Origin of the sequence: Streptomyces zaomyceticus, assembly GCF_014656215.1 — a bacterium.
Taxonomy (GTDB): Bacteria; Actinomycetota; Actinomycetes; order Streptomycetales; family Streptomycetaceae; genus Streptomyces; species Streptomyces zaomyceticus.
The window spans coordinates 285,468-462,778 of sequence record NZ_BNBZ01000003.1 but is presented as its reverse complement, the minus strand read 5'-3'; the positions used below and the strand labels follow the sequence as shown (position 1 = coordinate 462,778).

Sequence of the window (177,311 nt, the reverse complement as noted above, 5' to 3'; positions counted from 1 at the left end):
CGGGGGCCGGAGCCGGAGCGGCCGGGGCGGCCGGAGCCGGAGCCGGAGCCGGAGCCGGAGCGGCGGCGGGGGCCGGAGCGGCCGGAGCCGGGGCGGCCGCCGGAGCGGCACCCGCGGCACCGATGACGGCGAGCTTGGCGCCGACCTCGGCGGTCTCGTCCTCGGCGACGACGATCTCCAGGAGAACGCCGGAGGCCGGGGCGGGGATCTCGGTGTCGACCTTGTCCGTGGAGACCTCGAGCAGCGGCTCGTCGGCCTCGACGGTCTCGCCGACCGACTTCAGCCAGCGGGTGACGGTGCCCTCGGTGACGGACTCGCCCAGCGCGGGCAGCACGACGTCGGTGCCGGTGGCACCGCCCGCCGGGGCGGCGGCGGGAGCCTCGGCCGCGGGGGCCGGAGCGGCCGGGGCCTCGGCGACCGGAGCCGTGGCGGCGGGGGCCGCGGCGGCCTGGGCGACCGGAGCCGGAGCGGCGGCCGGGGCGGCCGAGCCGTCGTCGATGATGGCCAGCTCGGCGCCGACCTCGACCGTCTCGTCCTCGGCGACCTTGATGGAGGCCAGGATGCCCGAGGCGGGGGCGGGGATCTCGGTGTCGACCTTGTCGGTCGAGACCTCGAGCAGCGGCTCGTCGGCCTCGACACGCTCACCCTCGGCCTTGAGCCAGCGGGTGACGGTGCCCTCGGTGACGCTCTCGCCGAGCGCCGGCAGGGTTACGGAAACCGACATGGTTTCAGTTGCTCCTAACGAATTGCGGGAAGTGGTCGTCGCGCCCTGTGATGACGTCAGCGTCAGTCGTGGGAGTGCAGAGGCTTGCCGGCCAGGGCCAGGTGGGCCTCGCCGAGCGCCTCGTTCTGCGTCGGGTGGGCGTGGATGAGCTGCGCGACCTCGGCCGGCAGCGCCTCCCAGTTGTAGATCAGCTGCGCTTCGCCGACCTGCTCGCCCATGCGGTCACCGACCATGTGGACGCCGACCACGGCACCGTCCTTGACCTGGACGAGCTTGATCTCGCCCGCGGTCTTGAGGATCTTGCTCTTGCCGTTGCCCGCGAGGTTGTACTTCAGGGCGACGACCTTGTCCGCGCCGTAGATCTCCTTGGCCTTGGCCTCGGTGATGCCGACGGAGGCGACCTCGGGGTGGCAGTACGTCACCCGGGGCACGCCGTCGTAGTCGATCGGGACGGCCTTCAGGCCGGCCAGCCGCTCCGCGACGAGGATGCCCTCGGCGAAGCCGACGTGCGCGAGCTGGAGCGTCGGGACGAGGTCGCCCACGGCCGAGATCGTCGGCACGTTGGTACGCATGTACTCGTCGACCAGGACGTAGCCGCGGTCCATCGCGACGCCCTGCTCCTCGTAACCGAGACCGGCGGAGACCGGGCCGCGGCCGATGGCGACCAGCAGCACCTCGGCCTCGAAGGTCTTGCCGTCGGCCAGGGTCACCTTGACGCCGTTGTCGGTGTACTCGGCGGACTGGAAGAAGGTGCCGAGGTTGAACTTGATGCCGCGCTTGCGGAACGCGCGCTCAAGAAGCTTCGAGCTGTTCTCGTCCTCGACGGGGACGAGGTGCTTCAGGCCCTCGATCACCGTGACGTCGGTGCCGAAGGACTTCCATGCCGAGGCGAACTCGACGCCGATGACGCCGCCGCCCAGGATGATCGCGGACTCCGGGACCCGGTCCAGGGTCAGCGCGTGGTCCGAGGAGATGATCCGGTTGCCGTCGATCTCCAGGCCGGGGAGGGACTTCGGCACGGAACCGGTGGCCAGGAGGATGTGACGGCCCTCGACACGACGACCGTCGACGTCGACGGAGGTCGGGGAGGACAGGTGGCCGGTGCCCTCGATGTAGGTCACCTTGCGGGAGGCGACGAGACCCTGCAGACCCTTGTACAGGCCCGAGATCACGTCGTCCTTGTACTTGTGCACGGCCTTGATGTCGATGCCCTCGAAAGAGGCCTTGACACCGAACTGCTCCGCCTCGCGGGTCTGGTCGGCGACCTCACCGGCGTGGAGCAGGGCCTTCGTCGGGATGCAGCCGTTGTGCAGGCAGGTGCCGCCGAGCTTGTTCTTCTCGATCAGTGCGACGTCCAGGCCCAGCTGCGCTCCGCGCAGCGCCGCGGCGTAACCGCCGCTACCGCCGCCGAGGATCACTAGGTCGAAAACGGTGCTGGCGTCGTTCGCCACGTCACGTCCTCCATGCATGTGCGCTCGTCGCCGGTCCTCGATGACCGGGCGGCGGCTGGTGTTCGGCCGCTTATTTTCGGCCCTGTGGTGGGGGCCCTGTCCTGCCGAGAACCCATCTTCGCACTTGTTGACGGATGGCGGGACGCGGGGCCGGTGTGTGAGATCGGCGGATCGTCCGTACGCGGGAGTAATCGGCGCGTGCGAACGTACGGATTTCGTCGTGGGTGACGGCGTGCGAACGGTACGGCCCCGGGGACCGGAGTCCTCGGGGCCGTACCGTCACACCACTGCTCAGAGCTCGCCGGCCGCCGTGCGCTCCGCCAGCTTCACCAGGGTGCGGACCGAGGAGCCGGTGCCGCCCTTGGGCGTGTAGCCGTACGGGGCGCCCTCGTGGAAGGCCGGGCCCGCGATGTCCAGGTGGGCCCAGGTGATGCCCTCGCCCACGAACTCCTGGAGGAAGAGACCGGCGACCAGGCCGCCGCCCATCCGCTCGCCCATGTTGGCGATGTCGGCGGTGGGGGAGTCCATGCCCTTGCGCAGATCCGAGGGGAGCGGCATCGGCCAGGACTGCTCGCCGACCTCGTCGGCGATCTCGTGGATAGCCGAGCGGTAGTCGTCGTCGTTGGCCATGATGCCGAAGGTGCGGTTGCCGAGCGCCAGGACCATGGCGCCGGTCAGGGTCGCCACGTCGACGATCGCGTCCGGGTGCTCCTCGGAGGCCCTGGTCAGCGCGTCGGCCAGGACGAGACGGCCCTCGGCGTCGGTGTTCAGGACCTCGACGGTCTTGCCGCTGTACATGCGCAGGACGTCACCCGGGCGGGTGGCGGAGCCGGACGGCATGTTCTCCGCGAGGGCGAGCCAGCCCGTGACGTTGACCTCGAGGCCGAGGCGGGCCGCGGCGACGACGGTGGAGAACACGGCGGCGGCGCCGCTCATGTCGCACTTCATCGTCTCGTTGTGGCCGGCCGGCTTCAGGGAGATGCCGCCGGAGTCGTAGGTGATGCCCTTGCCGACCAGGGCGAGGGTCTTCTCCGCCTTCGAGTGGGTGTAGGCGATCCGGACCAGCCGCGGCGGGTTGTCCGAGCCGACGCCGACGCCGAGGATGCCGCCGTAGCCGCCCTTGGCGAGCGCCTTCTCGTCGAGGACCTGGACCTTGAGGCCGTGCTCCTTGCCGGCGGCCTGGGCGGCGGCGGCGAAGGCGGCCGGCGTCAGGTCGTTCGGCGGCATGTTGATCAGGTCGCGGGCGCGGTTGATCTCCTCGGCCACGGCCAGGGCGCGCTCGGCGGCGGCCTTGTGGGCCTTGTCGCGCGGCTTGGCGCCGAGCAGGGCGACCTCGCCCAGCGGCTTCTTCGCGTCCTTGCCGGCCTCCTGGTACACGGTGTACGCGTACGCGCCGAGCAGGGCGCCCTCCGCGATCGCGGAGATGTCCTCGGGGTCGGCGACCGGCAGCGCGAACGCGGCCTTCTTCGCACCGGTCAGGGTGCGGGCGGCGGTACCGGCGGCGCGCCGCAGGGTCTCCGCGGCGTAGGACTCGCCGTCCTCGGGGGCGGAGCCCAGGCCGACGGCGAGGACGACGGGAGCCTTGAGGCCGGCGGGGGCGGGCAGCTTGGTCGCCTCACCCTCGGCGCCCGAGGCGCCCAGCGTCTCCAGGACGGCGGCGAGCCGGCCGTCGAAGGCCTTGTCGACGGCCTCGGCGCCCGGGGCGACGACCAGCGTCTTCCCGGACTTCGCGACGCCGACGACGAGGGCGTCGGCGCGCAGCGTCGCCGCGCCGGCAGTGCTGAGAGTGAGAGCAGTCACGGTGGTGAAATCTCGCTTCCATTGAGTTCTGTGGCGGTCGAGGGATGGGCCGACCGTGCCCGCCGCATCGTATTTCGGCCCGGAGAGCGCCGAGAACGAGCCTACGCTCGCTCACCCGGTTCGCTCACGGCGGCGGTGATTCACTCATCCGTGGTGTCTCTTTCATGTTTACCGTTCAGGCTCGGAACCCTCCTTCACACTCGCCTCAGCCACGCAAGGACGACGCTCTCGTCTTCGCATCATCTGCAACATCTCCACAGGTCCCCCGCTCCGGTCCCCGGTGCGCGGCGGCCTGCCGAGGGGGGACACCACCTGATGGACTCCGGCCGAATCCGTACGCCCAGAATCGCGCCCCGCACCGACCGAGGCGCCCGCACGGCAACCCGCACCGCCCGGGTCGCGGCCCTCGCCGCCGCCGCGCTGCTCGCCACCGTCGTCCCGTCCGCACAGGCGCTCGCGGCCCCCGTGCCCCGGGTCGACCTCACCGTCCTCGTCGTCGACGACGGCGGCAGCGCGGTCGGGGCGATCACCGCCGAGCTGAAGGGCTCCGGCGTCCCGTACCGCAGGATCGACCTCAACGACCCGAACCGGCCGGTCGTCGACACGGCCTTCCTCAGCGACACCCTCGACGGGCGCCCCCGGGCCAAGTACCAGGGCGTCGTCCTGCCCCACGAGAGCGCCTTCGGCCCCGACTCCGCCGAGCACACCGCCCTCCAGACGTACGAGCGGACCTTCGGGATCCCGCAGGTGGACGCCTACACCTGGTCGCACCCCGGCGTCGGCCTCGACTACACCAACGAGGGCGGCTGGTCCGGTGTCCTCGACGGCGTCACGGCCGGCGTCACCGCGGCCGGGAAGACCGGCCCCTTCCAGTACCTGGCCGGGTCGCTCACCTTCGAGGACAACGACCCCGCGATCGCCGAGAGCTACGGCTACGCGGGCCGCCCCCGCGCCGGCTACACCAGCTACGTCGACGTGCCCGTCGACGGAGCGGCCGGTGGCGGCCGCGCCAGCCTTGTCGGCGAGTACACCGCCGACGGGCGCCGCGAACTGGTCGTCACCTTCGCCTACAACCAGCACCAGCGACAGTTCCGGGCCCTCGCGCGCGGCATCGTCGAATGGCTCACCCAGGGCGTCCACCTCGGCCAGAGCCGCAACTACCTCTCCGTCCACGTCGACGACGTCTTCGCCCCCGACGCCCGCTGGGACACCGCGCTCAACTGCACCCCCGGCGACTTCGACTGCGTCGGCGACGACGGCGAGGGCGTCAACCCGATCCGTATGACGGTCGCCGACGCCCAGTACGCCGCCGCCTGGCAGAAGTCCGCCGGCTTCACCCTCGACATGGTCTACAACGGCGGCCAGGGCGAGCAGTGGAAGACCGAGCACGCCGGCGCCGACCCGCTCACCGACCGGCTCGTCGCGGACCGCGCCCAGTACCGGTGGATCAACCACACCTACACCCACCCCTTCCTCGGCTGCGTCCAGGACAACTCCGTCGTCCCCTGGCAGTGCGCCAAGGACGCCACGGGCAAGACCCTCTGGGTCAGCCGCGCCGAGCTCACCGCCCAGATCCGCGACAACCACAACTGGGCCGTCCGCAAGGGCATCTCCGTCGACCGCTCCGAGCTCGTCACCGGCGAGCACTCCGGCCTGAGGACCCTGCCGCAGCAGCCCGTCGACAACCCGAACCTGGTCGGCGCCCTCGCCGACAACGGCGTCAAGTGGGCCGGCAGCGACAACTCCCGCGAGCCGCAGCAGCGTTCGATCGGCACCGCCTCCGGCGCCGCGAAGACCGTGCCCCGCCACCCGATGAACGTGTACTACAACGTGGGCACCGCCGCCGAGATGGCCGACGAGTACAACTGGGTCTACACCTCCCGCGCCGACGGCGGCAGCGGCATCTGCGAGTCCAACCCGGCCTCCACCTGCCTGCCCGCCCCGCTCCCCACCACCACCGGCTACGCCGACCACATCGTCCCGCAGGAAGCCCGCATCGCCCTCTCCCACGTGCTGGGCAACGACCCGCGGCCGCACTACGTGCACCAGTCCAACCTCGCCGAGGAGCGCCTCCTCTACCCCGTCCTCGACCGGATCCTCGCCGACTACCGGGGCATGTTCGCGCCGAGCGCCCCCCTGGTGAACCCGGCCCAGCGCGACGTCGGCACCGAGCTGACCCGCCGCGCCGCCTGGGACCAGGCCGTCGCCGCCGGAAAGGTCACCGCCTACCGCATCGGCACCGCGGTCACCGTCAAGGCCCCCGCCGGCCTCGTCGCGCCGATCACTGCCCCCGAGGGCACCCGCAAGCGCCTCCTCCTCGGCACCACCGCCTTCGGCACGGCCTACGCCGGGACCCGCTCCGCCTGGACCGCGCCCGAACTGCTCCAGACCAGCGTCACGCTCACGCTCCCGACCGCCTGACCAGCACGTTCTGGGGGGAAACGCACATGCCGAGCAGTGGCCGTCACGTCACCATGCTCACCGAAGGCACCTACCCGCATGTCCACGGCGGCGTCAGCACCTGGTGCGACCAGCTCGTCCGCGGCATGCCCGAGGTCGACTTCGAGATCCTCGCCCTCACGGGCAGCGGCCGTGAACCCGTCACCTGGGAGCTGCCGGCCAACGTCACCCGGCACACCGCGTACCCCCTCTGGGGACTCCCGCAGGGACCGGCCGCGCCCGTTCGCGCGCGCCGGCCCCTGCGGGGGCGCACGCGCCGCCGCTTCCTCGACACCTACGAGCGTCTGCTGCTCGCCCTCCTCGACCCCGGGGCGGGCTGCGACTTCGGCACCGGCCTGTACGAGCTGGCCGAACTCGCCCGGCAGGGACGGCTCACCGCCGCCCTGCGCTCCGAGGCCGCCCTGCGCTCCCTGATGTGGATCTGGACCATGCCGCATCTGCCGACGCTCGCGGCCCGGCCCACCGTCCACGACGCGCTCACCGCCACCGACCTGCTGGAACACGCCCTGCGGCCGCTGGCCGCCCGGATAGCCGACGGCGGCGTCGCGCACGCCGTCTCCAGCGGCCTCGCCACCCTTCCGGCGCTCGCCGCACAGCACTTCGAAGGGGTGCCCTTCCTGCTCACCGAACACGGCATCTACCTCCGCGAGCGGTATCTCGGCTACCGCACCGAGGCCCAGCGCTGGCCCGTGAAGGCCCTCATGCTCGGCTTCTACCGCGAGCTCAACACCCTGGGCTACCTCAAGGCCGACCTCATCACCCCCTGCAATCAGTACAACCGGCGCTGGGAGGAGCGCGGCGGCGCCCCCGCCGACCGCATCCGCACCGTCTACAACGGCGTCGACCCGGCCCTCTTCCCCGAAGCCGGCCCCGAGCCCGAGACGCCCACCCTCAGCTGGTGCGGCCGCGTCGACCCCATCAAGGACCTCGAAACCCTGATCCGGGCGTACGCCATCTGCCGCGCCGAACTCCCCTCGCTGCGACTCCGGTTGTTCGGCCCGGTCCCCGCCGGGAACGAGGACTACGCCACCCGGCTGGAGAAGCTCGCCGCCGAACTCGGCGTCGCCGACGGGATCAGCTTCGAGGGCCGGGTCTCGGAGGTGCCCCGCGCCTACGCGGCGGGCAGCGTGGTGATGCTCTCCTCCATCAGCGAGGGCTTCCCCTTCTCCCTCATCGAGGCCATGTCCTGCGGCCGCGCCACCGTCTCCACGGACGTGGGCGGGGTGCGGGAGGCCGTCGGCGACGCCGGGATCGTCGTCCCGCCCCGCGAACCGGCCGTCATGGCCGCTGCCGTCACCGAGCTCCTCCGTGACGGGGCCCGGCGCGCCGAACTCGGCCGGCTGGCCCGGCAGCGGGTCGTCGACCGGTTCACCCTGCACCGCTCGGTGGACGGGTTCCGGCAGATCTACCGCGAGCTGGCGGGCGACCGCGTCGGGCCCGCGCGGCCCGTGGCACAGCCGAAGCCCTGGCCGGTCCGCCTCCCGGCCCCGCGCCGCATCACCCCGACCCTGGTGGCGGGGGGAACGCCGGTATGAGCGGCTCCCTCTGGCTGAAGCGGCCGACCACGGACACCCCGCTGCCGGCGATCCCGAGGCCGAGGCGGGAGACGGCCCCGGGTGCCACGGGACCCGAGGCCTCCGCCCCGGCCGCCCCGACCGCCCCGGCCGGGGCGGGAGTGCCGGGAGCACCGGATGCACCCGCGGCCACCGCCCCGGGCGGCCCGGCCCAGGAACTCGCCGCCGATCCGCTCGACGAACTCGCCGCCCGGATCGGGGCGTTCGCCGCCGTCGCCGTGCACCCCGACGAGATCGCCGCCCTCCTGGAGTCCGACGGCATGACCGACGACCACATCCGGCTCACCTACGGCCGCGCCGACTCCTTCGAACTCGCCGAGGACCTCTACGCGCGCGTGGAACGGAATCACCCCGCCCCCGAGGCGCCGACCGGCGACGCCTGGCACACCGGGCTCGCGGGCTGTCTCCTGCGCGGGCTCGTCTTCGCGCTGCCCGGTCTCGCGTACGTCCTCGCCGCGCCCCTGCTCGCGGGGGAGCAGGGCAGGTTCGGGCTGCCCGGCGGAACGGTTCCGCTGCTCGCGGGCGCCGTCACCGGCTGGGTGTGGAACCAGGCCCTGTCCCATCGCGCCTACACCTGGCTCGGTCTGGGCGACCGGCCCGCCGCCGCCCGGGCCCTGCTCGTCGGCGCCCCGCTGGGGGCCCTCGTCGGCACGGCCGTCGCCCTCGCGACGGCTGCCCCCGGCGAGACCCCGGCCGCCCTGTTCGCCGCCGGACAGGCGGTGTACCTCGCCGCCGCGACCGTGCTCCTGGTCCTCGGCAGGGAACGGGCCCTGCTCTGCGCCCTGGTGCCGCTCGCCGGAGCCGTCCCCGCCTTCCGCTGGGACCTGCCGGACGCGCTGCGCGCCGGTCTCCTCCTCGCGGCGCTCACCGCGAGCGTCGTCCTCGCCGGACTCGTCCTCCGGCCGGGCGCCCGGCGCGGCGCGGCCGGACGTGCCGGACCGCCGCGCGCCGCCTCCCTCGCGTACGGCCTGTTCGGCCTCGGCAGCGGACTGCTGGTGCTCCACGCGGGTGTCGGCGACACCCCGGTGAGCGGAGCGGGGGCCGTCATAGCGCTCACCCTCTCCATGGGGCCCGCCGAATGGCTGCTGCACCGCTTCCGGGGTGAGAGCCTGACCCGGCTGCGGACCCTCGCCACCGCCCGTGAGTTCCGCCGCGCGGTCACCGGCACCCTGGTGCTCTGCCTCGGCGGCTACCTCACGGTCCTCGTCGCCCTCACCCTCGCCGTCACCCTGGCCTGGCCGGGCGCACCCTGGCCGACGCTCCCGCGGCTCGTCACCCTGCTGCTGATCGGGACGGTGCTCTGGCTGGGGCTGCTGCTCCAGGCCTTCGGCGCGGTGCTCAGCGCGGCCGCCGTCTGTCTGGTCGCGGCGGCGGCGGAGGTCCTGGCACCCCCGGCCGGTCCGGTGGCGGCCGGGGCAGCCGCCGCCGTGCTCGCCGTCCTCGCCTGTGTTCTGCTGGTACGGCCGACCGCCCACCGTGCCTAGAGGACAGGTCCCGTGAATCGTTTCCTCCTGGTGCCGTTCTACGAGCACCCGGCCGAGCGGGCCGAGGCCTGGTCGGCCCTCGTCGACGCGGCGCCGTCCCTGTACGGGGTCGTCGTCAACCCGGCGAGCGGCGCGGGCGAGGCCCCCGACCCGGCGTTCGCCGAGGCGGCCGGACGACTGCGGCAGGCCGGTGTACGGCTCCTCGGTTACGCGGACACCGCCTACGGGCGCCGCCCGCAGGCCGAGGTCGTCACCGACCTGCTCCGGCACCGCGACTGGTACGGCACCGACGGCGCCTTCCTCGACCAGGTCCCGACCGCGCCGGAGGCCCTGGCCCACTACCGCCGGATCGCGGTCGCGGCCCGGTCCGCCGGCGCGGCGACCCTGGTGTTCAACCACGGCGCCCACCCGGACCCTGGCTACGAGGAGTTCGCCGACCTCCTCGTCACCTTCGAGGGCCCCTGGGACCTCTACAGGACGCTCGACCTGCCGGTCGCCGACCACTACTGCCACCTCGTCTACGCCGCCCCGTCCGGGGTCCGCCCCGCCACCCCGGTGCACTGCGCCGTCCCGGGCGCCGGCGCGCACCCCTGGGGGACCCTTCCGCACCTTCTGGAGCCCGCCCGATGAGACGACTGCTGCCCCTGCTCGCGGGCCTGCTCCTCCTCGCCACCGCCTGTACGACGGCACCCGCCCCGGACCCCAAGGCGGCGGAGGAGCGGTGGCGGCCGAAGCCGGGCCTCGCCTGGCAGTGGCAGCTCAGCGGCCGGCTCGACCCGACGGTCGACGTCCCCGTGTACGACATCGACGGCTTCGACCATCCGGCGTCGGCGGTCGAGGACCTCCACCGCCGGGGCCGCAAGGTCATCTGCTATCTCTCCACCGGCGCCTGGGAGGACTTCCGCCCGGACGCGGCCGCGTTCCCGAAGTCCGTACTCGGCAAGGGCAACGGCTGGAAGGGCGAACGCTGGCTCGACATCCGCCGCGTCGACGTCCTCACCCCCCTCATGACCAAGCGCCTCGACATGTGCCGTGAGAAGGGCTTCGACGCGGTCGAGCCCGACAACATGGACGGCTACCGCAACAGCACCGGCTTCCCCCTGACCGCCGCCGACCAGCTGCGCTACAACCGCCTGATCGCCCGCCTCGCCCATGAACGGGGCCTCTCGGTGGGCCTCAAGAACGACCTGGACCAGATTCCGCAGCTGCTCGCGGACTTCGACTTCGCGGTCAACGAGCAGTGCGCGCAGTACGACGAGTGCGGCCGGCTCGTCCCGTTCGTGACGGCGGGCAAGGCGGTCTTCCACGTCGAGTACGAGCTGGAGGCCCGGGAGTTCTGCCCGCAGGCCAGGGAACTCGGGCTCAGCTCGATGCAGAAGCGGTACGAACTGGGGGTGTGGCGCCGGGCCTGCTAGCCCCTGTCGTCGGCCCTGTCGTCGGCCCTGTCGTCGGCCGGGTCAGCCCAGGGCCAGCGCCACGAGGGCCGTCGTCGCCGCCGTCTCCTCCACCGCCCCGAAGACGTCCCCCGTCACCCCGCCGAACCGCCGCACGCACCGCCGGAGCAGTGCCGCCGCCGCGCCGAGGGCCGCGCCCGCCGCCAGCACGTTGTGGACGGCGTCGTACGGGGAGAACAGCAGGCCCGTCGCGGCGAGGAGGACCAGGACCGCCGCCGTCGTGAAGGTCGCCGAGCGGACCGGGACGGTCGCGGCGACGATCGCCCCGAGGCCCTCGGGGCGGGCCGCGGGGACCCCGTGGCGGGAGGCGTGGGTGAGGGCGAGTCGGGCGACGGTCGCCGCGAGGGCGGCGCCGGCCGCGCCGTGCGCCCAGCTCTCCCCGTACAGCTCGTAGAGCGCGGCGACCTGGGCGAGCAGGACGAGGAGCAGCACGATCACGCCGAACGGGCCGACGTCCGACTGCTTCATGATGCGCAGCGCGTCCTCGGCGGGCTTGGCGCTGCCGAGGCCGTCGGCGGTGTCCGCGAGGCCGTCGAGATGGAGGCCGCGGGTGAGGGCGGCGGGGACGGCCGCGGTGACGACGGCGGCGAGCAGCGGGCCCGAGTCGAGCGCCAGGAACGCGCTGCCGAGTCCGGCGGCGCAGACGCCGACGACCAGGCCTGCCAGCGGGGCGCAGAGCATGCCGGCGCGCGCCGCGTCCCGGTCCCAGCGGGTGATGCGGGCGGGGAACACGGTGAGGGTGCCGAAGGCGAAACGCAGGCCGTCCATCCGGGCAGGGTAATCGGCGCTTCCGGACGGTAGATTGCGCATACCGCGCAAATCGGAACGGGGTGGCATGGGTCACTGGTTCTCCCGCAACATCGTCGAGCCGGGCAAGCTCCCGATGCTCCTCGCGCTGACCTCTTTCATCCTGACATTCCTGGTCACCCGCACCATCGTCCGCCTCATCCGGGCGGGGAAGGGGCCGTTCCGGAACGTCTCCTCCGGCGGGCTCCACATCCATCACGTCGTCCCGGGCGTCGTCCTCACCGTCATCGGCGGTTTCGGCGCGGTGGGCAGCGACCGGCACGGTTTCGGCGCCGCCCTCTTCGCCGTGGTGTTCGGGATCGGCGCGGGCCTCGTCCTGGACGAGTTCGCGCTGATCCTCCATCTCGACGACGTGTACTGGACCGACGAGGGCCGCAAGAGCGTCGAGGTGGTCGTCCTCACCGTCGCCCTCGTGGGGCTCACCCTGAGCGGCTTCTCACCGCTCGGCGTCGACGACATGACCACCGACGAACGCCAGGACCGGGCCACCTTCATCCTGACCCTGATCGTCAACTTCCTCTTCATCCTGATCACCCTGGTGAAGGGGAAGTTCCGGATGGCCGTGATCGGGACCCTGGTGCCGTTCGTGGCGATCGTCGGCGCCGTACGGCTCGCCCGCCCCGGCTCCTGGTGGTCCCGCCGGTTCTACCCGCGCCGCCACCGGGCGCGGGCCCGTTCCCGTATCCGCACGTACCGCCACGACAAGCGCTGGACCAAGGTCCGGCGCCGGACTCAGGACTTGATCGGCGGCTTCCAGGAGCGGGTGCCCGGGCGGGGCTCCACACCCTCCTGACGGCGCTCGCGCCAGGCCTGAATTCCCATCAGGACGAGGACGCCGGCGATGGCCGCCAGATGCTCCTTCCCCGCCAGGTTCGGCTTGACGATCACCTCGACGACCATCGCCACGACCACGAGCGCGCCCGTCCACCGGGCCCCGTACCGCCAGCAGACGTAGACGGCGAGGCCGACCACGGCCGCGGAGGGCCCGGTGTCGTGAACCTGCGCGTCGGTGGCGGGCAGCCCGAGCGGGTTGTCCGGGCCGAGGGCGATGCCCACCCGTGCGTACAGCGTCCCGCAGAGGGTCGCCAGATAGGCGACGGCGAGGGTGCGCCACGGGCCCAGGCAGATCTCGGCGATCCCGAAGACCAGCAGGACCTGCGCCAGGGCGCCCCACACGGGCAGGTCGAGCGCCGGCACGAACAGCGAGAACGGGGTCCGCAGCAGCGCCAGCCAGAACGGGTCCTCGGCCCGCACGGAGCCGATGTTCTGGACCGGCTGATAGCCCCAGTCCTGGTTCTGCACCAGCTGGAAGAGAGCCGTGAGACACACGGCGGCGAGCGTCATCGGGGCCGCTCGCCACTTCTTGGTGAGGAGCGCCGTCCGTACGGTGAAGAACAGCGGGCCCCACTCGCGGCGGGCGAACTCCCGGAGCGCGCGGCTCAACGGCCGCTCTCCAGGTGTCTGCGATGCATCCACCGGGGCAGCCCCGGGGCCTCCAGGAACCCTTCGGCGCGACCGGCGGCGAGGCCGATGCGCAACAGGTCCGCACTCTTCTCGAAGAGCATGAATCGGGGCTCCCAGATCGGTCGGTACTTGGCGTTGGCGCGGTACAGCGACTCGATCTGCCACCAGCGGGAGAAGAAACTGAGCAGTGAACGCCACATGCGCAGCACGGGTCCCGCCCCGAGCTTCGAGCCACGTTCGAAGACGGAGCGGAACATCGCGAAGTTGAGTGAGACCTGAGTGATCCCGATCTCCTCGGCGCGCTGCAGGAGTTCGATGACCATGAACTCCATCAGGCCGTTCTCGGAATCCCGGTCGCGCCGCATCAGGTCGAGGGACAGCCCCTTCGGACCCCAGGGCACGAAGGACAGCACGGCCCGCAGCTCTCCCGCGCCCTCCCCGTCGCCGCCGTCCCTGCACTCCAGCATCACGCAGCGCCCGTCCTCCGGGTCGCCGAGCCGGCCCAGCGCCATCGAGAAGCCGCGCTCGGTGGCCCCGTCCCGCCAGTCGTCGGCCTTGCGCAGCAGCTCGGCCATCTCCCCGGCCGGAATGTCCTCGTGGCGCCGGATGCGAACCTCGTACCCGGCCCGCTTGACCCGGTTGTAGGCCTGCCGGACCGTTCGCATGGCCCGGCCGTCCAGGGTGAACTCGTCGGTCTCCACGATCGCCTCGTCGCCCAGCTCCAGGGCGTCCAGACCGTGCCGGGCGTAGATGACGCCCGCTTCCTCGCTCGCGCCCATCACGGCCGGGATCCAGCCGTGTTCGCGGGCCTCGGCCAGCCAGGGTTCGATGGCGCCCGGCCAGGCCTCGGGGTCGCCGATCGGGTCGCCGGAGGCGAGCGAGACCCCGCCGACCACCCGGTAGGTGACGGCGGCCTTCTCGCTCGGCGACCACACGACGCTCTTCTCGCGCCGCAGTGCGAAGTAGCCGAGCGAGTCGCGGTCGCCCTGCTTGTCGAGCAGGGCCCGCAGCCGCTCCTCGTCCTCCTCGGTCAGCGGGTCGGTGGCCCGGCGGGAGCGGAAGGCGGCGAAGAGCACCGCGAAGAGCAGCAGCGTGGACAGCACGTTGATGGTGACGTCGACCCAGCCCGGGGTGGTGATGCCGGCGAACCGCGAGTCGTCGGAGGCCAGGGTGATCAGCCGCATCACGCCGTACCGCCAGCGCTCCAGGAAGGTGGAGTGGGCGGTGGAGGTGTTGGTGACGGTGACCAGCACGGCCGCGAGCAGCGAGGTGACGAGCAGCCCGCCGACCGCCACGATCGCGGCGAGCCACGGGTTGGAGCGGTCCCCCTTCGCGTAGAACTCCTTGCGGCCGAGCAGCAGTGCCAGCACGAAGGCGGCCGTCAGGATCAGCGAGATCCAGTTCTGGGCGTGCTGCCGGATCTCCGGGAAGAACATGACCAGGGCGAAGAGCAGCAGGAACAGGCCGCCGAGCACCAGGTTGAGGATCCACGCGGCCCGTTTGCGGCGCCGCATGGTGATCGCCAGGAAGAGGGTGAAGACCCCTGAGGCGAAGCCCGCCGTGAGCATGTACGGGGTGAAGTAGTTGTCCTCGTTGTGGCGGCGCAGGTCCTGCCCGAAGGAGACCCAGACGGCACTCAGGAAATTGATGAACGTGACGACGCGCAGGTACCAGACGGCGAACGCGGCGCTGCGCCGTGAACGGGCGGTCGTGCCCCGGGGTGCGGCTTCGGCAGGCAAGCGGACTTCTCCCATGAAAAGCGATCATATGGGGCACCGCTTGCCGTACGGAGACGCCGGAGACGGCCACGCGCGCGTCGCGCGTGACCGTCTCGGAGTCGATCGTTCCCGTCCCCCGCTCTCAGGCCTCCGCAGCGCCCTCGTCGTCCGGAGTGGTCGGATCCGGACGCTCGGGAAGCTCCGCGGCGAAGGCCGCCGCGGCCCTGACGAGGGGAAGTGCGAGCAATGCCCCGGTTCCCTCACCCACATGGACGCCGTGGTCGAGCAGAGGGTTGAGCGCCATCCGGTCCCATGCCTTCGCCTGCGCCGGCTCCCCGCTCGTCTGACCCGCGAGCCACCAGTCCGGCGCCCGGAACGCCGCCCGCTGCGCCACCAGCGCACAGGCCGCGCCCACCACACCGTCCAGGATCACCGGCATCCGCCGCACCGAGGACTGCAGCAGGAAACCGGTCATCGCCGCCAGGTCCGCCCCGCCGACCGCGGCGAGCAGCTCCAGCTGATCACCCAGCACCGGACGGGCCCGGCGCAGCGCGTCACGGATCGCCGCACACTTGCGCATCCACGCCAGGTCGTCGATCCCGGCGCCGCCCCGGCCCGTCACCACCGACGCGTCCGTCCCGCACAGGGCCGCGATCAGCGTGGCCGCCGGAGTCGTCCCGCCGACGCTCAGATCCCCGAGCACCACCAGATCGGTGCCCGAATCCGCCTCCTCGTCGGCGATCGCGATGCCCAGCAGGACCGCCGCCTCGGTCTCCTCGACCGTCAGCGCGTTCTCCACGTCGATCCGGCCGGAGCCGCGCCGCACCCGACGGCGTACCACCTCGGCGGGCAGCAACTCCGGGTCGCAGTCCAGACCGGCGTCCACGACCCGCACCGGCACACCCGTCGACCGCGCGAGCACGGCGACCGGACTCACCCCGTCCAGGACCGCGCGCACCAGCTCGTGCGCGGTGCCCGCCCGACGGCCCGACACATCGAGCGAGGCCACCCCGTGGTCGCCCGCGAAGAGCACCACCTTCGGCTGCTCGATCGCCCGCACCTCGACCGACGCCTGCGCGGCCGACAGCCACTCGCCGAGCTCGTCGAGCCGACCGAGCGCCCCCGGCGGCACGGCCAGCCGCTCACGGCGCTCCTCGGCGTCACGCCGGATCCCCCCGTCGGGGCGCTCGATCAGATCGGAGAAGTCGTCCAGGTTCACGGTTCCGCCTTGTGACAAATCAGCGAGGGCCATCGGTGCTCGCACCCTACCCGCGCACCACGAGGGCCTGACCGGCGACCACGAGGAGGACCTGCTCGCACTCGTCGGCGAAGGAGGCGTTCAACCGGCCCAACTCGTCACGGAACCGGCGCCCCGCCGCCGTCGCCGGCACCACCCCCGAGCCGACCTCGTTCGTCACCGCCACGACCGTGCGACGGGTCGCCCGGACCGCCGCCACCAGCTCGGCGGTCCGCTCGCGCAGCGCGCTCTGCCCGCCGGCGGCCCACTGCCCGTCGTCCCAGGCACCCACCCGGTCCATGGCATCGGTCAGCCACAACGACAGACAGTCGACGAGGAGCGCGGGGCCCTCCCCTTCGAGCAGCGGTACGAGGTCACAGGTCTCGGAGGTACGCCAGGACGCCGGCCGCCGCTCCCGGTGCAGGCCCACCCGCTCCGCCCACTCCGGGTCGCCCTCCCGGCTCCCGCCCGTGGCCACGTACAGCACCTCGGGGAAGCTCTCGAGCCGCCGCTCCGCCTCCACCGACTTCCCCGACCGGGCACCGCCCGTCACCAGCGTCCGCCGCGGCACGTCCGGCACCTCGTGGTACTCGCCCACGTACAGCGTCGTCCCGTCCGGCACCGCCCGCGCCCCCGCCGCCGCCAGCCGCCGGTCCAGCTCCGCCCCGGTCGGCATGTCGTGGTCCAGGTGGACGGCCACGACATCGGTCGCGGGCCCGACGGCCCCGGTCGCGCGCAGCCTGGCCAGCCCGTCCGGCCGGCCCGTCACATCGGCGACCACCATGTCGTACGGCACCCGGTGGTCCTCCGGAAGCCCGGCCGGGGCCCCGCCGGGCGGCAGGTAGAGCAGCGTCTCACCGTCCGCCGACGTCACCTCGTACCCCGTGCCGGGGGAGTCCATCGGCACCGCCCGCACCCGGTGCCCGGAGATCAGCGTCAACTCCCGTCCGTCCGGCACCCGCCCGGCGGTGGGCAGTCCCGCGGGCACTTCCACGGCCGGCCCGTCGTGGGGATGCGTCAGCAGCACCTGCCGCACGGCGACCAGCGAATGCCCCGACCGGGCGGCCGCCAGCGCGGCCCCCGGGGTCAGATCGAGCAGCAGGGCCCCGTCCACGAGCAGCGCCGTCGCGGCGCGGACCCGTGGCCCACGGGAGAGCGCGCACACCGCGCAGGGGCAGTCGGGGCGGGGGAGTCCGAGCGGGGCGCCGGTGCCGAGCAGAGTCAGTTCCACCCTCAGATCCTCCCGCGCCACCGCGAGCCGTGCGCGCCCGGCTACTCTGCGGGCAGGAAACGGATCATCCGTTGAGCGCCAGGAGGCGGACATGGCATGGACGTGGCGGTTCGAGAAGTCCGACGGCACCGAGGTCGAGCCGGTGGTGACTCCGGAGGAGTTCACCACCCAGGGCGACGCGGAGAGCTGGATCGGCGAACACTGGCGTGACCTCCTGGGCGGCGGCGCGGACCAGGTGACGCTCTCGGAGGACGGGGCGAAGATCTACGGCCCGATGCCCCTGAACGCGGAGGGCTAGAGCACCCGGCGGCCGGGACGGCCCGGGCCCGACGCCCGCGTCCCGGCCTCCGACCCGAGGCCCGCGTCCCGGCCTCCGACCCGAGGTCCGAGGTCCGGGTCCCGGCTTCCGGCCCGAGGTCCGGGTCCCGGGTCCCGGCCCGAGGTCCGAGGCCCGGGTCCCGGCTTCCGGTCCGAGGCCCGGCTTCCGGCTTCCGGTCCGAGGCCCGGCTCCCGGTCTCCGGTCCGAGGCCCGGCTCCCGGTCTCCGGCCCGAGGCCCGCGTCCCTGTCTCCGGCCCGACGCCCACGTCCCGGCTTCCGGCCCGACGCCCGCGTCCCGGCTTCCGGCCCGAGGCCCTCGTTCCGGCTTCCGGCCCGACGCCCGCGTTCCGGCCTCCGGCCCGGCTTCTCCGACCGGGCTGTTCGGCCCGGTCCGGCGCCCTGAACCCGGCCCCCGGTCCGGCGCGCGGCCAGCCGTTACAGCTCGCCCAGGGTGACCTCCGCCTTCTCCGTGGTCGTCCCCCGGACGTACGTCACCGTCACCTTGTCGCCCGGCCGGTGCGAGGCCAGCGCCTCCGACAGGGACGTGATCGTCGTGATGTCCGTGTCGTCGAGCCGCGTGATGATGTCGCCCGGCTTCAGGCCCGCCCTGCCCGCCGCCCCGTCCGCCGGCGCGTCGACGACGGCCACGCCCGCCGGCTCGGACGCGTCGTCCAGCACCGTACGGCCGGTGATGTCGAGGGCCGCCCGCCCGGAGTCCGTCACCTTGCCGTCCTTCACGATCTGGTCGGCGATCGTCCGCACCATCGACGCGGGGATCGCGAATCCGATGCCGGGCGCCGAGCTGCCGCCCATGCCGGGGTCGGAGGCGGCGAGCGTCGGGATGCCGATGACCTCGCTGTCGAGGTTGACCAGCGCGCCCCCGCTGTTGCCGGGGTTGATCGCGGCCGATGTCTGGACCATGTCCGCGATCGTCGCGCCCGTGCCGCCGCCGGTCGTTCCTTCGCTGACCATGCGGCCGGTCGCGGAGACGATGCCCTGGGTCACGCTGCCGGAGAGGCCGAGCGGGGAGCCCATCGCGAGCACGATCTGTCCCATGTCGACGGTCGCCGAATCACCGAACTTCGCGGGCTTGAGGCCCTGCGGCAGCGAGTCCAGCTTGATCACCGCGAGGTCCTGCTCGGGGTACGAGGAGACGAGCCGGGCGGTGACGGGCTGCCCGCCCGTGGCGGCGGTGACCGTGAAGGACGTCTCCCGGCCGACCACGTGCGCGTTGGTGACGATGTGGCCCTTGCTGTCGTAGATGACGCCGGAGCCGAGGCTTTCGGTCGCGTCGATCTGGACGACCGACGGCAGGACGTTCTTGATGACGGCCCGGTAGTCGTCCTGCAGCTCGTTGGCCGAGAGCGGCGCCGCCGCCTGGGTGGAGCTCTCGCGGGCGGGCGGGTCCTCGCCGGGGGAGGAGCAGCCGGCGAGGGCGACGGCGCAGACCGTGGCGGTCAGGGGGAGCAGCAGGCGCGGGGCGGGAGTGCGGAGGGTGGAGGCATGGGCACGGGAGACGTCCATGTCCGGAGTATCCGTTTCATCCCCTGCCGGGGGCCCGGTGAGCGCACCCGATCAGGGGCGCCCGCCCGTCGACCGCCCCGGCCGGGTCCGACACCCGGCGCCCCCGTCAGCCCCGTACCCCGCAGAGATGCAGCAGCGCCGCCACGCGCCGGTACGGTTCCGTCCGGCCCGCCCGGTCCTCGGCGGCGAGCAGCCGGTCCAGTTCCTCCGCGGCCGGCAGGCCCGCCTCGGCGGGGACGCCGTCGGTGAAGACGCGGACCCCGTACCAGGCGTGCAGCGGCGCCGCGATCCCGGCGAGTGTCGAGGTGAGCGCGTCGAGGCGGTCGGCCCGTACCTTCACGCCGTGGTCGTCGGTGCAGACGTCCGAGTCGAAGCCTGCGAGCGCACCGGTCCAGTCCCCGGCGAGCCCCGGCCGCATGGCGAGAGCGTCCGCGTTCCGCACGACCAGGGAGAGGAGGCCGCCGGGGGCGAGCATCCGGGCCAGGCCGGCGAGCAGCGCGTCGGGCTCGTCGGCGTACATGAGCACGCCGTGGCAGAGGACCACGTCGAAGCTGCCGGGGAGGAAGTGCACCCCGGTCTCGCGGCCGTCGCCCTCGATGAGCCGGACCCGCTCACGGATTCCGGCGGGCTCGGTCGCCAGCGACTCGCGGGCCGCCTTGAGGAGGTCGGGATCGGCTTCGAGGCCGGTCACCGTGTGCCCGGCGCGGGCGAGCCGCAGCGCCTGCGTGCCCTGGCCCATGCCGGCGTCGAGAATCCTGAGCCGCTGCCCCACGGGGTAGCGGCCGGATATCTGCTCGTCGAGCTGACGGGCGACGATCTCCTGCCGGATGGTGTCGCGCAGCCCGCCGGAACCGGCGGGCCAGTGCGCGACGGCGGGCAGCACGGGGCCGCCCGACTCCGACGTCGCCGCGCCGAAAGCGCGATCGACAGACTCCGAGCTGTCGGCGCTCAGGGCCGCTCTCCGCGCTTGACCTGCGGCTTCGGCAGTCGCAGTCGGCGCATCTGGAGCGTACGCATCAGGCCGTAGGCCACGGCTCCCCGCCTCGGCTCGTTCGGGAAGCGCTTGGCCAGCTGCTTCCGCAGCCGGATCCAGATACCGATCGAGTCGATGACGATCAGGATGATCACACCGAGCCAGAGCAGCAGGGAGATGTTCTGCAGCGACCGGTTGGCGTTGCCGAACAGCGACAGCACGAGGATCACCACGGCCATCGGCAGGAAGAACTCGGCGATCGCGAATCGCGAGTCGACGAAGTCGCGCACGAAGCGGCGGACCGGACCCTTGTCGCGGGCGGGCAGGTAACGCTCGTCACCGCTGGCCAGCGCTTCGCGCTGACGGGCCAGGTCCGAGCGGCGTGCCTCGCGCTGGCGCTTGGCGGCCTCCTTGCGGTCGGTCGGCACCGTCGCGGCGCGACGGCGCTGGGTCTGCGCCTCACTCCGCTTCGGGGTCGGGCGGCCCTTGGGGGCCTCGGGGTCGCGGGGCTGCTTGGTGGAGAGGTCCGCCGTCACCTTGTCGGTGGGGGCCTTCTCGTCCTTCGAACGGCTACGGAACACAAAACCCAAGGGTACGGGGTGGTGGGCATGAACCCCATGCCGGGCGGGAACGATCCGCTAACGGAGTGCGTCTACGGCGGTACGTGCGGAGGACAGCCGCGGTTCCCCCTAGATCCATCTACTCCCTGCGCGGGAGGGAAGTGGGGGCGCAGTCGTCCTTGGGGAGGAGCGCATCGCGCTCCGAACAGTGCGGTAATGGAGACAGGGCCCGTACTGTGGATCCTGTCGAAGAGCTGGAGCCGAAGTCCGTCAGAAGGGGGCGCGCGAAGCCCATGAGCGGTGTCATGAAGCGTATGGGGATGATCTTCCGCGCGAAGGCGAACAAGGCCCTTGACCGGGCCGAGGATCCGCGCGAGACGCTCGACTACTCGTACCAGAAGCAACTGGAGCTGCTGCAGAAGGTGCGGCGGGGCGTCGCCGACGTCGCCACCTCGCGCAAGCGGCTCGAACTGCAGCTGAACCAGCTGCAGGGTCAGTCCGCCAAGCTGGAGGACCAGGGCCGCAAGGCGCTGGCGCTCGGCCGCGAGGACCTGGCGCGCGAGGCGCTGTCCCGGCGTGCCGCGCTCCAGCAGCAGGTCAGCGACCTGGAGGTGCAGCACCAGACGCTGCAGGGCGAGGAGGAGAAGCTCACCCTCGCCGCCCAGCGTCTCCAGGCCAAGGTGGACGCCTTCCGCACCAAGAAGGAGACCATCAAGGCGACCTACACGGCCGCCCAGGCGCAGACGCGGATCGCCGAGTCCTTCTCCGGCATCTCGGAGGAGATGAGCGACGTCGGCCTCGCGATCCAGCGTGCCGAGGACAAGACCGCCCAGCTCCAGGCGCGCGCCGGCGCGATCGACGAGCTGCTCGCCTCGGGCGCCCTGGACGACCAGTCCGGGCTCGCGAAGGACGACATCCAGGCCGAGCTGGACCGTCTCTCCGGCGGCACGGACGTCGAGCTGGAGCTCCAGCGGATGAAGGCGGAGCTGGCCGGTGGCCCTTCGGCGCAGCAGCAGGCGCTCGAGGGCGGCGGCGCGGCCGCGCCGCAGGACACCAACCCGCAGCAGCAGTCCCACCCGCGGTTCGAGAAGTAGCCCGCTTCGGTTTCGGGCCGTGCTCGCGGACGGAGCCGCGCTCGTGAACAGACAGGACGCGTCATGATCGTACGGATCATGGGGGAGGGCCAGTGGAAGCTGGCCGACAGCCACTTCGTGGAGCTGAACAAGCTCGACGACGAGCTGCTCGCAGAGATGGAGTCGGGGGACGAGGGAGGCTTTCGGCGCACGCTGAACGCTCTCCTGGACGCGGTCCGGCGGCTCGGTGCGCCGCTGCCGGACGAAGCGCTCGAACCCTCGGAGCTGATCCTCCCGGCCCCGGAAGCGAGCCTGGACGAGGTCAGGGAGATGCTCTCCGACGAGGGCCTCATCCCGGGCTGAGGACGCCGTACGACAGGTCCCGCCACCCCGAGGGTGGCGGGACCTCGCGCGTTCCCCGCCCGACGGCCGCCCGGGCCCCGGGGCAGGCCCGGGCGTGGGCACGGGGCACGGGGCGGCCCGGCCCGGGCGCCACGTGGGACACGAGGGGCCGACGTACGAGCGGGTCCGCCCCAGTGGCACGAGGGGCAGACCTGCGTACCGGTCCGGACCCGTACCGTTGTCCTCCGTGACTTCCACCGGCCCCTCCACCGGCACCCTCTTCGCCCGTCTCCGCGACCGGTTCCGCGCGCACCCGCTCGCCTTCGACGCGACGCTCGCGTTCGGCGCGCTCGTCTGCATGATCGCCGGGTCCTTCACCGACCCGCACGGCAGCGGCACCGGGCCGAGCTTCGGCGACCAGGTGCCCGACGTGACCAGCGTGCTGATCATGGTGGCCGGGGCCTCCGCCCTGGTGCTGCGCCGGCGCTACCCCTTCCGCGTCCTCTGCTTCACGGGGACGATGAGCCTCTTCGAGCTGGTCGGCGACACCCGGCCCGCCACCATCGCCATGAGCGCCGTCGTCGCGCTCTACACCGTGGCCTCCCGCACCGACCGGCCCACCACCTGGCGGGTCGGCCTGGCCACCATGGCGGCGCTGACCGCCGCGGCCATGGCCTTCGGCCCGACGCCCTGGTACGCGCAGGAGAACCTCGGCATCATCGCCTGGACCGGTATGGCGGCCGCCGCCGGCGACGCCGTCCGCAGCCGCCGGGCCTTCGTCGACGCCATCAGGGAGCGCGCCGAACGCGCCGAACGCACCCGCGAGGAGGAGGCCGGCCGCCGGGTCGCCGAGGAGAGGCTCCGGATCGCCCGCGACCTGCACGACGTCGTCGCCCACCACATCGCCCTGGTGAACGTGCAGGCCGGAGTCGCGGCGCACGTCATGGACAAGCGCCCCGACCAGGCCAAGGAGGCCCTCGCGCACGTACGGGAGGCCAGCCGCTCCGCGCTCGACGAGCTGCGCGCCACCGTCGGCCTGCTGCGCCAGTCCGGAGACCCGGAGGCCCCCACCGAACCGGCCCCCGGCCTCGCCGTCCTCGACGGCCTGCTGGACACCTTCCGCAAGGCCGGACTGCCGGTCGCCCTCGCCCGCGCCGACGGGGACAAGCCGCTGCCCGCGACCGTCGACCTGGCCGCGTACCGGATCGTGCAGGAGGCCCTGACCAATGTGCGCAAGCACGCGGGACCGGACGCGAAGGCCGAGGTGAGCGTCGTCCGGGTGGGCCGTACGGTCGAGATCACCGTCCTCGACAACGGCACCCCCCGTGCCGCCTCGGACCCCGCCCCCACCGGCGGCCACGGACTGCTGGGCATGCGCGAACGGGTCGGCGCCTTCGGCGGCACCCTGACCGCCGCCCCCCGGTACGGCGGCGGCTTCCGGGTGCAGGCGATACTGCCCGTGACGTCCCGTACGGGGGAGGACACATGACGATCCGCGTAGTGCTCGCCGACGACCAGGCCCTGCTGCGCAGCGCCTTCAAGGTCCTGGTGAACTCCGAACCGGACATGGAGGTCGTCGGCGAGGCCGCGGACGGCGCCCAGGCCGTGGCCCTCGCCCGCTCGGAGCGGGCCGACGTCGTCCTGATGGACATCCGGATGCCGGGCACGGACGGCCTCGCCGCCACCCGGATGATCACCGCCGACCCGGAGCTCTCCGACGTACGGATCGTCATGCTGACCACCTTCGAGGTCGACGAGTACGTCGTGCAGTCGCTGCGCGCCGGCGCCTCCGGCTTCCTCGGCAAGGGCGCCGAGCCCGAGGAACTCCTCGGCGCGATCCGGATCGCCCACGCGGGAGAGGCACTGCTCTCCCCGGCGGCCACCAAGGGGCTGATCGCCACCTTCCTCGCGCAGGGCCCCGGCGCGGAGGCCGTCGGAGAAGGTGGCCGGGGCCGCACCGAACGGCTCGCCGCGCTCACCGCCCGGGAGCGCGAGGTCCTCGTCCTCGTCGCCGGCGGTCTCTCCAACGACGAGATCGCCGAGCGGCTCGACGTGAGCCCGCTCACGGTGAAGACCCATGTCAACCGGGCCATGGCCAAGCTCGGTGCCCGCGACCGGGCCCAGCTGGTGGTCACGGCCTACGAATCGGGACTGGTACGTCCAAGGGTGGAGTGACCGGGGGACTCGGCGTACTCCAGACGCGGTATGCGCGGGATAAGGATGTGGACCCGGGGGCCGAGGACTTCCGGCCCGCGATGGCAGATCGTATGGACGGGGGCATCTCCGGCGGATCCAGCGGATCCGGGCCGTGATCCTGGCTGCTCCCGCCTGCCGACGAGTACGCCACAGAAGAGAGACCCCATGTCCTGGCTGTCCAGATTCAGCCTCGCGCAACGGGCCCTGATCGGGCTGATGTCCATCGTCGCGATCGTCTTCGGGGCGATCGCGATACCGCAGCTGAAGCAGCAGTTGTTCCCCTCGATCGAGCTGCCCATGGTCTCGGTCCTCGCCCCGTACCAGGGCGCCTCTCCCGATGTGGTCGAGAAGCAGGTCGTCGAGCCCCTGGAGAGCAACCTGAAGGCCGTCGACGGCCTGAAGTCGGTCACCTCCACCGCCTCCGAGGGCATGGCCGTCATCATGGCCTCCTTCGACTACGGCGACGAATCGACCAAGCAGCTCGTCGCCGACGTCCAGCAGGCCGTCAACCGCGCCCGCGCCCAGCTGCCCGACACGGTCGACCCGCAGGTCGTGGCCGGCTCGACGGACGACATTCCGACCGTCGTCCTTGCCGCCGCCTCCGACAAGGACCCGCAGGCCCTCGCCGACCAGCTGGAGCGGACCGTCGTCCCCGCCCTGGAGGACATCGAGGGCGTCGGCCAGGTCTCCGTCACCGGCGTCCAGGACCTTCAGGTCTCCGTCACCCCGGACGAGCGGAAGCTCGCCGCGGCCGGACTCAGCTCGATGAAGCTCGCCGAGGCGCTCCGCTCCGGCGGCGGCACGATCCCGGCCGGCTCCTTCTCCGAGGACGGCAAGAACCGCACGATCCGGGTCGGCGGCGGGTACACCTCGCTGCGGCAGATCGAGGACCTGCGCATCCCGGCGGCCACTCCCGGCAAGGGCAAGGCGGTCCGCCTCGGTGACGTGGCCACCGTCCGCCAGGAGGAGGCGCCGCGCGTCTCCCTCACCCGGACCAACGGCAAGCCCAGCCTCGCCGTCATGGCCACCATGTACAAGGACGGCAGCGCCGTCGCGATCTCCGACGCCGTCAAGGAGAAGCTGCCCGAGCTCCGCGGCGACCTCGGTGCGGGCGCCGAGCTGACCGTGGTCTCCGACCAGGGCCCGGCCGTCGCCAAGGCCGTCTCCGGACTGACCACCGAGGGCGCGCTCGGCCTCGTCATGGCCGTCCTGGTGATCCTCGTCTTCCTCGCGTCGATCCGCTCGACGCTGGTCACCGCGGTCTCCATCCCGCTCTCGGTCGTCCTCGCGCTCATCGTGCTGTGGACCCGTGACCTCTCGCTCAACATGCTGACGCTCGGCGCGCTCACCATCGCCATCGGCCGAGTCGTCGACGACTCGATCGTGGTCCTGGAGAACATCAAGCGTCACCTCGGCTACGGCGAGGAGCGCGAGGCCGCGATCCTCACGGCGGTCCGCGAGGTGGCGGGCGCCGTGACGTCCTCCACTCTCACCACCGTCGCCGTCTTCCTGCCGATCGGTCTGACCGGCGGCATGATCGGCGAGCTGTTCGGCTCGTTCTCGCTGACGATCACGGCGGCCCTGCTCGCCTCGCTGCTCGTCTCCCTGACCGTGGTCCCGGTCCTCTCGTACTGGTTCCTGCGCGCCCCCAAGGGCACCTCGGAGGACCTGGCGGAGGCCCGCAGGCTGGCCGAGGAGAAGGAGGAGAAGAGCCGTCTCCAGCGCCTCTACGTGCCCGTCCTGAGGTTCGCCACCCGGCGTCGCTTCATGAGCCTGGCCATCGCGCTCGTCGTCCTGGTCGTCACCTTCGGCATGGCCCCGCTCCTGAAGACGAACTTCTTCGACCAGGGCGAGCAGGAGGTCCTGAGCATCCAGCAGGAGCTGGCGCCCGGCACCGGCCTCGACGCCTCCGACGCGGCCGCGAAGAAGATCGAGAAGCTCCTCGCGGACACCGAGGGCGTCAAGGACTACCAGGTCAACGTCGGTTCCTCCGGCTTCATGGCGGCCTTCGGCGGCGGCACCGGCACCAACCAGGCCTCGTACCAGATCAGCCTGGAGGAGTCCGCCTCCTACGAGAAGACCCGTGACGCCATCGAGAAGGGCCTCGCCGCCCTCGACGGGATCGGCGACACCACCATCGCGGCCGGCGACGGCTTCGGCAGCCAGGACCTGAGCGTGGTCGTCAAGGCCGGTGACCCGGAGGTCCTCCGGAAGGCCTCCGAGCAGGTCAGGGCCGCGATCGCCGGGCTCAAGGACGTCACCGACGTGCAGAGCGACCTCTCGCAGTCGATCCCGCGGATCTCCGTCACGGCGAACGACCGGGCGGCCGACGCGGGCTTCGACTCCACCTCTCTCGGCATGATCGTCGCGCAGGCCGTCCGGGGCACCCCGACCGCCAAGGCGATCCTTAACGACAGCGAGCGGGACGTCCTCATCACCTCGGCGAAGCCGGTCACCACCCTGGCCGGGCTCAAGGCCCTGCCGCTCGGGCCGGTCAGGCTGGGCGACATCGCCACCGTCGAGCTCGTCCCCGGCCCGGTGTCCATGACGCGGATCGACGGCGCCCGCGCCGCGACGATCACCGCCAAGCCGGTCGGCGACAACACCGGCGCGGTGAGCGCCACCCTCCAGTCGAAGATCGGCGCGCTCGACCTGCCCGAGGGCGCCACCGCCACCATCGGCGGTGTCTCCGAGGACCAGAACGAGGCCTTCCTCAACCTGTTCCTGGCGATGCTCGCGGCCGTCGCGATCGTCTTCATGCTGCTGGTGGCCACCTTCAGGTCGCTGATCCAGCCGCTGATCCTGCTGGTCTCGATCCCGTTCGCGGCGACCGGCGCGATCGGCCTCCTGGTGATCACCGACACCGCGATGGGCGTCCCGGCGATGATCGGCATGCTGATGCTGATCGGCATCGTCGTCACCAACGCGATCGTCCTGATCGACCTGATCAACCAGTACCGGGCGCAGGGGCTCGGTGTCGTCGAAGCGGTGATCGAGGGCGGCCGGCACCGGCTCCGCCCGATCCTGATGACCGCCCTGGCGACGATCTTCGCCCTGCTGCCGATGGCGCTCGGCATCACCGGCGAGGGCGGCTTCATCGCCCAGCCGCTGGCCGTGGTGGTGATCGGCGGTCTGATCACCTCGACGCTGCTGACCCTCCTCCTCGTCCCGACGCTCTACGCGATGGTGGAGCTCCGCAAGGACCGCCGGGCGAAGAAGAAGGCGGCGAAGAAGAACGGGGCGGAGGTCCCGGAGCAGCCCACCGAGGCGAACACGGACACGTCCCTGCTGGACGCGCTGGACGTCTAGGAAGCGCGCATACGCCGAAGGGCGCCCCGCACACCGCGGGGCGCCCTTCGGGCGTATCGGGGGAGAACCGCTACGGCAGAGCGAGCATCCGCTCCAGGGCGAGCTTCGCGAAGCTCTCCGTCTCCTTGTCGACCTGGATCTGGTTGACGAGGTTGCCCTCGGCCAGGGACTCCAGGGTCCACACCAGGTGCGGCAGGTCGATGCGGTTCATGGTCGAGCAGAAGCAGACCGTCTTGTCGAGGAAGACGATCTCCTTGTCCTGGTCGGCGAATCGGTTCGCCAGCCGCCGGACCAGGTTCAGCTCCGTGCCGATCGCCCACTTGGAACCGGCCGGGGCCGCCTCCAGGGTGTTGATGATGTACTCGGTCGAGCCCACGTAGTCCGCGGCGGCGACGACCTCGTGCCGGCACTCGGGGTGGACGAGCACGTTGACCCCGGGGATGCGCGCGCGGACGTCCTCGACCGACTCCAGCGAGAAGCGGCCGTGCACGGAGCAGTGACCCCGCCACAGGATCATCTTGGCGTCGCGCAGCTGCTCGACGGTCAGGCCGCCGTTCGGCTTGTGCGGGTTGTACAGAACGCAGTCGTCGAGGGACATGCCCATGTCGCGTACGGCGGTGTTGCGGCCCAGGTGCTGGTCCGGCAGGAACAGCACCTTCTCCCCCTGCTCGAAGGCCCAGTTCAGGGCCCGCTCGGCGTTGGACGAGGTGCAGATCGTGCCCCCGTGCTTACCGGTGAAGGCCTTGATGTCGGCCGAGGAGTTCATGTACGAGACGGGCACGACCTGATCGGCGACGCCGGCCTCGGTCAACACGTCCCAGCACTCGGCGACCTGCTCGGCGGTGGCCATGTCGGCCATCGAACAGCCGGCCGCGAGGTCGGGCAGGACGACCTTCTGCTCGTCGCCGGTCAGGATGTCGGCCGACTCCGCCATGAAGTGCACGCCGCAGAAGACGATGTACTCGGCCGAGGGCTTGGCCGCCGCGTCGCGCGCGAGCTTGAAGGAGTCGCCGGTGACGTCGGCGAACTGGATGACCTCGTCGCGCTGGTAGTGGTGGCCGAGCACGAAGACCTTGTCCCCGAGCTTCTCCTTGGCCGCGCGGGCGCGCTCCACGAGGTCGGGGTCGGAGGGCGAGGGCAGATCGCCGGGGCACTCCACGCCGCGCTCGCTCTTCGGGTCGGCCTCCCGGCCGAGCAGGAGCAGGGCGAGCGGCGACGGCTGGACGTCGAGTTCATGACGGGCTTGGGCCGTGGTCACGTCACGCACCCTTTCTTCGAGGAGCTTTTCGTCTAAATGACGCTATCTATCATAACCGCTTCACGTCACGTTGACGATGTCCATAGTGTCGATGTGACGAATTCGCCGTCGCCGTCGCGAGACTTCACCGTCCCCGCTCGGGGACAGGGTGTGCGAGCATGAAGGAGGAAGACCCACACTCGGCCCGGAATGAATCCGGGGCACCGTCGGTTGCAACCGTCGGCAAGCAGTCTCCGTACACACCGGGAGAGAAGCAGATGTCCGTATCGGACGAGAAGACCACTGTCAGCGACGGCATCCTCCTGTCCGACGCCGCCGCGGCCAAGGTCAAGGCCCTCCTCGACCAGGAAGGCCGCGAGGACCTGGCCCTGCGCGTCGCCGTTCAGCCCGGCGGCTGCTCCGGCCTGCGTTACCAGCTGTTCTTCGACGAGCGTTCGCTCGACGGCGATGTCGTGAAGGACTTCGACGGCGTCAAGGTCGTCACCGACCGCATGAGCGCCCCGTACCTGGGCGGCGCCTCGATCGACTTCGTCGACACCATCGAGAAGCAGGGCTTCACCATCGACAACCCGAACGCCACGGGTTCCTGCGCCTGCGGTGACTCGTTCAGCTAAGCCGCACACGTCGTACGCCCGAGGGGCGGTGGACCGGAATGTTCCGGTCCACCGCCCCTCGGGCGTTCCTCCCGCCGTGCGTACGCGCCACCGGGCTCAGCGGCGCGGCACCGCCTCCCCGCTCGCCCCGTCGACCACCGGGCGGTCGCCCAGCGGCTTCTCCAGCGTGACGGTCTTCGTGAAGTCCTTGGCGATCATGATGCACACCCGCTCGGGGTCGGACTTCTCGACGATCCGCACCGTCACCCGGTCCGGCTGCTCCTCGGCCTTCACCGTGTACGTGCTGCACACCCCGCCCCAGAACGTGACGGCCAGCTGCCGGCCGTCCCCCTCGACCCGGACGGACTCGACCACCCGCGCCGCCGTACCGTCCGGCTGCGCAGGCGTGGGCGTGGGCGCCGGTGAGGGCTTCTCCGGCGGCTTCAGGTACTCAGGGGCCACCGCGGCCTGCGCCACCGTGTACGGCGCGCCGTCCTTCGGGTCCGCCGTGAACAGCCACGACGGTACGAGCAGCCGTTCGCCGTCCACGTCACGCGCGGCCAGACCGAACACCGCCGCCGTCACCGGCACCTGGTCGGGCGCGGCCCGGTCCACGATCGTCTCGCAGGGCGGGGGCGGCGACACCGGCTTCCCGTGGGCGGGCTCCCGCCCGGCCCCCGTGTCCGGCCGGCCCGAGCCGTCCACCCCGGCGGCCGGCGGGTCGGTGGCGCAGCCCCCGATTCCGATCGGACCGGTGCCCTTCGAGTCCTCGTTCAGCCGGGCGAGCGCCTTCGCCGCCTGCACCACCGGGTACGAGGCCTTCTCGGCCGGCTCCTTGAGCATCCCGCTGCCGGCGACCGTCCGGCCGTCCCGCGCGATGTGCAGCCCCGTCGACCAGCCGTAGGTCGGCAGCCCGCCCACCACCGGATCGGCGTTGACCACGCGCACCGAACCGTTCATCACCTGGGTCGCGGTGACCTTCGCGTCGTCCTGGCCGAGCGCCTTCAGCACGGGCGCGGCCGCGGCCTTCGCCGCCGCCTCGCTCAGCGGCGTACCGCCCGGCGAGGGCTTCGACTCTCCCGGCGGCGGACACGCCTTGCCCTTGAGGCAGCTGTCGCCCGCCGGGCCGCCGTCGTACCAGGAGTACGTCCAGTTCCCCGGCGCCTTCCGGGACACGTCGAGGCGGGGCCCCGAACCGTCCTTCTCGGGCCTGATCGTCCAGACCTCACCCACGAGGGAGGGGCTCCCGGAGATGCCCAGCGCTTCGGCCAGCCTGGTCACCTCCGCCGAGGTGACCAGGCCCTCGGGCCGGTGGACCGCGGCCGAGGAGGGCCCCTGGGGGAGTGGGCCCTTGGCTGTGTAGACGGTCCCGTTCGGGCCGCCTCCGGGGTCCGGCTCGCCGGGCGCGATCCCGGGGCCGCCCCGTGAGTCGCCGCCGGCGTCCGTACCGCCGCTGCCGCCCTCCAGCCTCAGGGGCGGGGGCGGCCCGGCCGCGTCGGCGGCCTTGGCCGCCGCGCCGCTGCCGTCACCGGACGCCGTGGTGGCGAGATAGACGCCACCGCCTCCGGCGAGGAGCACACCCGCCGCCACCGAGGCGGCCAGGACGTTCCGTCGCCTCCGTACGTTCTCCGTACCGCTCACCGCACAGCTCCCTCGTCTCGACCGGACGACGATGGGACGGAGCGGGCGGGCGGACGGTTCCGTCCGTCAGTCCCCGTACTCGGCGGTGTCGTCGATCAGCCGCGCCGAGGCCGCCGGTACGACGACCCCGTGGATCAGCGCGGGGGAGACCGGAGCGGGTGCGGGGGAGACCGGGGTCACCCAGTGCGGAGCCATCCGCGCGCCGTCGCCCCGCAGGTCGGCGAGGCTCAACTCGGACTCGTGTCGCTCACGTGAAGCGGGGTAGATGGTCATGGGCGCACCGTATGCACCACACGCCCCTGGGGAAAAGACCTACTCTGGGGTAGTTTCCACTGGTCGGCAGGGCGCCCCCCACCCGGTAGCGTGAACTGTCATTACCGCCTTCCCGCAGGAGCACCCGCCGTGCGTATCGCAGTCACCGGCTCCATCGCCACCGACCACCTCATGACCTTCCCCGGAAGGTTCGCCGACCAGCTCGTGGCCGACCAGCTCCACACGGTGTCCCTCTCCTTCCTCGTCGACAACCTCGACGTCCGCCGCGGCGGCGTCGGACCCAACATCTGTTTCGGCATGGGACAGCTCGGCGGCAGCCCGATCCTCGTGGGCGCGGCCGGCTACGACTTCGACGAGTACCGCGGCTGGCTCGACCGCCACGGCGTCGACACCGGCTCGGTGCGCATCTCCGAGGTGCTGCACACCGCCCGCTTCGTCTGCACCACGGACAAGGACCACAACCAGATCGGCTCCTTCTACACGGGCGCGATGAGCGAGGCCCGGCTGATCGAGCTCAAGACCGTCGCCGACCGGGTGGGCGGGCTCGACCTGGTCCTCATCGGCGCCGACGACCCCGAGGCGATGCTCCGCCACACGGAGGAGTGCAAGACGCGGGAGATCCCCTTCGCCGCCGACTTCTCCCAGCAGATCGCGCGCATGGACGGCCAGGAGATCCGCACCCTCCTGGAGGGCGCCACCTACCTCTTCTCCAACGAGTACGAGAAGGGCCTCATCGAGTCCAAGACGGGCTGGACGGACGCCGAGATCCTCTCCCGTGTCGGCCACCGGGTCACCACGCTCGGCTCGCGCGGTGTCCGCATCGAGCGCGTCGGCGAGGACCCGATCGAGGTCGGCTGCCCCGAGGAGACCGCGAAGGTCGACCCGACCGGCGTCGGTGACGCGTTCCGCGCCGGCTTCCTCACCGGCCTGTCCTGGGGCGTCGGCCTGGAGCGCGCGGCGCAGGTCGGCTGCATGCTGGCCACGCTGGTCATCGAGACGCTGGGCACGCAGGAGTACACGCTGCGGCGGGCCAACTTCATGGAGCGCTTCACGAAGGCGTACGGCGAGGACGCGGCCACCGAGGTCCAGTCCCACCTCGCCTGACACCCCCGACCCCCGGCCCACCCGCCGGGGGCCGTTGGTTTCACCGTCGGGGCGCGACGGCCGCCGCCCACCGCGTTGTGGGCGGAACGGGTGCGGCACGACGGCCTCCGCCCACCCCCGTTGTGGGCATTCGTTCCTCCCCCAGACTCCGTCCGGGGGGACCCCCAGGGCGGAACGTCCGGTCGCAACGGCCTGCGCCCACCCCCGTTGTGGGCATTCGTTCCGCTGGGGCGGAACGGGTGGGCACAACGGACGTCGCCCCTGCCGGGCGCTCAGGCTTCCGAGCCTGGACCCGCACCCGTTGTGCGCCGAACCATGGGTGCGGGCCCAGGCCCAGGGGGCGGACGCGCCACCCAAGGGCGCCGCGCTGTGGGTGCGGGTCCAGGCGCAGGGGGCGGACGCGCCGCCAAGGGCGCCGTCCCGTGTGCCCACCCGTCCCGCCCCAGCGGGACGAATGCCCACACGGGGGTGAGGAGCAGCGCCCGGCGAAGGCCCGCGGCCCGCAACCGGCCCGCCGCCCGCGCGGCTCGTGGCCCCGCACGGAGCCCCGGCCCATCAGGGGCCCGGCCCGGAAGGCCCCTGCCCCTCAGGCCCCTGCCCGCCAGGGCCCGGCTCGGGAGGGCCCGGCTCGGGAGGGGGCCCGCTGACCAGGCCCCGGCCCACCAGCCCCCGGCCCGCCGGCCCCCGGCCCCGCCCCGCCAGGGGCCCCCTTCAGGTCAGGCGGCGGACCACGTACGCGACGCCGCCCCGTTCCGACGGTGACTCGCCCATGTACTCCTGTCCCCGCATCTCGCACCACGCCGGGATGTCGAGCCGCGCCGCCGCGTCGTCCGCGAGGACGGTCACCGTGCCCCCCACCGGAACGTCTCCGATGACCTTCGCCAGCTCGATCACCGGGATCGGGCAGCGCCGGCCGAGGGCGTCCACGACGAGAGAGGCGGAGTCCGCCGCCCCGGTGGCCGGGGCCGAGGCCGGGGCGCCGAGCCGTTCCCGTACCCCCGCGACGACCCCCGGGAGCACGTCGAGGAAGCGGTCCACGTCCTCCGCCGCGGTGCCGGCGGGCAGGGACACCCGGACGTTCCCCTCGCTCAGCACGCCCATCGCGCGCAGCACATGGCTGGGCGTCAGCGTCGAACTCGTACACGATGAACCGGACGAAACGGAGAAACCCTCCCGGTCCAGCTCGTGCAGCAGAGTCTCCCCGTCGACATAGAGACAGGAGAACGTGACGAGATGGGGGAGCCGGCGCACCGGGTCGCCCACCACCTCCACGTCCGGGACGAGCTCCGGCACCCGTGCCCGGATCCGGTCCACCAGGGCCCGCAGCCGCGCCCCCTCGGCGGCCGCCTCCGCCCGTACCGCGCGCAGCGAGGCCGCCGCCGCCACGATCGCCGGCAGGTTCTCGAAGCCGGGCGCCCGGCCCGACTCCCGCTCGTCCGGGGGACCTTGCGGCGCGAACCTGACGCCCTTGCGCACGGCGAGCAGCCCCACGCCCGCCGGACCGCCCCACTTGTGCGCGCTCGCCGCGAGAAGCGACCAGCCGCCCTCGACCGGCCCCCAGCCGAGGGACTGGGCCGCGTCCACGAGCAGCGGCACGCCCGCGGCCCGGCAGGCCTCGGCGGCCTCGGCCACCGGCTGCTCGGTCCCCACCTCGTGGTTGGCCGACTGGAGGCAGGCCAGGGCCGTCCCGGCGTCCAGCGCCGCCGCGAAGACGTTCGTGTCCACGGCCCCGGACCGGCCCACCGGCACCTCGGTCACGGTGCCGCCGGCCGCCGCGTGGCTGTCGGCCGCATGGAGTACGGAGGAGTGTTCGACCGCCGAGACCACGATCCGGTTTCCGACACGCCGACGCCCCGCGAGAGATCCCGAGATTCCCGCGTGAACCGCGCGCGTCCCCGAAGGAGTGAACACCAGCTCGTCGGGGCGGCAGCCCACGGCCTCCGCCGCGGCCTCCCGCGCCGCGTCGAGCAGCAGCCTGGCCCGCCGCCCCTCCCGGTACAGCCGGGCCGGATCGGCCCAGCCCTCGTCCAGGGAGGCGAGCAGCGCCTGACGGGCGACGGGGTGCAGAGGGGCGGCGGACGCGGCGTCGAAATACGGCATCCGCCCACCGTAGAGCCTGGCCGTGGGCGATCCTCGCCGCGTCCCGAGCCGAGTCCCGGCCGGGCCCGTGCCCCGTCCCGGGCAGGCGCGAGCCGGGTTCCGGCGGGGCCCCGAGCACGTCCGCGCCCTGTCCGCGCCCGGCCCGTGGCACCTCCTCGGCGAGACCGGACGCCGCCCCCGTGAGCCCTCGTCAGAAGCATGGTGCGGCACCCCGGCAGACCGCCGAACGGACGCGCCCGACCCCCCTGCGGAACCCCGGAGTCCACCCCTTCGGGGACTCGGACGGCGCGTTGGGCACCCTCCCCGCGCGACCCCAAATAGCGTCCAGTAGGGTTTGGTCCGCATAAACATCCAAACCCCTGCCCGCGGCCGGGGCGGCGACCGACCAGCGAGACGGACGGCCGTGGCCGACCAACGCGGGCCGAGACTCTCGGGAAGGCGCTACGTGAGTCCCAACGGCTCCGACCGCTCGTCGCGGCGCCCGATGCGGCGGAAGCTGCCGCAGGTGCTGACTGCGGGCCTGATCCTGGCGACAGCCACGGGCTGCTCGTACAACTGGGAAGACTTCCCCCGCCTTGGTATGCCCACTCCGGTCACGGAGGAGGCACCTACGATCCTCTCCCTCTGGCAGGGCTCGTGGGCGGCCGCCCTCGTCACGGGTGTCCTGGTCTGGGGGCTGATCCTGTGGTCCGTCATCTTCCACCGGCGCAGCCGCACCAAGGTCGAGGTACCTCCGCAGACGCGATACAACATGCCCATCGAGGCGCTGTACACCGTCACCCCGCTCATCATCGTCTCCGTGCTCTTCTACTTCACGGCACGTGACGAGTCGAAGCTCCTGTCGCTTTCCGACAAGCCGGCCCACACCATCAACGTGGTCGGCTACCAGTGGAGCTGGGGCTTCAACTACGTCGAGAACGTGCCCGGAGTGAAGGGCGACGCCCAGAAGGCTCCGAACCTCGACGCCATTCCGGACAAGTACCAGGACGACTTCCCGGCGAACGCCGGCGGCGTCTACGACGCCGGTATCCCGGGTGACCGGAACCCGCAGACCGGCAACCCGGGTCCCACCCTGTGGCTGCCGAAGGGCGAGAAGGTCCGGTTCGTCCTGACCTCCCGTGACGTCATCCACTCCTTCTGGGTGGTTCCCTTCCTGTTCAAGCAGGACGTCATCCCGGGTCACACCAACGTCTTCGAAGTCACCCCGACTCAGGAAGGCACCTTCCTCGGCAAGTGCGCCGAGCTGTGCGGTGTCGACCACTCCCGGATGCTCTTCAACGTCAAGGTGGTCTCTCCGGAGCGCTACCAGCAGCACCTGAAGGAGCTGGCCGAGAAGGGGCAGACCGGCTACATCCCGTCTGGCATCGAGCAGACGGACCCGGCCAGGAATGCGGAGAAGAACCAACTGTGAGCATCCACAACGAAACCCAGGGTGCCGCCGCAGCTGAGGACTCGTACGAGAACGAGCTGCCCGTACGGCGCAAGCAGCCCGGCAATGTCGTGGTGAAGTGGCTGACCACCACCGACCACAAGACGATCGGCACGCTCTACCTGGTCACGTCGTTCGTCTTCTTCTGCATCGGCGGACTCATGGCGCTCTTCATGCGCGCCGAGCTGGCCCGTCCGGGTACGCAGATCATGTCGAACGAGCAGTTCAACCAGGCGTTCACGATGCACGGCACGATCATGCTGCTGATGTTCGCGACGCCGCTGTTCGCCGGATTCGCGAACTGGATCATGCCGCTGCAGATCGGCGCGCCCGACGTGGCGTTCCCGCGGCTGAACATGTTCGCGTACTGGCTGTACCTCTTCGGCTCGATCATCGCGGTGGCCGGCTTCCTCACCCCGCAGGGTGCGGCCGACTTCGGCTGGTTCGCCTACTCCCCGCTGTCGGACGCCGTCCGCTCGCCGGGTGTCGGCGCCGACATGTGGATCATGGGTCTGGCCTTCTCCGGCTTCGGCACGATCCTCGGTTCGGTCAACTTCATCACCACGATCATCTGCATGCGCGCTCCGGGCATGACGATGTTCCGTATGCCGATCTTCACCTGGAACGTGCTGCTGACCGGTGTCCTGGTCCTGCTCGCCTTCCCGGTGCTGGCGGCCGCGCTGTTCGCCCTGGAGGCGGACCGCAAGTTCGGTGCCCATGTCTTCGACGCGGCCAACGGCGGCGCCCTGCTGTGGCAACACCTCTTCTGGTTCTTCGGACACCCAGAGGTGTACATCATCGCCTTGCCCTTCTTCGGCATCGTCTCCGAAGTCATCCCGGTCTTCAGCCGCAAGCCGATGTTCGGCTACATCGGTCTGGTGGCCGCGACCATCGCGATCGCCGGCCTGTCCGTGACCGTGTGGGCGCACCACATGTACGTCACCGGTGGCGTGCTTCTACCGTTCTTCTCCTTCATGACGTTCCTCATCGCCGTACCGACCGGCGTGAAGTTCTTCAACTGGATCGGAACGATGTGGAAGGGCTCGCTGTCCTTCGAGACACCGATGCTCTGGACGATCGGCTTCCTGATCACCTTCACCTTCGGTGGTCTGACGGGCGTGATCCTGGCCTCGCCGCCGATGGACTTCCACGTCTCCGACTCGTACTTCGTCGTCGCGCACTTCCACTACGTCGTCTTCGGCACCGTGGTCTTCGCGATGTTCGCCGGTTTCCACTTCTGGTGGCCGAAGTTCACGGGCAAGATGCTGGACGAGCGGCTCGGCAAGATGACGTTCTGGACGCTGTTCATCGGCTTCCACGGCACCTTCCTGGTGCAGCACTGGCTCGGTGCCGAGGGCATGCCGCGTCGCTACGCGGACTACCTCGACGCCGACGGCTTCACCGCGCTGAACACGATCTCGACGATCTCCTCCTTCCTGCTCGGTCTGTCGATCCTGCCGTTCCTCTACAACGTCTGGAAGACCGCCAAGTACGGCAAGAAGATCGAGGTCGACGACCCGTGGGGCTACGGCCGTTCGCTCGAATGGGCGACGTCCTGCCCGCCGCCGCGGCACAACTTCCTCACCCTGCCGCGCATCCGTTCGGAATCGCCGGCGTTCGACCTGCACCACCCTGAGATCGCCGCTCTCGACCAGCTCGAGAACAAGCCGCACGAGGCCGAGGCCCTCACGGGCAGCAAGGAGGCCGGCAAGTGAAGATCCAGGGCAAGATGTTCATCTGGCTGAGCGTCTTCATCCTTGCCATGGCGATCCTGTACGGCGTCTGGTCCAAGGAGCCGGTCGGCACGACGGCGCTCTTCCTCGCGTTCGGCCTGTCCATCATGATCGGCTACTACCTGGCCTTCACGGCCAAGCGTGTCGACGCGATGGCGCAGGACGACAAGGAGGCCGACGTCGCGGACGAGGCCGGTGACGTGGGCTTCTTCGCCCCGCACAGCTGGCAGCCGCTGTCGCTGGCCATCGGCGGCGCGCTCGCCTTCCTCGCCATCGCGATGGGCTGGTGGATCCTGTACTTCTCCGCCCCGCTGATCCTGGTCGGCCTCTTCGGCTGGGTCTTCGAGTTCTACCGCGGCGAGAACCAGAACCAGTAGCGGTACCCGCTCCGCTCCGGAGCACCCAGAGGGGCCCGGACACTTCGTCACCGAAGTGTCCGGGCCCCTCTTTTGCAGCACTCGACGCGCTGGTGCCGAGGATTGTCCTTAGCGTGAAGTCATGAACGACACGCCGCGCATTCGGACTGTTCTGAGCTGCACTCTTCTGGCCCTCACCGTCACCGCGGGCGCCGTCGCCTGTGCGGGCCCGGACGGCCACCCGCTGTCGGCGAGGGCCTACGACGCGGCCGACCAGGTCGCGGTCAGCGCTCCCGCCGACGGTGCCAAGGCGGACCCGGAGAAGCCCCTGGAGGTCACCACCAAGGGTGACGACGGGCGCATCACCGACGTCACCGCCACCGACGCCTCGGGCCGCCATCTGGCGGGCGAACTCACCGCGGACGGGCAGCGCTGGCGCTCCACGGCCTCCCTGGCGGCCGGAGCGACCTACACCGTCCGGGTCGCGACGGAGGACGAGGACGGCGCCCCAGGTGCCCGTACGTTCACTTTCGAGACGGCCCCGGCCAAACGGGCGCTCACCGCGACCTTCGGGCCGGAGGCGGGCACCTACGGCGTCGGACAGCCCATCACGGCCGACCTCAGTCTCGCCGTCAAGGACCGCGCGTCACGCGCGATAGTCGAGCGGGCCCTCAAGGTCCGTTCCACGCCCTCCGTCGAGGGCTCCTGGTACTGGGTGGACGACAAGAAGCTGCACTTCCGCCCGAAGGAGTACTGGCCCGCCGGGGCGCGCGTCACGGTGACCGGCAACCTGGACGGTCTCAAGGTCGGCGACAAGCTCTACGGCGGCGCCTCCGCGCCGCTGAAGCTCACCATCGGCGACCGGATCGAGGCCGTCGCGGACGCCGGGTCGCACTACATGACCGTTCGGCGCAACGGAGAAGTGATCAATACCATTCCGGTGACCACCGGCAAGCCGGGCTTCTCCACCCGAAACGGCATCAAAGTGATCCTCGGCAAGGAGTACTACGTCCGGATGCGGGGCACCAGCATCGGCATCGCGGAGGGCAGCTCCGAGTCGTACGACCTGCCCGTCTACTACGCGACCCGGGTCACCTGGAGCGGCGAGTACGTCCACGCCGCGCCCTGGTCCGTGGGCTCCCAGGGCGTGGCGAACGTCAGCCACGGCTGTGTCGGCATGTCGACCGGCAACGCGGCCTGGTTCTACGAGACCGTCCGCGCCGGCGACATCGTCCGCGTCGTCAACAGCTACGGCAACACGATGGACACCTTCGGCAACGGCTTCGGCGACTGGAACCTGGAGTGGGCCAAGTGGCGTCAGGGCAGCGCCCTGGTGGAAGCCACCGGAAGCCCGGTCGCCACCACCGAGAAGGCCCGCCTCAGGCCGTCGATCTGATCAGCTCACGCGTCGATCGACAGGCGCGAGCGGATCAGGGCCGCCAGGGACGCCGCGAACTCGACCGGTTCGACCGGAAGGGTGACAGCGGCGTCCGCGCGGCTCCAGGTGGCCAGCCAGGCGTCCTGCGGGCGTCCGATGAGCAGCAGCACGGGCGGGCAGTGGAAGACCTCGTCCTTGATCTGCCGGCAGACGCCCATGCCGCCGGCGGGCACCGCCTCGCCGTCCAGGACGCACACGTCGATGCCGCCCTCGTCCAGACGCTTCAGGACCGCGGGAAGCGTCGCGCACTCCACGAACTCCACCGGGGGAACGTCGGACGCGGGCCTGCGCCCGGCCGCCAGCCGTACCTGCTCGCGGGTGTTCGCGTCGTCGCTGTAGACCAGGACCGTGGCACTCGACTGCATCGTTCCTCCGGCTGGGAAGGCGGGTGGTCGTCGTCGACCGATGCGCGGATGCTACTCCGGTCCACACTCCGTCAACACCCGTTCAACACCTGTTCGAAGGGTGCCGGGGGAGCCTCGGGCTGGGCCGTTCGGGCCTGACACACCCCTCTGACACTCCGAACGGCACCCCCCGGAGTGAGGGCGGGATAAGCGACCGACATAATGTCGGTCGTGGCGACAGTAACGACAGTAGAAACAGGGCACGCGCACCCGTCGGTCAATCGACCGAACCTCACCAGCGTCGGAACCATCATCTGGTTGAGCTCCGAGCTGATGTTCTTCGCGGCCCTCTTCGCGATGTACTTCACCCTGCGATCAGTGATGGGTGCCGAGTTCTGGGCGGAAAAGGCAGATGCCTTGAACTTCCCGTTCTCGGCGACCAACACCACGATCCTGGTGCTCTCCTCCCTCACCTGCCAGCTCGGCGTCTTCGCCGCCGAGCGGGGCGACGTGAAGAAGCTCCGGTCGTGGTTCATCATCACGTTCGTGATGGGTTCGATCTTCATCGGCGGGCAGGTCTTCGAGTACACCGAGCTGGTGAAGCACGAGGGCCTCTCGCTCTCGTCGGACCCGTACGGCTCCGTGTTCTACCTGACCACCGGCTTCCACGGCCTGCATGTGACGGGCGGACTCATCGCCTTCCTGCTGGTCCTCGGCCGGACGTACGCCGCCAAGAGGTTCACTCACGAGCAGGCAACCGCCGCCATCGTCGTGTCCTACTACTGGCACTTCGTCGATGTCGTCTGGATCGGCCTCTTCGCCACGATCTACATGATCAAGTAATCGGCGCCGCCGTCACGGCGGACCGAGACATCCAGCAAGCATCGACGCAGAAGATCCTGACACCGGGGTAATCCGTGAAAAAGCTCTCCGCACGACGACGCCATCCGCTGGCGGCGGTCGTCGTCCTACTTCTCGCGCTGGCGGCCACTGGGGGGCTGTACGCCGCGTTCGCGCCCGCGGGCACGGCGAAGGCCGATGAAACCGCCCAGTCCCTCGCCATCGAGGAGGGCAAGAAGCTCTACTCCGTCGGCTGCGCCAGCTGCCACGGAACCGGCGGTCAGGGCACCACTGACGGCCCGTCCCTCGTAGGCGTCGGTTCGGCCGCCGTCGACTTCCAGGTCGGCACGGGTCGCATGCCGGCCCAGCAGCCGGGCGCCCAGGTCCCGAAGAAGAAGGTCATCTACTCGCAGGCTGAGATCGATCAGCTCGCGGCGTACGTCGCCTCTCTCGGTGCCGGCCCGATCACGCCGACCGAAAGCCAGTACAGCCCTGACGGTGCCGACATCGCCAAGGGTGGCGAGCTGTTCCGCACCAACTGTGCCCAGTGCCACAACTTCACCGGTGAGGGTGGCGCGCTGACCTACGGCAAGTACGCCCCCAGCCTCGAAGGCGTGAGCCCGAAGCACCTGTTCGAGGCCATGCAGACCGGCCCGCAGAACATGCCCTCCTTCCCGGACTCGACGATGCCGGAGAAGGAGAAGAAGGACATCATCGCGTACGTCCAGGCCGTCAACGGTGACAAGGCCGACAGCCCGGGCGGTCTCTCGCTCGGTGGCCTCGGTCCCGTCTCCGAGGGCCTGTTCGCCTGGGTCTTCGGCCTGGGCGCGCTGATCGCAGTTGCCATCTGGGTCGCGGCCCACACCGCTAAGGCCAAGAAGTCATGAGTAGCCAAGAGATTCCAGAAGAGAACCTGCCGGCAGGGCAGGACACCGCGCACGGCGCGGTGATGGTCGCCGACGACCCGTTCGCCGACCCGGGCCTCCCGCCCCACAAGCCCCGCATCCAGGACATCGACGAGCGGGCCGCCCGTCGGTCCGAGCGCGCGGTCGCCTTCATGTTCACGCTGTCGATGCTGGCCACCGTCGGCTTCATCGCCTCGTACGTGATCTTCCCGGTCGACAAGATCGTGTACATCTGGCCCTTCGGCCGGGTGTCCGCGCTCAACTTCGCGCTCGGCTGGACCCTCGGTCTCGCCCTCTTCTTCATCGGCGCGGGCGCGGTCCACTGGGCCCGCACCCTGATGTCCGACGTCGAGATCGCGGACGAGCGTCACCCGATCGCGGCCGACGCCGAGACCAAGGCGAAGGTCATGTCGGACTTCGCGGCCGGTGCCGCCGAGTCGGGCATGGGCCGCCGCAAGCTCATCCGCAACACGATGTTCGGCGCGCTGTCGCTGGTACCGCTCTCCGGCATCGTCCTGCTGCGTGACATGGGCCCGCTGCCCGAGAAGAAGCTCCGGACCACCATGTGGACCAAGGGCCTTCAGCTCATCAACATGAACACGCACGAGCCGCTTCGTCCCGAGGACGTCGCGGTCGGTTCGCTGACCTTCGCGATGCCCGAGGGCCTCTCGGAGCACGACCACCACTTCCAGACCGAGATCGCCAAGGCCGCCCTGATGATCGTCCGGATCCAGCCGGAGGACATCAAGGACAAGCGCGAGCTCGAGTGGTCGCACGAGGGCATCGTCGCGTTCTCGAAGATCTGCACCCACGTGGGCTGCCCGATCTCCCTGTACGAGCAGCAGACGCACCACGTCCTCTGCCCGTGCCACCAGTCCACCTTCGACCTCTCCGACGGCGCCCGCGTCATCTTCGGCCCGGCCGGTCACGCCCTCCCGCAGCTGCGGATCGGCGTGAACGACAAGGGCTTCCTGGAGGCGCTCGGCGACTTCGACGAGCCCGTCGGTCCTTCCTTCTGGGAGCGCGGATGAGCACCGTGACCGATACCAAGAAGGCACCCGCCGGTGAGCGGGTGGCCGACTGGGCCGACGGTCGCCTGGGGATCTACACGCTGGCCAAGGCCAACATGCGGAAGATCTTCCCGGACCACTGGTCCTTCATGCTGGGCGAGATCTGCCTCTACAGCTTCCTCATCATCATCCTGACGGGCGTCTATCTGACGATGTTCTTCCACCCGTCGATGAACGAGGTGGAGTACGTCGGACCGTACGTCCCGCTCCAGGGACAGCTGATGTCCGAGGCGTTCAACTCGACCATGCACATCTCGTTCGAGGTGCGCGGTGGTCTGCTCATCCGGCAGATCCACCACTGGGCGGCGCTGATCTTCCTCGCCGGCATGTTCGTGCACATGATGCGCGTGTTCTTCACGGGTGCGTTCCGCAAGCCCCGTGAGATCAACTGGCTGTTCGGCTTCCTGCTGTTCTTCCTGGGCATGTTCACCGGTTTCACCGGTTACTCGCTCCCGGACGACCTGCTCTCCGGCACCGGTGTCCGCTTCATGCAGGGCGCGATCCTGTCCGTGCCGGTCATCGGCACGTACCTGTCGATGTTCCTGTTCGGCGGGGAGTTCCCCGGCGGCGACTTCGTGGCCCGGTTCTACTCGGCCCACATCCTGCTGCTGCCCGGCATCATGCTCGGCCTCGTGGTGGCCCACCTCATCCTGGTGTTCTTCCACAAGCACACGCAGTTCGAGGGCCCCGGCCGCACGAACAAGAACGTCGTGGGCATGCCGCTGCTGCCGGTCTACATGGCCAAGGCCGGAGGCTTCTTCTTCCTGGTCTTCGGTGTCATCGCGGTCATCTCCGCGATCGCCTCGATCAACCCGATCTGGGCCCTCGGCCCGTACCGCCCGGACCAGGTGTCCACCGGCGCCCAGCCCGACTGGTACATGGGCTTCGCCGAGGGTCTGATCCGTGTCATGCCGGGCTGGGAGATCAACCTCTGGGGCCACACGCTGGTCCTCGGTGTGATGATCCCGCTGGCGATCTTCCCGGCGGTCCTCGCGGCGATCGCGGTGTACCCGTTCATCGAGTCGTGGATCACCGGCGACAAGCGCGAGCACCACATCGCGCAGCGCCCGCGCAACGCTCCGACGCGCACCGGTTTCGGTGTCGCCTGGATCACCGCGTACATGATCATGCTCGTGGGTGGTGGAAACGACCTCTGGGCGACCCACTTCCACCTGTCGCTCAACTCGATCACCTGGTTCGTGCGGATCTTCTTCTTCGTCGGCCCGGTCATCGCGTTCATCGTCACCAAGCGGATCTGCCTCGGCCTCCAGCGCCGCGACAAGGAGAAGGTGCTGCACGGTCGCGAGTCCGGCATCATCAAGCGCCTGCCGCACGGTGAGTTCGTCGAGATCCACCAGCCGCTCAGCCAGGGCGAGCTGCACCGCCTCACGGCGCACGAGCAGTACGCCGCCGCGGAGCTTCCGCCGGCCGTCGACGAGAACGGTGTCGAGCGCAAGATCGGGCGCATCGAGAAGCTCCGGGTCAAGCTCAACAAGGGCTACTACGCGGACGACAACCAGGTCGCCAAGCCCACGGTCGAGGAGTACAAGGAGATCCAGAGCGGCCACGGCCACCACTGATCGCCTGAACCCCCGACTTTCCGGAAAGTCGCCACGGTGAGAGCCCCGTCCATTCGATGGACGGGGCTCTTCGCCGTCCCCGGGGGTCGATAGGGTGGGGCCGTATCCACTACGGACTGACCAGGAGCTGCCATGAGCGCTGCGACCCCCGCTGGAGGACCTACGTCGGCGGGCCGCTCCTGGCCCGTCGTGCTCGAAGGTCTGCTCACCGGCCGCGACCAGAGCGCCGAGGACACCGCCTGGGCGATGGACCGGATCCTGCGCGGCGAGGCCACCGACGCCCAGATCGCCGGCTTCGCGGTCGCCCTGCGTGCCAAGGGCGAGACCGTCGACGAGATCACCGGCCTCGTCCGCACCATGTACGAGCACGCCAACACGATCGACGTGCCCGGCCCCTCCGTCGACATCGTCGGCACCGGCGGCGACGGCGCCAAGACCGTCAACATCTCCACGATGTCCGCGATCGTCGTCGCCGGCACCGGCGCCAAGGTCGTCAAGCACGGCAACCGGGCCGCGTCCTCGGCCTCCGGCGCCTCCGACGTCCTGGAGAAGCTCGGCGTCAACCTGGAGCTGACCCCGCGGCGGGTCGCCGAGGTCGCCGAGGAGGCCGGGATCACCTTCTGCTTCGCGGTGAAGTTCCACCCGGCGCTGCGGCACGTCGCCGCCGCCCGCAAGGAGCTGGGCATCCGGACCACCTTCAACTTCCTCGGTCCGCTCACCAACCCGGCCCGGGTCAGGGCCCAGGCCACCGGTGTCGCCGACGCCCGGATGGCCCCCATCATGGCCGGGGTGCTCGCCGAGCGCGGTTCCTCCGCGCTGGTCTTCCGCGGCGACGACGGTCTGGACGAGCTGACCACCACGGCCACGTCGCGGGTCTGGGTGGTCCGCGACGGCTCGGTGCGGGAGGAGGCCTTCGACCCCCGGGACGTCGGCATCGACCTCGTCCCGGTGGAGGCCCTGCGCGGCGCCGACGCCTCCTTCAACGCCGACGTCGCCCGCCGGCTGCTCGCGGCGGAGACCGGTCCGGTCCGGGACGCCGTGCTGCTCAACTCCGCGGCGGCGCTGACCGCCCTCGCGCCGGGGGAGGGCACCCTGGTGGAGCAGATCCGCGCGGGCATCGAACAGGCCGCGGAGGCGATCGACTCCGGTGAGGCCCGCCGGGCCCTGGAACGCTGGGTCGCCGTCAGCAACGCCTAGCGTTCCGCGCGGGATTCACCCCGACCCCGGTCCAGCATGCGGACCGGGGTCTTGCGCTTCGGCGATCATGTGGCAGGATGCTCTACAGGTCACGAGTGACAGCGTTTTGGCCCCGGCTTGCTGTCCGGCAACCCTCCGTCCGTGGCGGGGTGCCCCGGGTGATGACCAGGCCGTAGGCAGCGAGGTCTACGGCAAGCGCGGACCCCTCGAACACCAGGGGTCCTGGTCTCTCGAGGAGCTTTTTCCGTGAGCAAGCGAATGCGATAGGGCGAATACGCCCCCACTTCACCCTCGGATCAGGGTCACTTTCGCGTACCCCCATGTCTTCCGAGGCATCACCCGTACCCCGCCGTACTCGGCCGCGTACGGGATCACCGAAGCCATTCCGCACCGCCCGCCGGGAGATACCGCCATGTCCGCACGCCCTGACGTCGCCACCGCCACCACCGTCGCCGCCGCCGAGACCGTCGCCGCCGTCGAGACCGTGACCGCCGAGTCCGCCGACCCCTGCTGCGCCGCCCCGCTGCCCGTCCTCGGCCGGGACGTCACCGTCCCGCTCGTCACCGGCGGCGAGGTGACCTACGCGGCGCTCGACTACGCGGCCAGCGCACCGGCCCTCCAGCGGGTCTGGGACGACGTCGCCGCGTACGCCCCCTACTACGGCAGCGTCCACCGCGGCGCCGGCTACCTCTCCCAGCTCTCCACCGACCTCTTCGAGAACAGCCGGGTCACCGTCGCCGAGTTCCTCGACTGCCGCCCCGGCGACCAGGTCGTCTTCACCCGCTCCACCACCGACTCGCTCAACCTGCTCGCCGCCACGCTCCCCGCCGGTTGCGAGGTCTTCGTCTTCGAGACCGAGCACCACGCTTCGCTGCTGCCCTGGAGGGACGCCCGCGTCACCTACCTCAACGCGCCGCGCACCCCGGAGCAGGCCGTCGCCACCCTGGAGCACGCCCTCGCCGACCGCGACCCGTACGGTCCCGCCCTCGTCTGCGTCACCGGCGCCTCCAACGTCACCGGTGAGCTGTGGCCGGTGAAGGAACTCGCCGCCGCCGCCCACGCCCACGGCGCCCGGATCGTGCTCGACGCCGCCCAGCTGGCGCCCCACCACCCGGTCTCCGTGCAGGAGCTCGACGTGGACTGGATCGCCTTCTCCGGGCACAAGCTCTACGCGCCCTTCGGCTCCGGCGTCCTCGCGGGCCGCGCCGACTGGCTGCAGGACTCCGAGCCCTACCTCGCGGGCGGCGGCGCCTCCCGCAAGGTGGCCCGCCGGGCCGACGGCGGTGTGGACGTGGAGTGGCACACCACCGCGGCCCGGCACGAGGCCGGCTCCCCGAACGTCATCGGCGTGTACGCGATCGCCTCCGCCTGCAAGGCTCTCACCGAGGCGGGCTTCGACTCCCTCGTCGAGCGCGAGCGGCACCTGATCGCCAAGGTCCGGGAAGGTCTCGCCGAGGTTCCCGAGGTCAGGGTGCTCTCGCTGTTCGGCGACGACGCCCCCCGGGTCGGCGTCATCTCCTTCGTCGTGGAGGGCTGGAACAGCTCCCACTTCGCCGCCGCGCTCTCCGCCGAGTACGGCATCGGCGTCCGCGACGGTCTCTTCTGCGCCCACCCGCTGGTCCGCACGCTGCTCGGCAGCGACCCGCAGGACCCGGGCGAGTGCGGCGCCCCCGAGGCGGCCCCGGGGGAGCGGTCGCTCAACGCCATCCGGGTGAGCTTCGGAGCCGGTACGCCCGACGAGCACGTCGAGCGGTTCGTCGGCGCCGTGAAGGAGCTCGTCCGGGACGGCGCACAGTGGAAGTACCGCACCGAGGACGGCCGCTGCGTCCCGGACCGCGGCTGACGGCTCACTCGTACGGGTGAAGGGGGCCTCCCCGGTCGGGAGGCCCCCTTCACCCATGCCGCGGAGGAGTCTCAGGACTCCAGGCCGATGGCGAAGGCCGCCTCCAGATCGTGCTGGGAGTACGTACGGAAGGCGACATGCGTGTCCGTGGCCTCGACGCCCGGGATCTTGCTGATGCTGCCGGGGATCACGTCGGCCAGGTCGTCGTGGCGGGGCACGCGGACCATGGCGATGAGGTCGTAGGTGCCGGTCACCGAGAACACCTCGCTGACGCTGTCGAGCGAGGCGATCGACTCGGCGATCTCGGGGATGCGGTCCACGCTGGTCTTGATGAGCACGATCGCGGTGATCACGGCTGGCTTTCTCCCTCGGTCGCCGCGGCTTGGGCTTTCACTCTATCCCCACCCCGGTAGCGCCCCCAGGCGTAGAGGAAGCCGACGGAGAAGCCCACCACGTGGGCCAGATAGGCGACGCCGGGACCGGCGCCCGCGGCCCGCGCGGCCAGCCACTGGAGCACGAACCAGAAGACCAGCACGATCCAGGCGGGAAAACGCAGCGGCAGGAAGAAGAGGAAGGGGAAGAGACTGGTGACGCGGGAGCGCGGGAAGAGGAAGAGAAAGGCCCCGAGCACCCCGGAGATCGCCCCCGACGCCCCGACCAGGGTCTGCTCGCTCTCGGCGTGCGCCGCCGCGTACCCGAGCAGCGCGAGGTAGCCGGTGCCCAGGTAGAAGAGGGCGAACCCGACCGGTCCCATGCGCTCCTCGGCCATCGCCCCGAAGACGTACAGGAACAGCATGTTTCCCAGCAGGTGGAGCCAGCTGCCGTGGACGAACAGCGCGGTGAGGGGGGTGAGCAGGGCGCGGGGCTCGCCGCTCATCAGCTCGGTGGGGACGACGCCCCAGCGGCGGAAGTACACGCCCTGCGCCGCGAGGAGCTGGTCGCCCGTGCCGTACACCGGGTTGAGTCCGGAGACCGGGCCGATCGCGAAGAGCAGACAGCAGGCGGCGATCAGTCCGTACGTCACCTTGGGTCCGCCGCGTGTGCCCCGCCAGACACCGCGGGCCGAGCCGCGCCAGTCGATCATGGACAGATCATGGCGTACCGGGGCCGAACTGGACAGAGTGCCTCGCCGTGCCCCGGGGTACCGGTGAGGCCGTAGGGTAACGGGCAGTACGACCGCAGTTCGACGGCGCACCGCGGCTCCCGCACCTGGTACCACGCAACAGGAAGAAGGACGGCACGATGACGACGGTTCCCCTGCCGACCGCCGAGACCCGCTGGCGCTGCACGCTCTGCGGCAACCTGACCCGTTTCGATGTGACGCGCTCCTCCAAGGTCGTGGAGTACGTCCATCTGGACCTCGCCGGAGACCCGACGGTCGAGGAGCGGCAGGTGGTCAGTGAGACCATCGAGTCGGTCCGCTGCCGCTGGTGCAACGCGGTGGATCAGATCGAACTGGTGGACAGGCCGGGCGCCGCCTCCTGAGGGACGGCGCGGAAGACATAGGGGTGACGGATCGTGGAGCAGCCCGCGCACGGTGGAGAGCCGGCCGGCGCGGCAGGTGACGCTGCCGAGACGCTCGACCACCCACTGCCGGAAGGCGTACGGCGGCGGGTCGTCGCGCTGGTCGCCGACGCCTTCGGCGGGCTGACCGTCGCCGAGCTGCCCGCACCCCTGAGGCAGTACGCCCGGTTCACCGCCAGCCGGCGGGCCAAGTTCGCCGGCAACGCGATGGCGGCGGCCCTGGAGAGCGATCCGCTGTTCCGGCAGCGGATCGGCGAACGGTTCAAGCTGGCCGAGCCCGAACTGGCCGGAGCCGTCGAGACGGGCACCCCGCCCGCCGCCGCCGACCCCGTGGACGTGGCGGCGGCCGCCTATGTGCTGCGCCCGGCCGGCTGGGTCAAGCTCGTGGCCGCCGCGGGCGAGGAGGCCCAGCGCGTCGACGCCGAGCGGGCCGACGAGGCCGGCCGGCGCGAACTGGAACGGCTGCGCGAGGAGCTCGCCACCGCCCGGGACCGCTCCCGGGGCGAGACCGAGCAGTTGCGGCACGACCTGGAGACGGCCCGGAAGGAAGCGGAATCGCTTCACCGCAAGCTGCGCAGCGCCCAGAGCGATGTGAAGCGCGGCGAGGCGGCGCTGCGCCGTCTCCAGGGCGAGATCGACGCCGCGAAGGCGGAGGCGGCCGCCCAGGTGTCGGCCGCCGAGAGCGAGAGCCGGCGGCTCAAGGCCCGCCTCGGCGAGGTCGAGTCGGCCCTGGAGGCGAGCCGCAGGACGGCCCGCGAGGGGCGCTCGGTGGAGGACATGCGGCTGCGGCTGCTGCTCGACACCGTTCTCGACGCGGCCCAGGGGCTGCGCCGTGAACTCGCGCTGCCTCCCGTGTCGGTGCACCCGGCGGACACCGTGGACGCCGTGGAGCCGGGGCGGATGTCCCCGAAGGACATCGCGGCGCGGGCGCTCTCCGAGACCGACCCGGCGCTGCTCGACCAGCTTCTGGCGCTGCCGCAGGCCCATCTGGTCGTCGACGGCTACAACGTCACCAAGACCGGCTATCCGACGATGCCGTTGGAGAAGCAGCGGCTGCGGCTGCTCGGCAGTCTGTCGGCCCTCGCGGCCCGCTCGGGCGCCGAGGTCACCTGTGTCTTCGACGGGGCGGAGCTGGCGGCGCCGGTGCTGCTCGCGCCGCCGCGCGGGGTCCGGGTGCTGTTCTCCAAGCCCGGCGTGACGGCGGACGAGTTGATCCGCCAGCTGGTACGGGCGGAGCCGCCGGGCCGCCCGGTCGTCGTGGTGTCCACCGACCGTGAGGTGGCCGACGGGGTGGCGAAGGCCGGTGCTCGGCCGGTGGCGTCCGCCTTGTTGCTGAAGCGGCTTTCGCGGCTCTCGTGACGCATCGCAACTCCTGGGCGGTATGCCCGAATTCTGGACGGCAGATCGTCAAGTACTCATCACTGCCCGTGCGATGCGTGTAAATAATGTGGTGCGTGGGAGATATTTTTGCCAGTGGGATTTGAACTGATCACAACTTGGTCACTAGGGTCAGGCTTCGAACCTTCGCGCGGTTGATCACCCATCCGGGGTGGCGGCGGAGGAACCGCCTGCCCCTTACCGGTTGGGCGGCTCTGAGGAAGAAGGAGCTCGCCTTCGTGGCGTCCCACCGTCGACCCAAGCAGCCGAGCCGCATCCGCGTGACCGTGCTCACCGCGACCGCGGCAGCCGCCGTCGCTCTCACCGCCCAGACCGGTGCCCAGGCGGCCCCCGCCAAGCCGAACATCGACGAAGTCAAGTCGAAGGTCGACAAGCTGCATCACGAGGCCGAAGAGGCCACGGAGCAGGCGAACCTCGCCGAGGAGCGCCGCGGCAAGCTGCAGAAGGAGATCGGCAACCTCCAGGACAAGGTGGCCCGCGGTCAGCAGGAGCTCAACACCCTGCGCGACCAGATCGGTTCCGTCGCCAGCGCCCAGTACCGCTCCGGCGGCATCGACCCGGCGCTGCAGCTCTTCCTCTCCGCCGACCCGGACACCTACCTCGACAAGGCGTCCGCGATCGACCAGCTGAGCGCCCAGCAGGCCGACGTGCTCACCTCGATCCAGGCCAAGCAGCGCACGCTCGCGCAGCAGCGGGCCGAGGCCACCACGAAGCTGGCCGACCTCGAGGACGTCCGCAAGACCCTCGGCGCCAAGAAGAAGATGTACCAGGGCAAGCTGGCCGAGGCCCAGAAGCTCCTCAACACGCTCACGGCGGCCGAGAAGGCCAAGATCGCGGCGGAGGAGCGGGCGAAGGAGCAGCGGGCCAGCCGCGACGCCGGCGAGCGCCTGGACCTGGGCAAGGAGGTCCCCGCGAACGGCTACGGAGCCGCCGCGCTCGCGGCCGCCGACACCCGGGTCGGCATGCCGTACGCCTCCGGCCACGAGGGCCCCTCGTCGTTCGACTGCTCGGGTCTGACCCAGTGGGCCTACGGCAAGGCCGGTGTCGACCTCAGCCGCGTCACCTACACCCAGCAGAACGACGGCGTGAAGATCGGCCGCAGCCAGCTCAAGCCGGGCGACCTGGTCTTCTTCAACGGCCTGTCGCACGTGGGTCTGTACGCGGGCAACAACACGATCCTGCACGCCCCCAAGCCGGGCGCCAACGTCCGCTACGAGTCCATGAGCTACATGGGCACGTTCCAGTTCGGCGTCCGCATCGGCGGCTGATCCGCCACGACGCGACCCGCGCCGCCGTGCCGCCCAATCGGGTGGTTCGGCGCGACGCAAGCTGACCTGACGCCCCGCCGGTGACCTGTGATCTCCGGCGGGGCGTCACTTTGTGTGTCCGGCGGCTTCGTTGGACGCGGAGTGATCAGCGGCTACTGTCTGCCGCGCCAGTCTGCGTCGAGCCGAACGGAGCGCGATTCGTGGCGTCCCACCGCCGACCCGCCAGGGTCACCCTCCTCACCGCCGCCGCGGCCACCGCGGCGGCGTCCCTCGGGGCCGTCCCCGCGAGCGCCGATCCCGGGGCCGGACCCGCGGCCACCCGCGCCACGGTCGACCGCCTCCTCGAGGAGGCCGAGAAGGCCACGGAGGGCTACAACCGGGCGGACGAGAAGGCGGACGCGCTGCGCCGGACGGTCTCCCAGGCCCAGGACGGCCTCGCCCGGGGCCAGGAGCGCATCAACCGCATGCGGGGCGCGCTCGGTTCGGTCGCCGGCGCCCAGTACCGCTCCGGCGGCATCGACCCCGCCCTCGCCCTGCTGCTCTCCTCCGACCCGGACACCTATCTCGACCGGGCCTCCGCCCTCGACCGGGTCACCGCCCGGCAGGGCGCCGCGCTCGGCGAACTCCGCCGGGAGCAGCGCCGGCTGGACCAGAAGCGGTCCGAGGCCCGTACGGCCCTGGTCGAGCTGGAGCGCAGCAGGGCCGAGGTCGCCCGCCACAAGCGCGCCGTCGAGCGGAAGCTCGCCGAGGCCCGCCGGGTGCTGGCCAGCCTCACCGCCGAGGAGCGGGCGGACTTCGACCGGGCCTCGCGCGCCGGCGGACGGGCGGAGGAGCTGCCGCCCATGGCCGATGTCCCGGCGGGTTCCTCGCGGGCCGCCGCCGCGGTGATCGCCGCCCGCAGCGCGGTCGGCAAGCCGTACGTGTGGGGGGCGACCGGCCCGTCCGCCTTCGACTGCTCGGGCCTGATGGTCTGGTCGTACGGGCGGGCCGGCATCAGCCTGCCGCGCACCTCCTCGGCACAGCGCCACGCGGGCCGTCAGGTGCCGCTCGCGCAGGCGCAGCCGGGGGACCTCGTCACCTACCGGGGCGACGCCAGCCATGTCGGGATCTACGCGGGCAACGGGCAGGTCATCCACGCCCCCTACCCGGGTGCGCGGGTCCGCTACGACCCGGTGAACATGATGTCGCACGTGACGGTGACCCGGGTCTGACCCGGTACCGGAAGCAGGCCGCGCCGTTCCGACCGTACGATCGGAGGCGTGGCAGGTCAGGGGTGTGGAGCGCGACGGCCGGCGACGGCCTGCCTGCTGGCCCTGCTGCTGGTGCTCACGGGGCTCGTCGGCTGCGGTGCGAGGACCGGGCCGGCGGACACCGCCTCCCGCGAGATACAGACGCTGCTCGACCGGCAGGCCAGGGCGCTCGTCGACCGCGACCAGCCCGGCTATCTGGCCGCCGTCGACCCGGCGTACGCGCAGAGGGCCCTCACCGTCTTCCGGCGGCTCGCGACGGTCCCCGTCGACGGCTGGACCTACCGGGTCACCGGCGTCGACCGCACCGCGTCCGACCGGGTCACCGCCCGCGCCGAACTCGGCTACCGGCTCCGGGGCCACGACAGCCGCCCCGCGACGGGCGCCCGGGTCCTCGACCTCACCGAACGGGACGGACGCTGGTACGTGACCGGGGACCGCCCCGCGGAGGGCGCGCCCCGGCACCTGTGGGAGCAGGGCGACGTCGCGACCGTCCGGGGAGCCCGCTCGCTCGTCCTCGGTGTGGGGCAGAGCCCCGAGCGGCTCCGGGAGATCGCGGCGGCGGCCGACCGGGCGGTCCCCGTCGTCTCCGCCGCCTGGCCCGCCGCCTGGGCCCGTCAGGTGGTCGTCCTCGTCCCCGGGACGCTGACGGGCATGGGAGAGCTCCTCGGGGCGCCCGGGGCCTCCTACCGGGGCATCGCCGCCGTCACCACGGGGGAGATCCGCGGCGGCGCGGACGCCCCCGCGGACCGGGTGATCGTCAACCCCGACGCGTACGGGGTGCTCGGCTCGTTCGGCCGGCAGCTGGTCCTCACCCACGAGACCGTCCATGTCGCCACCCGCGCCGCCACCACCCCGTCGACCCCGGTCTGGCTCTCCGAGGGCTTCGCCGACTGGGTCGCCTACCGGGACGCCGGCCGCACCCCCGCCCAGGCGGCGCCCGAACTGCGCCGCGCGGTCCTCGCGGGCGAGCTGCCCGCCCGGCTCCCCGGCGACCCCGACTTCGCGTTCGGGGGCGACGCGGAGGCGCTCGCGCGGGCGTACGAGGGTGGCTGGCTGGCCTGCGCGCTGATCGCGGACCGCTGGGGCGAGGGGGAGCTGCGGGACTTCTACCGGGCCGTGGGCGCGCACCCGGGCCGGGAGGGCGCGGTGGAGCGGGCGCTCCAGGAGGTGCTCGGCACCACCCCGGAGGAGTTCACGGCCGACTGGCGCGCGTATCTGAAGGAGCGGCTCGGATAGGCCGTGGAGGGGCCGGCGGTGTGCCGGTCCGCTCCCGGGCCGGCCCGGCCCGCCGGGTCAGCTCTCCAGGTGTGCGACGGCCTCCGCCAGCCAGGCCTTCTCGGCCGCGCCCGTCGCGCGGGCGATCCGCAGCATCCCCCGGCGGAAGAGGTCCGGTTCCCGCTCGGCGCTGACGGGGGTCCCGTCCTCGTAGAAGAAGCTGGCCGGGGTGTTCAGGAACTCCTGGCGGCGGCGGAGCACGGCCGCCTGGTCCGCCCGGTCGGGGAGCCGGCCGAGGAAGGCGAGCAGGGTGAAGAAGCGCTGGCCGTCGGTGATCTCGGCGTCCTTGGGGGTGCGCAGCCGGGCGAGCAGCTCCCGGCGGCCCTCGGGGGTGAGGGAGAGCGTCCGGCGCGGGGCGGCGCTCGCGCCCGGCTCCGTACGGCTGTCGACCAGGCCGTTCTTCACCAGGCGGGTGATGGCCGGGTAGAGGGCGCCGTCGCTGACCGGGCGTACATGGCCGCTGAGGCCGTGGATGCGCTCCTTCAGCTCGTACCCGTGCAGCGGTTTCTCGTACAGGAAGCCCAGGATCGACAGTTCCAGCACCGGGCGGTCTCCTTCGTGCTTGTTGTCGGACCGGCCGCCATGCTATCTCTTTTCGAGGTGCCTCGAATCGAGGTATATCGAAAAGAGGGGGGCCTCGTTCCATGTCCGCGCACCGCCGCACACTCGTCCGGCTCGCCCGCCCCGTCTATCTCGAACTTCTCGCCGGAGTCGCCGCCGGCATCATCAACATGGTCTGGGTCGCCCGGCTCGGCGGGGACGCCGTCGCCGCCGTCGCCGTCGCCACCAACGTCGAGAACCTGCTCCTCGGCGTCGTCCTCGTCGCCGGCTCCGGCACCACCGTGCTCGTCGCCCGCGCCCGCGGCGCCGGCGACCCGGCCGCCGTCCGCTCCGCCGTCCGCGGCGGAGCCGCCCTCGGAGCGCTGCTCGTGCCGCCCGTCGCCCTCGGCGGACTCCTGCTGCGCGAACCGCTCGCCGCCCTGCTGCTCGGCGGCCCCGACCACCCCGCCCACGCCCTGGCCGCCGCCTACTTCGCGATCTCGCTCCCCGGCACGGCCGTCTTCTTCGCCACGAACGTCCTCGACGGGATCCTCAAGGGCGCGGGCGACACCCGCACCCCCATGCGGCTCGCCTTCCTCGCCAACGGACTGATCCTGGTCCTCGACCCCCTGCTCATCCACGCCTGCGGAGTGCGGGGCGCCGCCCTCGCCACCGTGGCCGGCCGGACCGTCGCCCTCGCCGCCGGGCTGCTCGTCCTCCACCGCGAGCCCCTGCTCAAGGCCGCCCGCGCGGTCCGCCCGGCCGAGGGGACCGCCGCCGCCCTGCGCCGTACCGCACGCACCGGACTGCCCATGGGCCTCGACTTCACCGTCCGGATGGCGGGGGCCCTCGCGCTCGTCTCCGTCGTGGCCCGGCTCGGCGTCACCGAGATCGCCGCCTACGGCATCGCCACCAAGGCCATGTACGTCGCGACCATGGCCTTCTACGCGGTCCGGCAGGCCGCCGCCATCCACAGCGCCCATCTGCTCGGGGCGGGCCGCGACGAACGCCGGGCCGTCGGACGGCAGGCCCTGCTCCTCGGCGGCGTCCTCGGCACGGGGGCTGCGGGGCTGCTGCTCCTCGGCGCGGGACCCGTCATGCGGGCCTTCGGCGCCGAACCGGCGGTCGCGGAGGCGGGCGCGCTCTTCCTGCGCTGCCTCGGCCCCCACCTGCTGCTCATGGCCGGCTCCATCGCGCTCGCCGGAGTCTTCGAGGGCACCGGCGCGAGCCCGTACCTCGCCCGGATCACGGTCGGCGGCGTCCTGGTCCAGCTGCCACTCGCGTACGGCCTCTCAGGCCTCGGGCTGCCCGGCATCTGCCTGGCGATGGCCCTGGCCACGGCCACCCAGTGCGCGGCGCTCGGCCTGCTGTACCGGCGGACCCCCGGGGCGCCTCAGCGCGAGGCCGACAGTGCCTTCTCGCGCTCCGGATGAACCGCCTGCGCGGGCACGACCGCCTTCTCGGCGAGACGGGGCTCCGTCACCGTCTGGCGCCACAGCACACGGCAGGCGATCAGCGTGGCGGCGATCAGCAGACCGTTCCGGGTGAACAGCACCGCGATGCCCAGCGGATCGCTCCGCGTCACGTGCGAGAACCACACCGGGAACTCGAACTGCGTCACCGCCGTCGCCCACACGACCAGATGCACCGGCCGCTCCATCCGGCTCGACCGGTACGCGAGACAGACCGCCGCCAGACCGACCAGCCACAGCATGTACTGCGGCGAGAGCACCCGGCTCGTCGTCGTGAACAGCAGCACCGCCACGAACGCCGCGTCCGCCACCGTCGACGAGGTGAAGCGGCGCGCCTTGAAACGCCACAGCAGCAGCCAGCCGAAGGCCGCGAAGGTGAGCGCCATCGCGGCCGTCGAGACCGTGGAGACGTACGGACCGAGGAACTCGATCGAGCCGTAGTTCATCCGCGCCTCCCCGGACCAGCCGAGGTGACGGGCCACATGGAAGACCATCGAGCCCAGCGACTCGACCTCCGTGCCCCGATCGCGCTGGAACGAGAGGAAGGCGAGCGCGCCCGGCATCCACAGCACGCAGAACAGCAGCACGGCGGCCGCCGCGCCCACCGCCGCCGGCCAGGAGCGGAACGTCGCCCGGCCCTTCGGCGTGCCCGCGAGCAGCAGCACCGGCCACACCTTCAGGACCGCGCCGAACCCGGCGAGCGCGCCCAGGACCCGCGGACTCCGGCCCGCCGCGAGGAGCGCCGCCACCGCGACCGCGGTCACCATCACGTCGTACCGGGCGTAGGCCGTCGGGCCGAGCAGCGGGACACCCGCGATCCATATCCAGGCACCGCGCGGCGAGCGGCCGGCGCGGCGGCCGGTGTGGAGGAGCAGCCCGAAGACGAGCGCGTCACAGAGGAAGGCGAGGACGAAGAAGGCGGCCGAGTAGCCGAGGAACGGCAGCAGCCCCGGGGCGAGGATCGCGAACGCGGCGGCCGGCGGGTACTGCCAGGTCACGTCGTCCAGCGGATAGGTGCCGGTCCGCAGGACCTCGTACCAGCCCTGGTAGATGTCCTCGATGTCGAACGTGATGTCCGGTCCGGGGATCACCACGACCTTGAAGACGCACAGCAGCAGGATGATCCGGGTCAGTGCCCAGAGGGCGACCGGGAGCCTCTGACCCGTGCGGAACCACTTCCCCACTGCGCCCGTCATCACTGTCTCGTCCTTCTCGCGTCGGCCCCGCTCACGCGGGGGAGTGGTGGTGCTGGGCGGTGGGTGCGCTCGCGGTAGATTCGGCCACGATGCACAAGACCCTGATCGTAACCAACGACTTCCCGCCGCGTCCCGGCGGAATCCAGGCCTTCCTGCACAACATGGCGCTCCGCCTGGATCCCGAACAGATCGTGGTCTACGCCTCCACCTGGAAGCGCAGCCGCGAAGGGATCGAGGCGACAGCCGCGTTCGACGCCGAACAGCCTTTCACGGTCGTCCGGGATCGCACCACCATGCTGCTGCCCACTCCTCGGGTCACCGCCCGCGCCACCGCGCTCCTGCGCGAGCACGGCTGCGAGTCCGTGTGGTTCGGCGCGGCCGCCCCGCTCGGTCTGATGGCCCCCGCGCTGCGCGGGGCGGGCGCCCGCCGGCTCGTCGCCACCACGCACGGGCACGAGGCGGGCTGGGCCCAGCTGCCCGTCTCCCGCGCGCTGCTGCGGCGGATCGGCGAGGGCACGGACACGATCACCTACCTCGGCGAGTACACCCGCTCCCGGATCGCCGCGGCCCTCACGCCCGCCGCCGCCGGTCGAATGAGGCAGCTCCCGCCCGGCGTCGACGAGAAGACCTTCCACCCCGACTCGGGCGGCGCCGAGGTCCGCGCCCGCCTCGGGCTCAGCGACCGCCCGGTGGTCGTCTGTGTCTCCCGGCTCGTCCCGCGCAAGGGCCAGGACACCCTCATCAGGGCCATGCCCAGGATCCTGCGACGGGTGCCGGACGCGGTCCTGCTGATCGTCGGCGGCGGCCCGTACGAGAAGGACCTGCACCGCCTCGCCGCCGAGACCGGCGTGGCCGGATCCGTACGCTTCACCGGCGCCGTCCCCTGGTCCGAGCTGCCCGCCCACTACGGTGCCGGCGACGTCTTCGCCATGCCCTGCCGCACCCGCCGCGGCGGACTCGACGTCGAGGGCCTCGGCATCGTCTACCTGGAGGCCTCGGCCACCGGCCTCCCGGTGGTCGCGGGCGACTCCGGCGGCGCCCCCGACGCCGTCCTCGACGGCGAGACGGGCTGGGTCGTCCGGGGCGAGTCCGCCGAGGACACCGCGGACCGCGTCAGCACCCTTCTCCTGGACCCCGAGCTCCGCGCCCGCATGGGCGAGCGGGGCCGCGCCTGGGTCGAGGAGAAGTGGCGCTGGGACCTCCTCGCGGAGCGTCTCAAGGAGCTGTTGTAGCGGTCGGCCGCCGGGTCATGACGTAGGTGCTGCCCGCGTCGGGGTCGCCGACGAAGAAGAACAGCACGAGGCTGCGCCGCTCGTCGCGGTCCACGTAGAAGCGCCAGCTGTAGGTGGTGGGCGGGTCCCCGCCGTCCGGCGGGGGCATGGTGGCGTCGGCCCGCCGGTCGACCCCGGCGCGTGCGGTGAGCTCCAGGCGCAGCCGCTGCCCGTCGGGGGTGTCGAAGAGGGACCAGGCCCCCTTGCCGGAGAGCCGCCACCCCTCGTCGAAGTCGAAGTCCCGGCCGTCGAGCCGGGTGACGGTCGCCGTCCCGTCCGGGCGCAGCGTCATCGCGGTGCCCTCGACGGACTCCCAGACCCCGGCGGCCTCGGCCGCCGTGGCGTCGTGGACGCCCGTCCCCCCGTAGTACTGGGCCGGGCCGGCGAGGCAGCCGGTCAGGGTGATGAGCAGGGCCGCCACGGCCCCGTATCCCCGCAGCCCGCGGAGCGCGTTTCCCCTCGTGATCTTCACGGGAGCATCCTGACACATGGAATTGAACACGTTCAATGAATTTGGGGGGCGGGGGTACGGAAACGGCCGGAGGCCCGGAGCGATGTCGCCCCGGGCCTCCGGCCGGATCGTCCCTCCGCGGGCCTCAGCCCCGGTAGATCGCCTCGATCTCGTCCGCGAAGTCCTTCGCCACCACGTTCCGCTTCAGCTTCAGGGACGGCGTGATGTGGCCCGCCTCCTCGGTGAACTGGGCCGGCAGGATACGGAACTTGCGGACCGACTCCGCCTTGGAGACCGCCGCGTTGCCGTCGTCGATCGCGCGCTGGACCTCGGCCATCAGCTCCGCGTCGTCCCGGAGGGTGGCCGCCGTCGAGTCCGCCGGCTTGCCGTGCTCGGAGGCCCAGCGGCCGAGGAACTCCTCGTCGATCGTGACGAGCGCGCCCACGAACGGCCGGCCGTCGCCGACCACCATGCACTCCGCGACCAGCGCGTGCGCCCGGATCCGGTCCTCGATGACCGCCGGGGCGACGTTCTTGCCGCCCGCCGTCACCAGGATCTCCTTCTTGCGACCGGTGATCGCCAGGTAGCCGTCCTCGTCGAGGGTGCCGATGTCCCCCGTGTGGAACCAGCCGTCCGCCAGCGCCTCTGCCGTCGCCGCCTCGTTGTTCCAGTACCGCGAGAAGATGTGCTCGCCGTGCAGCAGCACCTCGCCGTCGTCGGCGATCCGCACCACCGAACCCGGCAGCGGCTGACCGACCGTGCCGATCTTCTGCCGGTCCCACGGGTTGAACGCCGTCGCCGCGCACGACTCCGTCAGGCCGTAGCCCTCCAGGACCGTGAAGCCGATGCCCCGGAAGAAGTGACCGAGCCGCTCGCCCAGCGGCGCGCCGCCCGAGATCGCGTACTCACCGCGCCCGCCGAGCACCGCCCGCAGCTTGCTGAAGACCAGCTTGTCGAAGATCTTGTGCTTCAGCTTGAGGCCGAACGACGGACCCTGCGGGGTGCTCAGCGCCCTGCTGTAGGCGATCGCCGTGTGCGCGGCCTTGTCGAAGATCTTGCCCTTGCCGTCGGCCTGCGCCTTGGCGCGCGCCGAGTTGTAGACCTTCTCGAAGACCCGGGGCACGCCCAGGATCAGCGTCGGCCGGAACGAGGCCAGCTCGTCCGTGAGGTTCTTGATGTCCGGCACACAGCCCAGGCGGATCGGCGCCATCACGGAGGCGACCTCGACGAGCCGGCCGAAGACGTGCGCGGCGGGCAGGAACAGCAGCACCGAACACTCACCGGTACGGAAGAGCGGCTTCAGCCGCGCCACCACGTTGCCGCACTCGGCGAAGAAGGCCCGGTGGGTCAGGACACAGCCCTTGGGGCGGCCCGTCGTACCCGAGGTGTAGACGATCGTCGCCGGGTCGTCCGCGTTCGCCGCCGACATCCGCTCGTCCAGCAGCTCGTCGGAGACGTCCGCGCCGGTGGCGGTGAGCCGCGCGACCGCGTCGTCCTCGATCTGCCAGACACCCTTGAGCTGCGGCAGCTCCGCCCGGACGGACTCCACCGACTCCTGGTGCGCCGCGCTCTCCACGAGCACCAGGGCCGCGCCCGAGTCGCCGAGGATCCACTGGATCTGCTCCGGCGAGCTCGTCTCGTACACGGGCACGGTCACGCCGCCCGCGCTCCAGATCGCGAAGTCCAGGAGGACCCACTCGTAGCGCGTACGGGAGAGCAGCGCGACTCTGTCGCCCGGCTCGACACCGGCCGCGATCAGCCCCTTGGCCGCCCCGCGGACCTCCGCGAGGAACTGGGTGGCGGTCACATCGGTCCACGCCCCGTCGACCTTGCGGCCCATCACGGCGACGTCTGGATGCTGGGAGGCGTTGCGGCGGATGAGATCCGTCAGGTTGCCGTCCGCGGGGACCTCGTACAGGGCCGGAAGGCTGAACTCGCGCAAGACTGCTGCTCCTCATCGGGCGCCGGCGCCACGGCTCTGTGTGATGCACCGGTGAAGTCCAAGAACTGGCAGGTGCTCAGTGGGGGTGAGCACGACTGGACTGCCCGGACGTTACCCATCAGTAGACGGTTCCCGATAGGGGGTCCCGGTCAGATGTTCCGTGCGTCACACGTGTATGGCGGTGCACTGCGCACAGTAATCCACAGGTTTCCCGACTCGGAAGTAACCGCAGGTGACACCCCCTAAGGTGGGGCCCATGCGAGTCCATGTGGTCAGTGACGTGCACGGCAACGCCGGAGACCTCGCCAAGGCGGGGGACGGGGCCGACGCCCTCATATGCCTGGGGGACCTGGTCCTCTTCCTCGACTACGCCGACCACAGCCGCGGGATCTTCCCCGACCTCTTCGGCGTCGAGAACGCCGACCGGCTCGTGGAACTGCGCACCGCCCGCCGCTTCGACGAGGCCCGTGACCTGGGCCGACGCCTCTGGGCCGAGCTCGACGTCGACCGCGAGACCGCCATCGAGGCCGCGGTCCGCCGTCAGTACACCGAACTCTTCGCCGCCTTCCCCACCCCCACGTACGCCACCTTCGGGAACGTCGACATCCCCCGGTTCTGGCCCGAATTCGCCCGACCCGGGACGACCGTCCTCGACGGCGAACGGGTCGAGCTCGGCGGCCTCGTCTTCGGCTTCGTCGGCGGCGGCCTGCGCACCCCCATGCGCACCCCCTACGAGATCTCCGACGAGGAGTACGCGGCGAAGGTCGAAGCCCTCGGCGACGTCGACGTCCTCTGCTCCCACATCCCGCCGGAGGTGCCCGAGCTGACGTACGACACCGTCGCCCGCCGCTTCGAGCGCGGCAGCCGGGCCCTGCTCGACGCGATCCGGCGCACCCGGCCCCGCTACGCCCTCTTCGGCCACGTCCACCAGCCGCTCGCCCGGCGGATGCGGATCGCCGGGACCGAGTGCGTGAACGTCGGCCACTTCGCCTCGACCGGCAGGCCCTTCGCACTGGAGTGGTGACGGGCCCCGCGCCGCGGCGCGATAGCCTTCCGTCGGCACGTCTGTGCCCCTTGACTTCCGCCGGACCGCACAGTGGAGGAGCCACCACGATGGCCGAACACACCAGCTCGAGCATCACCATCGAGGCGGCACCGGCCGACGTCATGGGCGTGATCGCCGACTTCGCCCGCTACCCGGAGTGGACCGGCGAGGTGAAGGAGGCCGAGGTCCTGGAGACCGACGGCGCCGGCCGCGCCGAGAAGGTGCGGCTGCTCCTCGACGCCGGGGCGATCAAGGACGACCACACCCTCGCCTACACCTGGACCGGTGCCGACGAGGTCAGCTGGACCCTGGTCAAGTCCCAGATGCTCCGCTCCCTCGACGGGTCCTACCGGCTTGCCGCGGTCGGCGGCGGCGACCGCACCGAGGTCACCTACCAGCTGACCGTCGACGTCAAGATCCCCATGCTCGGCATGATCAAGCGCAAGGCGGAGAAGGTCATCATCGACCGCGCGCTGGCGGGCCTGAAGAAGCGCGTGGAGTCGGGCGCGTAGCGCTTCCGCGGGAGCCGGGGCGCCGCGAGGCCGCCTGAGCGTCGAGCTCGGGCGGCGCGCCTTCGGTTGAGCGCCGCGGTTGGGCGTCGCGCACGGCCTGCCGCGGTGCGTGCGGCGGGGCTGTTCCCCAGGGGGCGCGATGACCGCGCTCCCCTGCACAGCCACCACCGCGATGCGGTCCCGCGCTTCCGCCGTGCGGGCCGCGGCCCGCCCGCACTGCCGTGTGGGCAATCGTCCCGCGGGGCGGGACGGGTGGGCACACGGGACGGCGCCCTTTGGCGGCGCGTCCACCCCTGGGCCTTGACCCGCACCCGTGGTTCGGCGCACAACGGGTGCGGGTCCAGGCTCGGAAGCCTGACCGCCCGGCAGGGGCGACGTCCGTTGTGCCCACCCGTTCCGCCCCAGCGGAACGAATGCCCACAACGGGGTGGGCGGAGGCCGTCGCGCCCCTCCCGTTCCGCCCTGGGGGCCCCGGACGGCGTCTGGGGGAGGAACAGTTGCCCACAACGTGGTGGGCAGGCGCGCCGTCGCGACCCGACGTTCCGCCCCGAGGTCCCCCGGGCGGAGTCCGGGGGAGGAAACCGGGGCCTTCGAGGGGACCGGTAACGTCCTTCGCATGCGGATCATCCTTGTCACCGGCCTCGGCGGCGCCGGACGCACCACCGTCGCCGCCGCCACCGCCCTCGCCGAGGCGCGGGCGGGCCGCCGGGTCCTGCTCGTCTCGGAGGACGCCGACCCGCTCCCGGGCGAGGGCGGCCTCAAGGTTCTGCGCCCCGCGCCGGCCGCCGACTTCCGCCGCGAGTTCCTCGCGCTCCAGGCCCGTTCCTCCACCGCCCTGGACCTTCTGGGCGCCCTGCCCTTCGAGGACGCCGAGCTCACCGAACTCCCCGGCAGCCGCCAGTTCGCCCTGCTCCGTTCCCTGCGCGACGCCGCCGAGGGCGGGCACGACCTCGCCGTCGTCGATCTGCCGCCGCTCGCCGAGGCCCTCGCCGTCCTCGCCCTGCCCGAGCAGCTCCGCCGCTATCTGCGCCGCCTCCTGCCCCCGGAACGGCAGGCCGCCCGCGCCCTGCGCCCGATGCTGGCCCAGCTCGCCGGGGTCCCCATGCCCGCGCAGTGGCTGTACGAGACCACCGCGCGCTGGGAGGCCGAGCTCGCCGCCGTCCAGGCCGTGGTCGAGTCCCCCACCACCTCGGTCCGGCTCGTCCTCGAACCGGGCCCCGCGGCCGTCCGCGCCCTGCGCACCGCCCGGCTCGGCCTCGCCCTCCAGGGCCTCTCCCTCGACGCCGTCGTCGCCAACCGGCTGCTGCCGGCCGATTCCGAGGACCCCTGGCTGGCCGGACTCACCACCCAGCAGCACCGGCACCTGGCGGAGCTCCGTTCCGCCGGCGACGTCCTCGACGAGCTTCCGCACCTCGGCCGGGATCCGCGCGGGCCGGAGGACCTCGCGCTCCTCGCTCCCGCCCGGCCGGCCGCCCGGCCCGAGCCCGTACCGGAGTGGACGGTCGAGGACCGGCGGGAGGCGGACGGTGTCCTGGTGTGGCACATCGGGCTCCCCGGGGCCGTCAAGGAGGAGCTGTCCCTCGTCCGCAGAGGTGACGAACTGCTTCTCACCGTCGGATCCTTCCGCCGCAACGTGCCCCTGCCGGCCGCCCTGCGCCGCTGCACCGTCACCGGCGCCGGACTCGTCGAGGGGGACCTCCGGGTGCGCTTCACGCCCGACCCCGGCCTCTGGCCCCGTACCTCCTGAGCGGGCGTGTACCGTCGAAGTACAAGCCACTGAGGAGTACGCCATGAGCGATTCGGATGCCTGGGCCAAGGCGTGCGCCGAGGACCTGCAGGCGGAGAAGGCCCGCCGCCGGGCGCAGCGCGGTGCGGAGCCCGGATCTCCCGCCGAGGAGTTCCGCAAGCTCTTCGAGGCCGTCGCCGACAAGGTCTCCGGCGGCCTCGGGAACCCGCTGCTCGGCGGTCAGGCCGCGCAGGCCGTGCAGCAGCTCGTCAACCAGGCGAAGGCCGTCGTCGAGCCCGTCGTCGAGCGCAATCCGCAGGTCTTCGACCACCTCGCGGCCGCCGGCAGCGAGCTGCTAGCCGCCTACCGTTCCGCCGTCGAGAGCCACGAGAGTCGCTGGACGCGCGGCGAGAAGGTCACTCCCGACGACCCGGCGGACCCGCGCCGGGACGCGGACGGGCCGCGCGCCGACGAGCACGAGGACAAGGCCGGGGCCGACGGCGCGGAGCGCGGGAACAAGCCCGGGGCGGACGGCGAGGACGGCAGCGGCGACGACCGCAAGGGCGACGAAGGGCCGGGAACCGGCCAGCACATCGACCTCGACTGATCGGGACGCCCGTCCCCCTCGGGTACGGTGGGCCCTAGCGGGGCTCGACCGAAAACTGAGGGACACATGGGACTCACCATCGGCGTCGACATCGGCGGCACGAAGATCGCGGCCGGCGTGGTCGACGAGGAGGGCAACATCCTCGACACGCACAAGGTGCCCACCCCGCCGACCCCCGAGGGCATCGTCGACGCGATCTGCGCGGCCGTCTCCGAGGCCGGCAAGGGCCACTCGATCGAGGCCGTCGGCATCGGTGCGGCGGGCTACGTCGACGACAAGCGCGCCACCGTCCTCTTCGCGCCGAACATCGACTGGCGGCACGAGCCGCTCAAGGACAAGGTCGAGCAGCGGGTCGGCCTGCCCGTCGTCGTCGAGAACGACGCCAACGCGGCCGCCTGGGGCGAGTACAGGTTCGGCGCGGGCCAGGGCCACGAGGACGTCATCTGCATCACCCTCGGCACCGGCCTCGGCGGCGGCATCATCATCGGCAACAAGCTGCGCCGCGGACGCTTCGGCGTGGCCGCCGAGTTCGGCCACATCCGGGTCGTCCCGGACGGTCTGCTGTGCGGCTGCGGCAGCCAGGGCTGCTGGGAGCAGTACGCCTCCGGTCGCGCGCTCGTCCGCTACGCCAAGCAGCGCGCCAACGCCACCCCCGAGCGCGCCGAGGTCCTCCTCGGGCTCGGTGACGGCACCCCCGAGGGCATCGAGGGCCGGCACGTCAGCCAGGCCGCCCGCGCCGGCGACCCGGTCGCCGTCGACTCCTTCCGCGAGCTGGCCCGCTGGGCGGGCGCCGGTCTCGCGGACCTGGCCTCGCTCTTCGACCCCTCGGCGTTCATCGTCGGCGGCGGCGTCTCGGACGAGGGCGATCTCGTCCTCGACCCGATCCGGAAGTCCTTCCGGCGCTGGCTGATCGGCGGCCAGTGGCGCCCGCACGCCCAGGTCCTCGCGGCCCAGCTCGGCAACAAGGCCGGACTGGTCGGCGCGGCGGACCTGGCCCGCCAGGGCTGAGGATCCCGCACGAGGACCTCCGCACGGAGATCCCGGCGCACGACGGCCTGCGTACGAAGGCTTGCGCACGAAGGTCCGGCGCACGAGGGCCCGGCGCACCGGAGGGTCCGCCCGCGAAGGCCCGCATGCGAAGGCCTGCGTACGAAGGCATGAGCAAGGCATACGGCGACCGCCCGTCGCGTCTCACACGGACGCGGCGGGCGGTTGCCGTACGTTACGTGCCATGGCGATCAGTGAGCTGCCCAACTCCCGCACCGAGGCGGACGGTTCGGCCGTCCTCCGGGTCCTCAGCTACAACGTGCGCTCGATGCGCGACGACGAGGACGCCCTGGCCCGGGTGATCCGGGCCTGCGCCCCGGACATCGTCTTCGTCCAGGAGGCCCCGCGTTTCTTCCGCTGGCGCAAGCACGCCGCCCGGCTCGCCGCGAAGAGCGAGCTCCTCGTCCTGAGCGGCGGTGCCACCGCGGCGGGGCCCCTGCTGCTCTGCTCCCTGCGGGCCACCGTGGAGCGCACCGAGGACGTGCTGCTGCCGCTCACCCCCGGTCTGCACCGGCGTGGTCTGGCGACCGCCGTCGTCCGTTTCGCCGGGGCCCGGGTCGGACTCGTCAGCTGTCATCTGAGCCTGCGGAAGGAGGAGCGGTACGCCCAGGCCGGCATGGTCCTCGACCGGGTGGCCGCCCTGGGGACCCCGTACACCCTGGTCGCCGGCGACCTCAACGAACGGCCCGAGGGCCCCGCCTTCCGGCGGCTGGCGAAGGAACTGCGGGACGGCTGGGAGGTCAGCCCCTGGGGAGGCGAGAACACCTCGACCCCCGTCGATCCGCATCAGCGGATCGACGCGATCCTGGCGACCCCGGGCGTCGAGTTCCTCGGCTGCGGGGTGCCCACGGACCTCGATCCCGCGGATCTGCGGGCCGCCACCGATCACCTCCCGGTGCTCGCGGCGGTCCGCGTCCCCGCGTCGTAGGACGGTTCAGACGACGGCGCCGCGGCCCGGGTCGTCGAAGCCGTCGTCATCTTCGTCGTCGTGCTTCATGCGTCCCACCAGGGTCGCGAAGCCGCCCAGGAAGCCACCGACGCAGAGCGTCGTCAGCCACCAGGTCATGTCCCACCGGAGCAGGACGGCGACCAGCATGAGGACCGGGCCGCCGACCACGGCGAGCCAGGCGAACCTGGTCGTCGCGTCCGTCTCGGGCAGCGGGGGCGGCTCCGGCGGGACGAAGTGGCCCTCGTCGGAGCCGCCGGGGGAGTCGTCGTCCGGTTCCGCGGGCGAGTAGTCCCGGGGGCCGGCGGGGCGCACGCCGGGCGCGAAGACGACGGAGCTCCCGAGCGCGGGCCGCTCGGGACCGGCCTCCGGCTCCTCCGCGGCCGCGGACGTGTCGGCCGCGGGCTCGTCCGGGGTCTCCGGCGGGGTCTCCCCGGTCGCCGGCCTCGGCTTCCAGGGGGTGCCCTTCCCGGAGGCCGGTCCCGGCCTCACCGGCCGGACCTCCCCGGCGTCCCCGGCGTCCCCGTCCTCGTCCTCCGGCTCCGGCAGCGACAGGTTCTCGACGGTCCGGTAGGGCTTCGCCCCCGGCGGGTCCACCGGCTCCTCGCCGTACCCCGCGACGATCGCGGCCCAGGCCGCCTCCTCGTCGATGGGCTGCGGCTCCCGCTCGCCGCCGTCCTGCTGCTCAGCCACCGCTCCTGCTCCCCTTTTCGTCGACCAGCCCCGGGGCGAGACGCTCGACGAAGGCCAGGCTCTCGTCGAAGATCCGCTCCGCGTCATGGTCCAACGTCGCGACGTGGTAGCTCTGTTCCAGCAGGATCTCCTTGACGTCCGTCGAGGAGATACGGGAGAGGATCCGGGCCGAGTCGACCGGCGGCACGACATGGTCCTGGGGGCTGTGGAGCAGCACCACCGGCTGCGTGACCTGCGGAAGCTCCGCGTCCACGGTCCGGAAGAACTGCCGCAGGGAGTGCGCGGCGTGCAGCGGCACGCGGTCGTAGCCGACCTCGGTCACGCCTTCCTTGGCGATGTCGCTGGCGATGCCCTTGGTCGAGGGGACCAGATGACGGGCGACCGGCAGCGCGTGTGCCGCCAGGCCGTGCACCTTGTTCCCCGGGTTGACCAGGACGATGCCCTTCACGGAGTCCCCGAACCGGGCGGCGAGCCGCAGCGTCAGCGCCCCGCCCATGGAGAGGCCGAAGACGAAGACGGTCTCGCACCGCTCCAGGAGCTCGCGCAGGGCCCGGTCCACCTCCGCGTACCAGTCGTGCCAGGTGGTGAGCTGCATGTCCTCCCAGCGAGTGCCGTGGCCGGGCAGCAGCGGCAGCGACACCGTCAGCCCGCGCCCGGCGAGATACTCGGCCCACGGGCGCAGTGACTGCGGGGAACCGGTGAATCCGTGACAGAGAAGGACGCCGACCTCTCCGCCCTCGTGGCGGTACGGCTCGGCTCCGGGAAGGACCGGCACCGGGGTCTCCTGTTCGCTCGGCTTCGCGTGCTGCTTCGGTGTGCCTTCGGGTGCGCCGAAGCGACGGAAAATGGGGAAGGACCTTAACGGTACGCGACCGGACCGACACCGACCAGGGCCGTAGCGGGGGCCGTACGCCGGTACGGGATAAAGTCGTCGCCACGGCACACGGAAGGCATGGCGAGTTGATCTACGGCGCAATGAAGTTCTCCCTCGGAGGCTCCCTCAAGATTGCCTTCCGGCCCTGGGTGGAGGGTCTGGAGAACATTCCCGCCGACGGGCCCGCGATCCTGGCGAGCAACCACCTGTCGTTCTCCGACTCCTTCTTCCTGCCCGCCGTCCTCGACCGCAAGGTCACCTTCATCGCCAAGGCCGAGTACTTCACCTCGCCGGGTGTGAAGGGCAAGCTCACCGCCGCCTTCTTCAAGGGCGTCGGTCAGCTTCCCGTGGACCGGTCGGGTGCCCGCGGCGCGGGCGAGGCGGCCATCAAGGCCGGCATCGAGGTCATCGAGAAGGGCGGGCTCTTCGGGATCTACCCCGAGGGCACCCGTTCTCCCGACGGACGCCTCTACCGGGGCAAGCCCGGCGGTCTCGCGCGCGTGGCCCTGGCCACCGGTGCGCCCGTGATCCCGGTCGCCATGATCGACACCGAGAAGATCCAGCCGCCCGGCAAGGTCGTCCCCAAGCTGATGCGTCCGGGGATCCGGATCGGCAAGCCGCTGGACTTCACCCGCTACCAGGGCATGGAGGGGGACCGCTTCATCCTCCGTTCGGTGACCGACGAGGTCATGTACGAGATCATGAAGCTGTCCGGCCAGGAGTACGTCGACATCTACGCGACCGCCGCCAAGCGGCAGATCGCGGACGCGGAGAAGGCGGCCAAGGAGGCCGTCAAGGCCGAGATCGCCGCTCGGGAAGAGTCCGGCGCGTAGGCGTCCCGCGAGGGACGTCCGGGGGTGGGGGAGATGGCCAAGCGCGAGCGTGTCGTGCGCATGTCGGTCGAGCAGCCGCTGTGGCGGGCGCTGACCGGCTACCGCGTCCTGACGATGGTCTATGCCGTCCTGCTGTTCGCCTTCGGCATGGACCGGTACGAACGGCCCGGGATCGGCATCGCCTATCTGTCGGTGATGTGTGTCTGGAACCTCGCCACCCTCCCCAAGGTGGCGAACGCGGCCAGCTGCACCAAGCGTTTCCTCGGCGTCGACATCACCGTCGCCCTCGTCGGCGTCCTCCTCACCCCGCTCGCCGACGCCCACGCCCAGAGCATCGAGGGCCCCACCCTGCCGTCGATATGGACCGCCGGCTCCGTCCTCGCGTACGCGATCAAGGGCGGCTGGCGCTGGGCCGGCGTGGCCTCCTCCCTCGTCGCCGTCGCCAATGTCGTCGAGCGCGGCCACCCCAGCCGGGACACCCTCCACAACGTCCTCCTCGTCTGTGTGGCCTCCATCGCCATCGGATACGTCGTCGAGGTCGCCCGGGCCTCCGAGCGCACCCTCGCCCGCGCCCTGGAGATCGAGGCCGCGACCCGGGAGCGGGAGCGGCTCGCCCGCGACATCCACGACAGCGTCCTCCAGGTCCTCGCCATGGTGCAGCGGCGTGGCACGGCGCTCGGTGGCGAGGCCGCCGAACTCGGCCGGATGGCGGGGGAGCAGGAGGTGGCGCTCCGCACCCTCGTCGCGGGCGGGCTCACCCGGCCCAGCCTGGTCTCCGAGGACGAGTCCGAGGGGGCCGTCGTCCGCGTCGTCGAGGTCGACGAGGACCCCGACGACGACACCCCCGTCGACCTGCGGCTGCTCCTCGCCCCGCGCGCCGGGGCCAAGGTCACCCTCTCCGAGCCGGGCGCGCCCGTCCTGCTGCTGCCGCCCTCCGCGCGCGAGCTGGCCGCCGCCGTCGGAGCCGCCCTGGACAATGTGCGGGTGCACGCCGGGGAGGACGCGAACGCGTGGATCCTGATCGAGGACTGGCCGGACGAGGTGATCGTCACCGTCCGGGACGACGGCCCCGGCATCCCGGAGGGCCGCCTCGCGGAGGCGTGGGGCGAGGGCCGGATGGGCGTCGCCCTCTCCATCCGGGGGAGACTGCGGGACCTGGGAGGCTCGGCCGAGCTGATCTCGGTCCCCGGGCAGGGCACGGAAGTCGAGTTGAAGGTTCCCCGGGGGAAGGCAGGACAAGGAAGATGAGCGAGCAGCAGCAGATCAGAGTGATGGTCGTGGACGACCACCCGATGTGGCGTGACGCGGTCGCCCGCGACCTGGCCGAGGCGGGCCTGGACGTGGTCGCCACGGCGGGCGACGGCGAGCAGGCGGTGCGCCGTGCCCTCGCGGTGCTGCCCGACGTCCTCGTCCTGGACCTGAACCTGCCGGTGAAGCCGGGTGTCCAGGTCTGCAAGGAGCTCGTGGGCGGTCGCCCCGGGCTGCGGGTCCTGGTCCTCTCGGCGAGCGGCGAGCACGCCGACGTCCTGGAGGCGGTGAAGTCCGGCGCCACCGGCTACCTCCTCAAGTCGGCCAGTACGGAGGAACTGATCGACGCCGTGCGGCGGACGGCGGTCGGCGACCCCGTCTTCACCCCCGGCCTCGCCGGACTGGTCCTCGGCGAGTACCGCAGGCTGGCCTCCGAGCCCGCCCCGGCGGCCGGCGCCGACGAGCCGAAGGCCCCGCAGCTGACCGAGCGCGAGACCGAGGTCCTGCGGCTGGTCGCCAAGGGGCTCAGCTACAAGCAGATCGCCGAGCGCCTGGTCATCTCGCACCGCACGGTGCAGAACCATGTGCAGAACACCCTCGGCAAGCTCCAGCTGCACAACCGGGTGGAGCTCGTCCGGTATGCCATCGAGCGCGGCCTCGACGACGCCTGACGCCCGCTCCGGGGCGTGCCGCCGCGCCCGGCGCGCCGGGCACGTCGGCGGGATGGGTCGTATATTCGCGAGAAGTGCGAGCATACGACCCATCACCGGCATGAGGGGAATCTCGTGGAAATCCTGGCATTCGGGGTGCAGGCGGACGAGAAGCCCCTGATCGAGGCGGCCTTCGCCGGTCACCACGAGGTCCGCTGTCTGAGCGTCTTCCTCTCCGAGGACACCGCTCCCATCGCGGCCGGCTACGAGATCATCTCCACCAGCGTCAACGCCAGCCTGGACCACCGGGTCCTGCAGACGCTCGCCGCCGGCGGAACCCAGATGATCGCCCAGCGCTCCACCGGCTTCAACAACATCGACCTGGAGGTCGCCGAGCGCCTCGGCCTCACCGTCGCCCGGGTCTCGTACTACTCGCCGTACTCCGTCGCCGAGTTCGCCTGGACCCTCGCCACCGCCGTGAACCGCAGGATCGTCCGCGCCTCCAACCGGACCCGCGACTTCGACTTCCGCCTCGACGGACTGATGGGCCGTGACCTGCGGGGCCGCACCGTCGGCGTCCTCGGCACCGGCAAGATCGGCGAGGCCTTCACCCGGATCGCCCACGGCTTCGGCATGAACCTCCTCGGCTGGGACGTCGCCGAGAACCCCGCGTGCGTCGAACTCGGCATGGAGTACGTCGAGAAGGAGCGGCTCCTCGCCGAGGCCGACCTGATCAGCCTGCACGTACCGCTCCTCCCGGCCACCCGGCACCTCCTCGACGCGACCGCCCTCAAGTCCATGAAGGACGACGCCATCCTGGTGAACTCCAGCCGCGGCGGGCTCATCGACACCGAGGCACTGGTCGCCGAACTCCGTGCCGGACGCTTCGCCGGTGTCGGCCTCGACGTGTACGAGGCGGAGGCCGGGCTGTTCTTCCTCGACAAGTCCCTGGAGGTCGTCGAGGACGACACCCTGGCCCGGCTCGTCACCTTCCCGAACGTGGTGGTCACCTCCCACCAGGCGTACTACACCGAGGACGCCGTCGGTCAGATCATCGACACCACCGTCCGGAACGTCCTCGACTACACGGCCGGCCGGCGCAGCGAGAACGTCCTGGTGCCCCGCGTACCCGGATGACGGGTCGACGACCGCGCCCCGGGGCCCACCGGTCCCCCCGACCGGCAGGCCCCGGGAGCCGGGGCGCGTTCCTCAGACCAGTACGCCGGCGAGGAGCCCTCAGACCAGTACGCCGGCGAGGAGCGAGGCCGTCAGGCCCGCGCCGTTCGTCGTCAGCACCGACTCAGGGTGGAACTGCACCCCAGCGAACCCCGGCCCGCGCAGCGCGTGCACCTCGCCGCTCTCCGCGTCCCGGCTCACCTCGATCCGGTGCAGGGCCAGTTCCGTCGCCGTCCGCTCGTCGCAGCGGGCGGTGAAGCTGTTGTAGAAGCCGACCGTCTGCTCCTGGCCGAACAGGTCGATCCGCACCTGCGCGCCCTGGAACGGGGTCCGCTTGCGGACGATCTCCAGGCCCAGCTCGGCGGCGATCAGCTCGTGCCCGAGGCAGACACCGAGCAGCCCGTGCCGGTGGTCCCGCACCAGCTCGGCCGTCAGACCGCGCAGGAAACGCATCTTCGGGTCGGCCGCGTCCGAGGGGTTGCCGGGCCCGGGGCCGAGGACCACCGGCCCCTCGTGGGCGAGCGCCAGCTCACGCAGCCCCGGCTCGTCGTACCGGAGCACCGACACATCGAGGCCCGAGGAGCGCAGGACGTGCGCCAGCATCGCCGTGAAGGTGTCCTCGGCGTCGATCACCAGGGCATGACCCGCCAGGTCGGCCGACCGGACCTGCATCTTCAGCCAGAACGGCGCGAGGTCGGCCCGGCGCGCGTCCAGGGCGGCCCGCACCCGGGGATCGTCGGCGAGCGGCGCGGACGCCGGCGCCGTCCCTCCGGCCGGCCTGCCCTCCCGCACCCCGAGCGCGGTGAGTACCCCGGCCGCCTTCGCATGGGTCTCCGCGACCTCGCCCGCCGGGTCGGAGTGCCGGACGAGCGTGGCGCCGACCGGGACCCGGAGCCGGCCGTCGGCGGCGATGTCGGCCGTACGGATCAGGATGGGGGAGTCCAGGGTCTGCGCCCCGTTCTCGTCGGTGCCGAGCAGGGCGAGGGCCCCCGCGTAGTAGCCGCGCCCGCCCACCTCGTGACGCTCGATCACCCGGCACGCGTTCTGCACCGGCGAGCCGGTCACCGTCGCCGCGAACATCGTCTCCCGCAACACCTCCCGCACGTCCAGGGTCGAGCGGCCCCGCAACTCGTACTCGGTGTGCGCGAGATGGGCCATCTCCTTCAGCCGCGGACCGATCACCGCCCCGCCCATGTCACCCACCGTGCACATCATCTTGAGCTCCTCGTCGACCACCATCGACAGCTCCTCGGTCTCCTTGCGGTCGGCGAGGAAGGCGAGCAGACCCTCGGTGGTCGGGGCCGCCCCGGCCGGGTAGCGGTACGTGCCGCTGATCGGGTTCATGACGACCGTGCCGCCCGACATGCGGACGTGCACCTCGGGGCTCGCCCCGACCAGCGTCCGGTCACCGGTGTGCACCACGAAGGTCCAGTACGCGCCCCGCTCGTCGGCCAGCAGCCGCCGGAAGAGGGCGAGCGCGTCGGCGCGCCCGAAACCCGGGATCTCCCCGGTGTAGGTGCGGCGGATCACGAAGTTCGCGCCCTCGCCGGATCCGATCTCCTCGTCGATGACCCGCCGCACGATCCCCGCGTACTCCTCGTCGGAGACGTCGAACCCGCCGCCCTCGACGGTCACGTCATGCGCCGGAAGCTGATCGAGGGCTTCGGCGAGCGGCAGCTCGTACGCCTCCTCGGCGGCCAGGACGGAGAGCGGGGTGCCGTCGTCGCGCACGTCGAAGCCGCGCTCCCGGATCTGCCGGAAGGGCACGAGGGCGAGCGTCGGCAGCGGGCCCACGGGCAGCTCCGCGAGGCGCTCGGCCTCGTGGACCCGGCCGATCAGCACCTCGACGGTGTCGTGGTCACGGCCGGGGGTGCGGCGCCGGATGAGGGCGAAGGGCGGGGTGGTGGGGTCGAGGAGACGGGAGAGGTCCATGGGGCGTTCGTTCCTTCCGTTGGTGTGCGGAGAGGAACGGCCCGGGCACGAGAAAGGCCGCCCCTCGGGGCGGCCTTGGCGTCTTTTCGGTGTACGCGCAATCAGTGGGCCGCCGGATGAGCGGTCCACCACCAGTTCTGGATCTGAGGCGCGAACATGCGAGCACTGTAACCCAACCGGCACGGGAACGGGGCCCGGTCCGCACCGTGGACGGTGCGAGCCGGGCCCCGAGTGGCCGACGAACTGCTCGGCCGAGGGATCCGTGTGATCTGTTGGATCAGAAGATCAGGTTGTAGATCTGCCAGCCCGGGCCGACCTGCACGCGCGCGGCGTACGGGGCGGTCGCGCTGCCGGTGCCCCTGTACAGCCACATCGCCCCGGCGGCGTCACGCGCCACGAAGTCGACCTTGCCGTCACCGGTGAGGTCGCTCGGGCCGACGACGTTGTTGTAGATCTGCCAGCCGTTGCCCACCTTGACGCGCGCGGCGTACGGGGCGGTGGCGCTGCCGGTGCCCTTGTACAGCCAGAGCGTGCCCGTGCTGTCGCGGCCGATCAGGTCCGCCTTGCCGTCCGAGGTCAGGTCACCGGTGCTGACGATGTTGTTGTAGATCTGCCAGCCGGTGCCGACCTTCACCCGGGTGGCGAACGGCGTGCCCGGGGTGCCCGTGCCCTTGTACAGCCAGATGACACCCGACTTCTCGCGGGCGATCAGGTCCGGCTTGCCGTCCCCGGTCAGGTCGCGGACGCCGATGATCTGGTCGTAGATGCTCCAGCCGCCACCGGTCCGCAGCCGCGCCTTGAAGGGCGCCGCCGGGTTGCCGCTGGCCTGGTAGTACCAGAGGACACCGGAGGCGTCCCGGGCGACAGCGTCACCGACGGCGTCGGCGCGCAGCGCGGTCATCGGGGTGATGGCGTTGTAGACCTGCCACCCGCCACCGACCCGGAACCGGCTCAGGAACGCGCCGGTGCCGGTGCCCTGGTACTGCCAGAGGACACCGGAGGTGTCCCGGGCGAGGAGGTTGTAGCGGTTGTCGGCGCGGACGGGGGCGGCGGCGGGCGCCTCCACGATGTCGCTCTGCTTCACCCAGACGATCTTGTGGTGGAAGCGGATCGGCACGAACATCGTGCTGCCGATGACGTTCTTCTGGGCGGAACCGAAGTAGTCGTCGCCCGCGACGGCAGGTCCGGCCTTGACGTACGCCTGGTCGGAGGAGAGCGAGAACTTCGTCAGGGAGTTGTTCTCGTCGCCCGGCGGGGTCAGCCCGGCGGCGGTGTAGGCGGCGGTCTCGGGGAACGTACGGCCGAAGACCTTGGCCGAGGCCAGGTCGGACTTGACCTTCACGGTCGTGGCGTTCACCGGCACGGTGTACTGGCCGCCCGGGTTCTGGAACCAGGCCTTCTTGCCCGCGTACCAGATCGCCGTCCAGTCGGACCGGGCCTCGGCCACGACGTAGAGGCCGCCGGCACGAACCTTGTTGGCGTAGTTCGATCCCTGTGTCGAGAGGGCCGAGAAGTACGGGTCGGTGAGGGGAGCCGAGCCGGTCGACGCGTCGGTGTAGAGGTACCCGAAGTTCACCGGTCGGGCGGACGCGGTGAGATTCGTCTTGGTCGCGTCGTCGTAGTACGTCATCGCCTGCTGGTTCGCCGTGGTGAACGGCGGCACGACCCGGACCGTCTGCCCGGCGCGCAGCAGGCCGCCCGCGCCCTGGTCGCCCTGCGGGGCGCCCAGGAGCGACATGTAGTAGTTCCAGTCCCAGTACGGACCCGCGTCCCAGTGGAGGTTGGCCATCTTGTTGTCGAGCGCGAGCGCGACCTCGTCGTGGCCGATGATGTGCTCACGGTCGAGCGGCACGTTGTGCCGCTTCGCCAGGAACTTCACCAGCTCGGCGGAGGTGCGGTACAGCTGAGGGTCGAACCACTTGCCCTCCTTGATGGCCCAGCCCTCGTGCTCCACGCCGATGGAGTGCATGTTGTGGGTCCAGTTGCCGGCGTGCCACGCCAGGTCCTTGGTCTCCACCATCTGGGCGACCCGGTCGCCCTTCTCGCTGATCAGGTAGTGAGCACTGACCGCGGCCGTCGGCCTGGTGAGCGCTTCGAGCGAGCCGTCCCAGGGGCCCTCGGTGTCGTGGATGACGATCTGGCGAACGTCGACGCCGTCGGCGGGGCGGCTGGCCACGGAGAAGTTCTTCTGCCCCGTGGACGTGGGGACGATGAACTTGGGCTCGCAGTTCACCGTGGTCGGGCATTCGACGGTCGCGGTCGTCGCCGTCGTGCTCGCGGCGGTCGCGGCGAGCGGTACGTTCGCCGGCTTGACCGGGTCGACCGCGGGAGTGGCGGGCAGGACGACCTGCTCGCCGTCGAGGGTGAGCTCCCGTTCGCCCGTCTTGATCGACTCGAAGACGCGCTTCGCGAAGACGTCGGCGCCCTTCTTCTGCGTCGACTCGCTGAAGCGGGCAACCGCCGGGTACCAGTCGCCCGGATCCTCGGACAGCTCGGCCCCGGCCTGCTTCTGGTACTCGGCGAGCAGTGCCGCACCGGCCCGGATGGAGGCGTTGGTGTCGTTCTGGACGGCCTCGGCGGAGCTGTCGATCAGCTCGGCGGCCTTCTCCACGGTGTGCAGCCGCGGGTCGTCGGTGTCGACGGTCGCCTTGGCCAGGACGCGGCGGACCGCCTGAGGGTCGAAGTTCTTCTCGATCTCCGGGCGGCCACTGCCGTTGTAGTGCTGGACCTGCTCGTCGGTGACCTCGTTCTCGACGTCCTCCGGGTCCACCTTCGTCAGACCCATGACGTTGTACGCGCCCGTGGTGCTGGGTTCGCCGTCGTGGGACTCCCACAACGTCCGCTGGTACGACACCGCCATCAGCACGCTCTGCGGCACGTCGAACTCGCGCGCCGCGTTTGCGAACTGGGTCTGGAGGGAAGGGTCACCCGCGGGCGGGTCGCCCGCGCCGAGGAGGCCCGGTGACGCGACCGCGATGGTGCCGATCGTGGCCGTGGCGACGACGGCCGCCGCCGCTCCGTACAAGAGTCGTTTCTTCTTGCGGTCCCTGCGGTGCCTCTGCGTCACGCCCACCCCTGTGTTCGACTGTGTTCTATTGAAACGGGCCAGAGGGTAACACCACTCGAACGGATGAAGATCGGCGCCCGACAAAACGGGCACGCGTCTCAGCCACTGGGCAGGGGGACAGGACCGGACGAAGAACCCCGTAATGTTGTGCGTGTGACCGTGAACGCTGATTCCCACGCCGTCGCCAAGGCGACCTGGCGAGACCTGCCCGCGGCGCAGCAGCCCGAGTACCCCGATGCCGAGGCTCTGCGCGATGTGATCGCGGACCTCGAGTCGTATCCTCCGCTCGTCTTCGCCGGCGAGTGCGACCAGCTGCGTGCCCGGATGGGAGCCGTCGCCCGTGGCGAGGCGTTCCTGCTCCAGGGCGGCGACTGTGCCGAGGCCTTCGACGCCGTGTCCGCCGACCACATCAGGGCCAAGCTCAAGACGCTGCTCCAGATGAGCGCCGTCCTCACCTATGCGGCCTCCGTGCCCGTGGTGAAGGTCGGCCGTATCGCCGGCCAGTACTCGAAGCCCCGCTCCAAGGGCACCGAGACCCGCGACGGTGTGACCCTGCCGACGTACCGCGGCGACTCGGTCAACGGCTTCGACTTCAACGAGGCCTCCCGCGTCCCGGACCCCGAGCGCCTGAAGCGGATGTACAACGCGTCCGCCTCCACGCTCAACCTGGTGCGCGCCTTCACCACCGGCGGCTACGCCGACCTGCGCCAGGTGCACGCCTGGAACCAGGACTTCGTGAAGTCGTCCCCCTCGGGCCAGCGCTACGAGGCGCTCGCCCGCGAGATCGACAACGCGCTGAACTTCATGAAGGCCTGCGGCACCGACCCCGCGGAGTTCAAGGCCGTCGAGTTCTACGCCTCCCACGAGGCGCTGCTGCTCGACTACGAGGGCGCTCTGACCCGTACGGACTCGCGCACCGGCAAGCTGTACGACACCTCGGGCCACATGGTCTGGGTCGGTGAGCGCACCCGCCAGCTCGACCACGCCCACATCGAGTTCGCCGCGCGCATCGCGAACCCGATCGGCATCAAGCTGGGCCCGACCACCTCGGTGGACGAGGCGCTCACCTACATCGACCGCCTGGACCCCGACCGCGACCCGGGCCGGCTGACGTTCATCGTCCGCATGGGCGCCGACAAGGTCCGCGACAAGCTCCCCGAGCTGGTCGAGAAGGTCACCGCCTCCGGAGCCGTCGTCGCCTGGGTCACCGACCCGATGCACGGCAACACCTTCGAGGCCGCCTCCGGCCACAAGACGCGCCGCTTCGACGACGTGCTCGACGAGGTCAAGGGCTTCTTCGAGGTCCACAAGGCGCTGGGCACCCACCCGGGCGGCATCCACGTCGAGCTCACCGGTGACGACGTCACCGAGTGCGTGGGCGGCGGCGACGAGATCTTCGTCGACGACCTGCACCAGCGCTACGAGACGGCCTGCGACCCGCGGCTCAACCGCAGCCAGTCCCTCGACCTGGCGTTCCTGGTCGCGGAGATGTACCGCGATCAGTAAGTAGGTACCTACAACGATGGGGCGCGGATCCATGTGATCCGCGCCCCATCGTCGTATGAAGGGCTTTTACGGTCCCGTGCCGCCGGGTAAGGTTAGGTTAGCCTAATCGATCACGGCGGGAGGTGAACCGCGTTGTACGTCTGCTCATGCTTCGGTGTCACGGAGAAGCAGGTCAAGCAGCATGCGGACGCGGGCGCCTGCACGCCGCGCCAGATCGCCTCGGCCTGCAAGGCCGGAACGGACTGCGGTTCCTGCGTCCGACGCATTCAGGCCATCCTCGGCCGCGGCAACTGCCCCCGGCGCGAACTGGTGAACCAGGGGATGCCCGCGCTCGCGGCCGACGCCGTCGAGCCCGAGGGGCTCTCCGAAGCCGCCTGAGGCCGCCTGGGCCGCACAGGCCCTGCCCGGGGCCGACTGATACCGACCGGGGCTCGCGGGTGGGTCAGCTGGGCTGCTCGATGAGCGTCGAGATGTAGAGCGCCTCGCCCAGGGACTCGATCAGCTCCAGCTGCGTGTCCAGGTAGTCGATGTGGTGCTCCTCGTCGGCCAGGATCTCCTCGAAGAGGTTGGCGGACGTGATGTCCCCCTTGGCCCGCATGACCTCGATGCCGCGCTTCAGGCGGTCGATCGCCTCGACCTCGACCTGGCGGTCCGCCTGGAACATCTCGGTGAGGGTCTGGCCGACCCGCACATGGAAGAGCCGCTGGTAATTGGGCAGGCCGTCGAGCATCAGAATGCGCTCGGTCAGCTTGTCCGCGTGCTTCATCTCATCGATGGACTCTTCGCGGGTGTATTTGGCGAGCTTCGTCCACCCCTTGTTGTCCTGGATGCGGTAGTGCAGCCAGTACTGGTTGATGGCCGTCAGCTCGCCGGTCAGCTGCTCGTTGAGGAACTCGAGGACCTCGGGGTCGCCCTGCATCGCAGAGGCTCCTTCCACGTTGCGTGTCTACGCCGTCACTGGGCAGGATGGCCGCATCCTCGCACCCCGAATGGGGGGCGTCCAGTAAGTGCAGGCTTAGTGGGAGTTGCCCCGATCCTCGCCCGTCGGACGTCGCCTGGTCATGACCACCCCTCGCGGTCTGTCACCATGGATGACATGGGTCAGCCGGAGAGCGGAGTACACCGGGAAGCGGGGCAGCCGGATCGTTCGCCGGACCTTCCGCCTGGTCAGCGGCTCCAGCGCGGCTGGCCGGTCACCCACTACGGGCCCGTCCCCAAGTTCAAGCCGGACCGCTGGGAGTTCCGGGTCTTCGGCGCGACGGCCGACGGTGACAAGCGGTGCTGGAACCACGAGGAGTTCTCGGCCCTGCCGTTCTCCTCGGTCGTGGCCGATCTGCACTGCGTCACGAAGTTCAGCATGCTCGGGGCCGAATGGGGTGGTGTCCCCGCCCGTACGGTGCTCGAGCTCGCCCCGCCGGCGCCCCAGGTCACCCATGTGATGGTCTGGGCCGAGTACGGATACAGCGCCAACATGCGGCTCGACGACTTCGCCTCGGACCGTACGATCTTCGCCACCCACAAGGACGGGGAGCTGCTCACCGCCGAGCACGGCTTCCCGTTGCGGCTGGTCGTTCCGCACCTGTACGCCTGGAAGGGCCCGAAGTGGGTCAGGGGCGTGGAGTACATGGCCGCCGACCGGCGCGGCTTCTGGGAGGAGCGGGGCTATCACAACCTCGGCGACCCCTGGACGGAGCAGCGCTACTCGTACCAGGAGGAGCCGGGAGACGGCCCGGAGCTGTAGCGCCGTCCCGAGCCGTCCCCGCTCCTCGCCGTGCCGCCGCTGATCGGCGGTGGTGTTCCGTGGTGGATCCTGTGGTTCCTGTGGTTCCAGTGGTTCCTGTGGTGGTGCGCGGTGGGGCGGCTCAGTGGTGGTACTGGTGGACCACCGCATGGCCCTTGCCGCGGCCGATCATCCACTTGTTGACCGGTGTGGTGATCACGAAGGCGGCGGCGAGCGCGATCGCGAGCACGATCCAGAAGAACGGCTCGGAGAGGTGGGCGTCCATGGCGCCGGGCCAGAGCGCGATGATGCCGTTGTCGATGATCTCCATCACCGCGATGGAGAGGGTGTCGGCGGCGAGGGCGACCTTGAAGGCTGTCTTGAAATCGACGCCGGCGGCCAGGATGCCGCGCAGCGTGAGCGCGTAGCCGAAGAAGAAGGCCAGCACGATCGCGAGGATCATCGTCTGCGTGTTGCCCCAGCCGAGCGCGGTGCCGATGACCATGCCGAGCACCTCGCCGATGGCGCAGCCGGTGAGGCAGTGCAGCGTGGCCTTGGCCGCCATGGACCAGGAGACCTTGCCGGGGGCGTGGTGACCGCCGCCGTGCTGCTCGTGGTGACCGCCGTGCTGCTTCTGGTGGCTCTCGTGTCCCGCGGCGTGTCCCGCGGTGGGGTCGGCGTGGCCCGGGTGACCCTCGTGGCCCGCGTGGGTGTCGCGGTCGTGATGGCTGTGCGCGTCGTGCTGCATCGGGTGCCCCCATGGTCGGGTAGCGGTGCCTGCCGTTACAGGAACCGTATACCCCCCTGGGGTATTCCTCAACAGAGAGTCGTGTCGTCCCTGAGCTTCTTGAGGAGCTCCACGTCCGCGAGGTGACCCGCCTTGCCGCCGGGCGTCTCGATGATCAGCGGCACGCCGTCGGTCGCCGGGTGCCGGAGCAGGTTCCTGAACCCGTCCTCGCCGATGTGCCCCACACCGATGTTCGCGTGCCGGTCCTTGCGCGCGCCGACGACATCCTGGGAGTCGTTGGCGTGGATCAGCTTCAGCCGGCCCTCGCCCACGGTCGCCACCAGCGCGTCCAGCGTCTGCGTCGCGCCGTGCGGGCCGGTCAGATCGTGGCCGGCGGCGAAGATGTGGCAGGTGTCGAGGCAGATCCCGAGCTTGGGGTGCCGGTCGAGCGCGTCGAAGTACGGTCCGAAGTCCTCCGCGCGCGAGCAGAGGGAGAACCCCTGGCCAGCCGTCGACTCCAGGAGCAGATCCGGGTCGTCCTCGTGCGTCAGCTCGTCGAGCAGCGGCAGCAGGCGCTCCCGGACCTGGGCGAGCGCCACCGCGCGCGGACGGCCCCCGGTCGCCGAGCCGGTGTGCACCACCACACCCTTCGCGCCGATCTCCCGGCCCCGCCGCAGCGAGTGCCGCATCGACTCCACCGACTTCTCCGCGGTGGCCTCGGTGTGGGAGCCGAAATTGATCAGATACGGGGCGTGGACCCAGGCCGAGATCGACTCGGCCGCGCACTCGGCGCGGAACCGCTCGTCCTGGGCGGGATTGCCGGGCGGGGTGGCCCAGCCGCGCGGATTGGCGACGAAGACCTGCACGGTCTCGGCGCCGAGCTCACGGGCGTAGCCGAGGCCGATCGTGGCGAGGCCACCGGCCACGGGGACATGGCCGCCGACGGGGTTGCGCATCAGTTCCTACAGTCCCTTGATCGTGATCGTGACGGTGGAGCCCTCGGGCGCGGTGGAGCCGCCCTCGACGGACTGGCTCGCGACGGTGTCGCCGAGGTAGGGGAAGGACTTCTTGACCTCCACCTCGAAGCCGGCCTCCTCCAGGGCCGTACGCGCGTCGTCGGTGGTCTCGCCGGTGACGTCCGGGACCTCGACGAGCTTCGGGCCCTTGGAGACGGTCAGGGTGATCGTGTCGCCCTCGGCGGCGCGGCTGCCCTCGGCGAGGGACTGGGCGGCGACCGATCCCGCGTCCTCCGGGGAGTCGATCCGCTCCGGCGCGACCACCACCTCGAGCCCGGCCTCCTGGAGCGCCGCCGTGGCGTCGGCGACGGTCTCCCCGGTGACGTCCGGCACGTCGATCGGAGAGCCCTTGCTGACGACCAGGGCGACGGCCGAGTCGGGGGCGCGGTCGGTGCCGGGCTCGGGGTCGGAGGAGATCACGGAGCCCTGGGCGACGGTGTCGCTGAACGCGGTGGTGATCACACCGGCCGCCAGGCCCTCCTCCTCCAGGGCGCGCTTGGCCTCGGCGAGCGGCTTGTTCTTGAGATTGGGCACCTTCACGATCTCCGGGCCCCGGGAGAGGGTGAGGGTCACGGTGCCGTTGCCCCGGAGGCGCTCGCCGGGGGCCGGGTCGGAGGCCATCACGGTGCCGCGCTCGTACACGTCGCTGAACGCGCGCTTCGTGGTGCCGACCTCCAGTCCGGCGTCGGTGACCCGCTTCGTCGCGGCCGCCTCGGTCTGGCCGAGCACGGCGGGGACCCGGGTGAACTGGCCGGAGTTGATGTACCAGACACCGGCGCCCAGACCGAGGGCCAGGAGAACGCCGATGACCAGGGCGAGCGGGCCGTTCGGCGGCCTCCGGCGGAACCCCCGGCGGCCGGACGGGGGAGCCTCGGGCGCCGGCAGCCGGTTCGTGTGCAGCACCTGCCCGGCGTCGGCCGGCACCGGCCGGGCGATCACACTGGTCCGGTCCTCCGCCGTGTCCCGGGGAGCCTCGGACAGGGCCTGCGGGGGTACGGCGTCCAGCTGCTCGTCACCGAGCCCGGCGCGGGCCTCCCGGAGGAGGGCGAGCAGAGCGACGGCGTCGTGCGGACGGACCTCGGGGTCGCGGGCCGTGGCCGCCGCGACCAGCTCGTCCAGCTCCGGGGCCAGCCCGGGAACGGTGGCCGAGGGAGCGGGAACGTCCGTGTTGAGGTGCTGGTAGAGCACCTGGGCGGGGGTGTCGCCGGAATGCGGCTTGCCGCCGGTCAGCATCTCGTACAGGACGACACCACACGCGTACACGTCGGCGCGGGTGTCGGCGGTGCCGTGCTCGATCTGCTCCGGTGCCAGATAGGAGACCGTTCCGAGGACCGAGCCGGTGGTGGCCGTCGCCGAGCCCACGGCCCGGACCAGACCGAAGTCGGCGACCTTCACCCGGCCGTCGTCCCCTATCAGGACGTTCTCCGGCTTCATGTCCCGGTGCACGAACCCGGCCCGGTGCGCGGCGCCGAGCGCGGCGAGCACGGGCTCCAGGATGTCGAGGGCGGCCCGGGGCGCGAGGGCGCCGCGCTCGCGCAGGACGTCGCGGAGGGTGCAGCCGGCGACGTACTCCATCGCCAGATAGACGTACGCGCCCTCGGCGCCCTGGTCGAAGACACCCACGACGTTGGGGTGCGAGAGCCGGGCCACGGACTTCGCCTCGCGGATGAAACGCTCGACGAAGGCGGCGTCGGTGGCGAGTGCCGGGTGCATCACCTTGAGCGCGAGGACGCGGTCGAGACGGGTGTCCACGGCCCGGTAGACCGTGGCCATCCCGCCGACGGCGATGCGCGCGTCGACGCGGTAGCGGCCGTCGAGCAGCCGCCCGACGAGGGGGTCCTGAAGGGTCGTGTCCACGGCGTCGAGTCTACGAGCCGGGGGCGGGGGGCTCGGCCCGGGCGCCCCCGACTGCAGCCCAGCTGTGACGAGGCCCGCACCGCTTCGACGAGTGGCGGCCGAGGCCCGCCCTCGGGAGGGCGGACGGTTCACCGGGCGCCGCGTCGCGCCTCGGCCGGGCGTTGCTCACCGCCGTGTGGGCATTCGTTCCTCCCCCGGACTCCGTCCGGGGGAGGAACGAATGCCCACAGCGGGGTGTCGGTCAGAACGCCGGGCGTTCCGGGTCCAGGGTGGCGCGGCCTTCCGTCGGGGACGACGCCTCCGCGAAGTGGCGGCGGGGAATGCGCCCCGCCCGATGCGCCAGTCGCCCCGCTTCGACCGCGTGCCGCATCGCCGAGGCCATCAGGACCGGCTCCTGCGCCCGGGTCACCGCCGAGGCCAGCATCACCGCCGCGCACCCCAGCTCCATCGCGAGCGCCGCGTCGGACGCCGTGCCGGCCCCCGCGTCGAGGATCACCGGGACCCCGGCCCGTTCCGTGATCAGCTGGAAGTTGTGCGGGTTGCGGATGCCGAGTCCCGAGCCGATGGGGGAGCCGAGCGGCATGATCGCCGCGCAGCCGACGTCCTCCAGCTTCCGTGCGAGGACCGGGTCGTCATTGGTGTACGGGAGCACCGTGAAGCCGTCGTCGACCAGCGTCTCCGCCGCGTCGAGGAGTTCCTCGCCGTCGGGCAGCAGGGTCCGTTCGTCGGCGACGACCTCCAGCTTGATCCAGTCCGTGCCGAGCGCCTCGCGGGCGAGCCGGGCGGTCAGGACCGCCTCGCCCGCCGTGAAGCAGCCGGCCGTGTTGGGCAGGACCCGGATGCCGAGGCGTTCGAGGACGGAGAGGACCGAGCCCTGGACGGTCGGGTCGAGGCGCCGCATGGCGACCGTCGTCAGCTCGGTGCCGCTGGCGACGAGCGAGCGCTCCAGGACGTCGAGGCTGGGGGCCCCGCCGGTGCCCATGATGAGGCGCGAGGAGAACTCCGTACCCCCGAGGGTGAACACGTCGTCGGACATCGCGTTCAGCCCCCCTGCACCGCGGTGAGGACCTCCACCCGGTCGCCTTCGCCGAGCAGCGTCGCGGCCCATTCGCCGCGCGGTACGACCGTCTCGTTGAGGGCGGCGGCGACCCCGGACCGTGAGGTGGTGAGGGTGGCGACGAGGGCGTCGAGGGAGAGGGGGCCGGAGAGCACGCGCGGCTCTCCGTTCACCGACACGTTCATGCGGGCTGCTCCTGACGTACGGGAGAAGTAGGGGAAAAACGGCGGGGGGTGAAGGGGCGGGCCTCGTCGGGCAGGACGCCCGTGGTGAGCACCTCGGCCATGACGTCGCCGGTGAGGGGGGTGAGCAGGACCCCGTTGCGGTAGTGGCCGGTGGCCAGGTGCAGGCCGGGCAGTGCGGTGGGGCCGAGCAGCGGCGCGTTGTCGGGGGAGGCGGGGCGCAGGCCCGCCAGGGTCTCGGTGAGCGGGAGTTCGGTGAGCCCGGGGACGAGTTCGTGGGCGTCGCGCAGCAGCTCGTACACCCCGCCGGCGGTCACCGTGGTGTCCCAGCCCAGCTCCTCGCTGGTGGCGCCGACGACGAGTTCGCCGTTCTCGCGGGGTACCAGGTAGACGTGGCTGCCGCGGACGACGGCCCGGACGGTCCGGGAGAGGAAGGGGGCGTACGGGGCCGGTACGCGCAGCCGCAGCACCTGTCCCTTCACGGGGCGCACCGGCGGCAGGACCTCGTCGGGCACGCCCGCGAGGCGCCCGCTCAGGCTGCCCGCGGCGAGGACGACCTGGTCGGCGGTCAGTTCCTCGCCGCCCGCGAGTACGGCGCCGCGGGCCCGGTCCCGTACCACCGTCAGGCTCTGGGCGAGGGAGTGGTGGAAGACCACCCCGGCCCGTCGGCAGGCGAGGAGGAGCGCGGCGGCGAGCCGGCGCGGGTCGACCTGGTGGTCGCCGTCGACCCGAAGTCCGCCGCGTACCCCGGGGGCGAGCATGGGTTCGAGGCGGCGGCACTCGCGGCCGCTGAGCCATTCGGAGGTGAGTCCGCAGCGGGTCTGCAGGGCGTGCAGTTCGCGCAGGTGGGAGCGGTCGTCGGCGTCGAGGGCGACGGCGAGGGTGCCGCAGGCGCGGTAGCCGACGTCGTGGCCGGTGGACTCCTCGAGCTCGGCGACGAACGCGGGATAGCGCGCGGCGGAGGCGAGATTGAGGCCGAGGAGGGTCTCCTCGCCGTAGTGGAGTTCGGTGACGGCGGCGAGCATCCCGGCCGCGACCCGCGCGGCGCCGCCGCCCGGGTCGGGGTCGACGACGGCGGTGCGCAGCCCTCGCCGCGCGGCCCGCCACGCCGTGACCAGACCGATGATGCCGCCCCCGATCACGAGGACGTCGGATCCGCGGAGGTCGGATCTCTCGGTAGCGGTAGCGGTAGCGGTAGCGGTATCGGCGTCGGACGCGTGGACGGCGGGCACTTCCACCGCGGACGCGTGGACATCGGAAGAACGCATGGGCGTCCAGCCCCTCCCTTCGCCGGCATGACCCGGATCAGGTTCGTACGGTCGGAGGCCGTCCCAGCCTCCCTCTCAGCCCGGTGCGTCCGGGCTCCCGCGAGTGCTTTACGCCCGCCAGACTAGCTTCCGTCTCCGCGGGGCCGGGAACCCCTCCCTTCCTGACGGTTCGTCAGATGCGTAAGGTGGTCGGGTGAGCGAGCAGAAGCAGGCACAGCACCACGTCGTGATCGTCGGAGCCGGGATGGCGGGCGTACAGACCGCCGTCGCCCTGCGCGAACAGGGCTTCACCGGCCCCGTGACCCTCATCGGGGCCGAGCCCCACCAGCCCTACGACCGGCCCCCGCTCTCCAAGGCCGTCCTCCTCGGCAAGGCCGAGCACTCCGCCTTCGAGGTCGACTTCGAGGACCTCGGCGTCGAGCTCCGCCTCGGCCTCGACGTCACCGGGCTGCGCGCCGCCGACCACGAGATCGACACCGAAACCGGACCCGTCGCCTACGACACCCTGGTCGTCGCCACCGGCGCCCACCCCGTCATGCTGCCCGGCACCGAAGGCGTCCCCGGGGTCCATCTGCTGCGGACCCTCGACGACGCCGTACGCCTCGGGCCCGTCCTGGAGAGCCGCCACAGCGTCGTGGTCGTCGGCGCCGGATGGATCGGCGCCGAATTCGCCACCGCCGCACGCCAGGCCGGCTGCGCCGTCACCGTCGTCGAGGCCGCCGACCGCCCCCTCGCCGGGGCCCTGCCCGCCGAGGTCACCACCCCCATGGCCGAGTGGTACGAGGAGAACGGCGCGGAACTCCTCACCCACGCGCGCGTGGACACCGTCGAACCGGGCAGGGTCGTCCTCGCCGACGGCCGCGAGCTGCCCGCCGACGCCGTCGTCGTCGGCATCGGTGCCCGCCCGGCCACCGACTGGCTCATCGGCTCCGGCATCGCCCTGGACCCGAGCGGCGCCGTCACCGCCGACGAGCGGCTGCGCACCTCCCTGCCCGATGTGTACGCCGTCGGCGACTGCGCCTCCTTCCCGTCCGCCCGCTACGGCCGGCGCCTCCTCGTCCACCACTGGGACAACGCGCTCCAGGGCCCCCGCACGGTCGCCGCGGCGATCACCGGGGTGATCACCGGGGCCGACCCGGGGCCGTACGACCCCGTCCCGTACTTCTGGTCCGAGCAGTTTGGCCGCTTCGTCCAGTACGTCGGCGACCACGAGGACGCGGACGAGCTGCTGTGGCGCGGCGACCCGGCGGAGGAGGCCTGGTCCGTGCTCTGGCTGCGGGAGGGGGTGCCGGTGGCCCTCCTCGCCGTCGGCCGCCCCCGTGACCTGGCCCAGGGCCGCAAGCTCATCGAATCGGCCACCGCCGTCGATCCCGCGCGCGCGGCGGACCCCTCCGTACCCCTGAAGGCCGCGACTGCCTAGGGCCGGGCCTGGGGCCCGACTACCGACTGTCAGTCCGGGATGGCAGGCTTGTCCTGTGACCGAGATTGACGTAAAGATCGATGCGCTCGTCCCCGCCTGGCTCTATGTGCCCGACATCGCGGAGATGCTCGATGTCGAGGTGACGCGCGTGCGGCAGCTGATCAAGGAAGGTCAGCTGATCGCCGTGCGCCGTGGAGAGAACAACGCCCTGCAGATCCCCGCCGCCTTCATCCAGGGCGACAAGATCGTCAAGGGTCTCGTCGGACTCCTGACCGTGCTGCGGGACGACGGCTTCACCGACGAGGAGATGCTGGAGTGGCTCTTCACTCCGGACGAGAGCCTGCCGGGCACGCCCGCGCAGGCGCTCAACGAGAACCGCGGCACGGAGGTGAAGCGCCGCGCCCAGGCGCTCGCTCTCTGACACCGCACCGAAGACACCACCGGCGGGTGTCGCGGCGACCGGCCCCCGACGGGCCGGCCGCCGCGGCCTCCGCGACACGCGCGGGGACAGTCCCCGTGACACCGACGGGGGAGCCACCCCGTGCAACCGACGGGGGAACCACCCATGCCCACGCCTCGTGAGCGGCTCGCCGACGCCCGGCTGTACCTGTGCACCGACGCCCGGAAGCGCCAGGGCGACCTGCCCGACTTCCTCGACGCCGTGCTCTCCTCCGGTGTGGACATCGTGCAGCTCCGCGACAAGGGCATGGAGGCCGGCGAGGAGCTGGAGCACCTCGCCGTCTTCGCCGAGGCGGCCCGCCGGCACGGCAGGCTCCTCGCGGTGAACGACCGGGCCGACGTCGCCCACGCCATCGCCTCCGACGTGCTGCACCTGGGCCAGGGCGACCTGCCCGTGCCCGCCGCCCGCGCGATCCTCGGCGACGAGGTGCTGATCGGCCGCTCCTGCCACGCCGAGTCCGAGGCGGCCGCCGCCGCCGTCGAACCGGGCGTCGACTACTTCTGCACCGGGCCCTGCTGGCCCACCCCCACCAAGCCCGGACGGTACGCGCCGGGACTCGACCTCGTGCGGTACGCGGCCGGCCTCGCCCAGGACCGCCCCTGGTTCGCCATCGGCGGCATCGACGAGACGAATCTGGACCAGGTCCTGGACGCCGGCGCGCGCCGGATCGTCGTCGTCCGGGCGATCACCGAGGCCGACGACCCGGCCGCCGCGACGGCGGCCCTGGCGAAGCGGGTCCGGGAGCGCGCGGGCGAGTAGGCCCAGGTCCGGCGGGTGGTGGCGACGCCGGGGTCCCGTGCCGGGCCCGCCGGGGCGTCCGTTCGTTCGTCCAACGATCCGCCCGGCCGGCTGTCCGAAAAGGTGTCCATCACTCGGACGCCGTTCACGCCGCCCACCGCACCACGTCTAACCTGCCCGTATGGCCCTTGGTACCGCTTCCGTCCGCTCGGACCGCGCCCGCACGGTCCGCGAGATCCTCGCCTCCGGCGGCACGTCGTACTCCTTCGAGTTCTTCGCGCCCCGGACCGAGAAGGGCGAGCAGGTCCTCTACAACGCGATGCGCCGCGTCGAGGCGGTCGGCCCCAGCTTCGTCTCCGTGACCTACGGCGCCGGCGGTTCCACCCGCGGCGGCACCGTCAAGGCCACCCAGAAGATCGCCTCCGACACCACGCTGACCCCGGTCGCCCACCTCACGGCCGTCGACCACTCGGTCGCCGAGCTGCGGAACATCCTCGGCCAGTATGCCGACGCCGGCATCCGCAACATGCTCGCCGTCCGCGGCGACCCGCCGGGCGACCCGCTGGGGGATTGGGTCGAGCACCCGGAGGGCGTGAAGTACGCCGTCGACCTCGTCCGGCTCATCAAGGAGTCCGGCGACTTCTGCGTGGGCGTCGCCGCCTTCCCGGAGATGCACCCCCGCTCCTCCGACTGGGACACGGACATCCGGCACTTCGTGGACAAGTGCCGCGCCGGTGCCGACTACGCGATCACCCAGATGTTCTTCGACCCGGAGAACTATCTGCGGCTGCGCGACAGCGTCGCCAAGGCGGGCTGCGAGACCCCGATCATCCCCGAGGTCATGCCCGTTGTGAACGTGAAGACCCTCGGCCGACTGCCCCAGCTGAGCAACGCCCACTTCCCCCCGGATGTGAAAGAGCGCATCCTCGCCGTCAAGGACGATCCCGCCGCTGTACGCTCCATCGGTATCGAGTTCGCGACGGAGTTCTGCGCGCGGCTGCTCTCCGAGGGTGTCCCCGGACTGCACTTCATCACGCTGAACAGCTCCACCGCGATCGAGATCTACGAGAATCTCGGACTGCACCAGCAGTCGTGACCGGTCGTACCCGCCCCGACCCGCGGCGGTGACCGTGGAGAGGGGCGGCGGGGCATGGGGTGGACGGTCCTCTACATCGCGTTCGGCGTGGTCGCACTGTGGCTGCTGGGGGAGGTGCTCCTCCAGTACAAGGCGCGGCTGCGCTGGCGCGTGCTCGCCTTCTGCGGCTTTCTCGGCGTGGTCCTCGGCGTGTTGATGCCCTCGGTGGTGGTCATCATCGTCGGGGCCGTCGCCTTCGCCGTCGGCCAGACCTATGTGACGCTCTCCTTCCGCCGCGGCTTCTCCACCGGCTGGGCCATCGGGGGCAGCCCGGGCGCCAGCCGCCGCCGCAGGTCGGGCGCTCCGGCGCAGGCCGGGCCCACCCTCGAGGTCACCGAGCTGTCCTACGACGCCGAGGACACCCGGTACGCCGGGCACGAGGGGGCCGACGACCCGGCCGCCGCCGAGGCCGCCGCGGTCTACGAGCCCCTGCCGATGCCCGAGGACACCGGCCAGTACGGGGTCTACGACATGGGCCAGAACCCCGGCCAGGGTGCTCCGCAGGCCGCCGGCACCGGCTACGACACGGGTTACGAGACCGGCTACGACACGGGGTACGACCCCTACGCACCCTCGTACGGGCAGCAGCAGCCGGCCTACGACTACGGCCAGACCGCCGGGCAGCAGCAGTACGCCGCCTACTCCGACCCGTACATCGGTCCCGGCACGGACGGCCAGCAGTACGGCTCCTACTACGGCGACGGCTACGCCCCCTCGTACACCTACGACACGCCGCCCGGCGGCGTCTGGGTCCCGCAGCAGCGCGACACCGAGCCGGCCCCCCAGCAGCAGCCGCAGCAACAGCAGGCCCCGAGCCCTTACGGCTATGAGCCGCACCCGGACGACCAGCAGCAGTACCGGTACTGAGTGGGTGTGTGGGGGCCGCCGGCGAGTCCGGCGGCCCCCACACGCACGTCTACCGGGAGCCCCGGAAGTCCGCGCCCTCCACGATGAATCCGGCCACCAGCGCGCCCGACATGCCGGCGTGGGAGAGCCCGCCGCCCGGGTGGGACCAGCCGCCCGCGAACCAGAGGCCGGGCAGCGGGGAGCGGTTGTCGGCGGGGAGCAGCCGGCCGCCCGCGCCGGCGAGCGCCGGTCCCGGCACCTCGGCGGAGCCGGTGTCCCGCCGGACGTCCTCCGGAGTGCGCACGTGCCGGCTGAGCAGCCGCTCCCCGAGCGCCGGGACCGCCCGCCCGGCCGCCTCGACCATCAGCCCGGCGATGGCCTCCCACCCGGCGGCGTCCCGCTCCTGGTCCGACCGCACGGTCGCCGTCACCGTCAGCGCCTCGTGGTCGGCGTCCGGGCGCAGCGCCGGGTCGTCCGGGCGCAGCACGGTCACCGTCGGGCGCCCGCCCTCGGCGTGCACGACGGTGCGGTGGACCGCCTCCGCCTCCCGCGCCCCGCGCAGGGCCAGACAGACCGTCACACGGCTCGTCCCGATCACCTGATGGCGCGGCCGGTCGTCGCCGTCGCTCCACGCGACGACGTGATCGCGGTACAGGGCCGGCACCGGCGCACCCGAGACGACATGGTCGGCCTCGACGGTCCCGCCGCCGGCCAGCCGGACGCCCACCGCCCGGCCGTCCTTCTCCAGGACGTCCTCCACGGGCGTGTCGAAGACGAACTCGACACGCCGCTTCCGGCAGCGCTCGTACACCGCGTCGGCGAGCGCCCGCAGGCCCCCGGCCACGTACCAACTGCCGAAGGTCTGCTCCATGTACGGCAGGACGGCGGCCGAGGCCGGGGCGGTGGCCGGGTCGAAGCCGTACGTCCACGCGTACGCGTCGAGCAGGGCGGCGAGCCGGGGATCGCGCAGCTCCCGCGCCCCGATCTGCGCGAGCGTCGTCGTCGGACGGCGCAACAGGCCGGCCTTCAGGGCCGGATACGGCTCACGGGCCAGGGGCGCCGGGTCGTCCGGCTGCGGCTCCTCCAGGAGCGGCCGGCGGGTGCGGTCCCAGGCCTCGCGGGCCCGCACCAGGAACTCGCCCCAGCGCTCGCCAGCGCCCGCGCCGAGCGCCGCGTCCAGGGCGGCGACCGTACCGGCCCGGGAGGCGTTCGGCAGGTCCACCCGGGTGCCGTCGGCGAAGACATGACGGCTCGCCGGGTCGACCTGCGTCAGCGTGACGCACTCCTCCAGCGCTTCCTTGCCGGTCTTCACGAACAGGTCCCGGTACACGGCGGGCAGATGCAGCAGCCCCGGGCCCGTGTCGAAGGCGAAGCCGTCCCGCTCGTGGCGGCCGACCGCGCCGCCGTACGTCGAGCCCCGCTCGTACACCGTCACCCGGTGGCCCGCCACGGCCAGCCGGGCCGCCGCCGCCATGGCGCCGAGTCCCGCGCCGATCACCACAATCCGTGCCATGTCAGCGACTTTATCCGGCGTGTCCGGCACCGCCGAAGGCCCGGTGCGGCGTGCTCGGCGGGCCGGTGGCCCGGCCGGAGGGAGGGCTCGTGCGGTGGGCGGCCGGCCCCGTGCGGCCGGCCGGCGTCAGAAGTGCTCCGAGCCGTCCCCGGACGGCGCTCTCTCCCGGGCGCGGGCCTCCGCGTCGGCGAGCCGTCTCTCCTCGCGGCGCTGTGACCTGCGGCGCCGGAAGCGGCGGATCCGCTGGGCGAGGAAGACCAGTATCGCCAGGCCGAGGGCGAGCAGGACGGCCGCGATGCTCGCCGCCGCGACCGGGTGGAAGATCGCGAAGGTGACGATCGCCGCCACCCCGAGGTCCTCCGCCAGGCTCAGCGCGACATTGGAGAACGGCTCGGGCGAGGTGTTGACCGCCATCCTCGTCCCCGCCTTGACGAAGTGGCTGAGCAGGGCGGTCGAACCGCCGACCGCGCCCGCCGCGAGCTCGGGGAGCGAGCCGTTCTGCCCGGCGAGCAGGGCGCCGACGACGGCCCCCGCGACCGGTCGGATCACCGTGTGGACGGAGTCCCATATCGAGTCGACGTACGGGATCTTGTCCGCCACCGCCTCGCACAGGAAGAGCACGCCGGCGACGACGAGGACATCGGTGCGCTGCAAGGACTCGGGCACCTCGTCGGTGAGCCCGGTCGCGCCGAAGACGCCGAACAGCAGGACCACCGCGTACGCGTTGATCCCGCTCGCCCAGCCGCTGGTGAACACCAGGGGGAGTACGGACACGCTGGCGATCGTAACCAGTCTGAGTATCCGTACCTAGGGGGCGAGATGAGTAGATACGCGGATGGGAACGGGGCCGCCCGGAAGGAAGAGTGGAGCCCACGGAAGGGGCGCGGCCCCGGGGACCGCCGACACGGGGCGGCGGAACCGGGGTCGCGCGCCTGCCGATACGGGGCACGGGGGTGTCACGGGGGAGTACGACGGAAGGCCGGTTCGACGGGGCTCGGGGGGATCGAGCCTCGCCGGACCGGCCTTTTCGTCGTTTCCCACGGTCTTCGGGCCGACGGTTTCCGGACAATGTTCTCCGGACACGCCCCGGAAGGGACGACGCGGGCCCAACCCGCAAGATCCGGAAGGGTCGAGCTAGCAGCCGCCCACCCGGCCGTGCAGCAGTCGCGAGAGCGCCGCGTGCACGTCGTCCAGCGAACGCTCGCTCTGGAAGGCCTGCCAGTCGAGGGCCGCCACGAGCACCATCCCGACCAGCGCCGCCGCCGTCAGCTTGACGTCGATCTCCTCGCTCAGCTCACCGCCCGCCACGGCCTCGCGCAGCACCCCTTCGACCACCGCGACGGCCTCCTGGCGAACCACCAGGAGCGTGGAGTTCCAGGCCCGGTTGGTGCGCCACAGCTCGGCCACGTACAGCTGGGTGAAGGCCGGGTAGCGGTCGATGAAGACGAGACCCGCCCGGATCATCGCGTCCAGCGCGTCGACCCGGCTCCCGCCCCGCTCGGCCGTCTCCTCGGCCGCCGTCCGCAGCGAGGCGGCGAGCAGCGCCACCCCGTGGCGCAGCAGCTCCTCGAAGAGCTCGGTCTTGCTCTTGAAGTTGTAGTAGACCGTGCCCTTGGCCACGCCGGCCCGCTCGGCGATCTCGTCGACCGTCGTCGCGGAGAAGCCCTGCTCCGCGATGAGGGTGACGGCCGCCTCGTAGAGCTTCGCGCGGGTGGCCTGGCGTCGGGTGCTGCTGCTGTCCATGGGGTCGATTCTCACAGGTGTCGGGGGTGTCACCGGCCCTGTCTCACAGGGTCAGTTCGGGGTGGAGCCGGTCGAGCGTCCACACCTGCTTCTTCCTGGCGGACACCGCGGTCAGGGCCAGGGCGCCCACGGTGAACGCGGCCAGGACCGCGCAGGCCTGCCACACGGGCCCGATTCCGCCGCCCGTGATCAGCCGGCGCAGCGCCTCGACCACGTAGCTCATCGGCAGGAAGGGGTGGACGGCGTTGAAGAATCCCGGACTGGTCTGTACGGGGTACGTGCCGCCCGCCGAGGTCAGCTGGAGCATCAGGACCGCGAGGACCAGGATCCGGCCCGCCGCGCCGAAGCGGGCGTTGAGCCACTGGATGATCGCGGCGAAGCAGCAGGTGACCAGGGCCAGGAAGCCGACCGTGCCGGCGGCCCGGTCCATCTGGAGGCCGAGGCCCCAGTGCAGGACCGACATGAGGGCCGCGACCTGGAGGGTGCCGATCGCCGCCACCGGGAGCCAGCCCGCGAGCGCGATCCGCCAGGCGGAGCCGCCGGCGGCGAGGGCGCGCCGGTTCAGCGGCTGGATGATCATGTACGCCACCATCGCGCCCACCCAGAGGGAGAGCGGGATGAAGTACGGGGCGAAACCGGTGCCGTAGTTCGGCGCCTTGTGCAGGGACTGGGAGGCGAGCTGCACCGGGTCGGCCATGACCTCCGTGCGCCGGTCGCGGTCCCGCTCGTCGTAGTCGGGGATCTGCTCGACGCCGTCGTGCAGACCGCCGGCCAGCTCGCCGGAGCCGTCCGCCAGCTTGAACAGTCCGCCGTCGAGGTCGCCCGCGCCCTTCTTGAGCTTGCCGACGCCGGTGTCGAGGTTCACGGAACCGGTCTTGGCGTCGCCGATGCCGGTGTGCAGCCTGTCCGCGCCCGCCGCGACCTTCTTCGCGCCCGCGTTGAGCGCGTTGATCTTCCGGATGGCGTCCTCGACGTCCTCGTCGAGGTGCGGGGCGCGCGCGGCGAGCTCGTCGGCCTGCTTCGTGAGCTTGACCAGGCGCGCGTCCAGCGTCTTGAGGTCGTCGGTGTTGCCCTTGGTCAGCTCGTGGACGTCGTCCGCGATGGTGGCCACGTCGTCGGCGGTGACCGAGGCCTCCTTGAGCTTGGCGCAGATCCGTTCGTCGGCGTCCGGCCTGAGCTCGCACTCCTCCCGGTGGATCTTGGCCAGGCCGTCGTCGGCCTTGTGCGCGGCGCTGCGGACCAGGGGGGCGCGCCTGACCAGGTCGTCGAGGTTGTGGCGGACGGCCGTGGCCGAGTCGGAGACGAGACGGGCGGTGTCACGGATCGACTTGCCGTTGTTCGCCAGATAGGGGCGGACCTTGTCGGCGGTGCCGTTCACCTTGTCGGCGAGCGACTGGGTGCCGTTCGCGACCTTGCGGGAGCCGCTCTCCAGGTCCCGGGCGCCCTTGTCGAGCTTCTTCAGGCCCGCGGCCAGGTCGCCGCTGCCGGACTTGGCGTCCTTGAGACCGTTCGCCAGGTCCTTGGAGCCCTTCTTCGCCTTGTCGACGCCCTGCTTGAGGTCGTCCGCGCCCTTCGCGGCCTTCGCCGTGGCGTCGTGGATGTCGGAGAAGGAGATGAAGATCTTGTCGAGGAAGGTGCGGGAGGACTTGGTGGAGGCCGCGGTGCGGACCTCGGAGAACACCGTCCGGGAGATCTGGCCGACGATGTAGTTGTTGGCGTCGTTCGTCCGCACGCGGAGTGCGCCGGTCTCGGGGGAGTCCCCGGAGCTGGAGGCGATGCGCGAGCTGAAGTCGGCCGGCATGGTCAGGGACAGGTAGTACGTGCCGTCCTCGACGCCCTTGCGGGCCTCGGCGTCGCTCACCCGGTGCCAGGCGAAGGTGTTGCTCTCCAGGAGCCCCTTGGTGATGTCGTCACCGGCGTTGAGCTTCTTGCCGTCGGCGGTGGCGCCCCGGTCCTCGTTGACGAGGGCGACGGGGATCTTGTCGAGCCTGCTGTACGGGTCCCAGAACGAGTACAGGTACAGGGCGCCGTACAGCAGCGGCAGCAGCAGGATCGCGACGAGCGCGGCGCGCGGCAGCTTTCCCCTGCCGAAGCGCTTCAGCTCAAGCGCGGCCAGTTTCGGCGAGCGCATCGGCCGCCCCCTCCTCGGTCGTGTCTTCGGTGGAGTCCTCGGTGACGTCGCCGTCGGCGGTGGACTTGGCGCGGGTGGGGGCGGGCACGGAGCTCTTCGGGTCCTCGGGGCCCTCGGGGCCCTCGGAGCCCTCGGAGTCCTCGGAGTCCTTTGAGCCCTTGGGGTCCTTGCTGTCCAGGGAGTCCCCGGGGGCCGTCTCCCCGACGCCTTCGACCGTGGTGCTCCCGTCCGCGACGGAGGAGGTCTTCGGCTCCGCCGCTCCGTCGAGCGTGGTGATCCGCAGGGCGCCCTCGGGGGCCTCGCTGCAGACGGCGAGGACGGTCGTCCCGGAGTCGGCCACCGCGCGGAGCAGCGCCCAGGCCTCGGCCCGGTCGGCGTCCGAGAGCTTCAGGTCCGTGTCGTCCACGGCGAGCAGCCGGGGACGGCAGATCAGGGCCAGGGCGATGGAGAGCCGGAGTGCTTCGAGCCGCTCCAGATCCCGTACGGAGGTCCGTCCGCCCTTCGGCAGGGCGGCCAGGTCGAGCCCCGCGGCCGCCAGGGCCTCTTCGATCCGGGCCCGCGAGATCGCCCTGCGTTCGGCCGGGCGCCGCAGGAGGGTCCGGACGGAACCGTCGTACCGGCGCTGGAGCAGGGCCCGCTCGTTCAGGTGCTCGGCCACCGTGAACGCGGGGTCGAGCTCGCTGACGCCGGGTACCTGGCCGAGGGCGCTGATCCGGCGCACCGCGGCCATCTTCCGGGGCAGTGCGAGGCCGCCGACCTCGGCCGTGCCCTCCTTGGCCTTCATCCGGCCGGTGAGCGCGAGCAGCAGACAGGTGCGTCCCGAACCCGACGGCCCCTCGATCGCCATCAGCGCGCCCGGCCCGGCCCGGAAGGAGACCTCCCGGAACGCCCAGCCGCGCGGCCCCTTCAGCCCGAAGCCGTCCGCGACGACGGCGGCGCCGTGCGGCCGCTCCTCGGCTTCCGCTCCCACGGGCCCACCCCCCGATTCCCCTTTTTGAACTGACTGGTCAGTTCAAAAGTTACCCCCGAGTCGGGCGTTCAGGCAAAACCCCAGGTCGGCGTGATTGTCAGTGGGGCCGGGCACGATGGACACATACGGCCACAACGCCGTCACGCGACGACAGGAGGACTCGTCATGGCAAGCCCTTCCGCATCAGCCGCGCCCCGCCGCCGTCCCGCCCCCGCGCAGTCCGGACCCGCGTCCGACATCCACCCCGTCCCGCGCCGCACCGCCGCCCCGCCCGCCGCCCTCGACCTCCTCGCCAAGGCCCGCGCCGGGCTCGTCGAGGCCGCCGCCCTCGACCGCCCCCACGAGCGGTACGCCGCCGCCCACCTCGCCGCCCTGCGAGCCGCCGCCGCCGTCCTCGCCGCCCGCGCCAGGCCCGAGACCGACCGCCGCCGACAGCGGATACGGAGCGCCTGGGAGCTCCTCGCCGAGCTCGCCCCCGAGCTGACCGAGTGGAGCGCCCTCTTCGCCTCCGGCGCCCGGCGCAGGGCCCGCGCCGAGGCCGGGATCGCCGGCGCGGCGACCCGGCGCGAGGCCGACGACCTGCTCAGGGACTCCGCGCAGTTCCTTCGCCTGGTCGAGCGACTGCTCGCGCTCCAGCCGGTGCTGCCCCGTCAGCCGGGCGCCGACGAGGCCGGAGGATGATCCGAAAGCCGGGATCGAGGCCATAGGGTGGGGGGCGTCCGTACCCGTCACCGAGGAGTCAACAGCCGTGCCGGACCCTTCCCCTGTCTTCGGTCGAGAGGCGACGTCGCGCCCGTCGCGCGCCTCCCTGCGTACCGCCGTCGTCTGGGACGTCCTCAAGGACGCCCTCGACCGCCGGGTCGAGGCCACCGGGAAGGACAGCCTCGACGTCCTCGACACGGGCGGCGGCTCCGGGAACTTCGCGGTGCCGGTCGCCCGCCTCGGCCACCGGGTCACGGTCGTCGACCCCAGCCCCAACGCGCTCTTCGCGCTGGAGCGCCGGGCCGCCGAGGCCGGGGTCGCCGACCTCGTCACCGGCGTCCAGGGCGACATCAGCGGTCTCTTCGACGTGGTCGGCCGCGAGGCCTACGACACCGTCCTCTGCCACGGTGTCCTGGAGTACGTCGACGACCCCGCCGAGGGCGTACGGAACGCGGTAGCCGCGCTCCGGCCGGCCGGCAGCCTCAGCCTGCTCGCCGCCGGACTCGGCGGCGCCGTCCTGGCACGCGCTCTCGCCGGACACTTCACCGAGGCCCGGAACGCCCTCTCCGACCCGGCGGGCCGCTGGGGCGCGGGTGACCCCGTACCCCGGCGGTTCACCGCCGAGCAGCTCACCGAGCTCGCCGACGGGGCGGGACTCGAGGTCGGCGCCGTGCACGGGGTCAGGGTCTTCGCCGACCTCGTCCCCGGTGTCCTCGTCGACACCGAGCCCGGCGCGGCCGAGGCCCTGCTCAAGCTGGAGGCGGCGGCCGCCGAGCTGCCCTCCTTCCACGCCATCGCCACGCAACTGCACGTGCTGGGCGAGAAGCGGGCCTGAGCAGGACGGCCACCCGTCCGGCGGTGCGGGCGGCGCACTCCATGGAGTACGCCACAGCCCGCCCGGTATGAGGCTCCGCCCCGTATGATCGGGGGACAGTATCCGGCATGACGGAGAAGGGCCTGGGGAATCAACGCCTCAGCAACCGATCCGCATGGCGGCCCGGATTGGCTATTCGGCATTGAGGGCGGGTTTCACGGGGGCGATTCCCTGCCTATCCTGAAAGGGCCGCAAACCGGTCGCCCCCGCGACCGACGACTAGGAGGACTCCGTGCCGCTCTCGGAGCACGAGCAGCGAATGCTCGAGCAGATGGAGCGAGCGCTGTACGCCGAAGATCCCAAGTTCGCGACAGCGCTCGAGGGAAGCGGACTGCGTACGTACACCCGGCGACGGGTCTACCAGGCAGTCGCCGGCTTCCTGGTGGGTATCGCGCTCCTCATGGCCGGAATGGTCGCACAGCAGATCTGGATCAGCGTGGTGGGATTCCTCGTCATGCTGGGCTGCGCGGTCCTGGCGGTCACCGGATGGCGCAAGGCGCCGAAGCCGGGCGAGCAGCAGGCCAGTGGTGGAACGGCGGCCGGCGGCCGTCAGACCCGGCAGCGACGCTCCATGATGAATCGGATCGAAGAGCGGTGGCAGCGCCGCCGCGACGAACAGCAGGGCGGCGGCCACTGACGGCCCCCTGAGCGGAGGCCCCGCACCCTTTTGTGTGACCGAGCCCCGTGGGGCCCGCGCGACGACGCGGGCCCACGGGGCTCGGTCGTGTCCGCGGGAGCACCGGCCGCGTCGTGTCCGCGGGAGCACCGGCAGCGCGCCGCCGCCGCGTGACGCACCTCGCGCACGTGGGGGAGGGGAAGCGACGGGCGGCGGGGGTCCGGGCACGTGGAGGTGGCGGTGTCCGACGGGGCGGGTGGTCCCGTTCCGTCGGGTGCGGCGCGCGGAGGGCCGGACGCGGCCGGCCCTCCCCAGGACGTCAGGCCGATTCGCGGGGCGTTCTGCGGAACCGGGGCGTCACCCGGGACAGCAGGGTGTGCCGCTTGAGCGACCAGCTCGTCGTCGTCTCCGACCAGCGCGCCGACAGCGCCCAGCGGACGCGCGCCGCCGAGCGGGGCGCCAGGGTCGCGCGAAGACGGGTGCGACGGTCGGCCGAGGCGTGGAAGCCCGCCCGGACCCGGGCCGCCTCCTCCGCCAGGCCCGCGGTGGGACGCGGACGCGGCGCGTACAGCGCCTCCTCCACCGCCCGTGCCACCCGGTGCACCGCGTCCGCGGCCTCGCCGCCCAGCTCACCCAGGCGGACGATCCGCGCCGCGCTGTTTCTCGGCGTACGCGACTCGTCCGGTTCGACCCCGTAGTCCCAGGCCGTGTCGTTGATCTCCCGCCAGACCGCGAGCGTCCGCGCCGCCGTCTCCTCGGGGCCGCGCACCCCGGCCGAGCCCAGCCTGCGGGCCCGCACCCGGGTCCGCCAGAGCAGCGGGAGGAGAGGCAGGGAGAGCAGGACCAGGGAGCCGAGGGTCAGCAGGACCACCGTCAGCGGGTCGGGGCCGGAGCCGTCCGAGGCCGCGGCGCCCACCTCCTCCTCCGGACCGCAGTCGCCGAGCCGGCGCTCCTGCGGGGTGCAGCTCTCCGAGGCGCTCGGCGCGGCGGACGGCTGCGCCGAGGCGCTCTGCTGGGGCTGCGCCGGCCCGGTGGCCGTACCCGAGGGCGTGTCCGCCCGGGTGTACGCCGGGGTGGAGCCCCGCGAGGGAGTCGGCTCGAACCGTGTCCAGCCCGCACCCTCGAAGTACAGCTCGGGCCAGGCGTGCGCGTCCCGGATGCCGACCGAGAGAGAACCGTCGGTCTGCGTGGTGCCCGGCATGAAGCCCACGGCCACCCGGGCCGGGATGCCGAGCGAGCGGGCCATCGCCGCCATGGAGAAGGAGAAGTGGACGCAGAAGCCCTCCTTGTCCTTCAGGAAGCGGGAGATCGCCTGGACGCCGGTGCCCGATTCGACGTCGACGTCGTAGCGGAAGCCACCGTCCTCGGCGAACCAGTCCTGGAGCTTCACCGCCTGCTCGTAGTCGTTGCGCGCGCCCTTGGTGACCCGGAGCGCGGTCGCCCTCACATCGGCGGGCAGCGAGTTCGGGACCTTGGTGTACTCGCTGCGCAGCTTCTCGGGGGGCGGTCCGGCGGCGGCCAGCTGCTCGGACGTCGGCTGCACGTCCAGGCTGGCGACGGTGTAGCGGGCGCCGCGGGTGGTCTGCTTGTCGTCGCCGACGAGCATCCGGCCGGCGGGCTCGTACCGCCAGCGCCCGTCGATCTCGACGCGCCCGGCCGGATACGGCATCGGCAGCCACTTCTGCTCGTAGCCGTCGGAGGCGACGAAGTTGCTGGTCACCTCGGTGCTCTGAACCCGCTGGGAGAGCCCGTCGGGCCAGGGCAGCTGCTTGGGGACGTCCTCGATCGGCCGGACCGAGGACTTCCACGAGGTGCCGTCGAACTGGTCGAGGGCGACGAGCCGCAGGTACATGCCGGAGGTGTCGCGGGCGTTGGTCCGGTAGCGCAGGACCTCCCGGTCCTCCGGCTGGCGCAGATTGTCCTGGAGGGAGACCAGCGGGTTCACGGCCGAGATGGTGCCGCCCTTGCCGATGCCACCGGACCCCTCCCCGTCGCCGTCGCCGAACAGCCCGCCGGTGAAGCCGGGGAGTGCGAGCGGCACCACCATGGCGACGCCCATGGCCACGGCGCCGATCCGGCGGCCGGTGCGCGCCGGGGCGAAGGCGGTGCCGCCGCTGCCGACGGTCGTGCCGGGCCGGCCGGAGCGCTGGGCGCCGCCGAAGACCCGCCCCCACGCGGAGAGCCGGTCGCGGCTCTCGGCGAGGAGCAGCAGCAGATAGCCGGAGGCGGCGAGCAGGAACCAGAGCCAGCCCGCGCCGCCACCGGAGAGACCGGCCGCCACCGAGTACAGGGCGAGCAGCGGAAGTCCGGCCGGGGCCGCCTTGCGGAAGGTGACCGCGAGGGTGTCCACCAGCAGGCCGATCGCGACGACCCCGCCGACCAGCATGAGCCGGATGCCCTCGGTGTCCGGCGCGGGGATCGCGTACCGGCCGACGTCCTCGGCGCCCGCCGCGAACAGCTCGGCGGCGTGGGTGAAGACCTGCGGGCCGGGCAGGAACCAGAGGATCGCCTGCTCGCGGGCGAAGATCGCGGTCAGCGCGAGCAGCGCGACGACGAGCTGGGCGAGCAGGGTCAGCGGCCGGGCGAGCGGTGCCCGCCGGGTCAGGGTGCCCACCCCGCTCACCAGGGCGAGGACGAAGGCCGCGGTGAAGATCCAGGTGGCCGGCTTCACCAGGGGGAGCATCGCTCCGGCCGCCATCAGGGTGGCGCCCCAGGCGGCCAGGGTCAGCCGTGCGCGCCCGCTCATGACCATCCTCCGTAGGTGTCGGCGCCGGATTCCGCCCGGGCTCCGGCCGCCTGCTGCCACAGGTCGGCGAGCCGGGCCCCGGGCGGTACGGCCAGTGCCGTCCAGCCCGCTTCCCGCAGCTGCCGCACCCGCTTCTCGACGGACCCGGCGACCGAGCCGCCGGTCAGCCAGGACCCGGAGTCCAGGACGAAGGCGACGGCCGCGCCGGCGCGGCCGCGCATCCGGGCGGTCAGTGCCGTCTGCTCCTCGTCGAGGTCGCCGATGAAGGCGATGAGCAGCCCTTCGCCGCCGCCGCGCAGCACCTCCGACGCGCGGCTGAGGGAGCCGCCCTCGGAGTGGTCGACGACCGCGAGGGTGTCCAGCATCAGACCGGCCGACTCGGCCGAGTCCTGGGCCGAGCCGGCGAAGCCCTCGGCGCCCTCGCCGGGGATCGCGCTGCCGGTGTCGGTGACGAGCCGGACGGCGTAGCCGCGCTCCAGCATGTGGATCAGGGAGGAGGCGGCGCCCGAGACGGCCCACTCGAAGGCGGAGTCGGGGCCGGAGCCCTGGTAGGCGACCCGCCGGGTGTCGAGGAGGACGGTGCAGCGGGCCCGCTGCGGCTGCTCCTCGCGGCGGACCATCAGCTCGCCGTAGCGGGCGGTGGAACGCCAGTGGACCCGGCGCAGGTCGTCGCCGTGGCGGTAGGCGCGCGGGATGATGTCGTCGTCGCCGGCGAGGGCGAGCGAGCGCTGTTGCCCGTCGCCGTGGCCGGAGGCCTCGCCGAAGAGCTTCACCGCCGGGAGGGCCTCGGTGCGCGGTACGACGGTCAGGGTGTCGTACGCGCTGAAGGAGCGGGTCAGCTCGCACATCCCGAACGGGTCGTTGAGCCGCAGCTGGAGCGGGCCGAGCGGGAAGCGGCCGCGCAGGTCGGAGCGGACCCGGTAGGACACCTCGCGCCGGCCGCCCGCCTCGACCCGGTCGAGGACGAAGCGGGGGCGCGGCCCCAGCATGTAGGGCACGTGGTCCTGGAGCATCAGCAGCCCGGTGGGGAGCTTGGAGACGTTCTCCATCCGCAGCTGGACCCGTGCCTCGGCGCCCGCCTCCACCCGCTGGGGGGTGAGCCGGCGGGAGGCCGCGACCCGGTAGCGGGTGCGGTGCAGCACGAGGACGCAGATCAGCGGCAGTGTGGCGAGCAGCAGTCCGACGCGCAGCAGATCGGCCTGGCCGAGGACGTACGCGCAGGCGGCGGCGGCCACCCCGGCGGCGAGGAAGGAGCGGCCACGGGTGGTGAGACCGCCGAGGGCGGTCCGCAGACCGCCCCGGTCGTCCTCGTCGCCCCGCTGTCCGTCCGGCACGGCAGCGGTGGTCATCACAGGATCCGGCCGCCGGGCTGCTGCTGGCCGTAGAGAGGTCCGGCGGGCGGGGCCGCGGCCGGGACGGGGGTGCGCTGCAGGATGTCCTGGACGACCTGCTCGGCGCTGCGGCGGTTCAGCTGGGCCTGCGCCGTCGGCAGCAGCCGGTGGGCGAGGACGGGCGCGGCGAGGGCCTGGAGGTCGTCGGGCAGCACGTACTCGCGACCGCTGAGCGCGGCGGAGGCCTTGGCGGCCCGCAGCAGATGGAGCGTGGCCCGGGGGGAGGCGCCGAGTCGCAGGTCGGCGTGGGTGCGGGTGGCGGAGACGATGTCGACCGCGTACCGGCGTACGGCGTCGGCGACGTGGACCGCGCGCACCGCCTCGATCAGCTTGAGGATGTCGTGGGCGTGGGCGACCGGCTGGAGGTCGTCCAGCGGGGAGACGGAGCCGTGCACGTCGAGCATCCGGAGTTCGGCCTCGGCGCTCGGGTAGCCGATGGAGACCCGGGCCATGAAGCGGTCGCGCTGGGCCTCGGGCAGCGGGTAGGTGCCCTCCATCTCGACCGGGTTCTGGGTGGCGACCACCATGAAGGGGCTGGGCAGCTCGTACGTCTGGCCGTCGACGGTGACCTGCCGCTCCTCCATGGACTCCAGGAGCGCGGACTGCGTCTTCGGCGAGGCGCGGTTGATCTCGTCGCCGATCACGATCTGCGCGAAGATCGCGCCCGGCTTGAACTCGAAGTCCCGGCGCTGCTGGTCGAAGATCGACACGCCCGTGACGTCCGAGGGCAGCAGGTCGGGGGTGAACTGGATGCGCCGCACCGAGCAGTCGATGGACCGGGCCAGGGTCTTGGCGAGCATGGTCTTGCCGACGCCGGGGACATCCTCGATGAGGAGGTGTCCCTCGGCGAGCAGCACGGTCAGCGAAAGCCGTACGACCTCGGGCTTGCCCTCGATCACACTCTCCACCGATCTGCGGACTCTCTCCACAGTGGTGGTCAGATCAGTGAGGCTCGCTCGATCGTCATAGGTCGTCACCCGGCCCTCCTCGGCCTTCCGGAACACGGACACCTGCCCCCGGGGACTCTTCGGGGGGTGTCATGGAGGCATTCTTGTTCGCGTGGCCGGGTCGTGTCACTCGCGGGTGGACAAGTGCGAGGGAAATGCCGGGGTTTGGGTGTTTACGCCGGGTCGATCTCGCGGAGCAGGCCCGTCGTCACGTCGAAGACGAAGCCCCGCACGTCGTCGGCGTGCAGGAGGAACGGGGAGGTCCGCACCCGCTGCATCGACTGCCGTACGTCCTGGTCGACGTCGCGGAAGGCCTCGACGGCCCAGGCCGGGCGCTGGCCGACCTCGTCCTCCAGCTCGTGCCGGAAGTCCTCCGTGAGCGATTCCAGGCCACAGCCCGTGTGGTGCACCAGCATCACGCTGCGGGTGCCGAGGGCGCGCTGGCTGATGGTGAGCGACCGGATCACGTCGTCGGTGACCACGCCGCCCGCGTTGCGGATGGTGTGGCAGTCGCCGAGTTCGAGCCCGAGGGCCGAGTGGAGGTCGAGACGGGCGTCCATGCAGGCGACGACCGCCACGCGCAGCACGGGGCGTGCGTCCATGCCGGGGTCGGTGAAGCGGGAGGCGTAGCGCTCGTTCGCCTCGACGAGACGGTCGGTGACCGTGCGGCCGGTGTCTATGGCGTCGGCGGAGGGGTGCGCGGAGGTCGACATGCTTCCGACGTTAATGGGCACAGCCCTTTCAGGCCTGCTGTGAGAGGGGACAAAGAACCTCAATGAGTCTTGTTGTGAGCTAGCCCACAGGGCCCGGCGACCCTCCCCGAAAGGGTGAGCCTTCCGGAATGTCCGGCCGGATGTCCGGCGCCGTGCGACGCGCCAGCCGGTTGGTTGACCGGCGGGTCCCGTGGACTAAAGTGACGCGAAGTTCACGGAGACAACGAGCGATTTCCGCGGTTTCTCCCCCGTGTGTGCGGCGGTACCTACGGCTCGGCCTCCTTCCGCTCGCCGGTACCTCCGCGCCGGATCTGAGAGGGCGCATTGAGCAACGACCGACACGTCCCGGTCATGCTCCAGCGGTGCCTGGACATGTTGGCCCCCGCACTGGAGCGCCCCGGCGCGGTCGTCGTCGACTGCACCCTGGGCCTCGGCGGCCACAGCGAGGCACTCCTGAAGCGGTTCCCCGAGGCGCGGCTCGTCGCCCTCGACCGCGACAAGGAGGCCCTGCGGCTCTCCGGTGAGCGGCTCGCCCCGTACGGGGAACGCGCCACCCTCGTCCACGCCGTGTACGACGAGCTGCCCGAGGTCCTCGACCGGCTGGGCCTCGCCACCGTGGACGGCGTCCTCTTCGACCTCGGCGTCTCCTCCATGCAGCTCGACGAGGCCGACCGCGGCTTCGCCTACGCGCAGGACGCCCCCCTCGACATGCGCATGGACCAGACGACCGGCATCAGCGCGGCCGAGGTCCTCAACACCTACGCGCCCGGCGAACTGGTCCGCATCCTCCGCGCGTACGGCGAGGAGAAGCAGGCCAAGCGGATCGTCTCGGCGATCGTCCGCGAGCGCGAGAAGGAGCCGTTCAGCAACAGCGCCCGGCTCGTCGAGCTGATCCGCGACTCCCTGCCGCAGGCCGCCAAGCGCACCGGGGGCAACCCGGCCAAGCGCACCTTCCAGGCCCTGCGCATCGAGGTCAACCGCGAACTCGACAGCGTCGAGAAGGCCATCCCGGCGGCCGTGAAGGCCATCGGCGTCGGCGGGCGGGTCGTCGTCCTCTCCTACCAGTCGCTGGAGGACCGGATCGTCAAGCAGGTCTTCGCGGCCGGCGCGGCGACCACCGCCCCGCCCGGACTGCCGGTCGTCCCGGAGAAGTACCAGCCGCGGCTGAAGCTGCTCACCCGGGGTGCCGAGCTGCCCACCGAGGAAGAGGTCGCCGAGAACCGGCGCGCCGCCCCGGCCCGGCTCCGGGGCGCCGAGCGGATCCGGGAAGACGTCCTGTGAGCACGGCGAAGGGGCCGCTCAAAGGGCGGGCCGCGCGGCTCGGGCGGCTCATGCCGTCGGGGCCCAGCTCGGCCGCCCGCACCCCCTTCGTCCTGCTGGTCGTCGTCCTGCTCGGCGGCGGCCTGATCAGCCTGCTCCTGCTGAACTCGGCTCTCAACCAGGGCTCCTTCCAGCTCAACGAGCTCAAGGACCGCACCACCGAGCTCACCGACGAGGAGCAGGCGCTCCAGCGGGACGTGGACGACTACGCGGCCCCCGACGCGCTGGAGCGGCGGGCCCGTGAGCTCGGCATGGTCCCGGGCGGCAGCCCGGCCTTCCTCGGCCCGGACGGCAAGGTGCTCGGTGAGCCCTCGGTCGCCGTCGCCCCGAAGCCGAGCCCGACTCCGTCGCCGAAGCCGACGAAGGCCACGCCGAAGCCCCCGTCGCCCACCTCCACGGCCGCATCGGCACCGCCGAGCACAGGTGCCCCCGCGACCACGGACGCCACGCGGACCAGCGCCACCACGGAGCCCCGTACCTCCGCCACCGGCGCGGGCATCGGCACGTTCGGCAGCCACGCGAGCACCGCTCCGTACCCGGCGAACGCTCCGTACCCGGGGAACACGGGAACACCGAGGGCGAACACCGACCCGACCGAGACGGACACCGGCCCACCCGGCGCCGCACGTCCCACCACGTCGGGCTCCACCGGGTCCGGCCCCGCACGGCGGGCGCCCGCACCCGCCACCCCTACGACCACTTCCGGCAGGTGACCGAGCAGTGCCCCCCAAGGAGCCCCCGCGCCGCCGCGTCCCCGGCCCCGCCCGGCCCGCGCGCCCCCGGCCCGCCTCCGCCGGAGCCCGCACGTCCCGCCCCGCCCCCCGCCCGGCCGGCCGGCGCCCCGCGCCCCGGCCGCCGGCCCGGCAGCCCCGGACCATCCGGCTCGGCAGCCCCCGGCCCCGGCTGCGCCTGGTCTCCCTCGGCCTGACCCTGGTCATGCTCGCGTTCGTGGTGCGGCTCCTCCAGGTCCAGGCCGTCGACGCCAGCGCGTACGCGGCCAAGGCCGACAAGTACCGCTTCCAGGAGTACACGCTCTCCGCCGAACGCGGCGAGATCACCGACCGCAACGGCATCGCGCTCGCCGCCAGCGTCGACGCGTACGACATCACGGCCGACCCCCAGCTCTTCACCCCCGAGGAGTCCAAGGTCCCCGACGCGCCCGAGCAGGCCGCCGCCCTCCTCGCCCCGCTCCTCGGCAAGGAGCCCGCGGAGCTGGCGAAGAAGCTCCGTACCCCCAAGTCCCGCTACACGCTGCTGGCCCGCAAGCAGACCCCGCAGGTCTGGAACCAGATCAAGGACCTCCGGCGGGTCTACGGGCAGAAGGCCCAGCGCTCCGCCGGCGGCAACGGCGTGAACCTCCTCGGCGGCGTCCTCAGCGAGCCCAGCACCAAGCGCGTCTACCCGAACGGCGAGCTCGCCGCCGGGATACTGGGGTACGTCAACGCCGAGGGCAAGGGAGCCGGCGGCGTGGAGTCCATGCTCGACCCGGCGCTCGCCGGGCAGGACGGCAAGATCCGCTTCACCCAGTCCGGCGGCCGCCAGGTGCCCACCGCGGGCTCCCGGGGCACCCCCGCCGTTCCCGGCTCCGACATCGAGCTGACCATCGACCGGGACATCCAGTGGGCCGCCCAGCAGGCCATCACCGAGCAGGTGAAGAAGTCCAAGGCCGACCGGGGCTACGTCATCGTGCAGAACACCCGGACCGGCGAGGTCCTCGCCATGGCCAACGCCCCCGGCTTCGACCCCAACGACCTCTCCGCCGCCAACGCCGCCTCCATGGGCAACGCGGCACTCCAGGACGCCTACGAGCCCGGCTCCACCAGCAAGGTCATGTCCATGGCCGCCGTCCTGGAGGAGGGAAAGGCGGCCCCCGACACCCATGTCACCGTCCCCAACCGGCTCCACCGCGGCGACCGGCTCTTCAAGGACGACGTCGACCACAAGACCTGGTACCTGACGCTCAACGGCGTCCTCGCCAAGTCCAGCAACATCGGCACCATCCTCGCCACCGGCCAGCTCGGCGCCACCCAGGCGGAGTCCAACCGGGTCCTCCACGGCTATCTGCGCAAGTTCGGCATCGGCAGCCCGACCGGTCTGCGCTACCCCGGCGAGACCCCCGGCATCCTCGCCAAGCCCCAGGACTGGTCCACCTCCCAGCAGTACACGATCCCCTTCGGCCAGGGCCTCTCCGTCAACGCCATGCAGGCCGCCTCCGTGTACTCGACCATCGCCAACGGAGGCGTACGCGTCGAACCGACCCTCGTCCGCGGCACCAAGGGACCCGACGGTCGCTTCACCCCGGCCCCCAAGGCCAAGGAGTCCCGGGTCGTGAGCGAACGGACCGCCGACACACTCGCCAAGATGCTGGAGTCCGTGGTCGACGACCGCGAGGGCACCGGCACCAGGGCCGCGATCCCCGGCTACCGCGTCGCCGGCAAGACCGGCACCGCCAACCGGGTCGACCCCGAACTAGGCCGCTACAAGGGCTACACCGCCTCATTCGCCGGGTTCGCCCCCGCCGACGACCCGGAGATCACCGTCTACTGCGCCATCCAGAACCCCACCAAGGGCAGCTACTTCGGCGGCCAGATCTGCGGCCCCATCTACAAGAAGGTCATGGAGTTCGCCCTCAAGACACTCCACGTCGCCCCCACGGGCAGCGAGCCCGCCCGACTGCCGGTCACCTTCGAACCCACCCCGTGACACTCCGGGAGCACCAGTGACAACGATCACCCCCCATTCCGGGAACCGGAAATCGAACTCCGGCGAGGCCCCGGGCTCTTTTGGCCCCCCACAGGGTGGGCCCGGTACGCTCACCGCCGTGCCACACGCTGATCAGTACCGAACCGCCCCGCCCCGGCCGGAGCAGGCCCGCCCGACACCCCTGGGCGACCTGGCCGCGCACCTGGGGGTCGACGCCCCCGGGACCGCCGAGATCTCGGGCATCACCCACGACTCCCGGGCCGTGCGCCCCGGCGACGTGTACGCGGCCCTGCCCGGCGCCCGCGCCCACGGAGCCGACTTCGTCGCCCAGGCCGCCGGACTCGGCGCCGCCGCGATCCTCACCGACCCGTCGGGCGCCGAGCGCGCCGCCGCCACCGGCCTGCCGGTCCTGGTCGTGGAGAACCCGCGCGGCCGGATGGGCGAACTCGCCGCCGAGATCTACGGGCGGCCCGGCGCCGACCTCCTCCAGATCGGCATCACCGGTACCTCCGGCAAGACCACCACCGCCTACCTCGTCGAAGGCGGACTGCGCGGCTCCGGGCACAGCACCGGACTCGTCGGGACCGTCGAGATGCGCATCGGCGACGAGCGCATCAAGTCGGAGCGGACCACCCCCGAGGCCACCGACCTCCAGGCGCTCTTCGCCGTCATGCGAGAGCGGGGCGTCGACGCCGTCGCCATGGAGGTTTCCAGCCACGCCCTCGTGCTCGGCCGGGTCGACGGCTGCGTCTTCGACGTCGCCGTCTTCAACAACCTCAGCCCGGAGCACATGGAGTTCCACTCCGACATGGACGACTACTACCGGGCGAAGGCCGGGCTCTTCACGCCCGAGCGCAGCCGCCTCGGCGTGGTCAACCTCGACGACGCGTACGGCCGCAGGCTCGCCGGAGAGGCGACCGTCCCGGTCGTCACCTTCTCCGCCGAGGGCCGCACCGAGGCCGACTGGCGTGCCGAGGACCTCGTCCTCGGCTCCCACGACTCGACGTTCACCGCCGTCGGCCCCCAGGGCGAGCGGATCCACGCCACCGCCCCGCTGCCCGGCCCGTTCAACGTCGCCAACACCCTCGCCGCGATCGCCACCCTCGCCACCGCGGGCATCGACCCCAAGAGCGCCGCCGAGGGCGTCGCCGCCGTCCCCGGCGTCCCGGGCCGCCTGGAGCGGGTCGAGGCCGGCCAGCCGTACCTCGCCGTCGTCGACTACGCGCACAAGACGGACGCCGTCGAATCGGTCCTGCGCTCCCTGCGCGAGGTCACCGAGGGCAAGCTGCACGTGGTCATCGGCTGCGGCGGCGACCGGGACACCACCAAGCGCGGCCCGATGGGCGCCGCCGCGGCCCGGCTCGCCGACACCGCCGTCCTGACCTCGGACAACCCCCGCTCCGAGGACCCGCTCGCCATCCTCACCGCCATGCTCGCGGGCGCCGCCGAGGTGCCCGCGGAGGGACGCGGCGAGGTGCTCGTCCTCGCCGACCGTGCCGCGGCCGTCGCCGCGGCCGTCGCCCGGGCCAGGCCGGGAGACACCGTCCTCGTCGCGGGCAAGGGCCACGAGCAGGGCCAGGAGATCGCCGGAGTGGTACGCCCCTTCGACGACCGCCAGGTCCTGCGCGAGGCCATCGCCGACCGCTTGCACACCCAGGCCGCCGCGCCCGGCGGCACAGACAGCCACCAGAACAGTCAGGGATGAAGCAGTGATCGCCCTCTCCCTCGCCGAGATCGCCGAAATCGTCGGCGGGCGCGCGCACGACATACCGGATCCGGCCACCCGGATCACCGGGCCCGTCGTCATCGACTCCCGTGAGGTGCGGGCCGGCAGCCTCTTCGTGGCCTTCGCCGGTGAGCACGTCGACGGACACGACTACGCGGAGCGCGCCGTCGCCGCGGGTGCGGCGGCCGTGCTGGCCGCCCGCCCCGTCGGCGCTCCCGCCATCGTCGTGGACGACGTCCAGACGGCGCTCGGGGCCCTCGCCCGAGCGGTCGTCGAACGGCTCGGTACCGATGTCGTCGCCCTCACCGGCTCGGCCGGCAAGACCTCCACGAAGGACCTGATCGCCCAGGTCCTCGACCGGCACGCACCCACCGTGTGGACGCCCGGCTCGCTCAACAACGAGATCGGCCTGCCGCTCACGGCGCTCCGCGCGAGCGACGAGACCCGGCACCTGGTCCTGGAGATGGGCGCCCGCGGCATCGGGCACATCCGCTACCTCACCGGCCTCACCCCGCCGCGTATCGGCCTCGTCCTCAATGTGGGCACCGCCCACATCGGCGAGTTCGGCGGCCGGGAGCAGATCGCCGTGGCCAAGGGCGAGCTCGTCGAGGCGCTGCCGTCGGCAGAGGAGGGCGGGGTGGCGGTCCTCAACGCCGACGACCCGCTCGTCCGCGCGATGGCGAGCCGCACCAAGGCCCGCGTGATCTTCTTCGGCGAAGCGGACGAAGCGGCCGTACGGGCCGAGAACGTCCACCTCACAGAGTCCGGACAGCCTTCTTTCAGGCTTCACACACCCACCGGGTGCAGTGACGTGACCTTGCGCCTGTACGGTGAGCACCACGTGTCGAACGCGCTCGCAGCGGCCGCCGTCGCGCACGAGTTGGGCATGCCTGTCGAAGAGATCGCCACCGCGCTCTCCGAGGCCGGCACCCTGTCGCGCTGGCGCATGGAGGTCACCGAGCGTCCGGACGGCGTGACGATCGTCAACGACGCCTACAACGCGAACCCCGAGTCCATGCGAGCCGCCCTGCGCGCGCTCGCGGCCATGGGCAGGGCCGCACAGGCCCGAGGGGCTCGTACGTGGGCGGTGCTCGGCAAGATGGCCGAGCTCGGTGACGCATCGCTCGTCGAGCACGACGCGGTCGGACGGCTCGCCGTCCGGCTCAACGTCAGCAAGCTCGTGGCGGTCGGGGACAGGGAAGCGTCCTGGCTGCAACTGGGCGCATATAACGAGGGTTCGTGGGGTGAGGAGTCGGTGCACGTGTCCGACGCGCAGGCGGCTGTCGACCTGTTGCGCAGTGAGCTGCGCCCGGGGGACGTCGTCCTTGTGAAGGCTTCAAGGTCGGTCGGTCTCGAACAGGTCGCCCTGGCTCTCCTCGACACCGAGGGCGAGGTCGCCGTCCGATGAGGCAGATCCTCTTCGCGGGGGCCATCGGGCTCTTCCTGACCCTGATCGGCACCCCGCTGCTGATCAAGCTCCTTGCCCGCAAGGGATACGGGCAGTTCATCCGCGACGACGGCCCCCGCGGCCACGCCGGGAAGAAGGGCACGCCCACCATGGGCGGCATCTCCTTCATCCTGGCCACGCTCATCGCGTACGCCCTGGCCAAGGTCATCACCGGCGAGCCCATCTCCTACTCCGGAGTGCTCGTCCTCTTCCTGATGGCCGGCATGGGTCTGGTCGGCTTCCTCGACGACTACATCAAGATCGTCAAGCAGCGGTCGCTCGGCCTGCGGGCCAAGGCGAAGATGGCCGGCCAGCTGATCGTGGGCATCGCCTTCGCGGTGCTCGCGCTCCAGTTCTCCGACTCGCGCGGTCTCACCCCGGCGTCCGAGAAGCTCTCGTTCATCACGGACTTCGGCTGGACCATCGGCCCGGTGCTCTTCGTGATCTGGGCGCTCTTCATGATTCTCGCCATGTCCAACGGCGTGAACCTGACGGACGGTCTGGACGGACTGGCCACCGGCGCCTCGGTGATGGTCTTCGGCGCGTACACCTTCATCGGGCTCTGGCAGTTCCAGGAGTCCTGTGCCAACGCGCTGACCCTCACCAACCCGAACGCCTGCTTCGAGGTCCGCGACCCGCTCGATCTCGCGGTCGTCGCCTCCGCCCTGATGGGCGCCTGCTTCGGCTTCCTCTGGTGGAACACCTCGCCCGCCAAGATCTTCATGGGTGACACCGGCTCGCTCGCCCTCGGCGGCGCCCTCGCCGGTCTCGCCATCTGCTCCCGTACGGAGCTCCTGCTGGCCCTGCTCGGCGGCCTGTTCGTACTGATCACGATGTCCGTGGTCATCCAGGTCGGCTCGTTCAAGATGACCGGCAAGCGCGTCTTCCGGATGGCACCCCTCCAGCACCACTTCGAACTCAAGGGGTGGTCCGAGGTCCTGGTCGTCGTCCGGTTCTGGATCATCCAGGGCATGTGCGTGATCGTGGGCCTGGGCCTCTTCTACGCGGGATGGGCAGCGGACAAGTGACGGAACAGCTCGACTGGAACGGCAAGAAGGTCACCGTCGCGGGGCTCGGGGTGTCGGGCATCCCGGCCGCCCGCGTCCTCCACGGCCTCGGCGCGCTCGTGACCGTCGTCAACGACGGCGACGACGAGCGCTCCCGGGCCCAGGCGGCGGAGCTCGAGGCGGAGGGCATCACCGTCCGCCTCGGCGACGGGGCCACCCTGCCGTCCGGCACCGAGCTGATCGTCACCACCCCCGGCTGGCGGCCCGACAAGCCGCTCTTCACCGCCGCCGCCGAGGCGGGCGTGGAGATCTGGGGCGACGTCGAGCTCGCCTGGCGCCTCCGCGGCCCCGGGGCCGCCCCCTGGCTCGCGGTCACCGGCACCAACGGCAAGACGACGACCGTACGGATGCTGGCCTCGATCCTGGAGGCCGCCGGACTGCGGACCGCCGCCGTCGGCAACATCGGGGTCTCGCTCCTCGACGCCGTCCTCGGCGAGGAGCCGTACGACGTGCTCGCCGTCGAACTCTCCAGCTACCAGCTGCACTGGGCGCCCTCGGTCCGCGCCCACTCGGCCACCGTGCTCAACCTGGCGCCCGACCACCTCGACTGGCACGGCTCCATGGAGGCGTACGCCGCCGACAAGGGCCGGATCTACGAGGGCAACCAGGTCGCCTGCGTCTACAACGTCGCGGACCCGGCCACCGAGGACCTGGTCCGCGAGGCCGACGTCGAGGAGGGCTGCCGGGCCATCGGCTTCACCCTCGGCACCCCCGGACCGTCCCAACTGGGCGTCGTCGAGGGCATCCTCGTCGACCGGGCCTTCGTCCCGAACCGGCAGAAGAACGCCCAGGAGCTCGCCGAGGTCGCCGACGTCCAGCCGCCGGCCCCGCACAACATCGCCAACGCGCTCGCCGCGGCCGCCCTCGCCCGCGCCTTCGGCGTGGAGGCGAAGGCCGTGCGGGACGGGCTGAAGGCCTTCCGGCCCGACCCGCACCGCATCGAACTGGTCGAGGAGATCGGGGGAGTCACGTACGTCGACGACTCCAAGGCCACCAACACCCACGCCGCGGAAGCCTCGTTGGCGGCCTACGACCCGATCGTCTGGATCGCCGGGGGCCTCGCCAAGGGCGCGACCTTCGACGAGCTCGTCCAGAAGTCGGCGAAGCGCTTGCGCGGGGCCGTGCTGATCGGCGCCGACCGGGCCCTGATCCGCGAAGCCCTGGCGCGACACGCCCCGGAGGTACCGGTGGTGGACCTCGACCGGACCGACACTGGGGCGATGTCCGAGGCGGTCCGCGAGGCGGCCGGGCTCGCCCGACCGGGGGACACGGTCCTCCTCGCCCCGGCCTGCGCCTCGATGGACATGTTCACCAACTACAACAAGCGGGGCGAGGCCTTCGCGGACGCGGTCCGCGCCCTCGCCGCCACCGGGGACGCCTGACCCGACCAGTGGGAGGGTCCGGCAGGACCGGGCACGACCGGAGGGGGCAGCGACCATGCCGAGCAAGATCGCGGGGACACGTGGGCCTTCCGCCGTACGCGGCGGAGGGCGGACCCCCGCGACCCCGCGACGGACGCGCGGCGGGGGCGTACGACGCCTCTACGAGCGGGGACGGAAGGCCTGGGACCGGCCGCTCACGGCCTATTACGTGATCATCGGTGCGGGGATGCTCATCACCGCGCTCGGGCTCGTGATGGTCTACTCCGCCTCGATGATCACGGCGCTCCGCTACGACCTCGTACCCTCCTACTTCTTCCGGAAGCAGTTCTTCGCCGCGCTCCTCGGCACCGGACTGCTCCTGATCGCCTCACGCATGCCGGTGAAGCTGCACCGGGCCCTCGCCTACCCGATCCTGGTCGGCGCCGTCTTCCTGATGGTGCTCGTGCAGATCCCCGGGATAGGGCACGCGGTCAACGGCAACCAGAACTGGATCTCCCTCGGCGGCCCCTTCCAGCTCCAGCCCAGCGAGTTCGGCAAGCTGGCGCTGATCCTGTGGGGGGCCGATCTGCTGGCCCGCAAGCACGACACGCGGCTCCTGAGCCAGTGGAAGCACATGCTGGTGCCCCTGGTCCCGGGAGCCTTCATGCTGCTCGGGCTGATCATGCTCGGCGGGGACATGGGCACCTCGATCATCCTCGCCGCGATCCTCTTCGGGCTCCTGTGGACCGCCGGGGCGCCCACCAGGCTCTTCGTCGGGGTGCTCACGGTGGCCGGCGCGATCGGCTTCCTGCTGATCAAGACGAGCGCCAACCGGATGAAGCGCTTCGACTGCATCGGCGCGACCGACCCCGGTGGCGAGGGAGCCCCCTGCCTCCAGGCGGCGCACGGAATCTATGCTCTGGCCTCGGGCGGATGGTTCGGTTCCGGACTCGGTGCGAGCGTCGAGAAATGGGGCCAACTCCCCGAAGCGCACACCGACTTCATCTTCGCGGTCACCGGTGAGGAACTGGGTCTCGCGGGGACGCTGTCGGTACTCGCCCTGTTCGCGGCTCTAGGCTATGCGGGTATCCGCGTGGCCGGAGGCACGGAGGACCCCTTCGTGAGGTTCGCCGCGGGAGGTGTGACCACCTGGATCACGGCTCAGGCCGTGATCAACATCGGTGCGGTGCTCGGTCTGCTGCCGATCGCCGGTGTCCCGCTCCCGTTGTTCTCCTACGGTGGGTCGGCCCTGCTGCCGACCATGTTCGCCGTCGGGCTCCTCATCGCCTTCGCGCGACAGGAACCCGCCGCGAAAGCGGCCCTGGCCATGCGCCGCCCCGGCTGGGGCAAGCGGGCCGGGGTGAGATGGAAGTCGATGCGACGGCGCGTCAAGAAGCGCCCGTCCGGAGAGCGGTGAATTTCGGTGCATGTCGTACTCGCCGGCGGGGGGACCGCCGGCCACATCGAGCCCGCGCTGGCCCTCGCGGACGCCCTGCGCAGGCAGGACCCCAGCGTGGGGATCACGGCGCTCGGCACGGAGAAGGGTCTGGAGACCCGGCTCGTGCCCGAGCGGGGCTACGAGCTGGCCCTCATCCCCGCCGTACCGCTGCCCCGCAAGCCCACCCCCGAGCTGATCACCGTCCCCGGGCGGCTGCGCGGCACGATCAAGGCCGCCGAGCAGGTCCTGGAGCGCACCAAGGCGGACTGCGTGGTGGGCTTCGGCGGCTATGTGGCGCTGCCCGGCTATCTCGCGGCCAAGCGCCTCGGGGTGCCGATCGTGGTCCACGAGGCCAACGCCCGGCCCGGCCTGGCCAACAAGATCGGTTCGCGGTACGCGGCCGGGGTCGCCGTCGCCACCCCGGACAGCAAGCTCCGCAACGCCCGCTACATCGGCATCCCGCTGCGGCACACCATCGCGACCCTCGACCGCGCCCGGGTGCGGCCCGAGGCGCGCGCCGCGTTCGGGCTCGACCCGAACCTGCCGACGCTGCTGGTCTCCGGCGGCTCGCAGGGCGCCCGGCGGCTCAACGAGGTCGTCCAGCAGATCGCCCCGGTGCTCCAGCGCTCCGGCATCCAGATCCTGCACGCGGTCGGCCCGAAGAACGAAATGCCGCGTGTCGACAACATGCCCGGAATGCCGCCCTACGTGCCGGTACCGTACGTGGACCGGATGGATCTCGCGTACGCCGCGGCCGACATGATGCTCTGCCGCGCGGGAGCGATGACCGTCGCCGAGCTCTCCGCCGTCGGGCTGCCCGCCGCCTACGTCCCGCTGCCCATCGGCAACGGGGAACAGCGGCTCAACGCCCAGCCGGTGGTCAAGGCCGGCGGTGGACTCCTCGTCGACGACGCGGAGCTGTCGCCGCAGTGGGTGCAGGGCAACGTCCTGCCCGTACTGGCCGATCCGCACCGGTTGTACGAGATGTCCCGCGCCGCCGCCGAGTTCGGCCGCCGGGACGCCGACGACCTGCTCGTCGGCATGGTGTACGAGGCGATCGCCGCCCGCCGACAGGCGTAGCGCGGCGGCTGAGGGCAGGAGACGCCACGTGGCAGCCGGACCGACGACCGCCGAGAAGCGCGGCGCGAGCACGTCGAAGGAGTCGTCGGAGGATTCGTCCGGAACGGGCACCCGGAACCGCAAGTTCCGGGTGCCCGGCACCCGGGCGCTCCTCGTCGCCCTCGCCGTTCTGCTGTTCGGGGCCGGCGGATTCTGGGCCCTGTACGGCTCTTCCTGGTTCCGTGTGGAGCAGGTGAGGACCTCCGGCACGGCGGTCCTCACCCCGCGCGAGGTCGAGGCCGTCGCCGCCGTCCCGATGGGCGCGCCGCTCGTCACCGTCGACACCGAGGTCATCGAGGCGCGTCTTCGGGAAAGGTTTCCGCGGATCGATTCGGTGGACGTCGTACGGTCCTGGCCGCACGGAATCGGGCTGAAAGTGACGGAACGGAAGCCTGTTCTCCTGATGGAAAAGGGCGGAAAGTTCATCGAAGTGGACGCCACCGGTGTGCGGTTCGCCACCGTCGACACCGCCCCCCGGGGCGTCCCCCGACTCGTCCTCGACAGCGCCTCCTCCCCGAGCCTGCGCCGCTTCGGCGCGGACCGGCTGCTCGGGGAGGCGGTGCGCGTCCGGGGTGAACTCCCGGCGGAAATCGCCCGGGACACTCGTGTCGTGCGTGTCACCTCGTACGACTCCGTCACTCTGGAGCTGACCAGGGGGCGCAGCGTCTTCTGGGGCAGCGGCGAGCACGGTCCGGTCAAGGCCCGGGTCCTCACCGCGCTCCTGAAGGCCACTCCCAAAGCGGGGCACTTCGATGTAAGTGCCCCCACGGCGCCCGCATCGTCCGGGAGTTGACGGGTATCTCCCCTGGCCAGCACCCTGGTTGGCCAGCGCTACGGGTGATCACATAGGGTGAAAAGAAAAACGGGAGGTTCGGCGTGTTCGTTGAACGTGCGCCACTTGTCGACTTAGTGTCCTGTTCGGAAGAGTCCAGCGAACAGCGACACTGGTAACCCTAAACTTCAACGTTAGGGTTCGGGTCGGCGTTTCGGACCGTCCCAATCGGCATCCGTCGGAGCGGCGCGACCAACCGCGCAGCGACGACACGTAACTCGAGGCGAGAGGCCTTCGACGTGGCAGCACCGCAGAACTACCTCGCAGTCATCAAGGTCATCGGTGTCGGCGGCGGTGGTGTCAATGCCATCAACCGAATGATCGAGGTCGGTCTCAAGGGCGTCGAGTTCATCGCGATCAACACCGACGCGCAAGCGCTGTTGATGAGCGACGCCGACGTCAAGCTCGACGTCGGCCGTGAACTCACCCGCGGCCTCGGGGCCGGGGCCAACCCGGCCGTCGGTCGCAAGGCGGCAGAGGACCACCGTGAGGAGATCGAGGAGGTCCTCAAGGGGGCCGACATGGTCTTCGTCACCGCCGGCGAAGGCGGCGGCACCGGCACCGGCGGCGCCCCCGTCGTCGCCAACATCGCGCGCTCGCTCGGCGCCCTCACGATCGGTGTGGTCACCCGGCCGTTCACCTTCGAGGGCCGCCGTCGCGCCAACCAGGCGGAGGACGGCATCGCCGAACTCCGCGAAGAGGTCGACACCCTCATCGTCATCCCGAACGACCGACTCCTGTCGATCTCGGACCGCCAGGTCTCCGTGCTCGACGCCTTCAAGTCGGCCGACCAGGTGCTGCTGAGCGGTGTCCAGGGCATCACCGACCTCATCACCACCCCGGGTCTGATCAACCTCGACTTCGCCGACGTCAAGTCGGTCATGTCCGAGGCCGGGTCGGCCCTCATGGGCATCGGCTCCGCCCGCGGCGACGACCGCGCGGTGGCGGCGGCGGAGATGGCGATCTCCTCGCCGCTCCTCGAGGCCTCCATCGACGGCGCCCGTGGCGTGCTGCTCTCCATCTCCGGCGGCAGCGACCTCGGTCTCTTCGAGATCAACGAGGCCGCACAGCTGGTCAGCGAGGCGGCCCACCCCGAGGCCAACATCATCTTCGGCGCCGTCATCGACGACGCCCTCGGCGACGAGGTCCGGGTCACGGTCATCGCGGCCGGCTTCGACGGCGGCCAGCCGCCGGCCCGCCGGGACAACATCATCGGCTCGGTCTCGGCCAAGCGCGAGGAGCCGGCCCCGGCGCCCCGCCACGTCGAGCCCTCCCGCCCGCTGGGCGGCCTCGGCACGGTCGCCCCGCGCGAGGAGCCGGTCCAGGCTCCGGTCGAGCCCGCCCCGGCGGTCAACGAGGCCCCGCTGCCGACCGCTCCTCCGGTCGTCCCGCCGGCCCGTCCGTACGCGGACAGCCAGGCCGAAGAGCTGGACGTCCCGGACTTCCTGAAGTGATAGGACAGCGCTTCGACGCGAACGGCGCGCACTTCGCCTTCACCGACCGGTGGGGCGGGGTGAGCGCCGTTCCGTACGAGGAGCTGAACCTCGGCGGCGCGGTGGGGGACGACCCCGAAGCCGTACGCACCAACCGGACCCTCGCCGCCGGCGCCCTCGGGCTCGACCCGGCGCGGGTGGTCTGGATGAACCAGGTGCACGGCGCCGATGTCGCCGAGGTCGACGGGCCGTGGGTCACCGACACGATCCCGTCGGTGGACGCGCTCGTCACCTCCCGGCCGGGACTCGGCCTCGCGGTCCTCACCGCGGACTGCGTCCCGGTCCTGCTGGCGGACCCCGTCGCCGGAGTCGCGGCCGCAGCCCACGCCGGGCGCCCCGGGATGGTCGCCGGAGTCGTTCCCGCCGCGGTCGCGGCCATGATCGAACTCGGCGCCGACCCCGCCCGTATCGTCGCCCGCACCGGCCCCGCCGTCTGCGGGCGCTGCTACGAGGTGCCGGAGGCCATGCGGGCCGAGGTCGCGGAGACCGAACCCGCCGCCTGGGCCGAGACGAGCTGGGGCACCCCGGCCGTCGACGTCACCGCCGGAGTGCACGCCCAGCTCGAACGGCTGGGCGTCACCGACCGGCAGGCCAGTACGGTCTGCACGCGGGAATCCGGTGACCACTACTCGTACCGCCGCGATCGCACCACGGGGCGACTCGCGGGATATGTCTGGTTGGACGCTGTGTCCACCGGGGGGACGACCCCCGGACTCGCGGCAGGGAAGAACTGATGACGGACCGCACGTCGGAACTCGCCGAGAACCTGGCCCGGGTGGAGGCGCGCATCGCCGCCGCCTGCGCGGCGGCAGGGCGCGCGCGGGAAGAGGTGACGCTCGTCGTGGTCACCAAGACCTACCCCGCGAGCGACGTGAGAATCCTCCATGGACTCGGCGTACGGCACGTCGCCGAGAACCGGGACCAGGACGCCGCCCCCAAGGCGGCCGCCTGTGCCGACCTTGATCTGACCTGGCACTTCGTGGGCCAGTTGCAGACCAACAAGGTCAGATCCGTGGTGGGTTATGCCGATGTGGTGCAGTCCGTCGACCGCTTGAAGCTCGTCTCCTCCCTCTCCGCGGCCGCGGAGAAGGAGGACCGAGAACTCGGCTGCCTCCTCCAGGTCGCGCTCGACGCCGAGGCCGGCGAGCGGGGCGACCGCGGCGGTGTCGCACCGGACGGGATCGAGGAGTTGGCGGCCGCGGTCGACGCCGCCCCGGGACTGCGGCTCGACGGACTGATGACCGTCGCCCCGCTCGCCGGTCCGTACGCGGGCCGGCAACGTGCCGCCTTCGACCGGTTGATGGATTTGTCGACTGCCCTGCGCGCGACCCGTCCGGCTGCGAACATGGTGTCAGCAGGGATGAGTGCGGATCTCGAAGAGGCCGTCGCCGCCGGAGCGACACACGTACGCGTCGGTACGGCGGTACTCGGAGTCCGCCCGAAGCTCGGGTAACGTCGCGAAGCAAGTCGGACCACAGCAGAAAATATGGTCATTCCGCAGAACGGCGGGGTGGCCCGTGGATCGCGGGCACTTGGTGACGCTGCGACATTTGGCCAGTATGGCGATCCACCACAGAGCGGAGGACTCAGAGAATGGCCGGCGCGATGCGCAAGATGGCGGTCTACCTCGGCCTCGTGGAGGACGATGGGTACGACGGCCGGGGCTTCGACCCCGACGACGACTTCGAACCCGAGCTGGAGCCCGAGCCCGAGCGCGAGCGGCGCCACACCCCTCCGCGCCAGGTGGAGCGTGAGGAACCGGTACGAGTGGTGCAGCCCCCGGCCCCCCGGGAACCGATGGTCCATCCTGTCCCGGTACTCGCCGAAAGTGGACGTCCGGCCCGAATTGCCCCCGTGGCATCCATCACACCCGAACGTCCGAGCATGGAGAAGAACGCACCGGTGATCATGCCCAAGGTCGTGTCCGAGCGGGAGCCCTACCGCATCACCACGCTGCACCCCAGGACCTACAACGAGGCCCGTACCATCGGGGAACACTTCCGTGAGGGCACCCCGGTGATCATGAACCTCACGGAGATGGACGACACGGACGCGAAGCGACTTGTCGACTTTGCCGCCGGACTCGTCTTCGGGCTCCATGGCAGCATTGAGCGCGTGACGCAGAAGGTGTTCCTGTTGTCGCCTGCTAACGTCGATGTCACGGCGGAGGACAAGGCCCGGATCGCAGAGGGCGGATTCTTCAACCAGAGCTGAGAACACGAGAACCGGACGGACCGGTCGCGAAGCGGCCGGACAAGCGAGAGCACGTAGGTCAGGGGAGAGGGAAACACGGGATGGGCGTCGCACTACAGGTGGTCTACATCGTGCTGATGTGCTTCCTCGTCCTCCTCATCGTCCGACTTGTCATGGACTACGTCTTCCAGTTCGCCCGTTCATGGCAACCCGGTAAGGCGATGGTGGTCGCTCTTGAGGCCACCTACACTGTCACCGATCCACCGCTCAAGCTTCTGCGGCGACTCATCCCGCCGCTGCGTCTCGGGGGCGTGGCACTCGACCTGTCCTTCTTCGTTCTGATGATCATTGTCTACATCCTGATCTCCATCGTGAGCAGCTTCGCGAGGTGAATGTGGACGATACGGTCTTGCCGACTGCCGACGACTACGTAGAGGTGAAGAAGAGATGCCGCTGACCCCCGAGGACGTGCGGAACAAGCAGTTCACGACCGTCCGCCTCCGAGAAGGCTATGACGAGGACGAGGTCGATGCCTTCCTCGACGAGGTCGAGGGCGAGCTGACCCGTCTGCTCCGCGAGAACGAGGACCTGCGCGCCAAGCTGGCCGCCGCGACCCGTGCCGCCGCGCAGAACCAGCAGCAGCAGGGGATGCGCAAGCCCCCGGAGCCGCAGGATCGTCCCGTCGGTCCCGGCGCGCCCGTGCCCGCCGCCATATCCGGACCGCCGGTCCAGCAGCAGCCGCCGCAGATGGGCCCGCCGCAGCTGCCGTCCGGTGCCCCCCAGCTTCCCGCGGGCCCCATGCAGGGCGGGCCCATGGGCCCCGGCCCCATGCAGGGCGGCCCGATGGGTCCCGGCCCGATGCAGGGCGGCCCCATGGGTCACCCGCAGCAGCAGATGCAGCAGCAGATGCCGCCGCAGATGCAGCAGCAGCAGCCCGCCCAGGGCCCCGGTGGCGACAGTGCCGCGCGTGTCCTCTCGCTGGCCCAGCAGACCGCCGACCAGGCGATCGCCGAGGCCCGCTCCGAGGCCAACAAGATCGTCGGCGAGGCGCGCTCGCGCGCCGAGGGCCTGGAGCGGGACGCCCGCGCCAAGGCGGACGCTCTTGAGCGGGACGCGCAGGAGAAGCACCGCGTCGCGATGGGCTCCCTGGAGTCCGCCCGCGCCACGCTGGAGCGCAAGGTCGAGGACCTGCGCGGCTTCGAGCGCGAGTACCGTACGCGCCTGAAGTCGTACCTCGAGTCGCAGCTGCGTCAGCTGGAGACCCAGGCCGACGACTCGCTGGCCCCGCCGCGCACCCCGGCTGCGGCCTCGCTGCCGCCGGCCCCGTCGATGGCCTCGGCGGGCGCGAGCGCGCCGTCCTACGGCGGCAACGGCGCGATGGGTGGTGGGCCGTCCATGGGCGGCGCCCCCTCCTACGGCGGTCAGCAGCAGATGTCTCCGGCCATGACCCAGCCGATGGCTCCGGTCCGTCCGCAGGCACCGCAGCCGATGCAGCAGGCGCCGGCGCCGATGCGTGGCTTCCTGATCGACGAGGACGACAACTGACGGCGCGTGGTCGCGCGATGAGCGCGTAGCCGTCGGCAGGCTGAAGGGCCGGGCCCCCGGGAAACCGGGGGCCCGGCCCTTTGCCGTGCCCGGGGGTGCCTGAGCCCGGAGCGGGCTGCGCCTTGCTCGCGGGGCCTGTCGCGCCCCCGGTTGCGGCGCCTTGATCGGGGTCTGTCGCGCCTCCGCCTGCGCCTTGCTCGGGGCGTGTCGCGCCCCCGCCTGCGTCTCGCTCACGGCCTGCCGCGCCCCGCTGGGGTCCTGCCCGCCGCCCCCCCCGGCTTCTCGCGCGGGCCCCTGGGTCCGTCCCTTGCTCGGGCCACCGCCGTGCGGGCCGCGGCCCGCCCCCACTGCCGTGTGGGCATTCGTCCCTCCCCCAGACTCCGTCCGGGGGGACCCCCAGGGCGGGACGGGTGGGCACACGGGACGGCGCCCTTGGCGGCGCGTCCGCCCCCTGGGCCTTGACCCGCACCACCAGTGCGCCGCACACGGGTGCGGGTCCAGGCCCGGAAGCCTGACCGCCCGGCAAGGGCGGCGTCCGTTGTGCCCACCCGTTCCGCCCCAGCGGAACAGTTGCCCACGACGGGGGTGGGCGGAGGCCGTCGTGCCCCGCCCGTTCCGCCCTGGGGGAGGGGGAACGGGTGCCCACGACGGGGGTGGGCGGAGGCCGTCGCGTCCCGCCCGTTCCGCACTGGGGGGTGCCCGCGGCGAGGTGGGGTGGGACGGCGAAGGGCCCGGCTCCCTCTTGGGGAGTCGGGCCCTTCGCGGGGGGCTGCTTACGCCTTGCGGAGGCGGAAGGTCAGGCCGAGGGAGTCGTCCGTGAACGGGGCGCCGTACGTGTCGTCCGCCTCGCCCTGGGCGTGGTCCGTCGCCAGGACCTCGTCCGCGATCAGCTCCGCGTGGGCCGTCAGGGCCTCCGCCGTCTCCGGGGACGTCGAGGTCCAGCGGAGGGCGATGCGGTCCGCCACGTCCAGGCCGCTGTTCTTGCGGGCCTCCTGGATCAGGCGGATCGCGTCACGGGCCAGGCCCGCCTTGCGGAGCTCCGGGGTGATCTCCAGGTCCAGGGCGACCGTCGCGCCCGAGTCGGAGGCCACCGACCAGCCCTCGCGGGGGGTCTCCGTGATGATGATCTCCTCGGGGGTGAGGGCGATCTCCTCGCCGTTCACCGTGAGGAGCGCCTCACCCGAGCGGAGGGCCAGGGACAGCGCCGCCGCGTCCGCCGCCGCCACCGCCTTCGCCACGTCCTGGACGCCCTTGCCGAAACGCTTGCCCAGGGAGCGGAAGTTGGCCTTCGCGGTGGTGTCCACCAGCGAGCCGCCCACCTCCGACAGGGACGCCAGCGAGGAGACGTTCAGCTCCTCCGTGATCTGGGCCTGGAGGTCGGCGGAGAGGGCCGCGAAGCCCGTCGCCGCGACCAGGGCCCGGGAGAGCGGCTGGCGGGTCTTCACGCCCGACTCCGCGCGCGTCGCCCGGCCCAGCTCCACCAGACGCCGGACCAGCAGCATCTGCTCCGACAGCGTCTTGTCGATCGCCGTCGTGTCCGCCTCCGGCCACGTGGCCAGGTGGACCGACTCGGGGGCGTCCGGCGACACCGGCACCACCAGGTCCTGCCAGACCCGCTCGGTGATGAACGGGGTCAGGGGGGCCATCAGGCGGGTGACCGTCTCCACCACGTCGTGGAGGGTGCGGAGAGCCGCCTTGTCGCCCTGCCAGAAGCGGCGGCGCGAGCGGCGGACGTACCAGTTGGAGAGGTCGTCGACGAAGGCCGAGATCAGCTTGCCGGTGCGCTGGGTGTCGTACGACTCCATCGCCTCGGTGGTCTCGGCGACGAGCGTGTTCAGCTCGGAAAGGAGCCACCTGTCGAGGACCGTGCGGTCGGCGGGGGCCGGGTCCGCGGCCGAGGGGGCCCAGCCGGACGTGCGGGCGTACAGCGCCTGGAAGGCCACCGTGTTCCAGTACGTCAGGAGGGTCTTGCGGACGACCTCCTGGATCGTGCCGTGGCCCACCCGTCGGGCCGCCCACGGCGAGCCGCCGGCCGCCATGAACCAGCGGACCGCGTCGGCGCCGTGCTGGTCCATCAGCGGGATGGGCTGGAGGATGTTCCCCAGGTGCTTGGACATCTTGCGGCCGTCCTCGGCGAGGATGTGGCCCAGGCAGACCACGTTCTCGTAGGACGACTTGTCGAAGACCAGCGTGCCGACGGCCATCAGCGTGTAGAACCAGCCCCGCGTCTGGTCGATGGCCTCGGAGATGAACTGCGCCGGGTAGCGGGACTCGAAGAGTTCCTTGTTCTCGTACGGGTAGCCGTACTGCGCGAACGGCATCGAGCCCGAGTCGTACCAGGCGTCGATGACCTCCGGGACCCGGGTCGACGTCCTGCCGCAGCCCTCGGCCGGGCACGCGAACGTCACCGCGTCGATGTACGGGCGGTGCGGGTCGAGCTCCGACTGGTCCGAGCCGGTCAGCTCGGTCAGCTCGGCGCGCGAGCCCACGCAGGTCAGGTGGTCGTCCTCGCAGCGCCAGATCGGCAGCGGGGTGCCCCAGTAGCGGTTGCGGGAGAGCGCCCAGTCGACGTTGTTGGTGAGCCAGTCGCCGAAGCGGCCGTGCTTGACCGAGTCCGGGAACCAGTTGGTGCGCTCGTTCTCCGCGAGCATGCGGTCCTTGACCGCCGTCGTGCGGATGTACCAGGACGGCTGCGCGTAGTACAGCAGCGCCGTGTGGCAGCGCCAGCAGTGCGGGTAGCTGTGCTCGTACGCGATGTGCTTGAAGAGCAGCCCGCGGGCGTCCAGGTCGGCGGTGAGCGCCTCGTCGGCCTTCTTGAAGAAGACGCCGCCGACCAGCGGCACGTCCTCCTCGAAGGTGCCGTCGGGGCGGACCGGGTTCACGACCGGCAGGCCGTACGCCTTGCAGACCTTGAGGTCGTCCTCACCGAAGGCGGGGGACTGGTGGACGAGACCCGTGCCGTCCTCGGTCGTCACGTACTCGGCGTTGACGACGTAGTGGGCCTCGGCGGGGAACTCGACCAGCTCGAAGGGGCGCTGGTAGGTCCAGCGCTCCATCTCGGCGCCGGTGAAGGACTCGCCGGTGGTGACCCAGCCCTCGCCGAGCGCCTTCTCGACCAGCGGCTGGGCGACGACGACCCGCTCGTCGCCGTCGGTGGCGACCACGTAGGTGACCTCGGGGTGGGCGGCGACCGCGGTGTTGGACACCAGGGTCCACGGGGTCGTCGTCCAGACGAGGAGCGCCGCCCTGCCGGCCAGCGGGCCTGAGGTCAGCGGGAAGCGGACGTACACGGAGGGGTCGACGACCGTCTCGTAGCCCTGGGCCAGCTCGTGGTCGGAGAGGCCGGTGCCGCAGCGCGGGCACCAGGGGGCGACCCGGTGGTCCTGGACGAGCAGGTCCTTGTCGAAGATCTGCTTCAGGGACCACCAGACCGACTCGATGTACGAGGGGTCCATGGTCCGGTACGCGTCGTCGAGGTCGACCCAGTAGCCCATGCGGGTCGTGAGCTCGGCGAAGGCGTCCGTGTGCCGGGTCACGGACTCGCGGCACTTGTCGTTGAACTCGGCGATGCCGTACGCCTCGATGTCCTTCTTGCCGGCGAAGCCGAGTTCCTTCTCGACGGCGAGCTCGACCGGCAGGCCGTGGCAGTCCCAGCCGGCCTTGCGGGCCACGTGGTAGCCGCGCATGGTCCGGAAGCGGGGGAAGACGTCCTTGAAGACGCGGGCCTCGATGTGGTGGGCGCCGGGCATGCCGTTGGCGGTGGGCGGGCCCTCGTAGAACACCCACTCGGGGCGTCCTTCGGACTGTTCGAGGGTCTTGGCGAAGACCTTGTTCTCGTGCCAGAAATCGAGCACGGCGTGCTCCATCGCGGGCAGGTCGACCTGGGCGGGCACCTGGCGGTACTGCGGCGGTGTCATCGAGTTCCTCCGGCGGACTGTCGTCATTCCGTCGGAGGGACGAGAGCGCTGCTCCCGCGGTACCACCCTCCTTGGCCCGGGGCGCATACGCCCTGAGCCCCCTCATTGGGGTCGCGACGCCGGGTCTAGTCACCGCGCTGTGCTGCGGCTTTCTTCCGACGGCTCCGGGGTGATGCTTCACATCGGGCGGGCCCCCGGGCTCTCACCGTCCCCGGGTCGCTCATGGCTGCGTACGACGCTACTCGTCCCCATCCAAGCCTTTCGCTGTGGCCAGTGTACGGGGCCCGGCACGGGGCGGCAGACCGGTTTTTCCGTGACCCGAATGGCCATACGGGGCGGGTCGGACTCGGAGTGCGGCCATGTGGGGGAGGGGCGGGACGGATTACCCGGCGGGGAGCTGGGCACAACGGAGGCAGGCCTGCCCCGAGGGAAGCGGGGGCGGGTGGGAACGGCGGCGAGCCCCGTTGCCGCGGGCCTTGGGCCGATTTATCGTCCCAGCACGATTCGCGAGCAAGATCACAAAATGTGAAGGGGCCGCGACATGGTGGCGAAGAAGACCGCCGCGAAGAAGCCCTCGGCCGCCGGTTCCACCGGAACGGGCGAGGGCGCCAAGGACGTGGCCGGGAAGAAGACGACGGTCGCGGAGCCGCCGACGGTCGCGGAGAAGACGGCCGCGCGGACGCCGGTCGCGAAGAGACCGGCATCGAAGAACTCCGTCGCGAAGAAGGCCGCCGCGCGGAAGGCGGTCGCCGAGGAGGCGGACGCACCGACGCCGGCCGCCGAGGACGCGGCCGAGAAGCCCGTGGCGAAGAAGGCGGCAGCCAAGAGGGCGTCCGCCACGAAGACCGCGAAGAAGCAGACAGGAGCCAGGACCGTGGCAGCGAAGAAGACCGCGGGAGGCGTCACGACCGCCGGGGACGGGGCCGCCGTGCCCACGGCCCGCACCGGCGAACTCGCGGTGCGTCCCGGTGAGGATCCCTGGACCCCGGCGGAGGTCACCGAGGCCCGTACCGCGCTCCAGTCGGAGGTGCTGAGACTGCGCAGCGAGCTGGCGCACTCCCAGGAGGAGCTCACCGGCCTCATGCGGGACTCCGGCGACGGCGCCGGCGACGATCAGGCCGACACCGGCACCAAGAACATCACCAGGGAGCACGAGCTGGCCCTGGCGGCGAACGCCCGGGAGATGCTGGAGCAGAGCGAGCACGCCCTGGAGCGGCTCGACGCGGGCACGTACGGCCTCTGCGAGGTGTGCGGGAAGCCGATCGGCAAGGCGCGGATGCAGGCCTTCCCGCGGGCCACGCTCTGCGTCGAGGACAAGCAGCGCCAGGAGCGGCGCGGCTGACGATCTCGGCTGCCTGTCTCGTACGCCTGTGCCGTACCCTCGGTGCACGGTCAGGCATCGAGGTCGAGGGACTCACTCACGTGGCAGAGGCGGAGCGCATCATCGGTACGCCGGATTCAGCAGGGGCCGAGGATCCGGCCGCTTCCGACGGGTCGGCCGCCGCCGACGACACGGCCATGCCCGACGGGTCGGCCGCTCCCGAGGAGCGGCCCAGGGGCAGGCGCAGGATCCTCGCCCTCTTCGTGGTGGCGGTCCTGGCCTATCTGCTCGACCTCGGCAGCAAGATGCTGGTGGTCGCCAAGCTGGAGGGCCGCGAGCCGATCCCGGTGATCGGGGACCTGCTGCGTTTCGACGCCATCCGGAACCCGGGTGCGGCGTTCGGCATGGGCGAGGCCTTCACGATCATCTTCACCTGCATCGCCGCCGCCGTGATCGTCGTGATCATCCGGCTGGCGCGGAAGCTCTACAGCCTGCCCTGGGCGATCGCGCTCGGTCTGCTGCTCGGCGGTGCGCTGGGCAATCTCACGGACCGGATCTTCCGCTCGCCGGGGGTCTTCGAGGGCGCGGTCGTCGACTTCATCGCCCCCGCGAACTTCGCCGTCTTCAACCTCGCCGACTCGGCGATCGTCTGCGGCGGCATCCTCATCGTGATCCTGTCCTTCCGGGGTCTCGACCCCGACGGCACCGTCCACAAGGACTGAGCCCAGGACGGAGTGCGTCCGGCACAAGGCATACTCGACGAGTGAGTACGAGTCCCGAGATCCGCACACTGCCCGTTCCCGATGGCCTGGAGGGCGAGCGCGTCGACGCCGCCATCGCCCGTATGTTCGGGTTCTCCCGTACCAAGGCGGCCGAGCTGGCCGCCGCAGGCAAGGTCCAGGTCGACGGCTCCGTCGTCGGCAAGTCCGAGCGGGTCAGCGGCGGCGCGTGGCTCGAGGTCGAGATGCCCGGCGCGGCCGCGCCCGTGCAGATCGTCGCGGAGCCCGTCGAGGGCATGGAGATCATCCACGACGACGACGACATCGTCGTGATCATGAAGCCGATCGGTGTGGCCGCGCACCCCAGCCCCGGCTGGACCGGCACCACGGTGATCGGCGGCCTCGCCGCCGCCGGGTACCGCATCTCCACCTCCGGCGCCGCCGAGCGCCAGGGAATCGTGCACCGCCTCGACGTCGGCACCTCCGGTCTGATGGTGGTCGCGAAGTCGGAGTACGCGTACACCTCGCTCAAGCGCCAGTTCAAGGAGCGCGTGGTCGACAAGCGCTACCACGCGCTGGTGCAGGGCCACCCGGACCCGATGAGCGGCACCATCGACGCCCCCATCGGTCGGCACCCGAACCACGACTACAAGTGGGCGGTCACGGCCGACGGCAAGGCCTCCGTCACGCACTACGACCTCATCGAGGCGTACCGCTCGGCCTCGCTGCTCGACATCAAGCTGGAGACGGGCCGCACCCACCAGATCCGGGTGCACATGTCCGCCCACCGCCACCCCTGCGTCGGTGACCTCACCTACGGCGCCGACCCGACCATCGCCAAGCGTCTCGGCCTGACCCGGCAGTGGCTGCACGCCGTCCGGCTCGGCTTCGAGCACCCGGGCGACGGCTCGTGGGTCGAGTTCGCCAGCACGTACCCGGAGGACCTCCAGCGGGCCCTGGACCGGATCGCGGCGGAGAGCCGGTGACCACCGCCTACGGCGTCCGTGAGGCGCTCGGGACCGAGGACCGGGAGGCGTGCTTCGCGGTCCGCCGCGAGGTCTTCGTCGAGGAGCAGGGCGTTCCGCGGGAGCTGGAGTACGACACGTACGACGCGACCGCGGTGCACGTGCTCGCCGTGCGCGGGGACGGGCTGCCGCTGGGTACCGGACGGCTGCTGCACGGGGCGGACGCGGTCGGCAAGACCGGCGCCGACGCCTCGGTGGGCTCGCTCGGCCGGCTCGCGGTCTCGAAGGCCGCCCGGGGCCTCGGCGTCGGCGCGGCGCTCGTGAGGGCCGTCGAGGACGTGGCGCGCGAGCGCGGCCTGTCCGCGGTCGACCTGCACGCGCAGACCCACGCGCTCGGTTTCTACGAGCGGCTCGGCTACGAGGCGTACGGCCCCGAGTTCCCGGACGCGGACATGCCGCACCGCGCGATGCGCAAGGTCCTGTAGGGCCTTGCCCCGGGCGGTGCGCAAGGTCCTTGAGGGCCCGCACCGCACCACCCGCGGCATCTCCTGCCCCCTGGAGCACGCGCCGCGTCCCGGCGTGCGCAGGGGGCAGTCGCGGTGAAAACGGACATACGTGACAGGGTGGGGGCCGTGGATCAATTGGCCCTGTTGTTCTTGCTGCTGCTCGGCGCCCTCCTCACCGTGCCCCTCGGAGAGCGGCTCGGACTGCCCGCGCCCGTCCTGATGACACTCATCGGGATCGCGCTGGCCCTGCTGCCCTTCGTGCCGAACGTCGAGATCCCGCCGGAGTTCATCCTCCCGCTGGTCCTGCCACCGCTGCTGTACGCCTCCGTGCAGCGCACCTCCTGGCGTCAGTTCGCGGCGAACAGACGGCCCATCTTCCTGCTCGCGGTCGCCCTCGTCTTCGTCACCACGGCCGCCGTCGGCGCGGTCGCGCACGCGATCGTGCCCGGCATCTCGCTGGCCGCGGCGATCGCGCTCGGCGCCCTCGTCGCACCGCCCGACCCGGTCGCGGCGACCGCCGTCGCCGGCTCGCTGGGACTGCCGCGGCGGCTCGTGTCGATCCTGGAGGGCGAGGGGCTCTTCAACGACGTGACCGCGATCGTGCTCTACCACGTGGCGATCGCCGCCGTCGTGAGCGGCGCCTTCTCCTGGCCCGATGCGATCGGCGAGTTCGTGCTGTCCGCGGTGGTCGCCATGATCGTCGGCCTGGTGCTCGGCTGGCTCACCAACAAGCTCATCGGGCTTCTGGGGGACGCCACGCTCCAGACCGGGCTCACCCTCCTCGTCCCCTTCGTGAGCTACGTCCTCGCCGAGGAGCTGCACGGCTCCGGCGTCCTCGCGGTCCTGATCACCGCCCTCTTCCTCGCCGAGCACGCGGCCGACGCCGACGACGTCATGGGCCGGCTCGCCGGCCAGACCTTCTGGCAGATCGTCGACACCCTCGTCACCGGCATCGCCTTCGGCCTCATCGGTCTGGAGCTCGTCCATGTCTTCGGGGTGGCCGAGGGGCGTGGCTGGGAGATGCTCGGCTGGGGCGCCACCGTGGTCGCGGTGGTCGTCGGGGTCCGGCTGCTGTGGCTGCTGCCCGCCACCTGGCTGGCGAAGCGGCTCCACACCCGCCGGGACGTCGACGAGGAGATCCCGATGAGCTGGCGGGAGACCGTCGTCATGTGGTGGGCGGGGATGCGCGGCGTCGCCTCGGTGGCGCTCGCGCTCGCCATCCCGCTCCGCACCGACGACGGCGAGCCCTTCCCCGGCCGTGACGAGATCGTCTTCATCGCCTTCTGTGTGATCATCGCCACCCTCGTCCTCCAGGGGCTCACCCTGCCCTGGCTGGTCCGGAAGCTCGGTGTCCGGGCCGACGCGGATGCCGAGCGGGCCCTGGAGCGGGATCTCGCCGTCCGGGCCGCGAAGGCCGCCCGGCGCAGGCTCAAGGAGATCGAGGAGGTCGAGGAGCTGCCCGAGGAGGTCCAGGAGCGGCTGCTGCGCGGGGCGTACGACATCGGGGCAAGGATCAGTCCGGACATGGTCGACGAGGAGCGGAGAGCGGCCTTCGTCGAGCGGACGAAGCGCTTCAAGGCGGTCCAGCGGATCCAGCGGGAGCTGATGTCGGCCGCCCGGCACGAGGTGCTCTCGGCGCGCAGCGAACCGGGTGCCGACCCGGAGGTGGTGGACCGGGTGCTGCGGCACCTGGACGTCCGCAGCATGCGGTGACGGCGGCGTCGCCGCGGTCGGTGGCCGGCGCCGGCGGGTGGCAGGATGGCGCGCATGGACATCATGCTTTTCCACTCGGTGTACGGGCTGCGCCCGGCCGTCGAGCACGCGGCCGACCGGCTGCGGGCCGCCGGGCACCAGGTGTGGGTGCCGGACCTGTTCGACGGCTGGACCACCGAGTCGGTGGAGGAGGGCATGGCGAAGCGGGACGAGATCGGCAAGGACGAGCTGCTGAAGCGCGCGATCCTGGCCGCCGCTCCGTACTCGGAGCGCGGTCTGGTCTACGCGGGCTTCTCCCTCGGCGCCTCCGTCGCGCAGACCCTGGCCCTCGGTGACGAGAAGGCGCGGGGTCTGCTGCTGCTCCACGGCACCTCGGACCTCGCGCCGAACGTGTCGGTGGACGAGCTGCCGGTGCAGCTGCACGTGGCCGAGCCCGACCCGTTCGAGACGGACGACTGGCTGTCCGCCTGGTACCTGCAGATGGGCAGGGCCGGGGCGGACGTGGAGATCTACCGGTACCGGGGCGCGGGCCATCTGTACACGGACCCGGAGCTGCCCGACTGGGACGAGGAGGCGGCCGGGCGGACCTGGTCGGTCGCGCTGTCCTTCCTCGACAGCCTGTAGGAGGCCCCGGCGGTCCCCGGGAAGCGGACGTCGGCCGAGGACGCGGAAAGGTGCGGCGGGAGAACTTCTCCCGCCGCACCTTTCCTGTGCGGAACCCGTCGAGGCGTCAGCCGCGGTACGCGGTCCAGTGGTCGTTCATCCGGGTCACCTGGCCCGAGGTGAACTGGTACATGCAGGAGTCGTACGTGTAGTCCATGAAGTTGTGGATCGGGTCCACGCCGGTCTTGTTGGTGCAGGAGTCACGACCGGTCGGGCACTCGTACGCGGGGCTCTTCTCGGCCGGGGTGTCGGCGACGGAGTCGCCGGCGCCGCTGCAGCCGCCCTGGAAGGTGTGGTAGAGCCCCATCCAGTGGCCGACCTCGTGGGTGGCCGTGTCGCCCTCGTTGTAGTTGGCCGCGGAGCCGCCCGGCAGTGAGGAGTCGAGGACGACGACACCGTCCATGGACGGCTGCGAGGCGTACGAGGACGGGAAGGTCGCCCAGCCGAGGAGGCCGCCGCCCAGCTTGGCGGTGTAGAAGTTCAGCGCGCCCGCGCCGCCCTTGCGGAGGGTCTGCTTCATCTGCTTCTCGGCGGTGGAGCCGGAGGTCAGGTTGTACCAGGTGGCGTTGTCCGTGTAGTCGGTTCCGGCCAGGGTGAACTGGAAGTTGGTGTTCACATTGCCGGTGCCCTGGCCGCCGTAGGCCGCGTTCAGGACGTTCAGCTGGTTGTTGATCGCGGTGGCGGAGAGCTTGCCCGTCGTACCGGAGTGGATGACGTGGAAGTAGACGGGGATGTTCACCGCCGTGGCGCCGGCTGCGGCGGAGGCGCTGAGGCGTCCCTCCGAGCGGGCCGAGGTCAGCTTCTTCTTCAGGTCGTCGTCCATCGCCTTGGCCTTGGCGGCCGTGAGCTCGTTGGGCTCGGCGGCGTGGCTGTCGGCGCCGCGGACCTTGCGGGCGCCGGAGAGGGCGGTGGCGTCGTCCGCGCACTCCTCGGCGGAGGCGCCGGCCAGGGTGGCGGTGGTACCGCTGGCGACCGGGGCGGAGAGCGGGGCAAGGGCCAGGGTTCCGGCCATGACGGCGGTACCGAGCATCCGACGTGACATACGCGGGGATATACGGGCAAGAGCACGCATGGTGACTCCTCGTGGGGGGTGGGGGGAGGAACTTCCTCCGCCACGCCGGGGAGATTACGCGTCCATGTCAGACACTGTTGAGGAGTGATCAAGCCCAATCATTCATGGGGCAATTCGGGTCATCGGGAAGAAATTCTTGTGCGCCTTCCGGAGTTTGAGATGCCGACGTAACAGTCGGAGCGCCGGAGGCGGGTGGTGTGTCCGGATTCGATCTCTAAAACCGGCCACCCGCCGTAGCGATGTGATCTCCCGTTAACAGAAGGGATCATGGCTGAAAATCGACGGTGATGGTTCGTCAGTAAAACATCAGCGAACCGGCTGGTACACCCGCTCGACACGCTGCGTTCCGCTCCGCGTCCGGTACGAGCGCGCCCAGGCCGTCGTCGCGGCCGGATCCGCCTTGTCGGAGACCGTGTAGTAGTCCATCTGCGAGCGTTCGGCGGTCACGTCGAGCACGCCGTAGCCGTGGTGGTCCATGTCCACCCACTTCACATGCCGGTTGGCGGCCTTCACGGCGCCCGCGGCCACCGCCGAGACGGTCCCCGGGGCGACGCGCAGCAGGTCGTCCAGGTTGTCCGAGGTCACCGAGGTGACCACGAACTCGGTCGCGGCGGACGCCGAGAGCGGATACGTGGCCGCCTTCACCGGCACGTCGTTGGCCCAGGCCATATGGATGTCGCCGGTCAGGAAGACCGTGTTGCGGATCGCCCGTGACGTCAGATGCGCGAGCAGCTCCCTGCGGTCGTCGGTGTAGCCGTCCCACTGGTCGACGTTGACCGCGAGCCCCTCCTTCGGCAGCCCCAGCAGCTCGGCGATCGGCTCCAGGAGGTGGGCGGGCACGGAGCCGAAGGCGACCGGCGAGATCATCACCGAGGTCCCGACCAGCTGCCAGGTCGCGTCCGAGCCCGCGAGCCCGGACTTGAGCCAGTCGAGCTGGGCGCGGCCGGTGATGCTCCGCGCCGGGTCGTCGACCGAGCCGCTGCCCGCCTTCGCCGGGGCGGAACGGAACGAGCGCAGATCGAGGAGGTGCAGATCGGCCAGCCTGCCGAAGCGCAGCCGCCGGAAGACCGTGCCCTCGGTCGAGGCGCGCACCGGCATCCACTCGAAGTACGCCTGCTTGGCCGCGGCGACCCGGGCCGCCCACTCCCCCTCGGCGCCGGGGGTGTGGTTCTCGGCGCCCCCGGACCAGCCGTCGTTGGCGAACTCGTGGTCGTCCCAGATGGCGACGACCGGGTGGGCCGCGTGCAGCGCCTGGAGGTCGGGGTCCGTCTTGTAGTGGCCGTGCCGGGTGCGGTAGTCGGCGAGCGAGACGGTCTCGTGGCGCGGCTCGTGCCGCCGGACGGTGTACTTCGCCTCCGGGTAGACGCCGCTGCCGTACTCGTACACGTAGTCGCCGAGGTGGAGGATCGCGTCCAGGTCGGCGCGGTTGGCGAGATGGCGGTACGCGGAGAAGTGGCCGGCCTCCCAGTTCGCGCAGGAGACCACGCCGAAGCGGACCCCGGGCGCCGCGGATTCGGCGGCCGGCGCGGTCCGGGTCCGGGCGGCGGGGGAGACGGCGGAGCCCGCGGTGAACCGGAACCAGTAGGAGGTGGCGGGTCGCAGGCCCCGGACGTCCGCCTTCACCGTGTGGTCGGACGCGGCGCTCGTCGTGGTCGTGCCGGAGGCCACGGCCCGGGTGAAGGCCCGGTCCTCGGCGAGCTCCCAGCCGACCCGGACGTCCGGGCCGAGACCGGAACCGGGAACGGCCTCGGGTATGGGGGTGACGCGCGTCCAGAGCAGGACGCCGTCGGGCAGCGGGTCGCCGGAGGCGACGCCGTGGAGGAACGCGGGTGCGCCGGGTGAGGCCTGGGCCGTGGAGGCGGCGCCCAGCAGGGCGGGCGCGGCGGCGGCGGTGACGGCGGCGGCCTTGACGACCGTGCGGCGCGTGGGGGAGAGGTAACGACTGGTCACGACCAGTCAGGTTACGGACGAGTACGGTGGGTGGGGAGTGGGGTACCGGAATGTTCGCCGGCTCGTCGCCCCACGGTCGCCGGGAGGGTCGGCGACGACCGGGAGGACCGGGCCGCGTCCCTCGGCCCCCGACCCGCCGCCGCGCGGGCCGGCGGGCGGGTCAGGGGGGAGACGAGGGGAGGCGCGTCAGCCCTTCAGGGCCGCGTCGATCGCCGTGGTGAACTCGGCCGCCGTCATCGGCGGGTTGTCGCTGCCCGCCACGGTCACCTTCTTGCCGTCCATCTTCAGGGTCGGGGTGCCCGTCACCCCGCTGTCGTCGAAGGCCTTCGACATCTTCATCGCCCAGGCGTCGAAGGTGCCGTTCTCGACGTTCTTCTTGAACTCGGCGTTGCCCTTGAGGGCCGGCACCGAGTCCGCGACCTCCAGGAGGTAGGAGTCCTTGGCGAACTTGTCGTCGTTCTCCTCCGGGTGGAACGTGGTGGAGTAGAGCGCCGCCTTGTACTTCAGGAAGGCCTCGGGGCTCACGTTCAGAGCCGCGCCGAGCGCCGAGAGGGCGTTCTTCGAGCCCTCGCCCGTGGCGGCGTCGTCGATGAAGGTGGCACCGACGTACTTGATCTTGTACTTGCCGGCCTCGACGTCCTTCTCGACCGTGGCGCCCACGGACTGCTCGAAGGTCGCGCAGACGGGGCAGCGCGAGTCCTCGTACAGCTCCAGGGTCTTCTTGGCGGACGCCTCGCCGACGACGACGGTCGTGCCGTTCGTGCCCGAGGTGTTCTTCGGGGCCGTCACGGTCGCCTTCGCCGCCGCCTCCCACTGGGAGGGCTTGTTGGACTGCACCACGGCGTAGCCGATGCCGCCGGCGGCGGCCAGCACGGCCAGGGCCGAGACGCCGACGACGAGCTGCCGGCGCGCCCGGTCCTTCTTCGCCTGGCGCTCCCGCTCGACGCGGATCCGCTCGCGGGCGGCAGCCTTGTTGGCCTGGTTGTTGCGTGCGCTCATGATCGTGATCTCCGTGGGGTGGGGAAGGAAAGGGGGACTGCGTGCCTGTGTGCTTGCGCTGCTCAGACGAGAGCGAAGCCCTGGCACGGCGGTCCACGCCGTCCCACGGAGTGCGTGAGGAGCCGGGCGCGGGAGGACCGGGGCCGTCCCGCGGGCCGCCCGGAGCGCCGCGGCGCCGGGCCACCGGTACGGAAGAGGGCCGCCACGATCAGCAGCGGCCGGAACGCGAAGGCCGCCATCGCGCCGAGCAGCCGGGCGAGCGCCCGCTCCCCGCCCCGCAGCCAGACCGCGGCCGAGAGCCCGACGCCCACGTGGGCCAGGAGCAGCAGCCACGGCAGCGCCGGGTCGGGGGAGTCGAGCAGGGCGGCCGCGGTGCCGCTCTCGGGGGCCGCCACGCCGGGCAGCGGGGTGCCGACGGCGCCGCCGCAGAACACCTCCACGCCCACCGCGCGCAGCGAACCGGCGACCGGGCCGCCGGCGGCGCCGTAACAGATCACCTGGCCGCTGGTGAAGAGCGTGTCGGCCGCCAGCTCCAGCGGGACGAGGAGTCCGGCGATCGGGCCGAGGCCGCGCTCGCGGCCGGCCAGGGCGTACGCCACGGCGAAGACGCCGACCGCGACCGGGACGACCGTCCCGAGCGGCAGCGGCACGCGTGAGAGCAGCACGTGGGACGCCACGGACAGCGTCACGACCAGTGCCGTGAAGAACGCCGCCCGCAGCGCCCTCAGCTGCGTCCCTGCCATGTCCATCGTCGTGGAGTGTGCCATGCCGGTCGGTAAGACGTCCTTAAAGGGAACCTGTGGACGGTCCCGGGGGTCCCTACAGACCCGGGATCCGGCCGTTGCGGAAGAGATCCACGAAGATCTGGTGGTCGGCCCTGGCGCGTGCCCCGTAGCTGTGCGCGAAGTCCACCAGGAGCTCGGCGAAGCCCTCCTCGTCGGCGGCGATCGCCGCGTCGATGGCCCGCTCGGTCGAGAACGGCACCAGCGACTGGTCGCTGGAGTCGTCGGCCGCCGCGTGCATGGTCGCCGTCGCCCGGCCCAGGTCGGCGACCGTGGCCGCGATGTCCTGCGGGTCGTCGATGTCCGACCAGTCCAGGTCCACCGCGTACGGCGACACCTCGGCGACCAGCTGGCCCGCCCCGTCCAGCTCGGTCCAGCCCAGCCAGGGGTCGGCGTGCGCCTGCAGGGCGCGCTGCGAGATCACCGTGCGGTGTCCCTCGTGCCGGAAGTAGCCGCGCACCGCCGGGTCCGTCACATGGCGCGAGGCCGCAGGGGTCTGGGCCTGCTTCATGTAGATGACGACGTCGTTCTCCAGGGCGTCGCTGTGGCCCTCCAGGAGGATGTTGTACGAGGGGAGGCCGGCCGAGCCGATGCCGATCCCGCGGCGCCCGACCACATCCTTCACCCGGTACGAGTCGGGGCGGACGAGGGAGGCCTCGGGCAGCGTCTCCAGGTAGCCGTCGAAGGCGGCGAGGATCTTGTACCGGGTCGCCGCGTCCAGCTCTATCGATCCGCCGCCGGGCGCGAAGCGCCGCTCGAACTCACGGATCTCCGTCATCGAGTCCAGCAGCCCGAACCGGGTCATGGCGCGGGCGTCGCGGAGCGCGCCGAGGAGAGCGCCCTCGGCCGTGTCCAGCGTGAACGGCGGCAGGTCGTCGGTCTCGGTGCCGGTCGCCAGGGCGTGGATCCGCTCCCGGTAGGAGGCCGCGAAGATCCGGACGAGGTGGGTGATCTGCTCGTCGCTCAGCGCCTTCGCGTAGCCGATGAGGGCGAGCGAGGCCGCGAGGCGCTTGATGTCCCAGGTGAAGGGGCCGACGTAGGCCTCGTCGAAGTCGTTGACGTTGAAGATCAGCCGCCCGTTGGCGTCCATGTAGGTGCCGAAGTTCTCGGCGTGGAGATCGCCGTGGATCCAGACCCGGCCGGTGCGCTCGTCCAGGTAGGGGCCGCCGTGGGCCTCCTTCTCCAGGTCCGCGTAGAACAGGCAGGCCGTCCCCCGGTAGAAGGCGAAGGCGGAGCCGGCCATCTTCCGGAACTTGACGCGGAAGGCCGCGGGGTCGGCGGCGAGGAGCTCGCCGAAGGCGGTGTCGAAGACGGCGAGAATGTGCTCACCGCGCTCTGCCGCGGTGGGCTGCGGGACCGACATCGAGGGTGCCTCCTGGTACCGGGTGCTGCGAGAATGTTCACGACAATTGGGACAGGCGTTCCATGCCTCTCAACGCGCGACCCTAGCCGGGAGTGCCCGACGTCTGTCAGTCGCGAGACGTAGACTTCCACGCTGTCCCCCCAGACTGCCCGCAGCCTGTCGACTCCTGTTTTCCGGAGGCCTCCCGCCGTGACCAAGCCGCCCTTCACGCACCTCCACGTCCACACCCAGTACTCGCTGCTGGACGGTGCCGCGCGGCTGAAGGACATGTTCAACGCGTGCAACGAGATGGGCATGACGCACATCGCCATGTCCGACCACGGCAACCTGCACGGGGCGTACGACTTCTTCCACACGGCCAAGAAGGCCGGGGTGACGCCGATCATCGGCATCGAGGCGTACGTGGCGCCCGAGTCGCGGCGCAACAAGCGGAAGATCCAGTGGGGCCAGCCGCACCAGAAGCGGGACGACGTCTCCGGCTCCGGCGGTTACACCCACAAGACGATCTGGGCGGCGAACAACACCGGACTGCACAACCTCTTCAAGCTCTCCTCCGACGCCTACGCCGAGGGCTGGCTCCAGAAGTGGCCCCGGATGGACAAGGAGACCATCTCCCAGTGGTCGGAGGGGCTCATCGCCTCCACCGGCTGCCCCTCCGGCGAGCTGCAGACCCGGCTCCGGCTCGGCCAGTTCGACGAGGCCCTGAAGTCGGCCTCCGAGTACCAGGACATCTTCGGCAAGGAGCGGTACTTCCTGGAGCTGATGGACCACGGCATCGAGATCGAGCGCCGGGTCCGCGACGGGCTCCTGGAGATCGGCAAGAAGCTCGGCATCCCGCCGCTGGTCACCAACGACTCCCACTACACGTACGCGCACGAGTCGACCGCGCACGACGCCCTGCTCTGCATCCAGACCGGCAAGAACCTCTCCGACCCGGACCGCTTCCGCTTCGACGGCACCGGCTACTACCTCAAGTCCACGGACGAGATGTACGCCGTCGACTCCTCGGACGCCTGGCAGGAGGGCTGCCGCAACACCCTCCTGGTCGCCGAGCAGGTCACCACCGACGGCATGTTCGTCGAGAAGAACCTCATGCCGAAGTTCGACATCCCGGAGGGGTACACCGAGGTCACCTGGTTCCGCGAGGAGACCATGCGGGGCATGGCCCGCCGCTTCCCCGGGGGCATCCCCGAGGACCGCATGAAGCAGGTCGAGTACGAGATGGACACGATCATCTCGATGGGCTTCCCCGGCTACTTCCTCGTCGTCGCCGACTTCATCATGTGGGCGAAGAAGCAGGGCATCGCCGTGGGCCCCGGCCGAGGCTCCGCGGCCGGCTCGATCGTCGCGTACGCCATGGGCATCACCGACCTCGACCCGATCCCGCACGGACTGATCTTCGAGCGCTTCCTCAACCCCGAGCGCATCTCGATGCCCGATGTCGACATCGACTTCGACGAGCGTCGGCGCGTCGAGGTCATCCGGTACGTGACCGAGAAGTACGGCTCGGACAAGGTCGCCATGATCGGCACCTACGGCAAGATCAAGGCGAAGAACGCCATCAAGGACTCCGCGCGCGTCCTCGGCTACCCCTACGCCATGGGCGACCGGCTCACCAAGGCCATGCCCGCCGACGTCCTCGGCAAGGGCATCGACCTCAACGGCATCACCGACCCGTCGCACCCGCGCTACGGCGAGGCCGGCGAGATCCGTGCGATGTACGAGAACGAGCCGGACGTCAAGAAGGTCATCGACACCGCCCGGGGCGTCGAGGGCCTGGTCCGCCAGATGGGCGTGCACGCGGCCGGCGTGATCATGTCCAGCGAGCCGATCGTCGACCACGCGCCGATCTGGGTCCGGCACACCGACGGCGTCACCATCACCCAGTGGGACTACCCGCAGTGCGAGTCGCTCGGCCTGCTGAAGATGGACTTCCTGGGCCTGCGCAACCTCACGATCATGGACGACGCCGTCAAGATGGTGAAGGCCAACAAGGGGATCGACCTCGATCTCCTGGCCCTGCCGCTCGACGATCCGAAGACCTTCGAACTGCTCCAGCGCGGTGACACCCTCGGTGTCTTCCAGTTCGACGGCGGCCCCATGCGCTCGCTGCTGCGGCTGATGAAGCCCGACAACTTCGAAGACATCTCCGCCGTGTCCGCCCTGTACCGGCCGGGCCCGATGGGCATGAACTCGCACACGAACTACGCCCTGCGCAAGAACGCGCAGCAGGAGATCACCCCGATCCACCCCGAGCTGGAGAAGCCGCTCGAAGAGGTGCTCGCGGTCACCTACGGCCTCATCGTGTACCAGGAGCAGGTGCAGAAGGCCGCCCAGATCATCGCCGGGTACTCCCTGGGTGAGGCCGACATCCTCCGCCGCGTGATGGGCAAGAAGAAGCCCGACGAGCTGGCGAAGAACTTCGTCATCTTCGAGGCGGGAGCCAAGAAGAAGGGCTTCAGCGACGCGGCCATCAAGGCCCTCTGGGACGTTCTGGTCCCCTTCGCCGGCTACGCCTTCAACAAGGCCCACTCGGCCGCGTACGGCCTGGTCTCCTACTGGACCGCCTACCTCAAGGCCAACTTCCCGGCCGAGTACATGGCGGGACTGCTCACCTCGGTCAAGGACGACAAGGACAAGTCCGCGATCTACCTCAACGAGTGCCGGCGCATGGGCATCAAGGTGCTTCCGCCCAATGTGAACGAGTCCGAGTCGAACTTCGCCGCCCAGGGCGACGACGTGATCCTCTTCGGCCTCTCCGCCGTCCGCAACGTCGGCACCAACGTCGTCGAGTCGATCATCAAGTCGCGCAAGGCGAAGGGGAAGTACTCCACCTTCCCGGACTTCCTCGACAAGGTCGAGGCCGTCGTCTGCAACAAGCGGACCATCGAGTCACTGATCAAGGCAGGCGCCTTCGACGAGATGGGCCACACCCGCAAGGGCCTGGTCGCCCACCACGAACCGATGATCGACAACGTGGTGGCGGTCAAGCGCAAGGAGGCCGAGGGACAGTTCGACCTCTTCGGCGGCATGGGCGACGAGGCGACCGACGAGCCCGGCTTCGGACTCGACGTCGAGTTCTCCGACGTCGAGTGGGAGAAGTCCTACCTGCTCGCCCAGGAGCGCGAGATGCTCGGCCTCTACGTCTCCGACCACCCGCTCTTCGGCATCGAGCACGTCCTCTCCGACAAGACGGACGCGGCGATCTCCCAGCTCACCGGCGGCGAGCACTCCGACGGCGCGGTCGTCACCATCGGCGGCATCATCTCCGGCCTCCAGCGCAAGATGACCAAGCAGGGCAACGCCTGGGCCATCGCCACCGTCGAGGACCTGGCCGGCTCCATCGAGTGCATGTTCTTCCCGGCCACCTACCAGCTGGTCTCCACCCAGCTCGTCGAGGACACCGTCGTCTTCGTCAAGGGACGGCTCGACAAGCGCGAGGACGTGCCCCGGCTGGTCGCCATGGAGCTGATGGTCCCCGACCTGTCGAACGCCGGGACCAACGCGCCGGTGATCCTCACCATCCCCACCGTCAAGGTGACCCCGCCGATGGTCACCCGGCTCGGCGAGATCCTGGGCCACCACAAGGGCAACACCGAGGTACGGATCAAGCTCCAGGGCCCCCGCACCACGACCGTCCTCAGGCTCGACCGGCACCGGGTGCAGGCCGACCCGGCGCTCTTCGGCGATCTGAAGGTGCTGCTCGGCCCGTCCTGCCTGGCGGGCTGACCGTCCGTCCCGCCCGGCCCGGCCGGGCGGGATCTCCCGCACCGCGCGCAAGGGGCGCGCCCGTCGTCACGGGCGCGCCCCTTTGCCGTACTCGGAATCCGTCAGTTGTGGCCGAAGCGCTTCTGACGGCCCTTGCGCGCCATGTCACCCGGTGTGACCTGGCCGGCGCGCTGTTCGGCCTGGGACTCCATCGCCGACTGCTGCGCCTGCTGGGCGCCGCGCTCGGCAGGAGACTGCTGCTTCTGACTGCGGTTCTGATTGCGGTTCTTGGCCATGGGGATGCCTCCTCAAAGGGACCTAGGGGCCAGGGCCGCTGTCAGACTCACATATGGTACGAAGTGTCGCATGTTGGATCATTACGGAGCGTAAGGTGTCAGGGAACGTGACATCCGCCACGCCGATGATCCAGTTCCGACCGTTGAGCCCCCGGCCTTCGGGCAGACTCGAAGGAAATCCGAAGCAACTTCCGATCCCGAGGTTCCCGAAAGAGGGTGGAACACGTGGACCGCTGCGTCGTCCTGGTGGACGCCGGCTACCTGCTGGGCGCCGCCGCCAGTCTTCTCGCCGGGGAACCGGCCCGCTCCAGGATCACCGTCGATCACGCCGGGCTCATCCAGCAGCTGCGCCAGCGCGCCGAGGCCGAGACCGCGCTGCCCCTCCTGCGGATCTACTGGTTCGACGGCGCACCCGACCGGGTGCCCCAGCCCGAGCACCGCAGACTGCGGGTGATGCCCCGGGTCACCGTCCGGCTGGGAGCGCTGACGAGGAGCGACGGACGCTGGGCCCAGAAGGGCGTCGACGCGGCCATGCACACCGAGCTGACCGAGCTCGCCAGGAACAGGGCCTGCTCGGACATCGTGCTCGTCACCGGCGACGGCGATCTGCTGCCCGGTCTGATGTCCGCCAAGGAACACGGAGTCGCCGTCCATCTCTGGGCCGTCCAGGCCGCCGACGGCGACTACAACCAGTCCGAGGACCTGGTCGCCGAGGCCGACGAACGGCGCGTCCTCGACCGGGCCTGGATCACCCGGGCCGTCCGCGCCAAGGACCTCACCGGGATCTGCTCGCCCCCGCCCGCCCCGCGCCCCGAGATCGCCGCCATCCTCTCCGCGCCGCTGCCGGAGGCAGCTCTCGCCGCCTCCGCCGAACGGGCCGCCGAGGCCGCGGCCGCCGCGGCCGCCGGGGAGGTCTCCACCGCCAACGGCAACGGTCACGTCCACGGAGGCGGCCACGTCCACAACGGCAACGGGCACGTCCGCGACGACGAGCACGACCACGGCGTCGGCGTGCCCGCCCCGAGCGCGGGCAAGGGTGTCCCCACCCCCAAGGACCTGGCGGGACTGCGTGCCCCCGGAGCCGCCCCCGGCGGCCCCGTGCCGCAGGGCGCCAGCGCGCTGCGCTGGTCCTCCGACCGCGGCTGGGTCGAGCGCCCCGCCCCCACCCTCGGCGAACCGGCCGAGACCGCCTCCCTGCCCACTCTGGCCACCCTCACCAGCGCCGAGCAGCGCTGGGCGGACCGGGAGGAGGACATCACCACGGTCGGCGGCGATCCGTTCGAGGTCGGACAGGTGTTCGCCCGCCGGTGGATGGAACGGCTCCCCGAGCAGAGTCACGTCCAGAAGCTGTCCACCCTCTACCCCCGCATCCCGCACCGCATCGACGGCGAACTCCTCCGCTACGCCGCCCGATTCGGTCTTCTCGCCCACAAGGACGATCAGATCGACGAGCACGACCGCTATGCGATCCGGGCGGGATTCTGGCGGGAGATCGACGTCCGGGCGGCCGCCGAACACGCCCCCGCGCCCGGAGTGGGCCCGGCGACCCCGTAGGCTCTTCCCCCGTGAGTACGGTGTGCGTGGTGCGGGATCTGGTCAAGACGTACCCCGCCACGCGCGGTCGGCGCGGTGCGCCCGCGACACCCGAGGTGCGAGCCACCGACGGGATCAGCCTCGACGTGCGCGGCGGCGAGATCTTCGGCCTGCTCGGACCCAACGGAGCCGGCAAGTCCACCCTCGTCCGCCAGCTCACCGGGCTGATGCGCCCCGACTCCGGCAGCGTCCGGCTCCTCGGCCACGACCTCGTGCGCCATCCCGACCGGGCGTCCCGGCTCCTCGCCTACCTCGGCCAGGAGTCCACCGCCCTCGACGACCTGACCGTCGCCCTCGCCGCCGAGACCACCGGCCGGCTGCGCGGCCTCGGCGCCCACGACGCGCGCGCCGAGCGGGACGCCGTCCTGGAGGAGCTCGGCCTCGGCGCGCTCGCCTCCCGGCCGCTCAGGAAGCTCTCCGGCGGACAGCGGCGGCTCGCCTGCGTCGCCGCCGCGCTCGTCGGCGAGCGCCCCGTCCTCGTCCTCGACGAGCCCACCACCGGCATGGACCCGATCGCCCGGCGCGCCGTCTGGGCGGCCGTCGACCGGCGGCGCGCCGAGCAGGGCACCACCGTGCTGCTCGTCACCCACAACGTCATCGAGGCCGAGACCGTGCTCGACCGGGTCGCCGTCCTCGAGCACGGCCGCGTCATCGCCTGCGACACGCCCGCCGGACTCAAGGAACGCGTCGCGGGCGAGGTCCGCGTCGAACTGGTCTGGCGCGAGTCGGCGCCGCTCCAGCTGCCCGAGGTGGCCGCGCTGCGCGGGCTCGCCCAGGAGACCGGGCGGCGCTGGGTCCTCCGGCTCGCCCCGGACGCGGCCCGGGCGGCCGTCGCCACCGTCACCGGCGGGGCCGCCTTCGCCGCGCTCGACGACTTCACCCTGGCGACGCCCAGCCTGGAGGACGTGTATCTGGCGCTGGGCGGCGCGACGGAGGGGCTGGTGAAGGCGTGACCCCGCGCACGGCGCCCGTACGGCGCACACCGCACGGACCGAGGGCGCCGCACGTCCCGCGGACGCCGTGCATACCGCGGACCCCGGAGGCCGCGCACCCGCGGCCCGCACCACGCACCCGGCCCGCACCGCACGCGCCGGCCGTCGGGCAGCACGTACGGCCCGCACCGCACGTACCGCCTCTACCGCACGCACCGCACGTCACCCCCAGGAGCTGTACGCAGTGAGCACCGTGCCCGCCGAGGTCCTGCCGACCGGCGCGCTTTCCGGCCGGGGCAGCGCCACCGACGACGAAGTGGCCGCCGCGCCCCTGGCCCCGCGCGCCCGGCTGCTGCCGGCCCTGGCCGCCGTCTACCGCGCGCAGCTCTCCCGCGCCCGGGTCGCCCGCATCCCGCTGCTCTTCGTCGCCACCTTCCAGTCCGTCGGGATCATGGTCCTGATGCGCGGGGTCGTGGACGGCGGCTCCGAGGCGCGCGCCGTCGTGGCCGGCTCCACCGTCCTCGTCGTCGCCTTCGTCGCGCTCAACCTGCTCGCCCAGTACTTCGGGCAGCTGCGGGCCACCGGTGGCCTCGACCACTACGCCACCCTGCCCGTGCCGCCCGCGGCCGTCGTGCTCGGCGCGGCGGGGGCGTACGCCTCCTTCACCGTGCCCGGGACCGCCGTCACCGCCGTCGCGGGATCCGTGCTCTTCGGACTGCCCCTGGGGCACCTCTGGATCCTGGCCGCCGTCGTCCCGCTCGCCGGAGCCGCCCTCGCCGGACTCGGCGCGGCCCTCGGTCTGCTCGCGCCCCGTCAGGAACTGGCCACCCTCCTCGGCCAGCTCGGCATGTCCGCCGCGCTGCTCCTCGGCGTGCTCCCGGCGGAGCGGCTGCCCGAGCCCATCGGCTGGGCACGGGACCTGCTGCCGTCGACGTACGGCGTGGAGGCCCTGGCCCGCACCTTCGACCCGGATCCGGACTGGGCGGCCGTCGCCCTCGACCTCGCCGTGTGCGGAGTGGTCGGCGTGGTCTCCCTTGCGGTCGCCACCTGGGCGTACCGGCGGGCCGCCGTCCGCTGAGGCGGGTCACAGGCACACCTGGCACGATGGCGGGGTGACCGCACCTCTGACTCCGCCTCACCAGCCATCGCCGCACGATCCCGACTGGCCGCCGCCGCCTCCGCCGATGCACGGCCCGGCCGGGGACCCGATCACGGCGGCCGAGGTCCTCCAGGGTGTGCTGGTGACCGTGGTCTCCGCGATCGCGGGCGCGCTGCTCGGGGTGCTCTGGCTGAATCTGGCCCCGCGCGTCCTGCTCATCTCGGACGGCAAGGGGGTCTACCTCCGCAACTCCGAGGGGGAGACCGCGATCGGCGCGGACGGAACGTTCGTGCTCCTCGCCCTGGCCTTCGGAGCGGTGGCCGGGCTCGTCGTCTTCCTGCTGCGCCGCAAGGGCGGCGTCCCGCTGGTGCTCGGTCTCGCGCTGGGCGGTGTGCTCGGCTCCCTGCTCGCCTGGGGCCTCGGGACGTACTTCGGCCCGACGAGCGACGTGATCGCCCACGCCAAGGCGGTCGGGCCCAACATCGCCTTCGAGGCGCCGCTCGAACTCAACCTGGGGGCCGCCGCGCTGCTGGCCTGGCCGCTCGCCGCGATGATCGTGCACCTGGCGCTCACGGCCGTCTTCGGCCCGCGCGACCCGGAGCCCGAGCCGTGGGACATGCCGAAGCCGTACACCCAGGGCCCGAGCGCGGGCTGAACTCCGTCAGGCGCGGCCGATCGGGGCCAGCACCGCCGAGGTGAGCGCGGCCAGATCGGTGGGGGAGAGCTCCACCTCCAGGCCGCGCCGGCCCGCCGAGATGCAGATGGACGCGTGGTCCGAGGCCGAGGCGTCGAGGACCGTGCGGAGCCGCTTGCGCTGGCCGAGCGGGGAGATACCGCCCCGGACGTAGCCGGTGGTGCGCTCGGCCGCCGCCGGGTCCGCCATCGCCGCGCGCTTGCCGCCGACCGCCGAGGCCAGCGCCTTCAGGTCGAGCTGGCCCGCCACCGGCACCACCGCGACCGTCAGCTCGCCGTCGACATCCGCCACCAGGGTCTTGAAGACCCGGTCGGGGGAGACGCCGAGGGCCTCCGCGGCCTCCTCGCCGTACGAGGGGGAGGCCGGGTCGTGCTCGTACGCGTGCAGGGTGAACGGCGTTCCCGCCGCCGTCAGGGCCACCGTCGCCGGGGTGCCGCCGCCGTTCTTCTTCTGCTTCTTCGCCACGGGCGCCTCCTCGGCTCAGTTCGGGTACGTCGGGGCCTGCGTCAGATCCACCACCGGCAGCGACGGCAGATGCCGCAGTACCGCCGTCTCCGCGCGCAGCAGCGTCAGCTCCTCGCGCAGCCGGGTCGCCGTGTCCGGGGCCTGGAGCAGCCGCTGCTTCGACGGCGTGTCGAGCACCGCCGCCGCCGCGACCAGGTACGACACCACGGAGGGGTCGTCCGGCAGCTCGCTCGTCGTCAGCGAACGCTCCCGTGCCCCCGCCAGCCGCTTCTGGTAGCTGCGGAAGGCCCGCAGAACGCCCTCGGCGAGGGTGCCGGCCTCCTCGCCCTGTTCCTCCGGGATCTCCTCGATCTCGGCGACCAGGAACGGCCCGGTCGCGTCGACCGACAGCAGTTTCACCCGGGTCGTGCCGGTGGCCATCACCTCGAAGCTGCCGTCCGCGCGCTCCCGGATCGTGGCCGCGTCGGCGATACAGCCGACCCGGTGGAAGGACTGGATGGGGTCGGAGCCGAAGCCCGCTGCCGGGCCCCGCTCCGGCAGCGCCGTCTGGTCCGGCATGCCGGGGGCGGTCGGCGCGACCTCGCGGCCGTCACGGATGGCGACGACGGCGAAGCGGCGCGGCTCCGAGTCGTCGATCGTGAGCAGCTCGCGCATCATGGCGCGATAACGCTCCTCGAAGACGTTCAGCGGCAGCACGAGGCCCGGGAAAAGCACCGCGTTGAGCGGGAAGAGAGGCAGGCGAGCGGTGGTCACAGCGGTCAAGCCTAATGGCCGCCGGGCCCGCCCCGTCCGGCCCGTCCACGTCCGGTGTCCCAGAGAGGGGTACGGCGGGACAACTCGCCCCCGACCCGGTCCCGCGCGCCGAGGAACCGGCGCAGCGGATCCTCCCGTACGGCTCCCCTCCCGGCCGCCCGCGGCGCCCCCCACGGGAACGAGGTCGCGTGGGCCCCGATCCGGTCGAACTCGTCCCGCGCCTCCTCCCACCGCGCCCGCTCCACCAGCACGTACGCCAGCAGGTTGCGGACCTCGGCCGGCCACGGGTCACCCGTCGGGAAGCCCGCCGACAGGGCCAGGGCGCGATCCGCCGCCCGGTCGATCCGCCTCTCCGGCACGGACGGGTCCCGGTCCGCCGGCACCCGGAGCCGGTCGTAGGCCGCGCGGACCGGCAGCGCCCGGACGAGCGAGTCCGGGGCCGCGTCGTCCGCCGCCTGCTCCGCGAAGTCGAAGGCGGCGCGGTGCGAGCCGTACCACTGGGCGGAGAGGTACTTCAGCGCCGCCACATGACAGCCGTAGTGGTGCGGGGAGCGGCGCACGGCCTGCTCCCAGAGCGATTCGAAGACGGTGTGCCCGGCGTGCGAGCCGCGGGCGTGGTCCAGGGCGAGTCGCCACGGCACCGGATCGTGCGGAGCTCCCTCGACGACCGCGTGGATCAGCGGGCCGAGCTCGCGCAGCCGCTCGGCCCGCGCGGGCGACTCCCACGCCTGGCGCACGGCGAGCTGCGCGGTGACGAGCATCGCGTCGGGATCGCCGGGGGCGGCGGAGAGCCAGTGGGTCAGCCAGTCGCCCCTGCTGTACGCGAAGGTGGCGAGCCGGGTGACATACCGGTCGCGGTCCTCCCACTCGCCGGAGTCCCGCGTGGTGGCGAGCAGTTTCGCGGCGGGCTCCGGGTCGGCGAGGGCGGCGGCGACCAGGGCGGGGGCGAGCCGCTCGTCCGGGGCGTCGAGCAGCACGTCGTCGTCCGGCACGAACCCGGCGGCGAGGCGCGGGGCGTGCCGGACCGAACGGACGGCGCCGACCAGGGCGCGGAACAAGGACATGGTGGGACGTATTCTCTCCCGGCCCCCGCCCCCGCGGCAGCAGACGTCACGTCCCTCACACCAAACCTTTGCCCCCTCACCCCCTGCTCAGCAGCCGGGTGGCGCCGGCCGCCACCGTCGTCGCCAGGATCCAGCCCAGCAGGATGAGCACCGCCGCCGCCCACTGCCAGATGCCCTCCAGGCGCCAGTAGCCGTCCTGGCCGAGGTTGATCACCGGGAGCAGCAGGTCCAGGGCGTACAGCGTGCCGTTCCACGCGGGCGCCTCCTCCGCCTTCAGCGGTATCGGGCGGTAGTGGGAGAAGGCCACCGTGCCCGCCGCCCACAGGACCGCCATCCACAGCGCCGCCCGGCCCGGCCGGTAGCCGTAGGCCACGGTCCAGTCCTGGAGGTATCCCCACAGCTTCCCCGCCAGCGGCAGGGTCTCCCGTCTGCGTCGCTGCTTGGCGAGCAGCACCTCACGGGCGTCGGCGTCCTCCCCGCTGTTGCGCAGGACCGTCGCCAGCCGCTCGTACGGCTCGGGCGCGTACTCCGGGGTCGCCGCCGCGACCCACTCCAGACGCCGGGCCAGCGGGAAGTGCCCGTACGGCACGAGGTTCTCGTAGGCGAAGCCGCCCATCGCGAGCCCGCCGGGACCCGGCCAGGCGGTCGACAGGTCGATCAGGGTGACGACCTTCGCGCCGTTGAGCACGACGCGGCCCTCCTCCGGGCGCTCGCCGTTGAACCGGAGCTCCGGGGTGACGATCCTGCGCAGCGAGACCTCCTCCCGGCGTGCCCCGCTCAGCACGAACCGGGCGTAGTGCAGGTCCACGGCGTCACCGAAGCGGCCGTCGTCGAGCCGCACCCCGCCGTGGCACTCGACCGGTTTGCGGCGGGCGCCCTGGGCGGGCGTCACGCCGTACGGCGGGGTGGACGTCGAACCGCCGCCCGGGTACCCCGAGTTCCCGTACGTCCCGGAGTCCTCGTACACCCAGGCCGCGTTCAGATAGAGCGAGCGCTCCACCGTCAGTTGCGGTGCGTTGAGCGCGCGGCGGCCCTGCGCGCCCCGCAGCACACTGCCGCGCAGGCTCAGCGAGACGCCGACCTTCGCGCCGCGCAGGCTCAGCTCCCCGTGCGTCTCGATCAGCTCGGCCTGGAGGTCCTGGGCGACCACCAGGCCGTCCGCCGCGATCGCGCGGCCCCGCCGGTCCGGCCACACCTGGATCTGGTTGACGAGCAGGTCCGTGCCGATCTGCGCGTCGGTGAGCCGGATCCCGCGCTTCACCCGGCAGCGCGGCAGGTGCAGGTCCCCCTCGGTGTGCAGCCGGGCCGCCTCCAGGCGAGGCAGGGAGCACTCGACCATCCGCAGGGTGCCGAAGCGGGCCTCGGGCAGCACCACCTCTCCGTCGAACCGGCAGCCGTGCAGCTCGACGTACGGCCCTATCGTCCCGCCCGCCAGGTTCAGCACGCCGGTGATCCGGACCCCGCGCAGCTTCAGCGCGGCCACCCGCCCGGACCGGGCCGGCGGCCCGGCGAGCAGCAGCAGCGCCACCACGTCGGCGCGGACGCTCCGCTCCTCTCCCCACTCCCGTCCCCCGAAGGGATCGTCCCGCTCCGCGATCCCCTCCGTCAGATCGCACGTCCTGCCGATCCGGAACGCCCGCCACACGGCCCGCTCAGGGCCCGTGAGCCCGTCCGGCATCCCGTCGTCGTGCGGCTCGGTCACTGCCGCCCCCCTCGCTTTCCACGATCGTTCCCACGATTCCGCGATCCCGTTCCGGGCCGGTCTCCCGACCGGTTCCCGGCCGGTCCGTCGAGCGGTCCCCCGGCCGGTCTCCCGACCGGTTCTCGATCCGTTTCAGGGGTTTCGTGGATTCGTACAGCCGTTCTTCCCGTTGAGTGACGGGCTGAACGCTAACGGTCAGGAGTGGCGACAAGACGCCAGTGTGGCGTGTATCAGCCAGTGATACGGGCGACCGACGCTGTGGGCCGTCTGCGAGAATTGACCCGTGATCTCTCGAATCGATCTGCGCGGCGAGACCCTCCCCGAGGGTTCCGCCCTGCGCGACCTGCTGCCCCGTGCCGAGTTCGACGTGGAAGCCGCCCTGGAGACGGTGCGGCCGATCTGCGAGGACGTCAGGCATCATGGCGCGGCCGCGGTGATCGACTACGGGGAGAAATTCGACCAGGTCCGCGTCCCGAGCCTGCGCGTCCCTGCCGAGGCGATCGACCGCGCCCTCGACGAGCTCGACCCGGCCGTCCGCGCCGCCCTCGAGGAGTCCATCCGGCGCGCCCGCCTCGTCCACCGCGAGCAGCGCCGCACCACCCACACCACCCAGGTCGTCCCCGGCGGCACGGTCACCGAGAAGTGGATCCCGGTCGAGCGCGTCGGCCTCTACGTCCCGGGCGGCCGCGCCGTCTACCCGTCCTCCGTCGTGATGAACGTCGTCCCGGCCCAGGAGGCAGGCGTCGAGGGCCTGGCCGTCGCCTCGCCCCCGCAGAAGGAGTTCGGCGGGCTCCCGCACCCGACGATCCTCGCCGCCTGCGCCCTCCTCGGCGTCGACGAGGTGTACGCCGCGGGCGGCGCCCAGGCGATCGCCATGTTCGCGTACGGCACCGCCGACAGCGAGGACGCGGACGGCGAGCCCGGCTGCGCCCCCGTCAACCTGGTCACCGGCCCCGGCAACATCTACGTGGCCGCCGCCAAGCGCCTCCTCAAGGGCCGCATCGGCATCGACGCCGAGGCCGGCCCGACGGAGATCGCGATCCTCGCGGACTCCACCGCCGACCCCGTGCACGTCGCCGCCGACCTCATCAGCCAGGCCGAGCACGACCCGATGGCCGCCTCCGTCCTCGTCACCGACTCGGACGAGCTGGCCGCCGCCACCGAGGCCGAGCTGAAGACCCAGGTCGCCGCCTCCAAGCACGTCGACGACCGGATCGTCCCGGCCCTGGCCGGCCGCCAGTCCGCGATCGTCCTCGTCCGCGACCTCGCCGACGGCCTCAAGGTCGTCGACGCCTACGGCGCCGAGCACCTGGAGATCCAGACCGCCGACGCCGCCGCCGTCGCCGACCGCGTCCGCAACGCGGGCGCGATCTTCGTCGGCCCCTGGGCGCCGGTCTCGCTCGGCGACTACTGCGCCGGCTCCAACCACGTCCTGCCCACCGGCGGCTGCGCCTGCCACTCCTCGGGCCTCTCCGTGCAGTCCTTCCTGCGCGGGGTGCACATCGTGGACTACACGCGCGACGCGCTCGCCGACGTGGCCCACCACGTCGTCACCCTCGCCGAGGCGGAGGACCTCCCGGCCCACGGCGCGGCGATCAAGGCCCGTTTCGGATGGAAGGTGCCGGAGACCAAGTGACCGGAATCGATGATCTCCCCGTCCGGGACGAGCTGCGCGGCAAGTCCCCCTACGGCGCGCCCCAGCTCGACGTCCCCGTCCAGCTGAACACCAACGAGAACCCGTACCCGCTGCCCGAGCCGCTGGTGGCCCGGATCGCGGAGCGGGTCGCCGAGGCCGCCCGTACCCTCAACCGCTACCCCGACCGGGACGCGGTCGAGCTCCGCACCGAGCTCGCCCGCTACCTCACCCGGACCGGGAAGCACCCCGTCGCCGTCGAGAACGTGTGGGCGGCCAACGGATCCAACGAGGTCCTCCAGCAACTCCTCCAGACCTTCGGCGGCCCGGGCCGTACCGCGATCGGCTTCGAGCCCTCGTACTCGATGCACGCGCTGATCGCCCGCGGCACCGGCACCGGCTGGATCTCCGGTCCGCGCAACGAGGACTTCACGATCGACCCGGCGGCGGCGGAGAAGGCGATCGCCGAGCACCGGCCCGACGTCGTGTTCATCACCTCGCCCAACAATCCCACCGGCACCGCGGTCGCCGCCGACACCGTCCGCGCCCTCTACGAGGCGGCCCAGGCGGCCAAGCCCTCCATGGTGGTCGTCGACGAGGCGTACGTGGAGTTCAGCCACCGGGACTCCCTGCTGCCGCTCGTCGAGGGCCGCCCGAACCTGGTGATCTCCCGGACCATGTCCAAGGCCTTCGGCGCCGCCGGACTGCGCCTCGGCTACCTCGCCGCCGACCCGGCCGTGGTCGACGCCGTCCAGCTGGTCCGTCTGCCGTACCACCTCTCGGCCGTCACCCAGGCCACCGCGCTCGCCGCCCTGGAGCACACCGACACCCTCCTCGGGTACGTCGAGCAGCTCAAGGCCGAGCGCGACCGGCTCGTCACCGAGCTGCGCGGGATCGGCTGCGAGGTCACCGATTCGGACGCCAACTTCGTGCAGTTCGGGAAGTTCCCCGACACCCACGCGGCCTGGCAACGGATCCTCGACCGGGGCGTCCTGGTCCGGGACAACGGCGTACCGGGATGGCTGCGGGTCACCGCCGGCACCCCCGAAGAGAACGACGCGTTCCTCGACGCGGTTCGTGAATTGATGAAGGAGCAGGAGCGATGAGCCGCGTAGGCCGCGTTGAGCGCACCACCAAGGAGACCTCCGTCGTCGTCGAGATCGACCTCGACGGCACCGGAAAGGTCGATGTGTCGACCGGGGTCGGCTTCTACGACCACATGCTCGACCAGCTCGGCCGGCACGGTCTGTTCGATCTGACCGTCAAGACCGACGGCGACCTGCACATCGACTCGCACCACACCATCGAGGACACCGCCCTCGCCCTCGGCGCCGCCTTCAAGCAGGCCCTCGGCGACAAGGTCGGGATCTACCGCTTCGGCAACTGCACCGTCCCGCTGGACGAGTCGCTGGCCCAGGTGACCGTCGACCTCTCCGGCCGCCCGTACCTCGTGCACACCGAGCCCGAGAACATGGCGCCGATGATCGGCTCGTACGACACGACGATGACCCGGCACATCTTCGAGTCCTTCGTCGCCCAGGCCCAGATCGCGCTGCACATCCACGTCCCGTACGGGCGCAACGCGCACCACATCGTGGAGTGCCAGTTCAAGGCGTTCGCCCGCGCCCTCCGTTACGCCTCCGAGCGCGACCCGCGCGCCGCCGGAATCCTCCCCTCCACGAAGGGCGCGCTCTAACCGTGAACGGCCTCTCCACCATCCTGATCGTCGTCGGCCTCTTCCTCCTCGGCGGCATCTACTCCTTCGTCAAGCAGCAGATGCCCAAGGGCGTCATCGTGCTCGTCGCCGTCGGCGCCGCGATGTCGCTCTCCGCGGGTGTGCTGCGGCTGGACGTGTGGTCATGACCTCGACCGCCCCCAAGAAGGTCGTCGTCTTCGACTACGGCTTCGGCAACGTGCGCTCGGCCGAGCGCGCCCTCGCCCGGGTCGGCGCGGACGTCGAGATCACCCGCGACTACGACACCGCGATGAACGCCGACGGGCTCCTCGTCCCCGGCGTCGGCGCCTTCTCCGCCTGCATGAAGGGGCTCAAGGAGGCCCGCGGCGAGTGGATCGTCGGCCGCCGGCTCGCCGGAGGCCGCCCGGTCATGGGCATCTGCGTCGGCATGCAGATCCTCTTCGCCCACGGCTTCGAGCACGGCGTGGAGAGCGAGGGCCTCGACGAGTGGCCCGGTACGGTCGAGCCGCTGAACGCCCCCGTCGTCCCCCACATGGGCTGGAACACGGTCGACGCGCCGCAGGACACCGAGATGTTCGCGGACCTCGACGCCGACGCCCGGTTCTACTTCGTGCACTCCTACGCGGTGCGCGAGTGGACCCTGGAGGTCGGCAACGCCAACATCCGCGCCCCCAAGGTCACCTGGGCCACCCACGGCGAGCCCTTCGTCGCGGCCGTCGAGAACGGCGCCCTGTGGGCCACCCAGTTCCACCCCGAGAAGTCCGGCGACGCCGGAGCACAGCTGCTCACCAACTGGATCGGAACCCTGTGACTGTGTCTTCTAACAGCGTGCTCGAACTCCTCCCCGCCGTCGACGTCCGCGACGGCCAGGCCGTCCGCCTCGTGCACGGCGAGTCCGGCACCGAGACCTCCTACGGCTCCCCGCTCGAGGCGGCCCTCGCCTGGCAGAGCTCCGGCGCCGAGTGGCTGCACCTCGTGGACCTCGACGCCGCCTTCGGCACCGGTGACAACCGGCAGCTGATCGCCGAGGTCGCCCGGGCCATGGACATCAAGGTCGAGCTCTCCGGCGGCATCCGCGACGACGCCTCCCTCGCGGCCGCCCTCGCCACCGGCTGCACCCGCGTCAACCTCGGCACCGCCGCCCTGGAGACCCCCGAGTGGGTCGCCAAGGTCATCGCCGAGCACGGCGACAAGATCGCCGTCGGCCTCGACGTCCGCGGTACGACCCTGCGCGGCCGCGGCTGGACCCGCGACGGCGGCGACCTCTACGAGACGCTCGCCCGTCTCGACTCCGAGGGCTGCTCCCGCTACGTCGTCACCGACATCGCCAAGGACGGCACGCTGCAGGGCCCCAACCTGGAGCTCCTGAAGAACGTCTGCGCGGCCACCGACAAGCCCGTCGTCGCCTCCGGCGGCGTGTCCTCCCTGGACGACCTGCGGGCCCTGTCCGGGCTCGTCCCGCTGGGCGTCGAGGGCGCGATCGTCGGCAAGGCGCTGTACGCCAAGGCGTTCACCCTGGAGGAGGCGCTGGCGGCGGTGGCTTCCGCATGACCGACGGCGTGAAGAAGGTCGTCACCGGCGCCCCCTGGGAGGAGCAGTTCGGCTACTCCCGCGCGGTGGAACTGCCGAACGGTCTGGTCCTCGTCGCCGGCTGTACGTCGGTGGTCGGCGGCCAGATCGCCGGCGGCGGCCCGTACGAGCAGACGGTCAACTCCTTCAACGTGGCCCTCGCCGCGCTGAAGCAGCTCGGCCTCGCCGCGGAGCACGTCGTCCGCACCCGGATGTACATCACCCACGCCCGTGACGTGGACGAGGTCGGCCGCGCCCACAAGGAGCTGTTCGACGCCGTCCGTCCCGCCGCCTCGATGATCATCGTCGCCGGTCTGGTCGACCCGAGCCTGGTCGTCGAGGTCGAGGTCGAGGCCTACCGCCCGGAGGGGCAGGAGGGAGGGACGGCATGACACTCGCCGTACGCGTGATCCCCTGCCTCGACGTGGACAACGGCCGCGTCGTCAAGGGCGTCAACTTCCAGAACCTCCGCGACGCGGGCGACCCCGTCGAGATGGCCAAGCTGTACGACGCCGAGGGCGCCGACGAGCTGACCTTCCTCGACATCACCGCCTCCTCCGGCAACCGGGAGACCACCTACGACGTGGTGCGCCGCACCGCCGAGCAGGTCTTCATCCCGCTCACGGTCGGCGGCGGCGTCCGCGCGGCCGAGGACGTCGACAAGCTGCTGCGGGCTGGCGCCGACAAGGTGGGCGTCAACACCGCGGCCATCGCGCGCCCCGAGCTCATCCAGGAGATCGCCGAGCGCTTCGGGCGCCAGGTGCTCGTCCTGTCGGTCGACGCCCGGCGCACGCCCTCGGGTTCCTTCGAGGTGACGACGCACGGCGGCCGCCGGGGCACCGGCATCGACGCCGTCGAGTGGGCGCACCGGGCCGCCGAGCTGGGCGCGGGGGAGATCCTGCTCAACTCGATGGACGCGGACGGGACGAAGGACGGCTACGACACCGAGATGATCGCGGCCGTGCGCAAGCACGTCACGGTTCCGGTCATCGCCTCCGGCGGCGCGGGCAAGCTCGCCGACTTCCCGCCGGCCGTGGCGGCGGGCGCGGACGCGGTGCTCGCGGCCTCCGTCTTCCACTTCGGTGATCTGCGGATCTCGCAGGTCAAGGGCGCACTGAGGGAAGCGGGCCACCCGGTCCGCTGAACCGGTCGGCCGATCGCGGTGCGATCCGACCTGACGTGATGTCACGAAGGGCCCCCTCGGGGGCCCTTCGCTCTTCCCGGATGCGCAGGATCAGTTGCGCAATTTTTATTGTGCAAGTTTTCCTTCGCATCTAGGGTCGTGGACATGACCTCGCCGGAGAACCGCCGGATCACCGATCTCGGCACCCTGAAGGCCATCTCGCACCCGCTGCGGATGCGCCTCTACCGCGCCCTCTTCGTGGCCCGCACCGCCACCGCCTCCCAGCTCGCCGACCAGGTCGACGAGGCGGTCTCGCTGGTCAGCTACCACCTGCGCAAACTCGCCGAGCACGGCCTCATCGAGGAGGCCGGGGCCCAGTCGACGGACGGCCGGGAGAGGTGGTGGCAGCCGAGCTCGTACGGCTTCAGCATCCACGACGAGGACCTCCGCGACGCCCCCGAGCTCGCCGCCGCGAGCGCCGCCTTCGGCCGTACCGTCGACCAGCAGCGCACCCAGATGTACGCCCGCTTCCTCGACGAGCGTCACACCTGGTCCGGCCCCTGGCGCTCCGCCTCCCTCAGCGCGGAGTGGCTGCCCCGCCTCACCGCCGACGAACTCACCGCCCTCGGTGCCGAACTCGACGCCGTCCTGCACAAGTACGACCAGCGGGCGCGTGCCGCCGAGGCCGCCGGCGACAACGAGGGCCGCGAGAACGTCGCCATCCACCTCAACGGCTTCCCCTACCGCTCATGACCGCCACCCTGGTCGCCGCCCCGGCGCCACCCGCCCACCGCGACCCCCGGGTACTGCGCTGGCTCGGCGCCTACACCGCCTCCACCCTCGGCGACAGCGTCTACCACCTGGCCCTCTCCTGGGCCGCCGTCCGCGGCGGCACCCCCGCCGAGGCCGGACTCGTCATGGCCGTCAGCGCCGTACCGCGCGCCCTGCTGATGCTCGGCGGGGGAGTGGTCGCCGACCGCTTCGGCCCGCGCCGGGTCGTCATCGTCTCCGACACCGTCCGCTGCCTCCTCGTCCTCGCCGTCGCCGCACTCGTCCTCGTCGCCCCGCCCACCCTCTGGGTGCTGGCCGGCATCGCCCTGGTCTTCGGCATCGTCGACGCCCTCTTCCTGCCCGCCGTCGGCGCCCTGCCGCCCCGGATCGCCCCGCACGACCAGCTCGCCCGGGTCCAGGGCATGCGCGGCCTCGCCCAGCGCTCCGGAGCCGTCCTCGGCGCCCCCCTCGGGGGCCTCGCGGTCGCCCTCGGCGGACCGGGGGTCGCGTTCGCCGTCGCCGGACTGCTCTTCGCCCTCTCCCTGCCCCTGCTGCTGGCCCTCCGGCTCCGCCCGCTCACCGGTGAGGCGGAGAAGCGGAACGGCACCGCCTTCGGCGACCTCCTCGACGGCCTGCGCCATCTGCGCGGCCACCGGGTCCTCGGCCCGCTCATGATCGTCATCGCCCTCTCCGACCTCGGCTTCGTCGGCCCCCTCAACGTCGGCCTCGCGCTCCTCTCCGACCAGCGCGGCTGGGGCGCCTCCGGCATCGGCTGGGTCCTCGCGGGCTTCGGCGCGGGCGCCGGCGGCGCCTCGCTGCTGCTGAGCGTCAAGGGCCGCGTGCCGCGCGCCGGGGCCGTCCTCGGCTGGACCATGACCCTCGGCGCCACCTCGATCGGCGCACTCGCCTTCGTCCCGCGGCTGCCCTTCGCGGTGGCCGTCGCCCTCTCCATAGGCCTGTTCGCCGGCCTCTCCGGAGCACTGTGCGGGGCCCTCGTCCAGACCGAGTGCGACCCCGCCTACCTCGGCCGCGTCTCGGCCGTCTCCGGCCTCATGAGCCTGGGTCTCGCCCCGCTCAGCTTCCCGCTCACGGGCGCCGCGATCGGCCTGTGGGGCGTCGGCCCGGTCTTCACCGTCAGCGCGGGGGTCTGCGCGCTCGCCGGTGTCTACGGTCTGGCGGTCGGGGCCGTGCGCCGCGCGGAACTGCCGGGCTGAGGCCCGGCCGCCGGGTCAGGGGCCGCCGGGCAGGTCCGGCGGCCCGCCGGGTCACAGTCCCAGCTGCTTCGTCTCGCTCAGCCGCTCGATCGCGTCCGGCTCCCCGTCGATCTCGACCTTGGCCGAGGCCTGGCGCCCGTACAGATACATCGTGAGCTCGCCCGGCTCCCCGGAGACCGTCACCACCGGGGTGCCGCGGTGCGCGACCGCCGTCTGGCCGTTCGGCCGGCGCAGTACCAGGCCGACCGGGAGCTTGCGGCCGAGGAGGCGGGCGGAGCGCTCCAGGCGCGACCAGAGGGCGTCCGCGAAGACCGGGTCGAGCTCGCGCGCCGACCAGTCGGGCTGGGCACGGCGTACATCCTCGGTGTGGACGTAGAACTCCACGATGTTCGCGCCCTCGTCCACCTGCTTGATGGTGAACGGCGAGAACCGCGGGGGCCCCGTCCGGATGAGCTTGATCAGCTCCTCGTACGGCTTGTCGGCGAATTCCGCCTGCACCCGGTCCTGCCGGTCCTTCAGCACCGGTACGAGCGAACCGGCCGCCGCGTCGGGGCGCCGCTCCCGCACCACCACATGGGCCGCGAGGTCCCGGGTCCGCCAGCCCTCGCAGAGCGTCGGCGCCTCCGGGCCCGCGGCCTCCAACAGGTCCGCGAGCAGAAGCCGTTCACGTTTGGCATGGGTCGACATGACCGCCAGCGTACGGCGGTCACCGCCGGTCCGCCCACTGGACGCCCCGCCGGACACCACCGCGGATCGCGGCACAATGGCGCCATGAGCAGCAATCTCGACCCGGCCATCTCCGCCCGGCTCAAGCGCAGCCCGGACGGGCTCGTCCCCGCGATCGCCCAGCAGTACGACACCGGCGAGGTGCTGATGCTCGGCTGGATGGACGACGAGGCCCTGCACCGCACCCTCACCACCGGCCGCTGCACCTACTGGTCCCGCAGCCGCCAGGAGTACTGGGTCAAGGGCGACACCTCCGGGCACGTCCAGCACGTCAAGTCCGTCGCCCTCGACTGCGACGCCGACACCGTCCTCGTCAAGGTCGACCAGGTCGGAGCCGCCTGCCACACCGGCGCCCGGACCTGCTTCGACGCCGACGTGCTCCCCGTCTCCGAGTAGGGTCTGGCGCCATGGATCTCGACACCTTCCGCAAGCTGGCGGCCGACCGCCGTGTCATCCCCGTCAGCCGCCGGCTGCTCGCGGACGGCGACACCCCGGTCGGGCTCTACCGCAAGCTCGCCGCCGAACGGCCCGGCACCTTCCTCCTCGAATCCGCGGAGAACGGCCGCAGCTGGTCCCGGTACTCCTTCATCGGCGTCCGCAGCGACGCCACCCTGACCGTGAAGGACGGCGAAGCCCACTGGCTGGGCACCCCGCCCGTCGGCGTCCCCACGGACGGCGACCCCCTCCAGGCCCTGCGCGCCACCGTCGAGACCCTGCACACCCCGCGCGACCTGGCCTCCGGCATGCCGCCCTTCACCGGCGGCATGGTCGGCTACCTCGGCTACGACATCGTCCGCCGACTGGAGAAGATCGGCGACTCCACCCGCGACGACCTGAAGCTCCCCGAGCTGACCATGCTCCTCACCAGCGACCTCGCGGTCCTCGACCACTGGGACGGCTCGGTCCTGCTGATCGCCAACGCGATCAACCACAACGACCTGGAGACCGGCGTCGAGGAGGCCTACGCCCACGCCGTGGCCCGCCTCGACACCATGGAGGCCGACCTCGCCCGCCCGGTCGCCACCGCCCCCACCGCGCTGCCCGCCTCCGAACTGCCCGAGTTCTCGGCGCTCTGGGGCGGCCCGGCCTACCAGGACGCCGTCGAGGACGTCAAGGAGCGCATCCGGGCCGGCGAGGCCTTCCAGGTCGTGCCCTCGCAGCGCTTCGAGACCCCCTGCACGGCCTCCGCGCTCGACGTCTACCGCGTCCTGCGGGCCACCAACCCGTCGCCGTACATGTACCTCTTCCGCTTCGAGAACGGCTTCGACGTCGTCGGATCCAGCCCCGAGGCGCTCGTCAAGGTCGAGGACGGCCGGGCGATGGTGCACCCCATCGCCGGCACCCGGCACCGCGGTGCCACCCCGCAGGAGGACCACGACCTCGCCGAGGAGCTGCTCGCCGACCCCAAGGAGCGCGCCGAGCACCTCATGCTCGTCGACCTCGGCCGCAACGACCTCGGCCGGGTCTGCGCGCCCGGCTCCGTGGAGGTCGTCGACTTCATGTCGATCGAGCGGTACTCGCACGTCATGCACATCGTCTCCACCGTCACCGGCGAGGTCGCCGAGGGCAGCACCGCCTTCGACGTCCTCACCGCCTGCTTCCCGGCCGGCACGCTCTCCGGCGCGCCCAAGCCCCGCGCCATGCAGATCATCGAGGAGCTCGAACCCTCCCGGCGCGGCCTGTACGGCGGATGTGTCGGTTATCTCGATTTCGCCGGAGACGCGGACACCGCCATCGCCATCCGCACCGCCCTGCTCCGCGACGGAACCGCGTATGTGCAGGCCGGAGCGGGTGTCGTCGCCGACTCCGATCCCGTCGCCGAGGACAACGAGTGCCGGAACAAGGCCGCGGCCGTCCTCCGCGCCGTCCACACCGCCAACCGGATGAACGGCAACTGACCACGTAGGGGATAGTGGGGTACGTGAGTGCCGTACCCGTACCCCAGCCCCGGGCCGCCCGCGCGGCCGTCCCCACCGGCGGCCGCCGCAGCCTGGCCGCGGCCCTCCTCCTCGGCGCCCTCGGTGCCACCGTCGTCCTGCTCTCCGCGGGCCAGATCTGGGCGGAGGGCACCGCGTCCGTCGGCGGCGGCAGCATCGCCGTCGAGGCGGACGGCGGCACCGTCACCGGTGTGCCGACCGCCCTCGCGATCGTCGGCCTCGCCGCGCTCTTCGCCGTCTTCGCGGTCCGCCGCACCGGCCGCACCCTGGTCGCCGCGCTCCTCGCGCTCAGCGGCGCGGGCGCCGCGCTCGCCGCCGTCCTCGGTGCCTCCGACAGCGCAGCCCTCGACGCCGAGGCCGCCCGGATCAGCGGCGACACCGCCGCCGCGGTCGCCGGACTGACCCACACCGTCTGGCCGTACGTCACCGCCGCGGGCGCCGTCCTCATCCTGCTCGCCGGCCTCTTCGCCCTGCGCTTCGGCAAGAGCTGGCCCGCGATGGGCGGCCGCTACGAGCGCTCGGGCACCCCGCGGGCCGCCCGCAGGGCCCCCACCACCGACCCGGACCGGCCCGAGGACCTGTGGAAGGCCCTGGACCGCGGCGAGGACCCCACGCACGGGTCCTGACGGGGCCGACCGGCGGACCTGACGAAGTCGCCGACGCGCGACGCGTGATCGTCCCGGTACCCCCGATTCACCCTCGCGCGCCCCCGTGCGGGACAATGAGCGCCGAGAGTCCGCGCACGCGAGACCTCACCATCGAGCAACTGCAACGAGGAGCAACTCATGGCGGGCAGCGCCCACGGACACACCCCGGCCGCCTGGACCGGTGTCATCATCTCCTTCATCGGCTTCTGCATCGCCGGAGTCTTCATGGTGGCCGCCAACCTGCCCGGTTTCTGGGCCGGCATGGGTGTCATCGTGCTCGGCGGCATCGTCGGCGGCGCGATGAAGGCCGCGGGCCTCGGCATGCCGAAGGAGTCGGCGGCCGTCGCCGCCGCCCGCGAGGCCGCGACGCTGCAGGCCCGTTCCTGACGCGACACGACGCATCCGAGAGCGCAGTCCGGCCGTGCCGGGCTGCGCTCCCGCGCGTCCGGGGCGAGAATCACCGGGTGGACCCGCAGCCGACGGCCGGAGCCGTGACCGACACATCCAGCACCCGACCGGGTGAACCTGTCCCACCAGGTGAACCGGTCCTGCACCCGGACGCGACCTCCGGCCGGGACTCCACCGCCCGCGCGGACGCCGCCGGGCCGCCGCACGCGCCCGCGTGGCCCGGCGGAGGCCCCGCGACACCGCCGCACCCGCCCGCGTGGCCCGGCGGAGGCCCCGTACCGCCCGGCGGACCCGTGTGGCCCGGTGGTGGGCCCGTACCGCCCGGTGGGCCCGTACCGCCCGGTGGGCCCGTACCGCCACCGGCCCGGTCCCTCGCGCGGCGGCTGCTCGCCCCCGTCGCCACACTCGCCGGGGTCGCCGCCGCCTTCGCGTACGTCGGGACCGTCGACCCCAACGAACCCGGGCACTACCCGGTCTGCCCCCTGCTCCGCTTCACCGGCGTCTACTGCCCCGGCTGCGGCGGACTCCGCAGCGCCCACGCCTTCGTCCACGGCGACCTGCCCACCGCCCTCGGGGCCAACGCCCTCGCCGTCGTCGGCTACGGACTCTTCGGCGCCCTGATGGCGCTCTGGCTGATTCGCGTCCTCCGCGGGGTGCCCATGCGCCTCGCGATCTCCCCCGTTCGGTGGTGGGGGATCGGGGTCGTCCTCGCCCTCTTCACCCTGGTCCGGAACCTTCCCTTCGGCTCCGCACTGGCCCCCTGAAGGGCCCGCGCGGCACCGCGAGGACCCCTACGGGAGTCCCAGCAGATGGGACGCCACTCCGGTCGATGCGGGCCCGGGGCCGTCCTGCGGATAGGATCGATGTGGCTGAACCTGGTTCATCAACACCATCACCGTCCCGGAAGGGGGCCCCTCGCGTGAGTGTGCTCGACGAGATCATCGAAGGCGTACGCGCCGACCTCGCAGAGCGGCAGGCGCGGGTCACCCTCGACGAGCTCAAGGAGCGCGCCGCCAAGGCCCCGCAGGCCAAGGACGGCGTCGCCGCACTGCGCGGCGACGGCGTCAAGGTGATCTGCGAGGTCAAGCGCTCCAGCCCGTCCAAGGGCGCGCTCGCCGCGATCGCCGACCCGGCCGGACTCGCCGCGGACTACGAGGCGGGCGGCGCCGCCGTCATCTCCGTCCTCACCGAGCAGCGCCGCTTCGGCGGCTCGCTCGCGGACCTGGAGGCCGTCCGCGCCCGGGTCGACATCCCGGTCCTGCGCAAGGACTTCATCGTCACCGCGTACCAGCTCTGGGAAGCGCGCGCGTACGGAGCGGATCTCGCGCTCCTCATCGTCGCCGCCCTGGAGCAGGAGGCACTGGTGTCCCTCATCGAGCGCGCCGAGTCCATCGGGCTCACCCCGCTCGTCGAGGTCCACGACGAGGAAGAGGTCGAGCGGGCCGTCGACGCGGGCGCCCGGATCATCGGCGTCAACGCGCGCAACCTCAAGACCCTCAAGGTCGACCGCTCCACCTTCGAGCGCGTCGCCCCCGAGATCCCCGCGCACATCGTCAAGATCGCCGAGTCCGGCGTCCGCGGCCCGCACGACCTCATCGCCTACGCCAACGCCGGCGCCGACGCGGTCCTGGTCGGCGAGTCGCTCGTCACCGGCCGCGACCCGAAGGCCGCCGTCGCCGACCTGGTCGCCGCCGGCGCCCACCCGGCCCTCCGGCACGGCCGGAGCTGACCGCGCCATGACCCCCGTCCGCGCCACGCCGACCGTCCCGGGCTCCGCCCCGGGCGGCCCCGGCGTGCCCGCGGACGCCTCGGGCCGCCGGGGCCGTCTCCGTACGGCCGCGGCACCCGTCTCCAAGCACGCCCCGCTGGCCCGGGGCTGCCGTCCGCGTGGCTGCCGCGCGCCCGCCCGCCGTGTCCACGGCCGCCGGGTGCGGTACGTCATCGGCTCCGAGCCGGGCCAGGTCAACGGCATGCGATGGCGCCCGCGCGCCCCGCGCACCCTCACACACGACGCCTGACCGCCCCGTCGTCCCCGACCGCGCCCCCTCGTGTGACCCCACCCGCACCCACGCGGAACGCGCCCGCGCCTCGTGCGGGTCGCGCCCGCCGCGACCCGTCGTGTGGGCAGTCGTTCCGCAGGGCGGAACGGGTGGGCACACGGAACGGCGCGCTCGGCGGCGCCTCCGCCCCCACGCCCGGACCCGCACCCACAAGCGGTCCGTGCACCGGGTACGGGTTCCGGCCGGGAAGCCTGGGCCCGGCAACGGGCGCCGTCCGTTGTGCCCACCCGTTCCGCCCCAGCGGAACGACGGCCCACAACGGGGCGGCGGCGATCGTGTTGCCGGGTGTGAGCGTGGCGCGCGCATAACGTGACCATCAACCACACGTATCCCGGGGCAACCCGCCCCGCGAGGAGCATCCGCATGTTCAGCGAGTTCTTCATTCCCGACCCGGAGGGTCAGGTCCCCACCGCCGAGGGCTACTTCGGTGCCTACGGCGGCAAGTTCATCCCGGAGGCGCTCGTCGCCGCCGTCGACGAGGTCGCCGTCGAGTACGACAAGGCCAAGTCCGACCCGGAGTTCGCCCGCGAGCTCAACGACCTGATGGTCAACTACACGGGCCGGCCGAGCGCCCTCACCGAGGTGCCCCGGTTCGCCGAGCACGCCGGCGGTGCCCGGATCTTCCTCAAGCGCGAGGACCTCAACCACACCGGCTCGCACAAGATCAACAACGTGCTCGGCCAGGCTCTGCTGACCAAGCGCATGGGCAAGACCCGGGTCATCGCCGAGACCGGCGCCGGTCAGCACGGCGTGGCCACCGCCACCGCCTGCGCCCTCTTCGGCCTCGACTGCACCATCTACATGGGTGAGGTCGACACCCGGCGCCAGGCCCTGAACGTGGCCCGGATGCGGATGCTGGGCGCCGAGGTCGTCGCCGTGAAGTCCGGCAGCCGCACCCTCAAGGACGCCATCAACGAGGCCTTCCGCGACTGGGTCGCCAACGTGGACCGGACCCACTACCTCTTCGGCACCGTCGCCGGCCCGCACCCCTTCCCCGCCATGGTGCGCGACTTCCACCGGGTGATCGGTGTCGAGGCCCGCCGCCAGCTCCTGGAGCGCGCCGGGCGCCTCCCCGACGCGGCGATCGCCTGCGTCGGCGGCGGCTCCAACGCCATCGGCCTCTTCCACGCCTTCGTGCCGGACGCGGACGTCCGTCTCATCGGCTGCGAGCCGGCCGGGCACGGCGTCGAGACCGGCGAGCACGCGGCCACCCTCACCGCGGGCGAGCCCGGCATTCTGCACGGTTCGCGGTCGTACGTCCTCCAGGACGAGGAGGGCCAGATCACCGAGCCCTACTCGATCTCGGCGGGCCTCGACTACCCGGGCATCGGCCCGGAGCACGCCTACCTCAAGGACAGCGGGCGCGGCGAGTACCGCGCCGTCACCGACGACGCCGCCATGCAGGCGCTGCGGCTGCTCTCGCGCACCGAGGGAATCATCCCGGCCATCGAGTCGGCGCACGCCCTCGCCGGAGCCCTGGAGGTCGGCAAGGAGCTCGGCAGGGACGCCCTGCTCCTCGTCAACCTGTCCGGGCGCGGTGACAAGGACATGGACACGGCCGCCCGCTACTTCGGCCTGTACGAGACCGACACCGAGGTCGCCGCGGACGCCGGCGCCGACGACATCGCGGAGATCGAGGGGGACGTCAAGTGAGTGGGAACATCGAGCTGCTCGGCGACACCCTCGCCAAGGCGAAGGCCGAGAACCGGGCCGCGCTCATCGCGTACCTCCCGGCCGGCTTCCCGACCGTGGACGGCGGCATCGCGGCGATCAAGGCCGTCTTCGACGGCGGCGCGGACGTGGTCGAGGTCGGCCTCCCGCACAGCGACCCGGTCCTCGACGGGCCGGTCATCCAGACCGCCGACGACATCGCCCTGCGCGGCGGCGTCAAGATCGCCGACGTCATGCGTACGGTCCGCGAGGCCCACGAGGCCACCGGGAAGCCGGTCCTCGTCATGACGTACTGGAACCCGATCGACCGCTACGGCATCGAGCGCTTCACCGAGGAGCTCGCCGCGGCCGGCGGCGCGGGCTGCATCCTGCCCGACCTGCCGGTCCAGGAGTCCTCGGTCTGGCGTGAGCACGCCGACAAGCACGGTCTCGCGACCGTCTTCGTCGTCGCGCCCAGCAGCAAGGACGAGCGCCTCGCCACCATCACGGCGGCCGGCTCCGGCTTCGTCTACGCCGCCTCCCTCATGGGAGTCACCGGCACCCGCGAGTCGGTCGGCGAGCAGGCCGCCGATCTGGTCCGCCGCACCCGGGCCACGTCGGACCTCCCGGTCTGCGTCGGTCTGGGCGTCTCCAACGCCACCCAGGCCAAGGAGGTCGCGGTCTTCGCCGACGGCGTCATCGTCGGCTCCGCCTTCGTGAAGCGGATCCTCGACGCCGACGGCGACGAGACCGCGGGACTCGCCGCGGTAAGGGAACTGGCGGCCGAACTCGCCGAGGGTGTCCGGCGCGTTTCGTAACCCATTTGGGTGGATCTGCGACCGGGGAGGCGCGCACGTGCCTCCCCGGTTCGTTTCCGAGGCGTGAGCGAGAACAACCGTGGTGACGGTAATCGGAGCGCGCGGGAGCGCCTCCAGCAGCAGCGTGAGCGCGAGAAGGCCCGTGAGAAGAAGCGGCGGGTCCTGATCGTGTCGGCGGCGGTGGTCGGCGTCCTCGGCCTGGCCGCGGTCGTCGGCGTGATCGCCGCCGGTGGCGACAAGGACAGTGGATCCGACAAGGCCGGCCCGGTCGTCGCGCCGAGCGGAGCGACCGAGGAGGACGCGAAGCCCGCCATTCCCACCGGAAAGTCGGACGCCCCGTCGACGCTGGCCGTCTGGGAGGACTTCCGCTGCCCGGCGTGCGCCCAGTTCGAGAACGCCTTCCGGGACACCATCCACGAGCTGGAGGCCACGGGCGCGCTCAAGGCCGAGTACCACCTGGCCACCCTCATCGACGGGAACATGGGCGGCAGCGGCTCGCTGCGCGCGGCGAACGCGGCGGCGTGCGCCCAGGACGCGGGGAAGTTCACCGCCTACCACGACACGCTCTACATGAACCAGCCGCCGGAGATGGACGACACCTTCGGCGACAACGCCAAGCTGATCGAGCTGGCGGCCAAGGTACCGGGGCTCGACACCCCCGCCTTCCGCAGCTGTGTGAACGACGGCACGCACGACAGCTGGGTGGTCAAGTCGAACGAGGCCTTCCAGAACGGCGGCTTCCGCGGCACGCCCTCCGTCCTCCTCAACGGAGAATCGGTCTTCCCGCAGAAGGGGAACGAGCAGATCTCCCCGGAGAACCTGAAGAAGTGGGTGGCCGAGGCCAACAAGGGCAGGCAGCCGGGCACGGTCTCGCCGGCCGCTCCGGCCTCCCCTTCGGCGGGCTGAAGGCGCCCTCCCGGCGGCTCTCCCGGCGGAAACGGCCGGGGTTAGTTACCCATACGTTGCCGGGTGGGCTGCCGTCCCGCCCGCCCGGCAGGGTAGCGTCGGTCCTGCCATGGACCTTGCCTACATTCCCAGCCCGTCGACCGGCGTGATCAACCTCGGACCGATCCCGCTGCGCGGCTATGCCTTCTGCATCATCATCGGTGTCTTCGTCGCCGTCTGGTACGGCAACAAGCGCTGGATCGCCCGGGGCGGCACCGCCGGCACCGTGGCCGACATCGCCGTCTGGGCGGTGCCCTTCGGCCTCGTCGGCGGACGCCTGTACCACGTGATCACCGACTACCAGCTGTACTTCAGCGAGGGTGAGAACTGGGTCGACGCCTTCAAGATCTGGGAGGGCGGCCTCGGAATCTGGGGCGCCATCGCGCTCGGCGCGGTGGGTGCCTGGATCGGCTGCCGCCGCCGGGGCATCCCGCTCCCGGCGTACGCCGACACCATCGCCCCCGGAATCGCCTTCGCCCAGGCCATCGGCCGCTGGGGCAACTGGTTCAACCAGGAGCTCTACGGCCGGGAGACCGACCTGCCCTGGGCCCTGAAGATCACCGAGAGCGCGAACCGCGAGGCCGGGTACTACCACCCGACCTTCCTCTACGAGTCGCTCTGGTGCATCGGCGTCGCCTTCCTGGTCATCTGGGCCGACCGCCGCTTCAAGCTCGGCCACGGCCGCGCCTTCGCCCTGTACGTCGCCGCGTACTGCGCGGGCCGGGCCTGGATCGAGTACATGCGCGTCGACGAGGCGCACCACGTGCTCGGCCTGCGTCTGAACGTGTGGACGGCGATCATCGTCTTCGTGCTCGCGGTGCTCTACATGGCGATCTCGGCGCGGATCCGTCCGGGCCGCGAGGAGATCGTCGAGCCGAAGGCCGCGAAGGACTCCGTCGCGAAGTCCGGGGACGCCGACGGGACGGACGGGCCGGCCGCCGCCGACGTCCAGGACGCGGCTCCGGACTTCGACAAGGCGGACAAGGCCGCCGAGGATGCCGCCGAGGACACCGACACGACCGACGGGGACGTGGAGCACGGGGCCGACAACGGCGCCGGGTCCGCCGCCAAGAGCTGACCCCCGCAGCCGGTCGAAGGGCCGCCGGGACCGAGAGGTCCCGGCGGCCCTTTCGCATGCGAGGGGGTACGGGTGTCAGGCCGTCCGGGCCGCCAGGGCGAGGACCCGGTGGGCGCCCTGCACGACCGCCGCGTCGACGAAGCGGCCGTCCGGGAGGGCCAGCGCGCCCGGCTCCGTGCCGGCCGCCTCGACCACCTCCCGGGCCGCGTCGATCTCCTCGGGGGTGGGCAGGTAGGCGCGTTCGATGACCGGGAGCTGGCGGGGGTGGACGGCCGCCCGGCCGAAGAAGCCCAGGGCCCGGCCCCGGGCACAGCCGGCCGCCAGTGCCTCCAGGTCGGCGATGTCGGGATGGACCGACTGGGCCGGGGGCGGGAGGCCGGCCGCGCGGGCCGCGACCACCACCCGGCCCCGCGGCCAGTCGAGGCCGCTGTCCTCCCGCACCCCCAGGTCGGCGCGGAGGTCCGCCTCGCCGAGCGCGATGCCGCGCACGGCCGGATGGGCGGTGGCGATCGCGTAGGCGTGCTCCACGGCGAGGGCGTTCTCCAGGAGCGGGTAGAGGGGGAGACCCGGGGCGAGCTCGGCGATCCGGTGAATGTCGGTGGCGTGTGTCACCTTGGGAACCCGGAGACCGTGAAGGCCGGGGAGGAGGGCCAGGGTGGGGATGTCGCGCGGGGTGTGGACGCGGACGTGGATCGGCACGGGGTGCGGGTCCGCGAGCAGATCGGCCGTGGCGTCGAGGGCGTACGCCTTGCGGTGCGGGGCGACCGCATCCTCCAGATCGACGATCACGACGTCGGCGCCGGAGACCAGCGCCTTGCGGACGACCTCGGGGCGGTCGCCGGGGGCGTACAGCCAGGTGAGGGGGGCGGCGGGGCGACTCCGGCCGGCCGCGTCCCCGGTGCCGCTCGTCGGGCTCATACCGCCCCCTGCTCACGGAGGGCGTCGATCTCGGCGGGGGTGAGGCCGAGTTCGGAGAGGACGGCGGTGGTGTCGGCTCCGTGCGGGCGGCCGGACCAGCGGATCCCTCCGGGCGTCTCGGAAAGGCGGAAGAGGACGTTCTGCATCTTGATCGGGCCGAGTTCGGGGTCCAGCACCTCGGTCACGGTGCCGAGCGCCCGGTACTGGGGGTCGGCGACGACGTCCCGGACGTCGTAGACCGGGGCGATCGCCGCCTCCGCCTTCTCGAAGGCCGCCATCGCCTCCTCGCGGGTGCGGCGGGCGATCCACGCGCCGACCGCCTCGTCCAGGACGTCCGCGTTCTCGGCCCGCCCCGCGCCGTCGCCGAACCACGGCTCGTCGATCAGATCGGGGCGGCCGACCAGCACCATGACGCGTTCGGCGATGGACTGGGCGGAGGTGGAGACGGCGACCCAGGAGCCGTCGGAGGTCCGGTAGGTGTTGCGCGGGGCGTTGTTGCGGGAGCGGTTGCCCGTCCGGGGCTGGACGTAGCCGAGCTGGTCGTACCAGAGGGGGTGGGGTCCGACGACCGCGAGCATCGGTTCGATGATCGCCATGTCGACGACCTGGCCGCGTCCGGTCGTGGTCCTCGCGGTGAGGGCGGTCATCACCGCGTACGCCGTGGCCAGGGCGGCGATCGAGTCGGCCAGACCGAAGGGGGGCAGGGTGGGCGGACCCTCGGGCTCGCCGGTGATGGCGGCGAAGCCGCTCATCGCCTCGGCCAGGGTGCCGAAGCCGGGGCGGTGGGAGTACGGGCCGAACTGGCCGAAGCCGGTCACCCGGGTCAGGACGAGACGCGGGTTGACCGCGGACAGCTCCTCCCAGCCCAGACCCCAGCGCTCCAGGGTGCCCGGGCGGAAGTTCTCCACGATCACATCGGCTTCGGCGGCCAGCGCGAGGAGGGTGTCACGGCCGCCGGGCGAGGACAGGTCGAGGGTGATCGCCCGCTTGTTGCGGCCGAGGACCTTCCACCAGAGACCGATGCCGTCCTTGGCGGGGCCGTGGCCGCGGGACGGGTCGGGCTTGCGGGGGTGCTCGACCTTGACGACGTCGGCGCCGAAGTCGCCGAGCATCGTCGCCGCGAGCGGACCGGCGAAGAGGGTCGCGAGATCCAGGACACGCAGACCGTGCAGGGGGGCCCGCGGCGTGGAGGCGGCCGAGGGGAGGGACGGGGCCGTGGTGGGGGACTGCGGAGCGACGGTCATACGGGGTCGGCCTCCTTCTGGGCGAGGGAGCCGAAGGCCGCCTCGATCTCGGTGCGGAACGGCATCGACGTCGACGCGCCCTCGCGCTGCACGGAGAGCGCGGCGGCGGCCTGCGCCCAGGCGAGGGCCTCCGGAGCGGGACGGCCCTCGCCGAGGGCGACCGCCAGCGCGCCCACGAGGGTGTCACCCGCCGCGGTGGTGTCCACGGCCAGGACGCGGGGTGCGGGCACCATGACCGGATCGGCGCCCCGTACCGCGTACAGGCTGCCCGCCGCCCCCAGGGTGACGACCACCTCGGGGACGTCCCGGAGCAGGGCCAGAGCGGCCTCGCGCGGGTCGGTCAGTCCGGTGAGCGCGGCGGCCTCGTGCTCATTGGGCACCAACAGGTCGGTGGTGGCGAGGAGTTCGGGGGGCAGCGGCCGGGCGGGCGCCGGGGTGAGGACGGTGCGGACACCGAGACGGCGGGCGGTCGCGGCGCCCTCCACGACGACGGAGAGGGGGAGTTCGAGCTGGAGGAGCAGGGCGTCCGCGGTGCCGATGAGGGCCTCGTCGCCGTGGTCGAGGGAGGTGACGGTGCCGTTCGCGCCGGGGATCACGACGATCGCGTTGCCGCCCGCGTCGTCGACGACGACATGGGCGGTGCCCGAGGCGCCCTCGGCGGTGCGCAGCAGGTCGGTGTCGACCGAGCAGTGCTCCAGGTTGGCCCGCAGGCGTTCGCCGTAGTCGTCCGCGCCCACCGCGCCGATGAACGACACCTCGCCGCCGGCGCGGGCGGCGGCGACGGCCTGGTTGGCGCCCTTGCCGCCCGGGATCGTACGGAAGGAGCGGCCGGTGACCGTCTCCCCGAGGGCGGGGGCCCTCGGCACATAGGCGACGAGATCCATGTTGGTGCTGCCGAGTACGACGATGCTGGTCATGGGCGTACTGCCTCCAGGTGGGTCAGTTCGGCCAGGGAGTCGAAGCCGATGCCGTCGAAGGGCGCGACCGAGGTCGCGAGACGGTTCTTGAGGGGAGAGGTCCAGCGCTCGGGCAGCCGGTCGGGATGCCCGGCGAGCAGGCCGGCGACCGAACCCGCGGTGGCGCCGTTGGAGTCCGTGTCCCAGCCGCCCGAGACGGCCGCGCAGACGGAGCGGGAGAAGTCGCCGTCGGCGTGGGTGAGGGCGGCGGCGAGCAGAGCGGCGTTGGGGACGGCATGCACCCAGTGGTACCCGCCGAGTTCGGCGTGCAGCCGGTCGACGACGGTGTCGAAGTCGGCGGTGTCGCGCGCGTGTCCGATCCCGCTGCGGACTGCCCGTGCGAGGCGGGAGCGCGGCGGGATCACGGCGAGTCCCCCGGCGAGCGCCCGGTGGACGTCGGCGGTGCCGGTCGCGGCGGTGGCGAGGGTGGCGGCGACGAACATGGCGCCGTACACGCCGTTCGCCGTGTGGGTGAGCACCGCGTCCCGGTACGCCTGTCCGGCGGCGCCGACCGGGTCGCCCGGGTGGGTCCAGCCGTGGACGTCGGCCCGGATCTGGGCGCCGATCCACTCGCGGAAGGGATTGCGGTGGACGGCGGTCAGCGGGGGTTCGACGCCGTCGAGGAGATTGCGGTAGGCGACGCGCTCGGCCGTGAAGGTGCGGCCGGCGGGCAGCTCGTCGAGCCAGAGGCGGGCGACGTCGGCGGTGGTGAAGTCGCGGCCGTACCGCTGGAGCAGCAGCAGGTTGAGGAGCGGGTAGTTGAGGTCGTCGTCCTCGGGCATCCCGTCGATGTTCTCGGCGAGGGAGGTGGTGGCGGAGCGCCGGTTCCAGGGGTGGGCGGCGAGCAGCTCGGGCGGGACGCCGCGGGCGGTGAACCAGTCGGAGAGGGGCCAGTTGCCGGTGGCGCGGGCGAGGGCGCGGATCGCGGGGAGGGGGAGCTTCTCGACGGGCTTGCCGAGAAGGCAGCCGGCGGCTCGGCCGAGCCAGGCGGCGTGCAGCCGGTCACGGAGCGCGGTGTCCGTCCCCGCACCGCCGGATCCCGGGGCTCCGCCCGCGGGCCCCCGGAAGCGCGGCGTTTCGCGCGGCGGGCGGTCACGAGTGCCTGGCGGTGGGGGTGGGGGAGGGCTCTGGTGGGCGGCGTGCGGGGAGCCGGGGCCGGGCACGGGCGCCGGTGCCCGCCCGTCCTGCCCGGGGGGACGCCCGTCCTGCCCCGGGGGGCGCCCGTCCGCGACGGTCCGGGCGGCGCCGTGGAGTGCCAGGGCCCGAATCCCGGGGAGGCCCGTCGGCTCGTGGGGGGACAGGGGGGAGGGGAGCGTCGCCAGGGAGTCCAGGAGGTGTTCGGCCAGCGGGCGGAGGTCCGGGCGGGGAGTGGCGGACGCGCCGGCGGTGGGCGGGGCGGGGAGGCCGCCCGCCCGCTGCCAGCGGGCGGCCACCTCCCGTGCGTCGCGGCCGTCCTCGCCCGCCTGGCGGAGTTCGTGGCCCACCAGGTCCTCCGGCTGGACCCAGGTCAGACGGAGGTTCATCGGGGCGCGCCCGTCAGGGTGGCGAAGGCCGCTTCGTGGGCCCGGCGGCGCTCCCTGTCGTGGGCGAAGATCTCCCGGGCCACCTCCGTCAGCGCCTTCGCCGGGGAGTGGACGTCCAGACGGCTCGCCTCCGCCACCTGCTTCGCCCAGTCCGACGGCACCGCCGTCTCCCCGTGCAGCGCGCCCACGATCGCGCCCGCCATCGTGGCGACCGAGTCGCAGTCACGGCCGTAGTTGACCGCGCCGAGCACCGTACGGCGGTAGTCGCCCTCGCCGACCAGCAGCATGCCGAGGGCGATCGGCAGCTCCTCGATCGCGTGGAGACGGGACGGTCGCCGGGCGCCGAGGGAGGGCGAGCGGTAGTCGGGGCCGACCGAGTCGAAGGGGGCCACCGCCGTGCGCAGGGGGGCCAGCGCCGACTCGAAGTCCCGGTGCCGGGAGGCCACTTCCGCCACCGCCTCGATCGCCGACCGGGTGCCGTCCTTCGCCAGGGCGAGGGCCGTGTCGACGACCGACGTGGGTGTGGCGCCCGGTACGCACGCCGCCGCCACCGCCGCCGCGAACACGCCCGCCGCCTCGCGGCCGTACGAGGACTGGTGCGCGCCCGCGACATCGAGGGCCTCGGCGTACGCGGCCTCCGGATGGGCCGCGTTCACGAGTCCGACCGGGGCCATGTACATCGCCGCACCGCAGTTGACGATGTTGCCGTCGCCGGCCTCGCGCGGGTCCGCATGGCCGTAGTGGAGCCGGGTCACGATCCACTTCTCGGCGAGGAAGATCCGCTGGAGCGGCAGCGCGTCCGCCTCCAGCTCCGGGATCCAGACCGGCGAGCCCATGAGTTCGGGCACGAGATGGTCCGCGACCGCGTACGCGTCGAGGTGGCCGCGGACCTTCTCGTACACCCGGATCAGGGCATGGGTCATCAAGGTGTCGTCGGTGACGTGTCCGTCGCCCTTGTGGTACGGGGCGATGGGGCGGGCGGTACGCCACTCGGCGCCGTTCCAGGGGCCGACGATCCCGGTGACGCGTCCGCCGTGGCGCTCCACGATCTGCTCGGGGGTGTAGCCCTCGACGGGGCCGCCGAGCGCGTCGCCGACGGCGGCCCCCACGAGACTGCCGGTGATCCGGTCATCCAGTGCGGGTGTCGCTCCGGGTGTCACCACGGGTGTCGTGGTCGGTGGCGATACGGGTGCCGTTGTGGGTGTCATGTCGGAATTGTCCACCCGGGGTGGTCGGTTCCGTGGCTGCGAGCAGCCCGGCGAGTTCGACCAGATCCGTGCCCGCGAGCCGGGGCAGCGCGCAGCCCGCCAGCGTCCGGCACGCCGCGCGCCAGGTCGCGGGCACCGAACGGCCCCCGCCCAGCGCCCCGGTGAGCGCGCCCGCGAGCGCGGGCGCGGAGTCGGCGACCCGGGAGAGACAGACCGCGGCCGGCACGGCTGCCGCCATCTCGCCCCGGGCGGCGGTGGCGAGCGCGAGCGCGACCGGGACCGTCTCGGCCGCGGCGATGCCGTAGCTGTAGACGTGGTCCACGATCTGGTGCTCCAGGAGCGGGACCAGCTCGAAGGCCGAACCCGCGGTCTCCGCCAGCTTCACCGCGTACCGGGCGTTGCGGCCGATCTCGGTGACGGGCGGGAGTTCGGCGAGCGCCGCACCGACGGCCTCCTCGACCGTCGCCCCGCCGAGCGCCGAGGCGACGGCGGCCGCCATCGCGCGGGCGCCGTGGACTCCGTCGCCGTCCTGGGTGTACCGGGCGTCGAACTCGGCGAGTTCGGCGGCGGCGCGGGGGTCGCCGGGGTGGACCACGGCCAGGACGGCGGCCCGGACGCAGGCCGCGTCGTCGAAGAAGTGCGGATTGTCGTGGCCGGTGGCGGGTGGACGCAGACCGGTCGCGAGATTGCCGAGGCCCGCGCGGACGGAGATCCGGGCGCGGAGCGGGAGAACGGCGGACTCGACCTCCGGTGCGCGGTCGGCCGCGGCGGCGACCTGTCCCGCGAGGGCGTTCCAGGCGAGGTCGACGGCGGCGCGGAGGCGACGCTCCGGGGGGAGGCCGGTGAAGACCGGGCCCGAGGCGGTGAGGATCGCCTCGGCGGTGAAGGCCGCCCACTCTGCGTCGTCGGAGGGACCGAGGCGGAGGGGCTCGGGGGGCTGGTTGAGGGCGATGGGGACGGGGAGGGTGGTCGTGGCGTTCTGCTCGGCGAAGGTGTCGAGCTCACGGGTGAGACGACGGGTCCACTCGGGCATACGGGCGGC

General features: G+C 72.0%; 161 protein-coding genes and 2 riboswitches (1 of these 163 only partly in view). Of the genes, 100 read left to right on the top strand and 61 right to left on the bottom strand.

Translation table 11 applies throughout. The annotated features are described in order from the left end of the window. From IE311_RS07170 to IE311_RS07160, 3 genes are all read right to left on the bottom strand, one after another. On the bottom strand, nucleotides 1–724 hold a 724-nt coding region (locus tag IE311_RS07170; RefSeq protein WP_308439797.1), incomplete at its 3' end, for a biotin/lipoyl-containing protein. 62 nt (nucleotides 725–786) lie between these two features. Continuing rightward, complete coding sequence (gene lpdA, locus IE311_RS07165) at nucleotides 787–2,175, bottom strand: dihydrolipoyl dehydrogenase (protein ID WP_189830718.1); 1,389 nt, start codon at nucleotides 2,173–2,175, stop codon at nucleotides 787–789. 291 nt (nucleotides 2,176–2,466) lie between these two features. Next, nucleotides 2,467–3,975: a leucyl aminopeptidase gene (locus IE311_RS07160; RefSeq protein WP_189830717.1), complete on the bottom strand. Its 1,509-nt coding sequence runs from the start codon at nucleotides 3,973–3,975 to the stop codon at nucleotides 2,467–2,469. A 315-nt stretch (nucleotides 3,976–4,290) separates the two neighbouring features. On the opposite strand from IE311_RS07160, the gene IE311_RS07155 reads away from it, so the two are divergent. Genes IE311_RS07155 through IE311_RS07135 form a run of 5 tightly spaced genes read left to right on the top strand, consistent with a single transcriptional unit; the run spans nucleotide 4,291 to nucleotide 10,908 of the window. Next, nucleotides 4,291–6,396: a hypothetical protein gene (locus tag IE311_RS07155; RefSeq protein ID WP_189830716.1), complete on the top strand. Its 2,106-nt coding sequence runs from the start codon at nucleotides 4,291–4,293 to the stop codon at nucleotides 6,394–6,396. Between the two features lie 26 nt (nucleotides 6,397–6,422). Then, entirely contained in the window at nucleotides 6,423–7,970 is a 1,548-nt protein-coding gene (gene pelF, locus IE311_RS07150) for a GT4 family glycosyltransferase PelF (protein WP_189830715.1), read from the top strand. After that, the gene (locus IE311_RS07145; protein ID WP_189830714.1) at nucleotides 7,967–9,493 is read left to right on the top strand and encodes a hypothetical protein; all 1,527 of its coding nucleotides are present in this window, start codon (nucleotides 7,967–7,969) and stop codon (nucleotides 9,491–9,493) included. Before pelF ends, IE311_RS07145 begins: the two co-directional genes overlap by 4 nt. Before the next feature lie 12 nt (nucleotides 9,494–9,505). Beyond that, nucleotides 9,506–10,123, top strand: coding sequence for a spherulation-specific family 4 protein (locus IE311_RS07140; RefSeq protein WP_189830713.1), 618 nt, complete (start codon nucleotides 9,506–9,508; stop codon nucleotides 10,121–10,123). Beyond that, nucleotides 10,120–10,908: an endo alpha-1,4 polygalactosaminidase gene (locus IE311_RS07135; RefSeq protein WP_189830712.1), complete on the top strand. Its 789-nt coding sequence runs from the start codon at nucleotides 10,120–10,122 to the stop codon at nucleotides 10,906–10,908. Before IE311_RS07140 ends, IE311_RS07135 begins: the two co-directional genes overlap by 4 nt. Before the next feature lie 42 nt (nucleotides 10,909–10,950). Here the strand turns inward: IE311_RS07135 and cobS are convergent, their stop codons facing one another. Then, the gene (gene cobS, locus IE311_RS07130) at nucleotides 10,951–11,715 is read right to left on the bottom strand and encodes an adenosylcobinamide-GDP ribazoletransferase (protein WP_229901759.1); all 765 of its coding nucleotides are present in this window, start codon (nucleotides 11,713–11,715) and stop codon (nucleotides 10,951–10,953) included. A gap of 67 nt (nucleotides 11,716–11,782) precedes the next feature. Here cobS and IE311_RS07125 point away from each other — a divergent pair, with 67 nt between their 5' ends. After that, nucleotides 11,783–12,547, top strand: coding sequence for a hypothetical protein (locus IE311_RS07125; RefSeq protein ID WP_189830710.1), 765 nt, complete (start codon nucleotides 11,783–11,785; stop codon nucleotides 12,545–12,547). On the opposite strand, the gene IE311_RS07120 is transcribed toward IE311_RS07125, so the two are convergent. From IE311_RS07120 to IE311_RS07105, 4 genes are all read right to left on the bottom strand, one after another. Beyond that, the gene (locus IE311_RS07120) at nucleotides 12,487–13,197 is read right to left on the bottom strand and encodes a hypothetical protein (protein WP_189830709.1); all 711 of its coding nucleotides are present in this window, start codon (nucleotides 13,195–13,197) and stop codon (nucleotides 12,487–12,489) included. The two genes, IE311_RS07125 and IE311_RS07120, sit on opposite strands and share 61 nt — an antisense overlap. Further along, entirely contained in the window at nucleotides 13,194–14,972 is a 1,779-nt protein-coding gene (locus IE311_RS07115; RefSeq protein ID WP_189830708.1) for a phosphatidylglycerol lysyltransferase domain-containing protein, read from the bottom strand. Before IE311_RS07115 ends, IE311_RS07120 begins: the two co-directional genes overlap by 4 nt. Nucleotides 14,973–15,078: 106 nt before the next feature. Continuing rightward, on the bottom strand, nucleotides 15,079–16,155 hold the full coding sequence (cobT, locus tag IE311_RS07110; protein WP_189830707.1) for a nicotinate-nucleotide--dimethylbenzimidazole phosphoribosyltransferase: 1,077 nt from the start codon (nucleotides 16,153–16,155) through the stop codon (nucleotides 15,079–15,081). Between the two features lie 46 nt (nucleotides 16,156–16,201). Continuing rightward, entirely contained in the window at nucleotides 16,202–17,404 is a 1,203-nt protein-coding gene (locus IE311_RS07105; protein ID WP_189830706.1) for a bifunctional adenosylcobinamide kinase/adenosylcobinamide-phosphate guanylyltransferase, read from the bottom strand. A gap of 91 nt (nucleotides 17,405–17,495) precedes the next feature. Here IE311_RS07105 and IE311_RS07100 point away from each other — a divergent pair, with 91 nt between their 5' ends. After that, nucleotides 17,496–17,702, top strand: coding sequence for a hypothetical protein (locus IE311_RS07100; protein ID WP_189830705.1), 207 nt, complete (start codon nucleotides 17,496–17,498; stop codon nucleotides 17,700–17,702). A gap of 456 nt (nucleotides 17,703–18,158) precedes the next feature. Here IE311_RS07100 and IE311_RS07095 read toward each other — a convergent pair whose 3' ends face one another. The 3 genes from IE311_RS07095 to IE311_RS07085 all read right to left on the bottom strand — a co-directional run bounded on the left by IE311_RS07095 (nucleotide 18,159) and on the right by IE311_RS07085 (nucleotide 20,801). Beyond that, on the bottom strand, nucleotides 18,159–19,247 hold the full coding sequence (locus tag IE311_RS07095; RefSeq protein ID WP_189830704.1) for a S1C family serine protease: 1,089 nt from the start codon (nucleotides 19,245–19,247) through the stop codon (nucleotides 18,159–18,161). Between the two features lie 106 nt (nucleotides 19,248–19,353). Then, nucleotides 19,354–20,130 (bottom strand): class I SAM-dependent methyltransferase, encoded by a 777-nt coding sequence (locus tag IE311_RS07090; RefSeq protein WP_189830703.1) that lies wholly within the window; start codon nucleotides 20,128–20,130, stop codon nucleotides 19,354–19,356. A 65-nt stretch (nucleotides 20,131–20,195) separates the two neighbouring features. Further along, nucleotides 20,196–20,801 carry a DUF3043 domain-containing protein gene (locus IE311_RS07085; protein ID WP_189830702.1) on the bottom strand — a complete coding sequence of 202 codons (606 nt, stop codon included), beginning with the start codon at nucleotides 20,799–20,801 and terminating at the stop codon, nucleotides 20,196–20,198. A gap of 272 nt (nucleotides 20,802–21,073) precedes the next feature. Here IE311_RS07085 and IE311_RS07080 point away from each other — a divergent pair, with 272 nt between their 5' ends. The 5 genes from IE311_RS07080 to IE311_RS07060 all read left to right on the top strand — a co-directional run bounded on the left by IE311_RS07080 (nucleotide 21,074) and on the right by IE311_RS07060 (nucleotide 27,700). Continuing rightward, entirely contained in the window at nucleotides 21,074–21,874 is an 801-nt protein-coding gene (locus tag IE311_RS07080; protein ID WP_189830701.1) for a PspA/IM30 family protein, read from the top strand. Nucleotides 21,875–21,937: 63 nt separating this feature from the next. Continuing rightward, a complete protein-coding gene (gene pspAA / locus IE311_RS07075) occupies nucleotides 21,938–22,216 on the top strand; it encodes a PspA-associated protein PspAA (protein WP_189830700.1) in 279 nt (92 codons plus the stop codon). A gap of 226 nt (nucleotides 22,217–22,442) precedes the next feature. Beyond that, entirely contained in the window at nucleotides 22,443–23,684 is a 1,242-nt protein-coding gene (locus tag IE311_RS07070; RefSeq protein WP_189830699.1) for a sensor histidine kinase, read from the top strand. Further along, nucleotides 23,681–24,370, top strand: coding sequence for a response regulator (locus tag IE311_RS07065; protein WP_189830698.1), 690 nt, complete (start codon nucleotides 23,681–23,683; stop codon nucleotides 24,368–24,370). Before IE311_RS07070 ends, IE311_RS07065 begins: the two co-directional genes overlap by 4 nt. A gap of 186 nt (nucleotides 24,371–24,556) precedes the next feature. Continuing rightward, nucleotides 24,557–27,700: an efflux RND transporter permease subunit gene (locus tag IE311_RS07060; RefSeq protein WP_189830697.1), complete on the top strand. Its 3,144-nt coding sequence runs from the start codon at nucleotides 24,557–24,559 to the stop codon at nucleotides 27,698–27,700. A gap of 70 nt (nucleotides 27,701–27,770) precedes the next feature. On the opposite strand, the gene nadA is transcribed toward IE311_RS07060, so the two are convergent. Further along, a complete protein-coding gene (gene nadA / locus IE311_RS07055) occupies nucleotides 27,771–28,967 on the bottom strand; it encodes a quinolinate synthase NadA (protein WP_189830696.1) in 1,197 nt (398 codons plus the stop codon). Nucleotides 28,968–29,215: 248 nt separating this feature from the next. Here nadA and IE311_RS07050 point away from each other — a divergent pair, with 248 nt between their 5' ends. Then, complete coding sequence (locus tag IE311_RS07050) at nucleotides 29,216–29,572, top strand: HesB/IscA family protein (RefSeq protein WP_015033024.1); 357 nt, start codon at nucleotides 29,216–29,218, stop codon at nucleotides 29,570–29,572. Nucleotides 29,573–29,668: 96 nt separating this feature from the next. Here IE311_RS07050 and IE311_RS07045 read toward each other — a convergent pair whose 3' ends face one another. Both IE311_RS07045 and IE311_RS07040 read right to left on the bottom strand, forming a co-directional pair. Continuing rightward, nucleotides 29,669–31,192 carry a hypothetical protein gene (locus tag IE311_RS07045; protein WP_189830695.1) on the bottom strand — a complete coding sequence of 508 codons (1,524 nt, stop codon included), beginning with the start codon at nucleotides 31,190–31,192 and terminating at the stop codon, nucleotides 29,669–29,671. Between the two features lie 66 nt (nucleotides 31,193–31,258). Further along, nucleotides 31,259–31,465 (bottom strand): hypothetical protein, encoded by a 207-nt coding sequence (locus IE311_RS07040; RefSeq protein WP_189830694.1) that lies wholly within the window; start codon nucleotides 31,463–31,465, stop codon nucleotides 31,259–31,261. A 129-nt stretch (nucleotides 31,466–31,594) separates the two neighbouring features. Between IE311_RS07040 and IE311_RS07035 the strand changes: the two genes are divergently transcribed. Continuing rightward, a complete protein-coding gene (locus tag IE311_RS07035; protein WP_189830693.1) occupies nucleotides 31,595–32,569 on the top strand; it encodes a carbohydrate kinase family protein in 975 nt (324 codons plus the stop codon). A 711-nt stretch (nucleotides 32,570–33,280) separates the two neighbouring features. On the opposite strand, the gene IE311_RS07030 is transcribed toward IE311_RS07035, so the two are convergent. Further along, nucleotides 33,281–34,669, bottom strand: coding sequence for a cysteine desulfurase/sulfurtransferase TusA family protein (locus tag IE311_RS07030; RefSeq protein ID WP_189830692.1), 1,389 nt, complete (start codon nucleotides 34,667–34,669; stop codon nucleotides 33,281–33,283). 445 nt (nucleotides 34,670–35,114) lie between these two features. On the opposite strand from IE311_RS07030, the gene ctaC reads away from it, so the two are divergent. The 4 genes from ctaC (at nucleotide 35,115) to IE311_RS07010 (ending at nucleotide 39,583) form a co-directional block, all read left to right on the top strand. After that, complete coding sequence (gene ctaC / locus IE311_RS07025) at nucleotides 35,115–36,080, top strand: aa3-type cytochrome oxidase subunit II (RefSeq protein ID WP_189830691.1); 966 nt, start codon at nucleotides 35,115–35,117, stop codon at nucleotides 36,078–36,080. Beyond that, nucleotides 36,077–37,813 (top strand): aa3-type cytochrome oxidase subunit I, encoded by a 1,737-nt coding sequence (gene ctaD / locus IE311_RS07020; protein ID WP_189830690.1) that lies wholly within the window; start codon nucleotides 36,077–36,079, stop codon nucleotides 37,811–37,813. The genes ctaC and ctaD overlap by 4 nt, the downstream gene beginning before the upstream one ends. Next, the gene (locus tag IE311_RS07015; RefSeq protein WP_189830689.1) at nucleotides 37,810–38,208 is read left to right on the top strand and encodes a cytochrome c oxidase subunit 4; all 399 of its coding nucleotides are present in this window, start codon (nucleotides 37,810–37,812) and stop codon (nucleotides 38,206–38,208) included. Before ctaD ends, IE311_RS07015 begins: the two co-directional genes overlap by 4 nt. A gap of 121 nt (nucleotides 38,209–38,329) precedes the next feature. Next, nucleotides 38,330–39,583: a L,D-transpeptidase gene (locus IE311_RS07010; RefSeq protein ID WP_189830688.1), complete on the top strand. Its 1,254-nt coding sequence runs from the start codon at nucleotides 38,330–38,332 to the stop codon at nucleotides 39,581–39,583. A gap of 5 nt (nucleotides 39,584–39,588) precedes the next feature. Here IE311_RS07010 and IE311_RS07005 read toward each other — a convergent pair whose 3' ends face one another. After that, on the bottom strand, nucleotides 39,589–39,990 hold the full coding sequence (locus tag IE311_RS07005) for a response regulator transcription factor (RefSeq protein ID WP_189830687.1): 402 nt from the start codon (nucleotides 39,988–39,990) through the stop codon (nucleotides 39,589–39,591). A gap of 201 nt (nucleotides 39,991–40,191) precedes the next feature. Between IE311_RS07005 and ctaE the strand changes: the two genes are divergently transcribed. From ctaE to IE311_RS06975, 6 genes are all read left to right on the top strand, one after another. Then, nucleotides 40,192–40,812: an aa3-type cytochrome oxidase subunit III gene (gene ctaE, locus IE311_RS07000; RefSeq protein ID WP_189830686.1), complete on the top strand. Its 621-nt coding sequence runs from the start codon at nucleotides 40,192–40,194 to the stop codon at nucleotides 40,810–40,812. 74 nt (nucleotides 40,813–40,886) lie between these two features. Beyond that, nucleotides 40,887–41,696, top strand: coding sequence for a cytochrome bc1 complex diheme cytochrome c subunit (qcrC, locus tag IE311_RS06995; RefSeq protein ID WP_189830685.1), 810 nt, complete (start codon nucleotides 40,887–40,889; stop codon nucleotides 41,694–41,696). Further along, complete coding sequence (gene qcrA / locus IE311_RS06990; RefSeq protein ID WP_189830684.1) at nucleotides 41,693–42,745, top strand: cytochrome bc1 complex Rieske iron-sulfur subunit; 1,053 nt, start codon at nucleotides 41,693–41,695, stop codon at nucleotides 42,743–42,745. The genes qcrC and qcrA overlap by 4 nt, the downstream gene beginning before the upstream one ends. Then, complete coding sequence (gene qcrB / locus IE311_RS06985; RefSeq protein WP_189830683.1) at nucleotides 42,742–44,364, top strand: cytochrome bc1 complex cytochrome b subunit; 1,623 nt, start codon at nucleotides 42,742–42,744, stop codon at nucleotides 44,362–44,364. The genes qcrA and qcrB overlap by 4 nt, the downstream gene beginning before the upstream one ends. A 132-nt stretch (nucleotides 44,365–44,496) precedes the next feature. Then, complete coding sequence (gene trpD / locus IE311_RS06980) at nucleotides 44,497–45,561, top strand: anthranilate phosphoribosyltransferase (RefSeq protein WP_189830682.1); 1,065 nt, start codon at nucleotides 44,497–44,499, stop codon at nucleotides 45,559–45,561. Between the two features lie 87 nt (nucleotides 45,562–45,648). After that, nucleotides 45,649–45,765: riboswitch (SAM riboswitch) on the top strand. Between the two features lie 208 nt (nucleotides 45,766–45,973). Further along, a complete protein-coding gene (locus tag IE311_RS06975) occupies nucleotides 45,974–47,404 on the top strand; it encodes an aminotransferase class V-fold PLP-dependent enzyme (protein ID WP_189830681.1) in 1,431 nt (476 codons plus the stop codon). A 71-nt stretch (nucleotides 47,405–47,475) separates the two neighbouring features. Here IE311_RS06975 and IE311_RS06970 read toward each other — a convergent pair whose 3' ends face one another. Beyond that, nucleotides 47,476–47,757, bottom strand: coding sequence for an Lrp/AsnC family transcriptional regulator (locus IE311_RS06970; protein WP_189830680.1), 282 nt, complete (start codon nucleotides 47,755–47,757; stop codon nucleotides 47,476–47,478). Next, nucleotides 47,754–48,488, bottom strand: a complete 735-nt coding sequence (locus IE311_RS06965; protein WP_189830679.1) for a rhomboid family intramembrane serine protease — start codon at nucleotides 48,486–48,488, stop codon at nucleotides 47,754–47,756. The genes IE311_RS06970 and IE311_RS06965 overlap by 4 nt, the downstream gene beginning before the upstream one ends. Before the next feature lie 158 nt (nucleotides 48,489–48,646). Between IE311_RS06965 and IE311_RS06960 the strand changes: the two genes are divergently transcribed. The 5 genes from IE311_RS06960 (at nucleotide 48,647) to IE311_RS06940 (ending at nucleotide 54,080) form a co-directional block, all read left to right on the top strand. Next, nucleotides 48,647–48,889, top strand: a complete 243-nt coding sequence (locus IE311_RS06960; protein ID WP_017238847.1) for a hypothetical protein — start codon at nucleotides 48,647–48,649, stop codon at nucleotides 48,887–48,889. A 33-nt stretch (nucleotides 48,890–48,922) separates the two neighbouring features. After that, the gene (locus IE311_RS06955; RefSeq protein WP_189830678.1) at nucleotides 48,923–50,287 is read left to right on the top strand and encodes an NYN domain-containing protein; all 1,365 of its coding nucleotides are present in this window, start codon (nucleotides 48,923–48,925) and stop codon (nucleotides 50,285–50,287) included. A 257-nt stretch (nucleotides 50,288–50,544) separates the two neighbouring features. Next, entirely contained in the window at nucleotides 50,545–51,594 is a 1,050-nt protein-coding gene (locus IE311_RS06950; RefSeq protein WP_189830677.1) for a C40 family peptidase, read from the top strand. Nucleotides 51,595–51,794: 200 nt separating this feature from the next. Beyond that, on the top strand, nucleotides 51,795–52,805 hold the full coding sequence (locus IE311_RS06945) for a C40 family peptidase (RefSeq protein ID WP_189830676.1): 1,011 nt from the start codon (nucleotides 51,795–51,797) through the stop codon (nucleotides 52,803–52,805). 48 nt (nucleotides 52,806–52,853) lie between these two features. After that, complete coding sequence (locus IE311_RS06940) at nucleotides 52,854–54,080, top strand: hypothetical protein (protein ID WP_189830675.1); 1,227 nt, start codon at nucleotides 52,854–52,856, stop codon at nucleotides 54,078–54,080. Between the two features lie 57 nt (nucleotides 54,081–54,137). Here IE311_RS06940 and IE311_RS06935 read toward each other — a convergent pair whose 3' ends face one another. Next, a complete protein-coding gene (locus IE311_RS06935) occupies nucleotides 54,138–54,662 on the bottom strand; it encodes a PadR family transcriptional regulator (protein ID WP_189830674.1) in 525 nt (174 codons plus the stop codon). 101 nt (nucleotides 54,663–54,763) lie between these two features. On the opposite strand from IE311_RS06935, the gene IE311_RS06930 reads away from it, so the two are divergent. Further along, a complete protein-coding gene (locus IE311_RS06930) occupies nucleotides 54,764–56,092 on the top strand; it encodes an MATE family efflux transporter (protein WP_189830673.1) in 1,329 nt (442 codons plus the stop codon). On the opposite strand, the gene IE311_RS06925 is transcribed toward IE311_RS06930, so the two are convergent. Next, nucleotides 56,053–57,327, bottom strand: a complete 1,275-nt coding sequence (locus IE311_RS06925) for a glycosyltransferase family 87 protein (RefSeq protein ID WP_189830672.1) — start codon at nucleotides 57,325–57,327, stop codon at nucleotides 56,053–56,055. The genes IE311_RS06930 and IE311_RS06925 overlap by 40 nt on opposite strands. A gap of 89 nt (nucleotides 57,328–57,416) precedes the next feature. Between IE311_RS06925 and IE311_RS06920 the strand changes: the two genes are divergently transcribed. Beyond that, nucleotides 57,417–58,559, top strand: a complete 1,143-nt coding sequence (locus IE311_RS06920) for a glycosyltransferase family 4 protein (protein WP_189830671.1) — start codon at nucleotides 57,417–57,419, stop codon at nucleotides 58,557–58,559. On the opposite strand, the gene IE311_RS06915 is transcribed toward IE311_RS06920, so the two are convergent. Then, nucleotides 58,543–59,070 (bottom strand): hypothetical protein, encoded by a 528-nt coding sequence (locus tag IE311_RS06915; RefSeq protein ID WP_229901758.1) that lies wholly within the window; start codon nucleotides 59,068–59,070, stop codon nucleotides 58,543–58,545. The two genes, IE311_RS06920 and IE311_RS06915, sit on opposite strands and share 17 nt — an antisense overlap. Nucleotides 59,071–59,194: 124 nt before the next feature. Then, entirely contained in the window at nucleotides 59,195–60,991 is a 1,797-nt protein-coding gene (locus IE311_RS06910; protein WP_189830670.1) for an AMP-dependent synthetase/ligase, read from the bottom strand. 256 nt (nucleotides 60,992–61,247) lie between these two features. On the opposite strand from IE311_RS06910, the gene IE311_RS06905 reads away from it, so the two are divergent. The 6 genes from IE311_RS06905 to IE311_RS06880 all read left to right on the top strand — a co-directional run bounded on the left by IE311_RS06905 (nucleotide 61,248) and on the right by IE311_RS06880 (nucleotide 66,856). Beyond that, the gene (locus IE311_RS06905; RefSeq protein WP_189830669.1) at nucleotides 61,248–62,015 is read left to right on the top strand and encodes a metallophosphoesterase family protein; all 768 of its coding nucleotides are present in this window, start codon (nucleotides 61,248–61,250) and stop codon (nucleotides 62,013–62,015) included. Nucleotides 62,016–62,104: 89 nt separating this feature from the next. Continuing rightward, entirely contained in the window at nucleotides 62,105–62,548 is a 444-nt protein-coding gene (locus IE311_RS06900; protein WP_189830668.1) for an SRPBCC family protein, read from the top strand. A gap of 616 nt (nucleotides 62,549–63,164) precedes the next feature. Next, nucleotides 63,165–64,295 (top strand): ArsA family ATPase, encoded by a 1,131-nt coding sequence (locus IE311_RS06895; RefSeq protein ID WP_189830667.1) that lies wholly within the window; start codon nucleotides 63,165–63,167, stop codon nucleotides 64,293–64,295. 43 nt (nucleotides 64,296–64,338) lie between these two features. Then, a complete protein-coding gene (locus IE311_RS06890; RefSeq protein WP_189830666.1) occupies nucleotides 64,339–64,881 on the top strand; it encodes a DUF5304 domain-containing protein in 543 nt (180 codons plus the stop codon). Nucleotides 64,882–64,947: 66 nt separating this feature from the next. Continuing rightward, the gene (locus IE311_RS06885; protein WP_189830665.1) at nucleotides 64,948–65,889 is read left to right on the top strand and encodes an ROK family glucokinase; all 942 of its coding nucleotides are present in this window, start codon (nucleotides 64,948–64,950) and stop codon (nucleotides 65,887–65,889) included. 223 nt (nucleotides 65,890–66,112) lie between these two features. Next, nucleotides 66,113–66,856: an endonuclease/exonuclease/phosphatase family protein gene (locus tag IE311_RS06880; protein WP_189830664.1), complete on the top strand. Its 744-nt coding sequence runs from the start codon at nucleotides 66,113–66,115 to the stop codon at nucleotides 66,854–66,856. A 6-nt stretch (nucleotides 66,857–66,862) separates the two neighbouring features. Here IE311_RS06880 and IE311_RS06875 read toward each other — a convergent pair whose 3' ends face one another. After that, nucleotides 66,863–67,567, bottom strand: coding sequence for an ICP22 family protein (locus IE311_RS06875; protein WP_189830663.1), 705 nt, complete (start codon nucleotides 67,565–67,567; stop codon nucleotides 66,863–66,865). Continuing rightward, a complete protein-coding gene (locus tag IE311_RS06870; protein ID WP_189830662.1) occupies nucleotides 67,560–68,342 on the bottom strand; it encodes an alpha/beta hydrolase in 783 nt (260 codons plus the stop codon). Before IE311_RS06870 ends, IE311_RS06875 begins: the two co-directional genes overlap by 8 nt. 185 nt (nucleotides 68,343–68,527) lie before the next feature. Here IE311_RS06870 and IE311_RS06865 point away from each other — a divergent pair, with 185 nt between their 5' ends. The 4 genes from IE311_RS06865 to IE311_RS06850 all read left to right on the top strand — a co-directional run bounded on the left by IE311_RS06865 (nucleotide 68,528) and on the right by IE311_RS06850 (nucleotide 72,309). Then, nucleotides 68,528–69,274, top strand: a complete 747-nt coding sequence (locus tag IE311_RS06865) for a lysophospholipid acyltransferase family protein (protein ID WP_189830661.1) — start codon at nucleotides 68,528–68,530, stop codon at nucleotides 69,272–69,274. A 33-nt stretch (nucleotides 69,275–69,307) separates the two neighbouring features. After that, on the top strand, nucleotides 69,308–70,522 hold the full coding sequence (macS, locus tag IE311_RS06860) for a MacS family sensor histidine kinase (RefSeq protein ID WP_189830660.1): 1,215 nt from the start codon (nucleotides 69,308–69,310) through the stop codon (nucleotides 70,520–70,522). Further along, on the top strand, nucleotides 70,519–71,193 hold the full coding sequence (locus IE311_RS06855; protein WP_189830659.1) for a response regulator: 675 nt from the start codon (nucleotides 70,519–70,521) through the stop codon (nucleotides 71,191–71,193). The genes macS and IE311_RS06855 overlap by 4 nt, the downstream gene beginning before the upstream one ends. A 114-nt stretch (nucleotides 71,194–71,307) precedes the next feature. Continuing rightward, a complete protein-coding gene (locus IE311_RS06850) occupies nucleotides 71,308–72,309 on the top strand; it encodes a 2-hydroxyacid dehydrogenase (RefSeq protein WP_189830658.1) in 1,002 nt (333 codons plus the stop codon). Between the two features lie 99 nt (nucleotides 72,310–72,408). On the opposite strand, the gene IE311_RS06845 is transcribed toward IE311_RS06850, so the two are convergent. From IE311_RS06845 to IE311_RS06835, 3 genes are all read right to left on the bottom strand, one after another. After that, nucleotides 72,409–74,280, bottom strand: a complete 1,872-nt coding sequence (locus IE311_RS06845) for an anthranilate synthase family protein (protein ID WP_189830657.1) — start codon at nucleotides 74,278–74,280, stop codon at nucleotides 72,409–72,411. A 101-nt stretch (nucleotides 74,281–74,381) separates the two neighbouring features. After that, nucleotides 74,382–74,438, bottom strand: a complete 57-nt coding sequence (locus IE311_RS37305) for a trp operon leader peptide (RefSeq protein ID WP_071892416.1) — start codon at nucleotides 74,436–74,438, stop codon at nucleotides 74,382–74,384. Between the two features lie 119 nt (nucleotides 74,439–74,557). After that, entirely contained in the window at nucleotides 74,558–77,347 is a 2,790-nt protein-coding gene (locus IE311_RS06835) for an N-acetylmuramoyl-L-alanine amidase (protein ID WP_189830655.1), read from the bottom strand. A gap of 153 nt (nucleotides 77,348–77,500) precedes the next feature. Here IE311_RS06835 and IE311_RS06830 point away from each other — a divergent pair, with 153 nt between their 5' ends. Beyond that, nucleotides 77,501–78,853: a class II 3-deoxy-7-phosphoheptulonate synthase gene (locus tag IE311_RS06830; RefSeq protein ID WP_189830654.1), complete on the top strand. Its 1,353-nt coding sequence runs from the start codon at nucleotides 77,501–77,503 to the stop codon at nucleotides 78,851–78,853. Nucleotides 78,854–78,985: 132 nt separating this feature from the next. Next, the gene (locus IE311_RS06825; RefSeq protein ID WP_189830653.1) at nucleotides 78,986–79,231 is read left to right on the top strand and encodes a (2Fe-2S)-binding protein; all 246 of its coding nucleotides are present in this window, start codon (nucleotides 78,986–78,988) and stop codon (nucleotides 79,229–79,231) included. 64 nt (nucleotides 79,232–79,295) lie between these two features. On the opposite strand, the gene bfr is transcribed toward IE311_RS06825, so the two are convergent. Beyond that, nucleotides 79,296–79,772 (bottom strand): bacterioferritin, encoded by a 477-nt coding sequence (bfr, locus tag IE311_RS06820; RefSeq protein WP_030314454.1) that lies wholly within the window; start codon nucleotides 79,770–79,772, stop codon nucleotides 79,296–79,298. A gap of 177 nt (nucleotides 79,773–79,949) precedes the next feature. On the opposite strand from bfr, the gene IE311_RS06815 reads away from it, so the two are divergent. Beyond that, the gene (locus IE311_RS06815; protein WP_189830652.1) at nucleotides 79,950–80,594 is read left to right on the top strand and encodes a sulfite oxidase-like oxidoreductase; all 645 of its coding nucleotides are present in this window, start codon (nucleotides 79,950–79,952) and stop codon (nucleotides 80,592–80,594) included. A gap of 121 nt (nucleotides 80,595–80,715) precedes the next feature. Here IE311_RS06815 and IE311_RS06810 read toward each other — a convergent pair whose 3' ends face one another. The 6 genes from IE311_RS06810 to thiO all read right to left on the bottom strand — a co-directional run bounded on the left by IE311_RS06810 (nucleotide 80,716) and on the right by thiO (nucleotide 86,680). Then, nucleotides 80,716–81,321 carry a DUF4396 domain-containing protein gene (locus tag IE311_RS06810; RefSeq protein WP_189830651.1) on the bottom strand — a complete coding sequence of 202 codons (606 nt, stop codon included), beginning with the start codon at nucleotides 81,319–81,321 and terminating at the stop codon, nucleotides 80,716–80,718. A 68-nt stretch (nucleotides 81,322–81,389) separates the two neighbouring features. After that, nucleotides 81,390–82,256, bottom strand: a complete 867-nt coding sequence (locus tag IE311_RS06805) for a deoxyribonuclease IV (protein WP_189830650.1) — start codon at nucleotides 82,254–82,256, stop codon at nucleotides 81,390–81,392. 6 nt (nucleotides 82,257–82,262) lie between these two features. Beyond that, the gene (gene pknB, locus IE311_RS06800) at nucleotides 82,263–84,173 is read right to left on the bottom strand and encodes a Stk1 family PASTA domain-containing Ser/Thr kinase (protein WP_189830649.1); all 1,911 of its coding nucleotides are present in this window, start codon (nucleotides 84,171–84,173) and stop codon (nucleotides 82,263–82,265) included. A gap of 241 nt (nucleotides 84,174–84,414) precedes the next feature. Continuing rightward, nucleotides 84,415–85,209, bottom strand: a complete 795-nt coding sequence (locus IE311_RS06795; protein WP_189830648.1) for a thiazole synthase — start codon at nucleotides 85,207–85,209, stop codon at nucleotides 84,415–84,417. 5 nt (nucleotides 85,210–85,214) lie between these two features. After that, the gene (gene thiS / locus IE311_RS06790; protein ID WP_189830647.1) at nucleotides 85,215–85,415 is read right to left on the bottom strand and encodes a sulfur carrier protein ThiS; all 201 of its coding nucleotides are present in this window, start codon (nucleotides 85,413–85,415) and stop codon (nucleotides 85,215–85,217) included. Further along, entirely contained in the window at nucleotides 85,412–86,680 is a 1,269-nt protein-coding gene (gene thiO, locus IE311_RS06785; protein ID WP_373313764.1) for a glycine oxidase ThiO, read from the bottom strand. Before thiO ends, thiS begins: the two co-directional genes overlap by 4 nt. Further along, nucleotides 86,678–86,791, bottom strand: a riboswitch (TPP riboswitch). (Overlaps the previous gene by 3 nt.) An 82-nt stretch (nucleotides 86,792–86,873) precedes the next feature. Here thiO and IE311_RS06780 point away from each other — a divergent pair. From IE311_RS06780 to IE311_RS06760, 5 genes are all read left to right on the top strand, one after another. Further along, nucleotides 86,874–88,100, top strand: coding sequence for an NAD(P)/FAD-dependent oxidoreductase (locus IE311_RS06780; protein WP_189830645.1), 1,227 nt, complete (start codon nucleotides 86,874–86,876; stop codon nucleotides 88,098–88,100). A 55-nt stretch (nucleotides 88,101–88,155) separates the two neighbouring features. Beyond that, a complete protein-coding gene (locus IE311_RS06775; RefSeq protein ID WP_030219572.1) occupies nucleotides 88,156–88,521 on the top strand; it encodes an Rv2175c family DNA-binding protein in 366 nt (121 codons plus the stop codon). 144 nt (nucleotides 88,522–88,665) lie between these two features. Next, nucleotides 88,666–89,319, top strand: coding sequence for a thiamine phosphate synthase (gene thiE, locus IE311_RS06770; protein ID WP_189830644.1), 654 nt, complete (start codon nucleotides 88,666–88,668; stop codon nucleotides 89,317–89,319). 160 nt (nucleotides 89,320–89,479) lie between these two features. Further along, nucleotides 89,480–90,394, top strand: a complete 915-nt coding sequence (gene metF, locus IE311_RS06765; protein WP_189830643.1) for a methylenetetrahydrofolate reductase [NAD(P)H] — start codon at nucleotides 89,480–89,482, stop codon at nucleotides 90,392–90,394. Between the two features lie 54 nt (nucleotides 90,395–90,448). Beyond that, nucleotides 90,449–91,300, top strand: a complete 852-nt coding sequence (locus tag IE311_RS06760; protein WP_189830642.1) for a hypothetical protein — start codon at nucleotides 90,449–90,451, stop codon at nucleotides 91,298–91,300. Between the two features lie 49 nt (nucleotides 91,301–91,349). Here IE311_RS06760 and IE311_RS06755 read toward each other — a convergent pair whose 3' ends face one another. The 5 genes from IE311_RS06755 to IE311_RS06735 form a co-directional block, all read right to left on the bottom strand. Then, nucleotides 91,350–92,792, bottom strand: coding sequence for a phytoene desaturase family protein (locus IE311_RS06755; protein WP_189830641.1), 1,443 nt, complete (start codon nucleotides 92,790–92,792; stop codon nucleotides 91,350–91,352). 126 nt (nucleotides 92,793–92,918) lie between these two features. Continuing rightward, on the bottom strand, nucleotides 92,919–93,566 hold the full coding sequence (locus IE311_RS06750; RefSeq protein WP_189830640.1) for a DUF4126 domain-containing protein: 648 nt from the start codon (nucleotides 93,564–93,566) through the stop codon (nucleotides 92,919–92,921). A 360-nt stretch (nucleotides 93,567–93,926) separates the two neighbouring features. Then, complete coding sequence (locus IE311_RS06745) at nucleotides 93,927–94,535, bottom strand: TetR/AcrR family transcriptional regulator (protein WP_189830639.1); 609 nt, start codon at nucleotides 94,533–94,535, stop codon at nucleotides 93,927–93,929. A gap of 43 nt (nucleotides 94,536–94,578) precedes the next feature. Further along, nucleotides 94,579–96,666 (bottom strand): YhgE/Pip family protein, encoded by a 2,088-nt coding sequence (locus IE311_RS06740; protein WP_189830638.1) that lies wholly within the window; start codon nucleotides 96,664–96,666, stop codon nucleotides 94,579–94,581. Further along, complete coding sequence (locus tag IE311_RS06735) at nucleotides 96,638–97,636, bottom strand: ATP-binding cassette domain-containing protein (RefSeq protein ID WP_189830637.1); 999 nt, start codon at nucleotides 97,634–97,636, stop codon at nucleotides 96,638–96,640. The genes IE311_RS06740 and IE311_RS06735 overlap by 29 nt, the downstream gene beginning before the upstream one ends. 165 nt (nucleotides 97,637–97,801) lie before the next feature. On the opposite strand from IE311_RS06735, the gene IE311_RS06730 reads away from it, so the two are divergent. The 3 genes from IE311_RS06730 to IE311_RS06720 all read left to right on the top strand — a co-directional run bounded on the left by IE311_RS06730 (nucleotide 97,802) and on the right by IE311_RS06720 (nucleotide 99,849). After that, nucleotides 97,802–98,317, top strand: a complete 516-nt coding sequence (locus tag IE311_RS06730; RefSeq protein ID WP_189830636.1) for an SAV_6107 family HEPN domain-containing protein — start codon at nucleotides 97,802–97,804, stop codon at nucleotides 98,315–98,317. 67 nt (nucleotides 98,318–98,384) lie between these two features. Beyond that, nucleotides 98,385–99,173 carry a class I SAM-dependent methyltransferase gene (locus IE311_RS06725; RefSeq protein ID WP_189830635.1) on the top strand — a complete coding sequence of 263 codons (789 nt, stop codon included), beginning with the start codon at nucleotides 98,385–98,387 and terminating at the stop codon, nucleotides 99,171–99,173. A 271-nt stretch (nucleotides 99,174–99,444) separates the two neighbouring features. Beyond that, a complete protein-coding gene (locus tag IE311_RS06720; RefSeq protein WP_189830634.1) occupies nucleotides 99,445–99,849 on the top strand; it encodes a DUF3040 domain-containing protein in 405 nt (134 codons plus the stop codon). Between the two features lie 298 nt (nucleotides 99,850–100,147). Here IE311_RS06720 and IE311_RS06715 read toward each other — a convergent pair whose 3' ends face one another. From IE311_RS06715 to IE311_RS06700, 4 genes are all read right to left on the bottom strand, one after another. Continuing rightward, nucleotides 100,148–102,574 (bottom strand): transglutaminase TgpA family protein, encoded by a 2,427-nt coding sequence (locus IE311_RS06715; protein WP_189830633.1) that lies wholly within the window; start codon nucleotides 102,572–102,574, stop codon nucleotides 100,148–100,150. Continuing rightward, complete coding sequence (locus IE311_RS06710; RefSeq protein ID WP_189830632.1) at nucleotides 102,571–103,923, bottom strand: DUF58 domain-containing protein; 1,353 nt, start codon at nucleotides 103,921–103,923, stop codon at nucleotides 102,571–102,573. The genes IE311_RS06715 and IE311_RS06710 overlap by 4 nt, the downstream gene beginning before the upstream one ends. Next, complete coding sequence (locus IE311_RS06705; protein ID WP_189830631.1) at nucleotides 103,923–104,942, bottom strand: AAA family ATPase; 1,020 nt, start codon at nucleotides 104,940–104,942, stop codon at nucleotides 103,923–103,925. Before IE311_RS06705 ends, IE311_RS06710 begins: the two co-directional genes overlap by 1 nt. A 143-nt stretch (nucleotides 104,943–105,085) precedes the next feature. Further along, nucleotides 105,086–105,625 carry a beta-class carbonic anhydrase gene (locus IE311_RS06700; protein WP_189830630.1) on the bottom strand — a complete coding sequence of 180 codons (540 nt, stop codon included), beginning with the start codon at nucleotides 105,623–105,625 and terminating at the stop codon, nucleotides 105,086–105,088. A 324-nt stretch (nucleotides 105,626–105,949) separates the two neighbouring features. Here IE311_RS06700 and rsmH point away from each other — a divergent pair, with 324 nt between their 5' ends. From rsmH to IE311_RS06620, 16 genes are all read left to right on the top strand, one after another. Beyond that, entirely contained in the window at nucleotides 105,950–106,906 is a 957-nt protein-coding gene (rsmH, locus tag IE311_RS06695) for a 16S rRNA (cytosine(1402)-N(4))-methyltransferase RsmH (protein WP_189830629.1), read from the top strand. Next, on the top strand, nucleotides 106,903–107,658 hold the full coding sequence (locus tag IE311_RS37300) for an FtsB family cell division protein (RefSeq protein WP_189830628.1): 756 nt from the start codon (nucleotides 106,903–106,905) through the stop codon (nucleotides 107,656–107,658). Before rsmH ends, IE311_RS37300 begins: the two co-directional genes overlap by 4 nt. 7 nt (nucleotides 107,659–107,665) lie before the next feature. After that, nucleotides 107,666–109,648 carry a peptidoglycan D,D-transpeptidase FtsI family protein gene (locus IE311_RS06685; protein WP_189830627.1) on the top strand — a complete coding sequence of 661 codons (1,983 nt, stop codon included), beginning with the start codon at nucleotides 107,666–107,668 and terminating at the stop codon, nucleotides 109,646–109,648. Nucleotides 109,649–109,664: 16 nt separating this feature from the next. Next, a complete protein-coding gene (locus tag IE311_RS06680; protein WP_189830626.1) occupies nucleotides 109,665–111,353 on the top strand; it encodes a UDP-N-acetylmuramoyl-L-alanyl-D-glutamate--2,6-diaminopimelate ligase in 1,689 nt (562 codons plus the stop codon). A gap of 4 nt (nucleotides 111,354–111,357) precedes the next feature. Continuing rightward, nucleotides 111,358–112,782, top strand: coding sequence for a UDP-N-acetylmuramoyl-tripeptide--D-alanyl-D-alanine ligase (locus IE311_RS06675; protein ID WP_189830625.1), 1,425 nt, complete (start codon nucleotides 111,358–111,360; stop codon nucleotides 112,780–112,782). Beyond that, nucleotides 112,779–113,849, top strand: coding sequence for a phospho-N-acetylmuramoyl-pentapeptide-transferase (gene mraY, locus IE311_RS06670; protein ID WP_189830624.1), 1,071 nt, complete (start codon nucleotides 112,779–112,781; stop codon nucleotides 113,847–113,849). Before IE311_RS06675 ends, mraY begins: the two co-directional genes overlap by 4 nt. Further along, the gene (murD, locus tag IE311_RS06665) at nucleotides 113,831–115,270 is read left to right on the top strand and encodes a UDP-N-acetylmuramoyl-L-alanine--D-glutamate ligase (RefSeq protein ID WP_189830623.1); all 1,440 of its coding nucleotides are present in this window, start codon (nucleotides 113,831–113,833) and stop codon (nucleotides 115,268–115,270) included. Before mraY ends, murD begins: the two co-directional genes overlap by 19 nt. Before the next feature lie 55 nt (nucleotides 115,271–115,325). After that, nucleotides 115,326–116,666: a putative lipid II flippase FtsW gene (gene ftsW, locus IE311_RS06660; protein WP_189830622.1), complete on the top strand. Its 1,341-nt coding sequence runs from the start codon at nucleotides 115,326–115,328 to the stop codon at nucleotides 116,664–116,666. Nucleotides 116,667–116,672: 6 nt separating this feature from the next. Beyond that, nucleotides 116,673–117,767 carry an undecaprenyldiphospho-muramoylpentapeptide beta-N-acetylglucosaminyltransferase gene (murG, locus tag IE311_RS06655; protein WP_189830621.1) on the top strand — a complete coding sequence of 365 codons (1,095 nt, stop codon included), beginning with the start codon at nucleotides 116,673–116,675 and terminating at the stop codon, nucleotides 117,765–117,767. 28 nt (nucleotides 117,768–117,795) lie between these two features. Continuing rightward, on the top strand, nucleotides 117,796–118,599 hold the full coding sequence (locus tag IE311_RS06650) for a cell division protein FtsQ/DivIB (protein WP_189830620.1): 804 nt from the start codon (nucleotides 117,796–117,798) through the stop codon (nucleotides 118,597–118,599). 278 nt (nucleotides 118,600–118,877) lie between these two features. Then, complete coding sequence (gene ftsZ, locus IE311_RS06645) at nucleotides 118,878–120,092, top strand: cell division protein FtsZ (protein ID WP_189830619.1); 1,215 nt, start codon at nucleotides 118,878–118,880, stop codon at nucleotides 120,090–120,092. Next, entirely contained in the window at nucleotides 120,089–120,865 is a 777-nt protein-coding gene (gene pgeF / locus IE311_RS06640) for a peptidoglycan editing factor PgeF (protein WP_189830618.1), read from the top strand. The genes ftsZ and pgeF overlap by 4 nt, the downstream gene beginning before the upstream one ends. Continuing rightward, nucleotides 120,865–121,584, top strand: a complete 720-nt coding sequence (locus IE311_RS06635; protein ID WP_189830617.1) for a YggS family pyridoxal phosphate-dependent enzyme — start codon at nucleotides 120,865–120,867, stop codon at nucleotides 121,582–121,584. Before pgeF ends, IE311_RS06635 begins: the two co-directional genes overlap by 1 nt. 140 nt (nucleotides 121,585–121,724) lie before the next feature. Beyond that, nucleotides 121,725–122,345: a cell division protein SepF gene (locus IE311_RS06630; protein WP_189830616.1), complete on the top strand. Its 621-nt coding sequence runs from the start codon at nucleotides 121,725–121,727 to the stop codon at nucleotides 122,343–122,345. A gap of 80 nt (nucleotides 122,346–122,425) precedes the next feature. Next, complete coding sequence (locus tag IE311_RS06625; protein WP_189830615.1) at nucleotides 122,426–122,716, top strand: YggT family protein; 291 nt, start codon at nucleotides 122,426–122,428, stop codon at nucleotides 122,714–122,716. Between the two features lie 55 nt (nucleotides 122,717–122,771). Further along, nucleotides 122,772–123,869 (top strand): DivIVA domain-containing protein, encoded by a 1,098-nt coding sequence (locus tag IE311_RS06620; RefSeq protein ID WP_189830614.1) that lies wholly within the window; start codon nucleotides 122,772–122,774, stop codon nucleotides 123,867–123,869. A 773-nt stretch (nucleotides 123,870–124,642) separates the two neighbouring features. Here IE311_RS06620 and ileS read toward each other — a convergent pair. After that, nucleotides 124,643–127,786: an isoleucine--tRNA ligase gene (gene ileS / locus IE311_RS06615; RefSeq protein ID WP_189830613.1), complete on the bottom strand. Its 3,144-nt coding sequence runs from the start codon at nucleotides 127,784–127,786 to the stop codon at nucleotides 124,643–124,645. Between the two features lie 541 nt (nucleotides 127,787–128,327). Here ileS and IE311_RS06610 point away from each other — a divergent pair. The 6 genes from IE311_RS06610 (at nucleotide 128,328) to IE311_RS06585 (ending at nucleotide 133,634) form a co-directional block, all read left to right on the top strand. Further along, entirely contained in the window at nucleotides 128,328–129,128 is an 801-nt protein-coding gene (locus tag IE311_RS06610) for a TraR/DksA family transcriptional regulator (RefSeq protein WP_189830612.1), read from the top strand. 80 nt (nucleotides 129,129–129,208) lie between these two features. Further along, a complete protein-coding gene (gene lspA / locus IE311_RS06605) occupies nucleotides 129,209–129,829 on the top strand; it encodes a signal peptidase II (RefSeq protein WP_189830611.1) in 621 nt (206 codons plus the stop codon). A gap of 41 nt (nucleotides 129,830–129,870) precedes the next feature. After that, nucleotides 129,871–130,812, top strand: a complete 942-nt coding sequence (locus IE311_RS06600; protein WP_189830610.1) for an RluA family pseudouridine synthase — start codon at nucleotides 129,871–129,873, stop codon at nucleotides 130,810–130,812. Next, nucleotides 130,809–131,276 carry a GNAT family N-acetyltransferase gene (locus tag IE311_RS06595; RefSeq protein ID WP_189830609.1) on the top strand — a complete coding sequence of 156 codons (468 nt, stop codon included), beginning with the start codon at nucleotides 130,809–130,811 and terminating at the stop codon, nucleotides 131,274–131,276. Before IE311_RS06600 ends, IE311_RS06595 begins: the two co-directional genes overlap by 4 nt. 147 nt (nucleotides 131,277–131,423) lie before the next feature. Further along, complete coding sequence (locus tag IE311_RS06590; protein ID WP_189830608.1) at nucleotides 131,424–133,010, top strand: Na+/H+ antiporter; 1,587 nt, start codon at nucleotides 131,424–131,426, stop codon at nucleotides 133,008–133,010. 54 nt (nucleotides 133,011–133,064) lie between these two features. Next, nucleotides 133,065–133,634 (top strand): dienelactone hydrolase family protein, encoded by a 570-nt coding sequence (locus tag IE311_RS06585; RefSeq protein WP_189830607.1) that lies wholly within the window; start codon nucleotides 133,065–133,067, stop codon nucleotides 133,632–133,634. A gap of 106 nt (nucleotides 133,635–133,740) precedes the next feature. Here IE311_RS06585 and IE311_RS06580 read toward each other — a convergent pair whose 3' ends face one another. The 5 genes from IE311_RS06580 to IE311_RS06560 all read right to left on the bottom strand — a co-directional run bounded on the left by IE311_RS06580 (nucleotide 133,741) and on the right by IE311_RS06560 (nucleotide 139,839). Then, on the bottom strand, nucleotides 133,741–134,703 hold the full coding sequence (locus tag IE311_RS06580; RefSeq protein ID WP_229901756.1) for a zinc metalloprotease: 963 nt from the start codon (nucleotides 134,701–134,703) through the stop codon (nucleotides 133,741–133,743). A 348-nt stretch (nucleotides 134,704–135,051) separates the two neighbouring features. After that, on the bottom strand, nucleotides 135,052–136,695 hold the full coding sequence (locus IE311_RS06575; RefSeq protein WP_189830606.1) for an alkaline phosphatase D family protein: 1,644 nt from the start codon (nucleotides 136,693–136,695) through the stop codon (nucleotides 135,052–135,054). Nucleotides 136,696–136,881: 186 nt separating this feature from the next. After that, nucleotides 136,882–137,694 (bottom strand): DsbA family protein, encoded by an 813-nt coding sequence (locus tag IE311_RS06570; protein ID WP_189830605.1) that lies wholly within the window; start codon nucleotides 137,692–137,694, stop codon nucleotides 136,882–136,884. 62 nt (nucleotides 137,695–137,756) lie between these two features. Continuing rightward, the gene (locus IE311_RS06565; RefSeq protein WP_189830604.1) at nucleotides 137,757–138,443 is read right to left on the bottom strand and encodes a hypothetical protein; all 687 of its coding nucleotides are present in this window, start codon (nucleotides 138,441–138,443) and stop codon (nucleotides 137,757–137,759) included. A 70-nt stretch (nucleotides 138,444–138,513) separates the two neighbouring features. Beyond that, nucleotides 138,514–139,839, bottom strand: coding sequence for a DUF2252 domain-containing protein (locus IE311_RS06560; RefSeq protein WP_189830603.1), 1,326 nt, complete (start codon nucleotides 139,837–139,839; stop codon nucleotides 138,514–138,516). Between the two features lie 189 nt (nucleotides 139,840–140,028). Between IE311_RS06560 and dnaE the strand changes: the two genes are divergently transcribed. Beyond that, nucleotides 140,029–143,568: a DNA polymerase III subunit alpha gene (dnaE, locus tag IE311_RS06555; protein ID WP_189830602.1), complete on the top strand. Its 3,540-nt coding sequence runs from the start codon at nucleotides 140,029–140,031 to the stop codon at nucleotides 143,566–143,568. Between the two features lie 101 nt (nucleotides 143,569–143,669). Here dnaE and IE311_RS06550 read toward each other — a convergent pair whose 3' ends face one another. Beyond that, nucleotides 143,670–143,843, bottom strand: a complete 174-nt coding sequence (locus tag IE311_RS06550; protein ID WP_015032922.1) for a hypothetical protein — start codon at nucleotides 143,841–143,843, stop codon at nucleotides 143,670–143,672. A 216-nt stretch (nucleotides 143,844–144,059) separates the two neighbouring features. Between IE311_RS06550 and IE311_RS06545 the strand changes: the two genes are divergently transcribed. The 4 genes from IE311_RS06545 (at nucleotide 144,060) to IE311_RS06530 (ending at nucleotide 148,122) form a co-directional block, all read left to right on the top strand. Then, nucleotides 144,060–145,397: an NYN domain-containing protein gene (locus tag IE311_RS06545; protein ID WP_189830601.1), complete on the top strand. Its 1,338-nt coding sequence runs from the start codon at nucleotides 144,060–144,062 to the stop codon at nucleotides 145,395–145,397. Nucleotides 145,398–145,417: 20 nt separating this feature from the next. Continuing rightward, a complete protein-coding gene (locus tag IE311_RS06540) occupies nucleotides 145,418–146,389 on the top strand; it encodes an ABC transporter ATP-binding protein (RefSeq protein WP_189830737.1) in 972 nt (323 codons plus the stop codon). Nucleotides 146,390–146,612: 223 nt separating this feature from the next. Further along, on the top strand, nucleotides 146,613–147,446 hold the full coding sequence (locus IE311_RS06535) for an ABC transporter permease (protein WP_373313761.1): 834 nt from the start codon (nucleotides 146,613–146,615) through the stop codon (nucleotides 147,444–147,446). A gap of 34 nt (nucleotides 147,447–147,480) precedes the next feature. Continuing rightward, a complete protein-coding gene (locus IE311_RS06530) occupies nucleotides 147,481–148,122 on the top strand; it encodes a DUF2567 domain-containing protein (RefSeq protein WP_189830600.1) in 642 nt (213 codons plus the stop codon). Between the two features lie 6 nt (nucleotides 148,123–148,128). Here the strand turns inward: IE311_RS06530 and ybaK are convergent, their stop codons facing one another. From ybaK to IE311_RS06510, 4 genes are all read right to left on the bottom strand, one after another. Beyond that, the gene (ybaK, locus tag IE311_RS06525; protein WP_189830599.1) at nucleotides 148,129–148,626 is read right to left on the bottom strand and encodes a Cys-tRNA(Pro) deacylase; all 498 of its coding nucleotides are present in this window, start codon (nucleotides 148,624–148,626) and stop codon (nucleotides 148,129–148,131) included. Nucleotides 148,627–148,641: 15 nt separating this feature from the next. Continuing rightward, nucleotides 148,642–149,379: an LON peptidase substrate-binding domain-containing protein gene (locus IE311_RS06520; protein ID WP_189830598.1), complete on the bottom strand. Its 738-nt coding sequence runs from the start codon at nucleotides 149,377–149,379 to the stop codon at nucleotides 148,642–148,644. 11 nt (nucleotides 149,380–149,390) lie between these two features. After that, nucleotides 149,391–150,443, bottom strand: coding sequence for a hypothetical protein (locus tag IE311_RS06515; RefSeq protein WP_189830597.1), 1,053 nt, complete (start codon nucleotides 150,441–150,443; stop codon nucleotides 149,391–149,393). A gap of 76 nt (nucleotides 150,444–150,519) precedes the next feature. Beyond that, nucleotides 150,520–152,145 (bottom strand): oxidoreductase, encoded by a 1,626-nt coding sequence (locus IE311_RS06510; RefSeq protein ID WP_189830596.1) that lies wholly within the window; start codon nucleotides 152,143–152,145, stop codon nucleotides 150,520–150,522. A 283-nt stretch (nucleotides 152,146–152,428) separates the two neighbouring features. Between IE311_RS06510 and hisD the strand changes: the two genes are divergently transcribed. The 10 genes from hisD (at nucleotide 152,429) to IE311_RS06460 (ending at nucleotide 160,151) form a co-directional block, all read left to right on the top strand. Then, complete coding sequence (gene hisD / locus IE311_RS06505) at nucleotides 152,429–153,781, top strand: histidinol dehydrogenase (RefSeq protein WP_189830595.1); 1,353 nt, start codon at nucleotides 152,429–152,431, stop codon at nucleotides 153,779–153,781. Then, nucleotides 153,778–154,884 carry a histidinol-phosphate transaminase gene (locus tag IE311_RS06500; RefSeq protein ID WP_189830594.1) on the top strand — a complete coding sequence of 369 codons (1,107 nt, stop codon included), beginning with the start codon at nucleotides 153,778–153,780 and terminating at the stop codon, nucleotides 154,882–154,884. Before hisD ends, IE311_RS06500 begins: the two co-directional genes overlap by 4 nt. Beyond that, nucleotides 154,881–155,474 carry an imidazoleglycerol-phosphate dehydratase HisB gene (gene hisB, locus IE311_RS06495; RefSeq protein WP_015032911.1) on the top strand — a complete coding sequence of 198 codons (594 nt, stop codon included), beginning with the start codon at nucleotides 154,881–154,883 and terminating at the stop codon, nucleotides 155,472–155,474. Before IE311_RS06500 ends, hisB begins: the two co-directional genes overlap by 4 nt. Before the next feature lie 2 nt (nucleotides 155,475–155,476). Continuing rightward, nucleotides 155,477–155,641 (top strand): hypothetical protein, encoded by a 165-nt coding sequence (locus IE311_RS06490; protein WP_189830593.1) that lies wholly within the window; start codon nucleotides 155,477–155,479, stop codon nucleotides 155,639–155,641. Next, a complete protein-coding gene (gene hisH, locus IE311_RS06485; RefSeq protein WP_189830592.1) occupies nucleotides 155,638–156,285 on the top strand; it encodes an imidazole glycerol phosphate synthase subunit HisH in 648 nt (215 codons plus the stop codon). Before IE311_RS06490 ends, hisH begins: the two co-directional genes overlap by 4 nt. A 2-nt stretch (nucleotides 156,286–156,287) precedes the next feature. Then, nucleotides 156,288–157,025: a bifunctional 1-(5-phosphoribosyl)-5-((5-phosphoribosylamino)methylideneamino)imidazole-4-carboxamide isomerase/phosphoribosylanthranilate isomerase PriA gene (gene priA / locus IE311_RS06480; protein WP_229901755.1), complete on the top strand. Its 738-nt coding sequence runs from the start codon at nucleotides 156,288–156,290 to the stop codon at nucleotides 157,023–157,025. After that, a complete protein-coding gene (locus IE311_RS06475) occupies nucleotides 157,022–157,435 on the top strand; it encodes a RidA family protein (RefSeq protein ID WP_189830591.1) in 414 nt (137 codons plus the stop codon). The genes priA and IE311_RS06475 overlap by 4 nt, the downstream gene beginning before the upstream one ends. Further along, nucleotides 157,432–158,187 carry an imidazole glycerol phosphate synthase subunit HisF gene (gene hisF / locus IE311_RS06470; RefSeq protein ID WP_189830590.1) on the top strand — a complete coding sequence of 252 codons (756 nt, stop codon included), beginning with the start codon at nucleotides 157,432–157,434 and terminating at the stop codon, nucleotides 158,185–158,187. The genes IE311_RS06475 and hisF overlap by 4 nt, the downstream gene beginning before the upstream one ends. Nucleotides 158,188–158,331: 144 nt before the next feature. Continuing rightward, entirely contained in the window at nucleotides 158,332–158,919 is a 588-nt protein-coding gene (locus IE311_RS06465) for a winged helix-turn-helix domain-containing protein (protein WP_189830589.1), read from the top strand. Further along, complete coding sequence (locus IE311_RS06460; protein WP_189830588.1) at nucleotides 158,916–160,151, top strand: MFS transporter; 1,236 nt, start codon at nucleotides 158,916–158,918, stop codon at nucleotides 160,149–160,151. The genes IE311_RS06465 and IE311_RS06460 overlap by 4 nt, the downstream gene beginning before the upstream one ends. Nucleotides 160,152–160,202: 51 nt before the next feature. Here IE311_RS06460 and IE311_RS06455 read toward each other — a convergent pair whose 3' ends face one another. Beyond that, the gene (locus IE311_RS06455) at nucleotides 160,203–160,838 is read right to left on the bottom strand and encodes a TIGR03085 family metal-binding protein (protein ID WP_189830587.1); all 636 of its coding nucleotides are present in this window, start codon (nucleotides 160,836–160,838) and stop codon (nucleotides 160,203–160,205) included. An 84-nt stretch (nucleotides 160,839–160,922) separates the two neighbouring features. Here IE311_RS06455 and hisI point away from each other — a divergent pair, with 84 nt between their 5' ends. The 11 genes from hisI to lgt all read left to right on the top strand — a co-directional run bounded on the left by hisI (nucleotide 160,923) and on the right by lgt (nucleotide 170,420). Then, entirely contained in the window at nucleotides 160,923–161,273 is a 351-nt protein-coding gene (gene hisI / locus IE311_RS06450) for a phosphoribosyl-AMP cyclohydrolase (RefSeq protein ID WP_189830586.1), read from the top strand. An 11-nt stretch (nucleotides 161,274–161,284) separates the two neighbouring features. After that, on the top strand, nucleotides 161,285–162,775 hold the full coding sequence (locus IE311_RS06445) for an anthranilate synthase component I (RefSeq protein ID WP_189830585.1): 1,491 nt from the start codon (nucleotides 161,285–161,287) through the stop codon (nucleotides 162,773–162,775). 14 nt (nucleotides 162,776–162,789) lie between these two features. Next, nucleotides 162,790–163,440: a TIGR02234 family membrane protein gene (locus tag IE311_RS06440; RefSeq protein WP_189830584.1), complete on the top strand. Its 651-nt coding sequence runs from the start codon at nucleotides 162,790–162,792 to the stop codon at nucleotides 163,438–163,440. 159 nt (nucleotides 163,441–163,599) lie between these two features. After that, nucleotides 163,600–163,848, top strand: a complete 249-nt coding sequence (locus tag IE311_RS06435; protein ID WP_189830583.1) for an HGxxPAAW family protein — start codon at nucleotides 163,600–163,602, stop codon at nucleotides 163,846–163,848. A 77-nt stretch (nucleotides 163,849–163,925) separates the two neighbouring features. Next, the gene (locus tag IE311_RS37295) at nucleotides 163,926–164,633 is read left to right on the top strand and encodes a DUF2752 domain-containing protein (protein WP_373313760.1); all 708 of its coding nucleotides are present in this window, start codon (nucleotides 163,926–163,928) and stop codon (nucleotides 164,631–164,633) included. A 155-nt stretch (nucleotides 164,634–164,788) separates the two neighbouring features. After that, complete coding sequence (gene trpC, locus IE311_RS06425; protein WP_026058123.1) at nucleotides 164,789–165,598, top strand: indole-3-glycerol phosphate synthase TrpC; 810 nt, start codon at nucleotides 164,789–164,791, stop codon at nucleotides 165,596–165,598. Nucleotides 165,599–165,605: 7 nt separating this feature from the next. Continuing rightward, nucleotides 165,606–165,887, top strand: a complete 282-nt coding sequence (gene trpM, locus IE311_RS37290; protein WP_189830582.1) for a tryptophan biosynthesis modulator TrpM — start codon at nucleotides 165,606–165,608, stop codon at nucleotides 165,885–165,887. Nucleotides 165,888–166,292: 405 nt separating this feature from the next. Further along, nucleotides 166,293–167,582: a tryptophan synthase subunit beta gene (gene trpB / locus IE311_RS06415; RefSeq protein WP_189830581.1), complete on the top strand. Its 1,290-nt coding sequence runs from the start codon at nucleotides 166,293–166,295 to the stop codon at nucleotides 167,580–167,582. Beyond that, a complete protein-coding gene (trpA, locus tag IE311_RS06410; protein WP_189830580.1) occupies nucleotides 167,579–168,397 on the top strand; it encodes a tryptophan synthase subunit alpha in 819 nt (272 codons plus the stop codon). Before trpB ends, trpA begins: the two co-directional genes overlap by 4 nt. A gap of 63 nt (nucleotides 168,398–168,460) precedes the next feature. Beyond that, on the top strand, nucleotides 168,461–169,303 hold the full coding sequence (locus tag IE311_RS06405) for a DsbA family protein (RefSeq protein ID WP_189830579.1): 843 nt from the start codon (nucleotides 168,461–168,463) through the stop codon (nucleotides 169,301–169,303). A gap of 109 nt (nucleotides 169,304–169,412) precedes the next feature. Beyond that, nucleotides 169,413–170,420 (top strand): prolipoprotein diacylglyceryl transferase, encoded by a 1,008-nt coding sequence (lgt, locus tag IE311_RS06400; protein ID WP_189830578.1) that lies wholly within the window; start codon nucleotides 169,413–169,415, stop codon nucleotides 170,418–170,420. Between the two features lie 75 nt (nucleotides 170,421–170,495). Here lgt and IE311_RS06395 read toward each other — a convergent pair whose 3' ends face one another. The 6 genes in view from IE311_RS06395 to IE311_RS06370 are tightly spaced (each overlapping or abutting the next) and all read right to left on the bottom strand, a layout consistent with a single transcriptional unit that may run on beyond the window. Then, the gene (locus IE311_RS06395; RefSeq protein WP_189830577.1) at nucleotides 170,496–171,338 is read right to left on the bottom strand and encodes an HpcH/HpaI aldolase/citrate lyase family protein; all 843 of its coding nucleotides are present in this window, start codon (nucleotides 171,336–171,338) and stop codon (nucleotides 170,496–170,498) included. Beyond that, a complete protein-coding gene (locus IE311_RS06390; RefSeq protein ID WP_189830576.1) occupies nucleotides 171,335–172,582 on the bottom strand; it encodes a CaiB/BaiF CoA transferase family protein in 1,248 nt (415 codons plus the stop codon). The genes IE311_RS06395 and IE311_RS06390 overlap by 4 nt, the downstream gene beginning before the upstream one ends. Next, nucleotides 172,579–173,499, bottom strand: coding sequence for a ribokinase (gene rbsK, locus IE311_RS06385; protein WP_189830575.1), 921 nt, complete (start codon nucleotides 173,497–173,499; stop codon nucleotides 172,579–172,581). The genes IE311_RS06390 and rbsK overlap by 4 nt, the downstream gene beginning before the upstream one ends. Then, complete coding sequence (locus IE311_RS06380; RefSeq protein ID WP_189830574.1) at nucleotides 173,496–175,061, bottom strand: ADP-ribosylglycohydrolase family protein; 1,566 nt, start codon at nucleotides 175,059–175,061, stop codon at nucleotides 173,496–173,498. The genes rbsK and IE311_RS06380 overlap by 4 nt, the downstream gene beginning before the upstream one ends. After that, nucleotides 175,058–176,269, bottom strand: a complete 1,212-nt coding sequence (locus tag IE311_RS06375; RefSeq protein WP_189830573.1) for an ADP-ribosylglycohydrolase family protein — start codon at nucleotides 176,267–176,269, stop codon at nucleotides 175,058–175,060. The genes IE311_RS06380 and IE311_RS06375 overlap by 4 nt, the downstream gene beginning before the upstream one ends. Next, nucleotides 176,190–177,311 carry the 3' portion of an ADP-ribosylglycohydrolase family protein gene (locus IE311_RS06370; RefSeq protein ID WP_373313768.1) on the bottom strand. Its footprint extends 165 nt past the window's final position, so 1,122 of the gene's 1,287 nt are visible here — the last part of the coding sequence; its start codon lies beyond the right edge, outside the window — the gene reads right to left on this strand; it ends in the stop codon at nucleotides 176,190–176,192. The genes IE311_RS06375 and IE311_RS06370 overlap by 80 nt, the downstream gene beginning before the upstream one ends.

Coding starts and splice junctions, on each gene's coding strand:
- IE311_RS06960 (WP_017238847.1), top strand. CDS start 48,647: ATGACGACGGTTCCCCTGCCGACCGCCGAGACCCGCTGGCGCTGCACG.
- IE311_RS06880 (WP_189830664.1), top strand. CDS start 66,113: ATGGCGATCAGTGAGCTGCCCAACTCCCGCACCGAGGCGGACGGTTCG.
- hisI (WP_189830586.1), top strand. CDS start 160,923: ATGAGCAGCAATCTCGACCCGGCCATCTCCGCCCGGCTCAAGCGCAGC.
- IE311_RS07010 (WP_189830688.1), top strand. CDS start 38,330: ATGAACGACACGCCGCGCATTCGGACTGTTCTGAGCTGCACTCTTCTG.
- IE311_RS07080 (WP_189830701.1), top strand. CDS start 21,074: ATGAGCGGTGTCATGAAGCGTATGGGGATGATCTTCCGCGCGAAGGCG.
- IE311_RS07100 (WP_189830705.1), top strand. CDS start 17,496: ATGGCATGGACGTGGCGGTTCGAGAAGTCCGACGGCACCGAGGTCGAG.
- macS (WP_189830660.1), top strand. CDS start 69,308: ATGGCCAAGCGCGAGCGTGTCGTGCGCATGTCGGTCGAGCAGCCGCTG.
- IE311_RS06710 (WP_189830632.1), bottom strand. CDS start 103,923: ATGACCACCGCTGCCGTGCCGGACGGACAGCGGGGCGACGAGGACGAC.
- IE311_RS06965 (WP_189830679.1), bottom strand. CDS start 48,488: ATGATCGACTGGCGCGGCTCGGCCCGCGGTGTCTGGCGGGGCACACGC.
- IE311_RS06460 (WP_189830588.1), top strand. CDS start 158,916: ATGACCGCCACCCTGGTCGCCGCCCCGGCGCCACCCGCCCACCGCGAC.
- qcrB (WP_189830683.1), top strand. CDS start 42,742: ATGAGCACCGTGACCGATACCAAGAAGGCACCCGCCGGTGAGCGGGTG.
- IE311_RS07040 (WP_189830694.1), bottom strand. CDS start 31,465: ATGACCATCTACCCCGCTTCACGTGAGCGACACGAGTCCGAGTTGAGC.
- IE311_RS06565 (WP_189830604.1), bottom strand. CDS start 138,443: ATGGACATGGCAGGGACGCAGCTGAGGGCGCTGCGGGCGGCGTTCTTC.
- IE311_RS06585 (WP_189830607.1), top strand. CDS start 133,065: ATGGACATCATGCTTTTCCACTCGGTGTACGGGCTGCGCCCGGCCGTC.
- ileS (WP_189830613.1), bottom strand. CDS start 127,786: ATGACACCGCCGCAGTACCGCCAGGTGCCCGCCCAGGTCGACCTGCCC.
- IE311_RS06465 (WP_189830589.1), top strand. CDS start 158,332: ATGACCTCGCCGGAGAACCGCCGGATCACCGATCTCGGCACCCTGAAG.
- IE311_RS06900 (WP_189830668.1), top strand. CDS start 62,105: ATGGCCGAACACACCAGCTCGAGCATCACCATCGAGGCGGCACCGGCC.
- IE311_RS07115 (WP_189830708.1), bottom strand. CDS start 14,972: ATGGGAGAAGTCCGCTTGCCTGCCGAAGCCGCACCCCGGGGCACGACC.
- IE311_RS06930 (WP_189830673.1), top strand. CDS start 54,764: ATGTCCGCGCACCGCCGCACACTCGTCCGGCTCGCCCGCCCCGTCTAT.
- IE311_RS06380 (WP_189830574.1), bottom strand. CDS start 175,061: ATGAACCTCCGTCTGACCTGGGTCCAGCCGGAGGACCTGGTGGGCCAC.
- qcrA (WP_189830684.1), top strand. CDS start 41,693: ATGAGTAGCCAAGAGATTCCAGAAGAGAACCTGCCGGCAGGGCAGGAC.
- IE311_RS06810 (WP_189830651.1), bottom strand. CDS start 81,321: ATGCAGCACGACGCGCACAGCCATCACGACCGCGACACCCACGCGGGC.
- IE311_RS06805 (WP_189830650.1), bottom strand. CDS start 82,256: ATGCGCAACCCCGTCGGCGGCCATGTCCCCGTGGCCGGTGGCCTCGCC.
- IE311_RS06845 (WP_189830657.1), bottom strand. CDS start 74,280: ATGGACCTCTCCCGTCTCCTCGACCCCACCACCCCGCCCTTCGCCCTC.
- IE311_RS06445 (WP_189830585.1), top strand. CDS start 161,285: ATGGATCTCGACACCTTCCGCAAGCTGGCGGCCGACCGCCGTGTCATC.
- IE311_RS06745 (WP_189830639.1), bottom strand. CDS start 94,535: ATGGACAGCAGCAGCACCCGACGCCAGGCCACCCGCGCGAAGCTCTAC.
- ctaE (WP_189830686.1), top strand. CDS start 40,192: ATGTCGGTCGTGGCGACAGTAACGACAGTAGAAACAGGGCACGCGCAC.
- hisB (WP_015032911.1), top strand. CDS start 154,881: ATGAGCCGCGTAGGCCGCGTTGAGCGCACCACCAAGGAGACCTCCGTC.
- pelF (WP_189830715.1), top strand. CDS start 6,423: ATGCCGAGCAGTGGCCGTCACGTCACCATGCTCACCGAAGGCACCTAC.
- bfr (WP_030314454.1), bottom strand. CDS start 79,772: ATGCAGGGCGACCCCGAGGTCCTCGAGTTCCTCAACGAGCAGCTGACC.
- trpD (WP_189830682.1), top strand. CDS start 44,497: ATGAGCGCTGCGACCCCCGCTGGAGGACCTACGTCGGCGGGCCGCTCC.
- ftsW (WP_189830622.1), top strand. CDS start 115,326: ATGCCGAGCAAGATCGCGGGGACACGTGGGCCTTCCGCCGTACGCGGC.
- IE311_RS06855 (WP_189830659.1), top strand. CDS start 70,519: ATGAGCGAGCAGCAGCAGATCAGAGTGATGGTCGTGGACGACCACCCG.
- IE311_RS06435 (WP_189830583.1), top strand. CDS start 163,600: ATGGCGGGCAGCGCCCACGGACACACCCCGGCCGCCTGGACCGGTGTC.
- IE311_RS07145 (WP_189830714.1), top strand. CDS start 7,967: ATGAGCGGCTCCCTCTGGCTGAAGCGGCCGACCACGGACACCCCGCTG.
- lgt (WP_189830578.1), top strand. CDS start 169,413: ATGGACCTTGCCTACATTCCCAGCCCGTCGACCGGCGTGATCAACCTC.
- IE311_RS07060 (WP_189830697.1), top strand. CDS start 24,557: ATGTCCTGGCTGTCCAGATTCAGCCTCGCGCAACGGGCCCTGATCGGG.
- IE311_RS07095 (WP_189830704.1), bottom strand. CDS start 19,247: ATGGACGTCTCCCGTGCCCATGCCTCCACCCTCCGCACTCCCGCCCCG.
- thiS (WP_189830647.1), bottom strand. CDS start 85,415: ATGAACGTGTCGGTGAACGGAGAGCCGCGCGTGCTCTCCGGCCCCCTC.
- IE311_RS06395 (WP_189830577.1), bottom strand. CDS start 171,338: ATGAGCCCGACGAGCGGCACCGGGGACGCGGCCGGCCGGAGTCGCCCC.
- IE311_RS07135 (WP_189830712.1), top strand. CDS start 10,120: ATGAGACGACTGCTGCCCCTGCTCGCGGGCCTGCTCCTCCTCGCCACC.
- IE311_RS06755 (WP_189830641.1), bottom strand. CDS start 92,792: ATGGCACGGATTGTGGTGATCGGCGCGGGACTCGGCGCCATGGCGGCG.
- IE311_RS06795 (WP_189830648.1), bottom strand. CDS start 85,209: ATGTCCGACGACGTGTTCACCCTCGGGGGTACGGAGTTCTCCTCGCGC.
- hisF (WP_189830590.1), top strand. CDS start 157,432: ATGACACTCGCCGTACGCGTGATCCCCTGCCTCGACGTGGACAACGGC.
- IE311_RS07155 (WP_189830716.1), top strand. CDS start 4,291: ATGGACTCCGGCCGAATCCGTACGCCCAGAATCGCGCCCCGCACCGAC.
- IE311_RS07050 (WP_015033024.1), top strand. CDS start 29,216: ATGTCCGTATCGGACGAGAAGACCACTGTCAGCGACGGCATCCTCCTG.
- IE311_RS06905 (WP_189830669.1), top strand. CDS start 61,248: ATGCGAGTCCATGTGGTCAGTGACGTGCACGGCAACGCCGGAGACCTC.
- IE311_RS07005 (WP_189830687.1), bottom strand. CDS start 39,990: ATGCAGTCGAGTGCCACGGTCCTGGTCTACAGCGACGACGCGAACACC.
- IE311_RS06920 (WP_189830671.1), top strand. CDS start 57,417: ATGCACAAGACCCTGATCGTAACCAACGACTTCCCGCCGCGTCCCGGC.
- hisH (WP_189830592.1), top strand. CDS start 155,638: ATGACCTCGACCGCCCCCAAGAAGGTCGTCGTCTTCGACTACGGCTTC.
- IE311_RS06570 (WP_189830605.1), bottom strand. CDS start 137,694: ATGAGCGCACGCAACAACCAGGCCAACAAGGCTGCCGCCCGCGAGCGG.
- IE311_RS07030 (WP_189830692.1), bottom strand. CDS start 34,669: ATGCCGTATTTCGACGCCGCGTCCGCCGCCCCTCTGCACCCCGTCGCC.
- IE311_RS06610 (WP_189830612.1), top strand. CDS start 128,328: ATGGTGGCGAAGAAGACCGCCGCGAAGAAGCCCTCGGCCGCCGGTTCC.
- murD (WP_189830623.1), top strand. CDS start 113,831: ATGGGCAGCGGACAAGTGACGGAACAGCTCGACTGGAACGGCAAGAAG.
- trpM (WP_189830582.1), top strand. CDS start 165,606: ATGACCCCCGTCCGCGCCACGCCGACCGTCCCGGGCTCCGCCCCGGGC.
- IE311_RS06560 (WP_189830603.1), bottom strand. CDS start 139,839: ATGTCGGTCCCGCAGCCCACCGCGGCAGAGCGCGGTGAGCACATTCTC.
- IE311_RS06975 (WP_189830681.1), top strand. CDS start 45,974: ATGTCCGCACGCCCTGACGTCGCCACCGCCACCACCGTCGCCGCCGCC.
- thiE (WP_189830644.1), top strand. CDS start 88,666: ATGCCCACGCCTCGTGAGCGGCTCGCCGACGCCCGGCTGTACCTGTGC.
- IE311_RS06700 (WP_189830630.1), bottom strand. CDS start 105,625: ATGTCGACCTCCGCGCACCCCTCCGCCGACGCCATAGACACCGGCCGC.
- IE311_RS06515 (WP_189830597.1), bottom strand. CDS start 150,443: ATGTCCTTGTTCCGCGCCCTGGTCGGCGCCGTCCGTTCGGTCCGGCAC.
- pspAA (WP_189830700.1), top strand. CDS start 21,938: ATGATCGTACGGATCATGGGGGAGGGCCAGTGGAAGCTGGCCGACAGC.
- IE311_RS06760 (WP_189830642.1), top strand. CDS start 90,449: ATGGGGTGGACGGTCCTCTACATCGCGTTCGGCGTGGTCGCACTGTGG.
- IE311_RS06925 (WP_189830672.1), bottom strand. CDS start 57,327: ATGACGGGCGCAGTGGGGAAGTGGTTCCGCACGGGTCAGAGGCTCCCG.
- IE311_RS06390 (WP_189830576.1), bottom strand. CDS start 172,582: ATGACCGTCGCTCCGCAGTCCCCCACCACGGCCCCGTCCCTCCCCTCG.
- IE311_RS06630 (WP_189830616.1), top strand. CDS start 121,725: ATGGCCGGCGCGATGCGCAAGATGGCGGTCTACCTCGGCCTCGTGGAG.
- IE311_RS06740 (WP_189830638.1), bottom strand. CDS start 96,666: ATGCGCTCGCCGAAACTGGCCGCGCTTGAGCTGAAGCGCTTCGGCAGG.
- IE311_RS06620 (WP_189830614.1), top strand. CDS start 122,772: ATGCCGCTGACCCCCGAGGACGTGCGGAACAAGCAGTTCACGACCGTC.
- mraY (WP_189830624.1), top strand. CDS start 112,779: ATGAGGCAGATCCTCTTCGCGGGGGCCATCGGGCTCTTCCTGACCCTG.
- trpB (WP_189830581.1), top strand. CDS start 166,293: ATGTTCAGCGAGTTCTTCATTCCCGACCCGGAGGGTCAGGTCCCCACC.
- cobS (WP_229901759.1), bottom strand. CDS start 11,715: ATGGACGGCCTGCGTTTCGCCTTCGGCACCCTCACCGTGTTCCCCGCC.
- IE311_RS06455 (WP_189830587.1), bottom strand. CDS start 160,838: ATGTCGACCCATGCCAAACGTGAACGGCTTCTGCTCGCGGACCTGTTG.
- IE311_RS06375 (WP_189830573.1), bottom strand. CDS start 176,269: ATGACACCCACAACGGCACCCGTATCGCCACCGACCACGACACCCGTG.
- IE311_RS06635 (WP_189830617.1), top strand. CDS start 120,865: ATGACGGACCGCACGTCGGAACTCGCCGAGAACCTGGCCCGGGTGGAG.
- metF (WP_189830643.1), top strand. CDS start 89,480: ATGGCCCTTGGTACCGCTTCCGTCCGCTCGGACCGCGCCCGCACGGTC.
- IE311_RS06550 (WP_015032922.1), bottom strand. CDS start 143,843: ATGGCCAAGAACCGCAATCAGAACCGCAGTCAGAAGCAGCAGTCTCCT.
- rbsK (WP_189830575.1), bottom strand. CDS start 173,499: ATGACCAGCATCGTCGTACTCGGCAGCACCAACATGGATCTCGTCGCC.
- IE311_RS06885 (WP_189830665.1), top strand. CDS start 64,948: ATGGGACTCACCATCGGCGTCGACATCGGCGGCACGAAGATCGCGGCC.
- IE311_RS06625 (WP_189830615.1), top strand. CDS start 122,426: ATGGGCGTCGCACTACAGGTGGTCTACATCGTGCTGATGTGCTTCCTC.
- IE311_RS06730 (WP_189830636.1), top strand. CDS start 97,802: ATGGCAAGCCCTTCCGCATCAGCCGCGCCCCGCCGCCGTCCCGCCCCC.
- IE311_RS06580 (WP_229901756.1), bottom strand. CDS start 134,703: ATGCTCGGTACCGCCGTCATGGCCGGAACCCTGGCCCTTGCCCCGCTC.
- IE311_RS06475 (WP_189830591.1), top strand. CDS start 157,022: ATGACCGACGGCGTGAAGAAGGTCGTCACCGGCGCCCCCTGGGAGGAG.
- IE311_RS07125 (WP_189830710.1), top strand. CDS start 11,783: ATGGGTCACTGGTTCTCCCGCAACATCGTCGAGCCGGGCAAGCTCCCG.
- IE311_RS06895 (WP_189830667.1), top strand. CDS start 63,165: ATGCGGATCATCCTTGTCACCGGCCTCGGCGGCGCCGGACGCACCACC.
- IE311_RS06890 (WP_189830666.1), top strand. CDS start 64,339: ATGAGCGATTCGGATGCCTGGGCCAAGGCGTGCGCCGAGGACCTGCAG.
- IE311_RS06715 (WP_189830633.1), bottom strand. CDS start 102,574: ATGAGCGGGCGCGCACGGCTGACCCTGGCCGCCTGGGGCGCCACCCTG.
- IE311_RS07065 (WP_189830698.1), top strand. CDS start 23,681: ATGACGATCCGCGTAGTGCTCGCCGACGACCAGGCCCTGCTGCGCAGC.
- thiO (WP_373313764.1), bottom strand. CDS start 86,680: ATGCGTTCTTCCGATGTCCACGCGTCCGCGGTGGAAGTGCCCGCCGTC.
- IE311_RS06815 (WP_189830652.1), top strand. CDS start 79,950: ATGGGTCAGCCGGAGAGCGGAGTACACCGGGAAGCGGGGCAGCCGGAT.